Genomic DNA, 208,497 nt, shown 5'->3' with positions numbered 1-208,497 from the left:
GGTTGGTGGTTACCACACACAGCCAACGACTAAGAGGTCCTCATGTCTCACCGTAATGCCCGTCTGACTCCGAATGGTAGGCGGATCCTCGTCGAGCGCGTCCTCGCCGGCCGTCCCGTCGCTCACGTGGCGAAGGAAATGGGCATCTCGCGGACTTGCGCGCACCGCTGGCTCAGCCGGTACCGTGCCCACGGCTGGGACGGCCTCGAGGACCGCAGCTCCCGACCAAGATCCTGCCCCCACGCCACCTCGGCGGAAGTCGTTGCCGATGTCCTGACCCAGCGCGTGGAGCACCGCGAAGGGCCAACGGACCTGGCTTTGCGCTGCCGCACGAGCGCCCGGACGGTCTCCCGGATTTTGGCCAGGGCGGGCATGCCCAGGTTGTGGGATCTGGACCCGGTGACCGGGGAACGGATCCGCGCGTCCCGGGCTACCGACCGCCGCTACGAACGAGACGCCCCAGGGGACATGATCCATATCGATGTCAAGAAACTTGGCCGGATCCCTGACGGCGGGGGGTGGCGGGCCGACCCTTCCCAGAGCGCGGCAAACCACCGCAAGTCGCATCAGAGGATGGGCTTTGACTACGTCCACGTCGCCGTGGACGACTACACCCGCTTCGCCTACGCCGAGGTCCTGCCCGACGAGAAAGGCCCGACCTGCGCCGGGTTCCTCACCCGGGCCGCCGCCGCCATGGCAGCGAACGGCGCACCCGTCCGGCGTGTCATGACCGACAACGCCTTCGCCTACCGGCTCTCCCGCGACTTCCAGGACGCCTTGGCTGCTTTGGGTGCCAAACATATCCTGATCAAACCCCGCCATCCCTGGCAGAACGGCAAAGCAGAACGCTTCAACCGCACCCTCCAGGAATGCTGGGCCTACCGCCAACCCTTCACATCCAACCAGGCCCGCACCGACGCGCTGCAGCCCTGGCTAAACTTCTACAACAACCACCGGCCGCACGGCAGCCTCGGAGGCAAACCACCCATCAGCAGGTGCAACCAACCTACTGGCTGAGTACACCTAGGCGTTGTCGCGGAGCATGTTGGTGATCCGTGCCGTGGAAAGACGCCGCCCCTGCTCATCCGTCATGACGATTTCGTGGGTCGTCAGGGTCCGGCCCAGATGGATCGCCGTGCACGTACCGGTCACACTGCCGCTGCTGATGGACCGGTGGTGTGTGGCGTTAACCTCGATGCCCACGGCGTGGCGCCCGGGGCCGGCGTGCATCCCGGCGGCGAAGGACCCCAGTGTTTCGGCGAGGACGACGTGGGCGCCGCCGTGAAGAATCCCTGCCACCTGCGTATTGCCCTTCACCGGCATGGTGGCAACGGTCCGTTCCGGGCTCATCTCCAGGAAGCGGATCCCCATTTTGACAACCAGCGCGCCGACACCGAAGCGGCCCAGCCAGCCGTGCATGTGGTCGGGAATACCGGCAGCAGCCAGTTCTTCGGCGAAAGCGCCCGGCGTGAAATTGTCAGTCATGGCAACTAGGCTGGCACCTGTGAGTGAAACAACCAAACCGGCCCCCTTCCCGTCCCAGGCCATTGATGAGGAAGCTGCCGTGCAGCACTCGTCCGCCGCCCCCACGCCTGCCGCCAAGGCCGCCAATCCCACTGCCGGTGGGTCTGTTTCCGCTACGGAAGCCCCCGTCATCCCCATCACCGGCCAGCCGCGCCTGCTGGTCCTGGACGGCCACTCCATGGCGTTCCGTGCGTTCTTCGCGCTCCCGGCGGACAAGTTCTCCACCGCCAACGGCCAGCACACCAATGCCATTCACGGCTTCACCTCCATGCTGATCAACCTCATCAAGGAGCAGCAGCCCACACACATCGCGGTCGCGTTCGACGTCTCTGACGAATCCACCCACCGGAAGACCGAGTACAGCGAGTACAAGGGCGGCCGGAATGAAACTCCCCGCGAAATGAGCGGCCAGATCGACCTCATCGCGCAGGTTATGGAGGCATGGGGCATCAAGACCATCAAGATGCCCGGCTACGAGGCCGACGATATCCTGGCCACGCTTGCCGCCATGGGCGATAAGGCCGGCTTCGAGGTACTGCTGGTCTCCGGCGACCGTGATGCCTTCCAACTCATCACCGACAACGTGTTCGTGCTGTACCCACGGAAGGGCGTCAGCGACATACCGCGCATGGACGCCGCCGCCATCGAAGCCAAATACTTCGTCAGCCCGTCCCGTTACTCCGATCTCGCCGCCCTGGTGGGCGAAACCGCTGACAACCTGCCGGGTGTGCCCGGGGTCGGGCCAAAGACCGCAGCCAAATGGATCAACCAGTACGGCGGCCTCGAAGGCGTCCTGGAACATCTCGACTCCATCGGCGGCAAAGTGGGCGACGCCCTCCGGGGGAACGTCGACGCCGTTAAGCGAAACCGGCGGCTGAACCAGCTGCACACCGATCTTGACCTCCCCGTCACCCTGGAGGACCTCTACCAGCCCCGGCCCGACCAGGCGGCGATGGAAGACCTCTTCGACCAGCTGGAGTTCAAGGCCATCCGCGGGCGGCTGTTCGCCCTCTATGGTGAGGCGGACACCCCGGCCGCGGAGCGCGAGAGCATCGACACCCCCGCCTACAGCACGCCGGCCACTGCCGCCGAGCTGGCGGCCTTCCTGGCCGCGGGTGCCGGGCAGCGGTCCGCCGTCGCCGTCGACCTCGTACCCGGACGCATCGGCGAGGACGCTGCCGCCATCGCAATCGTCAGGACAGACGCCGCCGTTTACGTTGACCTCGCCGGCCAGGACGCCGAGACGGAGAACGTCCTTGCCGCCTGGCTGCGCGACGCCGAGGCGCCCAAGGTGATGCACGGCTTCAAGGCTGCGCTGAAGGCACTGACGGCCCGCGGCCTGGAGCTGGAGGGCGTGGTGGACGACACCTCCATCTCCGGCTACCTCATCGAGCCCGACCGGCGCACTTATGAGCTGGCCGAGCTCGCCCAGCACCACCTCAACGTCGGTATTCCGGCCGCCACGGCGAAGGCAGGGCAACTGGAACTGTCCTTCGACGGCGATGACACCGCGGCGGCTGACGCCCTGGTGCAGGCCGGTGCCGTGGTGCTGGCGCTCAGCCGGTTCTTCGAGGGTGAGCTCAAGGAACGCCGTGCGGAGGAGCTGCTGTCCACGCTTGAACTGCCGGTCAGCCGTGTCCTGGGGGACATGGAGCTTGCCGGCATCGCCATCGACATGGACAAGATGGAGGATCAGCTTGCCGACCTCGCCCGGGTCATCGACCAGGCGCAGGAACAGGCCTTCGCCGCCATCGGCCACGAGGTCAACCTCGGCTCGCCCAAGCAGCTGCAAACCGTCCTGTTCGACGAACTTCAGCTCCCCAAGACCAAGAAAATCAAATCCGGCTACACCACGGACGCCGCGTCACTGAAGAACCTGCTGGAGAAGACCGGGCACGAGTTCCTGGTGCAGCTCATGGCGCACCGCGAGGCCGCCAAGCTGCGGCAGATGATCGAGTCCCTGAAGAAGTCCGTGGCGGAGGACGGCCGCATCCACACCACTTACGCCCAGAACGTGGCCGCCACCGGCCGCATCTCGTCCAACAACCCCAACCTGCAGAACATCCCCATCCGCAGCGAGGAAGGCCGCCGCGTGCGCGGCATCTTCGTGGTCAGCGACGGCTACGAATGCCTGTTGTCCGCGGACTATTCGCAGATCGAGATGCGCATCATGGCGCACCTCTCCGGTGACGAGGGCCTGATCCAGGCGTACAAGGACGGCGAGGACCTGCACCGTTTCGTCGGGTCCAACATCTTCCACGTCCCCACGGACCAGGTCACCAGCGCCATGCGCTCCAAGGTCAAGGCCATGTCCTATGGCCTGGCCTACGGGCTGACCTCCTTCGGCCTGTCAAAGCAGCTGGAGATTTCCGTGGACGAGGCCCGCACCCTCATGAAGGACTACTTCGACCGCTTCGGCGCCGTCCGCGACTATCTTCGGGGAGTGGTGGACCAGGCCAGGGTGGACGGCTACACGGCCACCATCGAGGGGCGCCGCCGCTACCTGCCGGACCTCACCAGCACCGACCGGCAGCTGCGGGAAAACGCGGAGCGGATCGCGTTGAACAGCCCCATCCAGGGGTCGGCCGCGGACATCATCAAGCGCGCCATGCTGGGAGTCCACGCCGAGTTGCACGCGCAGGGCCTGAAGTCCCGTATGCTCCTCCAGGTCCACGACGAACTGGTCCTGGAAGTGGCGGCGGGGGAGCGGGCCGCCGTGGAGAAGCTGGTGACCGACCAGATGGCAGCGGCCGCGGACCTCAGCGTGCCCCTTGAAGTCCAGATCGGCGTGGGACCCAGCTGGTACGACGCCGGACACTGACGGCGCCTGGCATACCCTGCCCTCCCCTGGAGCGTTTTTGCTGGTCAGGTGCCGGATCCATTGACTAGGCTCAGGTAAATGGGTGATCTGAGCGGGAACTATGAAATCCGGCGCTTTCCAGCAGTGGCCGAGGGTGGCGAGGGGTATGCGGCCGCGGCGGCCTGGGCCCGTGCTGTTGCCTTTGGTTTCCACGATGCCACGCGCAGCGCCGACCACGTGGCACGGTCCATGGCAACGTACCAGAGGGACGGAAGGATCTTCACGGGTGCCTACCAGGCAGCCACGGTAGCGCAGCACTCGCTCCCGGCTGAGGTTCCCGTGGCCACCTTTGGAACGTTCCGGAAGACCCTCAACGTTGGCTTTGGCCGCATGCTCGAAGCCCAGATGGTCACCGCCGTAACTGTCCGCACGTCGCACCGCCGGCGGGGACTCCTGCGCCGCATGATGACGGAGGACCTGCAGGCGGCCAGGGATGACGGCATCGGGGTGGCGGCCCTGACCGCCTCCGAGGGCAGTATCTACGGGCGCTTCGGTTACGGCGTCGCCAGCCTGGAACGGTCCGTCAAGGTGGACACGACCGCCCGGTTCAGCCTCCGGCACCAGGCCACGGGTGCCGTGGAGGTGGCGGACCCCAAAGTCCTGCTCGAGGTTGCCCCCAAAGTCTTCGACCGGGTGCACCGCCACACACCCGGTTCGCTGGGCCGGCAGGAATGGTACTGGCTCCTGGCATCGGGGTCCTTGAACCGGGAAGGCAAGGAGGACCCGGCCGTCAAGGCCGCGCTGCACTATGGGCCCAACGGCGACGTGGACGGCTATGTTTCGTACAGGTTTGCCGGTTGGGACACCACTCCTGCCACGGTGGAAGTGGTGGACCTTGTGGCCGCCACGGACCACGCCTACCTTGAGCTCTGGCAGTACCTCGGTGCCATCGACCTGGTGGACCGCGTCACCTGGAACGAAGCACCTGTGGACGACCCCCTGGCCTGGGCGCTGACGGATCCGCGCTGCATTGACGCATCCGACAGCCGCGACATGCTGTGGCTTCGCATCCTCGACGTCAAAAAGGCGCTGGAAGCCCGGCACTACCCTGCGGACGGCAGACTGGTCCTCCACGTGGGTGATCCGCTTGGCCTGACCGCTGGAACCTTTGCCCTGGACGTCGACGCCGGCCAGGCCGGCGTCGGACTTCTGCCCCAGGGCACACCGCCGGACCTTGCCATGGACGTCGCGGGATTGTCCTCCATCTATCTGGGCGGGGTCTGTCCCGTGACGCTCAAGGCGGCCGGCACCATCGGTGAGGCAACGCCCGGGGCAGCATTCCAGGCCAGGCAGATGTTTGCGGTGGAACGCGCCACCCACTGCCTGACCCACTTCTAGCCACGGTGGCAGCCACTCCGCCCCCGCTTTGACCCTCCTTGCCGGCAGCGACTAGAATGAACAGGCTTGTACCACGTGCACGCACTTGCGGTCCTTTGAGGGCTGCATCAAGAAAGTAATCCACAAAATCAGGATGACCCGGAGGATCCGTCGGATTCACCGCGAATCGCGCCTGCGTTCCATAACGCGGGCGCGCCGGTTTGCCTGACCGACTAACTATCCACAACGGAGCCCCTACTACATGACCATCACCTCCACCGAGAAGCCCGGTACCCCCGTAGTCGCCATTAACGACATCGGTACCGCTGAGGACTTCCTCGCAGCTGTCGACGCCACCATCAAGTACTTCAACGACGGAGACCTCGTCGAAGGTACCGTCGTCAAGGTCGACCGCGATGAAGTCCTGCTCGACATCGGTTACAAGACCGAAGGTGTCATCCCCTCCCGCGAGCTGTCCATCAAGCACGACGTTGACCCCGGAGACGTCGTCTCCGTTGGCGATCAGGTCGAAGCCCTGGTGCTCACCAAGGAAGACAAAGAAGGCCGTCTGATCCTCTCCAAGAAGCGTGCTCAGTACGAGCGTGCCTGGGGCGACATCGAGAAGGTCAAGGAAGAAGACGGTGTCGTCACCGGTACCGTCATCGAGGTTGTCAAGGGTGGTCTTATCCTCGACATCGGCCTGCGCGGCTTCCTGCCCGCATCCCTCGTCGAGATGCGCCGTGTGCGCGACCTGGCTCCGTACATCGGCCAGCAGATCGAAGCCAAGATCATCGAACTGGACAAGAACCGCAACAACGTTGTTCTGTCCCGCCGTGCATGGCTCGAGCAGACCCAGTCCGAGGTCCGCTCCACCTTCCTCAACAAGCTGGAAAAGGGCCAGGTCCGTCCCGGCGTTGTTTCCTCCATCGTCAACTTTGGTGCCTTCGTGGACCTGGGCGGCGTAGACGGCCTGGTTCACGTTTCCGAGCTGTCCTGGAAGCACATCGACCACCCGTCCGAGGTTGTCGAGGTTGGCCAGGAAGTCACCGTCGAGGTTCTCGAGGTGGACCTGGACCGCGAGCGTGTCTCCCTGTCGCTCAAGGCTACGCAGGAAGATCCGTGGCAGACCTTCGCCCGCACCCACGCGCTGGGCCAGGTTGTTCCGGGTAAGGTCACCAAGCTGGTTCCGTTCGGTGCGTTCGTTCGCGTCGAAGACGGCATCGAAGGCCTGGTCCACATCTCCGAGCTCGCCGTGCGCCACGTTGAACTGGCCGAGCAGGTTGTGTCCGTTGGCGACGAACTGTTCGTCAAGGTCATCGACATCGACCTCGAGCGCCGCCGCATCTCGCTGTCCCTCAAGCAGGCCAACGAGGGCGTCGACGCCGACAGCACCGAATTCGATCCCGCTCTGTACGGCATGGCCGCAGAGTACGACGAAGAGGGCAACTACAAGTACCCCGAGGGCTTCGACCCCGAGTCCAACGAATGGCTCGAGGGCTACGAGAACCAGCGCGCCGCTTGGGAGCAGCAGTACGCTGACGCCCAGGCCCGTTGGGAAGCCCACAAGAAGCAGGTTGCCCAGCACGCTGCCGACGATGCTGCTGCCGCAACCTCCGGTGACGGCGATTCCGGCGCCACCAGCTACTCCTCGGAGCCTGCTGCCACCGACACCGGTGCCGGCACCCTGGCTTCGGACGAGGCACTTGCTGCCCTGCGCGAGAAGCTGACCGGCAACTAATTGCCACCGGTCCGGATTCTCCGGGCTGACACAGCGGGCCCCTGCGAAAGCGGGGGCCCGCTGTGCTTTAACGCGGTGTGCTTGGTGTGGAAAGCCCGTGGCTCACTGATGCCGCGCCGGCGCGTTTGCTGCCGCCGCGGCTAAAGGTCGACGACGGCGACAATTGTTCCGTCGGCGTCGTGCCTCAGTGCCGCCCCGGCAGCTGCGAGCAGCCGCTGGGCGCTGCTGTTTCCGGCCAGGGTGCGGGCGGTGACGCGTTTCAGGCCCGCCCGCCGGGCTTCGGCCAGGACAAGGCCGAGCGCGGCGCCGCCGATGCCGCGGGAGCGGAAACTCCGGCCGAGCCATATCCCCGTTTCCGCCGTGGCGATCAGGGCGGCGCTGTCGCGCTTCAGGCGGATGGAACCTGCAATGTCATGGCCACTGAAGACGGCCCACGATTTTTCCGCAGCTGGTCCGTCCAGCCCTGCAGCCGCGGCGGAGTGGTAACTGAAGAACCAGGCCGTGCGTTCAAGGTTCCAGCCGGGCCCGCCCAGCGGGGGAGCGACCTCATCGGGGGAGGCATCGCATTTGGCCAGCGCCAGCAGTTGGTCCGCCACTGCCTTGTCCACGTCCACCAGGCTGACTTCAGCCAACGGATTCATCCACCCAATCCGTTCCCCCGGGAGTGAGGGTGGTGGATCCTGCCGTCAACTGCAGGATCCGGTCGGCTGCTGCGGCAATGGCGGCTGCCTCGTCCGGCACGGCAATCCGCAGCACCGCATGCCGGTACTGGTAGCTGGTTTCCGCCATGACCGTACCGGCGGCCCGCAGGTCGTTTTCCAGCCGCCCAGCCTCGGCATGTGGTACTGCCATGGAACAGATCCGCAGCCTGCTGCGGCGGACCAGGGGTGCGAGGTCCAGCGCGGTGGACACGGATTCGGAATAGGCGCGGACCAGCCCGCCTGCGCCGAGCAGGACACCGCCGAAATAACGCACGACGACGGCACTGACGTCGCTGAGGTCGCTCACCCCGGGCGCCGTTTCGCGCTTCAGCAGGGCTTCAAGCATCGGAATGCCGGCGGTGCCGGCGGGTTCGCCGTCGTCACTGGAACGCTGGACGGTCCGGTCCGCGCCGATGACGAAAGCGGAGCAGTGGTGGCGGGCGTCGTGGAACTCGCGGCGCAGGCCGGCCACGAGGTCCCTGGCGGCATCTTCCGTGCCGGCCCTGCGCAGGACCGTGATGAACCTGGAGCGCTTAACCTCAAGTTCGTGCCGGAAGTCCGTCCCCACAGCCAGCGTGGTGTAGGCGGTTGCCCGGCTGTCGTGATCTTGCACCCGCCCAGTCTAAGTGCTTCCGGTGGGCTGATTGCCACCACCCGTTCAGTAGGGTGGGGGGGTGCTGAAGATCGGATTGACGGGCGGGATCGCCTCAGGAAAATCGGTGGTGGCTGCGCGGCTGAAGGAACGCGGCGGCGTGCTGGTGGACGCCGACGCGCTGGCCCGGGAGGTGGTGGAGCCTGGAACTGAGGGGCTGGACCGCATCGTCGCGGAGTTCGGTCCCGGGATGCTCGACGACGACGGACGGCTTAACCGCCCGCGGCTTGGGGAGGCGGTGTTCGGCAACCCGGAACGCCTTTCTGCGCTTAACGCGATCGTCCACCCTTTGGTGCGTGCCCGGGCCGCAGCCATCACGGCTGCGGCAGGCCAGGACGCTGTGGTGGTCCAGGACATTCCCCTCCTGGTGGAGACAGGACAGGGCGCGGCCTTCCACCTCGTGGTCGTGGTGGACGCGCCTGACGATGTGCGGCTTCAGCGCATGCTGGTGATCCGCGGGATGACACCTGAAGCGGCGCATTCCCGGATGGCCGCCCAGGCCTCGCGCCATGACCGCCTGGCCGCCGCCGACGTCGTCCTCGACAACTCCAGTACCCTGCAGCACCTCCTGGACCAGGTGGACAGGCTCTGGGACGCGCGGCTGGTGCCGTTCGCCCACAACCTCGCTGCCGGGACACGCGCACCACGGCAGGGGGGACCGGTGCTGGAACCGCACCGTGGGGAGTGGGCCGCGCAGGCAGCCAGGATCGGGGCGCGGCTGGTGGCGGCGGCGCCGGACCTCATCCTGGCGGTGGACCACATAGGTTCCACGTCCGTTCCCGGCCTGGCTGCCAAGGACGTCATCGACCTGCAGGTTGCGGTGCCGGACCTGGAGGCCGCCGAAACGCTGGCGCCGCTCCTCACCGCCGCCGGGTTCCCGCAGGTCCGGGGCATGGGGTCGGACACGCTGAAGCCGGACGCACCCGACCCGTCCCAATGGCTGAAGCGGTTCCATGCCAACGCGGACCCGTGCCGGGCCGTGAATGTGCATGTCCGGCCCGCAGGGTCAGCCGGCTGGCGTTACGCCCTCATGTTCCGCGACTGGCTGCGGAACGATCCCTCCGCGCGTCGGCTTTACGAAGCGCACAAGGCGGACCTCGCAGCCCGCTTCGCCGGCTCGGAGACCACCCGGGCATATGCGGACGCCAAGGAACCCTGGTTCACCGATGTCGCCTGGCCGCTGATGTCGACCTGGGCGGAGGCAGTCAGGTGGGAGCCGCCGTCGTACCCGTCCTGAACAGCACCCCGAACGGCGGCGGCTGTTCGCCTGTAACGGAAGGGGCCGTCCAGTGTCGGTGCCCGGCTGTAAATTAGATCCATGAGCCTTGCGCAGGAAATCAACCGTGTTGTAGCGCCCTTTGAAGTCATCAGTGAATTCAAGCCCGCAGGTGACCAGCCGGCCGCCATCGCGGAGCTGACCGAGCGCATCAACAACGGCGAGAAGGACGTAGTGCTGCTCGGTGCCACGGGTACAGGTAAAAGTGCCACCACGGCCTGGCTCATAGAACAGGTCCAGCGCCCCACCCTGGTGATGGTGCAGAACAAGACCCTCGCCGCGCAGCTGGCCAACGAATTCCGGGAGCTGCTGCCCAACAACGCGGTGGAATACTTCGTTTCCTACTACGACTACTACCAGCCCGAGGCCTACGTTCCCCAGACGGACACCTTCATCGAGAAGGACTCCTCCATCAACGAGGAAGTGGAGCGGCTCCGCCACTCCGCCACGAACGCGCTGTTAACGCGCCGGGACGTGATCGTGGTGGCCACCGTGTCCTGCATCTACGGCCTGGGTACGCCGGAAGAGTACATCGCCGGCATGGTCACGCTCCGTAAGGGGCAGGAGATGAACCGGGACCACCTGCTGCGGAAGTTCGTCTCCATGCAGTACGCACGCAACGACATGGACTTCCACCGCGGCACGTTCCGCGTCCGCGGTGACACCGTGGAGATCATCCCCATGTACGAGGAACTCGCCCTGCGGATCGAGTTCTTCGGTGACGAGGTGGAAAACATCTATACCCTGCATCCGGTCACGGGCGACGTGATCCGCGAGGAAACGGAAATGTACGTCTTCCCGGCCTCGCACTACGTCGCCGGGCCGGAGCGGATGGGCCGCGCCATCAAGACCATCGAGGACGAGCTCGCAGAGCGGCTTGCCGTGCTGGAAGGCCAGAACAAGCTGGTGGAGGCACAGCGGCTGCGCATGCGCACCACCTACGATCTGGAAATGATGCAGCAGATGGGTTTCTGCAACGGCATCGAGAACTACTCCCGCCACATCGACGGCCGTCCCGGCGGATCCGCGCCGCACTGCCTCCTGGACTACTTCCCGGACGACTTCCTGCTGGTGGTGGACGAATCCCACGTCACCATTCCCCAGATCGGCGCCATGTACGAAGGGGACATGTCCCGCAAGCGGACCCTGGTGGACCACGGCTTCCGGCTGCCCTCGGCCATGGACAACCGGCCGCTGAAATGGGACGAGTTCCTGGAACGGATCGGCCAGACCGTCTACCTTTCCGCCACCCCCGGCAAGTACGAACTCGGCAAGGCCGACGGCTTCGTCCAGCAGATCATCCGCCCCACCGGCCTGATCGACCCCGAAGTGATCGTCAAACCCACCAAGGGGCAGATCGACGACCTCCTGGGCGAAATCCGCACCCGCGTGGAGAAGGATGAACGCGTCCTGGTCACCACCCTGACCAAGCGCATGGCAGAGGACCTGACAGACTACCTCTTGGGCCACGGCATCAGGGTGGAGTACCTGCACTCGGACGTGGACACGCTGCGGCGCGTGGAACTGCTCCGGGAACTGCGGCTGGGCAGCTTCGATGTCCTGGTGGGCATCAACCTGCTCCGCGAGGGCCTGGACCTTCCCGAGGTCTCGCTGGTGAGCATCCTGGATGCGGACAAGGAAGGCTTCCTTCGGTCCTCCACCTCATTGATCCAGACGATTGGCCGTGCCGCCCGCAACGTGTCCGGCCAGGTGCACATGTACGCGGACCGGATCACCGACTCCATGGCCAACGCCATCGACGAAACCAACCGCCGCCGGGCCATCCAGGTGGCGTACAACAAGGAACACGGCGTGGACCCGCAGCCGCTTCGCAAGAAGATCGCGGACATCACGGACCAGCTGGCACGCGAGGACGCGGACACCAATGCGCTGTTGGGCAGCTTCGACTACGGCAAGGGCAAGCGCGGGATCACCGGGACAACCAAGGCCGGGGCCAAGAAGGGTGCTGCGAAGGTCCGTTCGGACGGCCTCGCGGCGGCCCCGGCAGAGGACCTCGTGGGCCTCATCGAACAGCTGACCGAGCAGATGCACGGAGCGGCAGCCGAACTGCAGTTCGAGGTTGCCGCCCGGATCCGCGACGAGGTCAGCGAACTGAAGAAGGAACTCCGCCAGATGCAGGCGGCAGGCCACGCCTGACACGCATCCTTTGGGCCCGCGAAGCTGGGGCCTACCAAGGCGACGGCGGCACCCCGGGTGGGGTGCCGCCGTCGTGCTTTCCCGGCGTGGGCGGGCGCGGATCTCCACCGCGCTGGGGTACAGTTAAAAGCACGTAGGGGAGTATCCCAAGCGCTACGATCGTCAACACGCAGGGCACAGTTGCCCCGCCGGGCGTAGCGGGCCGCCACATCAGCACCAAGTGCACAGGCAGGCCGGAGAGACTTACACCGTTTTTGTGTACCCTGCGAAAGGCTTCCCTGTGCCCGATTTGCCCGTATGGTTCGAGGTCGGCTCGTTCGTCGTCCTCGGCCTCATCCTCCTGACCGATCTCCTCCTGGTGGTCCGGCGCCCGCACGAACCGTCCATGAAGGAAGCCGGCCTCTGGGTGGCCTTCTACGTCGCCCTGGCCATGGCGTTCGCCGGTGCCATGTTCGCCTTCACGGGCGCAGAATTCGGGAGCCAGTTCGTGGCCGGCTGGGTCACGGAATACAGCCTCAGCATCGACAACCTGTTCGTGTTCATCATCATCATGGCCCGGTTCTCGGTACCGCGGAAATACCAGCAGGAAGTGCTGATGGTGGGCATCATCATCGCCCTTATCCTGCGCGGCATCTTCATCATGCTCGGCGCCATCGTCATCGAACAGTTCAGCTGGGTGTTCTACATCTTCGGCGCGTTCCTGCTGTGGACTGCCTGGAAGCAGGCCCAGGACGAGGGCGAAGAGGAAGAAGACCGCGAGAACCCGCTGATCGCCAGGATCCGCAAAGTCATTCCCATGTCCGAAAGGTTCGACGGCGGCAAGCTGAGGACCACGGTGAACGGCAAGAAGGTGTTCACCCCCATGGTGATCGTCTTCATCACCATCGGCCTCACCGACCTGCTGTTCGCCGTGGATTCCATTCCGGCCATTTTCGGCCTGACCCAGAGCCCGTTCATCGTCTTCACGGCCAACCTGTTCGCCCTGATGGGCCTGCGCCAGCTGTACTTCCTGCTCGGCGGCCTGATGAACCGGCTGATCTACCTGAAGCACGCCCTGTCGGTCATCCTCGCATTCATCGGCATCAAGCTTGTCCTGCACGCCATGCACGTCAACGAACTGCCCTTCATCAACGGCGGCAGCCACATCGAGTGGGCGCCCGAGATCCCGACCTACGTATCTCTCGGCGTAATCGTCGGCACCATCATCATTGCCGTCGTCGCCAGCCTGCTCAGCTCCAAGGCCCAGCTCGCCAAGGTCGATCCGCGGCTCGAGGAAGATGTCCGCAAGAGCCACAGCGACGTCGAATAGGTCCGAACTTCGCTGTTGCACACGGGACATCCCGGCCGCAGGGCGGCCGGGATGTCCCGTTTAAAGCTCCGATCGGGCCCAGGGGTGTGGAACCCCTGTGGCAGTCAAGCGCACAGGACTATGCTCGGATCATGGCCCGCACACTGGTTGAAGAACAGGGCGTGGCCCAGGTGCAGCGGCGCACCATTGTGCTCTTGAGCCTGGCCCAGGTCTTCGGAGGACTCGGTACGGGATCGACCGTGTCCATCGGTTCCATCCTGGCTGTGGAACTCTCCGGTTCCAGCGCCTGGGCGGGCTCCGTCGCCACCGTCATGACCCTGGGGGCAGCAGCCGCAGCACTTCCGCTGGCCGCACTGGCTGAACGGCACGGCCGCCGGGCCGGGCAGGTGGCAGGCCTCTCGGCAGCCCTGGCAGGGGCAGTTTTCATGGTGCTGGCCGTCGTCAGCGGCCTCTTCATCCTGCTGGTCCTGGGGGCCGCCGGAATCGGCGTGGGAACGGCAGCCAGCCTGCAGGCAAGGTTCGCGGCTGTCGATCTCGCTGCGGCCGGGCACCGCGGCCGGGCGCTGTCCACCGTTGTCTGGGCAGTGACCGTCGGCGCCGTGGCCGGACCCAACCTGATCCAGCCCGGGACCGCCGTCGGGACCGCGCTGGGCCTCCCGCCCATCGCCGGCCCGTTCGTCATCTCGGGCGCCGGACTCCTCATCGCCACCGTCCTCGTGTACGCCGGCCTTCGCCCTGACCCCCTGCTGCTGGCGCGCCGGCTGGCAGCGGCCGGCCATGCCTTCCCCGACATCCTCCCGACTGCCCCGGCGAACCCGGCGGCGGTGCCCGGCGCACCTACGGAACCAGCCGGCGGCGTCCCGCCCGCCACGGCGGCCGACCGGGGATCCCTGGGCCGCGCACTCCGGGCCATCCGTGGCTCACGGATGGCGCTGCTCGCCGTGTCCGCGGTAGTGGCCGCCCACGCGGTGATGGTCGGCGTCATGTCCATGACGCCCCTGCACCTTCAGCACCTGGTGGAAGGACCAGGGCCCCACGCCGGGCACATTGCTGAAGGGGACGTGCTGGTGATCATTGGTTTCACGATCTCATTGCACATCGCCGGGATGTTCGCCCTCTCGCCGGTCATGGGGTGGCTGACTGACCGGGCCGGCAGGGTGGAGACCATCATCATCGGATTCATTGTGCTGGTAGCAGCGGTGGCCATCGCCGGATTTGGGCAGTCGTCCACCGCCGGGGTGGCAGTGGGACTGGTGCTGCTGGGCATGGGCTGGTCGGCGGCCACCATCTCGGGTTCCACCCTGCTGGCCGACAGCGTGGGCCAGGACGTCCGGGTGGCGGTGCAGGGCGCTTCGGACATGCTGATGGGCGCCGCGGGAGCCGTCGGCGGGGCTTTCTCCGGGTTGGTCCTCGGATTTGCGGGCTATCTGGGCCTGAACCTTCTCGGCGGGGCCATTGGAGCCGCAGTCCTGGCCGCCGCCGTCGTGGCCCGTACCTCGAACCGGCGGTCAGCGGCTGCCTGAACGCGCCATGCCGAGCAGGCGGGCAAAGATCCTTTCGCCGTCGTCGGCAATCCCGTCATGGTGGAAGTCGGCGGTCTCCCAGACCTGGAGCCCGCGGACCGCTGCCGCCGTCCGGAGGGAAAGATCCCGGTCAACGTAGATATCGTCCGAATAGACGGCCGCGGCCACGGGAACGGAGTTGGCGGCAAGCACCTGCGGATCGTAGAGCGGTTTCCAGTCCTCCTTGCCGGCCACCAGGTCCGCCACTTCCTGCAGCGGCTTCAGGGCGGGGTCCTGCTCGAAGTACCACGGATACACCATCTCGCCCGTCAGGAGCAGCGGCTCCGTGTCCGGGCGGAACAAGGGGTTTTCGGCGAGAACCCGCCAGGCCGACCAGTTGGTGGCCTGGCCCTGCCCGTAGATGGATTCGTGCATCAGCGCGTACAGCGGATTGGACCGGCGCGAGACCACGCCATGGAGCTGTTCCAGGAACGTATCCGACAGCCGGAGACCTTCCGCTGTTGCTGCGAAGGCATCCTCCAGCAAGTAGTGGAGGCTGTCCACGCGGGTGTTTCCGCCCAGGTAGGCCCCTGCCATCTGGAACCGCTCCACGGTGAGGCGTTCGCCGTCGGGCAGGAATTCCGGGATGGTCCGCAGGTGCCGGGCGATCCGCTCCACGGTGTCACGGTCCTCGGGATACCAGCCGAAGTACTCTTCATTCCGGGCCGCCACCCGCTGGTAGGTGGCCCGGTAGACCTCATCCGCGCTGCCGGTGAGCGGGGCCAGGCCGCCGGTGATGAGCGCTTCGCGCAGCCCTCCGGGTGCGAAGGACAGGTACGTCAAGGCGCAGAAGCCGCCGTAACTCTGGCCGTAGACGGTCCAGGGCGGCGATTCAAGGACGCCGCGGATCAGCTCCGCGTCCGCCACGATCGAATCCGCCCTGAAGTGCTCCAGGTAGGCGGCCTGTTCGGCAGGCGACCCGCGGCCGGGCAGGGTCCTGCGGTCGATGGGGGTGGAGAGTCCGGTGCCGCGCTGGTCCAGCATGAGGATGCGGAAATCCTGGGCAGCGGCTTTGCTCCAGCCGCCCAGGGAACCCCACCTGTTGCCGCGCCCGCCGGGGCCGCCCTGCAGGAACAGGAGCCAGGGCAGCCGCGCGGCGGCCTCCTCGCTGTGGGCCGCGGAGACGTACTCGCGGGCGAACACAGTGATGCTTTCCGCCGGCTTCCCGCCCGCCGGCTGGCCGAAATGGTCCAAGGGCACCGTGAAGTAGTGCTCCACGGTGCGCACGCCACGGAACTCATGCCTGGCCCTGATTTCATGCCCGGCGCGGATTTCATGCCCGGCTTGAACCGGCCGGGCCACCGGAGTGTCAGCCACGGGAAGCGGCAGGCAAGGAACTGTTGGACTCAGCCCGGCCGAACTGGTCCAGCGCCTCGCCCGTCAGCCGGAAGGTGGACCAGCCGTCCATCGGGCGGGCGCCCAGGCGGCGGTAGAAATTGATGGAGGGCTCGTTCCAGTCCAGCACGCTCCATTCCACGCGCGCGTACCCGTTCTCGACGGCGATCGCGGCAAGGTGCTGCAGCAGGGCCTTGCCGTGGCCTTCGCCGCGGGCTTCCGGGCTGACGTACAGGTCCTCCAGGTAGATTCCATGCACGCCCTCCCAGGTTGAGTAGTTCAGGAACCACAGTGCGAAGCCCTGGACGTCGCCGGCCTCGTTCCCAGCCATGGCCGCGAACACGCGGGGGTTGTTGCCAAAGAGCACCTGCTCCAGCATTCCGGGGGTGTTCCGGACGGCGTCAGGTTCCTTCTCGTAACGTGCCAGTTCGTGGATCATTCGGAGGATGGCGGGCACGTCTTGCCGGGTTGCGGGGCGGATTACACTCATGGTTCCGAGCTTACCTTCGGCGAAGCCGGCATACAGGAAGCCGCCGCCCAGGAAGCCGGCCGCGCCCGGGGCTACAGGCGGTTGACGCCGGTGACCCTGACCACGGCGGTTCCGGTGGCGTCGGAGTCCGCCAGGTCCACCTCCGCCGAGATTCCCCAGTCGTGGTGGCCTGCCGGATCATCAAAGATTTGGCGCACCTTCCAGTGGCCGGGTTCTTCGGTGATGATCAGCAGCCCCGGTCCGCGTGCGTCCGGTCCGGTCCCGATATCGTCGTGTTCGTCGAAGTAGCCGTCCAGGGCATCTTCCCACCGGTCGGCGTCCCAGCCCGAGCCGCCGTCGAGCTCTCCCAGCGCGGTGGCGTCCTCGTCCGCGAAGAGTTCCACCCGGCGGAACATCTCGTTGCGCACCATCACCCGGAACGCCCGGATGTTGGATGTGAGCGACGGCGGCGGGGGCGGCGGTGCATCGTGCGGCGTGGGTGCTGCCCCGGAGGTCAGTTCCTCCCACTCGTCCAGGAGGCTGGAGTCCACCTGGCGCACCAATTCGCCCAGCCAGGCGGTCAGGTCCGCCAGGTCCTCGCGGAGCATGTCCTGCGGCACCGTCTGGCGCAGCGCCTTGAAAGCATCGGCAAGGTACCGGAGCACGATCCCTTCGGAGCGGGCCAGGCCATAGAACTGGACGAACTCGCCAAAATTCATCGCGCGCTCATACATGTCGCGGACCACCGACTTAGGCGCGAGTTCGAAGTCGCCCACCCACGGGGCGGCCTTCCGGTACACCTCGAACGCTTCGCCGAGGATCCCGGCGAGCGGCTGCGGGTAGGTAACCTCGTCCAGCATGGCCATCCGCTGGTCGTAGTCGATGCCGTCTGCCTTCATGGCCGCGATGGCCTCGCCGCGGGCTTTCTTCTGCTGGGCCGACAGGATCTGCCGCGGTTTCTCCAGGGTCGCCTCGATCACGGACACCACGTCAAGGGCGTACGACGGCGACTCCGGGTCGAGGAGGTCCAGCGCAGCAAGCGCGAAGGGGGACAGCGGCTGGTTCAGGGCGAAGTTCGGCTGCAGATGCACGGTCAGCCTGACGGTGCGGCCGTCGGCGCCCTGCTCTTCCGGCGGGATGCGTTCGATCACTTCCGCCGCCAGCAGTTCCCGGTAAATTCCCAGCGCCTTCTTCATCAGCCGCAGCTGGGAAGCGCGCGGTTCGTGGTTTTCGGTGAGCAGCCGCCGCGCCGCCGCGAAAGGATCACCGGGCCGTTCCATGAGGTTCATCAGCATGGCGTGCGTCACCGTGAAACTGGACGTCAGCGGATCGGGGACGGATTCGACCAGCCGTTTGAAGGTCGGTTCGCCCCAGGACACGAAGCCCTCCGGCGGCTTCTTCTTCACTACCTGGCGCAGCTTCTTCTGGTCGTCCCCGAACTTGGCGGTGGCCTTCGCCATCGCCTTCACGTTCTCGATCACGTGCTCGGGAGCCTGCACCACCACGGTTCCCGCAGTGTCATAGCCGGCCCGGCCGGCACGGCCCGCGATCTGGTGGAACTCACGCGGGTTCAGCAGACGGGTGCGGACGCCGTCATACTTGCTCAACGCCGTGAGCAGCACCGTCCTGATGGGCACGTTGATGCCCACACCCAAGGTGTCCGTGCCGCAGATGACCTTGAGCAGGCCCGCCTGCGCGAGCTGCTCCACGAGCCGGCGGTACTTGGGCAGCATCCCGGCATGGTGGACGCCGATCCCGTGGCGCACCAGCCGGTTGAGCGTCTTGCCGAATCCGGCGGCGAACCGGAAGTTGGCGATCAACTCGGCGATCTTGTCCTTTTCCTCCCGGGTGCAGACGTTGATGCTCATCAGGTTCTGCGCGCGGTCGATCGCCTCAAGCTGGCTGAAATGCACCACGTAGACGGGTACCTGGCGGGTAGACAGCAACTCTTCCAGAGTCTCGTGGACGGGAGTCTGCTGGTAGTAGTAGTGCAGCGGGATGGGGCGCTCGACTGAACTCACCGTGGCAGTGGCACGGCCGGTCAGCGCCGTCAGCCCCTCCTCGAACCGGGTCACATCGCCGAGTGTGGCGGACATCAGGAGGAACTGGGCCTGGGGAAGTTCCAGCAGGGGGACCTGCCACGCCCAGCCGCGCTGCGGGTCGGAGTAGAAGTGGAACTCGTCCATGATCACCGCGCCCAGCTCAGCAGCAGCCCCTTCACGCAGGGCGGTGTTTGCCAGGATCTCCGCCGTGCAGCAAATGATGGGCGCGTCCTGGTTGACCCCGGAGTCGCCAGTGATCATGCCAACGTTTTCCGCGCCGAAGATGTCGCAGAGTGCGAAGAATTTTTCGGACACGAGGGCCTTGATGGGCGCCGTGTAGTAGCTGCGCCGTCCGTGGGCCATGGCCTGGAAGTGCGCGGCGATGGCCACCAGGGACTTCCCGGACCCGGTGGGAGTTGCCAGGATGACGTTCGCTCCCGTTGCCAGTTCCAGGATGGCCTCGTCCTGGGCCGGGTACAGGGTAATGCCCCGGCTTTCCGTCCACTCAACGAACTGGGTGTACAGGGCGTCCGGGTCGACGGCGCCGGCCGGGTTGGGAGCGTGCAGGTCGGTCAGCTGGTCAACGAGTTTCATTGACTTCAACCTTAGTGCCACGTTGCGGGCGCATTCAGCCTTCCGGCCGCGTTAGGCTACGGCTTGGCCCGGAGCGCGTCAGAACCTGGAGAAGATCATGAAATGGGACCCCACAAAGTATGTCCAGTTCGGTGATTACCGGGACCGGCCCTTCTTCGACCTCACGGCCCGGATCCATGCCGCCGCGCCCGCACGCGTGGTGGATCTCGGCTGCGGACCGGGAAACCTCACGGCGACGCTGGCGGAACGGTGGCCCGGGGCTGCCATCCAGGGCATCGATTCATCCGCGGAGATGCTTGCCAAGGCCGCGCCCCTGGCAGCGGACCTTCCCGCCCTCCAGTTCACGCAGGCTGATATCGCCGCGTGGATGCCTGATTCCAGGATCGACGTTGTGGTGAGCAACGCCGCCCTGCAGTGGGTACCCGGCCACCAGGAAATGATGCGGAAGTGGCTGGCTGCGCTGCGGCCCGGAGCCTGGTTTGCCATGCAGGTGCCGGGAAACTTCAACGCCCCCTCCCACGCCCTGATGCGGTCCATCGCGGCTTCGGACCGCTGGTCGGAAAAGCTCGACGGCGTGCTGCGGGGTACAGAATCGGTGGGAGAACCAGCGGACTACCTGGACATCCTGTTGGACGCCGGATGCGCCGCGGACGCCTGGGAAACCAGCTACCAACAGGTCCTGGCGGGACCTGATCCCGTCCTGGAATGGGTCCGGGGCACGGCGCTGCGGCCCGTCATGGCGGCACTTGGCGGGGAGGACGCCAAGCAGTTCGAAACCGAATACGCAGCCGCGTTGCGGAAGGCATATCCACCCGGCGCCCACGGAACCATCTTTCCCTTCCGCAGGATCTTCGCAGTAGGCCGCAAGCTGGAATAACAACCCCGCACCTAATGGGTTTCCCGGCGAGTCACACGCCTTGACAGCGAAGAAAAGTGATGTGGCTTACAATGGCCACTGGTTGAGGGGTCATGCCGCTGGCCCCCTCTTCGGCCGTAGGCATCACAGGGGGTATCTTGCTGGTCGGACTCATGAAGCGGCAGCTCAAAGGGCAGTACGCGGGCGTAGGCGTGATCCTTCTCCTCCAACTGCTCCAGGCCGGCGCCAACCTGCTGCTGCCCACCCTGAACGCCGCCATCATCGACGAGGGCATCGTTGCGGGCAAACCTGAGGTGATCTCCCGGCTCGGCGCCCTCATGGCCGTCGTGGCAGTAGTCCAGGCGGCGGCCGCCATCGCGGCAGGTTACCTCGGCGCCGTCGTCGCCGTGCGGATCGGGCATCGCCTGCGGGCGGAGGTTTTTAGCCGGATCCAATCACTGTCCTCGCAGGACGTGGCCCTGTTTGGTACCCAAAGCCTGACCACCCGCGCCACGAATGACGTCCAGCAGATCCAGGCGTTCGCCGTGCTGGTCTTCACCATGCTCTTCGCAGGGCCGGCCATGGGGGTTGGCGGCATCGTGCTTGCCCTCCAGCAGGACGTGGCGCTGTCCGTGGTGGTGATCGCCGTCGTGCCCCTGCTCCTGCTGATCATGTACCTGATCGTCCGCCGGCTGATTCCGCTGTACCGCGAGGGCCAGGACCTGCTGGACCGGTCGGGCGGAATCCTGCGTGAGCAGATCATAGGCGTGGACGTCATCCGCGCCTTCGTGCGCCAGCGGCATGAAGCGCGGCGGTTTGCCACCACCAACGCGGGCCTCACCGCCAACAATCTCCAGTCCGCCCTCATGGTGGCCGGGATGCTGCCAATGATCATGGTGGTGGTGAACCTGAGTTCGGTGGCCGTGGTGTGGTTCGGCGGCCACCGGATCCAGGCGGGATTGATGAACCTCGGGGCGCTCACGGCCTTCATTGCCTACATCATGCAGATCCTGCTGGCGATCATGATGGCCATGTACGTATTAATGACGGCGCCGCGCGCCGCGGTCTGCGCCGAACGCATCCAGGCGGTCCTGGACACTGACCCGTCCGTCACCAGTGCGTCCCCGGCAAAGCAGCAGCCAATGCCGGACGCGGCGGCCCGGCCGGCGCCGTTGGTGTTCCACGACGTCGCCTTCTCGTATCCAGGGGCAGAAGCGCCCGTTCTTGCGGACATCAGTTTCACCGCGGCTCCCGGCAGCACCACGGCAATAGTCGGCGCCACCGGAAGCGGCAAGACGACGCTGCTCAACCTCATTCCGCGGTTCCTCGACCCCACGGCAGGCCGTATCACCCTGGGTGGCCACGACATCAGGGACGTGCCCCTGGACCAACTCCGTGCCGCCATGGCCGTTGTGCCCCAGCATTCGCACCTGTTCACCGGGACCATCGCCGACAATTTGCGGATGGCGGCCCCCCAGGCCACGGACGACGAACTGTGGGATGCGCTGGAAACGGCGCAGACCATGCGGTTCATGCGTGACCTTCCCCTGGGGCTTGCCACGCCGGTAGGCCAAGGCGGGGCCAGCCTGTCAGGCGGTCAGCGGCAACGGCTGTGCATTGCCAGGGCACTGCTGCGCAGGGCGCCCCTCTGCCTCTTCGACGACAGCTTCTCCTCCCTCGACTACGACACCGACACCAGGCTGCGGCAAGCCCTGGACCAGGTCCTAACCGCCGCGACGGTGATCATGGTGGCCGAGCGCATTGCCACGGTGGAGGATGCCGACCTCATCCTGGTCCTCGACGGCGGCCGGCTTGTTGCGCAGGGAACGCACCAGGACCTGCTGGAAGCGTCAGCCACCTACCGTGAGATTGCCGAGTCGCAGCTGGCCCTGGATGGCGCACCGTGACGGCGGGGGAGGAGGCCGGGGAAACCGCGCACCTGTTCTGGCCCACCGCCAAGAGGCTCCTCGGCCTCCTGCGTCCCTTCCGCCTTCAAATGCTGGGAGCGGTAGCCGCCACCTGCGCCTTCGCGGGCCTCAATGTCGCCGCCCCGAAGTATCTCGGCGACGCCACCGACGTGGTGGTGGAAGCCATCTTCCAAGGCAGCCTGGACCAGCGGCTTGGCATCCTGTTGGCCGGGGTGTCGGTCATGTACGTCTTCGCCTCCCTGTTCAACTGGGCCCAGGGGGCATTGACGGCCCAGGCCGTCCAGGGACTTATGTACGGCCTGCGTGCCTCGGTTGAAGAGCAGCTGCACCGCCTGCCCTCGACCTATTTCCGTGAACGGTCCCGCGGCGATGTCCTGAGCCGTGCCACCAACGACATCGATAACATCGCCCAGGCCCTCAACCAGGTCCTGACGCAGCTGATCGTGTCGGTGCTGATGCTGTGCGGTTCACTGGCCATGATGCTGTGGATCTCCCCGCTGCTCGCGGCCATCGCCATTGCCACGGTTCCCGTCTCCACCTGGATCACCGTGGCGGTGGCCAGGCGGTCCCAGGAGCATTTTGGCCGGCAATGGAAGGAGACAGGCGAACTCAACGCGTACGTCGAGGAGTTCATCAGCGGGCACGAGGTGATCAAGGCCTTCGGACAGCAGGCGCAGGCCGCCGAGGTCTTCCGCCGCAGCAACGGCCGGCTGGCCCGGGCCGCCGCCAAAGCCCAGTATTCAGCCGGGGTGGTCCAGCCGCTGATGGTGCTGTTGTCCAACCTCAATTACATTGCGGTGGCCGTTGTCGGCGCGCTGCAGGTCATCGCCGGCGCCATGACCATTGGCGGAGTCCAGGCCTTCATCCAGTTCAGCCGCCTGTTCACCCAGCCAGTGGGGCAGATAGGCGGGCTGCTGAACGTCATGCAGTCCTGCGCGGCGTCCGCGGCCCGGGTCTTCGTGCTCCTGGATGCCGGCGAAGACCCGGAGGAGCCGCCCGGCCAGGCAGCCGGCGCACCCCCAACCGGCAGCATCGTCTTCCACGACGTCACCTTCGGCTACCCCGGAGCCGTCCCCGCCGTCAGGAACCTCAGCTTCACGGTGGAACCCGGCCAGGCCGTAGCGATCGTGGGACACACGGGCGCGGGAAAGAGCACCGTCATCAACCTGTTGATGCGGTTCCTGGAACCTTCATCCGGCCGGATCACCATCGGCGGGACGGACATCGCCGCCATTCCCCGCGACCGGCTCCGGGCAAGGTTCGCCGTGGTGCCCCAGGATTCCTGGCTATTTGCCGGGACGATCCGGGACAACATCGCCTACGGCCGGCCGGACGCCCCGGATATGGCCATTGTTGCCGCCGCCGAGGCGACCTACGCGGACCGCTTCATCAGGTCCCTGCCGCATGGCTACGGGACTGTGCTTGAGAACGGCGGCGAACCACTGAGCCAGGGGCAGCGGCAGCTCATCACCATTGCCAGGGCGCAGCTGGCCGGACGCGCCGTGCTGATCCTGGATGAGGCCACAAGCTCGGTGGACTCCAGGACAGAACTGCTCATCCGCCAGGCAATGCAGCGCCTCCGCCACGGACGGACGAGTTTCGTGATCGCCCACCGTTTGTCGACCATCCGCAACGCTGATCTAATTCTGGTCATGGACCACGGACGCATCGTTGAGCAGGGCACGCACACCAACCTCCTCGCCGCCAAGAGCTACTACGCCCGGCTGTACACCGCGCAATTCGCCGAACGGGATGGCAGGGCCGGGGTCCTGGAGGGAGGCCTGTGAGCAGCACCGGTGACTTTCCCGGATCCTGGCGGCCCAACCCTGCCAGCAGCGTGGCGCTGTTCGAACAGTTGCGGCTGCACATCATCCAATTGGCCGACAACGGCGGGCTGCCGCCGGGCGCCCGGCTCCCCGCCGTGCGGGCACTGGCAGAAAAACTCGACGTCGCCCCGCATACGGTGGCAAGGGCCTACAAGGAACTGGAAGCGGCAGGCGTCGTCGCCACCCGCGGGCGGAACGGCACGGTCGTCTCTGCCCGTGATGAGCGGCTGGGCGGGCTGTCCGCCGCTGCGGCCGCGTATGCCGCCGTCGCCAAATCCCAGGGTGCCAGCTTCGCCGAAGCGGTAAAGATCCTCGCTGCTGCCTACGATGTTCCCTGACGGCGGAACCGTCGGTGTTCGAAAAAGTTTTCGATTAGCATAATGGGGTGCCTAAAGCCTTAGCTGAAGAAACCCCTGCCTCTTCGATCGCCGCCGCCGTCCCCGCCGCTGCCGCTCCGGCGCGCCCGGACCTCTCCCGCCTCGTGGTCAAGGGCGCGCGGGAGCACAACCTGCGCAACGTGGACCTCGACCTGCCGCGCGATGCCATGATCGTGTTCACCGGCCTGTCCGGTTCCGGCAAGTCCTCGCTGGCGTTCGACACCATCTTCGCCGAGGGCCAGCGGCGCTATGTGGAGTCCCTGTCCGCCTACGCCCGCCAGTTCCTGGGCCAGGTGGACAAGCCTGACGTCGATTTCATCGAAGGGCTCTCGCCTGCGGTGTCCATCGACCAGAAATCCACCAGCAAGAACCCACGGTCCACGGTGGGCACCATCACCGAAATCTACGACTACATGCGCCTCCTGTGGGCGCGCGTGGGCAGGCCGCACTGCCCCGTGTGCGGGGAGCCGGTATCCAAGCAGACGCCGCAGCAGATCGTGGACCAGCTCCTGGAACTCGACGAGGGCACGCGCTTCCAGGTCCTGGCGCCCGTGGTCCGCGGGCGCAAGGGCGAGTTCGTGGACCTCTTCAAGGAACTCAGCGCAAAGGGCTATTCCCGGGCACGGGTGGACGGCAACCTGGTCCAGCTGAGTGATCCCCCCAAGCTTGGCAAGCAGTTCAAGCACACCATCGAGGTTGTGGTGGACCGCCTGGTGGTTAAGGAAGGGATAAGCCAGCGGCTCACCGACTCCATTGAGACCGCGCTGGGACTGGCCGAGGGCCGCGTCCTGGCGGAGTTCGTCGATGTTGAGGCTGACGCGCCGGGACGGATCCGGGCGTTCTCCGAAAACCTCGCCTGCCCCAACGAGCACCCGCTCGCCATCGACGAGATCGAGCCGCGTTCCTTCTCCTTTAACAATCCCTTTGGTGCCTGCGCCGCCTGCAGCGGCATCGGCACCCGGCTCGAGGTGGATGAAGAACTGATCGTTCCGAACCCGGAGTTGTCCTTGTCCGAGGGCGCCATCGCTCCCTGGTCGCTGGGGACCGCAACCACTGAATACTGGAACCGGCTCCTGGAAGGCCTCGCCAAGGAAGTCGGCTTCTCCATGAGCACGCCGTGGGAGAAGCTGGGCAAGGATGTGCGCCAGACCATCCTGCACGGCAAGGACCACAAGGTAGTGGTGCAGTACCGCAACCGCTTCGGCCGTGAACGGAAATACAGCACCGGCTTCGAAGGCGCCATCCAGTACGTGCACCGCAAGCACGGGGAGACCGACTCCGACTGGGCCCGTGACCGCTACGAGGAATACATGCGGCAGGTTCCCTGCCCCGCCTGCAATGGGGCCCGCCTCAACCCGGCATCCCTGTCAGTGCTGATCAATGGCAAGTCCATTGCCGAGGTGGCCGCCCTGCCCATGAGGGAGTGCGCGGATTTCCTTAACAACCTGGTGCTGACCGGCCGTGAGGCCCAGATTGCCCACCAGGTCCTCAAGGAGATCCAGGCCCGCCTCACCTTCCTCCTGGACGTCGGCCTGGAGTACCTCAACCTTGAGCGGCCATCCGCCACCCTTTCCGGCGGTGAAGCGCAGCGCATCCGGCTTGCCACCCAGATTGGTTCCGGCCTGGTGGGGGTCCTCTACGTCCTCGACGAACCGTCCATCGGCCTGCACCAGCGGGACAACCGCAGGCTCATCGAAACACTCACCCGGCTCCGCGACATGGGCAACACCCTCATCGTCGTCGAGCACGACGAGGACACCATCCACGTCGCCGACTGGATCGTGGACATCGGACCGGGGGCCGGGGAGCACGGCGGCCAGGTGGTCCACTCCGGCACCTACAAGGAACTGCTGGACAACAGGGAATCCCTGACCGGCGACTACCTGTCCGGCCGCAAGGCCATTGAGGTGCCCAAAAAGCGCCGCAAATATGACAAGAAGCGCGAAATCAAGGTTGTCGGTGCCCGCGAGAACAACCTGGTGAACGTCGACGCCGCCTTCCCCCTGGGGCTGTTCACGGCGGTGACCGGCGTGAGCGGCTCGGGTAAGTCCACGCTCGTCAACGAGATCCTCTACAAGGTGCTGGCCAACAAGCTCAACGGCGCCAAGCAGGTGGCCGGGCGGCACAAGACCGTCCAGGGACTGGAGCACCTGGACAAGGTGGTCCACGTGGACCAGAGCCCCATCGGCCGTACCCCGCGGTCCAACCCCGCCACCTACACCGGTGTCTTCGACAACATCCGCAAGCTCTTCGCAGAGACCACCGAGGCCAAGGTGCGCGGCTACCTGCCCGGCCGGTTCTCGTTCAATGTCAAGGGTGGCCGCTGCGAGGCGTGCTCCGGTGACGGCACGCTGAAGATCGAAATGAACTTCCTGCCGGACGTCTACGTCCCGTGCGAAGTGTGCCACGGCGCCCGGTACAACCGGGAAACACTCGAGGTGCACTACAAGGGCAAGACCATCGCCGACGTCCTCAACATGCCCATCGAGGAGGGTGCCGAGTTCTTCGCGGCGTTCTCGCCCATTGCCCGCCACCTCAACACGCTGGTGGACGTCGGCCTGGGCTACGTCCGCCTGGGCCAGCCCGCCACGACGCTGTCCGGCGGTGAAGCGCAGCGCGTCAAGCTTGCCGCGGAACTGCAGAAGCGCTCCAACGGACGCAGCATCTATGTCCTGGACGAGCCCACCACGGGGCTGCATTTCGAAGACATCCGCAAGCTGCTGATGGTCCTTCAGGGGCTGGTGGACAAGGGCAACACGGTGATCACCATCGAGCACAACCTCGATGTGATCAAGAGCGCCGACTGGCTGGTGGACCTGGGCCCGGACGGCGGCTCGGGCGGCGGCCAGATCGTGGCGGCGGGAACACCGGAGCAGGTGGCCAAGTCCACCACGAGCCACACCGGGAAGTTCCTGGCGGAGATCCTGGGCTGACGGGAGAAATTCCGCCGGAATATTCCTGCAAGGGAATGTGAGTTTCAGGCACTCCTGCTGTCGTGAGAAACTAACCCGGTGACTTCAACAACTGTGCCCGTGATCTTTGACCTGGACGGCACTCTTGTCGATCCGGCCGGTGGAATAACTGAGGGAATCGCATCGGCCCTCCGGGAGCTGGGGCTCCCGGTTCCCGGCCAGGAACTGCTCGATACGATGATCGGCCCCAAGCTCAGCGACTCACTGCTTAACCTGGCAAAGGTACCGGCGGACCAACTCGGAGAAGTGGTCCGCCGGTACCGTGAGTACTATGTCGCGTCGGGAATCGGCCAGAGCCGGCTCTACCCGGGCATCCGGGACATCCTCGAATCCTTCGCGGCAGCGGGTCGGCCCGTGGCGGTGGCCACCCAAAAACCCCAGCGGCTGGCCCGCACAGTGCTGGCGCACCACGGCATTGACGGGTTCTTCCAGGGCATCCACGGCTCCGCCGACGATGAGGCAGCTGTGGAGGGCGTGCCGCTGGGCAAGACCCAGATCATTGCCGCCGCCCTCCGGGAGTTGGACACCCAGCACGCCATCATGGTGGGGGACCGCGCCCAGGACGTCGCCGGAGCCATCGCCAACGGCCTGGATTGCATCGGCGTCGCCTGGGGCTTCGCTCCTCTCGGGGAACTGGAGGAGGCGGGCTCCGTCGCCGTCGTCAGCACCGGTGACGAGCTGGTGGCCGTCATCGAACGGCTCCAGGCCATCCACACAGCGGCCATGAGCGGGGTGAGCAACGATGGAAATGTTTGATGCCGTCCGCTGGACCACGCGCAACCTGATCGCCGGTTCCTGCCGGCCCACCGTCGTCGGACTCGACAACGTCCCCTCCGACGGACCCTTCATCGTGGCCCCCAACCACCTCTCCTTCTTCGACAGCGTGATCGTCCAGGCCCTCATGCCCCGGCCGGTCGCCTTCTTCGCCAAGGCCGAGTACTTCACCACCGGCGGCGTCAAGGGCAAGGTCATGAAGGCCTTCTTCGAATCCGTGGGCTCCATACCGGTGGAGCGCGGCGAACAGGCCGCAAGCGTCCAGGCGCTCAAGACCCTGCTGGACATCCTCGAAGCCGGCCGCGGCATCGGCATCTACCCCGAGGGCACCCGTTCCCGGGATGGCATCCTCTACCGGGGACGGACCGGGGTCGGCTGGCTTGCCCTTACCACCGGCGCCCCCGTGATCCCGGTGGGCCTGATCGGCACCGAAAAGCTCCAGCGCGCCGGGGAAAAAGGGGTGAGGCCGCAGCACTTCACCATGAAGGTGGGTGAACCTCTGTACTTCGACAAGACCGGGCCGGACCACTCCCTGCCCGCCCGCCGGGAAGTCACGGACCGGATCATGGACGCAATTGCCGGGCTCAGTGGCCAGGAACGTTCGGCCAGCTACAACCAGAGCAAGGCTGCCGAATAGCCGCAGGCCCCGTTGGCGGCGGAATTCCGCTGCCAATGGGGCCCAGCTGTCAATGGGCCGCGTGCAACTCAGTAGACTTGATAGGTGGCAAATCCAGCAAGTTACCGGCCCAAAACCGGTGAAATCCCCACCAACCCCGGCGTCTACCGTTTCCGCGATCCGCACGGCCGGGTCATTTACGTGGGCAAAGCGAAAAGCCTCCGGTCCCGGTTGAACTCGTACTTCGCCAATCCGGCCGGGCTGCTGCCGAAGACCTACGCCATGGTCCACGCGGCCAGCAGCGTCGAATGGACCGTGGTGGGCAGCGAACTGGAGTCGCTGCAGCTGGAATACACCTGGATCAAAGAGTTCAAACCCCGCTTCAACGTGGTGTTCCGGGATGACAAAACCTATCCCTACCTCGCCGTCACCATGAACGAAAAGTATCCCCGGGTGCAGGTCATGCGGGGGGACAAGCGGAAAGGGACCCGCTACTTCGGCCCCTACACGGCCGGCGCCATCCGGGAAACGATGGACACCCTGCTGCGGGTCTTCCCCGTCAGGAGCTGCAGCGCGGGCGTCTTCAAGCGCGCCGAGGCCAGCGGCAGGCCCTGCCTGCTGGGCTACATCGACAAATGCTCCGCGCCCTGCGTGGGGCGCATCTCGCCCGGAGACCACCGGGCCCTGGCCGAGGACTTCTGCGCCTTCATGGGCGGCGAGGCCAAGAGATTCATCAGCAAGCTCGAAAAGCAGATGGCAGACGCCGTAGCAAAACTCGACTACGAGCACGCGGCGCGGCTGCGCGACGACATCACGGCGCTCCGCAAAGTCTTCGAGCGCAACGCGGTAGTGCTGTCCGAAGACACCGACGCGGACGTGTTCGCCCTGCACGAGGACGAACTCGAAGCCGCCGTCCAGGTGTTCCACGTCCGCGGCGGCCGGATCCGCGGCCAGCGCGGCTGGGTCGTGGAGAAGGTGGAGGACTTCACCACCCCCGACCTGGTGGAACACCTCCTGCTGCAGGTCTATGGCGAGGACGGCGACACCCACGGCCGGTTGCCCCGCGAAATCCTGGTCCCGGTGGAGCCCAGCAACGCTGAAGACCTCGCCACCTGGCTGGGCGGAATCCGGGGCGCAAAGGTGGACATCCGGGTGCCCCGGCGCGGGGACAAAGCCGCCCTGATGTCCACCGTCCGCGAAAACGCCGAACACGCCCTGAAACTGCACAAGACGCGGCGCGCAGGCGACATCACGGTCAGGTCCCAGGCATTGCAGGAACTCCAGGAAGCCCTGGACCTGCCGGTGCCCTTGCTCCGGATCGAGTGCTTCGACGTTTCCCACGTCCAGGGCACCAACGTAGTGGCCTCCATGGTGGTGGTGGAGGACGGCCTGCCCAAGAAATCGGATTACCGCAAGTTCTCGATCACGGGTCCCGCTGCCGCCGACGACACGGCCGCGATGCACGACGTCCTGACCCGGCGGTTCCGGCACTACCTGCAGGACAAGTCAGCCCAGGTGGACGAGTCAGTCCTGGCCGCCGGCCCCGCGGACCCGTCGGAAAACGCAGACGCCGCAAAGCCGGTCCTGGCAAGCACGGTCCTGGACACCACCACGCCTGCACCCAAGGCCAAATTTGCCTACCCGCCCAACCTGGTGGTGGTGGACGGCGGCCAGCCGCAGGTGAATGCCGCGGCCCGGGCCCTGAAAGACCTCGGCATCGACGATGTCTACGTGGTGGGCCTGGCCAAGCGCCTCGAGGAGGTGTGGCTGCCGGACAGCGACTTCCCGGTGATCCTGCCCCGCACCTCGCAGGGGCTGTACCTGCTGCAACGGATCCGCGACGAGGCGCACCGCTTCGCCATTACGTTCCACCGGCAGAAGCGCGGCAAGGCCATGACGGTGTCCGCGCTCGACGCCGTCCCCGGGCTGGGCGCCTCCAAACGCAAGGCCCTGCTGGCGCACTTCGGATCCGTCAAGGGCGTCAAGGCGGCCAGCGCCGAAGAGCTTGCGCACGCCAAGGGCATCGGCCCGGCGCTGGCCACCGCCATCGTGAACCACTTCGCCGGAGACGGGACCGGGGGTGCGGCCGTGCCGGCCATCAACATGACCACCGGCGAAATTATTGAATCTTAGCTAGGGTAAAGGACGGGGCGGCGCCACTGCGGTTGCCCAGGGGACAACAAGGAAACGGGGCAGGCTTCATGGCAGACACGACGGCGGAATCCGGAGCGGGGCCCGAGGGCCTGGAGCCCGTCAAGCCGCTCGAAGCGGAGCTGCTGGTGGTCACCGGAATGTCCGGCGCCGGCCGGAGCACCGCCGCCGACGCGTTGGAGGACCACGGCTGGTACGTCGTGGAGAACCTCCCGCCCCAGATGCTGGGCACGCTGGCGGAACTCGTCTCGCATGCCCCGCAGTCCATTCCCCGGCTGGCAGTGGTCATCGACGTCCGCAGCAAGGGCCTCTTCGCCGACATCCGTGCAGCCCTTGGCGCACTCGCCGCCAGCGGTGTCACCTTCCGCGTCCTGTTCCTGGACGCCAGCGACAACGTCCTGGTCCGGCGCTTCGAACAGGGACGCCGTCCGCACCCCCTCCAAGGCGGTGGACGCATCCTCGACGGCATCGCCGCCGAACGCGAGCTGCTGCAGGAACTGCGCGACAGCTCCGACGTCGTCCTGGACACCTCCAACTACAACGTCCACGGCCTGGCCACCGCCATCACCGAACTGTTCAGCGAAACCGGGCCCGTGGCCCTGCGCCTCAACGTGATGAGCTTCGGTTTCAAGTACGGCCTGCCGGTCGATGCCAACTACGTGGCGGACGTCAGGTTCATCCCCAACCCGCACTGGGTGCCCCAGCTGCGCCCGCTGACCGGCCTGGACAAGGACGTCAGCGACTACGTGCTGGAAGCGGAGGGCGTCAAGAACTTCGTGGACCGCTATGTCCTGGCGCTGGAACCCGTCCTGGAGGGGTACCGCAGGGAGAACAAGCACTATGCCACCATCGCCGTCGGCTGCACCGGCGGCAAGCACCGCTCCGTCGCGGTGGCCGTCGAGCTTTCCAAGAAGCTCGCGCAATACCCGCGGGTCACGGTGACCACCGCGCACCGGGATCTGGGCCGCGAATAATGGCGCTTTTCACCGGAGCCCTGCCCCTGGTGCCGCCGGCCGGCAAAGGCCCAGGGCAGCAGGACAAGGGTCCCAACGTGGTGGCATTGGGCGGCGGCCACGGCCTGGCGGCCTCGCTCTCTGCCCTGCGCCTGCTCACCTCCGAGCTCACCGCGGTGGTGACAGTGGCGGACGACGGCGGCTCGTCCGGGCGTCTGCGCGAGGAGTACGGCGTCCTTCCGCCCGGTGACCTGCGCATGGCGCTCTCCGCGCTCTGCGACGACACCGACTGGGGCCGGACCTGGCGTGACGTCATGCAGCACCGGTTCCGCCCCGGCAAGGGCCCCGGCGGGTCGCTGGACGAGCACGCCATGGGCAACCTGCTGATCATCACGCTCTGGGAACTGCTGGGGGACACCGTGGCCGGGCTCAAATGGGCCGGCGCCCTGCTGGGTGCCCGCGGCCAGGTCCTGCCCATGTCCACCGTCCCGCTGACCATCGAGGGCGATGTCCGGGTGACCGCCCCTGACGGTGGAACCGCGCTGCAGACCATCCGCGGCCAGGCGCGCTGCGCTGTGGCCGGTTCGCTGGAGGAAGTCCGGCTCCTGCCCAAGGCGGCGCCGGCCTGCACGGACGCCCTGACCGCCATCGAGTTGGCGGACTGGGTGGTCCTGGGCCCGGGCTCCTGGTACACGTCGGTCCTGCCGCACCTGCTCCTGCCGGAAATGCGGCAGGCCCTGTGCGGCACACCGGCCAAGCGGTGCCTGACCATGAACCTCGCCACAGACACCAAGGAGACATCCGGCATGACGGCCGCAGACCATCTGCACGTCCTGCGCCGGTACGCCCCGGAGTTCAGCGTCGACGTCGTCCTCGCGGACCCGGCGTCCGTACCGGACCGGCAGGAGTTCGAGAAGGCGGCCGGCATGATCGGCGCCGAGGTGGTCTTGGGTAAAGTAGGGGCGTCGGGACGCCGCCCCGTCCACGAGCCGCTCCGGCTGGCCACGGCGTACCAGGACATTTTTGGGAACAGTTAGGAAGGTGCCATGGCACTGACAGCATCGGTCAAGGAAGAACTGTCCCGTCTGGACATCAAGAAGTCATCAGTGCGCAAGGCTGAAGTTTCGGCCATGCTCCGGTTCGCCGGCGGATTACACATCATCTCGGGCCGGATCGTCATCGAGGCGGAGGTGGACCTGGCGTCCACTGCCCGCCGGCTCCGCGCCGCCATCGCCGAGGTGTACGGACACCAAAGCGAAATCATCGTCGTGTCTGCCGGCGGACTGCGCCGCGCCAGCCGCTACGTGGTCCGGGTAGTCCGTGACGGCGAGGCTCTGGCTCGGCAGACCGGCTTGCTGGACGGCCGCGGGCGCCCCGTGCGCGGGCTGCCGTCCGCCGTCGTCAATGGCTCGGCCGCGGACGCTGAGGCCGTCTGGCGCGGTGCGTTCCTGGCCCATGGTTCGCTCACGGAACCCGGCCGCTCGTCGTCGCTGGAGGTCACCTGCCCCGGCCCTGAGTCCGCCCTGGCCCTGGTGGGCGCTGCCCGCCGCCTGGACATCCAGGCCAAGGCCCGCGAAGTCAGGGGAGTGGACCGCGTGGTCATCCGCGACGGGGACACCATCGCAGCGCTCCTGACCCGCATGGGCGCGCACGACGCGCTGATGGTCTGGGAGGAACGCCGCATGCGCAAGGAGGTCAGGGCCACGGCGAACCGGCTCGCTAACTTCGACGACGCGAACCTGCGCCGCTCCGCGCAGGCAGCCGTTGCCGCCGGCGCGCGGGTGGAGCGGGCCCTGGAAATCCTGGGCGACGACGTGCCGGACCACCTGAAATACGCGGGCGAACTCCGCGTGGCCCACAAGCAGGCAAGCCTGGATGAACTGGGCCGGCTTGCCGACCCCGTCATGACCAAGGACGCCATTGCCGGCCGCATCCGCCGCCTGCTCGCCATGGCCGACAAGCGAGCCCTTGACCTGGGGATCCCCGGCACGGACGCCAATGTGACGCCGGAAATGCTGGACGAGTAAGCGCCCCCTAGAATCAAAAAAGGATTCCGGGCACCCGCTGCCCGGATGCACAATCCGAGAGGTACCAACCGGACCTTGGGTCCACGATATTGGAGGATTTTGTGACCGAGTACGTTTTGCCGGAACTCAGCTACGACTACGCCGCCCTCGAACCGCACATTTCTGCGCGGATCATGGAACTGCACCACAGCAAGCACCACGCCGCATACGTGGCAGGTGCCAACAACGCGCTGGCCCAGCTGGCCGAGGCCCGCGAAAAGGGCGACTTCGCCAACATCAACCGTCTGTCGAAGGACCTCGCGTTCCACACCGGCGGCCACATCAACCACTCCGTGTTCTGGAAGAACCTCTCCCCGGACGGCGGCGACAAGCCCGAAGGTGAGCTGGCTGCCGCGATCGACGACGCGTTCGGCTCCTTCGACGCCTTCCGCGCCCAGTTCTCCGCAGCGGCACTTGGCCTCCAGGGCTCCGGCTGGGGCTTCCTCGCCTACGAACCCATCGGCGGCAACCTGGTCATCGAACAGCTCTACGACCAGCAGGGCAACACGGCACTGGGCACCACCCCGCTGCTGATGCTGGACATGTGGGAGCACGCCTTCTACCTGGACTACGTCAACGTGAAGGCCGACTACGTCAAGGCATTCTGGAACATCGTCAACTGGGCGGATGTCGCCCAGCGCTTCGAGGCCGCACGCACCAACGCCACGGGTCTCATCACCCTCCCGTAGTGACCCGGGTTATACCCCGCTGTAACAAACTTCACATTCGGACTTAAACCGGCCGGGATGTGGACGGTCCGCCCCTGCACTTGCGGGGGCGGACCCAGTTAAACGTAAGATAGGTCACGGAAGGCGGTTAGCCTTCAGCAATGAGGCTGGTCGCCCTCCGTGTTAATCATCTCTGCCCAATGGCGTGCGGGATCTGTTAGTTGGCTTGAACGCCCGCTCAACTAGTAGTGCTTCTCAAAGCACCAAGGAGACTGTAAAAGTGACGACCCGTATTGGTATCAACGGCTTCGGCCGCATTGGCCGCAACTACTTCCGCGCAGCACTTGCCCAAGGCGCGGACCTTGAGATCGTTGCAGTCAACGACCTCACCAGCCCCGAAGCGCTGGCACACCTGTTCAAGTACGACTCCGTTGGCGGGCGGCTGAAGGAAACCATCGAGGTCAAGGACGGCAACATCGTCGTCAACGGCAACGTGGTCAAGGTCCTGGCGGAACGCGATCCTGCCAACCTCCCCTGGGGCGAACTGGGCGTGGACATCGTCATCGAATCCACCGGTTTCTTCACCAAGGCAGCCGATGCGCAGAAGCACATCGCAGCCGGCGCCAAGAAGGTCCTGATCTCCGCTCCCGCGTCCGACGAGGACATCACCATCGTGATGGGTGTCAACCACAACCTCTACGACAACGACAAGCACAACATCATTTCCAACGCGTCCTGCACCACCAACTGCCTCGGCCCGCTGGCCAAGGTGGTCAACGACGAATTCGGCATCGAGCGTGGCCTGATGACCACGGTGCACGCCTACACCGCCGACCAGAACCTGCAGGACGGCCCGCACAAGGACCTGCGCCGTGCACGTGCGGCCGCCATCAACATGGTGCCCACGTCCACCGGTGCCGCCAAGGCCATCGGCCTGGTCCTGCCCGAGCTTAAGGGCAAGCTGGACGGCTACGCCATCCGCGTCCCCGTGCCCACCGGCTCCGCCACCGACCTCACCGTCACGGTCTCCCGCGAAACCACCGTGGAGGAAGTCAACGCAGCCCTCAAGCGTGCATCCGAGTCCGACGAACTGCAGGGCTTCCTGACCTACACGGAAGAGCCCATCGTGTCCTCGGACATCGTCGGCGACCCCGCATCCTCGATCTTTGACGCCGGCCTGACCAAGGTCATCGGCAACCAGGTCAAGGTTGTTTCCTGGTATGACAACGAATGGGGCTACTCCAACCGCCTCGTGGACCTTACGGAGCTCGTGGCATCCAAGCTGGGCTAGGGTTAGACACATGACATCTCACACCCTCAACGAACTGATCGCTGAAGGTGTCCGCGGGCGGTACATTCTGGTTCGAAGTGACCTGAATGTGCCGCTCGACGGCTCTACAGTCACTGACGACGGCCGCATCAAGGCTTCGCTCCCAGTGCTGGCAAAGCTCACGGACGCCGGTGCCCGCGTGCTGGTAACAGCCCACCTTGGACGCCCCAAGGGCGCCCCTGATGAAAAGTACTCCCTGCGTCCCGCAGTGGACCGCCTCGCCGAGCTGGCGGGCTTCAAGGTCACCCTGGCAGCCGATACCGTCGGTGACGCGGCCAAGGCTGCGGCCGCGGCCCTGCAGGACGGTGAAGCACTGGTCCTGGAGAACGTCCGCTTCGACGCGCGCGAGACCAGCATGGACGACGCCGAGCGCGGCGCCTTTGCCGACGAACTGGTCGCCCTCACCGGCACCAACGGTGCTTTCGTGGACGATGCTTTCGGCGCCGTGCACCGCAAGCACGCAAGCGTCTACGACGTCGCCACCCGGCTGCCGTCGTACCAGGGCGACCTGGTGCACACCGAGGTGGAGGTCCTCAAGAAGCTGACCAGCGACACCCAGCGCCCTTACGTCGTGGTGCTCGGCGGTTCGAAGGTCTCGGACAAGCTCGCCGTCATCGACAACCTGATCGGCAAGGCTGACACCATCCTGGTGGGCGGCGGAATGCTCTTCACCTTCCTGGCGGCAGAGGGCCACAAGGTCGGCTCAAGCCTCCTCGAGGAGGACCAGATCCCCGTGGTCCAGGACTACCTGAAGCGGGCAGCGGACGCCGGTACGGAATTCGTGGTTCCCACGGATGTGGTCGTGGCAGAGAAGTTCGCCGCGGACGCCAGGCATGAAACCGTGGCAGCCGACGCCATCGAGGGCAGCAGCTTCGGCGCCCAGGGCATCGGCCTGGACATCGGGCCGGACACCGCGGCTGCTTTTGCCGAACGGATCAAGACGGCCCGGACGGCTTTCTGGAACGGCCCCATGGGTGTCTTCGAATTCGAGGCATTCTCGGCAGGCACCCGGGCCATCGCCCAGGCACTCACCGCCACCGACGGTTTCACCGTCGTCGGCGGCGGCGATTCGGCTGCGGCCGTGCGCACCCTGGGATTCAGCGATGACCAGTTCGGCCACATTTCCACCGGCGGGGGCGCCAGCCTGGAGTACCTCGAAGGCAAGGAACTTCCGGGCCTCAGCGTCCTGGACCGGTAGCACTCGCGCTGCTGTCCCGCAGTAACCGGACTACGCAGTCCTCCGGCCGGCAGGTTGCCCGCGGCAGCCTGCCGGCCGAACACATATCAAGAACTTTTTTGGAGATTACGTGACTACGTCAACGAACGGCGCCTTTGACCGCAAGCCCTTCATCGCGGGCAACTGGAAAATGAACATGGACCACGTGCAGGGCATCACCCTCCTGCAGAAGCTGGCCTGGACCCTCTCCGACGCCAAGCATGACTACAGCCGTGTTGAGGTGGCAGTCTTCCCGCCGTTCACCGACCTCCGTGGGGTCCAGACCCTGGTCCAGGGCGACGACCTGCAGGTCGCCTACGGCGGCCAGGACCTGTCCCAGTTCGATTCCGGCGCCTACACCGGCGATATCTCCGGCCAGTTCCTGGGCAAGCTCGGGTGCAAGTACGTCCTGGTGGGCCACAGCGAACGCCGCACCATCCACAACGAATCCGACGACGTCCTCAACGCCAAGGTCAAGGCCGCGTTCAAGCACGGCGTCACCCCCGTCCTCTGCGTCGGCGAGGGCCTGGAGATCCGCCAGGCAGGGACCCACGTGGAGCACACCCTGCAGCAGCTCCGGGCCGGGGTGGCAGGACTTACCAATGAACAGGCAGCGGAACTCGTGGTGGCCTACGAGCCGGTCTGGGCCATCGGCACGGGCGAGGTGGCCGGCCCCGGGGATGCACAGGAGATGTGCGCCGCCATCCGCGCGGAACTGGAAAGCATCTTCGATGCCGATGTCGCCGCCAAGACCCGCCTGCTCTACGGCGGTTCGGTCAAAGCCAACAATGCGGCCGCCATTCTGAAGGAACGGGACGTCGACGGCCTGCTGGTGGGCGGCGCCAGCCTCGACCCTGCCGAGTTTGCTAATATTGTCAGGTTCGAGAGCCACCTGGTCGCGGACTAGTCCCGTACCAGCGCACACTCCCGCAATCCCAACTTCCGAAAGGCCGTCGTGGACGTTCTTCATGTCATCCTGCAGATCCTCCTGGGCATCACCAGCCTCCTGCTGACGCTGCTGATCCTCCTGCACAAGGGCCGCGGCGGTGGGTTGTCCGACATGTTCGGCGGCGGCATGAGCTCAGGCCTCAGCTCTTCCGGTGTGGCTGAACGGAACCTCAACCGCTTCACGATTGTCCTCGGTGTCACCTGGGGCGTCGTGATCATCGCCCTCGGCCTGATCATGCGGTTCAGCGGCGGCGGGGACTCCTGACCCCAGGGCCTGGCACAAGGTACTTTCGGCCCTCCCGGCCCTTGGACCTGCCCCTTAGACTGTGGCTGTCGGTTTCCGGCAGCCACAGTCTTTTCGTTTAACGGCGCCTAACGTCAAGGAGTTGGTATGGTCCATCCAGCATCAGGTTTCCGGGGAACCCGCGCCGGAGTGGTTGCAGGTTCGGGATCGAGCCTGCAACCGAACGATTCGTCCTCCCAGCCCCCACCCCGTATCCGGGTGTCCTACTGGTGCGCGAACGGGCATGAGACCCAGCCCGTGTTCCTTAAAATGCCCGAAGACCAGATTCCCCGGACTTGGGACTGCAGGCGTTGCGGAGCCCCGGCCACGCGGGACGGGCAGGCCGCGCCCCCCGAGGACCTTTTTGACGAGGGTTACAAGACGCACCTGGAATACGTTAAAGAACGGCGCTCCGACCAGGACGCCGAAGACGTCCTGGCCGGAGCGCTGGAGAAGCTACGCGCCCGCGGCGTCCTTCCGGACCAGCTGCTGCGGGACGCGTGAGGCCGCGTTCTCATCGATCAGCCACAGGGTGCGTGAGGTCCCCCGGGGACCCGAGGCAGGTACCTGCACGGGGTTGGCACCCGCCAGAGCGAGTCCCACCGCGCCGGCCTTGTCTTCCCCGGCCACAACCATCCATACCTCCGCCGCCGTATTGATGGCGGGAAGTGTGAGGGAAATCCGCAGCGGCGGCGGCTTGGGGGAGTTCCGCACCCCCACCACCGTCCGGTCCTTCTCACGGATGCCGGCCTGCTCCGGGAACAGCGAGGCGATATGGGCGTCGGGCCCCACGCCCAGCAGCACCACGTCAAGCCGGGGGAGCGCTGACGGTTCCTCCGGCCTGTCGTCGGACGTGTCGGCGGCGTGCTCCGCTGCTGCGGCGTCCCGCAACTGGCGGGCGTAGTCATCTGCCGCTTCCTCGGGAGAACCGAAATCGTCCGATGAACCCGGGGAGTGCACCCGGTCCGGGTCCACCGGGATGTGGGACAGCAACGCCTCATACGCCTGCTTGGTGTTCCGGTCCGGATCGGCGGAACCAACGAAGCGTTCGTCACCCCACCAGAAGTTGACCTTTGACCAGTTGACGGCAGGCGCAGCGGGTGAATCCGCGACGGCCTTCAACGTCCCGATCCCCACGGTTCCCCCGGTGAGCACCACGGTGGCTTCGCCGTACTTGTCCTGGACATCAACGAGCTTGGTGATCAGGCGGGCCGCGATGGCGGCCATGAGGACGGACGAATCAGGATGGATGCTTACTCGTGGGTCAACGCTCACTGGGTCGGACGCTCCTTAGATTGGTACGTGGCAGTCCAATAGTAATCACTTCGCCAAATACTTCGTCGGGGTCGAGCCGGCGGAGTTCTTCGGCGAGGCAGTCGCGGAGGCTGCGGCGCGGGAGGGAGATCCGTTGGGCGGGTTGGCCGGGTTGGGTGAGTTCGGCGACGGAAAGTCCTGGCCGGAAGAGCTGCACGTCGCCACCGGGGCGGGTGAGCCGGACGCGGCGGATGCCGGTCCCGGCAGGGTCCGCGACGATGGTGACGGGGGCGTCCAGCGTCAGGGTGAGCCACGCGGCCAGCAGGATCGTCGAGGGTGAGTCCGAGGCCCCCTCGACGGCGACCGCCGTGACGGGTGAGGAGTCCACTTCGTCCAGGGCTGCTGCGAGTTGGATCCGCCAGTTGGTCAGGCGGGTCCAGGCGAGGTCGGTGTCGCCGGCTTTGTAGGTGCGGTGGATGCGTTCGAGCGCGGCCTGGGGGTCGGGTTCGTTCGCGGAGTCGGTGATCCGGCGGTGCGCGATTGCACCGATCGAGGTTTCGCACGCGTTTTCCGGGGCGCCGTGCGGCCACCAGGCCACGATCGGGGCGTCCGGGAGCAGCAACGCCGCGACCAGGGACTCGGACTCGTGGGCGAGCTGGCCGTAGCCGCGCAGCACGATGACCTCGGAGGCGCCCGCGTCCCCGCCGACCCGGATCTGGGCGTCGAGCCGGTCCTGCGCGTCCTTGCCGGCGTCGGCAAGGACGATGATCCGGCAGGGGTGTTCGCGGGAGGCGTCGTTCGCGGCCTCGATCGCTTCTTCCTCGAGCCCGGACTTGGTCACGACCACGAGGGTCAGGACCCGGCCCAGGGCGATCACGCCGCCCTGCTCGCGCAAGGACATGAGTTTCTTGGAGACCTTCGAGGTGGTGGTATCGGGCAGGTTAACGATCATGGCCTTCTCCAGGTTCGTCCGTCACGGGCCAGCAGCTCATCAGCACTGGCCGGGCCCCAGGAGCCGGGGGCGTAGGGCTCGGGCTGCTCCTTCAGCGAGGCCCAGTATTCCTCGAACGGGTCAAGGATCTTCCAGGACAGCTCCACCTCCTCATGCCGCGGGAACAGCGGCGGCTCACCCAGCAGCACATCCAGGATCAACCGCTCATAAGCTTCGGGGGAGGACTCGGTGAACGAGTGCCCGTAGCCGAAGTCCATGGTCACGTCCCGGACTTCCATCTGGGTGCCGGGGACCTTGGACCCGAACCGGATGGTCACGCCCTCGTCGGGCTGGACCCGGATCACCACGGCGTTCTGCCCGAAATCATCCTCGCCATGGTCCCGGAACAACAGGTTCGGGGCGCGCTTGAAGACCACCGCGATCTCGGTGACCCGCCGGCCCAGGCGCTTGCCCGCGCGCAGGTAGAACGGCACACCGGACCAGCGCCGGGTATGGATGTCCACCCGCACCGCCGCATACGTTTCGGTCGTCGAGTCGGCCGGGATACCTTCCTCTTCCAGGTAGCCCTGGACCTGCTCGCCGCCCTGCCAGCCACCGGTGAACTGCCCCCGCGCCGAGTGCGTGGACAAATCCTCGGGGAGCTTGACCGCGGCGAGGACCTTCTCCTTCTCCGCGCGCAGGTCATCGGCGTTGAACGAGATCGGCTCTTCCATCGCGGTCAGCGCCAGCAGCTGCAGCAGGTGGTTCTGGATCACGTCGCGGGCCGCGCCCACGCCGTCGTAATACCCTGCCCGGCCACCGGTACCGATGTCCTCCGCCATGGTGATCTGGACATGGTCCACGTAGTTCGCGTTCCACAACGGCTCGAACAACTGGTTCGCGAACCGCAGCGCCAGGATGTTCTGGACCGTTTCCTTGCCCAGGTAATGGTCGATCCGGAACACCGCATCCGGCGGGAACACCGATTCGACAATGTCGTTCAGCATCCGGGCCGACTCCAGGTCGTGCCCGAACGGCTTCTCGATCACCACGCGCCGCCACTTATCGCCATCGGCCTGCGCCAGGCCGTGCTTGGACAACTGCCGGCAGACCTGCTCGAACGCCTTCGGCGGGATCGAGAGGTAGAACGCGTGGTTCCCGCGGGTGCCCCGGACATCGTCCAGTTCCTTGATCGTCTCGCCCAGCCGCTCGAACGCGGCATCGTCATCGAACTCGCCCTGGACAAACCTGATGCCCTCGGACAACTGGTTCCAGACCGCCTCATCAAACGGCGTACGCGCATGTGCCTGGACCGAGGCCTTGACCTCGGCGGCGAAATCCTCCTTGTCCCACTCCCGGCGGGCAAAACCCACCAACGCGAAACTCGGCGGCAACAACCCGCGGTTCGCCAGGTCATACACCGCGGGCATCAACTTCTTCCGGGCCAAATCACCCGTCACCCCAAACAACACAAGTGACGACGGCCCGGCAATCCGGTTCAAACGGCGGTCACGCGGATCCCGCAACGGATTACGCCCGCGGCCCGCGCCTTTCCTGCCGTATTCAGTTTCTGGCATGGTGCTTCTGTGCCTTAGCTTTCGGTTGCGGATGCGCGGGTGGACAGGGCAGCGACGAGGTCCTGCAACTGGGCCACGCCCGCGGCACGGTCGGTCAGGTGGAGCCGGAGCACGGGACGGCCGTGTTCACCCAGGACCTGCGCGTCGCCGGCAGCCTGGGCGGCGATGAGCTCGCCGAAGGTGAAGGGCCGGTCCGGGATGGCCAGGTCCCCGGCGGGCTCGGCAGTGACCTGGAGGAACACGCCGATGGCGGGGCCACCCTTGTGGAACTGTCCGGTGGAGTGCAGGAAGCGGGGGCCCCAGCCGAAGGTTACGGGCCGTCCTGTGGTGGCCGCGAGCTCATCGCGGATTCCCTCGAGTTCGGCGAAGGCGAGCCGGTCGAAGTAGGCCTGGACACTCAGGTAGCTGTCGGAGCCAAGCGTGCCCAGCAGCGCCTTGACGGCGCCCTCAGCAGTTGAAGCGTCTCCCAGCCAGTCGCCGCCGCGGACCTCGATGGCGCCGTCGACGAATGCGGCGGGCGTCGGCTCGGGCTGGGCGTCCAGCAGGCCACGCGCGGCCACTTTGGCAGCTTCGACGTCGGGCTGGTCGAAGGGGTTGATCCCCAGCAGCCTGCCCGCCACCGCTGTGGCGAACTCCCACACCATCATCTGGGTGGCAAGGCCACCGGCGATGGCCACCTGGTCCTCGCCGAGTTCGACGTCGGCATCCGCGGCGACAAGGCGGACCACCAGGACGTCCGGCGCACCCGACGTGACTTCCGGAGCATCCGGACCTGCCACCACCGGCAGGATGCCGGTGCCCAGCTTGCCGGTGGATTCGGCGATGAGCTGTTCGGCCCAGTCAGCAAACCCAACGATGCCGGAACCGTCTTCCGCGATGACGATCTTGTTACGCAGCGGGTTGGTTCCACCCAGGGCTGCTCCCAGCGCGAGCCCAATGTTCTCGGGGGCGTCGTCGTTGAGGATTTCGGCAGCTTCTTCCGCCTCGTCCAGGAATGCCTGGATGTCCACGCCGGCCAGGCCGGAGGGGACCAGGCCAAAGGCGGTCAGGGCCGAGTAGCGGCCGCCCACGTTGGGGTCTGCATTGAAGACGGCGCGGTACCCTGCTTCGCGGGATGCCTTGTCCAGCGGGGAACCCGGATCGGTGACGATGATGATCCGGCTCTTGGCGTCGAGGCCGGCCTCGGTGAAGGCATGCTCGAAAATGCGCCGCTGGGAGTCGGTTTCCAGGGTGGAGCCGGACTTGGATGAAACCACGATCGCGGTTTCGGCCAGCCGGTCCGCAAGGGCAGCACGGACCTGGTCCGGGTCCGTGCTGTCCAGCACTGTCAGCTCGACGCCGGCGGTACCCGCGATGACCTCAGGGGCCAGCGAGGATCCGCCCATGCCGCAGAGCACGATCCTGTTGACTCCCTCGCCCCGCAGGGCGTCACGGAGTTCCAGGATGTCCTTGACCAAAGGCTGTGAAACGGTTGCGCCTTCCACCCAGCCGAGCCGGACTGCCGACTCGGCTTCGGCGTCCGGGCCCCACAGGGTGTGGTCCTTCGCGAAGATCCGGGTGGCGATCCTGTCCTCGACGAGGGCGGGAAGGTGCTGTTCAAGCGCCTGCTGGGCAGCGCCTGTGGCGTCGTAGCTGAGAGTGCTCATGGGTGTTAGGAAGCCTTTCGTGCAGAGGCGAGGGCGCCTTCGACGTCGGCCAGCAGTTCCTTCCAGCTGGCCACGAACTTGTCCAGGCCTTCGGTTTCAAGGAGCGCGACGACGTCGTTGTAGCTGACGCCCAGCTTTTCAAGGGCGTCGAGGGTTGCGTTCGCCTCATCATAGGTGCCGGTGACGGTATCTCCGGTGACCACGCCGTGGTCGAACGTGGCGTCCAGGGTCTTCTCCGGCATGGTGTTCACCACGCCGGGGGCCACGAGCTCGGTGACGTAGAGGGTGTCCGGGTAGGCCGGGTCCTTCACGCCGGTGGATGCCCAGAGGGGGCGCTGCGGGAGTGCGCCGGCGTCGGCCAGGAGGGCCCAGCGCTCGGTGGAGAAGAGCTCTTCGTAGACCTGGTAGGCCAGGCGGGCGTTGGCCACGCCGGCCTTGCCCTTGAGGGCCTTTGCCTCGTCGGTGCCGATCTTGTCCAGGCGCTTGTCGATCTCGGTGTCTACCCGGGAAACGAAGAAGGAAGCCACGGAGTGGATCTTCGAGAGGTCGTGGCCGTTCTCCTTGGCCTGCTCCAGTCCGGACTGGAAGGCGTTGATGACAGCCCGGTAGCGCTCCAGCGAGAAGATCAGGGTCACGTTGACGCTGATGCCCTCTGCAAGGGTTGCCGTAATGGCTTCGAGGCCTTCGACGGTAGCCGGGATTTTGATGTGGACGTTGCCCTTGTCGACGCGCTGGTAAAGGTGCTTGGCCTCGGCAATTGTTCCTGCGGTGTCCCAGGCCAGCCGGGGGTCGACCTCGATGGAGACGCGGCCATCGACGCCCTTGGTGGCGGCGGCCACGGGGGCGAAGAGGTCGCAGGCGTCGGCGACGTCGGTGGTGGTGATCTCGAAGATGGTGTCCTCGACGCTGGCACCCTCGGCTGCCTTGGCGGCAATGATGTGGTCGTAGTCGGTGCCGGAGGTGATCGCTGCGTGGAAGATCGACGGGTTGGTGGTGACGCCAACCACGTTCTTTTCCTCGATGAGCTTGCGGAGCGTGCCGGTTTGCAGGCGTCCGCGGGAGAGGTCGTCGAGCCAGATGGAGACTCCGGCGTCGGAGAGCTGCTGGGTGGGAGTAGTCATGGTGTTTATCTCCTCAAAGATTGGGTGTCAGGCCTGGAGGCTGGAGAGGGAGTCCTTGGCGGCGGCGGCCACTGCTTCCGCCGTGATGCCGAACTCCTGGAAGAGGCGCTTGTAGTCTGCCGAAGCACCGTAGTGCTCGAGGCTGACCGAACGGCCGGCATCGCCGACGAATTCACGCCAGGTGAGGGCAAGGCCGGCTTCGACGGATACGCGTGCCTTGACGGCTGCCGGCAGGACGGATTCCCGGTATGCGGCGTCCTGCTTCTTGAACCACTCGACGCAGGGCATGGAAACAACCCGGGCTGCAATGCCCTCTGCCTGGAGGGCTTCGCGGGCCTGGACGGCCAGCTGGACCTCCGAGCCGGTGGCGATCAGGATGACGTCGGCCGGAACCGTGGCACCGTCCTTTGATGCCTCGGCCAGGACGTAGCCGCCCTTTGCCACGCCGGCGGTGGAAGCGAAGGTATCGCCGTCGGCGTCGCCCTCGCCGCGTTCCCAGGTGGGGATGTTCTGGCGGGTCAGGACGATCCCTGCCGGGTTGGCGTGGTTTTCCAACATGGTCTTCCAGGCGGCCGCCACTTCATTGGCGTCGCCGGGACGGACCACGTCCAGGCCCACGATGGCCCGCAGGGAGGCGAGCTGTTCCACGGGCTGGTGGGTGGGGCCGTCTTCGCCGAGGCCGATGGAGTCGTGCGTCCAGACGTACAGCGACGGAACGCCCATCAGGGCGCCGAGGCGGATGGCGGGGCGCTGGTAGTCACTGAAGATCAGGAAGGTGCCGGAAAACGCGCGGGTGTTGCCGGCCAGGCTGATGCCGTTGACGATCGATGCCGCGGCGTGTTCGCGGATACCGAAGTGCAGGACGCGGCCATAAGGGTTTCCCGACCAGGCACCGGTCTGCTTGGAGGCCGGGACGAAGGAGGGGGAGCCTTCGATGGTGGTGTTGTTGGACTCGGCGAGGTCGGCGGAGCCGCCCCAGAGTTCGGGCAGGACCGGGCCAAGGGCGTTCAGGACCTTGCCGGACGCCGCGCGGGTGGAAACGTCCTTGCCGGCCGGGAAGACCGGAAGCGCCGCGTCGACGCCCTCGGGGAGTTCCTGCGCCTCGATGCGCTGCAGGAGTGCCGCGCCTTCGGGGTTGGCAGCCTGCCACGCGTTGAAGGACTCTTCCCATTCCTTGCGTTCGGAGGCGCCGCGCTCCACAACCTTGCGGGCGTGGTCCAGGACCTCCTGGTCGACCTGGAATGACTTGGCGGGGTCGAAGCCGAGGACTTCCTTCAGCGCTGCGACTTCCTCGGCGCCGAGCGCGGAACCGTGGATCTTGCCGGTGTTCTGCTTCTTGGGGGCCGGGTAGCCGATGATGGTGCGCAGCGAGATGATGGACGGCTTGGAGGTTTCGGCCTTGGCCGCGAGCAGGGCGCTGTAGAGCTCCTGGACGTCCTCCTTGTATTCACCGGTGCGGGTCCAGTCCACCCGCTGGGTGTGCCAGCCGTAGGCTTCGTAGCGCTTCAGGACATCCTCCGTGAAGGCGATGTCGGTGTCGTCCTCGATCGAGATGTGGTTCTCGTCGTAGATGACCACGAGGTTGCCGAGCTCCTGGTGGCCGGCCAGCGACGAAGCTTCAGCCGTGACGCCTTCCTGCAGATCGCCGTCGGAGGCGATGACCCAGATGGTGTGGTCGAACGGCGACTCGCCGGCGGGAGCGTCGGCGTCGAACAGGCCGCGCTGGCGGCGCTGCGAGTAGGCAAAGCCCACGGAGGACGCCAGGCCCTGGCCCAGCGGACCGGTGGTGATCTCCACGCCGGCGGTGTGCTTGTACTCCGGGTGTCCGGGGGTCAGCGAGCCCCAGGTGCGGAGGGCCTCAAGGTCCTTCAGTTCCAGCCCGTAGCCCGACAGGAACAACTGGATGTAAAGGGTCAGCGACGTGTGGCCGGGGGACAGGACGAAACGGTCGCGGCCCAGCCAGTGGGGATCGCGCGGATCATGGCGCATCAGCTTCTGGAACAGCAGGTAGGCGGCCGGCGCCAGGCTCATCGCCGTTCCGGGGTGGCCGTTGCCCACCTTCTCCACGGCGTCGGCTGCCAGGACACGGATGGTGTCCACGGCGCGCTGGTCCAAGCTGGTCCATGACAGTTCTTGCTCTTCCAAATGTGGCACGAAAACCGGGCCCCTCTCTGTGCTGATGGCGGTGGTACACGGGATTCGGTCAAAGGCGCGCTCTGTGGCGCCCGCTGCCGCTGCGTACCAGCCGTCCACCATCGAAACGTTGATCCTTGATTCCAGTCACGGACAGATTCGGGAATGCGTTTTCCACCGCTTTCCTGCTGCGTGCTGATCTGGTGCCAGCTTAGCTCTTATCCATACTGCGGGCGGCACAAATCTCACGTTGTGGACGCAATTTCCCCTTTTGTGAATCACCATTCCGTGAGGTTGAGTTAATCTGCTCGAATCGGTCCGCGAGCAATCATCTGCGCATACGGCGGGGCCGGGACACGGCCGGCGGCGCGGTATGATATTCGGAGGCCAACGCCGGGTGCGCATCGCTATCGCCGCCCGGAGTTCCCCGGCTGTTGCACGCACCAGGCGCATTTCCCCCTTCGTGCCGTGCCCGGGTCCGGGCCGCACGACCGGAGCTGCTTGCCAGCCTCAACTGCCACACAGAACGGGTGACTGCCACCGTGAGCACAACAGATACGCCGCTGAACGCATCCCGGGCCGCAGGCTCCGGGTTTGCCCGCAAGGCCAAGGCGTATCTCGCCCTCACCAAGCCGCGCGTGATCGAGCTCCTCCTGGTCAGCACGCTGCCCACCATGATTTACGCCCAGCGCGGCTTCCCGTCCATCGGGCTGATCCTGGCCACACTGGTTGGCGGCGCCTTCGCGGCCGGCAGCGCCGGTGCCTTCAACTGCTACATCGACCGCGACATCGACAAGCTGATGCACCGCACGGAAAACAGGCCGCTGGTCACGGGCGAAGTAACTCCCCGCGAGGCCCTGGTCTTCTCCTGGCTGCTGGGGGCGGCCTCCATCGTGATCCTCTGGTTTGGTGCCAATCCGCTGTCGGCGTGGCTGGGCCTTGGGGCCATCTTCTTCTACGTGGTCATCTACACGATGATCCTCAAGCGCCGCACCGCGCAGAACATTGTCTGGGGCGGAGCGGCCGGCTGCTTCCCCGTGCTGATCGCGTGGGCTGCAGTCACCAACTCCGTCGAATGGCCCGCCGTCATATTGTTCATGGTGATCTTCCTGTGGACCCCGCCGCACTACTGGCCCCTGTCCATGCGCTACGGCGAGGACTACCGCAACGCCAACGTTCCCATGCTCGGCGCCATCGCCGGGGCCAAGGTGGTCTCCGTCCAGGTGGTCCTCTATGCGTGGGCAATGGTGGCCTGCTCGCTGCTCATGATCCCGGCCGGGGGCGCGGGCTGGGTTTACACGGTGACCGCGGTCCTCGCGGGCGCATGGTTCCTTTACGAATCGCACGCGCTGTACGCCCGCGCCCAGCGCGAGGACATTCAGGACAAGCGCGCCATGAAGGTTTTCCACGGTTCCATCAGCTACCTGACCCTGCTGTTCATCGCCCTCGCGGTGGACCCGTTCGTCGGAAACGCGATCACGGCCGGATAGCAAGGCCGGTCCCGCAGCGGCGGCTCCCACACGGCGTGGGGGCCGCCTTCGTGTTTAAGCCGCCGGCTTCCCAAAAATCCTGGCGCACAGCAGCCGGGACACCGCAGTCCGGCCGAGCACGGAATCCTATGACAGACTTGTCATATTCATCACTTTAAGTGTCATTCGCAGTGACGGGCTGCTTACGGTGGAACGGACCTTTCCCCCGAGCAAAGGAAAACCATGGAAGCCCGTCCCGCAGCCGACACCGCCCCCAGCCACAGCCCGCCGGAAGGCGGGGGCAGCCGCTTCAGGTTTCGCCGTCCCGCCTTCAGCCTGCACCTTGCCGCCGATGTACCGGCCTCCCTGGTGGTGTTCCTCGTAGCCCTCCCGCTCTCGCTTGGCATTGCGGCAGCCTCGGGGGCACCCATTATGGCCGGCCTGATCGCTGCCGCCGTCGGCGGCATCGTTGCCGGCAGCCTCGGCGGCTCACCGCTGCAGGTGAGCGGACCGGCCGCCGGCCTGACCGTCGTCGTGGCCGGCCTGGTCCAGGAGTTTGGCTGGCAGGTGACGTGCGCCATCACCGCAGCGGCCGGCGTCGTGCAGCTCCTGCTGGGGATCAGCCGCGTGGGCAGGGCGGCCCTCGCCGTTTCGCCGGTGGTGGTCAAGGCCATGCTGGCCGGCATTGGCATCACCATCATCCTGCAGCAGCTCCACGTGCTCCTCGGTGCGAAGCCCGCAGGTTCGGCACTGGAAAACCTCGCCGCTCTGCCTGCGTCCATTACCAACCTTGAACTGCACGCTGCACTGCTGGGATTGGCCGTCGTGGCAATCCTCCTGTGCTGGAAGTTCCTGCCTGCCGCTGTCCGCCGCATTCCCGGCCCCTTGGCGGCCGTATCGGCAGGCACTGCGCTGGCTGTCGCGTTTGCCCCGGGCGTGGAACGCATCTCGCTGGACGGTTCAATCTTCGATGCCATCACGCTGCCGCAGCTCCCGGATGGAAACTGGCGCGCCTTTGCCTTCGCCATCCTGACCATGGCCCTCATCGCCAGCATTGAATCGCTGCTGTCAGCGGTGGCGGTGGACAAGATGCACACCGGTACGCGGACCAACCTGAACAGGGAGCTGGTCGGCCAGGGCGCCGCAAACATTGTGTCCGGATCACTGGGCGGGCTGCCCGTGACGGGCGTCATTGTCCGCAGTGCCACCAACGTGGAAGCGGGCGCCGCCACCAGGACCTCCGCGATACTGCACGGCGTGTGGGTCCTGGCCTTCTCCGCCCTCTTTGCCGGATTGATCCAGCTGATCCCGCTGGCCGTCCTGGCCGGTCTCCTGGTGGTGATTGGCGCCCGCCTGATCAAGGTGGCTGACATCCGGACCAGCCTGCGCACCGGCGACCTGCCCATCTACGCCGTGACCCTGGCCTGCGTGGTGTTCCTGAATCTGCTCGAAGGCGTGATGATCGGCCTGGCCCTTGCCGCTGTCAGTGTGCTGTGGCGCGTCCTGCGGGCCCCTATCCGGGCCTACCAGCCCGCCGCGCCTTCAGTTCCCTGGCGGGTGACCATCGCGGGTTCATGCAGTTTCTTCGCCCTGCCGCGGCTCAACGGCACGCTGCAGGCCGTGCCGTCGGGAGCCGACGTGGTGGTTGAGCTGAACGCCGACTATGTGGACCACGCCTTCCGGGAAGCTTTGCTCTCCTGGCAGCAGCAGCACCAGGCCACCGGCGGCACCGTCACCCTCGAGGAGCACGGCAACACCGTGTTCCACGACGCTGCACGCCGCGCCCCCAGGCGCGAAGACGCCACTGAACTTCCCCTGCCGCCCCGGAAGGAACCGCTGCTGCATGGCATCAACCGATATCACCGCCGGTTTGCCCACCAGGTCCGGCCGCTGGTCCATGACCTTGCGGAAACGCAGAATCCGGACAGCTTGTTCGTGGCCTGTGTTGACTCCCGGGTGAACCCGAACCTGATCACCAGCAGCGGCCCCGGTGACCTGCTCACGCTCCGGAACATCGGCAACGTGGTGTGCAGCCACGGACAGGACGCGTCCATCGATTCGGCCCTGTCCTTCGCAGTGGATGGCCTGGGGGTACAGTCCCTGCTGATCTGCGGACATTCCAACTGCGGGGCCATGAAGGCCGTGCTGGCAGAAGCCGGGGGCGGGGACAACCGTTCCCTGGGCGAGGCGTTTGTGCGCTGGCTTGACCATGCCCGGCCGAGTTATTTGGAACTGTTGGCCGGGCATCCGGTCGGCAGGCAGGCCGCCGCGGCCGGCTTCAGCACGGTCGACCAGCTGGCCATGGTGAACGTTGCGGTGCAGTTGGCAAAACTGCAGGACCATCCGGTGGCGGGGCCTGCGCTGGCGGCCGGCAGCGTGCAGGCCACCGGTTTGTTCTATGACATCGCCACGGCTCGTGTGCTGCGCATCTCGGCTGACGCTGTCGAGAGCCTGGACCCGGCATTCGACGGCGGCCTGCGGGCCGCTGCCGTGCCGTCGGGCCACTAGGGCAGTGACATTGCCGCGGGCAGTGCCCTGGCCCGCGGTTCGACAGCCAGGCGCCCCGGTNACCGGGGCGCCTGGTGTGTCGTGGAGAATCTGGAGTCCAGTCTGTCCCGGGGCCTACTGGGCCGGCCGCGAGGTTTCCAGTGGGCTGGAGTGGGCGATGTCCCAGGCGTTGGTCGATGCCGCCATCAGCAGGGCAGCACCGAGCATGTGGGCGGCAACCAGCAGCGCGGGGATGCCGTTGTAGTACTGCGTGAACCCGATGACTGCCTGCAGCACCGTGACGCCCAGGAGAGCCAGGACCGCTGTGCGGAAGGGGCCCCTGATGCGGCGCCTGAAGACCAGGACGAGGGCCACAAGCGTCCCTGCGGTCACCAGGTACGCCGGCACGGCATGGATGTGGGAGAACAGGTCCCAGTCAAGGTCGTTGCGCGGGGCATCAGCGTCACCGGCGTGCGGCCCGGCGCCCGTGACCACCACGCCGAGCATCACGGCGGCGGCGGAGAACAGCGCGACGGCGGCAGTTACGGGGCGCAGGGCGGCGGGCAGGGCGGCGGGGCGGGACGCAAGGAAGCGGCCGGTGCGTCCGAAGGCCCGGTTCACCAGGAGGGTGGCAAAGACCACCAGGGCCATGGAGACCAGGAAGTGCAGGCCCACCACCCAGGGGTTCAGGTTGGTGAGGACGGTGACACCGCCGATGATCGCCTGGGCCGGGATGCTGGCCAGCAGCCCGAGGGCCAGAAGGAAGAGGTCCCGGCGTTCCTTCCGCAGGTTCCACAGGTAGACCAGCATCAGGGCTGCCACGGCGGCCAGCGCGAAGGTCAGGAGTCGGTTTCCGAACTCGATGAAGCCATGGATGCCCATTGCGGGGGTGTTCACCAGGGAATCGGAGGTGCAGCGGGGCCATGTCGGGCAACCAAGGCCTGATGACGTCAGGCGGACGGCGCCGCCGGTCACCACCAAAAGCGTCTGGCCGATCAGCGAGGCGACGGCGAGCCGCCGGACCCGGACGTCCACTGTACGTGGGAGCCGTGAGGCCAGGCGGCCGGCGAACTGGGGAAGGCGTGAAGCCGTGGTCACGATTATCTCAATTCCACTTGAACCAACGGATGGCTGCAGCCCCGGCGAGAACTGTCCAGAGCAGCAGGATGAGGGCGGCGCCGCCGTTGACGGCCCCGCCCAGGAAAGCGGCGCGCATCGATTCACCCAGGGCGCCGGACGGCAGGAAATGCACGACGGCCTGCGCCGCGGCAGGCAGCCTTTCGGCCGGGATGACGATGCCGCCCATGGCACCCAGCAGGATCCACAGGAGGTTGGTGATGGCCAGCGTGGCTTCCGGCCGGACCGTTCCCGCGACCAGCAGGCCCAGGGCGGTAAACGCCGCCGCGCCAAGCGCGAGCAGGGCCAGCCCCGGAAGCCAGCCCGCCGCCGTCGGCTGCCACCCCAGCGCCAGGGCGGCAGCGCCCACCACCACCACCTGGACGCACAGGACGGCCAGGACGGACAGGACCTTGCCGGCGATCAGGCCGCCCCTGCCCAGGGGCGTGGTGGACAGGAACCGGAGAACGCCGTACCGGCGGTCGAAGCCGGTGGCAATGCCCTGGCCCGTGAAAGCCGTGGACATGGCGCACAGAGCAAGAATTCCGGGAACGGCCACGTTGATCCGACTGGAGCCCATCCCGTCCAGGAAGGGTGTGACGGTCAATCCGACGAGCGCCAGCAGCGGCAGCACCACTGCAAGGATGAGTTGTTCGCCGTTGCGCAGCATGGTCAGCGCCTCGTATTTGCCCTGCAGCAGGACGCGGCGGAGCAAGGATGCGGGCTGCTGCGTCTCCAGGGCACCTGCGCTGCTCATCGGATGTCCTTTCCTGAGATGTCCAAAAAGACGTCTTCAAGGCTACGCGCCTCGAGGCTCATTGATGCGGGCATGATCCCCTTCTCTTCCCACCACTGGGCAAGGGCGGAGAGGTGGCGCGGGGTCAGCACCCCGGTCACGGTGTAGCTTCCGGCGCGGGCTTCGGAGATATCGACGCCGGCAGGCAGCACCGCGGACAGGTCAAGGCCGGCAGGTGCTTCGAACGCCAGCGTCCGGACGTGGTCGCCGCCCTGGCCGGCAGCCGGGCTGCGCTGCAGGAGTTCCTGCACGGTTCCCTCGGCCACGTTGCGCCCGCCGTCGATGATGTAGACGTAGTCAGCCAGGCGCTGGGCGTCGTCCATGAGGTGGGTGGTGAGGATGATGCCCATCCCGCTGCTCCGCAGTTCGGCGATCAGGTCGAACACCAGCTGCCGGGACTGGGGGTCAAGGCCCGCGCTGGGCTCGTCCAGGAACAGGACTTCGGGCCGTCCGATGAGGGCGGCGGCAAGGGCCAGCCGCTGCTTCTGGCCTCCGGAAAGACGGCGGACGCTGGTGCGGCTGAAGGTATCGATGGCCAGCCGGTCCACCAGGTCCTCGAGCGGCCACGGGCGGGCGTACAGTCCGGCGATGTGCCGCAGCAGCGGCAGGGGCCTGGCGGACGGCGGCAGCCCGCCGTCCTGCAGCATGACACCGACGCGGGAGCGCAGGTCCGCGCCTGCCGTCGCAGGATCGTGCCCCAGCAGTGAGATGCTGCCGCCGGTGCGCTTTTGCAGGCCCTGCGCGCATTCGAGGGTTGTTGTCTTTCCGGCGCCGTTGGCGCCGAGCAGGGCGGTGACCTGGCCGCGTTCAGCCACAAGGGAGATGCCACTGACAACCCGAAGCATCTTTCCGTCCAGGCTGGAAAGGGGGCCGACGTCCTTGATGAGCCCATGGATGGACAGAACGGGGGACTGGGGGGATCGCACCACAGTATTCTACGGGACGTAGTATTTTCTTCCGTTCCGGTTGGTCCGCGTCCCGGCTTGTCCGGGGCCGCGGTCATATTTCGTCCGCGGCCAAAGGCCAGCCTGCCCTTACTGGAGCCCGGGACTAAATTACGACATGATTGTGTTGTGTATTCCATGACCAACGCTACAGCTGTGCCCGTGGCCGGCCCCGGGACTGCCGGCTCCAGTCCTGCGGCTGATGCCGACGAGCGGACCCGGGACCGGGTCCTCGCTGCCGTCCTGGAGCATGGACCCGTCAGCGCGGCTGAACTGGGGGACATGCTCGGATTCACTCCGGCCGCTGTCCGGCGCCACCTGGACCACTTGTCGCGCGCAGGCGTCATCGAGGTCAAGCGGGTGGCCAGGCCCGGAGCACGCGCCGGCCGTCCCGCCCGCCGCTACGTCCTGAGCTCCCAGGGCCAGTCAAGCCTCGGCAACGACTACCTGGACATTGCCGCCCTTGCGCTCCAGCAGCTGCAACAGGTCGCGGGACCCGACGCGGTCCGGGCCTTCGCCGTCGAACGTTTCGCGGACATGGAGCGCCGCTACGCACCTGAAATCGAGCAGGCCGGGCCTGATATCCGGGACCGCGCCAAGGCGCTCTCAGCCGCTCTCAGCCGCGACAACTTCGTGGCTTCCACCGCCTCCATCGAAGCCAAGGCGCCCCTTCCCGCGGCGCTCTCCAGCGTGCAGCTTTGCCAGGGGCACTGCCCTATCCAGCAGCTCGCCGCCCGGTTCCCGGTGTTTTGCGACGTCGAAACCGAGGTCTTCTCCCGGCTTGTGGGAGTCGACGTCCGCAGGCTCTCCACCCTGGCCCGCGGCGGGCACGTCTGCACCACCCACATTCCTACAGGCAGGCTGTCTGCCAAACCGGCCCCCGCGCCGGCTGCAGCTCCCGCCGGCCTGGACGAAGAAATCAACCATCAGCAAGAAAGGCCGTGATGACGGACCAACTATCAGAGAAAGCAGTAGCCGAAAACACTGTGATCTCGGAGATTCTGGAAAAGAATCCCGAGCTCCATGGCATCGGCAACTACGAGTACGGCTGGGCCGACAAGAACGACGTCGGCGCCAATGCACGGCGTGGTCTCGATGAAGAGGTAGTCCGGGACATTTCGGCCAAGAAGAGCGAACCCGAGTGGATGCTCGACCTGCGCCTGAAGGGCCTGAAGTACTTCGACCGCAAGCCCATGCCCACCTGGGGTGCAGACCTCTCCGGCATCGACTTCGACAACATCAAGTACTTCGTCCGCTCAACGGAGAAGCAGGCCGCCACCTGGGAGGACCTGCCCGAGGACATCCGCAACACCTACGAGAAGCTGGGCATCCCGGAAGCCGAGCGCAGCCGCCTGGTATCGGGCGTTGCCGCCCAGTACGAGTCCGAGGTGGTGTACCACCAGATCCGTGAGGACCTCGAGGCCCAGGGCGTCATCTTCCTGGACACCGACACCGCGCTGAAGGAACACCCGGAGATCTTCCAGGAGTACTTCGGCACCGTGATCCCGGTGGGCGACAACAAGTTCGCGTCGCTGAACACCTCCGTCTGGTCCGGCGGCTCGTTCGTGTACGTGCCCAAGGGCGTCCACGTGGACATCCCGCTGCAGGCATACTTCCGCATCAACACGGAAAACATGGGCCAGTTCGAGCGCACCCTGATCATTGCCGACGAGGACTCCTACGTCCACTACATCGAAGGCTGCACCGCGCCGATCTACACCTCGGACTCGCTGCACTCCGCCGTGGTGGAGATCATCGTGAAGAAGGGCGCCCGCGTCCGCTACACCACCATCCAGAACTGGTCGAACAACGTGTACAACCTGGTGACCAAGCGCGCGGTCTGCGAAGCCGGCGCCACCATGGAATGGGTGGACGGCAACATCGGCTCCAAGGTGACCATGAAGTACCCGGCCGTCTACCTGGTGGGCGAGCACGCCAAGGGCGAGACCCTGTCCATCGCGTTCGCCGGCGAAGGCCAGCACCAGGACACCGGCTCCAAGATGGTCCACATCGCGCCGAACACCAAGAGCTCCATCATTTCCAAGTCCGTTGCCCGCGGCGGTGGCCGTGCGGCCTACCGCGGCCTGGTCCAGGTCCGCGAAGGCGCGAAGCACTCCGCCAACACGGTCCGCTGCGACGCCCTGCTCGTGGACACGATTTCACGCTCTGACACCTACCCGTACATCGACATCCGCGAGGACGATGTCCAGCTGGGACACGAGGCCACCGTTTCCCGCGTCAGCGAGGAACAGCTGTTCTACCTCATGTCCCGCGGCATGCCCGAGGACGAGGCCATGGCCATGATCGTGCGCGGCTTCATTGAGCCGATCGCCCGTGAACTGCCCATGGAATACGCCCTTGAGCTGAACCGCCTCATCGAACTCCAGATGGAAGGATCCGTCGGTTAATGACTGCCGAAGCAACTACCGAGAAGGCCCGCATCGGCGCGCCGTCGATCGCCGGTTTCACCGAGGAAGGCGAACACCTCGTCGCCTCCAAGGTGGACCGCCACCACAGCCACGGCACGCAGGTCATGTCCTCGCGCGCCGAGCGCCTCACCAGCCATGACGTGGCCGACTTCGCCCTGCCCAACGGCCGGGAAGAAGAATGGCGCTTCACCCCGGTGCGCGAACTGGCCAACCTCCTGTCCGATGCCCCCTCGGAGGATGGCGCCTTGGGCGTCACCGTCGAGGCGCCGGCATCGGTGACGCAGCGGACCCTCCGTGCCGGCGAAGCGCCCCGTGGCGCCACCCTGGTGCCGGCCGACCGTGCCGCCGTCGTGGCCTCCGCCAACGCCGCTGATGCCCAGCTCATTTCCATCCCGGCGAACGCGGAACTGGATGCCCCCGTCCGCCTGGTCCTGACCGGCAACGGTGCGGGCCGCCGCACCAACTCCCATCTGGTGATCGAGGCCGGCGCAAACAGCCGTGCCGTAGTGATCATCGAGCACGACGGAGCAGCCGACCACAACGGCAACGTCGAGGTCCTTGTCCGCGACGGCGCCCAGCTCACGGTTGTTTCCGTGCAGCTGTGGGAGGACGACGCCAAGCACCTGGCACAGCACGACGCCGAGGTGGCCAAGGACGCCGTCTACAAGCACATCGCGGTGACCCTCGGCGGAAAGATCGTCCGCCTGAACTCCAACGTCCGCTTCGCCGGTGAAGGCGCCGAGGCAGAGCTCCTGGGCCTCTACTTCGCCGACGCCGGACAGCACCTGGAGCACCGCTCCTTCGTTGACCACAACAAGCCCAACTGCACGTCCAACGTCCTGTACAAGGGCGCACTGCAGGGCAAGGGCGCACACACCGTCTGGGTTGGCGACGTGCTGATCCAGAAGCAGGCCGAAGGCACCGACTCCTACGAGAAGAACCAGAACCTGGTCCTTACCGATGGCTGCCGCGCCGACTCCGTGCCCAACCTCGAGATCGAGACCGGCCTGATCGAGGGTGCCGGCCATGCCAGCGCCACCGGCCGCTTCGACGACGAGCACCTGTTCTACCTGATGGCCCGCGGCATCCCCGAGGACGTTGCCCGCCGCCTGGTGGTCCGCGGCTTCCTCAACGAGATCATCCAGCAGATCAAGGTCCCTGCCCTCGAAGAGCGGCTGACCGAGGCTGTGGAACGCGAACTCGCGGCGATCGACTACTAGAGACGGGCAGGCAGGAAACGTATGAGCGGCACACCCAAGGGCGAGCTGGTCTGCAGCGCCAATGACATCCAGGTCAAGCAGGCGCTGCGGATCCTGATCGACGGCTACCCCGTAGCCGTGGTCCGGGATTCAATGGGGGAGATCCACGCCATCGGAGACACCTGCTCGCACGCGGACATTTCCCTGTCCGAAGGCGACGTGGAAGGCTGCACGATCGAGTGCTGGGGCCACGGCTCCCAGTTTGATCTGCGCAGCGGCCAGCCGCTGCAGCTTCCCGCCTACGATCCCGTGCCCGTGTTCGGCGTCGAACTCGACGGGGACGACGTCTACGTGGACGTCAGCAACGTTTTGAACGGCGCAGCAGTAGACAACTACTGAGCGCCGGCAGCACCAGACTTACGAGCGAAAAGAAAGAAGAGCATGTCAACTCTTGAGATCAAGGACCTGCACGTCAGCATTGAGACGGAACAGGGCACCAAGGAGATCCTGAAAGGCGTCAGCCTGACCATCAGGACCGGCGAAACCCACGCCATCATGGGCCCGAACGGCTCCGGCAAGTCCACCCTGGCGTCCACCATCGCAGGACACCCCCGCTACACCGTCACCAGCGGAACGATCACCCTGGACGGCGAGGACGTGCTGGGAATGAGCGTCGACGAGCGTGCCCGCGCCGGCCTCTTCCTGGCCATGCAGTACCCGGTGGAGGTTCCCGGCGTCACCATGACCAACTTCCTGCGCACCGCCAAGACCGCCATCGACGGCGAAGCACCCAAGCTGCGTACCTGGACCAAGGACGTCAAGGACGCCATGGAGAAGCTGCGGATCGACGCCGACTTCGCCCAGCGCAACGTCAACGAAGGCTTCTCCGGCGGTGAGAAGAAGCGCGTGGAGATCCTCCAGCTGGAGCTCTTCAAGCCCAAGTTCGCCGTGCTGGACGAGACTGACTCCGGCCTGGACGTGGACGCGCTGAAGATCGTCTCCGAGGGCGTCAACCGGGCACACGCCGAGGGGAACATGGGCACGCTGCTCATCACCCACTACACGCGCATCCTGCGCTACATCAAGCCTGAATTCGTCCACGTGTTCGTGGATGGCCAGGTTGTCGAGGAGGGCGGCCCCGAGCTTGCCGACCGCCTCGAGGAAGAGGGCTACGACCGTTACGCAAAGGGCGCCGGCGCAGCTACCATCGCGGCCGAAGCCGCAGTACAGGCCTAGTTAGGACTTGTCATGACCGAAATCAAGCCGGGCCGCACGGCCCTGGAGGACGTCGAAGAGGCGCTCAAGGACGTCATCGACCCTGAGCTTGGCGTTAATGTGGTGGACCTCGGGCTGCTGTACGGCCTGAAGTACTCCGATGAGGACGGCGCGCTCCTGATCGACATGACGCTCACCACCGCCGCCTGCCCGCTCACCGATGTGCTTGAAGAGCAGGTGGGGCAGGCGCTGGACGGCGTCGTGGACGACTGGCGGCTGAACTGGGTATGGATGCCGCCATGGGGTCCCGAGCGGATCACCGACGACGGCAAGGACCAGATGCGGGCCCTCGGCTTCAACATCTAAAGTACGACGACGGCGGGCCNGCCCGCCGTTGTCGTTGGCTCATCGATTGCTCCGTAACTGCCGTTTTGGGGTGCCAAAAGGGCCGTTACGGAGCAATCGATGGGGGTGAACCGGGGTTAGAGGGTTGCTGCGCTGAAGGTGTCACACTGCTTGATGTCCCCGGACTGGTAGCCGCGGGAGAACCAGCGCTGCCGTTCTTCACTGGAGCCGTGGGTCCAGCCTTCGGGGGAGACCCGCCCCGTGGCCGCCTTCTGGATCCGGTCGTCACCCACGGATGCTGCCGCGGACAACGCGTCGTTCACATCCTGCTGGGTGAGGGGCTCCAGGTAGGGCTTGCCGGTGGCGGGATCCGGAGTGGTGGAGGCGTACTTGGCCCAGAGGCCCGCATAGCAGTCAGCCTGGAGCTCGGTGCGCACCGAACCGGACTCCGGCCCCTGCGGATCCTGCTGCGCGCGCTGCAGGTCCCCCAGCAGGTTCTGGACGTGGTGGCCGAACTCGTGTGCCACCACATACTCCTGGGCCAGCGGGCCGCCCGAGGAGCCGAACCGGTCCACGAGTTCCTGGAAGAAGCCCGGATCGAAGTAGGCGGTGGTGTCCGTGGGGCAGTAGAAGGGCCCTACCTCCGAGGTGGCCGCCCCGCATCCTGTATTGGTGCTGCCGCTGAAGATGACTGCCTCCGGCCGCGGGTACTGGACGTTGTACTGCTTCAGGTAGCCGGGCCAGAACGCGTTGAGGCTGTTCACTGTGCCGGTGATCCTGCAGTCGAGGCGGGCGTCCGCGTCCGCTCCCGTGCTGCAGGCCGGCGCCGTGCCCTGCGACTGTCCGCCGGAACCGTTGTCCACCAGGCCGCCGAGCATGTTGGGGTTGATGCCCAGCAGGAGCGCAACGAGCAGCACCAGGCCGCCGCCGATGCCGCCGCCGACTTTCAGCCCCGTCCCCATACCCCGGCGGTCCTGGACCTGGCTGGGATCAAGCTGCACGTTGTCATTGAAACTCATAACGTCACAATACCCCCGGGCCGCCGGCTCAATCCGGGCTGGCCGGTAAAGTTGGTCCGTGCCTTTCCTCAACAGAATCCAGCGCTGGGCGGAGCAGCGGCCGCACCACACCGCCGTCGTGGTCGCGGGGCAGCGCCTGGACTGGGAGGAACTGCGGAATTCAGCCGCTGCGCTGGTGCCGGAGACGAAGTCCGTCACCACCCTGTGCGAGTCCAACTCCGTAGGCTTTGCAGCGAAATTCACCGCCGCGGTGGCCGGGAGCCGCCAGTGTGCGGTCCTGGATCCTGCATGGCCGGTGCAGCTGCAGGAGGACATTGTCCAAAGGGTCGAGGCCTGCGCCGATGCGGCCCCGGTATCGCCGGACGACGCCCTGGCGGACGGTCCGCCGGATTCCAGCTTCCTGATCGGACTCACCTCCGGGACCACATCCGTCCCCAAAGCCTTCACCCGCTCGCGGCGGTCCTGGCAGCAGTCCTTCGACGCCTCGATCGAATTCTTTGGGCTCCGCCAGGACGACGTCACCCTTGCCCCCGGACCGCTGGCGGCCAGCCTCAACCTGTACGCCCTCGCCGAATGCCTTTACGCGGGATCCGAATTCCAGACGCTGGAGACCTTCGACGTCGGAGCCGTCCACGCCGCCATCACGCACGACCGGGTCACCCGGCTGGTGCTGGTGCCCACCATGCTGCGGATGCTCAGCGAACGCGGGATGACGGGATGCGTTGATGCCTCCGGAATCCGCACCATCATCTGCGCCGGCTCCAAGCTGGACGCCAGGACCCTTGAGGCGGCCCGGCGCTGGGCGCCCAACGCCACCATCTACGAGTACTACGGTGCCTCCGAACTGAGTTTCGTCTCCGGGCAGGGCCTGGCGCCCGGCCAGGGAGCCACCGCAGGCGGCACCGGAATCGGCCGGCCTTTTCCCGGTGTCGACGTGCGCATACTGGATGACCAGGGCGGGGAAGTCGCCGACGGCGGGTACGGCAACATCTGCGTGCGCAGCGGCATGGTCAGCAACGGCTACCTCTGGGGCGACGACGGCGAAGCCCTGCGTTCCTTCGGCCGGTGGTACTCCGTCGGGGACCAGGGGTACCTGGCGGACGGTGAGCTGCATATCCTTGGGCGGCGCGCGGACATGATCCTCACGGCCGGGCGCAATGTGTATCCGCACGAGGTGGAGCTGGCCCTCGCGGCAGTTCCCGGCGTCGCGGCAGCCGTTGCCGCGGGCATGCCGGATGACCTCCGCGGCCAGCGCGTTGTAGCCGGCGTCGTGGCATCCCATGGCGGGCTTACAGCCACGCAGCTGCGCGCGGGCCTGGAGGACATCCTGTCCCGGCACAAACGCCCGCTGCAGTACTACCTGCTGTCCGAGCTCCCAGCCACGGACCGCGGAAAGGTCAGCCGGAACCTGCTGCTGGACTGGATCGATACCCGGGACCCCAGGGTGCGTGCCCTTGGTGGCTGAGCTGCTGCCGCCTGAACGCCGCCCGGTGATCATTGCGGCGCGCCGGACCCCGGTGTGCCCCGTCAACGGTGCCCTGCGGACGCTGCGGGCCCATGAGCTCCTGGCGCCGGTGCTGCGGGCGCTTGTCGAAGGGCTGGAACTGGATCCGGCGTCCGTTGCCGATGTCGTCATTGGCAACGCTGTGGGTGGCGGCGGCAACGTGGCCAGGCTCGCCCTGCTGGAAGCGGGACTTCCGGTCACGGTCCCCGGCATCACGGTGGACCGGCAATGCGGTTCAGGCCTTGATGCCATTGCACTGGCCGCGCGGCTGGTGGCAGCAGGCGGCAGCCAGGTGTTTCTGGCCGGGGGAGTGGAAAGCACCAGCACCGCCCCCGTGCGGGCGAACAGGACGGACGACGGCGGCCTGGAGTTCTACCGCCGCGCCCAGTTTGTGCCGGCAGGCTTTGGCGATCCGGACATGGGTTTTGCCGCCGAAACCGTAGCGGGGGAGTACGGCGTGGGCCGGGACCGCCAGGACGAATTCGCCCTCGCCAGCCACCGGAAAGCCCTCGCGGCCATCCGGGACGGGCGCTTCGAGGCCGAGCTGGTGCCCCTGGACACCGCCGCCGGCCCCGTCTCCGTCGACGGCGGGCCGCGGAGCGGCCTGACCCCGGCAATCATGGCCCGCTTTCCTGCTGCCTTCGTACCCGGAGGAACTGTCACCGCCGGGAACTCCTGCTTCGACGCGGACGGCGCCTCCGCCGTCGTCATCACCTCCCTGCACCGGGCGCGTGAACTCGGCGTTCGTGACGGTCTGCTGCTGCGGGGTACGGCGACGGTGGGCGTCGATCCGAAGCTGTTGGGGATCGGTGCTGTCCCGGCGGCGCGTCAGGTGCTGGCCGACGCCGGTGTAGTGGCCCGCGACGTGGAGCTGGTGGAATTCAACGAGGCGTTCGCGTCGCAGACACTTGCGTGCCTGGACGAGCTGGGGATTGAACCCGCCCGCGTGAACCTCGACGGCGGTGCCCTCGCACTGGGCCACGCCTACGGCGCCTCCGGGTCCGTCCTGGTCACCCGGCTCCTGGCGCAGGCACGGCGGTCCGCGAATCCCGGGGCTTTGGCGCTGGCCATGATCAGCATGGCGGGCGGCATGGGAACCGCGGCGCTGCTGGAGTACCGGTTGCTGGCAGACGCCTGACCTCCAGCTGAGTTGGTCCGCCGCGTTGGTCCTTCGCCGCCCTAGTCCTCTGGTTCACCCAGCCCGCGGGCGGCGAGCGCCTCACCGGTCTGCCTGGCGTAGGCAACAGAGGTGATGAAGACCGGCAGGACCAGCGCCCGCGGATTCCGTTCCAGGCCGCGCGCCCTGGCTGAATCACGGACGTCGGCGAAGGTTCCCGCGATGAAGGGGATGCTCCGGAGCATGATGCCGATGGTGAGGGCGAAACGCTCGGGATCGGCCCCAAACCTCGTGAATGGGCGGGAGACCTGCACCACGCCATCCAGCAGCCTCTGTACCGGGGTGGTCGCCGTCAGCAGGGACGCCGCAACGACGCAGACCAGGATGTTCAAGACAATCCGGGCGGCGGTCGGGCCACCCAGCTGCCACCACTGGAACAGCCCGATGACCAGCAGTACCGGCGCCAGGGGCCGCACTGCCCGCCACAGCAGCTTCAACCCGGCACCGCTTGCCAGGAACAGGCCGGTAAGGATGCCCAGGACGGCCGCAGAGAGGCGCCAGTCAACGATGACGAAGGAGACCAGGCCGCAGGCAAGAACCAGGAGGAACTTCAGTGCCAGCGGTGCACGGTGCACCAGGGAGTCGCCCGGCACGTAGTTGGCCAGGAGGAACCCGTGGCCCCTCATTGCGTATCCCGTCCTGCCGGGTCGAAGGACTGCAGGCACCACGCCCGGTAGGCCGCCACCGCCTCCGCCGGGGCACCGTCGAACGCCACCCGGCCCTCCTGGATAACCAGGACGCGGTCCATCTCCAGGGCCAGGTCAAGGTCGTGGGTGGACATGATGATCTGCTGGTCAAGGTTCGCCAGGGTCCTGCGGAGCAGTTCGCGGTTCCGCAGGTCCAGCAGGGTGGAGGGCTCGTCCAGGACCAGCAGTGCCGGGTTGACCGCGAGCACGGCGGCCAGTGCCATCAGCTGCCGTTCGCCGCCGGACAGCTCGTAGATACTTTGGTCCGCCAGGTGCAGGAGGCCAAGGCGCTCCAGTGCCGCTTCGGCCTGGCTGCGCCGTTCGCTTCCGTTCCGGACCGAACGGCGCAGGGACAGTTCCACGTCTTCCCGGCCGGTGGGCATCACGAGTTGGGAGAGGGGGTCGGTGAACACGAAACCCACGGTGCGCCTGACTTTGCGGACGGCACGCACGGTGTCGTCGCCGTCGACCGTAACGGTCCCGCCGGTGGGCTGGACGAGCCCGTTGACCAGGCGCAGCAGCGTGGACTTGCCGGAACCATTCGCCCCGATCACGCCCACGCGTGCTTCCTCCAGCCGGAGGCTGATGCCATTGAGGAGGATTTTGGGGTGCGGGGAGTTTTCCCGTTCGACGGCGACGGCCACCTGGTCAAAGGTCACTGCGGGCATGGCGGGGGTCCTAGGCGCTTTCAGCCGCGACGCCGCGGCGGCGTACCCGGCGGACCAGGACGTCCGGGAAGGCGCGGTGGAGGGCGACGGCGATCGCGGCGGCGAGAAGGTTCTTGATGATGTCGCCCGGGTAGAAGATCAGGTCGCTCACGAAAGCCTGCTCCACAGTGGCCTTGGAGTTCAGCGCGATGCCCAAGATGCCCAGCGTGTGCACAACCACGATGCTGGTGAGCGTGGCAGCCAGGAAGAACCAGAGTGCCCGGGCCTTCGTGGTGCGCCTGACGACGATGGTCGCCAGCCAGCCCACCACGCCCGCGGCAATGGGGAACGCGATGATGTAGCCGGCGGAGGGCCCGGCAAGGATGCCCAGGCCGCTGCGGCCCTGGCTGAAGATGGGCAGGCCGGCCAGGCCAAGGATCGTGTAAAGCCCGACGGCGGCGAAGCCCCGGGCGGGGCCCAGCACCAGTCCGGTGAGCATCACCGCGAGGGTCTGGAAGGTGATCGGGACGCCGAAGCCGTTCAGTGCCAGTCCCGGCACCAGTGCCGCGCCGGCCACGAGGGCCGCGAAAACGGCGATCAGCCCGAGGTCGGTGCCGTTCCAGCGGCGGCGCGCCGCCCGCTGGGTGTTCTTGGAAGTGGTGCCGGTGTTGCTCATGGTGGTCCTGTCGGGGTTGTACAAGCGGAATCTAATGTACAGCCGACGCTACCGGGGCGGAACAGGCACCATTTTGTAGGGGATCCACTAAAGCGGCCCCCGGCTGCGTTGGGCTGGGCACAACCTGCATCTTCCGGTGGCATCAACGCGGCTGTAGCGTGATCGCGTGATCGTCCCCGATATTTCCCAAGACGCCGTGGCGGTCGCGGACCACTACGACGAGCTTGATCCGGTTTACCGCCGGTTGTGGGGCGACCACGTGCATCACGGACTGTGGACGACGGGCCGCGAAACGGCCGGCGAGGCTGTCGAGGCGCTGGTCGACGCAGTCGCCGACCGGCTGGAACTCATGCCCGGTCAGGCGTGCGTTGACATAGGCTGCGGCTACGGCTCCACCGTACGACGGCTCGCGGCGGGCCGCGGGGTCCGCGTTACGGGCTTCACGCTTTCCCACGAGCAGGCCCGTTACGCCGCTGCCCGTCATGTACCGGAGGTGGACATTCAGGTCCGCGACTGGCTCGACAATGGGCTGGCCGATTCCTCGGCCGAGGCGGCCTGGTCGATCGAGTCGAGCGAACATATGGTCGATAAGTCCAGGTTCTTCGCGGAGGCGAACCGTGTGTTGTCGCCCGGCGGCCGCTTTGTCGTCTGCGCGTGGCTGGCGGAGGCCGGTGCCGCGGGTTGGAAGGTCCGCCACCTGCTCGAGCCTATCTGCCGCGAAGGACGCCTGCCCTCAATGGGCACGCGCGAGGAATATGAGGCGATGGCAGCGGCGGCCGGCTTTACGGTCACCGGCTATGAGGATGTGAGCAGGCGCGTCGCCCGCACGTGGATGATCTGCGCCGGCAGGGTCGTGAAGGCCTTCCTCCTGGACCCGGAGACACGCCGCCTCGGCCTTGGCGCACGCAACGGCATCTTCGTCCTGAGCATTCCGCGCCTGATACTGGCCTACCGGTCCGGTGCCATGCGCTACGGGATCTTCACGCTGTCCAAGGTGGCGGAGAACGGGCGGAATTGAGTGCCTCGCGGCAGCAGCCTTGGTAACGTGTGCCGCATGCCCATCAAACTCGAGAACGTCGGTATTGCAGTCCGGGACCTGGAAGCGGCAATTTCATTCTTCACCGACCTGGGACTCACAGTCATGGGCCGGGACACGGTCAGCGGGGAGTGGGCCGACACCGCCGTAGGCCTCGACGGAAACCACGCCAGGATCGCGTTGCTTCAAACGCCGGATGGCAACGGCCGGCTCGAACTCTTCGAGTACATCCATCCGGACGCAATCGAGACGTCTCCCACCTTGCCCAACGAAATCGGCATGCACCGCGTGGCCTTCTCCGTCGACAGTATCGACGAGGCACTTGGAATCGCCGCAAGGCACGGCTGCCACCCCCTGCGGGGAGTCGCGACCTACGGTGACGTATACAAACTCACGTACGTTCGCGGCCCCAGCGGCATCATTGTGATGTTCGCGGAGGAACTGAAGAAGGGCTGAGCCGCAGGCGGGCTGCAATATACTCCGAACATGCCCATCACGCACCCTTCCTTCGATACCCAACGCTCCGGCCACAAGCAGCGCGGGGTTGACCTGTGAGCGGCGGCCTGGTCGCCCTGCTGGATGACGTCGCAGCGCTGGCCCGCATCGCGGCCGCTTCAGTGGACGACGTCGCTGCCGGCGCCGCCAAGGCCGGGGCCAAGGCTGCCGGCGTCGTGATTGACGACGCAGCCGTCACGCCGCAGTACGTCTCGGGCGCGGACCCGTCACGCGAACTGCCCATGATCAAGAAGATCTTTTGGGGCTCCATCCGCAACAAGCTCCTCATCATCCTCCCGGCCCTGCTGCTTATCAGCGCCTTCGTCCCGGGGATCATTCCGTTCATCCTCATGCTGGGCGGTACCTACCTCTGCTACGAAGGCGCGGAGAAGGTGTGGCACAAGTTCCGCGGCGGCCACCATGAGGACGAAGAAGCGCCGGCAGTAGAGCGGGGACCGGATGCAGAGGCGAAGGTCGTCAAGGGTGCCATCACCACCGACTTCATCCTGTCCTGCGAAATCATGGTCATCTCCATGAACGAGGTGGCGGCCGAATCGATGTGGGTGCGCGCATTCATCCTGGTCCTGGTGGCGTTCGCCATCACAGTGCTCGTTTACGGCGCGGTCGGGCTGATCGTCAAGATGGACGACATCGGCGTGCACCTGGCCGCAAAGGATTCGGCCCGTTCCAAGCGCACTGGTGCACTGCTGGTGCGGGGAATGCCGGCCGTGCTGGCCGCGATCACCTTCATCGGAACCATCGCCATGCTGTGGGTCGGTGGCCACATCATGGTCCAGGGGGCACATGACCTCGGCTGGCACGCGCCGTATGACCTGATCCATGCCATCGAACAACCGGTTGCGGAGGTCGCGGTTGTTGGCGGTCTGTTGGGCTGGCTGGTAGACACGCTGTGCTCATCGGTCGTGGGCCTCGCCTGGGGCCTCGTCGTTTTGGCCGTTGTGGGCCCGCTCCTTAAAGTGCTGCCGTTCGGCAAGGCGAAGGGCAGCACTGAAGAAATCGCCGCGCCGACCGGGAACGCCGGCGGACATGGGCCCGAAGTGCATAAGCACTGACGGGTGCCGGGCGCGCACTTCAGAACGCGTAGCGGATGCGGCAGTACGGGGTGATGTCCTCAATGAGCCGGGCCAGCTGCCGAACGTAGCCCGCCTTGGCACGGGAGTGGTAGCGCACGTTGTTGAAACCGTTCGATGAGGTCTTCGGTTCCTGAAGTCCGGGCCGCCACAGGACATTCTCCGCCTGCGGATGCCAGCCAAGGTTGACCTCGTGCAGCTGCTCATTGTGGGTCAGGAAAATGACCTCCGCCGCGAGCTGGGTCTTCGCTGCGGGCGTCAGGGTGCCGTCGAGCTGGCGGAGCAACTCCTCCCAGTCGGCAAGCCACGTGTCGGTGATGATGACAGGGGAGAAGTTCACGTGCACTTCATAGCCGGCGGCAACGAAATCATTGATTGCCGCCATCCGTTCCGCCACGGTGACGTCCGGACGTCGATGGACTTGGCCAGGCCGGCCGGCATCAGGGAAAAGCGGATCCGTGTGTGGCCGCCGTGGTCCCAGGCCAGCAAGGCCGGGTTGACGAACTTGGTAGCGAACGACAGCTTGGCGTTGGGCAGTTCGCGGAAGAGCCCCACAAGCTCTTCGACGTTGTCACTGATCAGCGCGTCAACGGAGCAGTCGCTGTTCTCGCCGATGTCGTAGACCCACAGTTCCGGGTCACACTGGTTGGGCTCGAGCTTCAGCCCCTGGCGGGTGGCGTGCCGTTCGAGCGTTCGTGCGATCTGATCAATATTGGCGAACACGGTCATGGGATTGCTGTAGCCCTTGTGCCTTGGAACGTAGCAGTAGGCGCACGCCATGGCGCAACCGTTCGCCGTGGAGGGGGCAATGAAGTCCGCCGAACGGCCGTTTGGTTTGACGGCCAGCGACTTTTTGATGCCCAGGACCAGCGCCTCTGTCTTGATCCGCGACCAGCGCGGCACGTTGGTTTCGTCCCCGTGCAGATCCGGGATGTTCCAGTGGTTGTCCACCAGCACCACCTCGGCATCCGGCCAGCGTGCGGCGATCTCCCGGCCGCGGGGCAGCTCCAGTGCGGCCGGCTGTGCGTAAATACGCCGGATCTGAAGCAGCCGATCGAATTCCATGACCCCATTCTGCTTTAACCTCCATGGCGCAGCCCGCAGTTAAGCGCACGGCACCAATCACGGGCTGCCGGAAAGTTTCTGCTGCTGAAACTGGCGTGGTCCTGCGGACGGTAGACTGGATTGTGCCGTTCTCCGGCCACTCTGCCCCAGCGTCCCTTCGCACCCAGTGCGCGGACCGTGGCGTTCCCTGTTGTGAAAGGCCTTACCTGCTGTGATTACTGTCCAGGATCTTGAACTGCGCGCCGGTGCCCGGCTCCTCATGGACCAGGTGAGCTTCCGCATCGACAAAGGGGACAAGATCGGCCTGGTGGGCCGGAACGGCGCGGGCAAGACCACGCTGACCCGTGTTCTTGCCGGCGAAGGCCTGCCCGCCGCCGGCAAGGTGACCCGCAGCGGCGAAATCGGCTACCTGCCCCAGGACCCGCGGACGCCCGACATGGAGCAGTTGGCGCGCGACCGGATCCTTTCCGCCCGCGGCCTGGACGTTGTCGTCGGCAAACTGCGCAAGGCGCACGACGAAATGGCGAGCGAGGACGCCGACGTCCAGCGCAAGGCTATGAACCGGTACGACCGGCTGGAATCCGAGTTCCTGGCGGCCGGCGGTTACGCGGCCGAGGCAGAAGCCGCGTCGATTTGTTCCAACCTTGCCCTCCCTGACCGGCTGCTGAACCAGCCACTCAAGACGCTCTCCGGCGGACAGCGGCGCCGCGTGGAGCTTGCCCGCATCCTGTACTCGGACGCCGAGACGATGCTCCTGGACGAACCGACCAACCACCTCGACGCCGATTCCATCGCCTGGCTGCGTGACTTCCTGAAGAACCACCAGGGCGGCCTCATCGTGATCAGCCACGACACCGACCTGCTGGAAGCCACCGTGAACAAGGTGTTCCTGCTGGACGCCAACCGCGCCCAGATCGACTTCTACAACATGGACTGGAAGCGCTACCTCCTGCAGCGGGAAACTGACGAGCGCGCCCGGAAACGTGAACGGGCCAACGCCGAAAAGAAGGCACAGGTCCTCATGGACCAAGCCAACAAAATGCGGGCGAAGGCCACCAAAGCGGTCGCCGCGCAGAACATGGCCAAACGCGCTGAACGGCTGCTCAGCGGACTGGAAGCTGTCCGCGAGCAGGACCGCGTGGCAGCCCTGCGGTTCCCGGACCCGTCACCCTGCGGCAAGACGCCGCTCACCGCGGACGGCCTCAGCAAGTCCTACGGGTCGCTGGAGATCTTCACGGATGTGGACCTGGCCATCGACCGTGGCTCCAAGGTAGTAATCCTGGGCCTCAACGGTGCCGGCAAGACCACCCTGCTGCGTATGCTCGCCGGTGTAGACAGCCCCGACACCGGCGAGGTCATCCCCGGCCACGGCCTCAAAGTTGGCTACTACGCCCAGGAGCACGAAACGCTGGACCACGACCGCACCGTCCTGGAAAACATGCGCTCCGCCGCGCCGGACATGAAGGACGCCGAGGTCCGCGGCATCCTGGGCTCGTTCCTGTTCTCCGGTGACGACGTCGACAAGCCCGCAGGCGTGCTCTCCGGTGGGGAGAAGACCCGCCTGGCCCTCGCCACCATCGTGGCCTCAAGCGCCAACGTCCTCCTCCTCGACGAGCCCACCAACAACCTGGACCCCGCCAGCCGCGCAGAAATCCTCGGTGCCCTCCGCAACTACACCGGCGCCGTCGTCCTGGTCAGCCACGATGAAGGTGCGGTCGAAGCCCTGAACCCCGAACGGGTTGTCATGCTCCCGGATGGGGTGGAAGACCTCTGGAACGAGGACTACCTGGACCTGATCACCCTGGCCTAGCGCACCGCCAGTTCCCGGGCTCCGGTAATGCGGAGGAGGTCCCGATAGCTGATGCTGAACATCGAGTGGTGGTCACCCGCTCCTGCCCACAGCAGCCCGTGGGCCTGCAGGGACTCGTCCAGCAGCGTCCTGATCTTTTTAGGGTGGCCTACCGGGGCTACGCCGCCCACCTCCTGGCCCGTGTGTTCCAGGACGAAGCGCGGAGTGGCACGGCGGATTTTGCCGGTGCAGAGCTGCGCTGCCACCAGCGCAGTGTCCACCCTGGCGGCGCCGCTGGCGAGGATCAGCAGAGGCTCTCCGCCGAGGTCAAAGATAAGGCTGTTGGTGATGGCGGCAAGATCGCATTCCAGCGCCTGGGCTGCTGCGGCCGCTGTGGGTACCCCGGCCGGAAAACAACGCACGGTGTCGCCGACGCCGGCCGCCACCAGGGCTGAGCGCACCAAGGCGACCGGGCCGCCGTCGTACTCCGTCACGTCTCAGTACCCCTGCGCGTCCAGCAGGGCGTCTTCCTCTTCCTCGGCCGTCGCCTTCTTCCGCTTGCGCGGTTCCGGCCGGCGGCGGGCGGCAGGGACGGCGGAGTGGACGGTGCCATCAGGCAGCACCTCTTCCTCATCTTCTGCGTCGATCGCAGCGTTGCGCGCCTGCTGCCGGGCCGCGTAGCCGAAGCCCACGAACATCAGGACCCCGAAGGCGAACCACTGCAGCGAATAGGACAGGTGCGTTCCCTCGTCCGTGGACGGTTTGGGAAACGCCACGGGCATCTCCGCCGCCGGGGGCGTCTCCGAAGCAAGCTGGCCGTACGCGCCCGTCATCAAGGGATAACCCAGCTGCGCGGCATAGGTGGGTAGGTCGATGGATGCCAACTGCCCCTCGGGCGCCCCACGCTGCAGTTCCGGCTCGCCATGCTTCAAACGGACGACGGCGGTCACCTCACCGGTAGGAGGGGCCGGCACGGAGTCAGGACTGCCCGGATTCCTGTTTCCGATGGGCAGCCAGCCACGGTCGATCACGACGGTTTCGCCTGTGGCCAGGCGGAAGGGGACCACTACCTCGTAGCCGGGCTGCCCGTTGAGCGGGCGGTTGCGGACGATCCTCTGCCCGGCGGCATCGTACGTGCCCTTCAGCTCAACCTGTGTCCATTCCTTGGCCGGGTCCAGCTGGGCGAACTGGTCGCGGGCCTGGGCGAAGGGAATGGGCGTTGCCGAGTAGTTGCTCACCACGCGGTTGATTTCGGCGAGGGTCTCGGCGCGGCGGTCCATCTGCCAGCGGCCCAGGAAGACGCATGCGGTGGCAAAGACGGCGGCCAGCAGGAGATAGCCCAGCCACTTGCTGGAAAAGAGGAAACGGTACATTCAGATGTCCTGCTCCATGGAATCCGCGCCGCCCAGGTCCAGGGCGCGGGTTTCCTTCCACAGGCCACGGGTCTGCAGGTAGTCTTCCAGCCACTCCCGGTGCTCGGGGCAGGCCAGCCAGCTCTTGCGCCGCTCGGGGGAGTGGATTTTGGGATTGTTCCAGAGGAGCTCCCAGGACGCCTGGGCGCGGCATGCCTTCCGTGAGCACATGGCGCCGGTTTCCGATGACAGGTCGGAACCCGCTGCGAAATCGAAGATGCTCATGGTGCCTGCCGCTCCTCTTCCGGTTCTGTTTCCTCGTCCTTGACCAGTTCGCCCTGCAGCACGGCACTTCCCGGTTCGTCGCCGCTGTCCTGCTGGACGGGGCTTTCTATTTCGGCCAGGGGAGCGGAGTCCAGCAGCAGGTCGCTTGGCGTTTCGGCCTTGTCGCTGCCGTTGGCGATCACCACGGCAATCCAGGGCAGGAAGACCGCGCCGGCCACCGCAATAATCTTGAACCAGCCGTCAACCACGAAGATCATGATCAGGCACACCATGCGGATGCCCATGGCCAGGGCATATTTGATCATCCGCTGGCGCATGTCTTCCGAGTGCGCGCCTGCAGCGTCCGTAATGCTGTGGACCTCGCTGTCGCCCGAGAACCGGCCCGGTTCTTCGGGCGCGGAATGTCCCGCATGGTTTTCAAGGGTCACGGTGATTGATCACGCTCCAAAGGCTTCCCTTAATTCTCGCACCATCGGCAGTGCCACCCAAACCCGATATGCAGTCTGCGGCGAAGGATGTGCCGCTGCCGCTAAGATCGGAGGCAGCCCAAACCACACCCTTCCTACCGCGGCGCAGCCTGCCGCAGAACAATGGAGCCCTCTATGACTGAAACAGCTTCCGCACCCCGCAGCGTCCTGGTCACCGGCGGCAACCGCGGAATCGGCCTGGCCATCGCGGAGGCATTCCTTGCCAACGGCGACAAGGTGGCGGTAACTTACCGCAGCGAAACCCAACTGCCCGAGGGAATCCTCGGGGTCAAGGCGGACGTCACCGATGAGGCATCCGTGGACGCTGCCTTTAAGGAAGTGGAAGCTGCCCACGGTCCCGTGGAAGTCCTGGTGGCCAACGCCGGCATCACCAAGGACACCCTGCTGCTGCGCATGAGCGAGGACGACTTCACCTCCGTTATCGACACCAACCTCACCGGCGCCTTCCGCGTCATCAAGCGGGCGTCGAAGGGAATGATCCGGCTCCGCAAGGGCCGCGTGGTCCTCATCTCGTCGGTTTCCGGCCTCTACGGCGCACCGGGCCAGATCAACTACTCCGCGTCCAAGGCCGGCCTGGTGGGCATCGCCCGATCGCTGACCCGGGAGCTGGGTTCGCGCGGCATCACCGCCAACGTGGTGGCTCCGGGATTCATCAACACGGACATGACCGCAGAACTGCCCGAAGCCACCCAGAAGGACTACCTTTCCAGCATCCCCGCCGGACGCTTCGCCGAAGCCTCCGAGGTGGCCAACGTGGTCCGCTGGGTCGCCAGCGACGAAGCCGCCTATATCTCCGGAGCCGTCATCCCGGTGGACGGCGGCCTGGGCATGGGCCACTGACCACTGCCTGACCACCCTGCAGGAAACCAGCCGGCGGACCCTTATTTGTGGAGGTTGGACAACGGATTCGGCCATCGCCGCTGGCATGATGGACTGCAGACCACACCGACTTAGACGTTTCGAACAAAGGAAGCATGCATGGGACTGCTGGACAACAAGACAGCCATTGTCACCGGATCATCCCGGGGCATCGGCGCGGACGTAGCCAAGATCCTCGCTGCGGAGGGCGCCGCCGTCGTGGTGAACTACCGCCAGAAGGCGCCCCGCGCCAACAAGGTGGTCCAGGGCATCGAAGCCGCCGGTGGCCGCGCCGTAGCCATCGGCGCCGACCTCACCACCCAGGAAGGCGTGCAGGCACTGGCCAGCGCCGCCATGGAGAACTTCGGGTCCCTGGACCTCCTGGTCCTGAATGCCTCGGGCGGCATGGAGACCGGCATGGGCGAGGACTACGCCCTCAAGCTGAACCGCGACGCGCAGATCAACATGCTCAACGCCGCCGTTCCGCTGATGAAGGAGGGCTCCCGCGTGGTGTTCGTCACCAGCCACCAGGCGCACTTCATCAACAGCGTTCCCACCATGCCCGCCTACGAGCCGGTGGCCCGCAGCAAGCGCGCCGGTGAGGACGCCCTGCGCGAACTCATCCCCAACCTGGCGGACAAAGGCATCTCCCTGGTGGTTGTGTCCGGCGACATGATTGAGGGAACGGTCACGGCCACGCTGCTGGACCGCTCCACGCCGGGCGCCATTGAGGCCCGCCGCGCTGAAGCCGGGAAGCTGTACTCCGTGGAGGAGTTCGCCCAGGTAGTGGCAGGCATGGCGACGGCCGACGTCGAGTCAGGCCACACCGAATACGCCGGCGGAGCCGACTACTTCGGCAAGGGCGCCCGGGAGGCTTCCAACTAGCAGCAGCGCGCAGAGGGCCCCCTCGCCGGGTAATCCGGCGGAGGGGGCCACTTTGCTTAAGGCGTTATGGGGGTCATACCCCGGCGACGTGGCGGACCGCGTCCAGGTACGGCATGTTCAGGGCGGCATCGGCCACGGCGCGGACGGCCGGCTTGGCGTTGAACGCCACCCCGATCCCCGCGGCGCCCAGCATGTCCAGGTCATTGGCGCCGTCACCCACGGCAATGGTGTGCTCGAGCGCAATGCCCTCGGCTGCAGCCCACTCCCGCAGGTACTTTTCCTTGGCGGCCCTGTCCACCACGGCGCCGAGGACCCTGCCGGTCAGCACGCCGTCGACGATTTCCAGTTCGTTGGCCTGCCAGTAGTCCAGGCCCAGGTCCCCGGCGATCGGCTCAAGGACCTGGTTGAAGCCGCCGGAGACAACAGCCACGGTGTGGCCTGCGGCCTTGAAGGCGGCTACCAGCTCATCGGCCCCTTCACTGAGCTTTACTTCGTTGCGGACGGAATGGACGACGTCGGCGGGCAGCCCCGCGAGCACCGCCACCCGGGCGTGCAGGCTCTGGGCGAAATCCAGTTCCCCCCGCATGGCTGCTTCCGTAACGGCGGCCACTTCCTCCCGCTTCCCGGCATAGGCGGCCAGGAGCTCGATGACCTCCTGCTGGATCAGGGTGGAGTCCACATCCATGATGAGCAGCTTCCGGGATGCTGCCCGAAGCGCGGCCGGGACCAGGGCGGTATCAAAGCCCGGGTCCGACGCTTCCGCGACTGCACGACGGAGCGCGGCCAGGCCTGCGGCGGTTGCGTCCTGCAGGGCCAGGTCAAGGACCCGGACCTGGTACCGGTCGTCGCCGGAGGCGGACTCGGACAGCACCTGGGCGCCATGCGCTGCAAGGGTGGAACGCAGCTGGTCCAGCCCGGTCGGGGTCACATTCAGGCCATAGCTGACCGCAGTCACGTTCGAAGTCATGCCTGCAATCTTAGTCAGCGGTGGTCGGGTCGCTTGAATTCGTTGCGCGCCCGCCGCCGCCGGCCGTTAGGCAGCCTTCACACCGGTTATCAGTCACCTTCCGTTTTGTCCTAGTGTCTACTCCTATGAGTGATGTTCTGGAACTGGACTCCGTCAGCGTTGTCCGTGGCAAGAAGACCCTGCTGGACAACGTTGACTGGCAGGTCAACGAAGGCGAACGATGGGTCATCCTTGGCCCCAACGGCGCCGGCAAAACCACCCTCCTCCAGATCGCGGCAGCCCGCCTCCACCCCAGCAGCGGCACCGCGGGCATCCTCGACGAAGTCCTTGGCCGCGTTGACGTCTTTGAACTCCGGCCGCGCATCGGCCTTTCCTCGGCCGCCCTTGCCACCCAGATTCCTGAGCACGAGAACGTCCTCAACGTGGTGGTCACCGCCGCCTACGGCGTCACCGGCCGCTGGCGTGAAGGCTACGAGCGCGACGACGAACGGCGCGCCTTCCGGCTCCTGAACGACTGGGGCATGGGCCCGCTGCTGAACAGGACGTTCGCGACGCTGTCCGAAGGCGAGCGCAAGCGCGTCCAGATCGCCCGGGCCCTCATGACGGACCCCGAACTGCTGCTCCTGGATGAGCCGGGCGCCGGGCTGGACCTGGGCGGCCGCGAGGAACTGGTCCACAAGCTTGGCGAGCTGGCCCGTGATGAGGCAGCGCCGGCCATGGTGCTGGTTACGCACCACCTTGAGGAAGTCCCGCCTGGCTTCACGCATGCCATGCTCCTGCGCGACGGCAGCGTCGTCGCGGCCGGCCCCATCACGGGGGTCCTGACGGAAGAGCACCTGAGCACCACCTTCGGCCTGCCGCTTGCGGTCACCGAAAACGCGGGACGCTACACCGCCACTGCCCGCCGCTAGTACGGGCCTGCGCTAACTGCCGTGGAACTCTTCAGCAGCATCATTGTGTTCATCGCCGGTCTGTGGGCCGGCACCATCAACGCGGTAGTCGGCTCGGGCACCCTGGTCACTTTCCCCGTGCTCATCACGCTCGGCGTAGCCCCGGTCGTTGCCTCCATGAGCAACGCCATGGGCCTGGTGGCCGGTACCGCCGCCGGGGCCTTCGGCTACCGCCGGGAACTCGCCGGCCGGGGGCGGCAGGTCATGCGGCTGCTGCCGGCGTCGGTCCTGGGCGGCATCTCCGGGGCCTGGCTGCTGCTGCACCTGCCCGAGAAGGTCTTCCACTACGTCGCGCCCGTCCTGCTGGTCCTGGCCCTGCTGATGGTGGTGTTCCAGCCACGGCTCCAGGACTGGGTGCGCAACCGCGAGGCCAATCCCGAACACGCCGTCCGGGACAAGCGCCACGGCCTCCTCCTGCTGGTGCTGGTCTACCTGGCCGGCGTGTACGGCGGCTATTTTGTCGCTGCGCAGGGGATCCTGCTGGTGGGCATCCTTGGGGTGTTCCTCACCGGCACCATCCAAAACGCCAACGCCATGAAGAACATCCTGGTCCTCGGCGTGAACATGGTGGCCGCCATTTCCTACCTGCTCTTCGCCTTCGACCGGATCAACTGGCTGGTGGTGCTGCTGATCGCGGTCAGTTCCACCATCGGCGGGCTCCTGGGCTCGAAGGTGGGCCGGAAGCTTTCGCCGCGGGTGCTGCGCGCGGTGATCTTCAGCCTGGGCATCGTGGCCCTCGTCGTGATGATCGCCAACCTGCTGAAATAATCACCCGGTGACCTTCCACTACCTCGAATCCGCGGACGATCCGCGCGTCAGCGACTACACCACCCTGACCGACGTGCACCTGCGGAAACTCCGCGAACCGGCGGAGGGAATGTACATCGCAGAATCCTCCCGGGTCCTTCGCCGCGCCCTGGCGGCAGGCCACCGGCCGCGCTCTTTCTTCCTCGCCGAGAAGTGGATGGCGGACCTTGAGGACGTCTTCCAGGCGTATCCGGACGTGCCTGCCTTCATCGGTTCCGCAGCCCTCCTGGAGGAAATCACGGGCTTCCACCTGCACCGCGGCGCCATGGCAGCCATGCAGCGCCCCGCACCGGTGCCGCTGCCGGACATCCTGGCGGGGGCCCGCCGGGTGGCCGTGCTGGAAGACATCGTGGACCACACCAACGTGGGCGCCATTTTCCGGTCAGCGGCTGCCCTGGACATCGACGCTGTCCTGGTGTCGCCCCGCTGCGGCGACCCGCTGTACCGGCGCAGTGTCAGGGTCAGCATGGGCACGGTGTTCCAGGTACCGTGGGCTCGCCTGCAGGACTGGCCGGGAGACCTCCAGGTACTCAAGGACCACGGCTTCACCGTGGCAGCACTGGAGCTGACGCCGGGCGCGGAGGATGTCGACGCCGTCGCCTCGCGCAACGTGGACAGGCTGGCCCTGGTGCTTGGCACCGAAGGCGCAGGCATGAGCGCGGAGACCCTCGCCGCCGTCGACCTCGCCGTGAAGATCCCCATGCGCAACGGCGTGGATTCGCTCAATGTGGCGGCGGCCTCGGCTGTGGCGTTCTGGGAGCTGCGCGCCCGGGCCTGAGCGTCCTCCGCCGGGTGGAGCGCCCGTTCGTCAGGCCACTCCGCATCGGCTATGATGGATAGCTGGTTGTCCTGCTTTTTCAGCTTCGGCTGATGCGACAGCGGCCAGCCATCCCATTCATACCTGGCAACTGGCAAAATCCAGCTGCGCGAACAAAGGTCCAATTATGAAGTCTGATACCCACCCGAAGTACGAAGCTGTTGTCTTCAACGACCTGGCCTCCGGCACCAAGTTCCTGACCCGCTCCACCGTGTCTTCCAACAAGACCATCGAGTGGGAAGACGGGAACACCTACCCGGTCATCGACGTCGAAATCTCTTCCGAGTCCCACCCGTTCTACACGGGCAAGCAGCGCATCATGGACTCTGCTGGCCGCGTCGAGCGCTTCAACGCTCGCTTCAAGGGCTTCGGCGGCAAGAAGTAATTCCCTTCGCCCAAGCTTGTTGCAGAAAGCCCGCACCGGTCACGGTGCGGGCTTTTCCGCGTTAACGGGCTCCCGGATTTCTGGGGCAGGATGGGACGTATGACCGATTCATCCATTCCTGCCAACCACACCACCGGCCAGCGCCTGCACGGCGAGTACAAGGTTCCCGGCGGCAAACTGGTGGTGGTGGACGTCTCGGTGGTGGACGGGGCTCTGGCCGACGTATCCGTCAGCGGCGACTTCTTCCTTGAGCCGGACGAGGCCCTGGAGGACATCAACCGGGCGCTCACCGGGTTGCCGGACTCCACGCCTGCCGCCGACCTTGCCAGTGCCGTCACCGCCGCCCTGCCCGCCGGTGCTGTCCTGTTCGGCTTCTCTGCCGACGCCGTGGCGGTGACCGTCCGCCGCGCGCTGGCCAAGGCAACGTCGTGGGGCGACCACGAGTGGAACATCATCGCACCCACGGTGCTGCCCACCCAGATCAACGTCGCCCTCGACGAGGTGCTGACCGAGGCCGTCGGCGCCGGGGAGCGTACCCCCACCCTGCGGTTCTGGGACTGGCAGGAGCCGTCCGTGGTCATCGGCAGCTTCCAGTCCGTGCAGAACGAGGTGGACCCCGGCGGCGTCGCACGGCACGGCATCAATGTGGTCCGGCGCATCAGCGGTGGGGGAGCGATGTTCATGGAAGCCGGCAACTGCATCACGTACTCGCTCTACCTGCCGCAGACCCTGGTGGACGGGCTGAGCTTCGCCGACTCCTACCCCTTCCTGGACGCGTGGGTCATGGCGGCGCTGGAACGCCTCGGCATCAATGCCTTTTACATCCCGCTGAACGACATTGCCACGGACCAGGGAAAGATCGGCGGCGCAGCGCAGAAGCGCCTGGCCAACGGCGGCATGCTCCACCACGTCACCATGAGTTACGACATCGACGCCGACAAGATGGTGGAGGTCCTGCGGATCGGCAAGGAAAAGCTGTCCGACAAGGGCACCCGCAGCGCCAAGAAGCGGGTGGATCCGCTGCGCCGCCAGACCGGGCTGGCCCGGACGGCGATCATCGAGGCCATGATGGACGTTTTCAGCGAACGGTACGGTGCTACGCCGTCCACCTTGGCCGGCCATGAACTCGCCGCGGCAGAGGACCGGGTGGCGGCCAAGTTCGGCACCGAGGAATGGCTCTACCGGGTTCCGTAAAACCATGCCTTACCGGGTTCCCCAGACCCGTCGATTGCTCCGTAACTGTCGTTTTGGGCAGGGAAAACGACAGTTACGGAGCAACCGATGAGTGGTGGGCCCACGACCGCAGGGTTCCCTGGCCGAGCGCAGCGAGGTTAGGGGGCCGGTTGGGGAACGACGGCGGCCTGCGCCGTGAGTGCCCGCAGCAGGTGGCTGCGCTGCTCCACGATGATCCGGCGGAGTGCGTGCGGTGCGTCCGGGTTGGCGGCCAGCCAGGCATCGGTGCGCCGGACCACAGGGTGGCCTTCCGGCCGCATGCCGTCCGCCAGGTCCTGAGCGGCGGGATAAAGGCCGCGGACAATCCGGCTGGCGATCTCGATGCTGCGCCCATCCCAGACGCCCTGGAGGCACTCGAAATATGGCTCCACGTAGGGGGCCAGCAGTTCCGGCGGCGCGGTGGTGAAGCCGCTGATGGTGGCCGTGAGGAGCTGGTTGGACAGTTCATTACCGTGCACCGCCGCGTTCCACGCTGCATCCTTGACGGCAGCCTCCGGCCGGGCGGCCATCGCCGTGGCATGGCCGGCCCGGCCCGACGCGGTGGTGTCCCGCGCCAGTTCGGCATCAAGCTCGGCGGCGGTCGCCTGGCCGTTGGCGGCCAGTGCGTGCCACAGCTGCCAGCGCAGGTCGGCGTCCACGGCCAGGCCTGCCACCGGCGCCGTGCCGTCGAGCAGGCCTCGGAGCCGGGGGAGCGCGGCGCTGTCGTGCCTGCCCAGGGCGGCAAGGGTGCGGGCCCAGGCAAGCTGCGCGTCCGATCCCGGGGCGGCCCGGCCCAGTTCTGCGGCGGCAGCAGACATGAAGGTTGACCGCACGGTGTTCCTGGCGGCTGCGGGGGTGTAACGCTCAATGGCGGTGGCGGCGTTGTCCAGGATGTTCAGCAGGACACCGATGCCGGTCTCCGCCGGTGCGAAGGCGGCCACGGCGTCGACGTACTGCGCGGCAGGGCTTTCGCCGTCGCGGGCGGAGTTCCACAGTGCCGTCCAGCACAGGGCACGCGCCATGGGATCGGTGATGCGGTCCAGCGAGGCACGTACGGTAGCTTCTGACACCGGATCCAGCCGCACCTTGGCGTAGGTCAGGTCGTCATCGTTGACCAGCAGGAGCGCGGGCCGCGGCCGGCCGGCAAGCTGGGGGAGTTCAGTCCGGGCACCGGCCACATCGGTTTCCAGGCCCGCGGTCCGCACCAGCGCACCGGAAGCGTCAAAGTCGTAGGAACCGACGCGGAGGCGGTGCGGGCGCAGCTCCTCCCGTCCCGTGACGGGGTCCACCGCTTCCTGGACGATCACCACCTGCCCCGGGACGCCGTCGTCGTCCGTTGCTGTGCCCCCGGGCGCAATGTCCACGGAAAGCGTGGAAATCCCCGAGGTCTGCAGCCACTGCCTGGCCCAGCCGGACAGGTCGCGGCCCGAGGCCGCCCCCAGGGCCGCCAGGAGGTCTTCGAGCGTCGTGTTTCCGTAGGCGTGCGTCCGGAAGTACTCCCGGGAGCCGGCGACGAAGGCGTCAAAGCCCACGTACGCCACCAGCTGCTTCAGCACCGAAGCGCCTTTGGCGTAGGTGATGCCGTCGAAGTTCTGTTTTGCCGCCTCAAGGTCCGGGATATCCGCCACGATGGGATGCGTCGTGGGCAGCTGGTCCTGGAGATATGCCCAGGCTTTGCGCTTGTTGGCGAAGTTGACCCAGGCGGTGTCCCAGTCCGTGGCCCGGTCGACGGCGAGCGTTCCCATGTAGTCGGCAAATGATTCCTTCAGCCACAGGTCATCCCACCACTGCATGGTCACCAGGTCGCCGAACCACATGTGGGCCATCTCGTGCATCAGGGTGTTGGCCCGCCCCTGGTACTGCGCGTCGGTGGCACGGGAGGTGAACACGTAGCTTTCGGTGAACGTGACCAGCCCGGGGTTCTCCATGGCACCAAGGTTGTATTCGGGGACGAACGCCTGGTCGTACTTGCCCCACGGATACGGAAAGTCGAAGAGCCGGTTGAAGAAGTCCAGGCCCCGCTTGGTGAGGCGGAACAGTTCTTCCGTGTCGAAGGATTCCGCCATGGATGCCCGGCAGTACAGGGCCAGCGGCACGTCCAGCCGGGCTCCGTCGTCGAGCGTGCCCTCCCAACGGTCCTCGGCCTTGAAATAGGGCCCGGCCAGGATGGTGGTGATGTAGGTAGACATCGGCAGCGTGGTGGCGAAGTCCCAGCATGCCGTGGCAGGGTCGCTGGTCAGCAGCGTGCGGTTCACCTCGGCCCCATTGGAGGCCACCTGCCACCCGGCGGGGGCCATGACATGGAATGTGTAGGTGGCCTTGAGGTCCGGCTGTTCGAAGTTGGCGAACACCCGGCGGGCGTCGGCCGGTTCGTATTGCGTGTACAGGTAGCACTGCCCGTCCGCGGGATCCACGAACCGGTGCATGCCTTCGCCCGACCGGCTGTACAAGGCCGTACCGGTGACGGTGACCTGGTTTTCGGCCCGCAGGTTGTCCAGCCGGATGCGTGCACCGTCCACCACGTCCTCCACGGGCAGGCCCCGGCCGTTGAGGAACACGCTGTGGACATCCCCGGCAATGAAATCCAGGAACGTGCTGGCACCGGGTTCGGCCGTAAAGGTGATGACGCTGCGGCTCGTGTAGCCGGGGACGGCAGGATCGGCGGCCTGGCGCACATCCAGGGAGACGTCGTAGCTGGTGGTGCTGATCAGGGCTGAACGTTCGGCGGCTTCGCGGCGCTGCAGATTCTCATGTGACACCCGGCTATCTAATCACGGCGCTGTTTCATCGGTTCAGCGCACAATCAGGAAGGCGGCCCCTAGGCCCAGCACGGCTATCAGGAGCCACGCGGCCAGGGCGGCAAGCACAGCCTGACCCCCGGTGTGGAGCAGCGTCCGGATGCGGACCGCCGAGCCCAGCCCGAACAGCGCCGCGCCCAGGAGGATATCCTGCGCCATGGCGCCGGCGTCAAGCCAGCCGGGGGCCAGCCAGCCGGTGGAGCGCAGCGCCACCATGGCCACGAACCCGACGACGAACAGCGGCACCACCGGCGGCATCTTCGATGAGGTGCCGTCCGCGGCGCCAAGGGCGCGGACGCCCCGGCGGTGGTGGATCCCCGCCAAGGCGGCGACGGGCGCCAGCAGCAGCACGCGGGTGAGCTTGACGACGACGGCGATCGCCAGGGCAGCGGTTCCGGCGGTCTGCGCCGTGGCCACCACCTGGCCGACGTCGTGCACCGACGCTCCGGTCCAGGCCCCGAAGACCGGGGCGCTCAGGCCCAGTGGGTGCGAGAGCAGGGGCAGGACGCCGATGGCCAGCGTCCCGCAAAGGGTCACCAGGGCCACGGGCAGGACGGTGTCGGCATGCCGGATGCGGCGGACGGCGGCGACGGCACCGATGGCGGATGCACCACAGATGGAGAATCCCGTGGCCACCAGCAGCGAGGTCACCGGCGGCAGCCGGAACAGTCGTGCAATGGCGTAGGTGCCGCCGAAACTTGCCGCCACCACGGCCACGATCAGGACCAGCGCCAGCCAGCCAAGGGCCAGGACGTCCCCGATGCCCACCTTCAGGCCCAGGAGCACAATCCCGCCGCGCATCAGGTGCTTGCCCGCGACGTCCAGGCCCGGCCTGGCCCGGCCCCCGGTCCAGCCGGCCGCTCCCGGCAGGTTGGCGGCGAGGACTCCCAGGACCACGGCCATGGTCATGGCGGGCAGGGCGGGCAGCAGCCCGTGCACCAGGAACGCCGCCGCCACTGCAACTGCGGCAGTCACCAGGCCCGGGACCAGCCGGGCCGGCCCATGGCGGGAACTGCCGTGGCCCGGCGTTGGGAGGCTGTTGCTGACTGGCACTCACCTACTGTGCCCGACGGTGCCCGTAAAGTACGAACCGGGCCATTGGCGCCAACACGCCAGAATGGATGGCAGTAATGAATTCGAAACAAAAAGATGGTTGGCTATTGGACATGTCAGACCTATTCCAGGATTACTCCGAGGCCGCGGGCCGCACCGGGGCCTACGACGAGATGTTTGCCCCCGGGCAACAGGCCAGGGAGTCGTACGGGCAGGTGGCGGAGGCGCTCCGGAAGCTTTCGCTGGCGGACGTCAGTGCCCGTGCTGACTCGATGGCGCGCACATTCCTGGACCGCGGCGTGACGTTCGACTACGCAGGCGAGGAGCGGCCCTTCCCGCTCGATATTGTCCCCCGGGTCATTCCCGCGGCGGAGTGGGATGTGCTGGAGAGCGGCGTGGCGCAGCGGGTACGCGCCCTGGAAGCCTTCCTCAACGACGTGTACGACAAGATGACCGTGGTGTCCGATGGCGTGATCCCGCGCCAGCTGGTGACCACCAGTGCCCACTTCCACCGCCAGGTCCACGGCTTCGAGCCGGCAGGCGGGGTCCGGGTGCATATCTCGGGCATCGACGTCGTCCGCGACGCCGCCGGGACCTTCCGGGTCCTGGAAGACAACGTCCGGGTACCGTCCGGCGTCAGCTACGTCCTGGAAAACCGGCGCGCCATGGCCAAGGGCCTGCCGGAGGCCTTCGGCCAGCAGCTCATCCGGCCCGTGGAGGAATACCCACGCCGGTTGCTGTCGGCCCTGCGCAAAACCGCACCTGCCGGCGTCGACGATCCCACCGTGGTCGTCCTGACCCCGGGCGTGTTCAACAGCGCCTACTTCGAGCACACCCTGCTGGCCGGCCTCATGGGCGTTGAGCTGGTGGAGGGCCGCGACCTGATCTGCCGCGGAAACCGCGTCTACATGCGCACCACGGCCGGCGAGCAGCGCGTGGACGTGATCTACAAGCGCATCGATGACGACTTCCTGGACCCGCTGCAGTTCCGGTCCGATTCCATGCTCGGCTGCCCCGGCCTGGTCAACGCTGCCCGCGCCGGCGGCGTCACCATCGCCAATGCCGTGGGCAATGGCGTAGCGGACGACAAACTGGTTTACAGTTACGTCCCTGACCTGATCCGCTACTACCTCAGCGAGGAGCCCATCATCGCCAACGTGGACACCTTCCGACTCGAGGAGAAGGAAGCCCGGGAATATACCCTGGACAACCTCGCGGACCTGGTGGTCAAACCGGTGGATGGTTCCGGCGGCAAGGGCCTGGTGATCGGCCCGGACGCGTCCAGTGACGAACTGGACGCCCTCCGGCAGCGGATCATCGCCGATCCCCGTGGCTGGATCGCCCAGCCGGTGCTGCAGCTCTCCACCGTCCCCACGCTGGGGGGTGACAAGTTTGGTCCCCGGCACGTGGACCTTCGGCCTTTTGCAGTTAACGACGGCGACAACGTCTGGGTGCTCCCGGGCGGCCTGACGCGTGTGGCGCTGAAGGAAGGGTCCCTGATCGTCAACTCCAGCCAGGGCGGCGGCTCCAAGGACACCTGGGTCCTGGCCAATTCGCCCCAGATGCCGGTGGAAACCGTTCCCCGCCAGTCCGTCACGGTCCGTGAACGGGTTTCCGTGTGGCCGGTGGAAAGCAACTGGCGTGACCGTCAGTCGGAGCAGCAGCAGTGACCCGGACACTTGTGGCCGCCGTCGTGCATTTTTTTGACAACGTCCCGGTCGCGCAGGAGGTAGCCGCGAATGCTTAGCCGAATTGCCGAGTCCCTGTTCTGGATCGGCCGCTATGTGGAGCGGGCGGACGGCACTGCCCGCATCCTCGACGTGCACCTGGAACGCCTGAACCACCTCCCCATGGAGGAGCGCAAGAGTGTGGCCCAGGAGCTCCTGGCCGTCATGGGCGCCAGGCCGCAGAGCGAGGACTTCGGCCTGCCCGAACTCCTCCATGCCCTGGCCTACGACAAGACCAGCGCCACGTCGATCGCTGGCTCCCTGGGCGCCGCCCGGGAAAATGCCCGCCGGGCCCGCGAAACTGTGTCCTCCGGACTGTGGGAGAGCCTGAACACCACGTACTACGGGCTGAGCCAGCACCGCAAGGACGTGGTGGGGACCTACCGCTTCTGCAACTGGACCCTGGAACGCACCGCCATGGTCAGCGGCCTCGCCGACACCACGGTGAGCCATGACGAAAGCTGGCTGTTCCTGGTCCTGGGCCGTTCCCTTGAGCGCGCCGACATGACCGCCCGCATGCTGTCCACCCGCGACGTGCTCTCCGCCGGCATGTCCTGGGTGAACATGCTGCGGTGCGCCGGCGCCTACGAGTCATTCCTCCGCACCCGCCGCGCCGCGTTCGGCGACCAGCACGCAGCCGAATTCCTGCTGCTGGACCGCCTCTTTCCGCGCTCGATCGTTTACGCACTGCGGGACGCCGACGAATGCCTGGCCAAGCTGGACCCCTCGGCCCAGCGGGTGGGATTCATCAACGACGCCCGCCGCATTGTGGGGCAGGCCCGGACCTTCCTCGAGTTCCACAGGACGGACGACCTCATGTCCGAACTGCCCGAGCACATGGAGCGGGTGCAGAAGGCCGTTTCCCAGGCCTCGGACGCCATTTCCCGTAAGTACTTCAATCAGGCGGACGAACTTGCCTGGGTGGGAGAGCTGTCATGACCCGGCTGAGCATCGTCCACAGGACTGCCTACAAATACAACAAGCGCGTGACCCTGTCCTACAACGAGGCCCGGATGACACCGCTGACGGACTCGCAGCAGGTGGTCCTGGAATCGGTAGTGAAGGTGTCACCGTCGCAGGCAGCAGTCAGCACCTACCGCGACTACTGGGGGACCAGGGTCACGGCCTTCGACATGCAGATGCCGCACGAGAACCTCGAGGTGGTCTCCAACATCACGGTGGAGGTGCACCGCGCCGGGAAGATCCCCGCGGAAGCCGACATCGTGGGCTGGGACGTCCTGCGGTCCCCGGAGACGCTCGACGCCTTCAGCGACTGGTTGCCGCAGTCCCGGCTCAGCGGCCCGGGCGGCGAAGTCCTGGACATCATTCCTGGCGTGGTGGCCGGAAAGAACCCGCACGAGGCAGCCATGGCAGTCTTCGCGTGGATGCGCGGCGAGATGACCTACATGTCCGGCTCCACCGCCGTCACCACCAACGCCGAAGAAGCCTGGTCCCAGCGCCAGGGTGTGTGCCAGGACCTGGCCCACCTGGCCATCGGCGCGCTGCGCAGCTGCGGTATCCCGGCGCGCTACGTTTCCGGCTACCTGCACCCGCGCTCCAGCGCGGGCATCGGCGAGACCGTGGCGGGGCAGTCGCATGCGTGGCTCGAGTGGTGGGACGGCGAGTGGCGGAGCTGGGATCCCACCAACCATAAGCCGGCCGGCGACTTCCACGTCACGGTGGCCAGGGGCAGGGACTACCGCGACGTGTCGCCACTGAAGGGCATCCTGTCCGGTGGCGGCGGGTCGGCGCTGAACGTCAGCGTCGAGATCACCCAGCTCGCCTGAGGCTTATTCCGGGGCGGTCCTGGCCGAGCTGCTGATCTGGGTCCACCAGGTCATGGGGTCGGTGACCTTGAAGCGCCGGCCCGTGATCGAGTCCGGTGTGATGCGGACAAACGCATCCTTCCGCCCGGACTGCCACGGGAAAAGGTACAGGCGCGAGGTTTCCAGCACGTCCTCGGTGCTCTTGACCAGGGCGGCGGTGCCCTTGATCACCACGCTCCACGCCAGTCCCGTGTCAGGGTCCACGCCGTCGGCCTCCACGGCGACGGCGGCGTCCTCACCAGTGGCCGCGGAGAGTTTGGTGCCCTGGCCTGTGCGGAAGACCACGGTGCCGCCGTCCACCGTGTAGTTGACCGGAAAGATATCCGGGCGCCCGTCCGCCAGCACGGCTAGCCTGCCCACGGAGACAGTCCTCAGCAAAGCCCAGCATTCGTGGTGTTCCAGGTTCTCCACCTGCGGAGATGACTCGTTGCTCATGCCGTGAGCATACGCCCTTCACCAGGGACTGGGCTTGTAATCCTTCAGGAAGACACCGTACTGGTCCTCACCCTGTTCGCCCATAACGATGGGGTCGTAGACCCGGGCCGCGCCGTCCACCAGGTCCAGGGGAGCGTGGAAGCCTTCCTCCATGAGCCGGACTTTGGTGAAATGCGGGCGTTCGTCCGTGATCCAGCCCGTGTCCACGGCCGTCATCAGGATGCCGTCCGTGTCCAGCATTTCCTGGGCACTGGTGCGCGTCATCATGTTCAGGGCCGCCTTGGCCATGTTGGTGTGCGGATGCCCCGGCCCCTTATAGGCGCGGGAGAACTGGCCTTCCATCGCCGAGACGTTCACGATGTACTTCCGCCGCGCCATAGAACGTTGCATGGCACCACGCAGCCGGCTGACCAGCAGGAAGGGCGCCGTGACGTTGCACAGCTGGACCTCCAGCATCTCCAGCGGATCCACTTCGTCCACCACCTGGGTCCAGCTGTTGATGGTGGCGACATCCGGAACCAGGCCGCCGGCGTCGATTGCCGTTCCCGAGGCGATCCGTTCCAGAGAGGCGGATCCGGTCGACAGGGCGAGGGATGTGATGGCATCCCCGGCCAGGACAGGGTGCTCCGTGACGCTGCCGGCGAGTGCCAGCGGGTGCTTGTCGTGGGCATGGCCGAAGGTCAGCAGCTCGGGGCCGCCGTTCGCCTGCTCCAGTGCTGCGGGCAGCGGTTCGTCCTCGGCGTCCACCAGCGGCTTGTACGCGTTGCCGGAGCGCCGGACAGTCTGGGCAGCATTGTTGATGATAATGTCCAGCGGCCCGGCGTCGTTAAGCGAGTCCGTCAAAGCCATCACCTGCGCGGGATCGCGCAGGTCGATGCCGACGATCCGGAGCCGGTGCAGCCACTCGCCGCTGTCCTCCATTGCGGCGAAGCGGCGGGCGGCGTCCTTGGGGAAGCGGGTGGTGATGGTGGTGTGTGCACCGTCGCGCAGCAGCCGGAGCGCAATATACATCCCGATCTTGGCCCGGCCGCCGGTGAGCAGTGCCCGCCGGCCGGTCAGGTCCGTGCGGGCGTCACGCTTGCTGTGGCTGAAAGCCGCGCACTCGGGACAGAGCTGGTGGTAGAAAGCGTCCACCTGGGTGTAGTGCTGCTTGCAGATGTAACAGGGCCGGGACCGGATGAGGTGCCCTGCGACCTTGCCCGTGGCGGACGGCGCCAGCTTGTTGCCCCGGGTTTCGTCATCGATCCGGTCCGGCGCCGCGGTGGCCGTCTGGGCGATGACGGCGCGGTCGGCCTCTGCGATCGAATCGCGCTTGGTGACCCGGCGGTGGCGCTTGACGGCTTTGAACATCTTCCCGGTGGCTCGGCGCACCGAGACGTAGTCCGGGTGCTCCTCGTCGTAGGCGTGGATGGTGTTCAGGACCTTGAGGCAGGCCTGGATGTCCTCAGGGGTCAGATGGGGGGAGCTCATTGGGAAAATTTTACAGCGTACGCCGCAGGCCGGGTCACCACCAGTGGTGACCCGGCCTGCGGGATGCCTTGGGAAGGATTTCGCCGGGGTTAGAAAACCCGCGCTCCGGGCGTGGCTTCAGCTGCCGCGGCGGCGTGGGTGCCCGCCACCTTGTCCACGGTGTCCCGCACGTCCGGGTACTGTTCGGCGGCCGCCTTCACGCCGCTGGGCAGCAGGCTCAGGTGCTTTGCGGCCAGCTGCCGTTCCTCGTCACCGGGTTCCGGGACTAGCTGGCCCTTGGCGAGGACGGTGATGCCGGATTCGGTGACCTTGAACCCGCGGGCACGGTCCAGGTCCGGGTCCAGTCCGATGGCCGCACCGGCGGGTACCTTGACGTTCTTGTCCAGGATGGCCCGGTTGATCACCGCTCCTTCACCCACCTGCACCTTGTCCATCAGGACGGAGTCAATAACCCGGCCGCTGGTGGCCACGTAGACGTCATTGGACAGCACGGAGCCCTCCACCACGCCGCCGGAGATCACCACACCGCTGGAGACGATCGAGTCCAGGGCCGCGCCCACGGTGTTGTTCTGGCCGCGGACGAACTTGGCCGGCGGGGAAATGCTCTGCCGGGTGTAGATGGGCCACTCGGAGTTGTACAGGTTGAAGACCGGCAGCGGGGAGATGAGGTCCATGTGGGCGTCATAGAACGAATCGATGGTGCCCACATCGCGCCAGTAGGTGCGGTCGCGCTCGGTGGAGCCGGGGATGTCGTTGAGGGTGAAGTCGTAGACCCCGGCCTCGCCGCGGTTCACGAAGTAGGGAATGATGTCCCCGCCCATATCGTGCTTGGTGTCCAGTCGCTCGGCGTCAACGTGCAGCGCGTCCACGAGGGCGTCGGCGTCGAAGACGTAGTTGCCCATGGAGGCAAGGAACTGGGACGGATCAGCGGCCAGGCCGGGCGTGGAGGACGGCTTCTCCACGAACGCGGCAATCTTCTGCGGATCGTTCTGGTCCACCTCAATGACACCGAACTGGTCGGCCATGTGCAGCGGCTGCCGGACGGCCGCCACCGTGGCCTTCGCACCGCTGTTCACGTGCTGGGCCACCATCTGGGCAAAGTCCATGCGGTAGACGTGGTCGGNCCACCACCACAATGTCCGGGTTGGCGTCGTGGATGAGGTTCAGGGACTGGTAGATGGCGTTGGCGCTGCCCAGGAACCAGCTCTTGCCCACGCGCTGCTGCGCCGGCACCGAAGCGATGTAGTTACCCAACTGGGTGGACATCCGCCACGTCTCGGAGATGTGCCGGTCGAGGCTGTGCGACTTGTACTGGGTCAGCACCACGATCTGCAGGTAGCGGGAATTCACCAGGTTGGACAGCGCGAAGTCGATAAGGCGGTAGCTGCCGGCGAAGGGCACGGCGGGCTTGGCCCGGTCTGCCGTCAGTGGCATCAGTCTGTTTCCCTCGCCACCTGCGAGGACAATGGCCAGGACTTTTTTCGTTAACGGCATGATGGTCGCTCCTGTACGCCTTCGTAACTCCCCAAGACAGTCCGGTACGCCCGGACCCCTTCACACTAGAACAGTTATGCGTGAAGGACTACCTTGGGTCTTGTGCGAATAGACATTGTGACTAAAGAGTTCCCGCCGGAGATCTACGGTGGCGCCGGGGTGCATGTGGCCGAATTGAGCAGGGTGCTTAGTAAGCACGTTGACCTGCAGGTTCGTGCTTTTGGTGCTCCCCGCGATGCCGATTATCATGGCGCGACGGTGACGTCCTACCAGGTCCCGGAGGACCTGGGCGGGGCCAATGCCGCTGTGCAGACGCTGGGTGTGGACCTGCGCATTGTGCCGGACGTGCAGGGCGCTGACGTTGTCCATTCGCACACCTGGTACGCCAACATGGCCGGCCATTTGGCCTCCCTGCTGCACGGAATTCCGCACGTTCTGAGCGCCCACAGCCTGGAGCCGCTGCGGCCGTGGAAGGCTGAACAGCTGGGCGGCGGTTACGCACTTTCCTCCTGGGTGGAGAAGACGGCCTACGAAGCGGCCGCGGCGATCATCGCCGTGTCCGAAGGCATGCGCCAGGACATCCTGCGCAGCTATCCCAATGTGGATCCCGCAAAGGTCCGCGTGGTCCACAACGGCATCGACGTGGAGCTTTGGCAGCGTGATGAGAATGACGACGCCGTCCGAGCCCTGGGGATCGACCCCACCAAGCCAAGCGTCGTCTTTGTGGGCAGAAACACACGCCAGAAGGGCGTTCCGTACCTTTTGCGGGCAGCGGCAAAACTTCCCGCCGACGTCCAGCTGGTGCTGTGCCTCGGCGCCGCGGACACCCCGGAATTGGCTGCCGAAACAGCGGCGTTGATCGAGGACCTCCAGAAGCAGCGCACGGGCGTGGTGCTCATCGAGCGGATGCTGCCGCGCCATGAACTGATCCAGGTCCTCAGCCACGCCACCGCGTTTGCCTGCCCCTCCATCTACGAACCGCTCGGCATCGTCAACCTGGAGGCCATGGCCTGCGGCGCTGCGGTGGTGGCCAGCGCCACGGGCGGCATTCCCGAGGTAGTGGACCATGGCCGCACCGGACTCCTGGTGGACCTGGAACAGGTCACCGACGGCACCGGTACGCCCCTGGACCCGGAAAAGTTCGTCAAGGAATTCGCCGCCGCCCTCACCGAAGTGGTGTCCGATCCCGAACGCGCACGCGCCATGGGACAGGCCGGCCGCGAGCGCGCCGAGAAGCACTTTTCCTGGGAGTCGATCACCGAAACCACCCTTGAGGTGTACCGTTCGGTGCTGCCGGCCGCCCGCTGACCGAACTGCCCACTGACCGAACTGCCGCTCTCGAGCGTCCGGGGTGTTGGACAAGTACAACCACGACGGCGNCGCCGTCGTGGTTTCACCGTTTGGCTGGGCGGCGGCTGGTCAGCCCTTCTTTGGCCCTGCTGCCCGGGCGATCAGGAACTTCTCCTCCACGGGGACATGCCCGCTGGCCCGCTCGCTGCGGAAATATGCCCTTGCCTCGTCCTGCCGGGCCTTCTCGGCGCCCGTGGCGACGGCTGCCCGGATGTGCTCTTCGCCGTACCCGAAGGCATCCACGAGGTCCAGGGCGTGGGGGCGGATCTTCTCCAGCAGCCGGTTGATGTAGCCTCCCACGGTCCGCGCCCGCTGCATGGAGAGCCGGCCGTTCATCAGGTACCAGGACAGGTTCTTCTCGATCAGGGACAGGCCGAACAGGTCGCGGAGCCAGGTGAGGATGGTCTTGGTCCCCGGGTCCGTGACGTTCTCCAGGGCTTCCGTGAAGGCTTCCCATTGCAGCAGCTCTGCGTGGGCCTGGGCCGCGTCGATGAGCTCGTTCTGGTGGCGGTTGAACAGGGCGGCACCCTTGTCCTGGGGCAGCCGCTTGCTGCCCTTGAGGGCTGCACCCGCCTCGGCGACCATGGTCTGCACCCTGTCAGTGAGGAGGGCACGCTGGGCTTCCTCGTCCCGGAGGGCGATCGCAGCCTTCTGGACTGAGCCGGTGTCCGCCACGAACTGGGCCACCTGGCGCAGGCCCGTGCGGTGGACAGCAGCGCCGGCCGCCTGGTTCACCACATAGCGGGCCAGTACCCCGAAGTCGACGTTACGGAATTCCTTGGCGTAATCGGCCAGCAGGCGCTTGGCCACCAGCTGCAGGAGCACGGTGTTGTCGCCTTCGAAGGTGGCATAGACGTCCAGGTCCGCGCGGAGTGAGGCGAAACGGTTCTCAATCAGGAAGCCCGCACCGCCGCAGGCCTCGCGGCATTCCTGGAGGGTATCCAAAGCGTGCCAGGTGCTCAGAGGCTTCAATGCCGCTGCCAGCGTCTCCAGATCCTGGCGGTCGGCGTCGGTATCGTGGGCGCCCGAGAAGACGTCGTCGAACTTCTGCAGCAGCTGCTCATGGGCAAAGCCGGCGGCGTAGGTGGTGGCGAGCCGCGTGAACAGCCGGCGCTGGTGCCGCTGGTAGTCGAGCAGGACTTCCTCGTCCGTGTGCGAGGAGGCGTTGAACTGGCGCCGTTCCGTGGAGTACTGGATGGCCGCCTTAAGGGCCACCTTGGACGCTGCGACGGCGGCTCCGTCCAGTGAGACACGTCCCTGGACCAGTGTTCCCAGCATGGTGAAGAAGCGCCGGCCGGGGCTGGCAATGGGGGAGGTGTAGGTGCCGTCAGCATCCACATCGCCGTACCGGTTCAGGAGGTTGGTCCTGGGAATGCGGACATTGGTGAAATGCAGCCGGCCGTTGTCGATGCCGTTCAGGCCGCCCTTGATGCCGTCATCCTCGCCGCCGATCCCGGGCAGGAACTCCTTGGTGCCGGGGTCCCGCAGGTCAACGTAGAAGGCGTGCACCCCGTGATTAACCCCGCGGGTCACCAGTTGGGCGAACACGACCGCGCCGAGTCCGTCGATGGCCGCGTTGCCAATGTAGTCCTTCCAGGCGGCGCGGAAGGGGGTGTGGATGATGAACTCTTCAGCCTCCGGGTCGTAGGTGGCGGTGGTGGCGATGCTTGCCACGTCCGAGCCGTGGCCCGTTTCCGTCATCGCGAAGCAGCCCGGGATCTCCAGGTTCATGATTCCCGGCAGCCACGTGGCGTGGTGTTCCGCTGTCCCCAGGTGCATCACGGCGGATCCAAAGAGACCCCACTGGACTCCGGCCTTGATCTGCAGCGAAGGGTCTGCCACGACCAGTTCCTCGAACCCCGCGATGTTCCCGCCGTGGTCGTCAGAGCCGCCCAGCCTGGTTGGGAAGGCGCGGTGCACGGCTTCGTTGTCCACGAGGTACTTGAGTTGGCCGAACACCCGTGCACGGTGCTCCGTGTGTGTCAGCCCCTCAATCTTGTGAAGTTCGGGCCTGGCTGCCAGCTCCCGCGCCTGGAGCCGGACATCGGCCCATTTGCCGAGCAGCTGGCGGCTCAGCGCTTCGACGTCGACGGCGGGGGCGGGTGCGGCGCCCTGGGCGCCGGCGGCTGCCGGGGGTGCTGCGGGCCGAAGCCCTTTGCGGGCGGGGCGGTCCACTACGTCAGTCATGTCACAGTCCTTCTTTGGCGGATAACTTGGTGTTCTGTGGGGCGGGAGTGAGTTCGGGGGCTATGCCTACGCACAGCCAGGCAGTGATTTGGCGGGCCATGCTTTCCTGGTCCGGTTTCGTGGGGGAGTCCGGGGTTCCCAGCCACTGTTCGCCGGCGTTCCGTACCAGTCCGATGGCTGCCTTGGGCCAGTAGCCGATCAGGGTTTCCGTGGCACCGCCCAAGTGCGAGCGCATGGGCGTGGCGATCATGTCGGCGATGGCGTCAAAGAAATGGCCCAAGGGGCCGCCCGCCGCGGCGGGGTGCGGCGCGCCTGCGGGGTCGGCCGGTGCATAGCTCGTGACGAATGTATAGACGTTGGGGCTGGTGTCTGCCATCTGGAGATAAGCCGAGACCATGGCCAGCAGGCCTTCCCGGGGCGTGAGGGCACTTTGTGCTGCTTCCTGGATGCGGTGCTGCATCTGGCGGAGGACCACTTCGCCCACCGCCTGCTGCAGCCCGGCCTTATCTCCGAAATAGCGGTAGAAGACCGACTTTGACGTACCGGCGGCGCTGGCGATGTCCTCCATGGACGCATCGCTGCCCAGCGCGTGCACCGCACGGCGGGCCTGCCTGATCAGTTCCCTGCGCCGTTCCTCACGGTGGCTCTGCCAGCGCGCCGAACGCCCGTCAGGGCTGGCCGGGGACGGCAGTTCGACGGTCAAAGGCAGGTGCGTGTCCTGAAAGTTCACGATACCCAGCGTATCAGGTACGCTGGGTATCGGTAACCGCATGTGACCAAAGGAGCCATCCATGTCCACAACCGGACAATCCACGCCCGCACCCGACGAAGCAGACGCGCCCGCCGCGGCACGGCGCAGGGCGGTGATCGTCGGCGGCAACAGAATTCCGTTCGCCCGCGCCGGCGGCGCCTACGCCAAGTCGTCCAACCAGGACATGCTGACCGCCGCCCTGGACGGACTGATCGCACGGTTCGGCCTGCAGGACGAACGGATCGGCCAGGTTGCGGCGGGCGCCGTGCTCAAGCACTCTCGCGACTTCAACCTCACCAGGGAAGCAGTCCTCGGATCGGCCCTCTCTGCCGAAACTCCGGTGTACGACCTGCAGCAGGCATGTGCCACTGGCCTTGAAACGGTGGTGGGGCTGTCCAACAAGATCAAGTTGGGGCAGATCGAATCCGGGATTGCGGGCGGCGTCGATTCCGCGTCGGATGCGCCGGTAGTGGTCAGCGAGGGTCTCCGCGAGGTCATCCTCGACCTCAGCCGGGCCAAGTCGCTGCCCCAGCGGCTCCAGATCCTCAGTCGGTTGCGGCCCAAGGACCTGGCACCCCTCGCCCCCGGAACCGCGGAACCACGGACCGGCCTGAGCATGGGTGAGCACCAGGCGCTCACCACGGCGCAGTGGAAGATTTCCCGGGAGGCACAGGACGAACTGGCGCTGAACAGCCACCGCAACCTCGCTGCCGCCTACGACTCGGGGTTCTTTGATGACCTCCTCACCCCCTACCGCGGGCTGACGCGCGATGGCAACCTGCGGGCCGACACGTCGGCGGAGAAACTCGCCGGCCTGAAGCCGGTTTTTGGCCGCAACCTTGGTGCCGATGCAACCATGACGGCGGGCAATTCCACCCCGCTCACTGACGGCGCCTCAACCGTTCTGCTGGCATCCGACGCATGGGCCGACGCCCGGGACCTGCCCAAGCTCGCAGCCGTGGTGGATGCGGAAGCCGCGGCCGTCGACTTTGTCCACGGCAAGGACGGGCTGCTGATGGCCCCCGTGTTCGCTGTGCCCCGGCTCCTGGCCCGCAATGACCTGACGCTGGCCGACTTTGACTTCATCGAAATCCATGAGGCCTTTGCTGCCACCGTCCTCAGCACATTGGCCGCATGGGAAGACGAGGAATTTGGCCGTACCCGCCTGGGCCTTGAGGGCGCATTTGGCAGCATCGACCGTTCCCGCCTTAACGTCAACGGGTCATCGCTGGCAGCAGGCCACCCCTTTGCCGCCACCGGCGGACGCATCGTCGCAACGCTGGCCAAGATGCTGCACGCGAAGGCGGCCTCCACCGGCCGTCCCGCCCGGGGACTGGTGTCGGTGTGCGCAGCCGGCGGCCAGGGCGTCGTCGCGATCCTGGAATCTGTGTAGGGGGACAGTTATGGCAGATAAATACACGCAACTGGTCAACAGCGGCCTGGGCCGCAACCTGGCAAAGAAACTCGGACTCCCGCGACCTGCGGTCCTTCGCCGCTACCAGCCCGGGCAGCCGCTGGTTACCGGCCCCGTCGTCATTCTGGGCGACACCACGGGTGCGGACAAGCTCGCCGCTGAACTATTGTCCTGGGACCTTGACGTCAGGCGGCACGCCGTCCCGGCCGAAAAGCAGGGTGCCATCATCCTGGTCCTCGATGAGCTCGGGCACCCGACGGCCCTGGAAAAGCCCGTTCTCGCAGCGGCCGGTTCCCTCCGGGACCTGCGTCCGGGCGGCAGGGTCATCACCATCTCACGCCCGGCAGCCGAGGCATCCACTCCGGACGCAGCGGCGGCCCGGCAGGGGGTCGACGGCTTCCTGCGGTCACTCGCCAAGGAACTGCGTGCAGGCGCAACCGGCAACGGCGTGCTCCTGGCCGACGGCACCACCTCCACCAGCCCCAGCTCACTGGCCGCCACCCGGTTCTTCCTCTCCGGCCGTTCAGCCTTCGTTGACGGACAGTTCCTGACCGTGTCGACCGGGGACGGCGTGCTGACCGGGAACCCGGAACAGCCGCTCGCCGGGAAGATCGCCGTCGTCACCGGGGCAGCCCGGGGTATCGGTGCCCAGATTGCCCGTACCCTGCACCGCGACGGCGCCACCCTGGTCCTGGTGGACATTCCGGCGGCAGGTGACCAGCTGGCAGCCGTAGCCAACCAGGTAAGGGGCACCGCCCTGCAGTTGGACATAACCGGCGCCGACGCGGGCCGGCGCATCATCGATCATGCCGTACAGCGTCACGGACGGCTGGATATTGTGGTGCACAACGCCGGCGTCACGCGGGACAAGCTCCTGGCGAACATGGACCCGGCACGGTGGAACACCGTCATCAACATCAACATCGCCGCCCAGCTCCGCATCAACGAGGCGCTGCTGGCATCTGACCACTTCCAGCCTTCCCCACGTATTGTTTCAGTTGCCTCCACCAGCGGCATTGCCGGCAACCGGGGGCAGACGAACTACGCAGCATCCAAGGGAGGAGTCATGGGAATGGTGCGGGCCACCTCCCCGCTGATCGCCTCCCGCGGGGGCACCATCAACGCGGTCGCCCCCGGATTCATCGAAACGGAGATGACGGCGCGCATTCCCTTCGCGGTGCGCGAAGTGGCGCGTCGACTGAATTCCCTCCAGCAGGGCGGCCTTCCGTCCGACGTCGCCGAGACCATCGCGTTCCTGGCCAGCGACGCCGCAGGCGGAATCAATGGGGAGGTGCTGCGGGTGTGTGGTCAAAACCTGGTGGGGGCATGACGCTCCAGCAACCGGTGATCCTGGCCGAGATGCCGTCCCTATCGAAGCTTTATGTCAATGCCGCCGCCCAGGCAGCCCGCCGCAGGCTCCTGGGGGCCCATGACGCAGCCGTCCTCCCCACCGACAGCCATGAAGTCAGGGGGGTAACCGTCGGGGTGGAAAACCTCACTGCCTACCAGCACCTGATCGGCGAGACGGCCAGTGACGTATTGCCCGCCGGCTTCATTCACGCCATCGCGTTCCCTCTGGCCATGAGTGTCATGAACCGCGATGACTTCCCGCTGCCGCTGCTGGGGATGATCCATCTCCGCAACAGTGTTGAGCAACGGTCGCCCATCGTCTTCACTGACGCCCTCGACATGACGGCCAGGGTGGAAAACCTCCGCGGCCACCGGGCAGGAACGCAGGTGGATGTCATCGCCGAAGTCCGCCGCGCCGGCTCTCCGGATGTGCACTGGCGGGGGATCTCCACCTACCTGGCAAAGGGCGTGTTCCTGCCGGGGATCGACAAGCCCACCGCCGCCCCGCCCAAGTCCGACTTCACAGCACCTGACCCAACAGCCCTGTGGCATCTGGGCGTGGACACGGGACGTGCCTATGCCGCAGTTTCGGGAGACTTCAATCCGATCCACCTCAGCGTCCTGTCGGCCAAGGCCTTGGGCATGCGCCGTTCCATCGCCCATGGCATGTACCTCGCAGCCCGGGCACTCGCAGACGTAGGCCCGGCCCGCGGCGACTCCTTCACCTGGGACGTGGAGTTCGAAGCCCCGGTGTTCCTGCCGTCCCGGGTTGCTTTGGAAATCGCCACGGACCAGAGCGGTTCAGGGGCGTGGAAGCACTCCACCTTTGTGGCGTGGAACCCGGGCTCCGGCCGGCGCCACTTCAGCGGGATGGTCTCGGCGCTGCAGCCGCAGGATGGCGCTTAGTCCCGAGGGCGGATGGCCCGCAGGATTCTGTGAAGGCTCAGGAGCACCGACTCTGATGCAGGGACGGTGCCCTGCGCCGCCGGCCGTCCGGCGGTGGCGGCCATGCAGGATTCCACCGCTGCCCTGGCGGCAGCGAAGGCATCGTTCCGTTCTTCTTGGTCCCCCTCGGTATCGACTGCCAGCAGCTTGCCGGTGGCGGTGACGGCGTCGGCCAGTGGTCCGTTGTCCTGCAACGGTATGGCATAAGGCGCATCATCCTCATAGATCACATCGGACAGGACGTCGGTCATGTCCTGGATGTGGAAGGTAACGCGTTCGAGGTTCCGCAAGTCGCGGTAGTCCTGGTCGATGTCACGCGGGTGCAGCTTCCGGCGAGGGTTGGCCCGGCGGCTCGCGTCCGCCTCCTTCACCAAATGCCGCACCGACCGTGCCGCCTGAGCCAGTTCATCGGACCTGCGCGACCAGTCCTCGTGTTCGGGAGGCCATTTCTCCTTGAGGGCTGCGCCCATATCCGTGAGTTGCCGGCCAAGGGCCTGGCGTAGGTCGGCCAAACTGGATGCGGCGGCGTTGAGGTGCAGGGGCGGAAAGATCAGGAAATTCACGGCAATGCCCACCCCCACGCCTGCAGCCATTTGCACCAGGTATCCGTACGAAAAATCTTCGGCGTTACTGCCGCCAACCAGCAGAACCAGCAGGGCCGCCGTCGGAATCCAGTCACTGCCTGAACCGATGCCCGGCAACCCGCCCAGCAGGACGCCCACCCCCATGAACACGGCGACTGTGAGCGGTGAAGGCTCGCTGATGCTCACCAGCAGGAAGGCGAGGCCGATTCCCATCGCCAGCCCCGCCAGGGCCTGGGCCCCCTGCTTCACTGACCCGGCCACATTGTGGTACATGGCCACCAGGGCGCCCAACGGGGCGTAGTAGGCGTAGTGCGAAGCCGCCCCCGGCATGAGGGGGGCGATGGCAAACGCCAGCCCTGCGGCTACGGCCGCTTTCCCCGCCAGTTGAAGCCGCTGCGCCGCGAAGGCGGCGGATAGTCCCGCCACCGATTGTTTGAGTAGTTGGGTCCCCCGAGCCCACCGTGCATCCGGACGTGCCTGAGTATTGCCCATCCGGACCACAGTAGGGCCGGGGGACCGTCAGGACAAGCCGGCTGCGGAACGCCGCACTTCGGCGGCCAGACGGTGGGCGCGACCCGGGGTGCGTCCCTCTTCCGCGCGCCGCGGAATGTACCCGAAGCCCAGACCGTACGATGGATCGGCAAAACCCAGGGCCGCGTTGGCCCCTTCATGGCCGAAGGCGCGGTGACTGCCGAAGTTCCGCGAGGGGTGCGGTTTCATGAAGACGACGGCGAATGCGTTGTCGAGGCCGGAGGACCGGTCCAGGCCCCAGACCTGTTCGCGTGTCATGGTCTCTATGGTCCGCGCCTGGAGGAACGGCGCACCACCCTCCACGCCTGTTGTTGCCGCCGCATACAGCCGTGCCAGCCCGTCGGCGGACCCCACCCCGCCGGCAGCGGACATACCTGCCGCCCTGACGGACCGGATGTTCGGCAGTTCCATGATGGTGCTGACCGGGGCGTTGCTGTTCATGCCCTCCAGGCTGAGGGGGTCAACCCATTCCTGGCCTGGAGCGTTGACGTAAAGGACGTCCCGGTATCGCGGCTCCAGGTCCGCCGGCAGCCCGAGGAAGAAATCCACGTCCTGCGCCTTTCGGATCCGCCGGTCGTAGATCTCCTGGAGCGCCTCGCCTGCCGTCCGCCTGCAGAGTTCCTCCATGAGGATTCCGATGGTGAGGGCGTGGTAGCCGAACTGCCGCCCGGGCTCCCACGATGGCCGGGCTGCGGCAAGCCGCCCGGCGGCGGCGGGCGTGGTGAATTCGTCCAGGCCAAACCCGCCCTCGATGCCCATCAGCCCCGCCTGGTGTGACAGCGCCTCCCTGACCAGCAGCCTGCCTTTGCCGTGCACGCCGAATTCCGGCCAGTAGTGGGCCACGGCCTTGTCCAGGTCGAGGAGGCCGTCCTGGACAAGCAGTGCCATGACCATCGCTGCAACGCCCTTTGAGCAGGAGTAGGCACCGGTGAGCGTGTCCGGGGCCATCTCCGGGCCGCCGGTCAGCTGCACGACCGGGATCCCGTTGTGGTACGCGGCAAGCTGTGAACTGTAGCCGGGTTCCTCAGCGAGGAACGACTCAAACAGTGCCAGGACGTTTTCGTACCCGGGCGCCACGAAACCAAGGGAAGTCTGCATGCGTTTCAGTGTAGTAGGAAAGCGATTTCCTCCAACAGCCCGGCGTCAGCGCCCAGCTCCGTGGCCCGCTGAAACTTCCTCGCCTGGCCGGACCGGTCCCGGTGGAGTGCCGTCTCCGAAGGGCCTGCCTCCGAAGGACTCCCGGCCGTGGTCCTCCAGCCATCCACTGAGGTTTGGACCTGCGGGAACGATGCCGGTGGGATTAATGTCCTCGTGGACGATGTAGTAGTGCCGCTTGATCTGCACAAAGTCGATCGTGTCTCCAAAACCAGGCGTCTGGAACAAATCCCGCGCGTATCCCCACAGGTTGGGCATCTCGCTCAGCTTCTGCCGGTTGCACTTGAAGTGTCCATGGTAGACGGGATCGAACCTGGCCAGAGTGGTGAAGAGGCGTACATCCGCCTCGGTGATGGTGTCGCCCACCAGGTAGCGCTGGCGTGACAGGCGGTCCTCAAGCCAGTCCATGGCAGCCCAAAGCCGACCGTACGCTGCGTCGTAGGCCTCCTGCGAGCCAGCGAAGCCGCAGCGGTAGACGCCGTTGTTCACTTCGGTGAAGACGCGCCTGTTGACCTGGTCGATTTCCGTGCGGAGGTGCTCGGGGTAGAGCTGCGGTGCGCCCGGGCGGTGGAACTCTGTCCACTCCGTCGAAAAGTCCAGGGTGATCTGGGGGAAATTGTTGGTCACCACTTCACCGCTGTGCACGTCCACGATGGCAGGTACCGTGATTCCGCGTGGGTAGCCGGGGAAACGCTTGAAGTAGGCCTCCTGGAGGCGCTCTATGCCGAGGACGGGGTCCACGCCGCCGGGATCAAGGTCGAACGTCCATGAGCGGGCGTCGTGCGTTGGGCCGGGCTGGCCCAGGGAGATGACTTCCTCCAGCCCCAGCAGGCGTCTGACGATTACGGTGCGGTTTGCCCAAGGGCAGGCACGGGCTGCGATGAGGCGGTAGCGTCCGGCTTCCACCGGCCACCCCGGCTCGCCGTTGCTGCCGGGCGAGGCATTTCGGGTGATGCGGTCCTCAATGTAATTGGTGTCACGCGTAAATTCAGCGCCGCCTGTGACATATGCCCCACGGGTGCTGTGGCCGTCGGCGGTTCCGGTCGCTGCGGAGGTGCTGTCAGTTTCCTGGCTCATGTCCCAAGCCTAAGCGCGTCCTTCACCATCTAGGCGCCGTCGTGCAGAATTGCCCAGATGGGCTGCCAGGCCGCGAGCCAGGATGCTGCCACGAGGAGTGTGAACAACGCAATCCAGATGCCCGACGGCACAGAGGTGGCGCGGTACAGGAGGTAGGCGTCTGAGCTGGCGAGGCGGTCGCGGTGGCGGACGTGGACCTGGGCAAGTTTCAGGAGGTCGCGGACGGCAGCGACCAGCAGGGCAATTCCCAGGATGACGGCCACGTGCCCTGCGGCTGCGGCAGGTGCAAGGAGCGCGGGGAGGGCGGTCCCGGCAATGGCGGCGATGGTGATGGCGAAACCGGCAATGTTCCGGAGGAAGAGGAGCGACACGGCCAGGACCAGCGCGCTGGCCGCCATGGCTGCGGTTCCCCAGCCGTTGAGGCCGCACCATACGAAGGCTGCACCGACCAGTGCCGGGACCGGGTACCCCCAAAAGCAGGACCAGGCGGCGGCCATCCTGCTGCGGCCGTACGTGGTGGTGGTTCCGGAATGGTCGAGCCGCAGCCGGATCCCGGACAGCCGCTGCCCCGATGTAACAGCCGCAAACGCATGGCCCAGTTCATGGGTGGCGGTGGCGATCAGACCAAAGTATCGCCAGCTGCGGGCGGGGATGGAAAGGACGACGGCGGCAGCCAGGGACAGCAGCATTTCAAGCCACGTGATGTTGGGCACGTCTGCGTGCTTGAACAGGGAACCGAGGATGTTCCATGCGCTCGCGGCGCCGTTCATGCTGCCTCCTGGCTACTGATTGGCGTCATAGGTACCGCATAACGCTATGCCCCGCAGCTGGGCGGAACCTCAACGGTCGGACCGGACCGGACTCTTGCTAACAGGTCTGGGACTATTAATAAGGAAAGGCACGCCGGGTGCGGCGTGCCTTTCCTTGGGGGAACGTGCGTCCCCTGGTGACGCTTGGTGGTCAGCCTTCGCACTCGGTGCAGTAGCTGTGTCCATCCTTCTGCCGGGCGATCTGCGACCGGTGGCGGACCAGGAAGCAGGAGTAGCAGGTGAACTCATCCTCAGCCTGCGGGATGACCTGGACTACGAGCTCCTCGGCGACGAATTCGCCGCCAGGGACGCCGGCGCCGTCCAGCCCGTCAGCTTCGTCCAACTCCTGCACAACACTGCGGGCGTCGGGAGCATTTGCTGACTGGAGCTGCTCGAGTGAGTTGTCCTGCGATTCCTTGACGTCGGAACGCAGTTCATCGTAATCGGTTGCCACTTTAGGTGCTTCTCTTTTCTTTGATTGGCTGTCGGGTATGAAACGTACAGCATCGGGGCGGTATTCCCCAACAGGAAGCGTAGATCTGTCAATGATTGGGTACAGGTTCAAGGGGGCAGACGCACGCTGGTGACGTCGGTCTGGCTGGACAGGCAGCGGGGTGCTGTCTCCTGTGCATGACGGAAGGGGCAGGTTTTGGAGCAACTGACCGCGGAGTTTGGTGGTGCCGGACAGATTGGTATGGGCGTAGGTCCCGTGCTGGAGAAGTTCAACTCCGTTTCCCGGATTGCCGTGCTGCGCGGCGGGGGCCTGGGGGACCTGATCTTCGCCATTCCGGCAATGGCTGCGCTGAAGGCCGCCTATCCGGCCGCCAGCATCACGCTGCTGGGCACTCCCATTCATAAGGCGCTGCTGGAGGCGGTAAAGAGCCCGGTGGATGACGTCGTGGTCCTGCCGTTTGCCGAGGGAGTCCGGCCGGGGGAGGAGGACGAGGCCGGGCTGGACGTCTTCTTTACCGACATGCGGGCCCGGAACTTCGACCTGGCCGTCCAGCTTCACGGCGGGGGACGGTACTCCAATCCCTTCCTGCTTCGGCTGGGCGCCCGCCATACAGTCGGTACCCGCACGGCCGACGCAGCGAGCCTTGAGCGCACCATGCCCTACCTCTACTACCAGCACGAGCCCCTGAGGGCACTTGAGGTTGCCGGGTTCGCCGGAGCCTTCCCGGTAGACCTTGAAGCGAGGCTGGCACCGGCAGACACGGCAGCGCCGGGCGCTGCCGATGGCGCCGGCGCGCAGCCGCTGGTGGTAGTCCATCCGGGCGCGACCGACCCCCGTCGTCGATGGCCCGCGGAAAGGTTCGCCGAACTGGCTTCCGCGTGCGCGGCGGACGGCTCCCACGTAGCCATCATCGGCGACGGCAGCGAGCAGGAGTTGGCGGAGCGGGTTGCGGCGCTGGCGGCGTCGGCGGATGTCCGGTCCCTGGCCGGCGCCCTGGACATGGGGGGCCTTGTGCGGCTGCTGGCGAGGGCTGACGTCGTGGTGGCGAACGACAGCGGGCCCCGTCATCTTGCGCAGGCACTCGGTGTGCCCACTGTCGGTATTTTCTGGGCGGGCAACGTGATCAACGCCGGAGCCCTGGGCAGGAGCCTTCACCGCCTGCACGCCTCGTGGGTCACGGTCTGCCCCACGTGCGGCATCGACGTGACGCAGGTCGGGTGGACGGCGCCGCGCTGCGTCCATGACGATTCGGTCGTTGCAGGGATTGACGTCCAGGATGTCTACGAAGACGTGCGCAGCCTCGCCGCCACGGCATTCGCAAGGCAGGATGCATGAGCGGCACAGAAACCATGGCGGCCTCAGACGAACCCATTGCCGCCGATGGCAAACCCGAGCTCCTGGTGCTGCGCGCCTTGAAGCTGGGCGACCTTCTGGTTGCCGTACCTGCATTGAAAGGGATCCGGCGGGCTTTTCCGGAGCATCGGCTTCGCTACGCGGCGCAGGGGTGGCTGTCGGACGCGCTGGGGCTGGTGGGCGGCTATGAGCTGCTGCCCACGCACGGCCTGGATGAACCGCTGGCCATGGATCCCGGTGTGGTGGACGTGGCCGTCAACCTGCACGGCAGTGGCCCGGAGAGCCAGGGCCGGATCGACGCATTGAAGGCCCGCCGGACCGTGGGTCACCGCGGTCTGCACCGGGACGGGCCGCCGTGGCGGCCGGAACTGCACGAGCGCGAACGGTGGGTGCGGCTTCTGGAATGGCACGGCATCGAGGCGGATCCGCTGGACGTCCAGTTGCACAGGCCCCACGTGCCCAGCCGGGTCCCGGGCGCAACTGTTTTGCACGTGGGGGCGGCGTACGGCAGCAGGCTCTGGCCGGTGGAACGTTTTGCGGCGGTGGCGTCTGCGCTCTCGGAAGCCGGACATCAGGTGGTGTTCACGGGTGGAAAGTCCGAACGGGAACGCGCTGTGGAAGTGTGCCGCCTGGCAGGGCTTCCGGGAACTGCCATGTTGGCCGGCGTCCTGGGCCTTGGCGAGTTCGCTGCCACTGTCGCCGCCGCGCGCCTGGTGGTCTCGGCTGACACGGGCGCCGCGCACCTGGCATCCGCGTACGGGACTCCCTCGGTGGTTCTTTTTGGCCCGGCGCCGCCGGAAATCTGGGGCCCCCCGCCCGGGCCGCATGTCGTCCTGACCCGAGCAGACCTTCGGCGTGGCGATACCTTTGCAGTCGAGCCGGATCCTGCCCTGCTCGGCGTGCAGGTGCCCGATGTCATGGCTGCCGTCAGGGACCTGGGAGTGCTGTAGGGGCTGCGGGTTCGGCGCTGATTGATGTGGTTCTGCGGGGGTTGGCCGCGCTGCCTGGGGCCTAAAATTGGTGCATGAGCACTGAGCTGGAAATTGCTTTGGTGTTGGGGACGGCGTTCCTGTGGGTGGCTGTCACGTTGGCTATCCTGTCCGCCATCGACCGCCCCGAACGGAAGGCACGCCGGCGCGAACGGCATGAGCGCCGGATGGAGAAGCGGCGGATTGAGTACCGTCCGGTCGCCGCCGCGGGGTCCCATCTGCAGGGACGGACCCGCCATCCCAGGCCCCACAGGTTCCACCTGCACTGACGACGCCGGAACCCTGCGCAGGTGCATCGGCTTGGGGCCGTGTTCCGGGGATGGCCGCGGGAGGAGACGGCCGGCGTCGTAAGTTCCCTTCCGGCCGACCACTCTGCGGCGGCCGCTTCGTCAAGTCTTGACGGACGGCGCCGGAAGCCCGACACTTTCCCGATGGGAGTGAACGAAGAGTTGCGGGCGCTTAGCGACGTCGTTGACCGGCTTTCGGTGAAGTTTCCTGCCCTGCCGCGGGAACACATCGAGGATGTGGTCCAGGAGGAACACAGTCTCCTGGATGCGGGACGTGTCCGCGCCTTTGTTCCGGTCCTGGTGGAGCACGCCGCCAGGGACCGCCTGTCCCGCTGAGGCCCGGGGGCGTCAGGGCGCCGGCGCGACGTCGATGAGTACCTTCCCCACGGTTCCCTGTTCCACTGCGTCATGGGCCGCGGCAGTCTCTTCAAGGCCGAACCGCGTCAGCGGGAGCCCGTGTTCTTCGCCAACCTGCAGGGCACCGGCGGCGAGCGCCCCGCCCACAGCGGCGACAGCGTCCTGTTTCTGCCGGTCTGTCACCGTGTAGGTGAGGATGAACTGGTAGCGGACGTTCCCGGTCATGCTCTCCCGGATCGGTACACTAAGGGATTCCCCGGGGTTGGCCGCGTAGATTGAGATCGTTCCCCCGGGCTTGAGCACCTGCAGGTCGGTCTCGAGGTTGGCGGGCGCGTTCACGTCCACGATGATGTCAACGCCATCCGGCACGGCATCACGGACCGCACGGACGACGTCGTCCTGCCGGTAGTTGATGATCTTCTGCGCGCCGGCACGGCGGGCAAGTTCCGACTTTCGGTCCCCGCTGACTGTGGTGATGACGTTGGCGCCTGCCCAGCGGGCGAGCTGAATGGCCGCATGGCCCACGGCTCCTGCGCCGCCGGTGACCAGGACGGCACGCCCTGCCAGGGACCCGGGGGAGAGCCTGGCAGGCCCCTCCTCGATGGCAGTCAAGGCCCGGTGCGCGGTCAGCGCCGGAATTCCCAGGGATGCCCCAGTGTCGAAGGACTCCGCGGCGGGGAGCGGCACGACTTTGTGTGTTGGCACCGTTACGTATTCCTGGGCTGTTCCTTCGTTGCCGCCCCATGCCACATCCCAAAGCCAGACGCGGTCTCCTGTCCTGGGATTCTCCACTCCCGGGCCCACGGCATCGACCACACCGGCGCCGTCCTGGTTGGGGACCTTGGGGGCGTCCAGCTGCCGGCTACCGCTTCCGGCCCGCGACTTCCAGTCGGTGGGGTTGACCCCGGACACCACCAGCCGGACCCGGACTTCACCGGGGCCGGGGTCCGTCAGCGCCTTGTCCTGGAGCCTGAGGACGGATGAGGGACCCGTTGCTTCGTACACCATTGCTTTCATGATTTCTCCCCGGTCAAAGACGTGATGTGGCGTTACGCCTTCAACCTACCCAAAACCGGCCGGCCGCCCTTCGCCGCCAGGCCGTGGACGGCGGCCTGACAGCCACGATGCCCGGCTAGAAGCGGTCTGTTCCGCGGAGATTGCGCGGGCGGCCGTCCGGGTCAACGATGAAACGGCACAGTGGGTCGGCCCAGAGACGTTGCAGGAACGGGACAGCCTGCGGGACGTGGTGGCGCACCTGACCGGCAGGGCGTGTCCCGCCGCCGCTCCGGTGCCATTCGTCCAGGGCGTCAGCGGTTTTGTTCCACAGCTCCAGTCCCGGCCACGCGGACTGGAGCGCAGGGTGGCCCTCCTCCAGGCCAAGGTGTTCGGCCCAGAGCTGCATCCTCAGTTCCCTGGCAAGCGGCCCGGACGGGGAAGCGCCGTTGCCTGCCGTGTGCAGGTCTTCGCCGGACATGTCGACCACGGCGCAGGTGAGTTCGCTGTCGGTGGTCCAGGACCGCCGGTTGAAGTTGTCAGATCCGCAGGTGAACCAGGTGTCATCGATGATGCAGATCTTGGCGTGGACGTAGATGGGCGTTCCCTGGCCGTTTTCCAGGTCGAACACTCCCACCCTCCCGGGCGCGGCCTGGCGGAGCATGCTGATCGCCCGGATTTGCGCCAGCCGCTTGGGCGGCCCGGCAAAAAAGCCGTCGGAGTCCGGGTACCTCGGGACCACGATGATCACATTCAGGCCGGGGCTGTCCTTCAGTGCGGACGCGATTCCCGCTGCGACCTCTGTCGACCACAGGTACTGGTCCTCGATGTAGATCAGCGACCGGGCCTGGGCGAAGGCTTTTGCGTAGGCGCGCGCTATGGATCGTTCTCCCGCGGGCGCGAAGGGGAACGGTGGGTGCTTGTGGCCGTAGGTGCGCAGCAGCTGGACGGCGTGGGGCCCGGCGGCCGGGGGTGGGGGAGCGGTCTCCGGCAGTGGTTTGGGATGGCGGGGCATGCGGGCCAGGCGCTGCAGCAACATCCTGTAGGGCGTATGCCGGTCCAGCGGATGGGGGTCGTTCCACCGTTCCGCAAAGACCGCCAGGACGTCAGCAACCACCGGTCCACGCAGTTCGAGGGCTGCATCGTGCCATGGGGGCTTCTTGCCGTACCGGGCGTCCATCGTGACCGCCTGCGGATCCCCGGCGTGCCCTGCATCGTCCCGGCGGCTGTGGGACAGGTCGAGCCCACCGACGAATGCCACATCGCGGGAGGGGTCGTCGCGGCGGCGGATCACCAGCAGTTTCTGGTGATGGCAACCGAAAAGACGGACGCGCTGGTCCAGGAGCGCTTCACCGCCGGAGTCGTTGATTTGCCGGCTGAGGTGCTCGTTGGAGCGTCCGCTGATCGGGGCGGACACGCGTTCGCCGTGGGATCTCCAGACAAGGCCCCGCACTTCGACGCCGGACCGGGACAACTGCGCCAGCAGCCCCCCGATCGAGGTTCCCCCGGGTTCCAGTTGCTCGTCAGCGTCACCCCGCCAGTCGGTGAACCACACCCGGTCCCCGGGCTGCAGGGCGGACAGCTCCTCGTGCAGCCTTGAAAAGTAGGTTGCGCCGTGGACCAAGGGGCGCACCAGGTTGCCTTCAGACCATGACGGGGATCCTGCACCGCCCATTTGGACGTCGGATGCCGGGTTTCCCCGCTCAAGCCGGTTCAGGAACCACTTACCAGCGGTACTGTCCACCTGGCGCTCCTTCCGGGCCCGTGGAATCAGGCCGCTGCGGATTCCAAACTAGCCTATGAATACGGGCCGGTCCGTCCGGCGGCGATTCCACGCCTTCCGTCGTCCCAAAGAAGGAGCAGAACCATGTCACTGAAGGAAAAGCTCAAAGGCGATGTCGTCGTCCATATGAAGGCAGGCAACAAAGTGGCGCTGACCACTGTGCGAAACGTCCTGGGCGAGATTGAAACACGGGAGAAGTCCGGCAAGGAACCGGTGGAACTCGATGACCTCCAGGTGACGGCACTGCTCCAAAAAGAGGCCGCCAAGCGGCGTGACACCGCTGCCACCTATGCAGCTGCCGGACACCAGGACCGGGCGCAGGCCGAGATCGCCGAGGCAGAAATTATTGAGGCATATCTGCCCAAGGCCCTCAGCAGGGGCGAAGCCGAAGCCATCGTGGAGGAGGTCATAGCCGGCCTTCGAGCAGACGGCAGCGACCTGTCGATGCGCTCCATGGGCGTGGTCATGAAGTCGGTGACCCCCAAAATCGGCGGCCGCTTCGACGGCAAGGCAGTCAGCGACATGGTGAAAGCGCGGCTGGGGTAATACGTTTGGCTTCGTAGTGGAACGGTTTCATGGTGGAATGCTGGAGCGATCAGCAGGCAAAGCGAGGAAAAGGTGAAGCAGATACCCATCTCCGGCGGCGGTGATGACAGGTCTTTGACGATCGACGAATTGCTGCTTGAGAGCCGGCGGGGGCTCGAGCGGGTCCACCCTTGGGCTCTTGAGCGGGAGATGGCTGCGGGCGCCCTTGTTGTTGACACCCGTCCGGCCGATCAGCGGGACCGCGACGGCGAGCTGCCCGGAGCCGTCGTTATCGACCGCAACGTTCTCGAATGGCGGCTCGATCCCTCCAGCCCCCACCGGCTGCCGGTGGCAGGCGACTACACCCGGCGGATCGTCGTCGTGTGCAATGAGGGCTACAGCTCCAGCCTCGCTGCCCACACCCTGCAACGGCTGGGCATGACCCGCGCGACTGACCTCATCGGCGGATTCCAAGCCTGGGCGGCCCTGCACCGCGGTTCTTGAAACTGCAAGGGGCCTGGAGGAAGCAAGCAGCCACGGGATCCGGGACCTTGGTCCCTGTCGGCCTGGCAACGGTTCAAGTTGAATTGTTCACCGGAGCGGGCAGGGAACCGCATCCAACCAGGTCCACATCCGCTGCTCAGGCCCAAACACGGAGACATCATCCGCCCATGAACCTCAAAGACCGCTGGGACGCCCTTGACCGCACCACGCAGAAGTGGTTGCTCGACAACCCTGGATGCCAAATGCTCCCACGGACCATCACGACCGTGATCTCCAAGGAATGCGGGGAGGACCTCGCAACAGGGCTGCACGGTCAGGCGCTTATCTCCCGTGAGGATCAGGACTTCATCCGCTCCATGGCGGCGCATACCGCGACCGCGTGACAGCGGCCGCCTTGGGCTGGCCTTCACGCTGATCCAGTTCGTCGAACGAGCGATCGATTCGGTGGGCCTGATGGCGTTTCTCACCTATTTGGTTTCATGCGATTGGACGGCGTCCCGCTGCCCCCACCGGCTGACCCGGTGATCCTCACAAAGACCGCCACAGGGGTGTCTTCCCAGCTCCCGGCAGGGCGGACTTAGTGGTTGGGCGGCATGGCCGTATGTGTGCGGGGAGGGTGCTATCCATTCCCGTGATGGGCTTCCAGGCAGGGCACGGACGCATAGGCTAGGAAAGCATCCCCTAGAACTCTGGAGCCAGACCCGTGTCAGCACCCTCCGGCGGCAGTAAGGCAATCATCGCCGCCCTGTCCGCCAACTTGTCCATCGCCGTGATGAAGTTCCTCGCTTTCGCCCTCACCGGCGCCTCTTCCATGCTGGCCGAGGCCATCCACTCTGTTGCCGACTCCGGCAACCAGGTGCTGCTGCTCGTCGGCGCCAAGCAGTCCCGGAAGGAGGCCACAAAGCTCCACCCCTTCGGGTACGGCCGCGAACGCTACATCTACGCGTTCATCGTCTCCATCGTCCTGTTCAGCGTCGGTGGCCTGTTCGCCCTCTATGAGGCCTACGAGAAGTTCCTCGATCCGCACGGTATTGAAGGAGCCTGGTGGTGGGTTCCTCTCGCGGTCCTGGGCGGCGCCATCATCGCCGAAGGCACCTCCTTCCGCACCGCGATCCGGGAATCCAACCTGACCCGTGGCAAGGCATCCTGGGCCAAGTACATCCGGACCGCAAGATCCCCGGAGCTGCCGGTCATCCTGCTCGAGGACTTCGCCGCCCTCTTCGGCCTGGCCTTCGCCCTGGTCGGCGTCTCGATGACACTCATCACCGGCGACGGGCTCTGGGACGCAGCCAGTACCGCGCTGATCGGCATCCTGCTGGTCACTGTCGCCGCCGTCCTGGCCATCGAAACGAAGTCGCTGCTGCTGGGCGAATCGGCCACCGTCACCGATGTTGCGAAGATCGAACGTGCCCTGGTCGGTGACGGCATCAGCCGGGTAATCCATCTCCGAACGGTCCACCTCGGTCCGGAAGAACTGCTCGTCGCCGCCAAGATCGCCGTCGAAGAGAGGGACACGGGCGTTGGCATCGCGCGGGCCATCAATGCCGCCGAGGTACGTGTCAGGGACGCAGTCCCCATTGCCCGCGTGATCTACCTGGAGCCGGACATCTACTCCGGCACACCGGCGGGTCCGCCGGCCTGACCAGACAACAGGAAGGCCGGCCCAAGCCCTGCCTAAGGCACACGCGAAAGAGCTACCGGGACTGGATCACGTCAAGCAGAGCCGGAAACCTCGTGACGCCGTCCTCGGCCATGAAGTGGCCGGCTCCCGGGTAAATCTGAAGCCGTGCGTGCAGGCGCCCGGCGAGGTCGTCAGATGCTGCCGGCGGGACGAAAGGGTCACTCTCGGAGCGGATTACAGTTCGTTCCGCGATGCCCGCTGCAACCCTTTCTATGTCAACGTCAGCCGCGAGGAATCCATCGAGTTGCGGCAGTGCTTCCAGCGGTTCAGTGAAGCCTGCCACCAAAACCAGACCGCCCAGCTCCCAAGGCTCCGGCAGTGCCGCCAGCACCCGCAGGGCAGTGACCACTCCGAGGGAATGTGCCACGACGACGGTCGCCGCATCCGGCGTTCCCAGCGCCACACCGACGGCATCCTCCCACGATGCTCTGTCAGGATTGTCCGGGTCGGGAAGAGCAACGACTGTGACGGCTGCCCCTTCAGCTTCGAGGGCGGCTTGAAGCCAGGGGAACCAGTTCGCATCCGGTGAAGATTCGTACCCGTGAACGATGACGACACGCTGGACGGGACGAACCGGGACACTGCCGTCGCCGACTTCCATACGGAAAGACTCTCCTTCTACTGGTTTACAGGAAGACCGTGATCGTCGAAGTAAAAAGGCGCTGGCTCCGCACGTCGATACAGGGTCTGCGGTCAGTGGGCGGCCTCATGCTCCCCGTTGATGAAAACCTGCACCGCCACGACATGGGCCTCGCTGAGGCCCTCCTCCGGGTCCGGCTTCTCCAGCAGAACAGGCCGGTGATACTGGTGCGCCCAGTCATGCACGTCCTGCCCCATTGCATCGTCGATCCACACGATGGCATCCCAGTCCGCATCTCCTCCGGCGTCCATTTCGTCCAACCACCTGGCAACGGAGCCCAGCTTCGGCGTCGGCTGGTGCTCATCGTCCGGCTCGGGCGTTATGGCCACCCGGAGCGGTGCCACCTCAAGCTCCAGCTGGTCTTCGAGGGCGTCCACAAGGTCGTCATCCGAGGTCGAAACCCAGGCGATTCTTCCTTTGCTGGCCAGCCGCTGCACCAAGGCGGCCTTCAAGTCCGAGAGCTGGGGATTGGGGCTATCGGAACTGTCATTCGGCTGGACCTTCGGGTTCAGTACGCCATTGATGTCAAGCAGGATGATCGGCTTCATGACCGAGACCCTAGTCCGGCTCCAGGCCGGACGGAAGTTGTTAGGAGCCGTTTTTCGCGATGCAGGTGAAGGCGCCGGCCGGTGTTCCTGGAACAACCACGAAGCCCGGCATGCCTTCCCTTCGTTAGTCGTGTTTAGAAGGTGAAACCAGCAAGAACTGCGGATGCAAGGAGCAGTCCGCCGAGCACCAACAGCCAGGCACCAGTCAGGATCAGCACGGTTCCCCTCGCGGGCCCTGGGTCGTCCACTTGTGCTCTCGCCGTGGGCGCGGAGGTGGCGGTCGGGGTCGCCGTCGTCGCTGCGGGTGTTATCACGGGTTCCGCCCCGGCAGAAGGCGGGGCACTACCGGCCTGCGTGCTTTCGGTGGGAACCGTGGCAGTTGGACGGGAGTAAGTGGGGGCAGCGGAATCCACCACGGGCGCTTGAGGGGCCGGGGCGGCCGGAGACGGCTTTGTCGTCGTATGTGGCGGCGCCGAGGCAGGGGATGTTGCGGGCGCAGCTGTGGCGGGGGATGTTGGTTCCGGTGTGGGCTGGGCGGTGGGGCTCGAACAGCCGACCGGGACGACGACGATTAGGCCGCAGTCGTCCGCCAGCGCCGTCGGTACTCCCACGCCTAGCACCAGGACGGACAGGGCTGCAGCCGCACACGCGGCGACCCGAAGGATCCTTTTCCCGGCAGGGCGGAGAACACCGCCGCCATATTGCAACGGAGGGATCATGGTCGGCGGGGGAGCGGAAACCTGCTGACGCAGGAACTCGGACGCTTCATGGCTTCACTTCCCTCCCGGAGCTGGTCACCGCCATCCATGCTACCGAGGCTCGACTTCCAGCTCGCCGCGGCACCCCGGTAAACGGCTGACTCGGGCAAGGGCGGGCTCTCCGTACACATGAAGGAATGCCAATTACACCCGTACCAACAAGTCCTGCCCTGCGCCGGAACCATGATCGTCCTGGAGCACGCCTGGATCCGAACCCGGGTCTCCAAAGTGCTCTGCAGCGCGATAGAGCGGTCCAGCCCCGGCGCCTTGACGAAGATTCTGGTCAGCACGTCACGCGGCTGGTTCGACGTCTGCGGATTGGCCAATATTGAGGTCGGAGCCGGGCGGGTACTGGAGTAGCCGACCTCGGACCTGGTGGCAGGTGGATGTGCGTTCAGGTACCGACGTCGGCGCGGCCCTCTGCTATTTTCGTTCCGGTCGTGACCGGTAGACGTGGCCGGACAACAAAGGTGTTCCGTCGAAGATCTGTGGAACTGTGACAAGGCGATACCCCTGTGCTTGCAGGTTGGTAATCAGTTCCTGCTGGCCTGCGATGGTCGTGGCGTCAATATCGTGCATGAGTACCACTGCCCCGGGAGTGATTTCCTTGAGCACCTTGGGCACAAACACCGCCGGGTTCTTACTTTGCCAGTCCAGTGAATCGATGGCCCAGATGATCAGCGGCTTGCCAACCGCGGACTGAACGGCAGCATCGGCAGCTCCGTAGGGCGGGCGCATAATTGACGGCGCCGAGCCTGTAGCGGTCCGGATGGCGGCATCCGTCCGGTCTATTTCGCTTCTGATTGCGGCCGGTGTGAGCTTGGTCAGGTACGGGTGGCTGAAGGTGTGGTTGCCAACGGCGTGCCCGGCTTCGGCAACCTGCCTGGCGGTGGCCGGGGCAGCAGTGGCGTTGGAGCCGGTCATGAAGAATGTCGCTTGTACATTCTTTTCTTTCAAGATGGCCAGCAGCCGGGGCGTGGTCTTGGGGTCCGGACCGTCGTCGTAGCTCAGGGCCGCGCACGGGACCAGGTCGCAGTTGATGTGCCTGAGTGCCGGAGCCGTGGCTGGTGGTGGCGCGGCCGGGGCCTGTAGCTGATGCAGTATTTTGTGGCCGAGCTCGCTCAGCGTGGCAAGGGTGTCGGCTGAGGCGATGGTTGTCGTGTCCTCCGTGCCGGGCTGGCCACGTCCTGCGGGTCGCTCGGTGGTGACTTGGAGGTCACCGGATGAGGTCAGAACGACGTCGTCCAGTGTCGGCCACTGTGCAAGAGGTCCGGAGATGCTGGCCGGGACACCGGTGGCCTGCGCCAGGATTCCCTCTCTGGCTTCCGGCCGCAGCAGCTCGGCAGCACGGTGCACTTCCCCGGAAACCGTGTCCGCATAGATGGTGGCTGAGCTGACGGTACGGGTGCCGTCGGACCCGGTCTCGCTCACTTTTTGCCGGACCGCGACCACCGTGCCGCTTGCCTGGACTGGTTCAGCAGAGACGCTAAGGGCCGCATTCTGCGAATTCCCTGCGTTTAATGCCATCGCGGGCCGGTAGCGCGCACCGGAAGGAGCGGCCGCCGCATCAAGGATTCCCAACAGCCAGGAATCGAGCTGCGAATTCAGCCCCGGAAGACCGTCAACATAGGTCCATGACGCCTTCACAGGCCGCCCTCCGACAACGGCTGTCAATGACATCGGGTAGCCGCCGGGTACCGTGATTGCACGACTCATCGCAGCCGATAGGATCCCAGGCAACGGCGGCGTCTGCGTTGCGCTGGCTGTCAAAGTCACCTGCGGCCGCTGCCAGGAGAGGGCGGGGCTAACAATCCCATCGCCAGCGCAAACGAGGGCAGCCGCGCATAACCAGCCCAGCACGATCTGCGGCCGGGCAACCGTCCTCCAGCTCACAGGCCCTGGGCCTTGCCTTGTCAGCGAACGCACTCCTCGGCGTGCCCTTGTATGGTCCCGATACCTCTCCCGCCGACGACGCTTGGAGCTTGTGGGACCCATGGGCAGTATCTTGCCTTACAGGAGCGCCCGGCCAGTAATCGACGCTGTCGCCGAACAAAAAACGTGTCGTCGGCTGCCTCTGGGCAGCGACACTGCTCCAGTGGTGGGCCTCTGTAGCGGCGGGTCGTAGAGCCGTTAGTACGTTCGCGTGGTTCGAGACGGCTTCGCGTGGTTGCAGACACAAAAAAGCCCCGGAACATCACTGATGTTCCGGGGCTTCCCATTGTGCGCGGAGGGGGACTTGAACCCCCACCCCCTTTCGAGGACTAGCACCTCAAGCTAGCGCGTCTGCCATTCCGCCACCCGCGCAGGTGGTAATTCGGGAAGCGTTCCCGCCTTTCAGCGTTTCGCGCCTCTCCGAAGCAGCGAGAAAAACTCTAACACGAACTTTCCGGGAACAACGAATCGGGCCAAGTAGGTAGGCTGATGGCAGCGATTCAGCCCGTGCCACCAGTCATTCCCTACAAAGGAGCTTCCAATGCCTGACGTCCTGCCCGAGGATGAAGTTGTCCGGATCTGCCAGGAACTCATCCGGATTGACACCTCCAACTACGGAGACGGATCGGGCCCGGGGGAGCGGGCAGCAGCGGAATATGCGGCCGGCCTCATCGAGGAGGTTGGACTGGCCGCGGAAATCTTCGAATCCGCACCCGGCCGGGCAAATGTCGTTACCAGGATGGCGGGGGAAGACCCGTCCGCCAGTGCCCTGGTAGTCCATGGGCACCTGGACGTCGTCCCCGCCCTCCGCGACCAGTGGTCGGTGGATCCCTTTGGCGCCGAACTGAAGGACGGCCTCATCTGGGGACGCGGCGCCGTCGACATGAAGGACATGGACGCCATGATCCTGTCGGTCCTGCGTGCCTTCGCCCGGGAGGGCAGGAAGCCCAAGCGGGACATCATCTTTGCGTTCTTCGCCGACGAGGAAGCCGGGGGCGTGTACGGCGCCCGCTACGCCGTGGACAACCGGCCCGAGCTTTTCGAGGGCGCCACTGAGGCCATTTCCGAGGTGGGCGGCTTCTCGGCCACCATCGGAGGACAGCGGACCTACCTGCTGCAGACGGCGGAAAAAGGCATCTCGTGGCTCCGCCTGGTGGCCCACGGACGGGCCGGCCACGGCTCCCAGATCAACACCGACAATGCCGTCACCCGCCTCGCCGCCGCAGTCACGCGCATTGGCGAGTACAAGTGGCCCATCGAACTCACCCCCACCACCCGCCAGTTCCTTGACGGGGTGACGGAACTCACGGGAGTGGAGTTCGACGCCGACAATCCCGATCTCCTGCTCAACCAGCTGGGCACCGTGGCCCGCTTCGTCGGGGCCACCCTGCAGAACACCACCAATCCCACCCTCCTCAAGGGCGGCTACAAGCACAACGTCATCCCCGAATCGGCGGAGGCGCTGGTCGACTGCCGGACGCTCCCCGGCCAGGAACAGCAGGTCCTGGAGATCGTGCGGGAACTCGCCGGGAATGGAGTCGACGTCAGCTACGTGCACAATGACGTGTCACTTGAGGTCCCGTTCGCCGGGAACCTGGTGGACTCCATGATCGACGCCCTCCACAAGGAGGATCCAGGCGCGAAGGTGCTGCCGTACACGCTCTCCGGCGGCACGGACAACAAGTCGCTCAGCCGCCTCGGCATTACAGGCTACGGGTTCGCGCCCCTCATGTTGCCCGATGAGCTGGACTTCACCGGCATGTTCCACGGAGTGGACGAGCGCGTGCCGGCGGACTCGCTCAAGTTCGGCGCCCGGGTGCTGAACACCCTGCTCACCAATTACTGAGAGGCCGGCCGTGACCCCAGAGGACCTGCTTCCCGATACCCTCCTGGAGCGCATCCGCGGCCGCGCCGCAGGCTATGACCGCGACAACGCCTTCTTCCAGGAGGACCTGCAGGAGTTGGCGGCGTCCGGATACCTGAAGCTCTTCGTACCAGCGACCGACGGCGGCGCAGGGCTTGGCCTTGAAGCGGCAGCCCAGTGCCAGCGCAGGCTGGCAACGGCTGCCCCGGCCACGGCGCTCGCCGTCAACATGCATCTGGTGTGGACCGGCGTCGCGCACGTCCTGGCGGCGCGTGGTGACGACTCGCTCGACTTCGTCCTCAAGGAAGCCGCGCAGGGCGAGGTCTTCGCCTTCGGCAACTCCGAAGCGGGCAACGACTCCGTCCTCTTCGACTCGCGGACTGCGGCCAAACCCACCGGGGGCGGTGGGTACTCGTTCAGCGGCACCAAGATCTTCACCAGCCTTTCGCCGGCATGGACCCGCCTGGGGATTTTCGGCAAGGACGCAGACGCAAGGGACGGCGCAGGCGAACTGGTGCATGGCTTCATCACACGGGAAACACCCGGCTACCGGATCCTTGACGACTGGGACACGCTGGGCATGCGGGCGAGCCAGTCGGCCACCACTGTCCTTGAAGGCGTGGAGGTGCCGGCGGACAGGATTTTCCGCAAGCTGCCGGTGGGGCCCAACGCCGACCCCCTGATCTTCGCCATCTTCGCCTGCTTCGAAAGCCTCCTGGCAGCCGTCTACACAGGCGTGGGCGAACGTGCCCTGTCCGTGGGCGTGGAGACCGTGAAGCGTCGCACCTCATTCAAGAACGGCGGCCGCAGCTACGCCCAGGATCCCGACATCCGCTGGAAGGTGGCGGAGGCCGCCATGGCCATGGACAACCTGTACCCGCAGCTTGCCTCAGTGACCGCCGACGTCGACGCGCTGGCCGGGCATGGAAGCCAGTGGTTCCCGAAACTGGTGGGCCTGAAAGTGAACGCCACCGAGACGGCGCGCCGGGTGGTTGACCTCGCCATCCGGGTCAGCGGGGGATCAAGCTACTTCAGGGGATCGGAGCTGGAGCGCCTCTACCGGGACGTGCTGGCCGGGATGTTCCACCCGTCCGACGACGAGTCGGCGCACAACACGGTGGCCAACGCCTGGCTGGGCCCGCTGGAGGACTAAACGGTCCGCTGGACTGCCAAAACCTAGACGGTCCGCTGGACTGCCAAACCCTAAACGGTCCGCTGGACTGCCAAACCCTAAACGGTCCGCTGGACCTGCATCACCCGGCGGCGGAGCCAGAACCGCCTGCCGCCGCCCACATAGAGCTTGCTGCGCTCCAGTTCCCACTTGCCGTATTCGGAGTGCTCCACCAGGCGGCGCCGTGCCTCCGGCAGGGAATCAACAGGGCTGACGGTCAGTACGAGGTACTCGTACTGCCGTAAATAATCCCGTTCCCGCTGGACCGAGCTGGTGAGAAATTGTTCCTTCATTTGCTCTCCATTTTCGTCCTTTTCCGGCTAACGTGAAGTCATGAGCATCGATCCGCGTGTCGCGCTTTCGTCCCTGACCACCGCTTTGGAAGAACACCTTATAGCAGCATCGAACCGCCGCGGGGACGGTGACCCCTCCGTTGAGGCAGCTTTTTTCGCCGTGGCCGATGCCTTCGAAGTTTACGAGGATGCACTCTACGAGGCCTACAACGAAGTGACCCCGCTTCAGGTCTTCGACGATGAGGACGAAGAGGACGAGGAATCCGACGTGGACGACGAGGACCTGGAGATCGTCGAGGAATAAGAGCGCCGGGAAAGACGGACTGGGCGTCAGCCGGCAGAAACGTCCTCAAGGGCACGTGCAATCTGCGGCGGCAGCGGGGAAAGCTGGGCGTCCAGGAGTTCCTTCAACTGCACCGGCGTGCGCGCCCCCACAATTGCCGTGGCTACTCCCTGCTGCGACAGCAGCCAGGAGAGCGACACATCCTGCGGGGTCCGGCCAAGGCCGTTGGCAGCCATGCACACGGCATCGACGATCCGCGACGGCTTCTCCGCAAGGTAAGGCTCCACATAGCCTGCCTCGCCTGTGGCGCCCCTGGACCCGGCGGGAATGCTGCCCCGGTACTTGCCGGTAAGCACGCCCCGGCCCAGCGGGCCCCAGGCCATCAGGCCAAGCCCGGCGTCCTCGGCCGCCGGGAGCAGCTCAGCCTCGGCTGTCCTGTCCAGGAATGAATACTCCGCCTGCACCGCCACCAGCGGGATGCTGCTGATGGCCGCGGCCTTCGCCGCCTGCCACCCCTTGAAATTCGAAATACCGGCATAACGTGCGCGGCCTGTGCGGACGGCAAACTCAAGGGCAGCCAGCGTTTCGTCGAGGGGAACGTTGCCGTCCCACGCCTCGACGAACCACAGATCTATATAGTCGGTGCCCAGCCTGGCCAGGCTGGCGTCCAGTCCGGTGAGCATCGCATTCCGTGACGTGTCCACCGCCCGGCGGCCATCCGGCATCGTCATCCCCGCTTTGGTGGAAATGGACACCTCCGTCCGCGACACCACGTCCCCCAGCAGCGAACCAAGGACAGCCTCCGAGCCGCCACCGGCATACGAAGCCGACGTGTCCATGTGCCGGCCTCCCGCGTCAAGGAACGTGCGCAGCAGCTCGGACGCGTCCTGCTCGTCGGTTTCCTTACCCCACGACCGGGTGCCCAGGGAGAGGGCTGAAACTCGCAATCCACTGTTGCCGACGTAACGCTGCTGCATAGCAGCAAGCTTACGGGCAGAACCACCGGCGCCATGCCGTAGGGTCTTAGCGTGAACTGGTTTGAAGCGGCCCTGCTGGGCCTAGTGCAGGGACTGACCGAATTTCTACCTATTTCATCGAGCGCGCACCTGCGGATCGTGGGGGAGTTCCTCCCCAATGCGGAAGACCCGGGAGCCGCTTTTACGGCCATCACCCAGCTGGGTACCGAGACCGCCGTGCTGATCTATTTCTGGCGCGACATTGTCCGGATCGTCAAAGCGTGGGCCGGCTCGCTCACCGGCAAGGTTCCCCGGCACGATCCCGACGCCCGGATGGGCTGGCTGGTGATTTTGGGCAGCCTGCCCATCATCTTCCTGGGACTGCTCTTCCAGGACCAGATCGAGTCCGTACTCCGCAGCATGTGGATCGTGGCCACCATGCTGATCGTCTTTGGCCTCATCCTGGCCGTGGCGGACGCGGTGGGGGCCCAGAAACGGGACCTTGCCCACCTCACCTACAGGCATGGCATCCTCTATGGCCTGGCCCAGGCACTGGCCCTGATCCCCGGCGTCTCCCGCTCCGGGGGCACCATTACGGCCGGCCTGTTCATGGGCTACACCCGCGAGGCGGCCGCGCGGTACTCCTTCCTGCTGGCTATCCCCGCGGTGTTCGGCAGCGGGCTGTACCAGCTCTACAAGGTGGTCACCAAGGAAGGCATCTCCGGCCCGTTCGGCCTGCCTGAGACGGCATTGGCCACCGTCATCGCCCTGGTGGTGGGCTACGTCATCATCGGCTGGTTCCTGAAGTTCGTCTCCACCCGCAGCTACCGGCTGTTCGTCTGGTACCGGATCTTCCTGGGACTTGCCCTCTACCTCCTGCTTGGTTTCGGCGTCATCAACCCCTAGGGCTAGGCTTGGCTTGTGAAATCCTGGACTTCCCGCCCCGTCCCCGCCCTGCCCGGAAACATGCCCGCCATCCGGCTCTTCGACACAGCGGCAGGCCGTGAAATAGCGCTGGAACGGGAGGCCAGGCCGTCGATGTACGTCTGCGGCATCACCCCCTACGACGCAACCCATATGGGCCACGCGGCCAGCTACGTCGCCTTCGACCTGCTGAACCGGGCGTGGCGCGATGCCGGCAGTGACGTCTCCTACGTCCAGAACGTCACCGACGTGGACGACCCCCTGCTCGAACGCGCCACGGCCACCGGCGTGGATTGGCGCGACCTCGCGGCAGAGCAGGTGGAGCTCTTCCAGACAGACATGGAAGCCCTGAACGTCCTGGCCCCGGACCACTACGTCGGCGCCGTCGAATCCATCGGCCTCATCGTCCCCGAAGTGGAGCGGCTGGTCAGCATGGGGCTGGCGTACCAGGTGGCCGGAACCAACGGCGAGCCGGACGGCGATGTCTATTACGACGTCGAAGCGGCCGGCAAGCAGTCAACGGCACCTGATTCCTGGGCCCTGGGCTGCATATCCCACCTTGGCGAAAGCGCCATGCTGGAGCTTTTTGCCGAACGCGGCGGCGACCCGGGCCGGGCAGGGAAGCGGCAGGCACTCGACCCGCTGCTCTGGCGGGTGGAGCGGCAGGGTGAGCCCAGCTGGCCCGGCGGCAGCCTCGGCGCCGGCCGTCCCGGCTGGCACATCGAATGTACCGTCATCGCCCAGAAGTACCTGCCGTCTCCCTTCACGGTGCAGGGCGGTGGGTCCGACCTGATCTTCCCGCACCACGAGATGGGTGCCGGCCACGCCTACTCGCTGGCCGGGGTTCCGCTCGCCCGGCATTACGCCCACGCAGGCATGGTGGGGCTGGACGGCGAAAAGATGAGCAAGTCCAAGGGCAACCTGGTGCTGGTTTCCAAGCTCCGCGCGGCGGGGGAGGACCCGGCGGCGATCCGCCTCGCCATCCTGGCCCACCACTACCGCTCGGACTGGTCCTGGACTGACGAAGGGTTCGCAGCTGCGAAGGCGGACCTGGCCGCCTGGCGGAAGGCCCTCGACCACGCGCCCGCTGGTTCCGGCGCGGCGCTGCTGGCCGGGATGCGGGAAGCCCTGGCCGCCGACCTCAACGCGCCGGCCGCGGTGGCCGCGGTGTCCCGTTGGGCACGGACGGCGAACGACGGCGGTGCTGCCGCCAGCGCTGATGACCGCGCCCTGGTCAAGGACGCGGTGGACGCCCTCCTGGGCATCAGTCTTTAAGTTTTCGCGCCGGGATAATGAGAAGGGGCCTGGCCGGGATGTTCNCGGCCGGGCCCCTTCTTTCGCCCGGTATTGACCGGTCCGTCAAACCCGGGCAATCACGGTCAGGGCTTGTCCTGGCCGCGCCGCTTCAGGTACCGCTCGAATTCACGGGCGATGGATTCGCCGCTGGCCTCGGGCAGGTCTGCGGTGTCCTTGGCTTCCTCCAACTGCCGCACATAGGCGGCAATCTCCGGATCCTCGGTGGCCAGCTCGTCCACCCCGCGTTCCCAGGCGTCGGCTTCCTCTGCCAGTTCCTGGGTGTCCAGGGGCACCTGGAGCAATTCCTCGATGCGGTGCAGGAGGGCCAGCTGGGCTTTGGGCGAGGGAGCCTGGGCCACGTAATGCGGCACGGCCGCCCAGAGCGACACAGTAGGGAGCCCTGCCAGCAGCGCCACCTCGGACAAGACACCGACGATGCCCACGGGGCCCTCGTACTGTGATGCCTCCAGGTTCATCCGTTCGCGCAGCGGAGCGTCATCGGAGGATGTGCTCACCGGAATCGGGCGGCTGTGCGGGACATCGGCGAGCAGCGCGCCCACCAGGATCACATAGTCAACGTTCAACGCCTCCGCGTGGGCCAGCAGCTCCGCAGTGTAGGCGCGCCATTTATAGGAAGGCTCGGTCCCCTGCACGAAGATGACGTCCACGTTGGAGTTGGGCGCACTGGCCTTATAGATCCGGGTCGACGGCCATTTGATCTTGCGCTCACCGGCAGCGTTCCTGCGCACCGTGGGGCGCGTGAACTGGAAGTCGTAGTACTCATCGGCATCGACGGATGCCACTTTCTTCCCGCCCCACAGCTTGTTCAGGTAGCGGAGGGAATCACTGGCCGCTTCTCCGGCGTCGTTCCACCCCTCAAACGCAGCAAGCATGACAGTTACGCGCCGGCCATCAGCCACCGGCTGCAGGAACCGTTCCCGCTCGGGTCCGGCACCTTGTGCGGCGGTGTCTCCCTCGAAGCTATTCATTTCTTCACCCTACGTCCAAGGTGTACGCCCGCGCATGGAATGAAGCGCCACAAATGCAGGCCAACCGGTACAAAGTGGATTCAATGCGGGCCGTATTCGCCAAGGGCGTAGCCCACAGCCGCCGTCCAGCCAGGCCCCGTAGACTGGCAGCATGCGATTTCCTGCCGTTGGTTCCCCACTCAAAGCCGTCCTTTGGGACATGGACGGGACCATCGTGGACACTGAGCCGTACTGGATCGCTGCGGAACGGGCGCTCGTGGAGGCCCATGGGGGGACGTGGAGCCACGACCAGGCCATGCAGCTGGTGGGCCAGTCACTGACGTTCTCCGCGGGACTGCTCCAACAGGCCGGCGTCGAGCTCGAAATCCGCGAAATCATCGATACCCTGACGGCCCGGGTCATCAGCAGCGTCCGGCAGCAGGTACCCTGGCGGCCGGGAGCGCGTGAACTGCTGGAAGAGCTCCACCAAGCGGGCGTGCGCTGCGCCCTGGTCACCATGTCAGAGGGGCCGTTGGCCCGGGAAGTAGTGGCGAGCCTTCCGCGCCCGTACTTCGAGGTGCTGGTTACCGGCGACACCGTGAGCCAGGGCAAACCGCACCCCGAGGCGTACCTGACAGCCGTGGAGCTGCTGCAGGAGACCGATCCGGATTTGGCGATCCAGCACTGCGTGGCACTGGAAGACTCCGTGCCCGGCGTGGCTGCAGCTGTCGCCTCCGGTGTGGCAACCGTAGCGGTCCCGCATATCGTGCCGCTGCCGGACCACGGCAGCTACGCCCTGTGGGACTCGCTGTCCGGCCGCGGCCTGGCCGAACTGGAAGCCCTTCTCGCAGGCCCCGATCCGGCGGACGCCGCGGCAGCGTCCTGGGGTGGTCCCCGTGGCTGAATCCGGCAGTCCCGGTGGAACAGAAGGCCAAACCCGTGTCCGCCGCGAAGGAATCCCGCTGGGACGCATCGGCGGCGTGCCCATCGTGCTCGCGTACTCCTGGTTCGTCATCGCTGCCTTCACCGTGGTTGCTTTTGGGCCTGTGCTGCACAACGAATACCCGCTGCTGGGAACCAGCGCCTATGTGGTGGCCTTCGCCTACGCCGTCCTGCTTTTGATTTCCGTGCTTGTGCATGAGCTTGCCCACGCACTGACTGCCAAAATCTACGGGTGGCCCTCCCAGAAGATCGTCCTAAATCTCTGGGGCGGCCACACCCAGTTCGAGAGTTTCACAGCTTCCCCCGGGCGGTCGGTAGTGGTTGCCTTGGCCGGCCCGGCAGCGAACTTCGTCCTTGCCGGCGGAGCCTGGCTGGTACTTGGCACCAACAGCCTGGGCGGCGTGGCGGACATCCTGACGAACATCTTCATGTGGGCCAACTTCCTCATCGGCGTCTTCAATGTCCTGCCTGGACTGCCGCTGGATGGAGGCCGTCTGGTCGAGTCCATCGTCTGGAAGGCCACCGGCAGCCAGGCGAAGGGAACGGTGGCCGCGGGGTGGGGTGGGCGGATCATCGTGCTCGCCATCGCCTACTGGTTCCTGCTGCGTCCTTTCCTTGCGGGTGAGAGCCCGAATTTCAGCCTGCTGATGATTACCGTCCTGGTGGGCGGGTTCCTCTGGATGGGGGCATCCGCGTCCATCCAGCAAGGCACGCTGCGGGGACGGCTCCCGCTGGTCAGCGCCGCCGCATTGGCGACCCCGGCTGCGGGGCTGCCTGCAACCGGCACCGTCCGCGACGCCCTGCTGCTGGGAGCGGACGGTACAAAGGCTGTGGTGGTCTGCGGACCCGACGGCCGCCCGCAGGGTGTTGTTGACCCCGGCGCCCTCGCTTCGGTTCCGGCCGCCGCAGCGGAAGCCACTCCGGTCACCGCTATTGCCTTCCCTTTGGCCGCCGGCGCCTTTGTTCCCGAGTGGTCCAAGGGTCAGGAACTGATCAAGTTCCTTTCCCAGCTTGAGGGACGCCACTACGCTGTGGTGGACCACAACGGAGCCGTCACCGGCCTGCTGACCCAGGAGGCCGTAATGGCAGCCATCACCGGCAAGCGCCAGCGCAACGATAGGTACCCGCAGGGCCAGAACCGGTAGAGTTACCTGCCGGTCGTGAATTGCCGTCTTCAAACCACCAGGTCCGTTGCGGCCTGCCCGGCCGCGGCACAACAGGTTTACAGGAGCGAGGAAGAATCATGAGCAGCGAAACTGCCGTCAACGACGCCAAGGGAGCAGCGCAAACCGGTGTTGCCGCCAGCGGCTCGCAGCCGGTGGGAGCTGCCCGTCGCCGCGGCCCCTTCCGCGAAGGTGAGCGGGTCCAGCTGACGGACGAACGCGGCCGAATGAACACCATCACCCTGGAACGCGGCGGTGCATTCCACACCCACCGCGGCTTCCTCAACCATGACGAGATCATCGGCAAGGTGGATGGCTCCGTGGTGGTGAACAACGTGGGCCAGCAGTATCAGACCCTGCGCCCCCTGCTGTCCGACTTCGTGCTCTCCATGCCGCGCGGCGCCGCCGTCGTCTATCCCAAGGACGCCGGCCAGATCGTCACCATGGCAGACATCTTCCCGGGTGCGCGTGTCGTGGAGGCCGGCGTGGGCTCCGGCGCGCTCTCCATTTCCCTGCTCCGGGCCGTGGGCGACGACGGCTACCTGCATTCCTTTGAGCGGCGCCAGGAGTTTGCCGACATTGCACGCGGAAACGTCGAGACCATCTTCGGCGGCCCCCACCCCGCCTGGCAGATCTCCCTGGGTGATTTCCAGGAAGAAGTGGTCAAGGCTGAGGAACCGGGTTCGGTGGACCGTGTGGTCCTGGACATGCTTGCACCTTGGGAGTGCCTCGACGCCGTCGCCACCGTCCTGGCCCCAGGCGGAGTCTGGATCAACTACGTCGCAACGGTCACCCAGCTTTCACGCACTGCCGAGGCGATCCGGGCGGATGGCCGCTTCACCGAACCTGACGCCTGGGAATCCATGGTCCGCGGCTGGCACCTCGAAGGACTTGCCGTCCGGCCCGACCACCGCATGGTGGCCCACACAGGTTTCCTGCTGGTAACGCGCAGGCTGGCCGACGGCGTCACAGGAATTTCGGTCAAACGCCGGCCGTCCAAGACCGAATTCAATGAAGAAGACGTCAATGCCTGGACGCCAGGCGCGGTAGGGGAGCGGGCCGTCTCGGACAAGAAACTCCGCCGCGCCGCCCGCGACGCCATCGCGGGAACCAACGTCGTGGTCACTCCCGAAGTTACGAACTAGTCCACATTTCGGGAGTCTCCATCCCTACCCGCCATCTTGGGGCTAATGTCATAAGAGAAGCGCAGGAAGGGGCTGATACATCATGGAGACACCAAACCAGGACTCCGGACGTACACCGGCAGAGCAGTCTGCCGCCAACGACCTCTCGGTTGCTGACCGCCAGGTCAACATCCTTCGGGACAAGCTCAGGCACATCGACCGCCAGTTGGCAGCGGCAACGCAGAACAACACCAAGCTGGTCAGCATGCTGGAGGCGGCGAAGGCGGAGATCCTCCGGCTGAAGAACGCCCTGGACCAGGAAGGGCAGCCGCCCTACAGCTTCGGTACAATCCTCCAAATCAACCCGAAGAGGCAGCCGGCCCCCGGCAGCAGCGGCCAGGCTGCCACCGAGGAATCGGTGGACATCTTCAACGCCGGGCGCAAGATGCGCGTGGGCGTCAGCCCGCTCGTGAACATCAACCAGCTGGCCGTGGGCCAGGAAGTGCTGCTGAACGAGGCACTCCTGATCGTGGCCGGACTCGGTTACGAGCGTGCCGGCGAACTGGCCACGCTGAAGGAGATGCTGGGACGCGACCGTGCCCTGGTGGTGGGCCGCGCAGACGAAGAACGCGTTGTTCGGCTTTCGGGCGCCCTCCTGTCCGAGAAACTTCGGGTGGGCGATGCGCTTTCGGTCGATTCCCGGACCGGCTATGCGCTGGAAAAGGTCCCCCGCTCTGAGGTTGAAAACCTTGTCCTTGAAGAAGTCCCGGACATCACCTACGAGGACATCGGTGGCCTGGGCCCGCAGATCGAGCAGATCCGCGACGCCGTCGAACTGCCGTTCCTGCACCCGGACCTCTACCGGGAGCACGGCCTGAAGGCCCCCAAGGGCATCCTCCTGTACGGTCCGCCGGGGTGTGGAAAGACGCTGATCGCCAAGGCAGTTGCCAATTCGCTTGCGGCGCGGGCCGCCGAGCGGTCCGGAAACGTGGACCTGAAGAGCTACTTCCTCAACATCAAGGGCCCTGAGCTGCTGGACAAGTATGTCGGCGAAACAGAACGGCACATCCGCCTGATCTTCTCCCGCGCCAGGGAAAAGGCATCGGATGGCAGCCCGGTAGTAGTGTTTTTTGATGAGATGGACTCACTGTTCCGCACCCGCGGCACGGGCATTTCCTCCGACGTCGAAACCACCATCGTGCCCCAGCTGCTCAGTGAAATCGATGGCGTGGAACGCCTCGACAACGTCATCGTTATCGGTGCGTCCAACCGCGAGGACATGATTGATCCCGCGATCCTCCGGCCCGGCCGGCTGGACGTAAAGGTCAAGATCCAGCGTCCCGATGCCGAAGCCGCGGCGGACATCTTCAACAAATACATCACACCGGACCTGCCGTTCCATGAGTCGGACCTTGCCGAACACAACGGGGACGTCCAGGCCACTGTGGATGCCATGGTCCAGCGCACTGTTGAGGCCATGTACTCCACGGACAAGTCCAACGAGTTCCTCGAGGTCACGTACGCCAACGGCGACACCGAGATGCTCTATTTCAAGGACTTCAACTCCGGCGCAGTGGTGCAGAACGTTGTGGACCGGGCCAAGAAGTACGCCATCAAGGACCTGCTGACGACCCACCAGAAAGGGCTCCGGATCGAGCACCTGCTGCGTGCCGTGGTGGACGAATTCCGCGAGCACGAGGACATGCCCAACACCACCAACCCGGACGACTGGGCACGCATCTCCGGCAAGAAGGGCGAACGGATCACTTACATCCGGACCATCGTCCAGGGCAAGGCCGGGCAGGAGCCAGGCAAGTCCATCGAGACGATGCCAACCACGGGACAATATCTGTGACCGCTGCACACGGTTCCGCTGCCGGGGAAGCCCTCCCCGTCGGCGGAGCCATGCGGGTCATAGGGGCGGAAACCGAATATGGCATCCACGCTCCGTCCGCACCGTCCGCCAATGCCACCATGATGAGCGCCCGGGTGGTCCAGGCCTACGCCCAGGTCACCCGCCAGCGGGCTGCCGGCGGCGCCGAGACGCGGTGGGACTACACCGACGAGGAACCGCTGCACGATGCCAGGGGCTGGACTGTGGACCGGGGCTCCGCCCATCCATCCCAGCTGACCGACCAGCCCCCGGTACTCGACGCGGAGGCGGTGGCCCTCGCATACGGCCGGGAGGAGCTGGAACTCGACGGACAGGATGAGTCGGGGACCCTCCTGATGAACATGGTCCTCGGCAACGGCGCAAGGCTATACGTCGACCACGCCCATCCCGAATACTCCAGCCCGGAGGTAACCAACCCCAGGGACGCAGTAACCTGGGACGCGGCAGGGGACCTTGTAGGGCTGGCAGCACTGCGCCGGCTGGCAGCGGACCCTGCCCTGCCACCGGTGAACCTGTATAAGAACAACACTGACAACAAGTCAGTGTCGTACGGTTCGCACGAAAACTACCTTATGCCGCGGTCGGTGCCCTTCGGGGACATCGTGCGCGGGCTGACCCCATTCTTCGTCACCCGGCAGGTGATCTGTGGGGCCGGCCGGCTGGGGCTGGGGCAGGACAGCTCCGTACCCGGATTCCAGGTCAGCCAGCGCGCCGACTTCTTCGAAGCGGAGGTGGGGCTGGAAACCACCATCCGCAGACCCATCATCAACACCCGCGACGAACCCCATGCCACGGCGGACAAGTACCGGCGGCTGCACGTGATCATCGGGGACGCGAACCTCAGCCAGGTCTCCAACTACCTTAAGTTCGGCACCACCGCCATGGTCCTCAGCCTCATCGAGGCGGGCCTGGCCCCCAAAGTCGAGGTGTACGAGCCCGTTGCGGCCCTCAAGACCGTCAGCCACGACACCTCGCTGACGGCCAAGCTTCGCCTGCTGGATGGCAGGCGCGTCTCAGCCCTCGATCTTCAGTGGATGTACCACGAGGCCGCCGCCAAGCTCGCCCAGGATACCGGTGTGGGCGATGCCGTGGACGGCGATGGGCACACCCACGAGGTGCTGGAGCGGTGGGCAGCGGTGCTCACCCAACTGGACAGTGACAAGGCTTCCGCGGCCACCTCCGTGGAGTGGCTGGCCAAACTCTCGCTGTTGGACGGTTACCGCCAGCGCGACGGCCTGGAATGGAACGATGCACGGCTGGGGCTGGTGGATCTCCAGTGGGCCGATATCAGGCCGGAAAAGGGTCTCTACTACCGGCTGCTGTCCAGGAACCGGATGCAGCGGATCGTGGACGACGCCGCCATCGCCGCAGCCGTTGCGGAACCTCCCGCCGATACGCGGGCCTTCTTCCGGGGGAAGTGCATCAGCAGCTTCGGCAAGGATGTGGTGGGGGCAAGCTGGGACTCGGTTATCTTTGATGTCCCCGGTTACGGACGGCTGCAGCGCGTGCCCACCCGGGAGCCCCTGAGGGGAACCAAAGTCCTGACCGGAGCGTTGTTCGAGCGCTACCGGGAAGCCGGACCGTTCCTTGGCGAACTGCTGGGACACAACAGCACTCCGCCTGCGGCATAAACCGCGCCGGAACGCCCGTACCGTGGCAGGATGGGCATATCGGAGGATCCGCCGGATTCCCCGAACGATGAAGGAGGGAAACCAATGGCAGGCCAGGAGCAGCAGCAGCCGCAGTCACGTGACACCCAGGTCGACGAAGACATTCCCGAGGCACCCCCGGCACCGCCCGAGGCCAAGGCGTCGGCGTCCACGGAGGGCGTAGACGACCTCCTCGACGAAATTGACGGCGTCCTGGAATCCAACGCCGAGGAGTTTGTCCGGGCGTTCGTCCAAAAGGGCGGCCAGTAACCCGGAGCCGGGAGGTGGCGGAAGCCGCGGACGGCCGGGATCTGTACCAACGTTGAAGTACCACGTTCAAGGAGTGATGAGTGCAGGAATCAACCGCCAACCAGGTAGCCGCCAACGCCACCTCGTCCTTTACGGAGCACCTGCAACGGGACCGGCCGGAGTTACTGCCGTTCAACCGGTCCCTTCAGGGTGGCGCGTCGGCAGCTGCCCCGCTGCAGGTTCCCCATGCCACCACCATCGTGGCGATGAGCTACGGCGGCGGTGTCCTCATGGCGGGCGACCGGCGGGCCACGATGGGCAACGTCATTGCCAGCAGGCACATTGAGAAGGTCTTTCCGGCAGACCATTTCTCGGTCCTTGGCATTGCCGGGACAGCCGGCATTGCGATTGACCTGACGCGGCTCTTCCAGGTTGAACTCGAGCACTACGAAAAAATCGAAGGCACCCAACTCAGCCTCGAGGGCAAGGCGAACCGGCTGGGGGCCATGATCAGGGGGAACCTGCCGCTGGCCCTCCAGGGGCTCGCGGTAGTGCCCCTCTTCGCCGGCTTCGACACCAGCGCCGGTGTCGGGCGGCTGTTCTCCTACGATGTCACCGGAGGCCGGTACGAGGAACACGAACACCACACGGTGGGCTCGGGCTCAGTCTTCGCACGGGGCGCCCTGAAGAAGCTGTGGCGGCCCAACCTCAGTGCAGCCGAAGCCCTGTCGGTTGCCGTGGAATCCCTGTACGACGCCGCCGATGACGATTCCGCCACCGGCGGACCCGACACCGTCCGGCAATTGTGGCCGGTGGTCTACACCGTGGACAGGACCGGCGCCCGCCGGGTTCCGGAAGCCGAACTCGCCACTGCCTCGCGTGCCGTGATTGAGTCACGCACCATCGCCGGACGGGAGGCCTGAGATGACCCAGCAGTTCTACGTGTCGCCCGAACAGCTGATGAAGGACCGCGCGGATTTCGCGCGGAAGGGCATCGCCCGGGGCCGCTCGGTGGTCGTCATCAGCTGCGCGGAGGGCATCGCTCTGGTTGCCGAGAACCCGTCTCCCTCGCTGCATAAGATCGGCGAGATCTATGACAAGATCGCGTTCGCCGCCGTGGGCAAATACAACGAATTCGAAAGCCTTCGCCAGGCCGGTGTCCGCTACGCAGATGTCCGCGGCTACTCCTATGACCGCGAGGACGTCACCGCCCGGGGCCTGGCGAGCGTTTACGCCCAGAGTCTCGGCGCCGTCTTCACGGCGGAACAAAAGCCTTTCGAGGTGGAGCTTGCCGTGGCCGAGGTGGGCCCCACGCAGGCTGAAGACCACCTCTACCGGCTGACATTTGACGGCTCGATCGCCGACGAACACAGTTTTGTCGTGATGGGCGGCCAGGCCGACCGGGTCTCCTCCGCCATTGAAGCGGGATGGCAGGCGTCACTGGGTTTTGCGGACGCCGTGCGGCTCGCACTCAAAGGTCTTACACCTGCCCAGGAGGGTGAACAAACGGCGGCACCGTTGCCGCCCGGCGCACTCGAGGTGGCCGTCCTGGACCGGCTCTCCGAGAGCTCCCGCGGCTCCCGGCGCGCCTTCCGCAGGCTCAACGACGCGGACATCACAGCACTGCTTGCCTAGGAGGATCAGATGGACAAGAGAATCTTCGGCATCGAAACCGAGTTCGGGATCTCCTATTCGAGCCCCGACTCCAGGCCCCTTGCGCCCGAGGAGGTGGCGCGGTACCTGTTCCGCAAGGTGGTCAGCTGGGGTCGCTCTTCCAATGTCTTCCTGACCAACGGCTCACGCCTGTACCTCGACGTCGGATCGCACCCCGAATACGCCACCGCAGAGTGTGACGACCTCGCCCAGCTGATAGCCCACGACCGGGCCGGCGAGCTCATCCTGGACGACCTCGTGGATGAGGCCCAGGCGCGGCTGGCCGCAGAAGGGTTCAACGGGACCGTCTACCTGTTCAAGAACAACACCGACTCCGCGGGCAACTCCTACGGCAGCCACGAGAACTACCTGATTCCCCGGCGCGGGGAATTTTCACGACTGGCCGAAATCCTGATTCCGTTCCTCGTCACCCGCCAGCTCATTGCGGGCGCCGGCAAAATCCTGAAGACGCCGCACGGGGCCACATATGCCTTCTCCCAGCGGGCCGACCACATCTGGGAGGGCGTCTCGTCCGCCACCACCCGGTCCCGGCCCATCATCAACACCCGGGACGAGCCCCACGCGGACGCCGAGTTCTACCGGCGGCTGCACGTCATCGTCGGGGACTCGAATATGTCTGAGGCGACGGCACTGATGAAGATCGGCACCGTGGACCTTGTCCTCAGGATGATCGAAGCCGGCGTGATCATGCGGGACATGAGGATGGAGAATCCCATCCGAAGCATCAGGGAAATTTCGCATGACCTCAGCGGTCGCGCCCTGGTGCGCCTGGCCAACGGCCGCCAGCTGACTGCATTGGAGATTCAGCAGGAGTACCTGACCAAGGTCACTGCCTTCGTGAAGGAGCACGGCGCGCACAACCCCCATGTTCCCGCGATCCTCGACCTGTGGGAGCGGACGCTCCGTGCCATCGAATCAGGAGACACCCGGGGCATCGATACTGAAATCGACTGGGCCATCAAGAAGAAGTTGATGGATAACTACCGCGAACGCCACGGCCTTGGCCTGGATGCACCACGGATCGCCCAGCTCGACCTCACGTACCACGACATCTCCCGCAGCCGCGGCCTCTACTACCTGCTGCAGTCCCGCGGGGCGGTGCGGCGAATCGTGGACGACACCGTCATCAAGGGCGCCGTGGACGCTCCGCCGCAGACCACCCGCGCAAAGCTCAGGGGCGACTTTGTCCGCCGAGCCCAGGAACTGGGACGCGACTACACAGTTGACTGGGTACACCTGAAACTGAATGACCGGGCCCACCAGACGATTCTGTGCAAGGATCCGTTCCGCAGCGTCGATGACCGTGTGGATGCCCTCCTGGACTCTATGGGCTGACGTTCAGCTTCAGGGTCTATTCTGGATAAGGTCCTTTTAACGGGACCTTTCCACGGCGTTGTACGCCGCGACGTGCAATACCGTATCCACCCTGCCCCGACGAAAGTTTTCCTACGTGCGCCGACTACTAGCAATACTCCTTCCTGGCCTGCTGCTCCTGACCGCCTGCGGAGGTACAAGCTCCCAGCCGGAGCCCAGCAGCCAGTCTGCCGGGGAGACTGCAAAGTTCGACTCCCTCAAGCTGACCGACAACGGGGACAAGAAGGCCCCTGGCGTGGACTTCGACAAGCCGCTCACCGTTACGCAACCCACCGTCAAGGTTGTTTCCGAAGGCAGCGGCGACCGCGTGAAGGCAAACCAGGTAGCGAAGATCTCCATCCTGGCCCTAAACGGCACGGACGGATCCCAGCTTGAGGATACGTTCCCCAACGAGCCTGAAAGCCTGGAGCTGAACGATGAGCTCAAGACCAGCAGCGCCGTCATCTATAACGCCTTTGTCGGTGCCAAGGTAGGGTCCAGCCTTGCCCTGGCCGTCCCCGGCAAGCAAAGTGCATCCCCGGCAAGTCCCAGCCCGTCCGACGGCGCCAGCCCCAGCCCGAGCGCGGCCGCCGAACCCAGCCAGCTGCTGATCATCAAAGTACTCTCCGCTTCCGACCCCACGCCTGTCCTGGACAAGCCCCAGGGTGAGACCGTGAGCCCGCCGGCCGGCCTTCCCACCGTGACGGAAAAAGACGGCGTACCGGAGATCAACGTTGCTGGTGCAGCGGCCCCGACGGCCCTCGTATCCCAGGACCTGATCAAGGGCACCGGCGCTGCCGTGAAAGAGTCCGATACGCTGACAGTCAACTACGTCGGCGTCAACCTTTCCGATGGCACCAAGTTCGATTCCAGCTTCGACCGCGGCCAGCCCGCCACCTTCCCCCTTACGGGCGTCATCAAAGGCTGGACCCAGGGCCTCGCCGGCAAGACCGTGGGTTCCCGCGTCCTGCTGGTCATCCCCAAGGACCTGGCCTACGGCGACGCTGGCCAGGGGCAGGCCAAGGGCGACCTCGTCTTCGTAGTGGACATCCTCGGGGTCAAGTAGCAAGACTTACAGGGACGCCGCGTTCCTTTCGCGGCACCCATCACTCACACGCATAGGAGCAAGCATGTCGTTTGGACAGCGGGAATTTGACCGCCAGAAGCCCGAGATCGACTTCCCGGAGGGTGGCGTACCCACGGAACTGGTCATTACGGACCTCATCGAGGGCACCGGCCGCGAAGCCAAGGCCGGGGACACCGTCTCCACCCACTACGTGGGCGTTGCCTGGTCCACCGGCGAAGAGTTTGACGCGTCCTGGGGCCGCGGCGCGCCGCTGGACTTCCGCGTAGGCGTCGGCCAGGTCATCCAGGGCTGGGACCAGGGACTGCTCGGCATGAAGGTCGGCGGGCGCCGCCGGCTGGAGATCCCCTCCGAACTGGCCTATGGCTCGCGGGGTGCCGGCGGGGCCATTGCCCCCAACGAGGCCCTGATCTTTGTGGTTGACCTCGTGGACGTCCGCTAACCGGTCCCCAAGTACACGCCGAAGCGCGGCAGCACGGGCAGCATCAACCTCCCGTCCTGCCGCGCTTTCTGCTTTAAGCGGGCAGTTTAGTAACGTAACCAAGGTGTCCGTATCCCGCACCGAACGACTCCTCAACCTGCTGATCGCGCTGCTCAACACCCGCTACGGCCTGCGCCGCAGCGAACTGCGCGACAAGGTCTACCACGACACCTCCGGCAACGACGTCGCATTCGGGCGGATGTTTGAGCGGGACAAGAATGACCTGCGGGCGATGGGCTTCGACGTGGAAACCCTGACCGACCTGGGCTGGAGCGAGGACGATCCAGCCACCACGCGGTACCGGATCGGCAAGGAGTCCAACCGGCTTCCGGACGTCCAGCTTGGGCCGGAGGAATGGACAGTCCTCCTGCTGGCCTCCCAGCTTTGGGAGCGTGCCGCACTCGGATCCGCCGCCCAGAGCGCCCTGCGGAAACTCCAGGCATCCGGCAAACTGGCGGACGTTGAACTGCCTGCCGGGGTCCAGCCACGGATAAAACCGGCCGGCCAGGCCTTCGACGACATCGTCACCGCCATGCACGCCCGGCACCCCGTCACGTTCACCTACCTGGCCGGCAGCACCGGCAAGGAGGAAACCCGCACTGTCGAACCTTGGGGACTGGGCAGCCGGTTCGGCCAGTGGTACCTCATGGGCTACGACCGCGGCCGGCAGGCTGCCAGGCATTTCCGCCTCTCCCGCTTCACCAGTGCCGTCACCACGCTGGCGCGGGAGCACTACGTCCCGCCGGCCGACTTCAGCATCCGGGCCGAGCTCGCACGGCTGCCTGAACTGCCGCTCCGCACCGCCGTCGTGGATGTCCCCAACGGGCGCCTGCTGGCACTGCGGGCACGCGCCGTGGAAGCTGCCAGCCAGCCGGCCCCTGGCAACCCGCCCCGGGGACACGACCGGGTGGCGCTGGAATACCGCGATCCCGAAGTGTTCGCCGAAGAGCTGGCGTCGTACGGCCCCGATGCCCTGGTAGTGCAACCCGCAGACCTCCGCCAGGCCGTACGACGCCGCCTGCAGGCCGCATTCGACTTCAGCACCGCACCCCGGCCCTCCTACGCCTTCCCGGGCTCTGCCCCTGCCCGGACGGTGCGCAAGGGCACCTCCGAGGAACAGCTCAAGCGCATGCTGCAGCTGGTCCCGTTCCTGGTCCACAACCAGGGCCTGCACATCCAGGACGTCGCTGACCACTTCGGCGTCACCAGGGAGGAACTGGAAGCCGACCTCCGGATCCTTATCTGTTCCGGCCTGCCCGAAGGGTATCCGGACGACCTGCTGGACATCCAGTGGGAGGACGGCCACGTCTTCATCACCCAGGACCTCGACCTGAAGAAGCCAGTCAGGTTCACTGTGGCGGAAGCATGTGCCCTGCTGACCGGGCTGGAGACGCTGAACGGCCTGCCCGACCTGCCGGGCGGCGGCGCCCTGGAATCGGTCACTTTGAAGCTCCTTGCCGCAGCCGGGGAGGAAGGACTGCGCGCCGCCTCCATTGCCGGCCCCCAGGTTGCCCCCGCGGACGCCACCACCCATGCCACCGTCCGCCGCGCCATCGAGTCCGGGTCCCAGCTCCACCTGACTTACCTCTCACCGCAGCGGGATGCCGTCACCGAACGCGACGTGGACCCGCTGCGGCTCTACTCCCTTGACAACACCTGGTACTTCGAAGCCTGGTGCCACCTGGTGGACGGGCTCCGGAACTTCCGGCTGGACAGGGTCCGGGAGGTACATCCCAACGGCGCGCCCGCCAGCAGGCAGGCGGCACCCGAAGGCGGGGTTCCCGCCAAGCTATTCACGGCGAACGACGACGACACCGTGGTCACCGTCCAGCTCACCCGGCAGGGCAGGGGGCTGGCGGACGACTATTACGCGGCCCGCAACGCAGAACTGCCCGACGGCGGACTGGTCGCCGAGATCCGCTTCGGCAACACTGCGTGGCTGCCGATGTTCGTGGCGCAGCACGGCGGTTCGGCCCGGATCCTGGCCCCTGCCGGACTGTCCGACGCCGCACGGGACTGGCTGGCGGCGGCGCTGGCAAGGTACGCCGGATAGACTTCTCAGCATGCCTTGGTGGTCCTGGATTCTCATATGGGTGGCGCTGGTCGCCGTGTCCCTGCTGTTCTATGTCCTGCTGGGCATCCGTCTCTTCCGCCAGTTCATGGCAACCGTGAAGGACCTCACCGCCGCCGGCGGGAAATTGGGGCACATCGAGCCTGCTGAAGCACCGGTCGAAGCCGCCGATCCCGGCCGGCCGCGGCCCGGGTCTGCCGTTTTTGCCTCGCCCGCTGTCATGCGACATGATTACGAGGCATCCAAATCGGCCCGGCGCGAAGAACGGCGCCGCCGGCGAGTGCAGCGAAAGAAAGACCGGGGTCAGCCGCAGGCGCTCGGAGATCTCGACTTCACATAGAAGTAGGATGTATTTAGAGGAAAGGATTTCCCGTGGGAAGACTCTTTGATGGCCCCTGGCCGATCGTAATCATCATCGTTGTTGCGTTGCTTCTGTTTGCCGCGCCCAAACTTCCGGCCATGGCCCGCAGCCTCGGCCAGTCCATGCGGATCATCAGGTCCGAGGTCAAGGAAATGAAGAACGACGGCAAAACCGACTCCACCGAGGCCAACGGCCCCGTGGAAGGCACCATCGTGAACCACCCCAAGGCGAAGCCCGGTGAGCCGACAGACGGCACTGACGTTCCGCCGTCAACCCGCGCCTGACCTCCCGTGGCACTGTCGCGGGCCCGTAAAGCCAACCCCGAGGGGCGCATGTCCCTCTGGGAGCACCTCAAGGAGCTGAAGAACCGGCTGATCAAGTCGGCCATCGGCGTCGTCATCGGCGGCATTGGGGGCTGGATCCTTTACGATCCGCTGCTGAAGGCCCTGGCCGAACCGGTCAGCCGCATCTCGGAGGAGACCGGGGGCCTCGCCGCCATCAATTTCGGAACCATTGCGTCGCCGTTTGATTTCAAGCTTCAGATGTCCTTGCTCATCGGGGCCGTCATCTCCAGTCCCATCTGGATCTACCAGCTCTGGGCCTTCATCACCCCGGGGCTGACCTCCAAGGAACGGCGCTACACCCTGGGCTACATGGCCGCCGCCATACCGCTGTTCCTTGCCGGCATCTGGGTTGGCTGGCTGGTTGTCCCGCAGGTGGTCCATGCGCTGACCCAGTTCACTCCTGCCGGCTCCTCGAGCGTGATCGATGCACGGACTTACATCGAGTTCGTCACCCGGATGGTACTGATGCTCGGCCTGGCCTTCCTGGTCCCCGTGGTGCTGGTGGGCGTCAACATGGCCGGCCTCGTGTCGGGCCGCACCATCCTGAAGGCCTGGCGCATCACGGTGTTCCTGGTGTTTGTCCTGGCGGCAATCGCCGCTCCGGGCGCGGATGCCATCTCCATGTTTATGCTCGCCGGGCCACTGCTGGCGCTGTTCTTCGCCGCCATCGGCATCTGCATCATGAACGACAAACGCCGTGAACGGCGGCAGGCCCGGCAGGTGGAAGAGACCGAGGCCACAGCGGACATTGCCACCCCCGGAAGTGAACTCAAGAAGCTCTAGGCTGCCGTTAGGCTTGGAGTATGTCCTCCACCACCGGCCCCTTCTCCGCGGGACCCCTAGATCCTGAAGAGCTGTCGCCCGCTGAGCGGTACCGTGCCAGCGCCGAACGCAGGGCCGAGGCCGCCACGTATCTGGGAGCGTTCACCCTGACCCTGGATTTCGAGCTCGATGACTTCCAGCGGCAGGCCTGCCGCTCCCTGCAGGAGGGCAGGGGAGTCCTGGTGGCCGCTCCCACCGGCGCCGGCAAGACGATTGTCGGGGAGTTCGCGATCTACCTCGCACTGCAGCGGGGCCTGAAGGCCTTTTACACCACCCCCATCAAGGCCCTCAGCAACCAGAAGTTCAGCGAGCTCGCCGTGAAATACGGTGCAGCCAACGTGGGCCTTTTGACCGGGGATACCAGCATCAACGGTGACGCGCAGGTGGTAGTCATGACCACCGAAGTCCTGCGGAACATGCTCTACGCCGACTCCGCCACGCTGGATGATCTTGGATACGTGGTCATGGACGAAGTCCACTACCTCGCCGACCGGTTCCGCGGCGCAGTCTGGGAAGAAGTCATCATCCACCTGCCCAGCGAGGTGCAGGTGGCATCGCTGAGCGCAACCGTCTCCAACGCCGAGGAATTCGGTGCCTGGCTGGACACTGTCCGCGGGGACACGGACATCGTCGTCTCCGAGCACCGCCCGGTGCCGCTGTGGCAGCACGTCATGGTGGGCCGGCAGATCATGGACCTCTTTGCCGGGGAAACCACCTTCGACGAAATCGCACCACCCGTTGAGGAAGAGGACCGGCAGCCGGACAGGTCCGGCAAATCCCGCGACGGCGCCAAGGGCCGCGGGTTCGACGTCAACCCTGACCTGCTCGCGGTGGCCCGCAGCGAAAGCCAGCAGAGCTTCCGCAGCCGTCCCGGACCGGGAGGGCGCGGCCGGCGGGGCAACGGCCGCCCCGGCCGCGGCAGTGAGCCAGGGGGAGTGCGGCCGGCCAGCCGCCCGCAGGTCATTGCCAGCCTGGACAGGATGGACCTGCTGCCTGCCATTACCTTCATCTTCTCCCGCGCGGGGTGCGAGGCAGCGGTGGCCCAGTGCGTCAGTTCCGGCCTGTGGCTGACCACCGAAAAAGAGCAACGGATCATCGCCCAACGCGTCGATGAGGCCGCCATGGACATTCCGCCGGACGACCTCGATGTCCTGGGTTTCTGGACCTGGCGGGACGGGCTCCTCCGCGGTTTCGCTGCCCACCACGCGGGAATGCTGCCCACCTTCAAGGAAGTGGTGGAAGGTCTTTTCGCCGAGGGCCTGGTCAAAGCGGTCTTTGCCACCGAGACCCTCGCCCTGGGCGTCAACATGCCGGCCCGCTCCGTGGTGCTGGAAAAGCTCGACAAGTTCAACGGTGAAGCGCACGTCGACATCACCGCGGGAGAGTACACCCAGCTGACCGGACGGGCCGGGCGCAGGGGCATCGACGTCGAAGGCCACGCCGTGGTGCTCTGGCAGCCCGGAACAGATCCGACGGCGGTGGCCGGCCTTGCGTCACGCCGCACCTATCCGTTGAACTCAAGTTTCCGGCCCACCTACAACATGAGCATCAACCTCCTGGCGCAGTTCGGCCGGACCCGGGCACGCGAAATCCTCGAGTCCTCTTTTGCGCAGTTCCAGGCGGACCGCTCCGTGGTGGGGCTTGCCCGGCAGGTGCGGAGCCGCGAAGAGTCCCTCGCCGGGTACGCCAAGTCCATGACCTGCCACCTGGGTGACTTCACGGAATATGCTCGGCTGCGCAGGGAACTGACCGACGCCGAAAACGGCACGTCCAAGGCCAAGTCCCGGGTGCGGAAATCGCTCAGCGATGACTCCCTGGCCCGCCTGCTGCCCGGGGACGTGGTCAACGTTCCCGGCGGACGTGCGCCGGGTCCCGCCGTCGTCCTCAGCTCCGACCACAACAGCCGCGAGCCCCGGCCCGCCGTGCTCACATTGGACAACCAGCTGCGCAGGATCGGCACGGACGACCTTGAGGGCCCGATCGCGCCCGTGACCCGGATCCGTATTCCCAAATCCTTCAACGCGAAAGTGCCCAAGTCGCGGCGTGACCTTGCCTCGTCCGCGCGGAACGCCTTGCGGGAGAACCGTGCCCCCGCCCCGGGCCAAAACCGCAACCACGATTTCGGCCGGGCGGCTGCGCTGCCCAACCAGGAGAAGCGCATCGCCGACCTTCGCCGTGCGCTGCGGGCCCACCCCTGCCACGGCTGCAGCGAGCGTGAAGACCACGCCCGCTGGTCGGAGCGCTGGTGGAAGCTGCGCCGGGAAACGGACGGCCTGGTCCGCCAGATCCAGGGCCGCACCAACACCATCGCCAAGACCTTCGACCGGGTCTGCGATGTCCTGTCGTCCTACGGGTACCTGGAGGATGCGGGCGACGGCCGCCTGAACATCAGCCCGGACGGGCAGCGGCTGCGCCGGATCTACGGTGAGAAGGACCTGCTGATCTCCCAGTCCCTGCGGCTGGGCGCGTTCAATGACCTCGACGCGGCCGAGGTGGCGGCCCTCGCCAGTGTGCTGGTGTACCAGGCCAAGCGTGAGGACCGTGGGCTGCGGCCGCGGATGCCCAGCGTCTCCCTCGAAACCTCGGTGGACATCGTGGTCAGGGAGTGGTCCGTGCTCGAGGACGTGGAAGAGGAGAACAAGCTGCCGCTGACCGGCGAGCCAGAGCTGGGCCTTGTCTGGCCCCTGTATAAGTGGGCCCGCGGGCGGCACCTGCAGGACGTCCTCAACGGTACCGACCTGGCCGCCGGCGACTTCGTCCGCTGGGTCAAGCAGGTGGTGGACCTCCTGGACCAGCTCGCCAAGATTCCGGGCCTTGACCCGCGGCTGGCACGGCTGTGTGCCGAGGCCATCAACCTCATCCGCCGCGGCGTCGTGGCGTATTCCTCCGTTCTCTAGTTCCGCTGCACCCGTCCGGTAATTCCCGGCGTGCCCCTACCCCCAGGAGTCCTGCCCGTTATGCCCCTTCCCGATGCCACGTCAGACCCCAAGGCCACCTCCCGGCCCGCTCCGGTGCTGTACCGGAACGGATCCGTGTACACCGCGGCGGACCCCTTCGCGACGGCCATGCTGGTGGATGGCGACACCGTCGCGTGGGTTGGCTCCGAGCAGGCGGCTTCCTCCATCGCGGACAGTTCCATGGATATCATCGACCTGCGCGGGGCCCTGGTCGCGCCGGGATTCGTGGACTCGCACATGCACCTGACCGAAACCGGAATCGCCCTGGAGTCGTTGCAGCTCCGGACCGCCGGCTCGGCCCGCGAACTTCTGGACGCGGTCGCCGCTGCCGGCGGCGAGGGTCCGGTGCTCGGCCACGGCTGGGACGAGAGCACCTGGGCGGATCCCACACTGCCGGGCGCCGAAGAACTGGAGCGCGCGTCCGGCGGCAGGCCGGTATACCTCTCGCGCGTGGACGTGCATTCCGCATTGGTTTCGACGTCGCTGGCCCAGTCAGCGGACCTTGGCGGCAAGGACGGCTACGACGGCGGCGCGCGGGTAACGCGTGCCGCCCACGAAGCTGCCCGGCTGGCGACGCGGCAGATGCCGCAGGACTCGCTCAGGCGGCACCAGGCCCGTGCCCTGGCGGAAGCAGCGGCCAACGGGTACGTTGCGCTGGCCGAGATGGGTGCACCGCACATCGGCGGCTCCGGGGACCTCAGGATGGCGGCAGGCTGGAACGACCCTGAAACGGGTGGTTCGGCCTATCCGGAGGTCCTGCCGTACTGGGGTGAACTGGTTTCCACGGAGGAACAGGCGCGGGCGCTGGTTGCGCAGTTCGGAGCAGGGCTCCGCGGGCTGGCGGGCGACTTGAACATGGACGGATCGCTCGGTTCCCGCACGGCTGCCCTTCGCTCCGGTTACAGTGACGCCGCGCAGGAACGTGGCACCCTCTACCTGGCCGTTGAGCAGGCTGCAGCCCATCTTGCCGCCTGTTCCCTCGCCGGGATCCAGGGCGGGTTCCATGTCATCGGCGATGCCGGCCTCGATGCCGCCCTCGAGGCACTGGACCTTGCGGCCCGGGAAGTGGGGGAGCAGAAGGTGCGGGCCGCAGGCCACCGGTTTGAGCATGTGGAGATGGCTGATGCCGCGGCCGTGGCAAAGCTGGCCCATTATTCCGTCACCGTCAGTGCCCAGCCGTCCTTCGACGCAGCGTGGGGCGGAGCGGACGGCCTGTATGAGCGCCGGCTGGGTGAGCGGAGCCAGGCAATGAATCGGTTCGCCGCCTTCTACTCGGCCGGCGTGCCGGTGTGCTTCGGCAGTGACAGCCCCGTCACGCCGCTGCGCCCCTGGTCAAGTGTGCGGGCCTGCGTGGAGCACCACAACCCGGACGAACGCATTTCCGCCCGCGCGGCGTTCCTGGGGCACACCCGTGCAGGGTGGCGGGCCGCACGGCACCCGAACCCCATGGCCGGGCAGCTCGTACCCGGGGCGCCTGCCAGCTTTGCGGTGTGGGACGTGGAGGAATTGATGGTCCAGGTGGCTGATGGGCGGGTCCAGTCGTGGAGTACCGACCCGCGGGCCAGGACACCGCTGCTGCCGGCCCTGGACACCGGTTCGGATCCGGTGTGCCTGCAAACCGTGAAAGATGGCACCGAACTGTTCGCCAGCCCCGCCCTGCGTTCCTGACCCAGGAATCCTCCGCCCTATAATGGGGAGTTGCGCCCCGCGCCGGCATGTCCGGCTTCCGGTGCTCCGACCACATCCACCAGGAAGGCCTTTTGTGCGCGTCCTTACGATCATTCCCACCTACAACGAACTGGAATCGCTGCCCAAGACGCTCCAGCGCCTTCGCAAGGCCGTTCCGGCGTCGGACGTGCTGGTGGTCGATGACAACAGCCCCGACGGCACCGGCCAGCTCGCCGACGGCTTCGCCGCCGAGGACTCCCAGGTCCACGTCCTGCACCGCAAGGGCAAGGAAGGCCTGGGCGCCGCCTACATCGCCGGGTTCAAATGGGGCCTGGACGCCGGCTACGACGTCCTGGTGGAAATGGACGCAGACGGCTCCCACCAGCCCGAACAACTGCCCCAGCTGCTCGAAGCCGTGGAGCAGGGCGCCGACCTGGCCATGGGCTCCCGCTGGGTTCCCGGCGGCAGCGTGGTCAACTGGCCCCTGTACCGCCAGGCGATCTCCCGGGTGGGCAGCGCCTACGCCCGGCTGATGCTCGCCCTGCCGATCAAGGACGTCACCGGCGGCTACCGCGCCTTCCGCAGGACCACCCTCGAAAAACTCAACCTCGACCAGGTCGACTCCGTCGGCTACGGCTTCCAGGTGGACCTGGCCTGGCGCGTGGCCAAACTGGGCCTGCGCATCGAAGAACGCCCCATCACCTTCGTCGAACGCGAACTCGGCGCCTCCAAAATGAGCGGCAACATCGTCATCGAAGCCATGATCAACGTCACCAAATGGGGACTCACCGCCCGCTGGAACACGCTTCGGCGCCGCGGCTCCGCGGACAGGAAATAGACCCGGAGACTGCCATCCTTTCGTGCCACCGACAAAGAACTGCCCCGGCATCCCGATGCCGGGGCAGTTCCTTTGTTGAGAGCGCGGCCGCAATCAGTTGTTGTTGGCGGCGTTGCGGTTATCCGTACGCCAACGGATGCCGGCATCGATGAAGTCGTCGATCTCGCCGTCGAACACCGCTGACGTGTTGCCCACTTCGTGTTCGGTGCGCAGGTCCTTGACCATCTGATACGGGTTCAGGACATAGGAACGCATCTGGTCGCCCCAGGACGCCTTGACGTCGCCAGCCAGGGCCTTCTTCTCGGCGTCCTCCTGCTCCTTCTTCAGCAGCAGGAGCCGCGACTGCAGGACGCGCATGGCAGCGGCACGGTTTTGCAGCTGGGATTTCTCGTTCTGCATGGAAACTACAGTGCCGGTGGGAATGTGGGTCAGTCGGACCGCGGAGTCGGTGGTGTTGACCGACTGGCCGCCCGGGCCGGACGAACGGAACACGTCCACCCGGATCTCGTTGTCCGGGATCTCGATGGAGTCTGTCTGTTCAATCAGCGGGATGACTTCCACTGCGGCGAACGAGGTCTGGCGGCGGCCCTGGTTGTCGAACGGGCTGATCCTGACGAGGCGGTGGGTGCCGGCTTCCACACTCAACGTGCCGTAGGCGTAAGGCGCTTTGACTTCGAACGTGGCAGATTTCAGGCCGGCCTCCTCCGCATAGGAGGTATCCATAACGGTCGTGGGGTAGCCATGCCGTTCAGCCCAGCGAAGGTACATGCGGAGCAGCATCTCTGCAAAGTCCGCCGCGTCCACGCCCCCCGCGCCCGCGCGGATTGACACCACGGCTTCGCGCTCGTCGTACTCGCCGGACAGCAGTGTCACGACTTCCAGTTCCTTGAGGGCCTTCTTAATGGACTCGAGTTCGGTGGCGGCCTCCCCCATCGAGTCGGCATCGTCCTCGTCCTGCCCGAGTTCCACCAGGACTTCCAGATCGTCAATCCGGGATTCGAGCTTGGTGAGGCGTTCAAGCTCCGACTGGCGGTGTGAGAGGCGGGAGGTGATTTTCTGGGCGGCCGCGGGATCATCCCACAGGTCCGGTTCCCCTGCCCGTTCGCTGAGTTCGGCGATGTCTTCCTTGAGTGTCTCCACATCGCTGACGCGTTCGATGGACTCGTAGGTGGCGCGGAGCGCACGGATTTCAGCGGAAAAATCAATATTGGCCATGGTGGTTTAAGCCTACGCTATCGGTGGATACGGCCCGGCGCGCAGGTACGTCGGGGCGCCCGACCCCGGCGGGTCACGCCTGCACGGGGCTGGCAACTATAGAGTCAACTGTTCGTCGCGTCATCCGTTCACCGGGTCAACCGCGAACGCGCGGTCGATGTTGCTTCAATGCGGATACCGTCGGGAATCAGGAAGTTGACCACGGGCGGGTGCACGGCGGCGGACAGGACCACCACGGCGGTGGAACCATCCGGTGTTCCCGTCTCCCCTGTCACGGCCAGTGCGGAAAAACGCTGGGATGCAGGACTTCTGGCCACAAAGTCGGCAGCCACGTTACGGACCCGGGCAGGATTGAGTACAGCTGACGGGGTTCCACCTTGTGAGCCGACCTCGCCCAGTGTGTAGCTGTCGGCAGCTGCAAGGGACGCTCCATCCGCAAGTGACAGCAAGCGCTTGTGCTCCAAGTAGACGGCGGAGATGCCCATGACCACTGTCGCGACCAAGAGTGCAAGGAGAACGTAGCCAAGAATCATCACCAGCACCTGTCCGCTGTCATCCGGTTCCCTGCGGTTCACCTGTACCTGCCCACGATTTGGGTGGAAGAGGCTTCCACCCGGGTGGCCGTCAGCCCTTCGGCGAAGGGTACGAACGGAAGGGGGATGGTGAGGCTGACGGTCACTGTCACGGTCGTCCCGGCAGCCTGGCAGTCGGAGGGATTGCAGGTGGTGACCAGGCTGGCCCGTTCTACCTGGTGGCCGAAGTCGGAAAGCGCGAGGGCCACGGCCTGTTCGGCAGTCGACTGGGCGGTCGAAGCATCGGGCTGGGCAACATACACTTTCGCGGCTTGGTCCGCGGCGCCCACGACGGCGAAGGAGCCGCCCTGGATCTGGCCGACGGTAATAACAAAATAGACCAGCGGGACCATGAGCAGGAGGGCAAGGAATACGAACTCGACCACCGCGCTGCCTTGTTCGTCTGTCGGGGGCTGCCTGGAGCCTGATTCCTCCCCGCCTGCCAGCCACCGCAACACCCCGTCCATTCCACAACCCTCAGCCGTCTTCCGGAAAATCACCTGCCCTGCCCCGCCGCCTGCCCGTGCCAGCCCTGTGCGATGTTCGGTGGAAGCAGGAGGTGGATTGTGCCTGGACAACGGATTGAAGCTGGAGAGGTCAGGGTTGGACAGCAGCATGGCCCCTCACCTCCAGCATGTCCCTCGGGCCGATCAACCCGATGACCGGCATGGGAGACCGAACTGTGACCTCAAGGGTGCGCATCCCCTGCACCGTCACTTCCCGGATACTCACCTGTTCAGCAAAGCTCTGGTTCAGGGCTGTACCAATGAGGCTCCTTGTCCGCTCCTCGGCATCGGAGGCGCTGCGGTCAGCAAGCGCCCCGTACCGCGCACCGGACGCAGCAGCATCGATAAGGGTATTCCGGACATGCAACACCAGCGTCAACTGGATGACCGCGAGGAAGAACATCGTCAGCAGCCCACCGACCAAGACGAAGTCCACTACCGCTGAACCCTGCTCACCCGGCCGGGCCAGCTCCGGCGGCGCCCCCAGGCCGGGAGCGTACGCTCTCATGGATCAGTTCCCCACCTTGTCCATAGCCTGGTTGAACATGGCCTCAAGGGCTGGTCCGGCAAGCGCAAGCAGGGCCGCAACCAGGACCGCGGACATCAAGGTGATCATCACCCACCCCGGGACGTCACCGCGCTCAGGGTTATCACCGGCGCGGGACGGTGATAACGGAACGCTCCGGAGGACGTGAAACCGGTAGCGTCGAAGGCGCCGCGACCTTGCGGGGCTGGTCCGATTGGGCTGCAGTAAGGCCGCGAGGCCTAGAAGCAGCATCAGCCAACGGGTTCCCATGGATTTCATCGTGCGTCCTGTCTGGTTGCGGAATGGGAGTTTGGATAGGTACTCAAAGCTGCGGGCTTCCGTTCCTTTTGCCGTTCAGAAGCCCAGATTGATGGCGGCGATGCCGGGAAAGACCGCAAACACCACGGTTAGGGGAAGGACTCCAAAGACCAGCGGGACCATCATTGCGATCTCTTTCTTGCCTGCAGCCTCCATGAGGTCCCGTTTAGCTGAATCACGTACGTCTTGTGCCTGCGCACGAAGCACGTCCGCCAGGGGTGTCCCCCTTTCCACCGCGACAATGATGCCGTCAACGAACCTGACCAAAGGCGGGAGGTCGGTGCGGGCGGAGAATTCCTGCAGGGCGAGGACCAAAGGCTTTCCAGCCCTTGTCTCAGCGAGAATCTTTGAAAATTCCTTTGAAAGTTCACCGGTGGCGCTCCGACAAACGCGGTCCAATGCTCCCGTTGCGCTCTCCCCTGCGCCCACGGCGAGCGCCATGAGCTCTGCAAGGCTGGGAAACTCTGCCATCATCCGCCCTTCCCGGCGGCGGACTTGAACGCCGAGCCAATAGTCCCGAAGCACGAAGCCGCCCGCAGAGCTGCCGAGGATCACTGCTGCCGCAAGAACAGGGCTGAACCTGCCTGCTGCTGCTCCCAGAAGGACGACCATCAGTGCGGCGACAAAACTGGCCGCAGCCCACAGCAACTGCTCTGCACGGAAGTCGAGGGGTGATTTATTGATTCCTGCCTGCGCGAGTCGCCGCCCGGTAGCCCCCGGCGAGGGATTGAGCTTCCCCAAAGAGGAGATCCAATCCTTCAAGACAGGACGGAGGATCCGTCCAAGGGGGCCGAAAGGAGTCAAGTTCTGCTCACCCGCCACCAGGAGGCGCGATTCCAGGTTGTGCGACTTCAGCTGGGGCTCAATACGTTCAGACAGCGTCATGGCGCGCATTGGAGGCGCCCGGAAGATCACGAGCCATAGCCCAAGACCAAACCCGATGCCGCAGATCACTGCTGCAGGGCTAACCATGATCATCGGAGCACTCTTTCATCCTGCGGCAGGGCACCAATTTTGAGCATTGCGGTGTAGCAAATGAGTGACACCACCAGGCCGCCGAGCAGGACCGCGGCGCCCACGGGCGTGTTGTAGGCCCTGATGGCTTCAGGCCTGGTCGAGAGCAGGATCATCACGATCCACGGCGCCGCAACGGCCAGCCGCGCCGCACTGATGGTCCACGACTGCCGCGCCTCAAGCTCACTTCGGGTACGGGAGTTCTCCCTGAGGAATTCGGCAAGCGTGCCCAGGAGCTTCCCCAGGTCCGAGCCACCCACTTCCCGTGTCAGCCGGAGCGCCTCGACAATGCGGTCAGCCACCGGGTCCGCCAGCCGCTGCTTAAGTTTGTTCAGGGAGCCATCAAATTGGCCGCCGGCCCGGTAGTCGGCACCGAACTCACGAAAGATGGGACGCAATTCCTCAGGACCCTTATCGCCAAGCTGAATGAGGGCCTCAGGCAGGGGCAGACCCGCCCGGATGGCGGATCGAAGGTGGTCGACGACGTCGGGCCAAAGCTGGCGCAGCATTGCCCTTCTCTTCTTCGCCCGCCATCGGAGGACAGTGATTGGCAACCACGTACCGAATAGCCCGAAACAGACGGCAAGGGGCCACGAGCGGCTAAACCCGAAGAACACGAGTGCAACGAAAGCCCCGAGCCCCAGGCACGTGCCGACCAGGCCACGGACTGAGACCTTATCTACACCCGCCCCGGCGAGCAGCTCGGCGAGGCGGCCAGGCTTGCGTTCCCTGTTTCCGCGGTCGGGCACTTCCCAACAGGACCACCAAATAAGGAAGAGACCGATACCCGCGGTGGTGCCCATGAGAGCGGACATCATCGCGGATCCAGCAGTGCGGCCACGTCATAGCCTGCCCGTGAGAATTTCTCTGCCGCCGGCATGGCGTTGGCGCAAGCCTGCAGGACTCCGTTGTCCAGGGCGAAGACTAACGACGACTCGATGATGCCATTTTCCACACGCCGGCCCAGCGAAAGGATCTGGGTGACCTGCCGCGTTCCATCGGGGTGCCTGCTGCAGTGCACCACGAGGTCTATACAGGAGGCGACCGTCGGCACGACGAAGGCGCTGGAGATGTTGTCCCCTGCGAGTAGCGGCAGCGTGCAGATCTTGGTGACGGCATCATGGGCCGAGTTAGCGTGGACGGTGCACATGCCCGGAAGACCGCTGTTGAGTGCTATCAGCATGTCCAGGCTCTCCGCTTCCCGCACCTCCCCCACCACCAAGCGGTCCGGGCGCATTCGCAACGCTTCCTTCACCAACCGGCGGAGCGGAATTTCACCTTCACCTTCCAGGTTGGGTTGGCGGCATTGAAGACCTACCACGTCCCTGAGCGGAAACTGCAGTTCGAAGATCTCCTCCACCGTAATGACGCGTTCCCGGCTTCCAATGCTGGCTGCCAGGCAGTTCAGCATGGTTGTCTTGCCTGCCTGGGTCGCTCCTGATACCAGGATGTTGAGTCCGCTGGATACTGCGGCACCGAGAAAGCGCGCCGACTGCGGTGTCAGTGTTCCCAAATCGACAAGATGTTCGAGCCGGCTGGCCTTCACAACGAACTTGCGGATGTTGACGGCCCAATGACGGCGGGTTACATCGGGAATCACAACATGCAGTCGTGAACCGTCCGGCAAAGCGGCATCGACGAACGGTGACGACATGTCCAGTCGTCTGCCGGAGCTTTTAAGCATCCGCTCCACAAGGTCCCGCACTTGCTGTTCCGAGAGGCTCAGCGAAGTCAGCTCGGACTCGCCGTTGCGCGCCACATAGATCTCATTGGGTGCGTTGAGCCAGATTTCCTCCACCGTGGGGTCATCCAGGAGCGGCTGAAGTACTCCAAACCCTGCCACCGCATCGAAGAGGAACCGCCGGGCTGCATCAAGCGGACCCAGCGGCGGAAGCGGTCCCAACAACGCGCGCTCGTCATAGTCCGAGACCGCGGCTTCGACCAACCGGCGGACCTCGCCTGCCTGCCTCAACGGATCCAGCCCGCGGCGGCGGATCAGCTCGCGGACTTCGTCCTCGACTATTCCCAGCGCGTCCATTTGTCCCCCAAACGACTGCCGCCCCCGGCGGAGGCAGTGCGACTGGGTCCAGCCTAAGTAGAGGTGACTCCGGCAACAAGTCATCGATGCAGCAATGTGGATAAACAGGAACGTGCAGGATTCGGGCAGGACCTCAAGATTTGGCATGGACCTGCGCAAGATTCACACGAGTAACATCAGAATCACTAGTTACCCCAGTAACACTGGTGCTAAGGTGAGCGCGTTATTTATCGAAATAGCACTATCAGGTGCCTTCCTGGGGGAATTCGCCTGAGCAGTATCCAAAGAGGCGCTTTGGGGAGCGCCGCATTGTCTCCGGAGCACATATGAAGCGGAACCTGTCTCAGTCCCGTCGCCCAATCATGACGTCCTTCGGGGCTGGCCTATTGGCTGTCTCGTTGCTGATCGGCCCTGGCCTAACGGGAGCCGCTTCCGCTGTCGAGCCCAGTCCGGCACCCTCGCAGACTGCCGCCGCTTCGCCGGTTGCGACCCCAACGCCGTCCCCCACACCAACAACTCCCGGACCGGCACCAACAGTTCCCGCACCGGCACCGACAACGACGTCCTCCCCACAGCCTTCCCCTGCAGCCTCTTCGCCGACAACGGCAGCTGCGCAATCGATGGCCCAGGCAATCGGCCCCGGTGGAGCGGAGATGGGACAACGGTCCAAGCGGGTGACCTCGGCGTCCCCGTCGGGCGCTGTTCAGAAGCTGAATGCGGAATCGCTTGCAACAGAGGGCACGTGGATGCCCTCCTTCGGCGTACAGGGACTGGACGTCAGCGGACACCAGACCAACGTCGACTGGCAGCAGCAGTGGAACATGGGTGCAAGGTTCGCCTACGTGAAGGCTTCGGAGGGAAACTACTTCACCAATGACCTGTTCGGAGCTCAGTATCAGGGCGCGCGAAACGTTGGCATGATCCGGGGCGCCTACCACTTCGCCATCCCCAACTGGTCCTCCGGCGCCGACCAGGCACGCTACTTTGTCCAGAACGGCGGCGGATGGTCCGGGGATGGCTACACAATGCCGCCGGTTCTTGACTTCGAGTTCAACCCCTATGAGGGCCGGACCATCAACGGCTTCTACTTCGGCGACACCTGCTACGGCATGTCCCAGGCTCAGCTGACCTCCTGGGTCCAGGATTTTGGCAATACCATGCAGTCGCTGACCGGAAGACTACCCGTCATCTACACGAATACGAGTTGGTGGAACCAGTGCCTAGGCAACCCCACCGGTCTCGGGGAATATCCGCTTTGGGTCGCTGCTTACCCCTACTCGGCCACGAACGACGCCGGCGCCATTCCGACGGGGAGCTGGGGCACCTACAGCATCTGGCAGTACAGCAGCACCGGGCCGTTCGCGGGTGACTCCAATGTCTGGAACGGCGACTACGCAGGCCTCAAAGCATTTGCTTCCAGCGGAATTCCACCGGCAGCCATCCGCGCCATAGATGCCCTTCGCGCCTCAATGCCGTCCCTAAAAGCACAGACCTCGGAGACCGTCTGTGGACTCCGGGACGGGGGCTGTTTCCGGGGGTATGAGACAGGCATTGTGATGTGGTCACCGTCAACGGGCGCGCAGCCTAGCCTTATTGGGCCGATACGGGACGCGTGGGCTGCCGGCGGTTACGAGAACGGACAGATGGGCTACCCGGTTTCCGGCGTCATCTGCGGGCTCAAGAACAACGGATGCTTCCAGAACTACCAGGGCGGGTCAATAATGTGGTCGCCGGGTACGGTGGCTGCACAAGTACCATTCGGCGCGATCCGGGATTACTGGGCGGCGCAGGGTTACGAAAACGGTGGACTGGGTTATCCCCTGAGCAATCAAACCTGCGGACTCAAGTCCGGGGGCTGCTTCCAGCTCTTCCAGGCAGGCTCGGTTCTCTGGAGTCCGACAACCGGAGCACGGCTAGTCAGGACAGGTCCAATTCTGGATGCATGGGCGCGCGCAGGGTACGAAAATGGCCTGCTCGGATACCCGAACGGCGAGGCCCTCTGCACCACGTCTTCCTGCACTCAAAACTTCAGCGGTGGAGTCATCGGGTGGACGCCCACATCCGGCGCCTGGCCCGTCTTCATGGGTATCGGCGAAGCCTGGAAAACTGCCCGCAGTAATGGTGAACCCATCGGATTCCCCGTCGCAGGGGAGGTGTGCGGGCTCCGGGGCGGTGGTTGCTATCAGCTCTTCCAAAGCGGGACAGTGATGTTCTCGCCCACCACCGGTGCCTACGCACTGACGGGCAAAATCCTGGATTACTGGGGGAAGTCCGGATTCGAAAATGGCCGGCTCGGCTATCCCACCAGCCGGGCAAGTTGCGGGGCAGTTCAGACGGAGTGCCGGCAGTCGTTCGAGCAGGGCGTTGTAGCCTACTCGGCAACGACTGCCCCGCAAACGGTAGCTGCCGGCCCAATGGCCGCAGGATGGGAGCGCCTGGGCTGGGGATCCGGAAGCCTGGGATATCCGACATCCACACAATACTGCGGACTGAAGGACAGTGGGTGTTTCCAAATGTTTGCCGGTGGAGCACTGATGTACTCTCCTCAGACCGGTGCACAGCCGAGCCTCGTGGGTCCCATCAGGGACCTCTGGCAAAAGACGGGCTTCGAGAACGGTGTCCTTGGCTATCCGGCCTCCAATGTGATTTGTGGTTTGGTGGACGGCGGATGCTTCCAAAACTACTTCAATGGAACAGCAATGTGGTCCCCCCAATCCGGCGCGAATGCTGTCATGTTCGGCCCTGTCCGGGACGAATGGGTAAGCACCGGTTACGAGGGCGGAAAGCTCGGCTATCCAGTCAGTGCACAAATCTGTGGCCTCAGGAATGGCGGATGCTTCCAGAACTTCGCCAAGGGGACCATCATGTACTCGTACTCCACGGGAGCGCAGGCCATGATGTCGACGCCTATCAGGGATCGCTGGGCCACCACGGGATACGAGAACGGATCCCTCGGGTATCCCACCAGCGAAGCCATTTGCGGGCTGAGGAACGGTGGATGCTTCGAGAATTTCGAAAAGGGAACCGTGATGTGGTCCGCAACGAGCGGGGCGCAATTGATGCTGCCCGGGCCCATCCAGCAGCGCTGGGCAAGCCAGGGATTCGAAAACGGCCAACTCGCGTACCCCACGGGCGGCCAAACCTGTTCCTCCGACAAGACGGCCTGCAGCCAGACCTTCCAGGGCGGCAGCATAAGCTGGACGGCAGCAGGCGGAGCGACAATTCGCCTTAACTGACTGCGACAACTACCTGCGACATAAGAAAGGGCCTGAACCCGGTATCCACCGGGCTCAGGCCCTTCACTTATTTGCGGTCAATCCCGGCACATGCCGTGTTCGGGTAGTCAGTGACCGTACTCAAGCAAATCGATGAGGTACGACCCGTAGCCACTTTTCACCAGGGGTTCGGCCCGTTCCCTGAGCTCGTCATCTGTCAGGAAACCCAGCCGCCAGGCAATTTCCTCAGGCGCCCCGATCTTCAACCCTTGGCGGTTCTCGGTAGTGCGAACAAAGTTGGACGCGTCGTTGAGATCGTTGAAAGTACCGGTATCGAGCCAGGCCGTCCCTCGCGGGAGAATTTCCACCTGCAGTTTCCCGCGCTCCAGGTACGTGCGGTTAACGTCGGTGATCTCAAGTTCGCCCCTTGCCGAAGGCTTGAGATTCCGGGCAATTTCCACGACGTCATTGTCATAGAAGTAAAGGCCCGGCACAGCGTAATGGCTCTTCGGCCTCTCCGGCTTCTCCTCAAGCGAGATGGCCTTGCCTGTGGAGTCGAACTCCACCACTCCATACGCTTTAGGGTCTGCCACCCAGTACCCAAAAACGGCTCCGCCGTCTATATCTTCAAAACGGCGCAGCTGCGTGCCCATACCCTGTCCGTAAAAGATGTTGTCTCCCAGGACAAGGGCAACGGTGTCGTCGCCAATGTGCTCGGCACCCAGCACAAACGCTTGGGCGAGGCCATCGGGAGAAGGCTGCTGCTTGTAGGTGATAGAGACGCCAAAGCGGGAGCCATCACCGAGGAGCCGTTCGAACTGTTCCGCATCATGGGGCGTGGTGATAATAAGGATGTCCCGGATGCCCGCGAGGATCAAGGTGGAGAGCGGGTAGTAGATCATTGGTTTGTCGTATACCGGGACCAGCTGCTTACTGACGCCCAAGGTGATGGGGTGGAGCCTCGAGCCGGTACCGCCGGCGAGTATTATTCCGCGCATGCACCCATCTTTCCTTTAGCTAAGAGCAGCGGCAAATCCGGTAGTCTTGGGAATTATGCAGCGACTTCTTGTTACCGGCGGTGCCGGCTTCATTGGCTCAAACTTTGTCCACTACGTTTTGGAAAACACCGAAGACCACGTCACCGTTTTGGACAAGCTGACTTACGCAGGCAACCTTGAGTCACTGCAGGGACTTCCGCAGGAACGGTTCACCTTTGTTCAAGGCGATATCGCGGATCCGTCCGTTGTCGACGGTCTCGTCGCCGGTTCCGACGTCGTGGTTCACTACGCTGCCGAGTCGCACAACGACAATTCACTCCACGATCCGCGCCCGTTCCTGGACACCAATATCATCGGCACGTATACCCTGATCGAAGCAGCACGCAAGCACAACAAGCGCTTTCACCACATCTCCACAGACGAGGTCTACGGCGACCTGGAGTTGGATGACCCCGAGCGTTTTACCGAGCAGACGCCGTACAACCCGTCAAGCCCGTACTCGTCCACCAAGGCGGGTTCCGATCTCCTGGTAAGGGCATGGGTACGCTCTTTCGGCCTCCAGGCAACGATCAGCAACTGCTCCAACAACTACGGTCCTTACCAGCACGTGGAGAAGTTCATTCCCCGCCAGATCACGAACGTTATCGACGGGATCCGCCCCAAGCTCTATGGCAAGGGTGAGAACGTCAGGGACTGGATCCACGCCAACGACCATTCCTCGGCCGTGCTGGCGATCATCGCCAAGGGCAAAATCGGCGAGACCTATCTGATCGGGGCCGACGGGGAGAAGAACAACAAAGAGGTCGTTGAACTTATCCTCAAGCACATGGGCCAAGCCGCGGATGCCTACGACCACGTTATCGACCGGCCCGGGCACGACCTGCGCTATGCCATTGACTCCACCAAATTGCGCAATGAGCTTGGGTGGGAGCCGCAGTTCTCCAACTTCGACGAAGGCATCGAAGCCACCATTGCTTGGTACCGCGATAACGAGGACTGGTGGCGCCCGCAGAAGGCCGCTACAGAAGCGAAGTACAAGGAACAGGGACAGTAACCCATGTCTTTGGAGTTTTCGAAAAAGCTTGCTGCCCACGAAACACCCATTCCCGGCGTCGTTCTGTATGATCTTCCGGTCCACGGTGACAACCGGGGATGGTTCAAGGAGAACTGGCAGCGGGAGAAGATGGTGCCGCTCGGGCTGCCTGACTTCCGCCCCGTTCAGAACAACATCTCCTTTAACGAGAAGGCCGGAACCACCCGCGGGATCCATGCCGAGCCGTGGGACAAGTTCATTTCGGTTGCCACAGGCCGAATCTTTGGAGCCTGGGTCGACCTCCGTGAAGGACCTTCGTTCGGCACGGTCTTCACGGCCGAACTTGACCCCAGCCAGGCCATCTTCATTCCCCGCGGCGTGGGCAATGCCTTTCAGACGCTCGAGGACAATACGGCTTACACCTACCTTGTGAACGACCACTGGTCCGCGGACGCGCAGGGTCAGTACACCTTCCTGAACCTTGCGGACGAAACCGTAGCTATCGAATGGCCCATCCCGCTCTCCGACGCCGAACTGTCCGACAAGGACAAGGCGCACCCCCGCCTCGCGGACGTCGTGCCCATGCCACCGAAGAAGACCCTCGTGATCGGGGCCAACGGCCAGCTGGGTAAGGCACTGCGGAAGAAGTACGACGGCGAAAGTTCCGTTGAGTTTGCATCGCGCAGTGAGTTCGACCTCGGCAGCCCGGACGCTTTTGAGGACCGCAACTGGAAGAACTATTCCACTGTCATTAATGCGGCAGCCTACACAGCAGTGGATGCTGCCGAGACTTCCGAAGGCCGGGCGGCCGCCTGGGCCACAAACGTGACGGCGTTGACGCAACTTGCACGGATTGCCATTGAGCACGGCCTCACCTTGGTACACGTGTCCTCTGACTACGTCTTCGACGGCGCAAAGGAAGTCCATGCAGAGTCTGAAGCGCTGACGCCGCTTGGTGTTTACGGGCAAACCAAAGCAGCCGGCGATGCAGTCGTCAGCGTGGTCCCCCGGCACTACATCGTCCGCACGAGTTGGGTGATTGGGGACGGTGCCAACTTCGTAAGCACCATGGCCTCGCTCGCGTCGCGCGGAGTAGAGCCTTCTGTGGTGAACGACCAGTACGGTCGGCTCAGTTTCACCGACGACATCGCGGCGGGTATCCGGCATCTGCTGGACTCCGGCGCGGAATATGGCACGTACAACCTGAGCAACGACGGTGACCCGCAGTCGTGGGCGGACATCGCAGCCGACGTCTACGAATTGTCAGGCAAAAGCAGGACCGCCGTAACGGGCGTGAGCACCAAGGAATACTTCGAGGGAAAGGATGCTGCGCCCCGACCGCTGAACAGTGTCTTGGACCTTTCCAAGATCAGGGCTGCCGGATTCGAAGCACCGCCAGCTGGGTCGCGCCTGACCGAGTACGTTAACTCGATCACGAGCGGACATTCAGCATGACCGAAGCACGCCACGACACCCTGGTCATCATGCCGGCTTGGAATGAGTCCGAAGCCATCGGCAACACCATTGCGGAAGTCTTTGAGTTCGGACCGGCATGCGACGTGTTGGTGGTTGACGACGGCTCCCGTGACGACACTGCCCGGGTGGCACGCGCAGCCGGCGCCACAGTTGTGCAGTTGCCGTTCAACATGGGAGTCGGTGGTGCCATGAGGACTGGCTTCAAATATGCCCAGATGCATGGGTACCGGCAGGTCATCCAAGTGGACGCGGATGGACAACACGACCCCCGGGACATCAAAGCAGTCCTCGATGGATTGCGGGAGGCCGATATCGCCATCGGTGCACGGTTCGCTGATGCGGGCAACTACACCGTTCGCGGCCCCCGAAAGTGGGCGATGAACGTGCTGGCGTGGACAATATCCCGGCTGGCACGGACCAAGCTCACCGACGTGACCTCCGGATTCCGCGCAGCGAACACCAAAGCGATCCGCCAATACCTGGACCATTATCCCGCCGAGTACCTGGGCGACACGATCGATTCGTTGGTCGTGGCGATCCGCTCAGGCTGCACTGTCCGCCAGGTCGGCGTTTCAATGAGGGAGCGTCAGGGAGGCACCCCGAGCCATGACCCCATCAAGGCCGCCATCTACCTTGGCCGCTCAGGGATGGCGCTCTTGTTCGCGCTGACGCGCAAGAAGTCCACACCTTCGACCAACTAGGAATCCACATGTCCCTCCTTATGGGCTCCATCGTCGTCGTGGCGATTCTCTTCTTCGTCTTCGAAATGCTGCGGCGGCAGAAGCTGCGCGAGAAATACGCCGTTCTCTGGATCGTCATCGGCATAGGCACGCTGCTGCTGGCCGCTTTTCCCGCGCTGCTTGAGCAAGCCAGTGGCCTGCTCGGAATCCAGGTCCCCGCGAACCTCCTCTTCATCACCACGCTGGTCCTCCTTGTCGGGGTATGCCTTCACTTGTCCCGTGAGCAGTCGCAGGCCGAAGACGAGGTGCGCATTCTTTGCGAGGAGGTGGCCCTGTTGAAGGTTGAGCTTTCGGCGTTGCAGCAGAGCGTCGGTTCGCACCCGCGACAGGACGGTACTGCCGGCCCCGCTGCGTAGCAGGAGGATTTGCCCGGGCCTGGCCAGGCGGACCAAACAAAAAAGGGAGCGACCCCCGCGGGGCGCTCCCTTTCCTATGCGATCGGTCAGCCGAAGATGTGCTTTGCCAGCCGCGGGAGGGAGTCCACCTTGCCCATGGCCACAGACTTGACCACCAAGGACGCAGCGTTCAGCCGCGAGGTGGTGTGGAAGGACGCTGCGCGGGCAGCGCGGTTCCAGCCCAGTTCCTTGAAACGGGCGGCCTGCCCTTCAAAGAAGCGCCGCTCTTCGTCAAAGCGCCGCCCGTCCAGGGCACGCACGGATGAATCTGAGGCCGAGTGCCTGCGGTACAGGAACGACAATGTGGGGTCCACGATAAGGGAGCCGCCTTCCGCCGCTATGTCCAGCAGCAGGGCCAGGTCCTGGACGACGTCCAGGCCGTCCGTGAAGCCGATCCGCACGATGGTCTCCGACCGCCAGGCCAACGACGGAAAGTATGCCCAGTCAGCACGTACCAGGCTGGTAGCCATCTGCTCACCCTTGAGCTCAATCCGCTCGCGGGTCTTCGGCGCGTAGGCCTTTTTGACTGCATCAGCCAAAGGGATGCGGGCAATGCCCTTTTCATCGATGACCTGGACCCCGGGCTGGACGACACTGGCATGCGGATAGGTCTCGAATGCGTCCACTACCACGTCCAGGTAGTTGGGCAGCATGACGTCGTCTGCACCCATGATGACCACGTAAGGCGCCTCGACCATGGTCAGGGCCTTCTTATAGTTGCCGTTGGCACCCAGGTTTTTCTCGTTCTTGAGGTACGTAACGCGAGGGTCAGTAATCGTCGAGAACCAGCGTTCCGGCTCGGGGTCCGGATAGCCATCGTCGATCACGATGAGCCGCCAGTCTTCGTTCTCCTGGTTCATCACGCTTCGGGCTGCGAGCTTCATCTGATCGACATCGCCGTAGTAGGGCAGCATTACGTCAACGGTCATGGACCTGGGATTCCTTCCGTGGGCTCCGCTCGAAGAACTCGGCGGCTTCCCCACGATTATAGTTGACCGGCCCCTGTCGGGCCCGTCAGGCATGGCTTGCTAGACTGCATGGGGTCCTGCCCGCCCCGCTGGCACCGCCCGGAGTGAGGAGAATTACTTTTGGAGCCCACAACCACCCAGCCGCGCATCAGCGTGTGCATGGCTGCCTACAATGGCGCGCGCCATATCAGGGAGCAGATCGATTCGATCCTTCCTGAACTCGGCCCCTACGACGAAATCGTTGTAGTGAACGACTGTTCCACCGACGACACTGCTGCCCTCGTCGCCGCTGTTCCGGATGCCCGCATCCGGCTGATCGATGCCGAACAAAACCGCGGGTATGTTGCAACGTTTGAAAGAGCCCTCGGGGAGGCACGGGGAGAATTCGTCTTCCTTTCGGACCAGGACGATGTTTGGCTGCCGGGCCGTGTGGAGAGCATGATTTCGGCCCTGGACGGCAAAAACATGGTGGTGAGTAACTGCAGGCACTTCGATGGAGCCCTCGGCTCATTCCATGAGATTCGTTTACGTGCAAAGGACTCGACCCACTACTTGCGCAACCTCTTGGGCATCGTGGTCGGCTACCGGCTCCATTGGGGGTGCGCAATGGCCGTTCGGCGGAACCTTCTGGCCCAGGCACTGCCGTTCCCGCCTTACATGAATGAATCCCACGACCAGTGGCTGGCAACTGTGGGCAACGTCAACCGCTCCATCGTCTACATGGAAGAAGACACCATCCTGCACAGACTTCACGGCGAGAACCTGACGCCCCACGGTATCCGCTCAGCCTCAAAAATACTTCGGGCACGGATTGCCTTCCTGCGGAACGTCTACGTTGCCGTGCGACGCTCCCGGCAGACGAGGCAGGCGTGATGGTGCAGCCCGAGCCCACGCCGACGAGTCCCCACCCCAACGTGTGTGGAGTTGTATCGGCCTATAACCCCGCGGCAGAAAATGTCGCCAACGTGAAGTGGCTGCTGCGCTTCGTCGCCCACGTCGTCGTTGTGGACGACGGCTCGCGCGACGACGTGTCAGAAGCCCTGGCAGAGATGGAGCAGGCGGGGGCGGTTGTCTTGCGCCTCGCCACCAATTCCGGGATTGCCCGTGCCCTGAACACAGGAATCAAGGAAGCACTCGAGCGCTGGAACCCGGAGTGGATCGTCACCATGGACCAGGACTCCAGGTTCACGGGAGACTACGTCGGTGCGGCGCTGGCCACCGTTGCGTCGTCCCGTGACCCGCAAAGCGTAGGGATGGTGTGCGCGGAGTCGCACAATCATATTTCCCTCCCGGTGTGGGGCAGTCGGGACGAGCCCCAGATTTTCGACCCCATGACCAGCGGCACCTTGGTGCGGGCAAGCACGTTTGATGCAGTGGGCCTCTTCGACGAAGGGTTCTTCATCGATTGCGTAGATTCTGAATTCAATGCGCGGCTCAGGGAGCACGGACTTCGTGCACTGGCAGGACGGGGCTGTAATCTCGAGCACAGCCTCGGCAGTTCACGACCGATGAAGCTGCTCGGCTGGCATGCGCACATCGGCCCCAAGAAGCTCTACATCTATTACCACGCGCCGTTCCGGGTCTACTACATCACCCGCAACTCGCTGACACTTGCACGCCGATATGCCCTGAAACAGCCGGCCTGGGTTCTGCGCAGAATCTACATGGAAATCCAAAGCAACATTGTGCGCTTCGGATTCGGTCCCAACAGACGCAAGCACGCGATTGCCGCTGCAGCCGGCATCCGGGACGCACTCCGTCAAAGGATGGGCAAGATAGACGACGACCTTGCCGCCCGCTTGCGCTAAGCGCCAGTTCCCCTCATTCCTCTGAACTGCCCGGTCAACATCGAAAGAATACTCATGACCACCAACTCAGGATCAATCTTTGTCCTCTATCACCGCGGCTTGCGCACAGGAGGGCCCGAAGCGCTCCATCAGCTGGTCGATATGCTGCGTGAGCTCGGGCAGGACGCCTACCTGGTCCCCCATCCGCACACGGCAGGCAATGAGCGCGTGGAGCAGTACGGGATTTACGATGCCCCGGAGGCAACTGAAATCGTCGATTCCGCCGAAAACGTGGTGGTCTATCCGGAGACCTACGTCCACGAGGTGTCCCATATCAAGCAGGCCCGTCGCATGTGCTGGTGGCTCAGCATTGATAACTCGCTGACCTTCATGGCCGAACGCATGTGGTACCGGAGCACGGCCGGCCTATTTGAAAAGGCCAAGGAAGCCGCAGTCCCCTTCGCGCGGATGTGGAAGAACGGCGTGACCCCGGCAAAGCTGCGCACCGACAAGGACGTAATCCACCTCGTGCAGTCCTCCTATGCGTGGGCCTTTGTTGCCACCAGGTTGGACGTCGTGCCCTCCTTGGTCTCCGACTACACCCCCACGGAGGAATTCCAGGCCGCGGCCACCGCTGAGCGTAACCGCCAACTGGTGACCTACAATCCCGCCAAGGGCGGACACATCATCGATGCGGTTAAGGCGGCGAGTCCACCCACCATCGAGTGGCAGCCAATCGTTGGTATGACCCGCGCCGAGGTTGTTGCGACCCTGCAGCAATGCGGCGTTTATTTGGACCTGGGGCACCACCCCGGTAAAGACCGCATGCCTCGGGAAGCAACACTTTCCGGCGCCCTGACCGTCGTGGCCCGTCGCGGATCCGGCGCCTTCTACGCTGACGTTCCTATTCCCTGGGAACACAAGATCACGCCGGGAGATACCGAGGTTGCCACCGCTGCAGCCATGCTGCCGCGGCTCATCGCCAACTTCGAGCAGGAAGTGGCGAAACAAGGCAGCTACCGCGAAACCATCCTCAACGAACGATCCAGGTTCAAGCGGGAGGTTGAGGACGTCTTCGTCAACGGCCGCCTGGGCAAGGATGCCTATGACTACGTGTAGCCGACGCACCACGGCCGGGACGACGGCATGATCAAAAGAATCGCGGCTTTCGCCGGTTTGCCCCTGCTCGCCTCGCTGGCGTCATTTATCCTCTTGCCCATCATCGCCACAGTGGGTGGACCGCCGGCCTGGAATTCCCTGGCCGTGGGCCAGGCTGTAGGGGCAATCGCGGCAATTGTCATCGGGCTCGGGTGGCCATTGACAGGTCCTGCCGCCGTCGCCTCAGAAAGCGACGCCGTTACCCGCCGCCGACTCTACGCCACCAGTTTCGTTACCCGATTTTATGTCTTTATCTGCGCCGTTCCCCTTATGGCAGGCGTCCTCTCGTTGACGGGCGTTAAAGAGCAGTTCTGGGTCGCTTTCCTGATGGCCTGTGCCCAGGCGGCGGCAGGGCTTACTCCGGCCTGGTACTGCATAGCGACGGGGCACGCCGGCAGGATCGCAAAGTATGACGTTATTCCCCGTATGGTCGCGACTCTGGGCGTCATCCCGCTCTTGTTCGCGACCGGCGGGATCTTCCTCTACCCACTGGCGCTGCTGCTGCTCGGCCTTGCAGGAACCTTGTGGTTCAACAAGGATCACGCTCAACGGGCGGACTTCCACGGGCTGACTCCCCGCACAGTGATTCGGGAAATCTGGGAGCTGAGGGGCGGAGCGGGCGTGACCGTCGCCGCAGGAGCGTATGCTTCCACCCCCGTCCTTGTGGTGCAGGCTGCTGTCTCCGCCTCCGGGTTGGCTGCGTTCGTATCAGCGGAGAAGCTGTACCGCATTGGGCAACTCGCCACGGCCGCGTTGGGTAACAGCCTTCAAGGCTGGGTCAACGAGTTCGGCTCGGACCACAAGGAGCGGCGAAGGTTCTCTCTTCTGGCTTTGTCAGTCCTGGGCGCAGCAGGCTGGCTGATCCTGTCCCTCCTTGGCCCGTGGGTCAGCGCCACCATATTTGGCGCAGCTTACGCAGCTGAATTTTGGACCTGTTTCTGGTTCGGTTTGTCGTTCCTCCTCGTCTGTGTGACAACTTCCACGGGAGCGCACTGGCTGGTGCCTGCCAAACAGATGCGGGTGGTTTTCTCCAGCACCATTACTGGGGCCCTTGTCGGGCTCCCGGCCATGGTCATCCTGGCGCACCTGATGGGCGGCCCGGGCGGCGCGCTCGGGCTAGCGGTGGGCGAGATTGCGGTAACCCTCATACAGCTGCGCGCCATCATGCGGCTGCTGCGGGAGACGTCGCCGGAGGACAGGACTGAGGAAATACCGTCGTGAACTGGCTGACCATTCTTCCGGCGTCGGCGGTCGCGATTCTGCTCCTGTATGTTCCCGGTGCCGCCATCGCGTCCTGCCTGAAGTTCCGGTTGGGCGGGATCCTTGGCATCGCCCCACTGCTCTCAACAGCAGCCGCCGGACTTGCCGGAGTTCTCGGCGGGCTCCTCCACGTGCCCTGGAACATCCTGCCGTATCTTCTCGTCAGCGCGGTTCTCGCCGCCGGGGCATTGGTCCTGACCCATCGCATCCCTTGGCGGCTGAGAACCCCCAACTGGCGGACGGTCCTTCCCTTCGCTGCGCTTGCCCTGGCGACGCTGCCCATGACATGGCGCTTCATCCAGCTTGTGGGGTCACCCGACCACCCCTCACAAGTCTTCGATAATGTGTTTCACCTCAATGCCATCCGCTTCATACTCGACACTGGAAACGCATCATCACTGACGCTGGCTTCGATTCAGGGAGTGCAGGGCCTTGACGCGGTTTACCCTGCGGCGTGGCATTCCTTTGCAGCCCTCCTGGTGCAGCTGGCTTCAGTGGATATTCCTACTGCAGAGAACGTCCTGAACCTGGTCATTGTTGCGCTCCTCTGGCCAGCCTCCTGCCTGTTCCTCGTCACGAAGACCATCTCGCGCAGGCCGGCGGCCCTCATCATAACCGCGGTGGTCGCCGGCACCCAGGTTGCCTTCCCGTTCCTCATGATTGTCTGGGGCCCTCTTTTCCCCTACGCCATGGCCCTCAGCATGATGCCGGTCGTGATAGCGGAACTCGCAGCGCTGGTCCGCATCGGGCGTACACGGACGGAACCACTTCTCAGCTGGGCAGCGGCACTGGTGCTGTCGCTGGCAGGTCTCGCATTCGCCCACACGAGCTCCATCAACATCACGGTGGCGCTTGCCCTTCCGATCCTGGCCATTTTGTGGTGGCGGATCATGCCGCGCAGGGACATGTGGCGGGTGAACCCCGCCGGAGCGTGGCTGTTCCTTGGCGGGACCGTCGGGATCCTCGCTGTCGCCGCGGTCCTGTGGTTGAAGCTGCGCCCTGCCCCCTATGACAACTGGGGACCAACCGTGAAGCCGGGCGCCGCCGTCGGGGAAATACTCACCGCCAGCACGATGCAATCCGCCATACCGGCCGTGGTGGTTTCCATCCTGTCGGTCTACGGTCTCCTCACCACCTTCAAAGTACGGAAGTGGCGCTGGATGGCTGCCTGCTACGCCGTACTCGGAGGGCTCTATATCGTTGCGGCGTCTTTCCCGAAAGGCAGCATCCGGGACATCCTGATCGGCACCTGGTACCAGGACACCTACCGCCTCGCCGCACTCCTGCCCCTTTTTCTGACCCCTCTTGCCGTCATCGGAGGTCTGCGTTTATGGGACTCCGCGCGAAGCTCGTGCCGGGGAGCGCGGACGTGGCGCACCTGGGAGGCCTCCATCGCCCGGACAGGCGCGAACGGGAAAACAGTACTGTCCACGGCCGCTGTGGTGGTCTTCGCCCTCCTCGCGTCGTTCGCAGGCCCGCTGGCCCACTACATCCAAGGCGCATCGTCCGTCTACCGGTTCGACGAGCAATCGGAGCTCCTGACACCCGATGAGCTGGCTTTAATCCAGCGGATTCCAACCCACGTCCCGTCCGATGCAGTCATAGCTGACAATCCATGGAACGGGAGCTCCCTCGCTTACGCTTATACCGGGCGCCGCGTCCTGACAACACATCTGTTTTCAACGGACGACCCGGAGACTGACCTCATCAATCAAAAGCTCGGAGACGCAGCAGGCAACCCTGCCGTCTGCACCGCCCTCCACAATAAAAACGTGCAATACGTCCTGGACTTCGGGTCCCGGTACCTGATTGACCTGCCAGGGTCCGAAAAGTACCCGGCGCTGACCAACCTTGCACAGGCCAACGGATTGACCCTCGTGGATTCGCAAGGCCAGGACGCACGGCTCTACCGGATTTCCAGTTGTGGATGACTGGGGCGTTCACCGGTGTGGCGTCAGCCGTGTCCCTTACTTGGAGCGCCGGACCATTAGGCTGGATAGGTGATTCCCGTTTCTCGACGAACTAAAATCAGTGCCGCGCTCCTGCTGTCCGCACTCCTGCCCCTGTCTGCATGCGCAACCATGCCTCCGGGGACCATCGAGGGTGCCCTGACCGGAATCGGAAGCAACGCCGGCCAGGGAGCAGTCAGTGCATGGGGCCTGTCGTGGGGAAGCTCGGTAAAGGGGACCTACGTCAGCTACTCCCCCGACGGATCCGCGGCCGGGCTGAAAGCGTTCCAGGACGGGCAGTCGCAGTTCGCTGTGGGATCCGCCCCGCTCACGGACAGCGAGGCTACCGCGGTCCGGGGCATGTGCACAACCAAAGGGGCCATGTCACTGGCTGCCGGCGTCCTGCCCGTGGGCGTTGCCATCAAGCTCAAGGGCGTAAACGACATGATCCTGGACGCCAAGACCCTTGCGGCGATCCTGCAGGGGGGCATCACCCGCTGGAACGATCCCAGAATCGCGGCCCTGAACCCGGAAAATGTTCTTCCTGACGTTGCCATCACTGTTCTCGTGCAGCAGGGGCCCGCGGACACTGCCCGTCCAGTTAATTCCTACCTCAAGGACGCGGGAACCGACTGGAATCCGGCTGCCCAGGACCGTTGGCCGGGCAGTGTAAAGGGGCAAACACCGTCTCCCCCATTGGATCTCGCGAACAAGTTGGATGACACCAACGGAGGCATCTCCATCCTTGACGGAAGCATCATCGGGAACAGGTTCGTCGCTGCCCAGCTTGTCTTTGACGGCAAGCCCCAGCGGCTGCAGGCATCCTCTGTCGTCGACGCCGTGTCCACGGGAAACGTAACCGCGTCATCGAACGCCGTCACCCAGGCACTCGACGGGCGCTCGGGTTATGGCCTGGGCACCGTTATCTACATATACATGTGCAGGGAGTACACCAATGACCGAATGGGCCGGCTGGCCCGCTCATTCGGTCAGAGCGTACTCAGCGAAGAAGCACAAAAGAACGCGAATGCATTCGCCTTCGTCATGTCGCCAAGCAAGAAGGCGGTGAACGAAGGGCGCGCCCTCGTCAATGCAATTGGAGACGGACAGTGAGTTTATTGCTAAGAAGTGTTCGCGGACGTTCCCTTCCCCGGCCCCTTCCCACCTTCGCGCTCCTGACGGCGATCTTCTTCCTGTTGTTTGGTCTCTGGGCCTTGGCAACACCCTTGATGGGCGTCCCCGACGAACCGGCGCACACGATCAAGGCGGCAGCCGTAGTCCGGGGCCAGGTCCTGGTTGAGGACGGCACCTCATTCGGCCACGGTGTGCACGTCCGCGTTCCCAACTACATCGCCAGTCTTCACGCCCAAAGCTGCTACAAGTTCAACAGGGCACAGGCGGCCGACTGCGCCGCGCCCATCTACGTCGACGACACCTTCACCAACATTGGTGTAACGTCCGCCGGCTCCTACAACCCGATGTACTACTGGATAGTAGGGCTGCCTACCCTGTTTATGTCCGGCGCCCCCGCAATCTACGGCATGCGCCTCGTCAGCGCACTCCTGTGCGCGCTGTTCTTCGCCGCCGGGTTCACAGCCTTGACAGAGCTGCGGCGACCAAAGTACGCCGTCCTCGTCGCAGCCCTTGCCATGACCCCCATGGTTCTGTTCCTCGGCGGGGGCATCAACCCCAACTCGTTGGAGATTGCCGCCACAATGGCTGCCTTCTCAGGTTTCGTCGTCGTCCTGGACAACCGAAGGGGTACCAAACGCGTGCTGCCCGCCCTGGCGACCGTCGCTGCCGCAACAGTGGTGCTCGCAAATGCCCGGCAAATATCGCTGGTGTGGTTGCTCTGTGCCCTCATCATCGGAGTTTGCTCATTCAAGCTGCGCAGGGTCGTGACCGTCTTCAGTGACCGAAGAGTACTGACGGCGGTGGCACTGGCAGTTCCGGGAGCCCTCCTGGGCCTGCTGTGGATGTACATCGCAGCGAACGGACCCGCAAACGTGGGGGTCGCTCCGGAAGGTATTGCCAGCCCACATCCCGACGCCCCCCTTTACAGGGGCTTCATAATCATGCTTGACCAGACTTACGACTTCTTCCCGCAATACATCGGCACGATGGGCTGGCTGGACACGCCGGTCCCCGAACTGGTTGCGCTCGTCTGGGGAGGCCTCATGATTGCAGGCCTTGTGGTCCCCTTCTGCGTCCGTCCTCTGCGCAACTGGACAGGTTACTGGGTGGCGCTGGCCATGCTGTACCTGGTCCCGGCGCTCCTGCAGACCGCATTGTGGCGCGGAATGGGATTCATTTGGCAGGGCCGCTACACGCTTCCCTTGGTGGTCGTTCTGTTCATCAGCGTGGGGCTTGGCCTGCGGAAGCTGCGGTTTCCCGGCGGCGCTCTGGCATTGCGAATTTCCCGGGTCGTCTTCTGGCTCATCGTGGCCTGCCACACGCTGGCCTTTGTCTACGTCCTGCGCCGCTATGTCGTCGGCATCAGCGAAATAGCCAACTGGCAAACCCTGTTTTCGTCACCGCACTGGCAGCCGCCCATGGGCTGGCTGCCCCTGACTGTCCTGTACCTGATAGTGACAGCGGCCGGAGCTTTGCTCCTGTTCCGTTATCTTCACCCCGGAGTTCCCCTGACGAAGGGAACCCTGTCCCGGAGCAACAGAATCCAGCCCAGTGCAGGGCCTGTGGCAGACAAGGCAGAAGAAACCATCGGTCGGGAGCCTGCTCCGTCAGGTGCTCCTTCTGCACCCGGCGCGCAATTGAGTGCCGGCGGAACCCTGCGGCACGAACACTAGGCTGACAGGAGTCATTCCCGCCGGTTCATGGCGCCTTGTCGTGACGCTTTCAAAGGTAATGGGCGCTGCCGTAGCACCAGAGAATCAAGGCGGAAAGCGCCGTGGGCCCCTGTGCCAAGCATGGGCGCGGCCAGGGAAACCAACCACCACTCGGAGTTGTCTCACCGCCGGCGAAGTTGCAAGCCCGCAGAGGGCCACACATGCTGCCTTACGAGCGGGCAGCTTCCGGTGTACGCCGGAAAATCCAGTGCCGGTAGAGGAAGTAATTCCACCCGGTCGTCAGGATGGTGGCAGCTGTCTTGCCAATGACGTACGTCCAGCCGACAGCGTCAAACCCCGTGACTATGAGGTCGCTGATCACGATGTTGACGATCACCAGCAGGATGTACTTCAGCGCGCTGATGCTGCCACTGTTGTTGGCGCGGAAAGTAAACAGGCGCTGCAAGAGGAAGTTGAAGACGAGGCTCACAACAAATGCGATAGGAGTGGCTATCCAGAGGGGGACGTCGAAGATCTCGTGAAGGATGGCAAGCAGCCCAAGATCCAAGGCGAAAGAAACGCCGCCAACAAGCAGGAATCTGACCACCGGATGCCGGTAGAGTCCCATGACGATCCCCGGAACAGCTGGAACAGCTTCAACGGGTGTTTCCGGCGGCGAAGGCATGCCTGGCGGGGGTGTTGGCACGGTTGGGCTATCCTCTCATGGTTGCGGAGTGTTCAGCCTCTGCACAGCCCGCCTCCACGCATCCTTAAAGCTATCACGCCTGGCCCGTTGACCCTTGCCCATGAAGGATGGCGGGCAAGCCCATTCGCGTGGGGACGCAGGGCGTCCAGTCCGTTGTCCAGGTCTTTGCGCCGGATGGCCAATTGACGGCAGTTGATTTGCACGGCCGAATTCTTGTGTACATATGAGGACCCGGCTGTTCCGACGGAACTCCTGGAATCTCCGTGGGATGCAACGACAGGACCGGGCAGCGGAAAATAATGGGATGAGTCCAGGATGGGAAGCTTTGGCCTTTCGCGGTCAGGTCCCGCCCCGCCGTCGTGCGCCAGACTCCGCCATGTGAAGTGGGAATGGGCTCATTCCTGGTAAAGCTCCACGTATGCTTTAAACCACCATGCGAACCTCCTTGCTCCTTCATAAACCAACATCCGCCGTCCGCAAATTCAGCGCCGTCCCGTCACAGCTTCACGTGCTTCTTATCGCGTGGCTTCTTATTGGCGCGGCCAGCACAGTCTGGTGCTTTGCATCCCCATTGATGTCGGCTCCCGACGAGGCAGCGCATACGATCAAGGCAGCAGCTGTTGCCCGTGGTCAGTACGGCGGGACGAGCTCTGGAGTACAAGGAGAGCTATTGACAGTAGAGGTTCCCAAGTACATCGCTGAAGTCCAAAACTTCAACTGTTACGCTACGCATCCTGAAATAACGGCCAACTGCTACCAGCCCACGGACGGTGCCGACCGCACGCCCGTCAAAGCAACGACTTCGGCCGGGAATTACAATCCCGTCTACTACGCAATTGTGGGGCTTGGTAGTCGGGGTATTGCAGGCGAACCTGCTCTTTACGCAATGCGTATTATCAGTGCGTGGGTCACCTCATTTTTCCTTGCTGCCTTCTTTTACGCGGCGAGCTGTATGCGTAAAAGCCGATATATGCTAATTGCCTCAGCGGTTTCCGTGACTCCCGCCGCCCTCTTCCTTTCCGGCGCAGTGAACCCCAACGGGTTGGAGATCGCAACGACGGGCGCTTTTTATATGGGCCTTTGCGTAATGCTTGAGAACGCGGGGAAGTCCAGGCCCAGCTGGTTGACAACCGCCATCGTTGTAATTTCGGGAATTCTTTTGGCCAACACCCGGCCGCTTTCACTGCTGTGGCTGGCACTTGCAGTTATGGCGGCCGTTATTGGTCATTCCCGGTTTGCGCTGCTTGCCTTACTGAAAGCTAAGAGGTTTCAACTCTCCGTCGTCTTAGTCAGCGTCTCATGCCTATTCGCCGTCTGGTGGACCCTAACTGCCCATAGCCTGGACAGCCTCTTCGCTGTGACACCTCCGCTGCCCGCCGACGAGGCCGCCATCCTTATGCTGGATCGGACAGTGGGTTACATGCGCGAATATGTAGGCGTCCTGGGTTCCCTTGACACCGCTCCCCCGGCAGCAGTCGTCTACACGTGGGTCCTTGGGTTTGGTTGGCTGCTCATGCTGGCCTTTACGGCCCGGCCAGTGAAACTCCGCTGGCCGGTGGCCCTGACAACTATTGCTGTTCTCGCTGTACCTCCCGTGCTTCAAGCGGGTTCCAGCGAGACAGTGGGGTGGATTTGGCAGGGCAGATATGCACTGGCTCTTGTAATTCTGCTGATTCTCGTTTCGGGGAGGGCCGTCCGGTTCCGGCCATTCAACCCATCGCCTTGGTCCGCCTCGCTAATCCGTTGGAGTCTCGTGCTGGGAGTCCTGGCCCACGCATACCTCCTTTTGCAGGGGTTGCGCCGATACACCGTTGGGTTACATGGGGACCACATCAACTGGACTGAAATGTTCGAACCCCAGTGGCAGCCTCCCATGTCATGGCAAGGGTTGGCCGTTGCCTACGTGATCGTCTTGTCCATTGCCGGGCTCTGTCTTTACCGACTCTTGATGACGCCGCAGCTTGCACCGCAAACACCGGGAAATATGTCCAAGGTGGCGAAATGAATAGTCGCCCCCAACAGATTTGGGGGCGACTTCCATTACGGCTGCTTCATCCCTTAATGGTGAAGATTGGTTTCCTGCTCCATGTCAAAGCTGACACGCCACGCCTCCATAGAGACCAGATCAGTAAGGGCTGAACGATAGTCCGCCGCCAAGCTGTCCCAGTTCCTGTAGAGCGCTGCGTGCTGGAGGGCAGACTCCTTAAGCATCTCTTTCAGTTTCCTGGGATCGCGCTTATACCAAGAGGCGGCGGTCCCCTCGGCGTTGGACACTACGACCGAATCGAACTGCGCCGTACGGAACCACCTGTTGTCCACATGGGCAAGGTAACCCTGGGGTCGTTCGAGCGAGTCCGCGGAGGGCTGCTTGAGCAACTGCCGGGCCACTGTCTTCAGGCCCCACTTGACCATGTCCTTCTTGGCGGGCATCTGGCTGTCGGCCTGCCCCGACGGTCCCGCTCCCAGGGGAGGTGCGGGGAAATCCTCTACATCTTCACGCAGCTGCGCATCAGGAAAGGAATCCCGCAGCTTGTTGATGCTTTCGAGCTTGGTGGCGAGGGACGGATGGAGGTGGGACGGACCAGTCATCAGGTCCGACCTCGCCGTCAGCCGGTTGCGGACAGTGAAGTACTGAAGCGAAACAAGGTGCTTCACGTCTTCCTGGAAAGATTCCCGCAACACGGAACCGCCCTTCGGCTGGGGGCTGTGGAGGAGGGCAGTTATCAGGCGGTTCCGGTTATGGAAATATGCCTGCCAGCCAACCAGGTCGTCCTTATCAATCCACGAGATGTGCCAGAGCGCCGCGCCGGGGAAAGAAACAGTCCGGTAGCCGGCAGCCCGGGCGCGGAGCCCATATTCCGAGTCGTCCCACTTAATGAACAAGGGCAGCGGAAGGCCGATGTCGCGTATAACCGAAGTGGGTACCAGGCACATCCACCAGCCGTTGTAGTCGACGTCGACCCGCCTGTGCAGCCACGGCGTCTGGCGGAGGTTGGACACGCTGAAATCGTGCCGCATCTGCATGTCCTGGTGAGGCTGGCTTGGTGAGAACCGCCGGGAGTCGATCGTCTCGCCCATTGAATACAGCGTGCTGCGGCTGTACAGATCGAACATGTGGCCGCCCACGATAGTGGGCTTCCGGCACCGGCCGGAGAAGGCCATCATGCGCAGGATACTTTCCGGCTCCATCACGACGTCGTCATCAAGGAGCAGAACGTAGTCGCTGCCGTTTTCCACGGCTTCATACATGCCGCGGGCGAACCCTCCGGAACCACCCAGGTTCGCCTGGTTGATGACCCTAAGCTTGGGACCGATGAGGCCTGCCACTTCGGCAAAGCCTGGTTGGTCGGCAACCTTATCCGTGCCCTGATCAACAATCAGCACTTCCTGTGCCAACTCGAGCGCTTCCGGGTGTTCTGCCAGGGCACGGACGTTGGCGAGGCAGAAGTCCGGCTTGTTCATGGTGGTGATCTGAATGGTCACCGTTTCGGCTGCTCGTTCTGCTGGCGTCCCCTCCCAGCGGGCCTCGCCCAAGATAAGGTCGCCGCGGCTTGAGGCCACGTCGAACCAATACCATCCGCCGTCACCAAAGGGTTTGATGGAAAGATTGAATTCGGTTCTTGCGTCACCGTCGACCCGCTTTCCATCGACACGTTGGATGTTTCCGCGGGCGTTTGATTTATATACGGTGATGGACCCGTGGCCGGAGGTTTCAACCACCAGACGAACTTCGCGCAGGTGGGTCCATCTGCGCCAGTAGCTGGCAGGAAAGGCATTGAAATACGTCCCCAGCGAGATTTGCTCTCCTGAACGCACGCGGAGGGAATAACGGGACAGAAGGTCGTCGAAATGCACCTCCCGTTGGCTGGAGCCAACAAGTTGCAGTTTTTCCTCTGCCCGTTTGGGATTCCGCGCCGACTCGTCACTTTCCCGGAAGCGTATTCCTGCTGCCGGGCCGGGGTCCGCATAGAGCGACATCGTGTCCACTCCGGACTCGGGCGGGAATATCACCCGCTGGAGTGTCGCCCAGTCCGGCGAACCGATCATGCGTCGACTCCCCCGCTTTCAAGCTGCACGCCGCTTTCGAAGTGCGGCCGGATCTTGTTATCGAACATGCTGAGCGCCGAACCGATGGCCATGTGCATGTCCAGGTATTTGTATGTGCCCAGACGGCCACCAAACAGGACGTCCTTTTCCGCCGCGGCCAGGTCGCGGTATTTGAGCAACCGCTCCCTGTCCGCAGAGGTGTTGACCGGGTAGTAGGGCTCGTCGCCCTTCTCAGCAAAACGCGAGAATTCGCGCATGATGATCGTCTTCTCGGTCTGGTAGTCACGCTCGGGGTGGAAGTGGCGCGGTTCGATAACGCGCGTGTAGGGGACGTCGTCATCGTTGTAGTTCACAACGGACGTGCCCTGGAAGTCACCCATGTCCAGGACTTCTTCCTCGAAGTCGATGGTGCGCCAGGAGAGGTCGCCCTCGGCGTAGTCGAAGTACCGGTCCACCGGACCCGTATAGACCACCGGGATGTTGCCCACGACTTTGTTCTTGCTGTACTCGTGCGACTCATCGAAGAAGTCGGTGTTGAGCCGGACCTCGATGTTGGGGTGCTCCGCCATCTTTTCGATCCAGGCGGTGTAGCCGTTGGTCGGCAGGCCCTCATACTTGTCGTTGAAGTAGCGGTTGTCGTAGTTGTAGCGAACGGGCAACCGGGAAATGATGCCTGCCGGCAGATCCTTGGGGTCGGTCTGCCACTGCTTGCCGGTGTAGTGCTTAATGAAGGCCTCATACAGCGGGCGGCCGATCAGTTGGATGCCCTTGTCATTCAGGTTTTGCGGATCGGTGCCTGCCAGTTCCCCGGCCTGTTCCTGGATCAGCTCACGGGCCTGTCCCGGGGTCAGGTTGGCGCGGAAAAACTGGTTGATCGTGGCCAGGTTGATCGGCAGGGAGTAGACCTCGCCCTTGTGTACGCCGTAGACCTTGTGGACGTAGTTGGTAAACGTCGTGAACCGGTTGACATACTCCCACACGCGCTCATTGGAGGTGTGGAAGAGGTGCGCCCCATAGCGGTGCACCTCGATTCCGGTCTGCTCTTCCTTTTCGCTGTAAGCGTTTCCGCCTATGTGGTGGCGCCGGTCGAGGACAACGACCTTCAGGCCCAGTTCGGTGGCGGCCTGCTCTGCGATTGTCAGGCCAAAAAAGCCGGACCCTACGATGACAAGGTCAGCGGTCACAAAATCTCCTGGTTCGAATGCGGGCAGCGCAATGGTGCGCATTGTCTGCTGCTCTAGCCTACCCGAGGGACTGTGCGGCCCGTCGAATCAGGCCTCGTGTGATGCTGCACACGAGCTTGCGGCTTTATCCACATACGGCGCGATGCGGCTGGGACGTGCTTCACCCCTTGGTTAGCGTGTGGGTACAAGTACGAAGGACCCCAACGCATGACGCTTAATTGCACCCTGGTCGCTGGCCCGGGATCCGGCCTGCAGCCATCACTGGAACTGTCCATCGATGTTCCCGGGGGCACACCCGGCCACGCGATACATGAACAGTTGGTGGGCAAGTTCGGCGCGGGCGCCGTCACAGTCGATGGCGAGGACCTGCGTTCCCTCGTCGTCGGCGTTCCTCCCCTTGTTGAGGCGGCGGTGCTCGTCGACAGCGGGTCCGCGCCTGCCAGCACACGGAGCCGGCGCCGGGTTGATGAAGTTGCCGCGACACTGGCCCTTACCGTGGACAGCGGAGCTGCAGCGGGAACGGTCATGCCGCTTCGCCGTGGCAGCTACAGCATTGGCCGCAGCGGTACGCGGATCGTCATTCCGGACCCTGAGCTCTCCCGTGAACATGCACGCGTCGTCGTCACGGACACGGACATCATCCTGATAGACCTGGACAGCGCCAACGGCACCTTTGTCGACGGCGAAAGGATCCGCAATGCCGTCATCACCACCGACTCCAGCATCAGGTGCGGGCAGTCCTGCTTGTCACTGGTGTTTGCCGACCTGCCGGGAAGGGTTCTTGAAGACGCGGGCAAGTCGGTCGCGCAACCTATCGTGGTCCGAGGCCGGGTCGACCCGGGCAACCGCCTGGTCCTGCTTCTGACGGCCTTGCTCCCGCTGGCCATTGGAATACTGCTGGCCGTGTTCACAGGTATGTGGATGTTCCTGGCATTCTCTGCTGCTTCGGTATTTTCCGTCCTGATACCGGCTGCCAGCGGACGCCGCCAGCGGCGGGAATTGTCGCTGGCGGTACGGGACGCTGTCCGGAAAGACAGGGACCGACGACGGCGGTCCGCACCTTCCCTTCCCCTGGTGGCACTTGCGGCCGCGGAAGCTGCAGGGACGGGCAGTTCCGACCCCGGCGACGGCGTCTGGTTGCGGCTTGGACTGGCAGAACAGGCGGCGAACGTGCGAATTGAAGCAGCAGGCGGCGATAAGCCCGTTCCCTCGGCCGGCATGGTGCCTGTCCTCCTCGACCCCGCACGTCCGTTAACCACTGTGGTCGGCCTGCGCGTTGCCGTTAATGGCAGCATCAGGTCACTGCTCATGCAGCTGGCGGGGTACCCGGCCGGGTGCAGGACGCATGTCCTGGTCCATGGGCTCCCGGAAGACCTGCCACTCGCCGCCCGGTTTCTTTCCGGGGTGACTCTGACCTCAGGAACTCTCGCGGGTGTGGACGCAGTTAAGGGCAAACTTCCCCAAGGCCGCGAGCGCGGAGTCCTTTTGCTGTTGGGAGAAGGCTCTACGGCGGCCGGGAACCCGGTCCGTGAAGCGGCCATTCAGCAGGGGTGGCGCGTTCTTCACTTCCTGCCTTCGGAGGGTGAGTGGCCTGAAGCCGACGTCCTGTTGTCGAACCGGAATTCGGTCCTGCGGCTGGATGGCCACCAAACCGGCTTCGTCGCTGACCTTGCGCCGGAGGATGTGTTCACCAATTTCTGCCGGTCGCTGGCAGGTAGCAGGCGCTGGAATGCGGAACAATCGAATTGTTTTCCCTCGTCCTGCAGCCTGGACGACATCCTGCCCCTGACGGCCGGCGCCACGGTCGAACGGTGGAACATCAGTGGGCGGGACGACAGACTGGCGGTACCTGTGGGCGTCAGCGCGGCCGGAACCAGAACGGTGGATCTCCAGTCCGATGGGCCGCACCTCCTGGTTGCGGGCACCACCGGTGCTGGAAAGTCCGAGCTCCTCCGGAGCTTCACGCTTGCACTGGCAGTGAGCTACCCGCCCGAGCGGGTCAACTTCTTCTTCATCGATTTCAAAGGAGGTTCGGGACTTGGCCCCCTCAGCGGGCTTGTCCACTGCGTTGGGCTGCAGACGGACCTTTCTGTTCCGGAACTGGAGCGGACACTGACGTCACTTCGAGCCGAAGTCCAACTGCGGGAGAGACGCCTTGCTGCGGCGGACGTTCCCGACATCTCCACGTACCGAAACACGCCGTGGGCACACGAACTTGTCCTGCCGCACTTGGTCATCGTTATTGATGAGTTCAGGATGCTCGTTGATGAAGCTCCGAAGGCCCTCCGTGAACTGATGCGCGTAGCATCCATTGGACGGTCGCTGGGCATCCACCTGGTCATGGCAACCCAGCGGCCACAAGGAGCCTTGACAGCCGACATCCGTGCGAACGTCACCTCCAGCATCGCCCTTCGGGTGCAGTCCGACATGGAATCGGTCGACATCATCAACTCCAGGGCGGCGGCCGCCATCAGTGTCGACACCCCCGGTCGGGCTTTCCTGGCCCGCGGGACGGAGCCGCCTGAGGAGTTCCAGGCGGCGTCCCTCGCTTCCGCGGGCGCGGGATCCCAACTGCCGGGAGTCGCCGTCCACCTGACAACGGAATACCTCACCCGGGGGCCGAACCACCCCGCCATTGCTGCACCCACTCCAGTGACTCCGGCACAGGCCGTGGAACCGCTGTCAGCAATGGTGAGGAGTCTTTGTGCTGCCCGGGACACGCCGGCTCCGAGGAGGCCTGTCGCTCCTCCCCTGCCGACGGAACTGGACGAAAGTGCTCCGGACGATCCGGCCGGTTCTGCAGTCCCTGGATGGCGGTGTCCCCCGCCCGTGGACTCGTGTGGCCAGGTAACGCTTGGCTTGATGGATTTACCTGCCGAACAACTGGTAAAACACTTGGGTTGGCAGCCTGGTGTCCATAGCCACGCGGCCTTCATTGGCAGCCCTGCTTCCGGCGCCGGAGGATCCTTGGAAATGACCATTGGACGGCTGATGGCGAGTCCCCGGGAAGCGCATTTCTACTTCCTCGACGGCACTGGAAGCTTCTCGGAGCTCGCCCGCGAAAGCCGGACAGGTGCGCATGCGGTAATCCACGATCTTCGGCGAGGGGTACGCGTGCTGGAGCGACTTGTCGAGGAACTGGGCCGGCGCCTGGCCCAGCCAGCGACTGTGCGCGTACCTCTCACCGTCGCCATTTCCGGTTGGGGCTCCTGGGTTGCCGCTTTCCGGTCCGGGCCGTTGGCCTGGGCGGAAGACCTGGTCCAGGACCTCGTCCGCGACGGCGCCATGGCTGGAATTACCCTGTTGCTGTCGGGAGAGCGGGAGCTGGTTACCGCCAGATTCTTCGCCGCCATTCCAAACCGCTTCTACTTCCCGGCTGGATCCACAGAGGAAAGCCGCGCACTGTGGCCCAGGATGCCTGCCACTGCGGGAGTCGAAGGCAGGGCTGTGGCCTTCGGCCCCATCGCTGGAGGTGGCCCCGCTGTCTGCCAGTTTTACCGACGTCCAGCCCGGGACGGCGGTGACGTGAACACTGCCAAACACCCGAGGGCCTCGTCGCCCCCGTTTCGGGTGGATCCCCTACCCGCCCTCATCACGACAGGACAGGTGGCAGCCTTGGCGGCATTGACGTTGGCACAGCCTTCAACGCCGCCGGACAAGGCGGTATCGCGACCTTTGGACGGGAAACCACGTCGCAGCGGTGGAAGCAGCGCGTCAGGCCAGGTCCCGGGAGACCGCAGGCATCATCAGGAGGTCATCCTGGGTGTGGCCGGGGACGAGGCGGGCGCAGTCTCCGTCCGGCTTCCGCGTGGGGGCGTCGTCGCGGTTCTTGGCAACCCCGGAAACGGCAAGAGCAACACCCTGCAGGCCTTGGTGGCGCTTAATCCTGAACAACCGTGGTGCATGCCTTCTGAATCTCCGGAGTCCACGCCAGACTGTTGGGGTGACCTGCTCCTGCAGGCTCAGGGAGGCGTGCTGCCACGGGACGCAGTGCTGCTCGTGGATGACGTCGACCTGCTTGGCCCGCCCGCGTGGAGGGCGCTGGAGCAGTTGAACGCCTTGGGCCATTCGCTCGTGGTTGCCGCCGCCTACAGCCCCGCACTTATCCAACGTGTTCCACTCATGATGGGCGCGAGGACTTCAGGGGTCGGACTGCTGCTTGGCCCTCGATCCTCTGCCGACGGGGACTTCTACGGGGTCCGCTTCGAAGTGGAGCCACACTCCCCGCCGGGAAGGGGTGTCCTCATTTCTTCCGGCACTTCCCAAGCGCTGCAGGTGGCCTGGGCAGGCGCGGAAGAAAAGGCTTCCGGGACCGGCTAAGGGCTCATACTTCCCGCCCGCGGAACAGCGCTCCGACTAGTCTTCCGGGCTGGTTGGAAACATCAACCGGCCACTGCGGCACCTCAGAGGGTGGGAGGTGCGCTACCTGTCCGGGAGGCGTGGTTGATCACCTTGTTGGAAAACAAAAAGACAATCGCGACGACCGCCGGAACCAGCATTGCCAGCCCGGCCAGGACCAGCCCGCTGGTCAGGGCCGGCACTCCAATGGTCAGGACGAACAATTGTGCCACCAACGCAGCGGCCCGGGTCCAGCGGTACCCACGGTAAAGAAAGACAGCCACAGCGAACAGCCAGGCCGAAAAGGCCAGCAGGAGGCCGAGGGTGAAGACAGCGCCCCAGAACGACAGGACAGGGCTTCCCGAGACCAATTCGTATGCATACCAGCCCGCAGCAGCGAGAAGTGCGGTGGCCTCAGCAGCCGCCACAAGGGACACCACCTTTGCCGCACCGGGGACAGCGGCCGGCCGGCCACCGTCCTGATGGTCCGGCCCGTCAGGGCTGTCGGGAGAAGATGCACTGCCTGCTGGTTCTGCGGGGGGTCTTGACACACTGGCACCCTACCGGACATAGTCTGACACTGGTGAGGGCAGGAGCCGGCACTGTGATGCATCGCTCAGGTTTCGAGGGATATCGTGCGTTCTTACCCCTTGTTTACACAGCGTTAACATGACAGGCTTGATGCAGATGACCAAGGGGGCCCCAGAGGGCCCTTTTCCTTTGTAGCCACTAGTGAATAATTTCACAAAGGCACTTCCCAGAAATGGAGCAACTGATCAGCATGGATTGGCGTAACCGCGCAGCGTGCCTCGACAAGGACCCGGAACTGTTCTTCCCCGTTGGAAACACAGGCCCTGCCCTCCTGCAGATCGAGGAAGCCAAGAGCGTCTGCCGCCGGTGCCCGGTTGTGGACACCTGCCTGCAGTGGGCCCTTGAATCCGGCCAGGACGCGGGCGTATGGGGCGGTATGAGTGAAGACGAGCGCCGCGCCCTCAAGCGCCGCGCTGCCCGTGCCCGCCGCGCCTCCTAGCACGGCCAGCCACACGTAAACCTCCCGGACATGGCCCAAAGCCAATCGGCCGGACATCGCAAAGACCCCGGGACATCCCACACTGGATTGTCCCGGGGTCTTTCGTTGGCTTAGCCGCTGGTAACTCGGCTGTGGTCTCCGGAATCAGGCAGAGGCCACGCCTGGCCGGTGCCTACTTGCCCGCCAGGCTGAGCCGGATCTTGACCTCGGTCCCGCCGCCGTCGCGGCGTTCCCACGTGATGGTGCCGCCCAGTTCGCTGGTTACCAACGTGCGCACAATCTGAAGCCCCAGCCCCTCGACGTGCGGAGTCTGCGGTAGTCCCACGCCGTCGTCGGCGATGGTCACTGTCAGTTCTTCACCGTCTTCCGCCTCAGACCGGTCAGCAACCAGCCACACTGTTCCTGCCCTGCCCTCAAGCCCGTGCTCAACCGCGTTGGTGACCAGTTCGTTGATGACCAACGCAAGCGGCGTGGCCAAATCGCTGGGAAGCTCACCGAACGTTCCCGAACGCTCGGTCCTGACCTGTTGCGACGGCGACGCCACCTCAGCCGACAGGCGGAACTGGCGCCCAATCAGCTCGTCAAAATCAACGCTCTGGGTCAGGCCCTGCGACAAGGTTTCGTGGACCAGGGCAATGGTCGCAACCCGGCGCATGGCCTGCTCCAGCCCCTGCTTCGCCTCATCGCTCACCATGCGCCTCGACTGCATCCGCAGGAGCGCAGCCACGGTCTGGAGATTGTTCTTGACCCGGTGGTGGATCTCCCGGATGGTGGCATCCTTGGTCACCAGCTCCATCTCACGCCGTCGCAGCTCAGAGACGTCCCGGCAGAGAACCAGCGCACCAAACCGCTGCTGTTCATCCCGGAGCGGAATCGCCCGCAGGGACAGGCTCACTCCACGGGACTCAATCTCGCTGCGCCACGGCATACGTCCGGTAACCACCAGCGGCAGGGTCTCATCAACCATGCGCCGGTCCTTCAGGAGGCCGGCGGTTACCTCCGCAAGCGAGCGTCCCTCCAGGGATTCGCCGTCACCCAGGCGCCGGAAGGCAGAGACGCCGTTGGGGCTCGCGTACTGCACCACGCCGTCGGCATCGAGCCGGATCAGCCCGTCCCCCACACGGGGCGCACCCCGCCGGGACCCGGTGGGCGAGGCAAAGTCAGGCCACAGCCCCAGCGTTCCCATCCGAAGCAGGTCGTAGGCGCACTGGCGGTAGGTCAGCTCCAGCCGGGACGGCATTCGCGAGCTGGACAGGTCCATGTGGGTGGTGACCACGGCAAGGGTACGGCCGTTCCGGACCATGGGGACGGCCTCCACCCGCAACGCCATTTCGCTGTTCCAGTTCGTTTCACTGGAGCGCTCGATGGACTTGCTGTGCCAGGCCTTGTCCACCAGGGGCTTCAGGTCGGAGCGGATCCCCTCCCCCACAAAGTCGCTATGGAAGGCGGTATGCGTGGTGGAGGGGCGCACGTGGGCCAGGGCAATATAGCCAAGCTCAGGGTGGGGGAACCACAGCGCCAGGTCCGCGAACGCAAGGTCAGCGACCATCTGCCAGTCCCCCACCAGGAGGTGCAGCCATTCGGCATCGCCCGGCCCGAAATCAGCATGTTCCCTGATAGGGTCCGTAAAGATTGCCACTGCACCTCCATTTGCGACGCCGCACCGCTAGCGCCGGACGATTGACCTCAAGAGCCTCAATGCTACCGACAGTGAAGCCATGTCGTCGGCCTCGAGCGCATTCACCTCATCGAACATGCTCTTCGCCCTGCCCAACTGCTCGGCATTCTGCCCTTCCCAATCCTTGAGCCGCGCCTCGGGCGCGTCCGTGGCGGAGGTGGCGTCCAGCACCGCCGTCGTTATGTCCGAGACGGTGGAGTACAGGTCATCCCGCAGGGCCGCGCGGGCCAGGGCCTGCCACCGGTCCTGCCGGGGCAGGCTGCTGATCCGTTCGAGCAGGGAATCCGCGTGGAACCGGTTAAAGACGGTGTAGTAGACGGCAGCGATGTCCTCGACGCGGTCCTTCCGTGTCCGGGCAATCTTGGCGACATCCAACAGCACGAAGCTTTCGAACAGCTCCGCCCAGCGCAGCGCGAGGTTCTCGGGAAGGTTCCATTCGCGTCCCTTCTCCAACCATTCGGCCACCCGCTGCCGGTCATCGCCACGCAGGTAGTCCAGGAGGCGGGCGCGCATCGGATCCATCAGCGGCTTGAACTCGCCCACCACGTCCGCGATGGGGCGCGACACGCTTTCCTGGCTCAACAGCCACCGCACTGCCCGGTCGAGAAGCCGGCGGATGTCCAGGTGGACCGTGCTCCAGTGCTCGGTGGGGAACGAAGCAGGCAGGCTGTTCAGTTCGGCCACCATCGCATCGAGCTCATAGACCTCCCGCAGCGCCACGAAAGCCTTCGCGACAGCCACTTCGCTGGCCGATGTCTCCTCCATGACGCGGAAGGCGAACGTGATTCCACCCAGATTGATCATGTCGTTGGCCACCACGGTGGCAATGATTTCCCGGCGCAGCGGGTGGGTATCCAGCTCCGCGTCAAAACGTTCACGCAGCTGGTGCGGGAAGTAGGAACGCAACGTGTCCCGGAACCAGGGGTCATCCGCGAGGTCGCTGTCCCGGAGCGCCGAGGCAAGCTCGATCTTGGCATAGGCGGCCAGCACCGACAGCTCGGGAGAGGTGAGGCCCTGCCCTTGCTGCAGCCGTTCGCGCAGGACTTCTGTGGTAGGCAGCGCCTCCAGGTCCCGCTTCAGGTCTGCGCTCTTCTCCAGCCAGTCCATGAGCCGTTCATAGCTGGGGCTCCATTCCGCCACCCGGGTCCGGTCGTTCAGGAGCAGGATGTTCTGGTCGATGTTGTCTTCGAGGACCAGCCGGCCGACCTCGTCTGTCATGGATGCAAGGAAGTCTGCGCGTTCGGCCTCAGGCAGCTTGCCCGCGGCGACCATCCGGTCCACGAAGATCTTGATGTTCACTTCGTGGTCGGAGCAGTCGACGCCGGCCGAGTTGTCGATCGCGTCGGTGTTCAGGATGACCCCCTGCAGGGCAGCTTCAATGCGTCCGCGCTGGGTCATGCCCAGGTTGCCGCCTTCACCGACCACTTTGACCCGCAGGTCCCGGCCGTCGACACGGATCGCATCATTTGCCTTGTCGCCCACAGACGCGTTGGTCTCCGAGCCCGCCTTGACGTACGTCCCGATTCCGCCGTTGTAGAGAAGGTCTGCCGGTGCCAGCAGGATGGCCCGCAAGAGCTCGGGCGGACTCAGTTCGGAAGTCTCCGCGGACAGCCCCAGCGCGCTCCGCACCTGCGGGGATAGCGGAATGGACTTGGCTTGCCGGGCAAAGACCCCGCCGCCTTCACTGATCAGCGACTTGTCGTAGTCGTCCCACGAGGACCTGGGCAGCTCGAACAGCCGCTGCCGCTCCACAAAGGAAGATTCCTCGTCCGGGTTGGGGTCCAGGAAGATATGGCGGTGGTCGAACGCGGCCAGGAGGCGGATGTGCCGGGAGAGCAGCATGCCGTTGCCGAAAACGTCCCCTGACATGTCTCCCACACCCACCACGGTGAAGGGTTGCGTCTGCGTGTCCAGATCCAGCTCACTGAAATGCCGCTTGACCGATTCCCAGGCACCCCGGGCGGTGATGCCCATTGCCTTGTGGTCGTACCCCACCGAGCCGCCGGAAGCGAAGGCGTCGCCCAGCCAGAACCCGTACTCCGCGGACAGGCCGTTTGCGATGTCCGAGAACGTCGCGGTTCCCTTGTCCGCCGCGACCACAAGGTAGGAGTCGTCGTCGTCATGCCTCACAACGTTCGACGGCGGGACGAGCCGCTCGCCGCCGGCTTCGGTAACGAGGTTGTCAGTCAGGTCCAGCAGCCCGCGGATGAAGGTCTTGTAGCTTTCAACCCCTTCAGCCATCCAGGCTGCCCGGTCGACTGACGGGTCCGGAAGCTGCTTGGCGAAGAAGCCACCCTTCGCCCCGGTGGGGACGATGACGGCATTCTTGACGGTCTGCGCCTTCACCAGGCCCAGGACCTCGGTGCGGAAATCCTCGCGCCGATCGGACCAGCGGAGGCCGCCGCGGGCGACCTTGCCGAACCGCAGATGGGCACCCTCCACCCTCGGGGAGTAGACCCAGATTTCGAACATGGGCCGCGGGAATGGCAGCCCTTCAATCTGTGCCGGATCCAGCTTGAAGCTCAGGTGTGGCTTGTCCTGGTAGAAGTTGGTGCGGAGGGTGGCCTCGATGAGGTTGACGAAGGTGCGCAGGACGCGGTCGGCGTCGAGGGTGGCAACTTTCTCGATGGACACTGCCAGTTCCTGCCGGACGGTCGTCTGGGCTTCCCCGCGGCCGCCTTCGCCGATGGCGGGATCAAAGCGGGCGGCAAAGAGTGCCGTCAGGCCCCGGGTCACATCCGGGTTGGCCAGGAGGGTGTCCGCCATGAAGCCGAAGGAGCTGCTGTTGCCCATCTGGCGCATGTACCTGGCGTAGGCCCGAAGCACCGTGATCTGGCGCCAGTGCAGGCCTTCGCGCAGAACCAGGCGGTCAAAGCTGTCAGATTCGGCAGCACCGGTGACCGCCGCACCGAATGACTCGGCAAGGAGCTCACCCGTGGACACCGGATCCACCCCGGCCGGGTACTTCAGCCCCAGGTCATAGAGGAAGAAGTCCCGGTGGTCGGCTGTTTCGATTTCGAAGGGGCGTTCATCAAGGACTTCAAGTCCCAGGTTGTGGAAGTACGGCAGGATCTGGCTCAGGCTCTTGGGCTCCAGCATGTAGAGCTTGACCCTGGCGTCTTCCTCCAGCGTGGCGCCGGCCCCCTCAGGAAGGTACACATGGACGCCGGGCCGGTCCTGACGGGCGCCGGTGTTCCTCTCGGCGGCCGCACCGTACTTCTCGAAGCGGGAGATGTCTTCCAGCGCGTCTTCGACTTCGTAGTCCACCCGGTAGCTCGCGGGAAACGCCTCGGCCCAGATGGCGGCGAGCTGCTTGGCTTCGGCCGGGTCCCGCCCCTCACGCAGTACTTCCGCGATGCCTTCGCTCCAGGACCGTGCCGCGCGGACCAGCCGCTTTTCCAGTTCGTCGCTGTTGACGTGGCTGACGTCGGCGTCCTTGGGCAGCCGGATGCGGAAGAACAACCGTGCGAGGGCTGATTCGGTCATGCGTGCCTCGTAGTCGATCGACACCGCCTGGAACGTCTCGCGGAGTTCCTGCTCGATACGGAGCCTAACGTTTGTGGTGTACCGGTCGCGGGGCAGGTAGACCACAGCGGACATGAACCGTCCGTAAATGTCAGGCCTCAGGAACAGCCTGGTGCGCCGCCGTTCCTGCAGCTTCTGAATACCGAGCGCCGTTGCCGCCAGATCGGGAATTTCGATCTGGAACAACTCATCACGGGGGTAGGTCTCCAGGATTCCCAGGAGGTCCTTGCCGGAGTGCGAGTCCGGTGGGAAGCCTGCGCTCTGCAGCACGGCGTCGACCTTTTCCCGGACGATGGGAATGTCGCGGACGGATCCGGCGTAGGCGCTGGTGGCGAAGAGTCCGATGAAGCGCCGCTCGCCGTTGACGTTGCCTGCGGCGTCGAAACTTTTGACGCCAATGTAGTCCAGATAGGCCGAACGGTGAACCGTGGAACGGGAATTGGCTTTGGTGATCACAAGGGCGCGCTTTTCCCGCGCCTTCTTGCGGCCGGTGTCGGTAAGGTGCTGGATGTGCGGGGAGTCGGCGGCCGCCCGCAGCAGCCCCAGGCCGCTGTCCTCACGCAGTTCCAGGACGTCCTCGCCGTCGACGTTGAGCAGGTCGTATTCCCGGTAGCCGAGGAATGTGAAGTTCCCGTCGTCCAGCCAGCGGAGCAGGTCCTTGGCCTGCCGCAGCTCTACAATCTGCGCCGAATTTGCCACCTGGTCCAGGCTTTCGGAGATCTCCAGTGCCTTTTGGCGCATCTTGGACCAGTCCTCGACGGCCGCCCGGACATCCTTCAGCACGCGGGTAAGGCCTGCGAGGAGCGATTGCTTGGCGTCGTCGGACACGCGGGAGATTTCGACGGCGATCCAGGACTCCATGTGCGAGGCGTCTTCACCCTGCGCGATCAGGTGGGAAAGGTTGGGCATGGCTGCCGTATCCCCGCTGGAGATTCCCAAGTGCGCGGGAACCCGGTTGACCTTGACCAGTTCACCGGTTTCGCGGTTCCGGGTAGCGACGAAAAGCGGGTGGACCACCAGCTTGATGGCGGCGTGCTGGCGCACGAGCTCGGCGTTGACAGAGTCGACGAGGAACGGCATATCGTCTGTGACGACAAAGATGACGCTGCTGTCCTCTTCGTCGTTAATCGAGATCTTCGCCTGTCCGGGCTGCCGGACAGCCGCCGCGGCCCGGTGCTGGCTGGCCCGCGCCTCAAGGACATCGCGGGGGTAGCTTCGGGCATCCTCCTCAGCCAGGTGCTGGTAGTAGTCCCCCATGAAGCCTTCAAGGCCTTCAATGGAGAGGGGCTGGTCCTCCACGCTGGATCCAGACGACATCGACAACGCCTCCATATGAGATATTCGCCGCACCTTTGCAGCTCTTATGGCGAGCCTAGTCGTTTGCCCTTCACCGTGGTGTGGAAGAAAATACAGAGGATTTCGCTTTTCGCTGGCCGGATGCACAAACCAAGGCTCGGATCGCACTTCTCAGCGGAGACTCCGGGCAGGCTTCGAGAAGGAGCGAGCCAGCCAGGAGGGCTGCATCCGCGGCTGCGGGATCGTGGGGAATGAAGGCGGAAAGCCCGGTGGCCGGTCCGTATCGTTCCCATGCGTCCCGCAACTGCCGCTCCGGGCCCCGGCCCACGGCGGAGGCCCGCACCTTGTTCATGACGACAGTCGGTGACGCCTGGGGAACTGCCGCCTCCAGCTCAGCGAGACCGCGAACCATGCGGGGAACACCCACGGGGTCCGCGGCACCAACAGCGTAGACCGTGTCCGCCAGTTCCAGGGGGCGCAGTGTGGCAGCATTCCTCCGAGGCGCCATCGTGTCGAAACTCAGTTCCTCATCCGCCTCCAGGCAGAACCCGGTGTCGACCACGACCACGTCGGCCACCTGCCGGGCTCGTTCCAGGACCAGCGACAAGGCGGCGGCCCGGAGTTCCGTCCAGCGGTCTGCCCGGGTTATGCCCGTTAACACCCGGAATGTGCCGGAGGACGTGGCGACTCTGGTTGCCACCTTGCGGAGGCCATCGGCGTCCAGCAGACCCTGGTCGGCAAGCCTGCACGCCTGGGCCAGGCCGGCTGACTCATCCAGTAATCCAAGCACGGCCGCGACGCTGGCGCCGTAAGTGTCGGCGTCGATCAGCAGAACGTCCTGCCCCTCCGCCGCCAACTCGCCGGCGATGTTCACCGCGATCGTGGTTCTTCCCGGGGACCCCGCCGGACCCCAGACGGCCACGACCTTTCCGCTTCCGGAACTCTCCGTGCCAGGATCCGGCTCCACGGGTTTCGTAACCAGGGCAGCGCCGGTGTCAGAACCTGCACTTAGGCCTGTTGGGCGGATGGCTCCGGTCAGCTGCGCCACAGCCTCAGCGATCCTGTCCGACAGCTGGGCGGACTCAACCCCAGTCACAGCGGAGGCAACACCGATCTTCCGGAGCCGGGCTGCCTCCTCTGCGCTGTCAGTCAACGCAACCACCGCAACGCCAACAGCCCCAAGGCGGTCCACCAGGGAGGCGGTCAGTCCCTCGGACCCCTCAGCCACCACTGCGGCCCTGGCCAGGCCACTTTGGCAGGCCGCGAGCAGCTCGGGAAGTTCCGCGCACCTTCGCACCACCGTGACCGGACCATGCAGCCTCTCGAGTCCGCCCACCAGATCCTCGCGGCTTTGCCCCACGGTGACGACGGGGATGCTCACTTGGCTCCACCCGGGTTCCACACAACGGAGATCTTCGCCTCATTGGCCTGGGCACCCAGCAGGGCAGGCATCTGCTTGTCATCCACCAGGACCATCAACACCGTGCTCTTTGAGGACCCAAGGGCAGTGGACCCGCTGGCAACCTCAGCGATTTCGGCCCCCGGGAGAATGAGTTTGGGTTCACTGAACCCGTTTTTTGCATCCGGCTGGGCGACCCAGACATCGACGCGGGCTCCCGCGACGGCCTGCGACGGCAGCGTCTGCTCAATATTGAGGGCGACAGGTTTCCGGTCCAGCTCGTCGACCTCACCGAGGCTTGCCCGTGGAACCAACTGGTCCTTGGCGATCCTTTGCATGGCCACGACGCCCTGCGGCAGGCCCGACTCGACGGTGATGTAGTGCTGTTCGGTATCGCCAAGCCGCACTTTAGCCCGGACGACGTTCTCCTGCGTCAGCCGTTCTCCGACCCCGATTCCCTCCCGCGCCGCATAAACCTCCGTGGTGCGGTCTGCGCTGCCAACGAGGTAGATGACACCAGCGACGGACACCAGGACCAGGAGAACGCCCACCAACAGCCGGGGATCCCTCCACGAGGGCCGTTTAAGCCGTGCTGCAGTGGCATTTGCATCTGGAACCATACCGTTCTCCCCCTAGGCATCCCGGACCTCCACCCAGTGGCCCGGTTTCCTCATTGTTGCCGCAAGGCCCCCTGAACAAAAGTCATTTTCTTAAATGCCGCCAAACTGTGGATAACAGCCCCAAAATGCGTCATTTGGTGGCAAAATAGGTGCATGCCAAGGTTCCTCACCCTCGCGGATGTCGCGGAGCAGCTCCAGATCAACTCGCCTGCCGCTTACGCCCTGGTCCGCAGCGGCGAGCTCAAGGCCATCCAGGTGGGCGGCCGCGGCCAATGGCGCGTCGAAGAGAAGATGCTGGAGCAGTACATCGAGGAACGCTATGCCGAGGCCAGCCGCATGATCCGGGAATCGCGCTCCAAGTCGGTCTAGCCCGCCGCTGTGGCGCCCGATTTGTTCGATCTGACCATCGCCACCACGGCGAACGGGATGGCTGATACCTGGCCCACACTGCTATTTCTTCGCGCCTCGCCCGGTATCACGGCGGCCAGGTCCAGGTGATCGCTCCCGACCCGGTCGATGACGCCCGCCAGCCGCGTGGTTCCGGCTCCGCCACCGATCGTCACCACCAGCTCTGCGCGGTCCCGCGCCAGGCCCCGCAGCGAGTGGGCAAGTCCGAGTGACCGGCGGACACGCGACTTCTCTGCCCGCACATGCCTGCCCAGCCCTGTATAGCGCGCTGCGGCCCAGTAGGGAATGAGCACTTGGTGCTGGCCTTCGTCCAGCACCAGCGCGTCCGCACCCGCATGCACCAGCTCCCCCTGCACCGAATCACCGCAGAGCAGGTGGACGCCGATCCTGCAACCGATCGTTGCCCGGAGCCGGTCTTCAAGCGGCAGGCCGACCATCTCGGCCCGTGCCCGCTCATTGACCTCCGTCTCGAGGGCCAGGCGATCGATCTCCGCCAGCTGGCTTTCCATGTCGTTGAAGAGTGCATCCCAGCGCATCCCGTCAGCGTAGGGTCCCCTTGTCCGACCGTCAACGCCCGCAATTTTTCTCTACAACGTCTGGACAAACATCCGACGCTGCGCTCAGACTGTTCAAACAGCAGCAAACTGCATCAAAATGCATCGAAAGAGGAAAAATGGCAGGTTTCGTTGGCGGAAGATGGTTCGATGCAGCCATGGCCCTGGCAGTGCTGGCACTGGGCATTCTGCTTTGCCTCCTCGGGGCGGGCCTTCTCACACATTGGAAGGTATCCGCGGCACATCACCACGAGGCGTCAACCGATGTCCTCCTGGCAGCAGCATCAGCGGCCGCAGGCCTTGCCCTGCTGCTGTGGTGGACCATCTCGATCCTGGGCGCCGGAGCAGCAGTCCTGCTGGAACATCTGGGGGAGCACGGCGCTGCCGCGGCCGCACGCAAGCTCTCCCCCGCCTTCATGCAGCGGGCCGTGGTTGCCGTCCTGTCGCTCCAACTCGTCACGGGTGTTGCGGCACATGCGGCACCGGTTCCACCGACGCCCGAATGGACGCCCACCCAGGCACGGTCATCCTCGCCGTCAATCCCTGCGGAAAGCCCGGATGGAGCCGGGTACGGCGGACGCGGCATGTCCGCGGGCAGCAATGGCCAGCCACAGTTCGTCCCGGAGTGGAAACCATCAGCAAGCTGGGAAGAACCGGACCCGGAACCGGCAGGAACAGGCGCCGGCCCACAACAGGCCTCCACGCTTGACCCTGGATGGCAGCCTGCTGTCCAGGTGGTTGAGCCCGGTCTGCTGGTCGCACCCCAAACCAGGACCCTCCCGGATACCGGCGTTGCCGGCCCGGGCGGCAGCTCAGGGGAAGTCGCAGTTCTCGCCGGCGACACGCTGTGGGACATCGTGGCGAACTACCTGGGCCCCGAAGCGTCGGATGTGGACATCGCTCTCGAATGGCCCCGATGGTACGCCGCCAACCGTGCGCAGATCGGCGGAAGTCCCGATGTCCTGTTGCCCGGCCAGGTCCTCCAGGCACCCACAGCTCCCTACCGCTAAGAACTCCGGCACGTCCACCCACAGCCGGCCGAACCAACCAGACGAAAACGCCAGCCAGCTCAACACAGCCAATCAACCAAGGGGAACACCATGACCGCAGTGACACCTGCACGGGCCGGCCGGGGGCTGGCCGCCGACACCAGGGATGGCGGGAGGAGCATCGGAAGCAAGGCAACTGCGTCCACAGCACCGAAGCCGCCAGATCAGTCGGCCGGGACCGTGCTGGCGCCGCTGCGGCCCGTCAGCGAGGCCGCTGAAGTCCGCGCCATCACGCGCGGCACGGTTCAGGCCTCCATGGAGGTCCTGGCCGGAATCCGTCCTGTCCACCAGTTGGCGCGCCGGCTGGACCCGCGCTGCCTGGCAGCGCTGCAGCACCGGGCGGCACTGATCAGGCGCGAACTTACCAGGACCGGCAATCCTGCCCTGGCCCGGCTCCACCGGAATTCAACAGTCCGGTGCGTACGGGTCTGCGAGGTGGCTGACGGAATCTACGAAGCCAGTGCCGTGGTGGTGGATGATGTCCGTGCCCGCGCCGTCGCTGTCCGGCTTGAGCGCAGCAAGCAAGTCTGGCGGATCGTTGAACTCGTCATTGGCTGAGCCACCGGTGGTGTGCACGGCTGCAGAGGGAAGCAGGCAGGGCAGGGACGATACCGTCCCTGCCCTGCCTGCTGTTGCCGGTAACTTACCGGCGTCCTGCTAGCGCTTCTTTTTCTTGCCGGTCCGCTTCGCTGCGTCCTGTGCAGCTGCCTTGGCGGGGTTTCCTGAACGGCCGGCCCCCTGGCGGGTTTCCACCCGGGTCTGGGTTCCACCGCTCTCACTGGGGGCGGTGTACTGCAGCTGGGCCGGCTTCTCCGGCGCTTCCAGACCGGCGGCGTGAACCTGCGGATCGACATGCTCGGTGTGGCCACCGGAAGCGTCCTGGACGACGACGTCCTGGGCAGGAGTTACTTCCACTTCAAGGTTGAAGAGGAACCCAACACTCTCCTCGCGGATGGCCTCCATCATGCTCTGGAACATGGCGAAGCCTTCACGCTGGTACTCCACCAGCGGATCGCGCTGCGCCATGGCGCGCAGGCCGATGCCTTCCTTGAGGTAGTCCATCTCGTAGAGGTGTTCCTGCCATTTGCGGCCGATAACCGAAAGCACCACACGGCGTTCGAGTTCGCGCATACTTTCGGAGCCAATGGTTTCCTCACGGGCCTGGTACACCAGGCGGGCATCCGAGAGGATCTCCTCCTTGAGCATCTCGACCGTCACCCGGGACTTCCCGCCGGCTTCCTCGATGATCTCTTCGGCTGTCAGGCTGACCGGGTAGAGAGTCTTCAAATTCGCCCACAGCTGGTGGAAGTCCCAGTCGTCGCCGTTGCCTTCTGCGGTTGCGGCGTCGATGAGGGCGGTGATGGTGTCCTCCACGAAGAACTGGACCTTCTCGTGCAGGTCATCGCCCTCGAGGATGCGGCGGCGGTCGCTGTAAATCGCTTCGCGCTGGCGGTTGAGGACGTCGTCGTATTTCAGGACGTTCTTGCGCTGCTCTGCGTTGCGGCCTTCCACCTGTCCCTGGGCGGAGGCGATGGCACGCGACACGAGCTTGGACTCGAGCGCGACGTCGTCCGGGACGGAACTGTTCATCAGCCGTTCGGCAGCCCCGGAATTGAAGAGCCGCATGAGGTCATCGGTGAGGGAGAGGTAGAACCGCGATTCGCCGGGGTCGCCCTGGCGGCCGGAACGGCCACGAAGCTGGTTGTCGATACGCCGGGATTCGTGGCGCTCGGTGCCCAGCACGTAGAGGCCTCCGAGGTCCAGGACTTCCTCGTGTTCGTCCTTCACGGCCTGCTTGGCTGCTTCGAACGCGGCTGGCCAGGCGGCTTCGTACTCTTCGGAGTTCTCCTCCGGGTCAAGCCCGCGCGTGGCGAGTTCTGCCACTGCTGTGAACTCGGCATTGCCGCCCAGCATGATGTCGGTGCCGCGCCCAGCCATGTTAGTGGCTACGGTGACCGCGCCCTTCCGGCCCGCCTGGGCAACGATGGCAGCTTCACGGGCATGGTTCTTGGCGTTCAGGACCTCGTGGCGGACGCCTTCCTTTGCGAGGAGCTTGGAGAGGTACTCACTCTTCTCGACGCTGGTGGTGCCCACGAGGACGGGCTGGCCCTTTTCGTGCCGTTCGGCGATGTCCCGCACGACGGCGTCGAACTTCACGACCTCGTTCTTGAACACGAGGTCCGGCTGGTCGATGCGCTGCATGTCGCGGTTCGTGGGGATGGCCACAACCCCAAGCTTGTACGTGCTCATGAACTCGGCCGCCTCAGTCTCGGCGGTGCCCGTCATGCCGGAAAGCTTGCTGTACATGCGGAAGTAGTTCTGCAGTGTGACGGTGGCCAGGGTCTGGTTCTCCGCTTTGATCTCGACGCCTTCCTTGGCCTCGATCGCCTGGTGCATGCCCTCGTTGTAGCGCCGGCCTGCCAGGATGCGGCCGGTGTGCTCATCGACGATCAGCACTTCACCGTCCAGGATGACGTAGTCCTTGTCCCGCTTGAACAGTTCCTTGGCCTTGATGGCATTGTTCAGGAACCCAATCAGGGGGGTGTTGGCGGACTCATAAAGGTTGGAGATGCCCAGGTAGTCCTCGACCTTTTCGATGCCGGTCTCCAGGACGCCGACGGTGCGCTTCTTCTCGTCGACTTCGTAATCCTTGCCGGATTCCAGCCGCAGGACTACCTTGGCGAACTCGCTGTACCAGCGGTTGGTGTCCCCTTGCGCCGGGCCCGAGATAATCAGCGGCGTCCGGGCTTCATCGATGAGGATGGAGTCCACTTCGTCGACGATGGCGAAGTTGTGGCCGCGCTGGACCAGTTCAGTCCTGTCCCAGGCCATGTTGTCGCGCAGGTAGTCGAACCCGAATTCGTTGTTGGTTCCGTAGGTGATGTCGGCAGCATACTGCTGGCGGCGGACGGCCGGATCCTGGTTGGCGAGGATGACGCCGCTGGTAAGGCCAAGGAAGCGGTAGACCCGGCCCATAAGTTCGGACTGGTATTCGGCGAGGTAGTCGTTGACCGTGACAACGTGGACACCTTTGCCGGTCAGGGCATTGAGGTAGGCGGGAGCAGTCGCCACCAGGGTCTTGCCCTCACCGGTTTTCATTTCAGCGATATTGCCAAGGTGCAGGGCAGCGCCGCCCATCAGCTGGACGTCGAAGTGGCGCAGCCCCAACGTACGGGACGACGCTTCCCGGACGGCGGCAAACGCCTCGGGAAGCAGGTCGTCCAGCTTCTCACCGTCCCGGTGGCGTTCCCGGAGGCGGTCCGTCTCCTCACGGAGCTCAGCGTCGGTAAAGGTCTTAAATGAGTCTTCAAGGGCATTGATGGAATCGGCATAGTTCCGCAGTTGCCGGAGTGTCTTCTTGTCACCCGTACGGAGGATTTTTTCGATAAGTGATGCCACGTGAAGTTGCTCCCAGTTTGATGCCGCCGAATTCTGGCGTGTTCAGTCTACGGGAGAGACACCTTGGCGGTGCCCCTTTTCCCTGAGAGCGATACGCCCTAGAGGCGCAGGAGTTCCTTCGCCAGCCCCGCGGACAAGTCCCCTGCGGGCCCTACCTGCACGTCGGGCAGGCCAAGCCATTGCGCCATCAGGGCCAGCTCTGCAGCGAGTTCGACGGCGGTGTCCGCCGGCGCGTCCGGCTCAGCAAAGGCGGATCTGACCAGCAGCCGGCTGCCAGTCCGGTCCGCTTTGAGGTCCACCCTGGCCACGATGCGGTCACGCAGCAGGAAAGGCAGGACGTAGTAGCCGTAGCGCCGCTTGGCCTCAGGCGTGTAGATCTCGATGCGGTAATGGAAGCCGAACAGTTCCAACAGCCGCCGGCGCTCAAAGACCAGGGAATCGAAGGGGCTCAGGAGTGCACGGCCGGTGGCCTGCCGCGGCAGCGCTGACTCGACATGCCGGAAGACGGGCCGCCCCCAGCCCGCCACGTTGACCGGTTCCAGCCTGCCTTGCTCCACCAGGTGCTCGACAGCTTGTGTGGTTGCTTTGACGGGCGCGCGGAAATAGTCGGCGAAGCAGCGGATGGTGCCGATTCCGTGGGCCTGGGCCGCAGCGTCGGTCAGTCGCCGGAGCGCAGCTGCCGGGTCCACGTCCGCTGTCGGGACAAGCGCGGGCGGGAGGACTTTGGCGGTCAGTGTGTACCTGCGTTCGAACTGCCCGGTCCGTGAAGCCGCCGATACGAGGCCCGCTTCGAAGAGGTGCTCCAGAACCCGCTTGACAGCGTTCCAGTTCCACCCCCAGTTGTCAGTCTGCCTTTCCTCGACGTGCCCGATGCGGTTGGTCAGCTCAGAGGCGGTCATGGGCCTGGACCGGGCAAGGACCTCCAGGATTTTGCCCTCCACCTCGCTGCGCAGCACGGGGTCCAGCCGGGACGCACCCACCCAGGACCGCTTCTGCCATAACAGGAGGTCCTGGTAATGCTCCGGCCGGATGTAGCTTGCTTCGTGCGCCCAGTATTCGAGCATGCGGCGTGGGTGGCTGCCCGCCATGCGCTGCAGGATGTCCCGGTCGTAGTTTCCAAGGCGTGAATAGAAGGGCAGGAAGTGGCTGCGGACCAGGACATTCACGGAGTCGATCTGGACGAGCTGCAGACGGGCAAAAGTCCGGCCCACCGCCCGTGCTGTCACGGGGCCGGTGGGCCGTCCTTTGTGAAGTCCCTGCGCTGCCAGCGCGATCCGCCGTGCCTGGTCAAGGCTCAGCGTTGCCGACAATTCAGTCCTCTCTGGCGGTGGTGAAGTCCACCCTAAGCGTTGGCGGCGGCGTCGTCCGAGCGGTAGGCAAGGACCTTCTCCTCAATGACGGTGTCACCGGGCTCGCATTCGTGGTCGAGGGTGATCACTCCATAGGTCCAGCCGCGCCGGCGGTACACGACGGAGGGCGTGTTGGTCGCTTTGTCCACGAAGAGGTAGAAGTCGTGGCCGACGAGCTCCATGTTGTCCACGGCGTCGTCGAGGGAAAGTGAGGCCGCAGGAAAGACCTTGCGCCGGATAAGGACCGGGGAGTTACCGGCGGGAATGTCGTTTTCGACGTCGTAAGGGGATGTGTCTTTGGGGGCCTGCGCAGTTTCGTCCCGGTGGTTCGCTTCAAGGTACAGCGGTTCGTGGGCGCTGGCGGGCTCAAGCGACGCTGTTGCTTCGCGGACGGCCTTGGGGGTGTGGCGGCCGTGGTGGACCTTCTTGCGGTCCTTGGCCCGGCGGAGCCGCTCAAGCAGTTTGTTGTAGGCGAGGTCAAAGGCGGCAAATTTGTCTGCGGCACTGGCTTCGGCACGAATCACGGGCCCACGGCCCAGTACTGTCACTTCGACGGTCAGCTGGTCGCCGGTTTGCCGGGCATTGGTCTCCTTGGAAACTTTCGCGTCGACCCTCTGGACCTTGTCGCCCAGCGATTCGATCTTTGCGATTTTTTCCCCGGCATATTCGCGGAACCGGTCTGAAACAGTCAGATTTCGTCCGCTGATCATAAACTCCATGGTGCCCTCCAAATGACTTCGGTGACACGACGGCGGCGCTTCCTTGGGCCGGGCTGGCTTGACAGTCGAGCCCCTCTCCGAGCCGCCATCGAAAGGTACATTCTGTTCTTGGTACCCACCACCGACGTTAGTTCATAGCCACCCGTTATTCATCCTTTCCCGGTTTATTTTTTTCTAAGTCATGCGCTGTTCTCTGCGGCCTGGCGGGCGCTGGTGCCTGGTCCTGTGCGTCCGGCGGGCGTGTCGCAGCAAGCACGACGGCGCCCCTCACCCGGGCCCCCGCATGATGGAGTGCGCGGGCTGCTTCGGCGAGGGTGGAACCTGTGGTGAGGACGTCGTCGACGATGAGGCAGGGCCGTCCTACGGCCTTTGACCGGGCGCCTCGCCTGATGCGCATGGACCCCCGGACGCGCTGGGCGCGGGCTCCCCTCCCCAGGCCTTTTTGCCCCGCCGGCGCCCGCTGCCGGGCCTGACCGGTGTTCCCGCCGGCGAACAGGCGGTACCGCCCCGGCGCCTTGCCCAGGACATCAGCTACGTGGAGGCCAGGATGCTGCCGTGCCGCTTCCCTGAGGAGCAGATGGACGGGACTGAACCCCCGCTTGAGATACCCGCCGGTGCTGGTGGGCACCGGGACCAGCAGCAGTTCCTCGTCGCACGGGGCGGCGGCCCTGAGGGCTCCGGCCAGTGCCTTGCCAAGGCATCTGCCGAGCTGGTACTGGCCGTGCCGTTTGAAGGACAGCAGGGCCTGGGCAAGCTCGTCCCGGTACACGCCGGCGGCAACCACGGGCAGCAGAGGCGTACCGGCGATGTCCATCAAGGCAGGGGCGCCGCCCTCAGCGCGGAACGGCCGGCCGGTCAAGTCACGTACCCTGCCGGCGCAGGACGGGCACAAAGTCCGGTCTTCCGCGCCGCAGCACACACAGTCCACGGGAACCGCCAATGCCAGGAGATCTCCTGCTGCACCCGTGAGCCAATCGACGAGTCGAAGGATGGCAGCATCGTGTTCACCCCGGTGCAGTGCTGCCCACGGCGGGGGCGGCTGCAGGTCCGGGTCCAGACCCCGGGTTCGCGGGGGCGTCCCCAGAGGTTTCCGCGGATGTGTTCCGTGGAGTGCACTGTTCATAGTCCCACTGTGCCCGCCGGGGTCCGGCATTCCAGAGTCACGGCGTCCCTATGTGGAAAAGCCGCGTCAACACGCCCCCTGGGTCATGCACCGCCGCTGGGCGCGCCTGACCTTGGTGTCAGCCGGGGAATGCAGGGTCCACGGGACCCTTGATTTGGGGGGACCAGCCGTTGCCGAGCCGCTGGAAGATCCCTTCCCCGGACTGGACGTAGATGTCATCGGCACCATTGCCGGCGCTGATGGACACCAGGCCCGGCCACGGAGCCAGTTGTTGGGGCTGTCCGGAGGTGAGGGACAGCAGTTCGGGCGTGACATTCGAACCGGGTGCCCCCTTCATGGCGGCGACGGTGGTGCCGTTCACCCAGACGCCCTGGTCCGGATCGCCGTCGGCCACCAGGGTGATGGGTGCGGTCAGTTCGCGGGGCGTGCCGTCGCCGGCACGGATAACGCCGCTCACCTGCACCTTGGTTTTTCCGTTCTGCTCGGAAATGACCAGGGCACGAACGCCGTCGCGTGAGATCCGCAGTTCCTTGACGGCGCGGCCGGCAAGCCACGGGGGCGCCAGGGTTACCGACGGGACCGTTGCTCCTTCCGCCACCCCTGTCGGGCGGAACGCCACGACTTCGGTAGCCCCGGTGGCACCCGGCCCGGCCGTCCACACCCAGTCGTTAACGCTGAAGGATGGCCGGCTGAGGGTGCTTCGCGTGGTCAGGGCGCGGGCAGGCTGCCCCGGAGTGATGCTGTACAAGGTGGTGCGGCCGTCGTTGAGGAAGGCCGCTGTCTGCGAGACCGGCGACTCCGCCGGGTAGCGCGGATTGAGCGCGGATACCGGCTGCATGTCCGGCAAGGGCGAGACCCGGTTGTTTTCGTAGCGCACCAATTCGTTGCCGCTGACGGCGATCTGGCGCGAAGGGACCGTCTTGTCGAGCACCGGTGGCAGGACGGAGCCGTTGTCCTCCACCCGGACCAGGTCCTGGTTGGCGCGCAACTCGACATTGACCACGTCGGGCTGGCTCCGGAACGTCAGAGTCAGCTGCATCTGCATCCGAAGGCGGTCCTCTGCCGACGTTTCGGTCAGTTCCTTGGCCGACAGATCCACCTGTGCGGCGCCGGACACTACGGGCACGGACTCGCGGGCCAGCTTGATCCCTGAGGGGAAGGCGCTGGCGACGGCGCCGCGCAGGTAGGGCGCAGGTCCGGCCAGCAGGGCGCTGGTCATTGCTTTGACGGTCTTGTTCTTCAGGAACCAGCGCACGTCCGGGATGGCGTAGGTAAAGGTGGGGTCGTAGAAGTAGATCGGGTAGGCCCCGTAAATCACCTTGAACGTTTCCTCGGCGATGGCCGTTCCGTCAGGGATTCCGGAGATCCGCCACTCGCCGTCCACCTGGGTCACCGTCACGGGAATGCGTTCCACGGTGCCCGGCGGCGACTGCGTGGCGATGCCGTCTGCGTCCACCGTGTAGGAAACATCAAGCTCATAGTTGAAGACGTTTTCGTCGCCGGTGGGCACAACCCGCGCTTCCCGGTACACCAGTGCCCGTTTATCGGGTTTCCAGGAGACGGCCGAAGCCTGGGTCAAGTACTGGCGGGCCACCGCGTAATCGTCCTCGTAGCCGCTGCCTGCCCGGTAGAAGTAGTCGATAATGGTCTCGGGCGACGCACCCGGCTGTGGTGCTGCCGGAAGGAACACAGGCGCACTGACGTTACCGGCGCTGCTCTCGCTGCTCTTTCCCACCGGCCCGGACGTGGGAATCCGGGCACAGCCTGCCAGGAAAACGATCAGCAGGGCAAGCAGCGCCGCGGGATACTGTGCCCGCCGGTTTGCAGGCCTCATGATGTCTCCTCGGGGGCACGTGGCGGGACGGGCCTGGCCCCACCCGTCTGCAGCACCAGCATGTTCTTGTAGTCCTGTTCCCCCGGGACGCTTCCCGGTGCGCCTGGGTTGGTGACGTCCTTGGGTTCGAGCTGAACGGGTGACTCCGTGATCACCGCGTCCTGGCGCAGGGGAAGTGTCAGGCGGAAGTTGGCACCGTCGCCCTTCCTCCCCCAGGCCTGGAGCCAGCCGTGATGCAGCTTGGTGTCCTCCATGGCGATGGAGAGTCCCAGGCCGCTGCCTCCCGTAGTGCGCGCACGGGCGGGGTCGGCGCGCCAGAACCGGTCGAAGACCCGGGCAGCCTGGGCCGGGTCCATTCCGATGCCATGGTCCCGCACGGCGACAGCCACGGCGGTTTCGTTGGCTGCAACCGACACGGTCACGGGCTTGCCCTCACCGTGCTCCACGGCGTTCAGGATAAGGTTCCGCAGGATCCGGTCGATCCGCCGCGCGTCCATTTCCACCACCAGGGCGCCCTGGGGAGGCGTGAAAATGATCTCTGAGCCGTATTCGGCGGCTACCGGCGCAGCGCCTTCGATGACGTGGGCGATTACCTGGAGCAGGTCCTCTGGTTCGGCGTCGAGCACGGCCACGCCGGCATCGAAGCGGCTGATTTCGAGCAGGTCAGACAGGAGGGACTGGAAGCGCTCCACCTGGTTGTACAGCAGTTCAGCTGATCTCTTGTTGATGGGGTCGAAGTCATCGCGGGCGTCATAGAGGACCTCGGCCGCCATGCGCACGGTGGTGAGGGGCGTCCGCAGTTCGTGGGAGACGTCGGAGACAAAGCGCTGCTGCATCTGGGAGAGGGTGGCCAGCTGGGTGATCTGCTCCTGCAGGCTGGCGGCCATGTGGTTGAAGGATGCTCCGAGCCGGGCAACCTCGTCCTCTCCCTTGACCACCATCCTTTCCTGCAGCTGCCCGGCAGCCAGTTTCTCCGAGACCATCGCCGCGTGGCTGACCGGGCTGACCACGTTGCGGGTGACATACCAGGCCACGGCGCCGATCAGGAGGACCAGGACGGCGCCGCCCGCCCAAAGCACGCTTTGGATTTCGTTGAGCGTCTGCTGCGCGGTGTTGAGGTCGTAGATCAGATAGAGCTCATAGACCGTGCCGTTGAAGGTCACCTTGTTGCCCACGGCGATTCCGGGCCGGTCCTCGGTGCCCACAGGTATCACGGTGGACGCCCAGTACTGGTCCTTGCCCGACTCCTGCACGGCCTTCCGCAGGTCAGGTGGGATGACGCTGACGGTCAGCTGGTCGGAGGCACGTGACTCGACCCAGCGGTTGCGGGGCTTTGTCTGGTTGGGCATGGCCTCAAAGACATAGCGCCTCTGGATCACGGAGCCACGGCCTTCCACGGCGCTGAGTGTGTCCGAGACCAGGGTGATGACGCTGGACTGGTCGGTGACCTGGGCGCCGTCGAACGTGTCCTGCACCTGCTTGACGTTGTACCGGGTCTCCGACTCCGCCTGTGTCAGCCGCTCCTGGAACAGGTTGTTGGCGATCTGGTTGGACAGGTATGCGCCCACCACGGCAAACGAGGTCACGGCCAACAACAGGGTGGTGAGGACGGTCCGGAACTGAAGGGATCGCCGCCAGCGCTTTTGCAGGGCACGGCCGAGGTATTTCAGTCCGGGGAGAAAACGGCTGACGCCGGTCCGGACCAGCCTGGCGACGCGCAGTGCAACGATCAGGCCGCGCCGCTGCCAGATGCGTGCCCGGAAAGCCACGTAGCGGAGGCCGGGAGCGGGAACGGTCTCCGGTCCGGCTCCGTTGTCTCCGGAGCCGTTGCTGACGCTTCCGTCCTGCTTAGCTCCGGCGTCCGCGGGCAGGAGGGGCGTGGTGCCGCGCTGGTCCGGTTCCCCGTCCTGCGCGGCGGGGTCAGACCCCTGCTTTATAGCCGACACCACGCACCGTCAATACAACTTCCGGGGCTTCCGGGTCCTGCTCGATCTTGGACCGCAGTCGCTGGACATGGACGTTGACCAGCCGGGTGTCAGCGGCGTGCCGGTAGCCCCAGACCTGTTCCAGGAGCAGTTCACGCGTGAAGACCTGCCATGGTTTCCGGGCCAGCGCCACCAGGAGGTCGAATTCCAGCGGCGTCAGGGAAATCCGCTCATTGCCCCTGCTGACCGTATGGCCGGCGACGTCGATGGTGATGTCAGCGATCCGGAGGGTTTCGGGGGCCTTCTGGTCACCGGGACGAAGCCGGGCCCGGACGCGGGCCACGAGTTCGGCAGGCTTGAAGGGTTTCGGCACGTAGTCGTCGGCGCCGGATTCCAGGCCGCGGACGACGTCGGAGGTGTCCGATTTGGCGGTCAGCATGACAATGGGAACGTCGGATTCGCCGCGGATCTGGCGGCATACTTCGATGCCGTCCATCCCTGGAAGCATGAGGTCGAGCAGGACAAGGTCCGGCCGTGATGACCGGAAAACGTCGAGGGCCTGGGCGCCGTCGGCGCAGAAGACCGGCTCGAAGCCGTCATTACGGAGGACAATCCCAATCATCTCGGCCAGCGCTTCATCATCATCTACCACCAGAATGCGTGCCTTCATAGCTATATATTCCCTTATCGGGATGCGTTTGTCCTGTTGAACGGCCTCCGGCATGGCGGGGCACTAGGCCGTCCGGCGACGGAACTATAGTCTTGGGCTCATGCGCTGCTCTGCCGCTGCCCGCCTTTTTACGGGCGCCCCGGGGCAGGCGGACTGCTATGGGGGGGAGGAATCAGTGTCAGCACAGGAGCCGGGGCCCGGTGAGCCCTTGCAGGGGCGGCCGGGCAACGGGCAGGACGACGGCGGCCCGGCCGATGGGGGTACGCACGGCCAGGTGCCATCACCGGAGCAGCCGTGGGCTTCGCCGTCAGGAGCGCCTTCCGATTCCTGGCCACAGGGACCCACTTGGCAACAGCAAACTTCCTGGGACCAGGCGGCCTCGTGGGAACGGCGGCCGCCGCAGGCATCACAGTGGCAGCAGATGCCCGGGCAGGGTGGAAACGGGAACCCTGGAGATCCCGGCGCACAATACCCCGGACCCCAATACCCGGGACCCCAGTACCCTGGCAGCCAGTCCCCCGGAGCCCCATACCCCGGTCCATTTACTTTTGCCGGCCCGGCCTTCGGCGGCCAGGCGTACGGCGAACAAGGGTTCCGGGGCCCGGGACAATTTGGGAACCCCCGCTACGCAGCGCCTCCCAAGCCGGGCATCATCCCCTTGCGGCCCCTGATGTTCGGCGAGGTCCTGGACGGCTCGTTCCAGGCAATCAGGCGCAACGCCAAGGCCATGCTCGGCGCCGGCCTCCTGGCCCAGTCCCTGTCGGCGATTCTCGCAGCAGTGTTTGCAGGAATGACAGCAACGTCGGCCGGCTCCATCGAAGCCTGGGCGGCACGGGCCAGCCGCGCCGACATCGCGGCCGCGGGGATGGGTCTGACGGCAGTGGCCGTCGTGGTATCCATCCTCTCCGTCTTTGTTTCTGCTGTCCTCCAAGGCGCCATGGTGGTACCCGTTGCCCGCTCGGTCCTGAACCGTCCCACCGGCTTCCGGCGGATGCTGTCGCTGGTACGCCCAAGGATCGGTGCGCTGCTCAGGCTGGCGGCACTGTTGGTGGCGGCTGCCCTGGCCGCGGTGGTGCTCTTCGTCGCGTTGGTCGTGCTCCTGTTCTCCAGCGTCCGCGGGACAGCCGCCCTGCTGTCCATCCCCCTGATGCTGGGCTTCGGCGCCGGATTCGCCTGGGTGGCGGTCAAGTTCATGGTGGCACCTGCCGCCGTCGTCATCGAAGAACTCGGAGCCCTCGCCGGGCTGAGGCGCTCGTGGGAGCTGACCCGGGCCAACTGGTGGCGGATCCTCGGCATCGCCCTGGTGGTGGGGATCCTGGTGGCCGTCGCTACCCAAGTGGTGCTGATCCCGGCGGGCATGCTGCCCGCCGTCCTGTCAGGCGTTATCTCTCCCCACGGCGGCAGTGGACAACAGGCTTCCCTCGCCGTGGCTACCGGCATCATCAAAGCGGTGCTCGGGGCATTGGTGGGCGCGGTGGGCTACGCCTTCCAGACCTCCGTTATGGCACTGCTCTACATGGACCTCAGGATGCGCCAGGACGGACTGGATATCGCGCTGCTGCGACAGCTCGAAACCGGTTCCGACCCTGATGGCATCCCGGGCCGCGGCCTCCGCCCGGGCGGTACGCTGCCCTACCCTGGATACGGACCCGGCCCGGGGGCATCGCCCTATGGCCGCTGAGCCTCCGCTGCTTCCCGGCGCCGGGGAAGCCCGGCGCTGGGCGGCGGAGGAGCTTGCCAAACCCGAATACCGCGAGAATGCCCCCTCCTGGCTTGCCACCCTCTGGCGTAACTTCCTGGACTGGCTGCAATCCTTGGATGGCCCCAGCGGCGACGCCGCACCTGTGCCCAGCCCGGTCATCGCCCTCGTGATTGCGGTGATCATCGCCGCCGCAGTCATCCTCGCCCGACCCCGGCTGAACGCCCGCCGCCGCCAGGCCCGGGAGGTCTTCGAGCACGAGCCCACCCTCGGCGCCGCCGACTACCGCAGCCGCGCGGAAGCGGCGGCTGCGGCCGGAAAGTGGGGGCACGCCGTCGTCGAACGTTTCCGTGCCATTGTCCGCAGCGCAGAGGACCGCGCCATCCTTGATCCCCAGCCGGGCCGGACGGCGGACGAAGCGGCCAAGGCATTGTCCCTGCACTTCAGCGCCCAGGCTCCGCGCCTGGCAGGCGCAGCGGCCACCTTTGATGCCATCCGCTACGGGAACAAGGCAGCAGGCAGCGCCGGCTACCGGGAAATGGTGGACCTTGATACGGCGCTGGAGGAGGCAAAGCCCGCCCCTGCCGACAGCGCGGTGCTGCTCCCATGACGGCCGGCGGGCGCGCAGTCGCTGAACATCACGGAGCCACCGGGGTTGGACGAGCGCCGGGCCCCGGCAGAACGCTGGCCGCAGCCATCCTGGGCTGGTTGAACCTGCACCGCGGCGCGGCCGCAGCGGCAGTGGTGGTGGCCGCCGCGCTGGCACTGGTCATCGGTACCCAACTTGCTCCCAAGGGCGACACCGTTCCCCTCTCAATCCACAATGCCGGACCGGAAGGAGCCAGGGCACTGGCCGAAATCCTGGGCCGGCATGGGGTTTCCGTCCAGGCGCCGGAACGCTTCGACGCGGCATTGGATGACCTTCGCTCCAGTGACTCCCCCACCCTCCTCCTCTACGACCGGAACGGCATCCTGGCTGAACCGCAGTTGGCAAGCCTGCTGGCAGCGGCCGAACGCGTTGTGGTGGTCTCCCCCAGGATGGAGACCCTCGCAGCACTTGACGGCGGCATCCGCCAGGCGGGCGTGGTTCCCGATGCGCATCCCGTCCTGGAAGCCGGATGCGCCCTGCCGGATGCGGAAGCCGCCGGCCAAGTCAGCGGAGAAGGAGCGTTCGTGTACGACGGCGGCACCACCTGCTTCCGGGCGGCAGGGACCGCCGGGATGCTTGCCGTCAGCAACGGCGGTCGTTTGGCGGTGCTGGGCAGCACGACGATCCTCAGCAACGGCGGGCTGGACGAACTGGGCAACGCAGCCCTCGCAACCAGGATGCTGGGAACCTCGAAGGACCTCGTTTGGTACCTCCCCTCGCTTCAGGACGTCACGGTCAATGGGCCCGGGAAAACCCTTGACGACCTCGCCCCCGCCTGGGCCCGCTTCCTGGGGCCCTGGCTGTTGGTGGTGGCGCTGGCGGCAGTCGTGTGGCGCGGCCGCCGTCACGGGCCGCTGGTTTTCGAGCCGTTGCCGGTGGTGGTCAAGGCGGTGGAAACCGCGGAAGGACGCGCCCGGCTCTACCAGGACTCCCGGGCCATCAGCCAGGCAAGGGACAATCTGCGGGCCGGCCTGCTGGTGCGGCTCGCCGGCAAACTCCGGCTCGGCACCGGCGCCAGCTCGGAGGACACCATTACCGCGGCCGCCCGGTTGCTGGGCAGGGACCCCAGGGAGGTCCGGGTGATTATCAACGAACATCCCACGTCAGAAGCAGCGTTGGTGGCCTGGTCCCAGGCCATCGACAAACTGGAGAAAGAGGTCATGACCCGATGAGTGAACAAGGCAGGGGCCCGGGGGTCCTGAATTCGGTAGACCCCAAGGGCCCTCTCGACGACGGCGCGCGGCAGGCGCTCCTTGCTGTCCGGCGGGAAGTGGCCAAGGCAGTGGTGGGACAGGACGCCACCGTCACCGGCCTCCTGATTGCCCTGCTCTCGCAGGGGCACGTCCTGCTCGAGGGAGTGCCCGGCGTAGCCAAGACCCTGCTGGTCCGCGCACTGTCCGCGGCGTTGAGCCTGGAAACCAAACGGGTGCAGTTCACGCCCGACCTCATGCCGGGCGACGTCACCGGTTCGCTGGTGTACGACTCGCGCACCTCCGAATTCAGCTTCCGGGAGGGGCCTGTCTTCACCAACCTGCTGTTGGCCGATGAGATCAACCGGACCCCGCCAAAGACGCAGGCATCGCTCCTCGAGGCCATGGAGGAGCGCCAGGTGTCCGTTGATGGCGTGTCCCGGCGGCTGCCCGCGCCCTTCCTGGTGGCAGCCACCCAGAATCCGGTGGAGTATGAGGGGACCTATCCCCTGCCCGAAGCGCAGCTGGACCGCTTCCTGCTCAAGCTCACCATGCCGCTGCCGGCACGCGGGGAAGAAATAGAAGTCATCCGCCGCCACGCCGCCGGGTTCGATCCCCGCGACCTGTCGGCAGCGGGTGTCCGGGCAGTGGCCGGGTCGCAGGACCTGGAACGGGCACGTGATGCTGTGACCCGTGTGGCAGTGGAACCGGAAATCATCGGCTACATTGTTGACCTGGTGCGCGCCACCCGGGCGGCCCCTTCCTTCCAGCTCGGCGTCTCGCCCCGCGGCGCCACCGCCCTGCTCAACACGTCACGGGCCTGGGCGTGGCTCTCCGACCGTCCATTCGTGACCCCCGACGACGTCAAGGCGCTGGCGCTGCCCTGCCTGCGGCACCGGGTGGCGTTGCAGCCCGAAGCGCAAATGGATGGAGTCCGGGTGGACGACGTCCTGGGCAGCATCCTCGCCTCCGTCCCCGTTCCGCGCTGATGGCCATCTCGGGGCGCTTCGTGGCCCTGGTGCTGCTGGGCCTGGTGCCCGTGCTGCTGTTCCCGGGATGGCTGACCATGCTGGCCACGGCCGCCCTGCTCACTGCGCTGCTGGTCGCCGAGCTGGTGTTCGCCGCGTCCCTTCGACAGGTCGGTGTGGTGCGGGCGGAGCCCGAGAACGTAACGCTCAACAATGCGGCGGATGCCGTGCTGACCATCCGCAACGGCGGACGCAGGATGCTGCGGGGGTCTTTCCGTGACGGCTGGCAGCCCTCTGCCGGCGCACAGGATCCCGTTCAGGACATCACCGTCCCCGCCGGCGAAGGCAGGCGGTTTACGGTGCGGCTCCGGCCCACCCGCCGCGGCGACCTCAAAACACCGCACGTGACCCTTCGCTCCTTCGGCCCGCTGGGCCTGGCGGCCCGCCAGCGGACCATCCCGTGCCAAGGCTCGGTGCGGGTGCTTCCGCCGTTCCGGTCGCGGCGGCATTTGCCCTCGAAACTGCGGAAGCTGCGTGAACTCGACGGGAAGGCGGCAGTGCAGATCCGCGGTGCCGGCACAGAGTTCGACTCGCTGCGGGACTATGTCCGCGGCGACGACGTCCGCTCCATCGACTGGCGCGCCACAGCCCGTCGTTCCGCCGTGGTGGTCCGGACCTGGCGCCCTGAACGGGACCGGCGGGTGGTGATGGTCCTTGATACGTCCCGAACGTCCGCTGCAAGGATCGGCGACGAAACGCGCCTTGACACCGGGATCGAGGCCGCACTTCTCCTGGGTGTCCTGGCCGAGCGCGGCGGCGACCGGGTGGACTTCCTGGCCTTCGACCGAAGGACCAGGGCGCGGGCCCGCTCCGCCGGCCAGGGCAACATCCTGGGCCGGCTGGTCCAGGCCATGGCGCCCCTTGACGCCGAACTGATCGAGATGGACTGGCCCGCGGTCCCGGGGCAGGTCCGCGCCGTATCCGCCCACCGGTCCCTCGTAGTGCTGTTGACATCGCTGGACAGCGGCGCACCGGAGGAAGGGCTGCTTCCGGTTGCCGAGCGGCTTGCTACCGGGCACGTGGTGGTGGTGGCCGCCGTCCGTGACCCCCAGCTGGGTGCAATGCTGCGGGAACGCAATGATGCCACCGGGGTGTACCGTGCCGCCGCAGCCGAACGCGCCCTCCTGCAGCGCGCAGCGGTTACCGCCGAGCTGCGCCGCTATGGAGTGGAAGTGGTGGACGCCGAGCCACGTGAGCTGCCTCCACGGCTGGCGGACATGTACATCCGACTCAAGGCTGCCGGTAGATTGTGAATCCGGAGGCAAGCAGCGCCGCCCGCAGGCAACAGGAGGCCCATTCCAATGAACGTCCCGATCTACCAGCAGGCCCTGGGCAGTGCGTACTCCCGGCTGCAGCCCGGGCTCCAGGAGTACTTCTCGCTGGTGCCGGGCTCCGGACAGTACGGCGTGGGGGAAGGCACGTTCGACGTCGTGGGGTGCCGCCAGCGGTGGCTGCGCCCGCTGCTGAGGCTCGCCGGAGGCGAGGAGGCTTTCTTCCCTGAGTATGGCGAAAACATCCCGTTCCGGATCGAGAACCACGCGCACCAGGATCCTTTCGGCCGTTCCAGCCTGACCGCCCGGCGGGAAATCCGGTTTCCCGGGCGTACCCGGCTCTTCCAGGACACCACCAGCGTCACGGCGCGGAAGGGGGCGCCGCAGTTGGTTGACTACGTCGGCAGGTACCGGCGTCTGGTGACAGACCTCAATCTGGGCGTGACGGCGGAGGGACGGCTCCGCGGAGTATCGGAGGCGTCCCGGCTCTTCCTGGGCCCCCTTCGGATACCGCTGCCGGCCGCACTGGACGCCAAGGCCTACGCCGAACAGTGGTGGGATCCGGCTGAGGGCAGCAACGGCCGGCACCGTATTCAGGTGAAGGTCATCCAGCCGCAGATTGGCCTGGTGCTGGTCTACGCCGGAGCCTTCGATTACCGATTGCGCCCATACACCGGCGGCAGTTCCGCCCAGAGCTACCTGCCCCGCTACGCCCAGCCGGAGCGCTGGGAGAACAGGGTGTGACGCCTAGCCCAGCGCCAGCTGGTTCAGGCCGTCCGCCACCTGCGTGAGCCTGCCCAGGACGGCGGTGGCCTGCGCCGGCGTGCGCCCGGCGAGTCCGCCTGAGGGCGTCAGCCGGATGGCGCCGAGCAGCGACGCCGGCAGGCCCAGCTGGTGCCAGGGGCGCCACACGGTTTCCACGCAGTCAGCCACCTTCGGCAACGGAGTTCCGGACGAAACGTCCAGGGCGCCGGCCCAGAACTGCTTTCCTGCCTCGACGGCCCCTGCCAGCTGCTCCCATTGCCGGTTCGTCAGTGCCTTCAGCGGCAGCGCAACGCCGTCGGCGCCGGCGGCCAGTGCCAGCTCGATCGGGGCCTCGATCTCGGGGAAAGTGAGCACAACCTCGGCGGCACCGGCTGCGCGCAGGGCCTCGAGGACCAACCGCCACGACTCGCGGGCTTCCGAAGTGGCCACGGCGCGAAGAGTGCGGTATCCGCTGGCGGTGGGAATGGTTCCGGCCAACACGGCTGCAACGTCAGGCTCGTCCACCTGCACCACGAGGCGGGTGCCCGGAACGGCGGCCGCCACCCGGCGGAGATAGCCACCCACGCCGGCGGCGAGCGAGGCGGCCAGGTCCCGGCGCGCGCCGTGGTCCAGCAGGGCCCGTTCACCATTGTGCAGGTGCATCCCGGCGGCCAGGCTGAGCGGGCCCACCAACTGCACTTTCAGGTCCGTGGCGGAGACATCTTCGGCACCCGCCACGTCGGCGAGAACATTCAGGTCGGTGGACAACGCCGACGCTGCACGGCGCATGTCCTTGCCTGGCCGGTCGACGAGCCGCCATCCGTAGGGCTGGACGTCTACCGCCAGTTCCTCGAGGAGCACAGCGGTACGTCCAAGAGCATCGGAGCCGACGCCCCGGTCCGGCAGTTCGGCGAGGAACGGCAGGTGCGGACTGCCAAGTTCACCGCGGATGATGCGGGCGGCCTCCAGCGGGTCTTCACCCGGCCAAGGACCCAGCCCGGTTGCGGTGACCTCCTGGGCTGAGGCTGCCGTGGAAGGGCCTGCTTCGGCGGCAGACGAAGCGGCCGGATCCGTCCCTGGACCCCGGTGGTACTGTTCCCGGCTCACGCCAGCGCGGAGGTCTGCGGCTGCTGCCCCGAGGATGCCTGGTGGTCCTCCGCGATGGCCTCGTGGTGGCGGATCACCTCGCCGATGATGAAGTTGAGGAACTTCTCAGCGAAGGCGGGGTCGAGATGGGCGTCCTCGGCGAGCCGGCGCAGCCGCGCGATCTGGGCTGCCTCACGGCCGGGGTCGCCGGCGGGAAGGCGGTGCGTTGCCTTCAGGAAACCCACTTTCTGCGTGGCCTTGAAACGTTCGGCAAGGAGGTACACCAGGGTGGCATCGATGTTGTCAATGCTGGAGCGGATGGACAGCAGTTCAGCCATCACCGAATCGTCCACGTGGCCTGCCAGGGAGCTGGCGGAGGGGTCGAAATCGTCGGAGCCAGGAGAGCTGGGGTTGTGCTGCGTCATGGCTCCAGTCTATGGGAGCCGGAGGAATGACCGCGGGTGTGAAGCGCCGGTGCCGG

179 protein-coding genes, 1 tRNA gene and 2 pseudogenes are annotated in these 208,497 nt (G+C 65.4%); 108 read left to right on the top strand and 74 right to left on the bottom strand.

Going from position 1 to position 208,497, the window contains the following annotated elements; genetic code table 11:
* Window positions 1-42: 42 nt before the first annotated feature.
* The gene (locus ACTJK0_RS08020) at window positions 43-1,017 is read left to right on the top strand and encodes an IS481 family transposase (RefSeq protein WP_440744822.1); all 975 of its coding nucleotides are present in this window, start codon (window positions 43-45) and stop codon (window positions 1,015-1,017) included.
* Window positions 1,018-1,023: 6 nt separating this feature from the next.
* Here ACTJK0_RS08020 and ACTJK0_RS08015 read toward each other — a convergent pair whose 3' ends face one another.
* The gene (locus ACTJK0_RS08015) at window positions 1,024-1,485 is read right to left on the bottom strand and encodes a hotdog fold thioesterase (RefSeq protein ID WP_440744821.1); all 462 of its coding nucleotides are present in this window, start codon (window positions 1,483-1,485) and stop codon (window positions 1,024-1,026) included.
* A 217-nt stretch (window positions 1,486-1,702) separates the two neighbouring features.
* Here ACTJK0_RS08015 and polA point away from each other — a divergent pair, with 217 nt between their 5' ends.
* The 3 genes from polA to rpsA all read left to right on the top strand — a co-directional run bounded on the left by polA (window position 1,703) and on the right by rpsA (window position 7,439).
* Window positions 1,703-4,345: a DNA polymerase I gene (gene polA / locus ACTJK0_RS08010; RefSeq protein WP_440744826.1), complete on the top strand. Its 2,643-nt coding sequence runs from the start codon at window positions 1,703-1,705 to the stop codon at window positions 4,343-4,345.
* A 78-nt stretch (window positions 4,346-4,423) separates the two neighbouring features.
* Window positions 4,424-5,722, top strand: coding sequence for a GNAT family N-acetyltransferase (locus ACTJK0_RS08005; protein WP_440744820.1), 1,299 nt, complete (start codon window positions 4,424-4,426; stop codon window positions 5,720-5,722).
* 241 nt (window positions 5,723-5,963) lie between these two features.
* Window positions 5,964-7,439 (top strand): 30S ribosomal protein S1, encoded by a 1,476-nt coding sequence (gene rpsA, locus ACTJK0_RS08000; RefSeq protein WP_110543137.1) that lies wholly within the window; start codon window positions 5,964-5,966, stop codon window positions 7,437-7,439.
* A 140-nt stretch (window positions 7,440-7,579) separates the two neighbouring features.
* On the opposite strand, the gene ACTJK0_RS07995 is transcribed toward rpsA, so the two are convergent.
* Complete coding sequence (locus ACTJK0_RS07995; protein ID WP_110543135.1) at window positions 7,580-8,080, bottom strand: GNAT family N-acetyltransferase; 501 nt, start codon at window positions 8,078-8,080, stop codon at window positions 7,580-7,582.
* A complete protein-coding gene (locus tag ACTJK0_RS07990; protein WP_440744819.1) occupies window positions 8,064-8,753 on the bottom strand; it encodes an IMPACT family protein in 690 nt (229 codons plus the stop codon). The genes ACTJK0_RS07995 and ACTJK0_RS07990 overlap by 17 nt, the downstream gene beginning before the upstream one ends.
* A 61-nt stretch (window positions 8,754-8,814) precedes the next feature.
* On the opposite strand from ACTJK0_RS07990, the gene coaE reads away from it, so the two are divergent.
* The 4 genes from coaE (at window position 8,815) to ACTJK0_RS07970 (ending at window position 15,057) form a co-directional block, all read left to right on the top strand.
* Complete coding sequence (coaE, locus tag ACTJK0_RS07985) at window positions 8,815-10,029, top strand: dephospho-CoA kinase (RefSeq protein WP_440744818.1); 1,215 nt, start codon at window positions 8,815-8,817, stop codon at window positions 10,027-10,029.
* Between the two features lie 81 nt (window positions 10,030-10,110).
* Window positions 10,111-12,225, top strand: coding sequence for an excinuclease ABC subunit UvrB (gene uvrB, locus ACTJK0_RS07980; protein ID WP_440744817.1), 2,115 nt, complete (start codon window positions 10,111-10,113; stop codon window positions 12,223-12,225).
* Window positions 12,226-12,505: 280 nt separating this feature from the next.
* Entirely contained in the window at window positions 12,506-13,534 is a 1,029-nt protein-coding gene (locus ACTJK0_RS07975) for a TerC family protein (protein WP_440744816.1), read from the top strand.
* A gap of 131 nt (window positions 13,535-13,665) precedes the next feature.
* The gene (locus ACTJK0_RS07970) at window positions 13,666-15,057 is read left to right on the top strand and encodes an MFS transporter (protein WP_440744815.1); all 1,392 of its coding nucleotides are present in this window, start codon (window positions 13,666-13,668) and stop codon (window positions 15,055-15,057) included.
* Here the strand turns inward: ACTJK0_RS07970 and ACTJK0_RS07965 are convergent.
* From ACTJK0_RS07965 to ACTJK0_RS07955, 3 genes are all read right to left on the bottom strand, one after another.
* Window positions 15,043-16,413, bottom strand: a complete 1,371-nt coding sequence (locus tag ACTJK0_RS07965; protein WP_440744814.1) for an alpha/beta fold hydrolase — start codon at window positions 16,411-16,413, stop codon at window positions 15,043-15,045. The two genes, ACTJK0_RS07970 and ACTJK0_RS07965, sit on opposite strands and share 15 nt — an antisense overlap.
* Window positions 16,406-16,921, bottom strand: coding sequence for an N-acetyltransferase family protein (locus ACTJK0_RS07960; protein WP_440744813.1), 516 nt, complete (start codon window positions 16,919-16,921; stop codon window positions 16,406-16,408). Before ACTJK0_RS07960 ends, ACTJK0_RS07965 begins: the two co-directional genes overlap by 8 nt.
* 71 nt (window positions 16,922-16,992) lie before the next feature.
* The gene (locus ACTJK0_RS07955; protein WP_110543123.1) at window positions 16,993-19,536 is read right to left on the bottom strand and encodes a DEAD/DEAH box helicase; all 2,544 of its coding nucleotides are present in this window, start codon (window positions 19,534-19,536) and stop codon (window positions 16,993-16,995) included.
* 97 nt (window positions 19,537-19,633) lie between these two features.
* Between ACTJK0_RS07955 and ACTJK0_RS07950 the strand changes: the two genes are divergently transcribed.
* The 17 genes from ACTJK0_RS07950 to ACTJK0_RS07870 all read left to right on the top strand — a co-directional run bounded on the left by ACTJK0_RS07950 (window position 19,634) and on the right by ACTJK0_RS07870 (window position 39,004).
* Window positions 19,634-20,413 carry a trans-aconitate 2-methyltransferase gene (locus ACTJK0_RS07950; protein WP_440744812.1) on the top strand — a complete coding sequence of 260 codons (780 nt, stop codon included), beginning with the start codon at window positions 19,634-19,636 and terminating at the stop codon, window positions 20,411-20,413.
* Window positions 20,414-20,565: 152 nt separating this feature from the next.
* Window positions 20,566-22,299: an ABC transporter ATP-binding protein gene (locus ACTJK0_RS07945; protein WP_440744811.1), complete on the top strand. Its 1,734-nt coding sequence runs from the start codon at window positions 20,566-20,568 to the stop codon at window positions 22,297-22,299.
* Window positions 22,296-24,107, top strand: coding sequence for an ABC transporter ATP-binding protein (locus ACTJK0_RS07940; RefSeq protein WP_440744810.1), 1,812 nt, complete (start codon window positions 22,296-22,298; stop codon window positions 24,105-24,107). Before ACTJK0_RS07945 ends, ACTJK0_RS07940 begins: the two co-directional genes overlap by 4 nt.
* A complete protein-coding gene (locus ACTJK0_RS07935) occupies window positions 24,104-24,484 on the top strand; it encodes a GntR family transcriptional regulator (RefSeq protein ID WP_110543117.1) in 381 nt (126 codons plus the stop codon). Before ACTJK0_RS07940 ends, ACTJK0_RS07935 begins: the two co-directional genes overlap by 4 nt.
* Before the next feature lie 47 nt (window positions 24,485-24,531).
* Complete coding sequence (uvrA, locus tag ACTJK0_RS07930; protein ID WP_440744809.1) at window positions 24,532-27,456, top strand: excinuclease ABC subunit UvrA; 2,925 nt, start codon at window positions 24,532-24,534, stop codon at window positions 27,454-27,456.
* Between the two features lie 78 nt (window positions 27,457-27,534).
* Window positions 27,535-28,251, top strand: coding sequence for an HAD hydrolase-like protein (locus ACTJK0_RS07925; protein WP_110543114.1), 717 nt, complete (start codon window positions 27,535-27,537; stop codon window positions 28,249-28,251).
* Window positions 28,238-28,906 (top strand): lysophospholipid acyltransferase family protein, encoded by a 669-nt coding sequence (locus ACTJK0_RS07920; protein ID WP_440744808.1) that lies wholly within the window; start codon window positions 28,238-28,240, stop codon window positions 28,904-28,906. The genes ACTJK0_RS07925 and ACTJK0_RS07920 overlap by 14 nt, the downstream gene beginning before the upstream one ends.
* An 84-nt stretch (window positions 28,907-28,990) precedes the next feature.
* A complete protein-coding gene (gene uvrC / locus ACTJK0_RS07915; RefSeq protein WP_440744807.1) occupies window positions 28,991-31,018 on the top strand; it encodes an excinuclease ABC subunit UvrC in 2,028 nt (675 codons plus the stop codon).
* A gap of 68 nt (window positions 31,019-31,086) precedes the next feature.
* Window positions 31,087-32,010: an RNase adapter RapZ gene (gene rapZ / locus ACTJK0_RS07910; protein ID WP_110543109.1), complete on the top strand. Its 924-nt coding sequence runs from the start codon at window positions 31,087-31,089 to the stop codon at window positions 32,008-32,010.
* Window positions 32,010-33,026, top strand: coding sequence for a uridine diphosphate-N-acetylglucosamine-binding protein YvcK (locus tag ACTJK0_RS07905; RefSeq protein WP_110543107.1), 1,017 nt, complete (start codon window positions 32,010-32,012; stop codon window positions 33,024-33,026). Before rapZ ends, ACTJK0_RS07905 begins: the two co-directional genes overlap by 1 nt.
* Before the next feature lie 9 nt (window positions 33,027-33,035).
* Entirely contained in the window at window positions 33,036-34,016 is a 981-nt protein-coding gene (gene whiA, locus ACTJK0_RS07900; RefSeq protein ID WP_043454785.1) for a DNA-binding protein WhiA, read from the top strand.
* A 101-nt stretch (window positions 34,017-34,117) separates the two neighbouring features.
* Window positions 34,118-34,744, top strand: coding sequence for a superoxide dismutase (locus ACTJK0_RS07895; RefSeq protein WP_110543106.1), 627 nt, complete (start codon window positions 34,118-34,120; stop codon window positions 34,742-34,744).
* A 259-nt stretch (window positions 34,745-35,003) separates the two neighbouring features.
* Window positions 35,004-36,014: a type I glyceraldehyde-3-phosphate dehydrogenase gene (gene gap / locus ACTJK0_RS07890; protein ID WP_043454782.1), complete on the top strand. Its 1,011-nt coding sequence runs from the start codon at window positions 35,004-35,006 to the stop codon at window positions 36,012-36,014.
* Between the two features lie 10 nt (window positions 36,015-36,024).
* The gene (locus ACTJK0_RS07885; RefSeq protein WP_440744806.1) at window positions 36,025-37,251 is read left to right on the top strand and encodes a phosphoglycerate kinase; all 1,227 of its coding nucleotides are present in this window, start codon (window positions 36,025-36,027) and stop codon (window positions 37,249-37,251) included.
* Between the two features lie 109 nt (window positions 37,252-37,360).
* Window positions 37,361-38,176, top strand: coding sequence for a triose-phosphate isomerase (gene tpiA, locus ACTJK0_RS07880; RefSeq protein WP_110543102.1), 816 nt, complete (start codon window positions 37,361-37,363; stop codon window positions 38,174-38,176).
* 48 nt (window positions 38,177-38,224) lie between these two features.
* Entirely contained in the window at window positions 38,225-38,482 is a 258-nt protein-coding gene (secG, locus tag ACTJK0_RS07875) for a preprotein translocase subunit SecG (RefSeq protein WP_018761260.1), read from the top strand.
* Between the two features lie 126 nt (window positions 38,483-38,608).
* Complete coding sequence (locus tag ACTJK0_RS07870; RefSeq protein ID WP_110543100.1) at window positions 38,609-39,004, top strand: RNA polymerase-binding protein RbpA; 396 nt, start codon at window positions 38,609-38,611, stop codon at window positions 39,002-39,004.
* On the opposite strand, the gene pgl is transcribed toward ACTJK0_RS07870, so the two are convergent.
* Genes pgl through tkt form a run of 6 tightly spaced genes read right to left on the bottom strand, consistent with a single transcriptional unit; the run spans window position 38,957 to window position 47,174 of the window.
* Window positions 38,957-39,775, bottom strand: a complete 819-nt coding sequence (gene pgl, locus ACTJK0_RS07865) for a 6-phosphogluconolactonase (RefSeq protein ID WP_440744805.1) — start codon at window positions 39,773-39,775, stop codon at window positions 38,957-38,959. The genes ACTJK0_RS07870 and pgl overlap by 48 nt on opposite strands.
* Complete coding sequence (locus tag ACTJK0_RS07860) at window positions 39,765-40,706, bottom strand: glucose-6-phosphate dehydrogenase assembly protein OpcA (protein WP_110543097.1); 942 nt, start codon at window positions 40,704-40,706, stop codon at window positions 39,765-39,767. The genes pgl and ACTJK0_RS07860 overlap by 11 nt, the downstream gene beginning before the upstream one ends.
* On the bottom strand, window positions 40,703-42,262 hold the full coding sequence (zwf, locus tag ACTJK0_RS07855; protein ID WP_440744804.1) for a glucose-6-phosphate dehydrogenase: 1,560 nt from the start codon (window positions 42,260-42,262) through the stop codon (window positions 40,703-40,705). The genes ACTJK0_RS07860 and zwf overlap by 4 nt, the downstream gene beginning before the upstream one ends.
* Window positions 42,263-42,276: 14 nt before the next feature.
* Entirely contained in the window at window positions 42,277-43,908 is a 1,632-nt protein-coding gene (locus tag ACTJK0_RS07850) for a glucose-6-phosphate isomerase (protein ID WP_440744803.1), read from the bottom strand.
* Between the two features lie 5 nt (window positions 43,909-43,913).
* Complete coding sequence (gene tal, locus ACTJK0_RS07845; RefSeq protein ID WP_440744802.1) at window positions 43,914-45,029, bottom strand: transaldolase; 1,116 nt, start codon at window positions 45,027-45,029, stop codon at window positions 43,914-43,916.
* Window positions 45,030-45,056: 27 nt separating this feature from the next.
* Entirely contained in the window at window positions 45,057-47,174 is a 2,118-nt protein-coding gene (gene tkt / locus ACTJK0_RS07840; protein WP_440744825.1) for a transketolase, read from the bottom strand.
* A gap of 518 nt (window positions 47,175-47,692) precedes the next feature.
* On the opposite strand from tkt, the gene ACTJK0_RS07835 reads away from it, so the two are divergent.
* Complete coding sequence (locus tag ACTJK0_RS07835) at window positions 47,693-48,652, top strand: heme o synthase (protein WP_110543090.1); 960 nt, start codon at window positions 47,693-47,695, stop codon at window positions 48,650-48,652.
* Between the two features lie 222 nt (window positions 48,653-48,874).
* Window positions 48,875-51,139: a SulP family inorganic anion transporter gene (locus tag ACTJK0_RS07830; RefSeq protein ID WP_440744801.1), complete on the top strand. Its 2,265-nt coding sequence runs from the start codon at window positions 48,875-48,877 to the stop codon at window positions 51,137-51,139.
* Between the two features lie 114 nt (window positions 51,140-51,253).
* Here the strand turns inward: ACTJK0_RS07830 and ACTJK0_RS07825 are convergent, their stop codons facing one another.
* Genes ACTJK0_RS07825 through ACTJK0_RS07815 form a run of 3 tightly spaced genes read right to left on the bottom strand, consistent with a single transcriptional unit; the run spans window position 51,254 to window position 53,956 of the window.
* Entirely contained in the window at window positions 51,254-52,216 is a 963-nt protein-coding gene (locus ACTJK0_RS07825; protein WP_440744800.1) for a COX15/CtaA family protein, read from the bottom strand.
* Window positions 52,217-52,223: 7 nt separating this feature from the next.
* Window positions 52,224-52,991 carry an ABC transporter permease gene (locus ACTJK0_RS07820; RefSeq protein WP_440744799.1) on the bottom strand — a complete coding sequence of 256 codons (768 nt, stop codon included), beginning with the start codon at window positions 52,989-52,991 and terminating at the stop codon, window positions 52,224-52,226.
* The gene (locus tag ACTJK0_RS07815) at window positions 52,988-53,956 is read right to left on the bottom strand and encodes an ABC transporter ATP-binding protein (RefSeq protein WP_440744798.1); all 969 of its coding nucleotides are present in this window, start codon (window positions 53,954-53,956) and stop codon (window positions 52,988-52,990) included. The genes ACTJK0_RS07820 and ACTJK0_RS07815 overlap by 4 nt, the downstream gene beginning before the upstream one ends.
* A gap of 156 nt (window positions 53,957-54,112) precedes the next feature.
* Here ACTJK0_RS07815 and ACTJK0_RS07810 point away from each other — a divergent pair, with 156 nt between their 5' ends.
* The 6 genes from ACTJK0_RS07810 to ACTJK0_RS07785 are packed head-to-tail and all read left to right on the top strand — an operon-like array spanning window position 54,113 to window position 59,183.
* Entirely contained in the window at window positions 54,113-54,919 is an 807-nt protein-coding gene (locus tag ACTJK0_RS07810) for a helix-turn-helix transcriptional regulator (protein WP_440744797.1), read from the top strand.
* The gene (gene sufB, locus ACTJK0_RS07805; RefSeq protein WP_110543080.1) at window positions 54,919-56,382 is read left to right on the top strand and encodes a Fe-S cluster assembly protein SufB; all 1,464 of its coding nucleotides are present in this window, start codon (window positions 54,919-54,921) and stop codon (window positions 56,380-56,382) included. Before ACTJK0_RS07810 ends, sufB begins: the two co-directional genes overlap by 1 nt.
* On the top strand, window positions 56,382-57,623 hold the full coding sequence (sufD, locus tag ACTJK0_RS07800; RefSeq protein WP_110543078.1) for a Fe-S cluster assembly protein SufD: 1,242 nt from the start codon (window positions 56,382-56,384) through the stop codon (window positions 57,621-57,623). Before sufB ends, sufD begins: the two co-directional genes overlap by 1 nt.
* A gap of 21 nt (window positions 57,624-57,644) precedes the next feature.
* A complete protein-coding gene (locus ACTJK0_RS07795; RefSeq protein ID WP_110543077.1) occupies window positions 57,645-58,001 on the top strand; it encodes a non-heme iron oxygenase ferredoxin subunit in 357 nt (118 codons plus the stop codon).
* Window positions 58,002-58,043: 42 nt separating this feature from the next.
* Window positions 58,044-58,838 carry a Fe-S cluster assembly ATPase SufC gene (sufC, locus tag ACTJK0_RS07790; RefSeq protein ID WP_110543075.1) on the top strand — a complete coding sequence of 265 codons (795 nt, stop codon included), beginning with the start codon at window positions 58,044-58,046 and terminating at the stop codon, window positions 58,836-58,838.
* A gap of 12 nt (window positions 58,839-58,850) precedes the next feature.
* A complete protein-coding gene (locus tag ACTJK0_RS07785) occupies window positions 58,851-59,183 on the top strand; it encodes a metal-sulfur cluster assembly factor (RefSeq protein WP_110543073.1) in 333 nt (110 codons plus the stop codon).
* Between the two features lie 116 nt (window positions 59,184-59,299).
* Here ACTJK0_RS07785 and ypfJ read toward each other — a convergent pair whose 3' ends face one another.
* Complete coding sequence (gene ypfJ, locus ACTJK0_RS07780; protein ID WP_110543072.1) at window positions 59,300-60,181, bottom strand: KPN_02809 family neutral zinc metallopeptidase; 882 nt, start codon at window positions 60,179-60,181, stop codon at window positions 59,300-59,302.
* Between the two features lie 58 nt (window positions 60,182-60,239).
* On the opposite strand from ypfJ, the gene ACTJK0_RS07775 reads away from it, so the two are divergent.
* Together ACTJK0_RS07775 and ACTJK0_RS07770 are read left to right on the top strand one after the other, a co-directional pair.
* Window positions 60,240-61,646, top strand: coding sequence for a class I adenylate-forming enzyme family protein (locus ACTJK0_RS07775; protein ID WP_440744796.1), 1,407 nt, complete (start codon window positions 60,240-60,242; stop codon window positions 61,644-61,646).
* Window positions 61,636-62,823, top strand: a complete 1,188-nt coding sequence (locus tag ACTJK0_RS07770) for a thiolase family protein (protein ID WP_440744795.1) — start codon at window positions 61,636-61,638, stop codon at window positions 62,821-62,823. Before ACTJK0_RS07775 ends, ACTJK0_RS07770 begins: the two co-directional genes overlap by 11 nt.
* A 41-nt stretch (window positions 62,824-62,864) precedes the next feature.
* Here ACTJK0_RS07770 and ACTJK0_RS07765 read toward each other — a convergent pair whose 3' ends face one another.
* Genes ACTJK0_RS07765 through ACTJK0_RS07755 form a run of 3 tightly spaced genes read right to left on the bottom strand, consistent with a single transcriptional unit; the run spans window position 62,865 to window position 64,871 of the window.
* Window positions 62,865-63,488 carry an energy-coupling factor transporter transmembrane component T family protein gene (locus ACTJK0_RS07765; protein ID WP_440744794.1) on the bottom strand — a complete coding sequence of 208 codons (624 nt, stop codon included), beginning with the start codon at window positions 63,486-63,488 and terminating at the stop codon, window positions 62,865-62,867.
* Window positions 63,485-64,216, bottom strand: a complete 732-nt coding sequence (locus ACTJK0_RS07760) for an energy-coupling factor ABC transporter ATP-binding protein (RefSeq protein WP_440744793.1) — start codon at window positions 64,214-64,216, stop codon at window positions 63,485-63,487. The genes ACTJK0_RS07765 and ACTJK0_RS07760 overlap by 4 nt, the downstream gene beginning before the upstream one ends.
* A 10-nt stretch (window positions 64,217-64,226) precedes the next feature.
* A complete protein-coding gene (locus ACTJK0_RS07755; protein ID WP_440744792.1) occupies window positions 64,227-64,871 on the bottom strand; it encodes a biotin transporter BioY in 645 nt (214 codons plus the stop codon).
* Between the two features lie 166 nt (window positions 64,872-65,037).
* On the opposite strand from ACTJK0_RS07755, the gene ACTJK0_RS07750 reads away from it, so the two are divergent.
* From ACTJK0_RS07750 to ACTJK0_RS07740, 3 genes are all read left to right on the top strand, one after another.
* A complete protein-coding gene (locus ACTJK0_RS07750; protein ID WP_440744791.1) occupies window positions 65,038-65,889 on the top strand; it encodes an SAM-dependent methyltransferase in 852 nt (283 codons plus the stop codon).
* A 36-nt stretch (window positions 65,890-65,925) separates the two neighbouring features.
* Entirely contained in the window at window positions 65,926-66,363 is a 438-nt protein-coding gene (locus ACTJK0_RS07745; RefSeq protein ID WP_440744790.1) for a VOC family protein, read from the top strand.
* A gap of 95 nt (window positions 66,364-66,458) precedes the next feature.
* Window positions 66,459-67,475 carry a DUF808 domain-containing protein gene (locus tag ACTJK0_RS07740; RefSeq protein WP_440744789.1) on the top strand — a complete coding sequence of 339 codons (1,017 nt, stop codon included), beginning with the start codon at window positions 66,459-66,461 and terminating at the stop codon, window positions 67,473-67,475.
* 19 nt (window positions 67,476-67,494) lie between these two features.
* Here the strand turns inward: ACTJK0_RS07740 and ACTJK0_RS07735 are convergent.
* Window positions 67,495-68,558, bottom strand: a pseudogene (locus ACTJK0_RS07735) (spore photoproduct lyase family protein).
* 211 nt (window positions 68,559-68,769) lie between these two features.
* Between ACTJK0_RS07735 and ACTJK0_RS07730 the strand changes: the two are divergent.
* On the top strand, window positions 68,770-70,368 hold the full coding sequence (locus ACTJK0_RS07730) for an ABC-F family ATP-binding cassette domain-containing protein (protein ID WP_440744788.1): 1,599 nt from the start codon (window positions 68,770-68,772) through the stop codon (window positions 70,366-70,368).
* Here the strand turns inward: ACTJK0_RS07730 and ACTJK0_RS07725 are convergent.
* From ACTJK0_RS07725 to ACTJK0_RS07710, 4 genes are read right to left on the bottom strand one after another with little or no spacing between them, the layout of a single operon-like run.
* Entirely contained in the window at window positions 70,365-70,841 is a 477-nt protein-coding gene (locus ACTJK0_RS07725) for a YbaK/EbsC family protein (protein ID WP_440744787.1), read from the bottom strand. The two genes, ACTJK0_RS07730 and ACTJK0_RS07725, sit on opposite strands and share 4 nt — an antisense overlap.
* 3 nt (window positions 70,842-70,844) lie before the next feature.
* On the bottom strand, window positions 70,845-71,720 hold the full coding sequence (locus tag ACTJK0_RS07720) for an SURF1 family cytochrome oxidase biogenesis protein (protein ID WP_440744786.1): 876 nt from the start codon (window positions 71,718-71,720) through the stop codon (window positions 70,845-70,847).
* Entirely contained in the window at window positions 71,721-71,984 is a 264-nt protein-coding gene (locus ACTJK0_RS07715; protein ID WP_440744785.1) for a hypothetical protein, read from the bottom strand. It lies immediately after the preceding gene.
* A complete protein-coding gene (locus ACTJK0_RS07710) occupies window positions 71,981-72,412 on the bottom strand; it encodes a DUF3099 domain-containing protein (RefSeq protein WP_440744784.1) in 432 nt (143 codons plus the stop codon). The genes ACTJK0_RS07715 and ACTJK0_RS07710 overlap by 4 nt, the downstream gene beginning before the upstream one ends.
* A gap of 174 nt (window positions 72,413-72,586) precedes the next feature.
* On the opposite strand from ACTJK0_RS07710, the gene ACTJK0_RS07705 reads away from it, so the two are divergent.
* Both ACTJK0_RS07705 and ACTJK0_RS07700 read left to right on the top strand, forming a co-directional pair.
* The gene (locus tag ACTJK0_RS07705; RefSeq protein WP_110543049.1) at window positions 72,587-73,312 is read left to right on the top strand and encodes a beta-ketoacyl-ACP reductase; all 726 of its coding nucleotides are present in this window, start codon (window positions 72,587-72,589) and stop codon (window positions 73,310-73,312) included.
* A gap of 138 nt (window positions 73,313-73,450) precedes the next feature.
* Window positions 73,451-74,215 carry an SDR family oxidoreductase gene (locus ACTJK0_RS07700; RefSeq protein WP_440744783.1) on the top strand — a complete coding sequence of 255 codons (765 nt, stop codon included), beginning with the start codon at window positions 73,451-73,453 and terminating at the stop codon, window positions 74,213-74,215.
* A 73-nt stretch (window positions 74,216-74,288) separates the two neighbouring features.
* On the opposite strand, the gene serB is transcribed toward ACTJK0_RS07700, so the two are convergent.
* Complete coding sequence (gene serB, locus ACTJK0_RS07695; RefSeq protein WP_110543045.1) at window positions 74,289-75,182, bottom strand: phosphoserine phosphatase SerB; 894 nt, start codon at window positions 75,180-75,182, stop codon at window positions 74,289-74,291.
* Between the two features lie 125 nt (window positions 75,183-75,307).
* Between serB and ACTJK0_RS07690 the strand changes: the two genes are divergently transcribed.
* From ACTJK0_RS07690 to ACTJK0_RS07670, 5 genes are all read left to right on the top strand, one after another.
* On the top strand, window positions 75,308-76,093 hold the full coding sequence (locus ACTJK0_RS07690) for an ABC transporter ATP-binding protein (RefSeq protein ID WP_110543044.1): 786 nt from the start codon (window positions 75,308-75,310) through the stop codon (window positions 76,091-76,093).
* A gap of 21 nt (window positions 76,094-76,114) precedes the next feature.
* Entirely contained in the window at window positions 76,115-76,900 is a 786-nt protein-coding gene (locus ACTJK0_RS07685; protein WP_110543043.1) for a sulfite exporter TauE/SafE family protein, read from the top strand.
* A gap of 7 nt (window positions 76,901-76,907) precedes the next feature.
* Entirely contained in the window at window positions 76,908-77,717 is an 810-nt protein-coding gene (locus ACTJK0_RS07680; protein ID WP_110543042.1) for a TrmH family RNA methyltransferase, read from the top strand.
* Window positions 77,718-77,883: 166 nt separating this feature from the next.
* On the top strand, window positions 77,884-78,141 hold the full coding sequence (locus ACTJK0_RS07675) for a type B 50S ribosomal protein L31 (protein ID WP_018771158.1): 258 nt from the start codon (window positions 77,884-77,886) through the stop codon (window positions 78,139-78,141).
* Window positions 78,142-78,240: 99 nt separating this feature from the next.
* The gene (locus tag ACTJK0_RS07670; protein ID WP_440744782.1) at window positions 78,241-79,335 is read left to right on the top strand and encodes a lipoate--protein ligase family protein; all 1,095 of its coding nucleotides are present in this window, start codon (window positions 78,241-78,243) and stop codon (window positions 79,333-79,335) included.
* Window positions 79,336-79,472: 137 nt separating this feature from the next.
* Here ACTJK0_RS07670 and pepN read toward each other — a convergent pair whose 3' ends face one another.
* Window positions 79,473-82,112, bottom strand: coding sequence for an aminopeptidase N (pepN, locus tag ACTJK0_RS07665; protein ID WP_440744781.1), 2,640 nt, complete (start codon window positions 82,110-82,112; stop codon window positions 79,473-79,475).
* Window positions 82,113-82,145: 33 nt separating this feature from the next.
* Window positions 82,146-83,204, bottom strand: a complete 1,059-nt coding sequence (locus ACTJK0_RS07660) for a YeiH family protein (protein ID WP_440744780.1) — start codon at window positions 83,202-83,204, stop codon at window positions 82,146-82,148.
* Window positions 83,205-83,317: 113 nt separating this feature from the next.
* On the opposite strand from ACTJK0_RS07660, the gene ACTJK0_RS07655 reads away from it, so the two are divergent.
* The 3 genes from ACTJK0_RS07655 to ACTJK0_RS07645 all read left to right on the top strand — a co-directional run bounded on the left by ACTJK0_RS07655 (window position 83,318) and on the right by ACTJK0_RS07645 (window position 86,718).
* A complete protein-coding gene (locus ACTJK0_RS07655; protein WP_110543038.1) occupies window positions 83,318-84,874 on the top strand; it encodes a circularly permuted type 2 ATP-grasp protein in 1,557 nt (518 codons plus the stop codon).
* 69 nt (window positions 84,875-84,943) lie between these two features.
* Entirely contained in the window at window positions 84,944-85,870 is a 927-nt protein-coding gene (locus ACTJK0_RS07650) for an alpha-E domain-containing protein (protein ID WP_043455889.1), read from the top strand.
* A complete protein-coding gene (locus tag ACTJK0_RS07645) occupies window positions 85,867-86,718 on the top strand; it encodes a transglutaminase family protein (protein WP_440744779.1) in 852 nt (283 codons plus the stop codon). The genes ACTJK0_RS07650 and ACTJK0_RS07645 overlap by 4 nt, the downstream gene beginning before the upstream one ends.
* 3 nt (window positions 86,719-86,721) lie before the next feature.
* On the opposite strand, the gene ACTJK0_RS07640 is transcribed toward ACTJK0_RS07645, so the two are convergent.
* From ACTJK0_RS07640 to glgC, 3 genes and pseudogenes are all read right to left on the bottom strand, one after another.
* On the bottom strand, window positions 86,722-87,192 hold the full coding sequence (locus ACTJK0_RS07640; RefSeq protein ID WP_110543036.1) for a pyridoxamine 5'-phosphate oxidase family protein: 471 nt from the start codon (window positions 87,190-87,192) through the stop codon (window positions 86,722-86,724).
* 18 nt (window positions 87,193-87,210) lie between these two features.
* The gene (locus tag ACTJK0_RS07635) at window positions 87,211-88,662 is read right to left on the bottom strand and encodes an SDR family NAD(P)-dependent oxidoreductase (RefSeq protein WP_440744778.1); all 1,452 of its coding nucleotides are present in this window, start codon (window positions 88,660-88,662) and stop codon (window positions 87,211-87,213) included.
* Window positions 88,663-88,751: 89 nt separating this feature from the next.
* Window positions 88,752-90,156 (bottom strand): annotated as a pseudogene (gene glgC / locus ACTJK0_RS07630) (glucose-1-phosphate adenylyltransferase).
* A 102-nt stretch (window positions 90,157-90,258) separates the two neighbouring features.
* On the opposite strand from glgC, the gene glgA reads away from it, so the two are divergent.
* On the top strand, window positions 90,259-91,464 hold the full coding sequence (gene glgA, locus ACTJK0_RS07625) for a glycogen synthase (RefSeq protein ID WP_110543033.1): 1,206 nt from the start codon (window positions 90,259-90,261) through the stop codon (window positions 91,462-91,464).
* A gap of 111 nt (window positions 91,465-91,575) precedes the next feature.
* Here glgA and ACTJK0_RS07620 read toward each other — a convergent pair whose 3' ends face one another.
* Both ACTJK0_RS07620 and ACTJK0_RS07615 read right to left on the bottom strand, forming a co-directional pair.
* On the bottom strand, window positions 91,576-93,693 hold the full coding sequence (locus tag ACTJK0_RS07620) for an acyl-CoA dehydrogenase family protein (protein WP_440744777.1): 2,118 nt from the start codon (window positions 93,691-93,693) through the stop codon (window positions 91,576-91,578).
* A 1-nt stretch (window position 93,694) separates the two neighbouring features.
* The gene (locus ACTJK0_RS07615) at window positions 93,695-94,465 is read right to left on the bottom strand and encodes a TetR/AcrR family transcriptional regulator (RefSeq protein WP_440744776.1); all 771 of its coding nucleotides are present in this window, start codon (window positions 94,463-94,465) and stop codon (window positions 93,695-93,697) included.
* A gap of 19 nt (window positions 94,466-94,484) precedes the next feature.
* Between ACTJK0_RS07615 and ACTJK0_RS07610 the strand changes: the two genes are divergently transcribed.
* The 3 genes from ACTJK0_RS07610 to ACTJK0_RS07600 are packed head-to-tail and all read left to right on the top strand — an operon-like array spanning window position 94,485 to window position 98,114.
* Window positions 94,485-95,837 (top strand): acetyl-CoA C-acetyltransferase, encoded by a 1,353-nt coding sequence (locus ACTJK0_RS07610; RefSeq protein WP_440744775.1) that lies wholly within the window; start codon window positions 94,485-94,487, stop codon window positions 95,835-95,837.
* 10 nt (window positions 95,838-95,847) lie between these two features.
* A complete protein-coding gene (locus ACTJK0_RS07605; RefSeq protein WP_440744774.1) occupies window positions 95,848-97,188 on the top strand; it encodes a 3-oxoacyl-ACP reductase in 1,341 nt (446 codons plus the stop codon).
* Window positions 97,185-98,114, top strand: coding sequence for a MaoC family dehydratase (locus ACTJK0_RS07600; RefSeq protein WP_440744773.1), 930 nt, complete (start codon window positions 97,185-97,187; stop codon window positions 98,112-98,114). Before ACTJK0_RS07605 ends, ACTJK0_RS07600 begins: the two co-directional genes overlap by 4 nt.
* Here the strand turns inward: ACTJK0_RS07600 and ACTJK0_RS07595 are convergent.
* The 5 genes from ACTJK0_RS07595 to ACTJK0_RS07575 form a co-directional block, all read right to left on the bottom strand.
* On the bottom strand, window positions 98,111-99,163 hold the full coding sequence (locus ACTJK0_RS07595; protein ID WP_440744772.1) for an FUSC family protein: 1,053 nt from the start codon (window positions 99,161-99,163) through the stop codon (window positions 98,111-98,113). The genes ACTJK0_RS07600 and ACTJK0_RS07595 overlap by 4 nt on opposite strands.
* 93 nt (window positions 99,164-99,256) lie before the next feature.
* A complete protein-coding gene (locus ACTJK0_RS07590) occupies window positions 99,257-100,366 on the bottom strand; it encodes a serine hydrolase domain-containing protein (RefSeq protein ID WP_440744771.1) in 1,110 nt (369 codons plus the stop codon).
* A 45-nt stretch (window positions 100,367-100,411) separates the two neighbouring features.
* On the bottom strand, window positions 100,412-101,500 hold the full coding sequence (locus ACTJK0_RS07585) for a glutathione S-transferase family protein (RefSeq protein ID WP_440744770.1): 1,089 nt from the start codon (window positions 101,498-101,500) through the stop codon (window positions 100,412-100,414).
* 29 nt (window positions 101,501-101,529) lie between these two features.
* A complete protein-coding gene (locus ACTJK0_RS07580; protein WP_440744769.1) occupies window positions 101,530-102,270 on the bottom strand; it encodes a M50 family metallopeptidase in 741 nt (246 codons plus the stop codon).
* 190 nt (window positions 102,271-102,460) lie between these two features.
* Window positions 102,461-102,763: a DUF4193 domain-containing protein gene (locus tag ACTJK0_RS07575; protein WP_018761323.1), complete on the bottom strand. Its 303-nt coding sequence runs from the start codon at window positions 102,761-102,763 to the stop codon at window positions 102,461-102,463.
* A 195-nt stretch (window positions 102,764-102,958) separates the two neighbouring features.
* Between ACTJK0_RS07575 and ACTJK0_RS07570 the strand changes: the two genes are divergently transcribed.
* The 4 genes from ACTJK0_RS07570 (at window position 102,959) to ACTJK0_RS07555 (ending at window position 105,728) form a co-directional block, all read left to right on the top strand.
* A complete protein-coding gene (locus tag ACTJK0_RS07570) occupies window positions 102,959-104,098 on the top strand; it encodes a glycosyltransferase family 9 protein (protein WP_440744768.1) in 1,140 nt (379 codons plus the stop codon).
* Window positions 104,095-105,066 (top strand): glycosyltransferase family 9 protein, encoded by a 972-nt coding sequence (locus ACTJK0_RS07565; RefSeq protein ID WP_440744767.1) that lies wholly within the window; start codon window positions 104,095-104,097, stop codon window positions 105,064-105,066. Before ACTJK0_RS07570 ends, ACTJK0_RS07565 begins: the two co-directional genes overlap by 4 nt.
* Window positions 105,067-105,140: 74 nt before the next feature.
* Window positions 105,141-105,374, top strand: a complete 234-nt coding sequence (locus ACTJK0_RS07560) for a hypothetical protein (RefSeq protein ID WP_440744766.1) — start codon at window positions 105,141-105,143, stop codon at window positions 105,372-105,374.
* Between the two features lie 162 nt (window positions 105,375-105,536).
* Entirely contained in the window at window positions 105,537-105,728 is a 192-nt protein-coding gene (locus ACTJK0_RS07555) for a three-helix bundle dimerization domain-containing protein (protein ID WP_110543020.1), read from the top strand.
* Window positions 105,729-105,740: 12 nt separating this feature from the next.
* On the opposite strand, the gene ACTJK0_RS07550 is transcribed toward ACTJK0_RS07555, so the two are convergent.
* Together ACTJK0_RS07550 and ACTJK0_RS07545 are read right to left on the bottom strand one after the other, a co-directional pair.
* Window positions 105,741-106,766 (bottom strand): NADPH:quinone reductase, encoded by a 1,026-nt coding sequence (locus ACTJK0_RS07550; RefSeq protein ID WP_440744765.1) that lies wholly within the window; start codon window positions 106,764-106,766, stop codon window positions 105,741-105,743.
* A 115-nt stretch (window positions 106,767-106,881) separates the two neighbouring features.
* Window positions 106,882-108,486: a phospholipase D family protein gene (locus ACTJK0_RS07545; RefSeq protein WP_440744764.1), complete on the bottom strand. Its 1,605-nt coding sequence runs from the start codon at window positions 108,484-108,486 to the stop codon at window positions 106,882-106,884.
* Window positions 108,487-108,609: 123 nt separating this feature from the next.
* Between ACTJK0_RS07545 and ACTJK0_RS07540 the strand changes: the two genes are divergently transcribed.
* The 4 genes from ACTJK0_RS07540 to ACTJK0_RS07525 all read left to right on the top strand — a co-directional run bounded on the left by ACTJK0_RS07540 (window position 108,610) and on the right by ACTJK0_RS07525 (window position 111,196).
* Window positions 108,610-109,071 carry a GatB/YqeY domain-containing protein gene (locus tag ACTJK0_RS07540; protein WP_440744763.1) on the top strand — a complete coding sequence of 154 codons (462 nt, stop codon included), beginning with the start codon at window positions 108,610-108,612 and terminating at the stop codon, window positions 109,069-109,071.
* A gap of 72 nt (window positions 109,072-109,143) precedes the next feature.
* Window positions 109,144-109,554, top strand: coding sequence for a rhodanese-like domain-containing protein (locus ACTJK0_RS07535; RefSeq protein ID WP_440744762.1), 411 nt, complete (start codon window positions 109,144-109,146; stop codon window positions 109,552-109,554).
* A 167-nt stretch (window positions 109,555-109,721) separates the two neighbouring features.
* Window positions 109,722-109,937, top strand: coding sequence for a hypothetical protein (locus tag ACTJK0_RS07530; RefSeq protein WP_440744761.1), 216 nt, complete (start codon window positions 109,722-109,724; stop codon window positions 109,935-109,937).
* A 320-nt stretch (window positions 109,938-110,257) separates the two neighbouring features.
* Window positions 110,258-111,196: a cation diffusion facilitator family transporter gene (locus ACTJK0_RS07525; RefSeq protein WP_440744760.1), complete on the top strand. Its 939-nt coding sequence runs from the start codon at window positions 110,258-110,260 to the stop codon at window positions 111,194-111,196.
* Window positions 111,197-111,248: 52 nt separating this feature from the next.
* Here ACTJK0_RS07525 and ACTJK0_RS07520 read toward each other — a convergent pair whose 3' ends face one another.
* From ACTJK0_RS07520 to ACTJK0_RS07505, 4 genes are all read right to left on the bottom strand, one after another.
* Window positions 111,249-111,836: an RBBP9/YdeN family alpha/beta hydrolase gene (locus ACTJK0_RS07520; RefSeq protein ID WP_440744759.1), complete on the bottom strand. Its 588-nt coding sequence runs from the start codon at window positions 111,834-111,836 to the stop codon at window positions 111,249-111,251.
* A 92-nt stretch (window positions 111,837-111,928) separates the two neighbouring features.
* Window positions 111,929-112,423: an HAD domain-containing protein gene (locus ACTJK0_RS07515; protein ID WP_440744758.1), complete on the bottom strand. Its 495-nt coding sequence runs from the start codon at window positions 112,421-112,423 to the stop codon at window positions 111,929-111,931.
* A gap of 1,181 nt (window positions 112,424-113,604) precedes the next feature.
* Window positions 113,605-115,041 carry a polysaccharide deacetylase family protein gene (locus tag ACTJK0_RS07510; RefSeq protein WP_440744757.1) on the bottom strand — a complete coding sequence of 479 codons (1,437 nt, stop codon included), beginning with the start codon at window positions 115,039-115,041 and terminating at the stop codon, window positions 113,605-113,607.
* 361 nt (window positions 115,042-115,402) lie between these two features.
* Window positions 115,403-115,485: transfer RNA gene (locus ACTJK0_RS07505), tRNA-Leu, on the bottom strand.
* Between the two features lie 169 nt (window positions 115,486-115,654).
* On the opposite strand from ACTJK0_RS07505, the gene ACTJK0_RS07500 reads away from it, so the two are divergent.
* Together ACTJK0_RS07500 and ACTJK0_RS07495 are read left to right on the top strand one after the other, a co-directional pair.
* Complete coding sequence (locus ACTJK0_RS07500; protein WP_110543011.1) at window positions 115,655-116,959, top strand: M20/M25/M40 family metallo-hydrolase; 1,305 nt, start codon at window positions 115,655-115,657, stop codon at window positions 116,957-116,959.
* A 10-nt stretch (window positions 116,960-116,969) separates the two neighbouring features.
* Window positions 116,970-118,130: an acyl-CoA dehydrogenase family protein gene (locus tag ACTJK0_RS07495; protein WP_440744756.1), complete on the top strand. Its 1,161-nt coding sequence runs from the start codon at window positions 116,970-116,972 to the stop codon at window positions 118,128-118,130.
* A gap of 77 nt (window positions 118,131-118,207) precedes the next feature.
* On the opposite strand, the gene ACTJK0_RS07490 is transcribed toward ACTJK0_RS07495, so the two are convergent.
* Window positions 118,208-118,441, bottom strand: coding sequence for a DUF5703 family protein (locus tag ACTJK0_RS07490; RefSeq protein ID WP_110543009.1), 234 nt, complete (start codon window positions 118,439-118,441; stop codon window positions 118,208-118,210).
* A 40-nt stretch (window positions 118,442-118,481) separates the two neighbouring features.
* Here ACTJK0_RS07490 and ACTJK0_RS07485 point away from each other — a divergent pair, with 40 nt between their 5' ends.
* Window positions 118,482-118,745, top strand: coding sequence for a hypothetical protein (locus tag ACTJK0_RS07485; protein WP_013600974.1), 264 nt, complete (start codon window positions 118,482-118,484; stop codon window positions 118,743-118,745).
* Window positions 118,746-118,771: 26 nt separating this feature from the next.
* Here the strand turns inward: ACTJK0_RS07485 and ACTJK0_RS07480 are convergent, their stop codons facing one another.
* Window positions 118,772-119,701, bottom strand: coding sequence for an aldo/keto reductase (locus ACTJK0_RS07480; protein WP_440744755.1), 930 nt, complete (start codon window positions 119,699-119,701; stop codon window positions 118,772-118,774).
* 51 nt (window positions 119,702-119,752) lie between these two features.
* Between ACTJK0_RS07480 and ACTJK0_RS07475 the strand changes: the two genes are divergently transcribed.
* Together ACTJK0_RS07475 and mshC are read left to right on the top strand one after the other, a co-directional pair.
* The gene (locus tag ACTJK0_RS07475) at window positions 119,753-120,586 is read left to right on the top strand and encodes an undecaprenyl-diphosphate phosphatase (RefSeq protein WP_440744754.1); all 834 of its coding nucleotides are present in this window, start codon (window positions 119,753-119,755) and stop codon (window positions 120,584-120,586) included.
* Between the two features lie 15 nt (window positions 120,587-120,601).
* Complete coding sequence (mshC, locus tag ACTJK0_RS07470) at window positions 120,602-121,879, top strand: cysteine--1-D-myo-inosityl 2-amino-2-deoxy-alpha-D-glucopyranoside ligase (protein ID WP_110543006.1); 1,278 nt, start codon at window positions 120,602-120,604, stop codon at window positions 121,877-121,879.
* Window positions 121,880-121,983: 104 nt separating this feature from the next.
* Here the strand turns inward: mshC and ACTJK0_RS07465 are convergent, their stop codons facing one another.
* Window positions 121,984-122,889 carry a PAC2 family protein gene (locus tag ACTJK0_RS07465; RefSeq protein ID WP_110543005.1) on the bottom strand — a complete coding sequence of 302 codons (906 nt, stop codon included), beginning with the start codon at window positions 122,887-122,889 and terminating at the stop codon, window positions 121,984-121,986.
* A gap of 199 nt (window positions 122,890-123,088) precedes the next feature.
* Here ACTJK0_RS07465 and ACTJK0_RS07460 point away from each other — a divergent pair, with 199 nt between their 5' ends.
* From ACTJK0_RS07460 to ACTJK0_RS07375, 18 genes are all read left to right on the top strand, one after another.
* Window positions 123,089-123,772, top strand: coding sequence for an HAD family hydrolase (locus ACTJK0_RS07460; protein ID WP_440744824.1), 684 nt, complete (start codon window positions 123,089-123,091; stop codon window positions 123,770-123,772).
* Window positions 123,765-124,955, top strand: a complete 1,191-nt coding sequence (locus tag ACTJK0_RS07455; protein ID WP_110543436.1) for a site-2 protease family protein — start codon at window positions 123,765-123,767, stop codon at window positions 124,953-124,955. The genes ACTJK0_RS07460 and ACTJK0_RS07455 overlap by 8 nt, the downstream gene beginning before the upstream one ends.
* Window positions 124,956-125,053: 98 nt before the next feature.
* On the top strand, window positions 125,054-126,118 hold the full coding sequence (locus ACTJK0_RS07450; protein ID WP_440744753.1) for a tRNA (adenine-N1)-methyltransferase: 1,065 nt from the start codon (window positions 125,054-125,056) through the stop codon (window positions 126,116-126,118).
* A gap of 82 nt (window positions 126,119-126,200) precedes the next feature.
* Window positions 126,201-127,952, top strand: a complete 1,752-nt coding sequence (gene arc, locus ACTJK0_RS07445; RefSeq protein WP_110543002.1) for a proteasome ATPase — start codon at window positions 126,201-126,203, stop codon at window positions 127,950-127,952.
* A 50-nt stretch (window positions 127,953-128,002) separates the two neighbouring features.
* Window positions 128,003-129,622 carry a depupylase/deamidase Dop gene (gene dop / locus ACTJK0_RS07440; RefSeq protein WP_440744823.1) on the top strand — a complete coding sequence of 540 codons (1,620 nt, stop codon included), beginning with the start codon at window positions 128,003-128,005 and terminating at the stop codon, window positions 129,620-129,622.
* 84 nt (window positions 129,623-129,706) lie between these two features.
* Window positions 129,707-129,910, top strand: coding sequence for a ubiquitin-like protein Pup (locus ACTJK0_RS07435; protein WP_110543000.1), 204 nt, complete (start codon window positions 129,707-129,709; stop codon window positions 129,908-129,910).
* An 80-nt stretch (window positions 129,911-129,990) separates the two neighbouring features.
* On the top strand, window positions 129,991-130,812 hold the full coding sequence (prcB, locus tag ACTJK0_RS07430; protein ID WP_110542999.1) for a proteasome subunit beta: 822 nt from the start codon (window positions 129,991-129,993) through the stop codon (window positions 130,810-130,812).
* Between the two features lies 1 nt (window position 130,813).
* The gene (gene prcA, locus ACTJK0_RS07425) at window positions 130,814-131,524 is read left to right on the top strand and encodes a proteasome subunit alpha (RefSeq protein ID WP_110542998.1); all 711 of its coding nucleotides are present in this window, start codon (window positions 130,814-130,816) and stop codon (window positions 131,522-131,524) included.
* Window positions 131,525-131,533: 9 nt separating this feature from the next.
* Window positions 131,534-132,898, top strand: coding sequence for a Pup--protein ligase (gene pafA, locus ACTJK0_RS07420; protein ID WP_110542997.1), 1,365 nt, complete (start codon window positions 131,534-131,536; stop codon window positions 132,896-132,898).
* Window positions 132,899-133,013: 115 nt separating this feature from the next.
* Entirely contained in the window at window positions 133,014-133,982 is a 969-nt protein-coding gene (locus ACTJK0_RS07415; protein ID WP_440744752.1) for an FKBP-type peptidyl-prolyl cis-trans isomerase, read from the top strand.
* A 64-nt stretch (window positions 133,983-134,046) separates the two neighbouring features.
* Window positions 134,047-134,442, top strand: a complete 396-nt coding sequence (locus ACTJK0_RS07410) for an FKBP-type peptidyl-prolyl cis-trans isomerase (protein ID WP_110542995.1) — start codon at window positions 134,047-134,049, stop codon at window positions 134,440-134,442.
* A 103-nt stretch (window positions 134,443-134,545) separates the two neighbouring features.
* Window positions 134,546-136,534 carry a helix-turn-helix transcriptional regulator gene (locus ACTJK0_RS07405; protein ID WP_440744751.1) on the top strand — a complete coding sequence of 663 codons (1,989 nt, stop codon included), beginning with the start codon at window positions 134,546-134,548 and terminating at the stop codon, window positions 136,532-136,534.
* 10 nt (window positions 136,535-136,544) lie between these two features.
* Complete coding sequence (locus tag ACTJK0_RS07400) at window positions 136,545-136,892, top strand: hypothetical protein (RefSeq protein ID WP_110542993.1); 348 nt, start codon at window positions 136,545-136,547, stop codon at window positions 136,890-136,892.
* Between the two features lie 32 nt (window positions 136,893-136,924).
* Window positions 136,925-137,197, top strand: coding sequence for a Sec-independent protein translocase subunit TatA (gene tatA, locus ACTJK0_RS07395; RefSeq protein ID WP_043455943.1), 273 nt, complete (start codon window positions 136,925-136,927; stop codon window positions 137,195-137,197).
* 48 nt (window positions 137,198-137,245) lie between these two features.
* Window positions 137,246-138,040, top strand: coding sequence for a twin-arginine translocase subunit TatC (gene tatC, locus ACTJK0_RS07390; RefSeq protein ID WP_110542992.1), 795 nt, complete (start codon window positions 137,246-137,248; stop codon window positions 138,038-138,040).
* Window positions 138,041-138,060: 20 nt separating this feature from the next.
* Complete coding sequence (locus ACTJK0_RS07385; protein WP_110542991.1) at window positions 138,061-140,976, top strand: DEAD/DEAH box helicase; 2,916 nt, start codon at window positions 138,061-138,063, stop codon at window positions 140,974-140,976.
* Window positions 140,977-141,036: 60 nt separating this feature from the next.
* Window positions 141,037-142,704, top strand: coding sequence for an amidohydrolase (locus ACTJK0_RS07380; protein ID WP_440744750.1), 1,668 nt, complete (start codon window positions 141,037-141,039; stop codon window positions 142,702-142,704).
* A gap of 94 nt (window positions 142,705-142,798) precedes the next feature.
* Window positions 142,799-143,542: a polyprenol monophosphomannose synthase gene (locus ACTJK0_RS07375; protein WP_440744116.1), complete on the top strand. Its 744-nt coding sequence runs from the start codon at window positions 142,799-142,801 to the stop codon at window positions 143,540-143,542.
* A 93-nt stretch (window positions 143,543-143,635) separates the two neighbouring features.
* On the opposite strand, the gene prfB is transcribed toward ACTJK0_RS07375, so the two are convergent.
* The 8 genes from prfB to ACTJK0_RS07335 form a co-directional block, all read right to left on the bottom strand.
* Complete coding sequence (gene prfB, locus ACTJK0_RS07370) at window positions 143,636-144,757, bottom strand: peptide chain release factor 2 (protein WP_110541097.1); 1,122 nt, start codon at window positions 144,755-144,757, stop codon at window positions 143,636-143,638.
* A 128-nt stretch (window positions 144,758-144,885) separates the two neighbouring features.
* Window positions 144,886-145,290: a pilus assembly protein TadG-related protein gene (locus tag ACTJK0_RS07365; protein ID WP_110542061.1), complete on the bottom strand. Its 405-nt coding sequence runs from the start codon at window positions 145,288-145,290 to the stop codon at window positions 144,886-144,888.
* A 38-nt stretch (window positions 145,291-145,328) separates the two neighbouring features.
* Window positions 145,329-145,946: a TadE/TadG family type IV pilus assembly protein gene (locus tag ACTJK0_RS07360; RefSeq protein ID WP_440744117.1), complete on the bottom strand. Its 618-nt coding sequence runs from the start codon at window positions 145,944-145,946 to the stop codon at window positions 145,329-145,331.
* Window positions 145,927-146,343, bottom strand: a complete 417-nt coding sequence (locus ACTJK0_RS07355) for a TadE family protein (RefSeq protein ID WP_440744118.1) — start codon at window positions 146,341-146,343, stop codon at window positions 145,927-145,929. Before ACTJK0_RS07355 ends, ACTJK0_RS07360 begins: the two co-directional genes overlap by 20 nt.
* 3 nt (window positions 146,344-146,346) lie before the next feature.
* Complete coding sequence (locus ACTJK0_RS07350; protein ID WP_110541099.1) at window positions 146,347-146,640, bottom strand: hypothetical protein; 294 nt, start codon at window positions 146,638-146,640, stop codon at window positions 146,347-146,349.
* A gap of 75 nt (window positions 146,641-146,715) precedes the next feature.
* Complete coding sequence (locus ACTJK0_RS07345) at window positions 146,716-147,657, bottom strand: type II secretion system F family protein (RefSeq protein ID WP_110541100.1); 942 nt, start codon at window positions 147,655-147,657, stop codon at window positions 146,716-146,718.
* On the bottom strand, window positions 147,654-148,511 hold the full coding sequence (locus tag ACTJK0_RS07340) for a type II secretion system F family protein (RefSeq protein ID WP_440744119.1): 858 nt from the start codon (window positions 148,509-148,511) through the stop codon (window positions 147,654-147,656). Before ACTJK0_RS07340 ends, ACTJK0_RS07345 begins: the two co-directional genes overlap by 4 nt.
* On the bottom strand, window positions 148,508-149,731 hold the full coding sequence (locus ACTJK0_RS07335; RefSeq protein ID WP_440744120.1) for a CpaF family protein: 1,224 nt from the start codon (window positions 149,729-149,731) through the stop codon (window positions 148,508-148,510). Before ACTJK0_RS07335 ends, ACTJK0_RS07340 begins: the two co-directional genes overlap by 4 nt.
* A 326-nt stretch (window positions 149,732-150,057) precedes the next feature.
* Between ACTJK0_RS07335 and ACTJK0_RS07330 the strand changes: the two genes are divergently transcribed.
* Window positions 150,058-152,967: a GH25 family lysozyme gene (locus ACTJK0_RS07330; protein WP_440744121.1), complete on the top strand. Its 2,910-nt coding sequence runs from the start codon at window positions 150,058-150,060 to the stop codon at window positions 152,965-152,967.
* 107 nt (window positions 152,968-153,074) lie between these two features.
* On the opposite strand, the gene rfbA is transcribed toward ACTJK0_RS07330, so the two are convergent.
* The gene (gene rfbA / locus ACTJK0_RS07325) at window positions 153,075-153,944 is read right to left on the bottom strand and encodes a glucose-1-phosphate thymidylyltransferase RfbA (protein WP_110541102.1); all 870 of its coding nucleotides are present in this window, start codon (window positions 153,942-153,944) and stop codon (window positions 153,075-153,077) included.
* A gap of 55 nt (window positions 153,945-153,999) precedes the next feature.
* Here rfbA and rfbB point away from each other — a divergent pair, with 55 nt between their 5' ends.
* From rfbB to ACTJK0_RS07305, 4 genes are read left to right on the top strand one after another with little or no spacing between them, the layout of a single operon-like run.
* Window positions 154,000-154,998, top strand: coding sequence for a dTDP-glucose 4,6-dehydratase (gene rfbB / locus ACTJK0_RS07320; protein ID WP_110541103.1), 999 nt, complete (start codon window positions 154,000-154,002; stop codon window positions 154,996-154,998).
* 3 nt (window positions 154,999-155,001) lie between these two features.
* Window positions 155,002-156,432, top strand: coding sequence for a sugar nucleotide-binding protein (locus ACTJK0_RS07315; protein ID WP_440744122.1), 1,431 nt, complete (start codon window positions 155,002-155,004; stop codon window positions 156,430-156,432).
* Window positions 156,429-157,154, top strand: a complete 726-nt coding sequence (locus ACTJK0_RS07310) for a glycosyltransferase family 2 protein (protein WP_110541105.1) — start codon at window positions 156,429-156,431, stop codon at window positions 157,152-157,154. The genes ACTJK0_RS07315 and ACTJK0_RS07310 overlap by 4 nt, the downstream gene beginning before the upstream one ends.
* Window positions 157,155-157,162: 8 nt before the next feature.
* Window positions 157,163-157,549, top strand: a complete 387-nt coding sequence (locus tag ACTJK0_RS07305) for a DUF2304 domain-containing protein (RefSeq protein ID WP_110541106.1) — start codon at window positions 157,163-157,165, stop codon at window positions 157,547-157,549.
* A gap of 86 nt (window positions 157,550-157,635) precedes the next feature.
* On the opposite strand, the gene ACTJK0_RS07300 is transcribed toward ACTJK0_RS07305, so the two are convergent.
* Window positions 157,636-158,517: a glycosyltransferase family 2 protein gene (locus ACTJK0_RS07300; protein ID WP_440744123.1), complete on the bottom strand. Its 882-nt coding sequence runs from the start codon at window positions 158,515-158,517 to the stop codon at window positions 157,636-157,638.
* Window positions 158,518-158,709: 192 nt separating this feature from the next.
* Here ACTJK0_RS07300 and ACTJK0_RS07295 point away from each other — a divergent pair, with 192 nt between their 5' ends.
* The 7 genes from ACTJK0_RS07295 (at window position 158,710) to ACTJK0_RS07265 (ending at window position 167,517) form a co-directional block, all read left to right on the top strand.
* Window positions 158,710-159,429 (top strand): glycosyltransferase, encoded by a 720-nt coding sequence (locus tag ACTJK0_RS07295; protein ID WP_440744147.1) that lies wholly within the window; start codon window positions 158,710-158,712, stop codon window positions 159,427-159,429.
* Complete coding sequence (locus ACTJK0_RS07290; RefSeq protein WP_440744124.1) at window positions 159,429-160,364, top strand: glycosyltransferase; 936 nt, start codon at window positions 159,429-159,431, stop codon at window positions 160,362-160,364. The genes ACTJK0_RS07295 and ACTJK0_RS07290 overlap by 1 nt, the downstream gene beginning before the upstream one ends.
* Before the next feature lie 54 nt (window positions 160,365-160,418).
* Complete coding sequence (locus tag ACTJK0_RS07285) at window positions 160,419-161,462, top strand: hypothetical protein (RefSeq protein ID WP_440744125.1); 1,044 nt, start codon at window positions 160,419-160,421, stop codon at window positions 161,460-161,462.
* A 27-nt stretch (window positions 161,463-161,489) separates the two neighbouring features.
* Window positions 161,490-162,722 (top strand): polysaccharide biosynthesis C-terminal domain-containing protein, encoded by a 1,233-nt coding sequence (locus tag ACTJK0_RS07280; RefSeq protein ID WP_110541111.1) that lies wholly within the window; start codon window positions 161,490-161,492, stop codon window positions 162,720-162,722.
* Window positions 162,719-164,692 carry a DUF6541 family protein gene (locus ACTJK0_RS07275; protein WP_440744126.1) on the top strand — a complete coding sequence of 658 codons (1,974 nt, stop codon included), beginning with the start codon at window positions 162,719-162,721 and terminating at the stop codon, window positions 164,690-164,692. Before ACTJK0_RS07280 ends, ACTJK0_RS07275 begins: the two co-directional genes overlap by 4 nt.
* A 69-nt stretch (window positions 164,693-164,761) precedes the next feature.
* Complete coding sequence (locus ACTJK0_RS07270) at window positions 164,762-165,823, top strand: substrate-binding domain-containing protein (RefSeq protein ID WP_440744127.1); 1,062 nt, start codon at window positions 164,762-164,764, stop codon at window positions 165,821-165,823.
* A complete protein-coding gene (locus ACTJK0_RS07265; protein ID WP_146228542.1) occupies window positions 165,820-167,517 on the top strand; it encodes a DUF2142 domain-containing protein in 1,698 nt (565 codons plus the stop codon). Before ACTJK0_RS07270 ends, ACTJK0_RS07265 begins: the two co-directional genes overlap by 4 nt.
* A gap of 208 nt (window positions 167,518-167,725) precedes the next feature.
* On the opposite strand, the gene ACTJK0_RS07260 is transcribed toward ACTJK0_RS07265, so the two are convergent.
* Window positions 167,726-168,202 (bottom strand): GtrA family protein, encoded by a 477-nt coding sequence (locus ACTJK0_RS07260; RefSeq protein ID WP_440744128.1) that lies wholly within the window; start codon window positions 168,200-168,202, stop codon window positions 167,726-167,728.
* Window positions 168,203-168,635: 433 nt separating this feature from the next.
* On the opposite strand from ACTJK0_RS07260, the gene ACTJK0_RS07255 reads away from it, so the two are divergent.
* Window positions 168,636-170,207, top strand: coding sequence for a DUF2142 domain-containing protein (locus tag ACTJK0_RS07255; protein WP_440744129.1), 1,572 nt, complete (start codon window positions 168,636-168,638; stop codon window positions 170,205-170,207).
* A gap of 53 nt (window positions 170,208-170,260) precedes the next feature.
* On the opposite strand, the gene ACTJK0_RS07250 is transcribed toward ACTJK0_RS07255, so the two are convergent.
* Complete coding sequence (locus ACTJK0_RS07250; RefSeq protein ID WP_440744130.1) at window positions 170,261-172,249, bottom strand: glycosyltransferase; 1,989 nt, start codon at window positions 172,247-172,249, stop codon at window positions 170,261-170,263.
* Entirely contained in the window at window positions 172,246-173,433 is a 1,188-nt protein-coding gene (gene glf, locus ACTJK0_RS07245; protein WP_440744131.1) for a UDP-galactopyranose mutase, read from the bottom strand. Before glf ends, ACTJK0_RS07250 begins: the two co-directional genes overlap by 4 nt.
* 207 nt (window positions 173,434-173,640) lie before the next feature.
* Here glf and ACTJK0_RS07240 point away from each other — a divergent pair, with 207 nt between their 5' ends.
* On the top strand, window positions 173,641-177,753 hold the full coding sequence (locus ACTJK0_RS07240; protein ID WP_440744132.1) for an FtsK/SpoIIIE domain-containing protein: 4,113 nt from the start codon (window positions 173,641-173,643) through the stop codon (window positions 177,751-177,753).
* An 83-nt stretch (window positions 177,754-177,836) separates the two neighbouring features.
* Here ACTJK0_RS07240 and ACTJK0_RS07235 read toward each other — a convergent pair whose 3' ends face one another.
* Complete coding sequence (locus ACTJK0_RS07235; RefSeq protein ID WP_110541118.1) at window positions 177,837-178,322, bottom strand: hypothetical protein; 486 nt, start codon at window positions 178,320-178,322, stop codon at window positions 177,837-177,839.
* Window positions 178,323-178,552: 230 nt separating this feature from the next.
* Between ACTJK0_RS07235 and ACTJK0_RS07230 the strand changes: the two genes are divergently transcribed.
* Window positions 178,553-178,801, top strand: a complete 249-nt coding sequence (locus ACTJK0_RS07230; protein ID WP_003804966.1) for a WhiB family transcriptional regulator — start codon at window positions 178,553-178,555, stop codon at window positions 178,799-178,801.
* Window positions 178,802-178,973: 172 nt separating this feature from the next.
* Here ACTJK0_RS07230 and ACTJK0_RS07225 read toward each other — a convergent pair whose 3' ends face one another.
* The 4 genes from ACTJK0_RS07225 to ACTJK0_RS07210 form a co-directional block, all read right to left on the bottom strand.
* Complete coding sequence (locus ACTJK0_RS07225) at window positions 178,974-180,440, bottom strand: PAS domain-containing sensor histidine kinase (RefSeq protein WP_110541119.1); 1,467 nt, start codon at window positions 180,438-180,440, stop codon at window positions 178,974-178,976.
* A gap of 27 nt (window positions 180,441-180,467) precedes the next feature.
* Window positions 180,468-185,321 carry an NAD-glutamate dehydrogenase gene (locus tag ACTJK0_RS07220; protein ID WP_440744133.1) on the bottom strand — a complete coding sequence of 1,618 codons (4,854 nt, stop codon included), beginning with the start codon at window positions 185,319-185,321 and terminating at the stop codon, window positions 180,468-180,470.
* Between the two features lie 70 nt (window positions 185,322-185,391).
* Window positions 185,392-186,681 (bottom strand): AAA family ATPase, encoded by a 1,290-nt coding sequence (locus tag ACTJK0_RS07215; protein WP_440744134.1) that lies wholly within the window; start codon window positions 186,679-186,681, stop codon window positions 185,392-185,394.
* Window positions 186,678-187,319, bottom strand: a complete 642-nt coding sequence (locus ACTJK0_RS07210) for a hypothetical protein (RefSeq protein ID WP_110541122.1) — start codon at window positions 187,317-187,319, stop codon at window positions 186,678-186,680. Before ACTJK0_RS07210 ends, ACTJK0_RS07215 begins: the two co-directional genes overlap by 4 nt.
* A 153-nt stretch (window positions 187,320-187,472) precedes the next feature.
* On the opposite strand from ACTJK0_RS07210, the gene ACTJK0_RS07205 reads away from it, so the two are divergent.
* On the top strand, window positions 187,473-187,688 hold the full coding sequence (locus ACTJK0_RS07205; RefSeq protein WP_110541123.1) for a helix-turn-helix domain-containing protein: 216 nt from the start codon (window positions 187,473-187,475) through the stop codon (window positions 187,686-187,688).
* Here ACTJK0_RS07205 and ACTJK0_RS07200 read toward each other — a convergent pair.
* On the bottom strand, window positions 187,685-188,263 hold the full coding sequence (locus ACTJK0_RS07200; RefSeq protein ID WP_110541124.1) for a hypothetical protein: 579 nt from the start codon (window positions 188,261-188,263) through the stop codon (window positions 187,685-187,687). The genes ACTJK0_RS07205 and ACTJK0_RS07200 overlap by 4 nt on opposite strands.
* A 137-nt stretch (window positions 188,264-188,400) precedes the next feature.
* On the opposite strand from ACTJK0_RS07200, the gene ACTJK0_RS07195 reads away from it, so the two are divergent.
* Window positions 188,401-189,291 (top strand): LysM peptidoglycan-binding domain-containing protein, encoded by an 891-nt coding sequence (locus ACTJK0_RS07195; RefSeq protein ID WP_440744135.1) that lies wholly within the window; start codon window positions 188,401-188,403, stop codon window positions 189,289-189,291.
* A gap of 90 nt (window positions 189,292-189,381) precedes the next feature.
* Window positions 189,382-189,888, top strand: coding sequence for an Rv3235 family protein (locus ACTJK0_RS07190; protein WP_440744136.1), 507 nt, complete (start codon window positions 189,382-189,384; stop codon window positions 189,886-189,888).
* Between the two features lie 99 nt (window positions 189,889-189,987).
* Here ACTJK0_RS07190 and secA read toward each other — a convergent pair whose 3' ends face one another.
* The 7 genes from secA to mtrA form a co-directional block, all read right to left on the bottom strand.
* Window positions 189,988-192,729 (bottom strand): preprotein translocase subunit SecA, encoded by a 2,742-nt coding sequence (gene secA / locus ACTJK0_RS07185; RefSeq protein WP_440744137.1) that lies wholly within the window; start codon window positions 192,727-192,729, stop codon window positions 189,988-189,990.
* A gap of 98 nt (window positions 192,730-192,827) precedes the next feature.
* Window positions 192,828-194,039 carry a winged helix-turn-helix domain-containing protein gene (locus tag ACTJK0_RS07180; RefSeq protein WP_440744138.1) on the bottom strand — a complete coding sequence of 404 codons (1,212 nt, stop codon included), beginning with the start codon at window positions 194,037-194,039 and terminating at the stop codon, window positions 192,828-192,830.
* Between the two features lie 32 nt (window positions 194,040-194,071).
* On the bottom strand, window positions 194,072-194,797 hold the full coding sequence (gene hpf, locus ACTJK0_RS07175) for a ribosome hibernation-promoting factor, HPF/YfiA family (RefSeq protein ID WP_110541128.1): 726 nt from the start codon (window positions 194,795-194,797) through the stop codon (window positions 194,072-194,074).
* A gap of 145 nt (window positions 194,798-194,942) precedes the next feature.
* Complete coding sequence (locus tag ACTJK0_RS07170) at window positions 194,943-195,920, bottom strand: ComF family protein (protein ID WP_440744139.1); 978 nt, start codon at window positions 195,918-195,920, stop codon at window positions 194,943-194,945.
* 118 nt (window positions 195,921-196,038) lie between these two features.
* A complete protein-coding gene (locus tag ACTJK0_RS07165; RefSeq protein WP_110541130.1) occupies window positions 196,039-197,754 on the bottom strand; it encodes an LpqB family beta-propeller domain-containing protein in 1,716 nt (571 codons plus the stop codon).
* Window positions 197,751-199,523 (bottom strand): MtrAB system histidine kinase MtrB, encoded by a 1,773-nt coding sequence (mtrB, locus tag ACTJK0_RS07160; protein ID WP_440744148.1) that lies wholly within the window; start codon window positions 199,521-199,523, stop codon window positions 197,751-197,753. The genes ACTJK0_RS07165 and mtrB overlap by 4 nt, the downstream gene beginning before the upstream one ends.
* A gap of 151 nt (window positions 199,524-199,674) precedes the next feature.
* The gene (gene mtrA / locus ACTJK0_RS07155; RefSeq protein ID WP_018768515.1) at window positions 199,675-200,349 is read right to left on the bottom strand and encodes an MtrAB system response regulator MtrA; all 675 of its coding nucleotides are present in this window, start codon (window positions 200,347-200,349) and stop codon (window positions 199,675-199,677) included.
* Between the two features lie 658 nt (window positions 200,350-201,007).
* On the opposite strand from mtrA, the gene ACTJK0_RS07150 reads away from it, so the two are divergent.
* From ACTJK0_RS07150 to ACTJK0_RS07125, 6 genes are read left to right on the top strand one after another with little or no spacing between them, the layout of a single operon-like run.
* Complete coding sequence (locus ACTJK0_RS07150; protein ID WP_440744140.1) at window positions 201,008-202,030, top strand: DUF7847 domain-containing protein; 1,023 nt, start codon at window positions 201,008-201,010, stop codon at window positions 202,028-202,030.
* Complete coding sequence (locus ACTJK0_RS07145; protein ID WP_440744141.1) at window positions 202,020-202,658, top strand: DUF4129 domain-containing protein; 639 nt, start codon at window positions 202,020-202,022, stop codon at window positions 202,656-202,658. The genes ACTJK0_RS07150 and ACTJK0_RS07145 overlap by 11 nt, the downstream gene beginning before the upstream one ends.
* Entirely contained in the window at window positions 202,655-203,869 is a 1,215-nt protein-coding gene (locus ACTJK0_RS07140; protein ID WP_440744142.1) for a DUF4350 domain-containing protein, read from the top strand. Before ACTJK0_RS07145 ends, ACTJK0_RS07140 begins: the two co-directional genes overlap by 4 nt.
* The gene (locus ACTJK0_RS07135) at window positions 203,866-204,876 is read left to right on the top strand and encodes an AAA family ATPase (protein ID WP_440744143.1); all 1,011 of its coding nucleotides are present in this window, start codon (window positions 203,866-203,868) and stop codon (window positions 204,874-204,876) included. The genes ACTJK0_RS07140 and ACTJK0_RS07135 overlap by 4 nt, the downstream gene beginning before the upstream one ends.
* Entirely contained in the window at window positions 204,876-206,168 is a 1,293-nt protein-coding gene (locus ACTJK0_RS07130) for a DUF58 domain-containing protein (protein WP_440744144.1), read from the top strand. The genes ACTJK0_RS07135 and ACTJK0_RS07130 overlap by 1 nt, the downstream gene beginning before the upstream one ends.
* A gap of 48 nt (window positions 206,169-206,216) precedes the next feature.
* Window positions 206,217-206,930 (top strand): DUF4166 domain-containing protein, encoded by a 714-nt coding sequence (locus tag ACTJK0_RS07125; protein ID WP_440744145.1) that lies wholly within the window; start codon window positions 206,217-206,219, stop codon window positions 206,928-206,930.
* Window positions 206,931-206,933: 3 nt separating this feature from the next.
* On the opposite strand, the gene ACTJK0_RS07120 is transcribed toward ACTJK0_RS07125, so the two are convergent.
* Both ACTJK0_RS07120 and ACTJK0_RS07115 read right to left on the bottom strand, forming a co-directional pair.
* The gene (locus ACTJK0_RS07120; RefSeq protein WP_440744149.1) at window positions 206,934-207,926 is read right to left on the bottom strand and encodes a hypothetical protein; all 993 of its coding nucleotides are present in this window, start codon (window positions 207,924-207,926) and stop codon (window positions 206,934-206,936) included.
* 107 nt (window positions 207,927-208,033) lie between these two features.
* Window positions 208,034-208,441, bottom strand: coding sequence for a chorismate mutase (locus ACTJK0_RS07115; protein WP_043450675.1), 408 nt, complete (start codon window positions 208,439-208,441; stop codon window positions 208,034-208,036).
* Window positions 208,442-208,497 lie beyond the last annotated feature (56 nt).

The sequence above is a fragment of the Paenarthrobacter sp. 22069 genome, assembly GCF_052046035.1.
In the GTDB taxonomy this organism is placed as follows: Bacteria; Actinomycetota; Actinomycetes; order Actinomycetales; family Micrococcaceae; genus Arthrobacter.
The sequence above is the reverse complement of the archived record's forward strand: the minus strand, read 5'-3'. Positions and strand labels throughout refer to the sequence as shown.

Bases quoted from the DNA above. Each gene is read 5' to 3' on its own strand.
- ACTJK0_RS07760 (WP_440744793.1), bottom strand. From the start codon at position 64,216: ATGCCCGCAGTGACCTTTGACCAGGTGGCCGTCGCCGTCGAACGGGAA.
- rfbB (WP_110541103.1), top strand. From the start codon at position 154,000: ATGCAGCGACTTCTTGTTACCGGCGGTGCCGGCTTCATTGGCTCAAAC.
- rfbA (WP_110541102.1), bottom strand. From the start codon at position 153,944: ATGCGCGGAATAATACTCGCCGGCGGTACCGGCTCGAGGCTCCACCCC.
- ACTJK0_RS07135 (WP_440744143.1), top strand. From the start codon at position 203,866: ATGAGTGAACAAGGCAGGGGCCCGGGGGTCCTGAATTCGGTAGACCCC.
- ACTJK0_RS07995 (WP_110543135.1), bottom strand. From the start codon at position 8,080: ATGAATCCGTTGGCTGAAGTCAGCCTGGTGGACGTGGACAAGGCAGTG.
- ACTJK0_RS07330 (WP_440744121.1), top strand. From the start codon at position 150,058: ATGAAGCGGAACCTGTCTCAGTCCCGTCGCCCAATCATGACGTCCTTC.
- ACTJK0_RS07860 (WP_110543097.1), bottom strand. From the start codon at position 40,706: ATGATCGTTAACCTGCCCGATACCACCACCTCGAAGGTCTCCAAGAAA.
- ACTJK0_RS07400 (WP_110542993.1), top strand. From the start codon at position 136,545: ATGCCTTGGTGGTCCTGGATTCTCATATGGGTGGCGCTGGTCGCCGTG.
- ACTJK0_RS07635 (WP_440744778.1), bottom strand. From the start codon at position 88,662: ATGAGCTCCCCCCATCTGACCCCTGAGGACATCCAGGCCTGCCTCAAG.
- ACTJK0_RS07230 (WP_003804966.1), top strand. From the start codon at position 178,553: ATGGATTGGCGTAACCGCGCAGCGTGCCTCGACAAGGACCCGGAACTG.
- ACTJK0_RS07905 (WP_110543107.1), top strand. From the start codon at position 32,010: ATGGCGCTTTTCACCGGAGCCCTGCCCCTGGTGCCGCCGGCCGGCAAA.
- ACTJK0_RS07870 (WP_110543100.1), top strand. From the start codon at position 38,609: ATGGTCCATCCAGCATCAGGTTTCCGGGGAACCCGCGCCGGAGTGGTT.
- ACTJK0_RS07600 (WP_440744773.1), top strand. From the start codon at position 97,185: ATGACGCTCCAGCAACCGGTGATCCTGGCCGAGATGCCGTCCCTATCG.
- ACTJK0_RS07950 (WP_440744812.1), top strand. From the start codon at position 19,634: ATGAAATGGGACCCCACAAAGTATGTCCAGTTCGGTGATTACCGGGAC.
- ACTJK0_RS07785 (WP_110543073.1), top strand. From the start codon at position 58,851: ATGACCGAAATCAAGCCGGGCCGCACGGCCCTGGAGGACGTCGAAGAG.
- ACTJK0_RS07540 (WP_440744763.1), top strand. From the start codon at position 108,610: ATGTCACTGAAGGAAAAGCTCAAAGGCGATGTCGTCGTCCATATGAAG.
- ACTJK0_RS07640 (WP_110543036.1), bottom strand. From the start codon at position 87,192: ATGAGCAACGAGTCATCTCCGCAGGTGGAGAACCTGGAACACCACGAA.
- ACTJK0_RS07515 (WP_440744758.1), bottom strand. From the start codon at position 112,423: ATGAAGCCGATCATCCTGCTTGACATCAATGGCGTACTGAACCCGAAG.
- ACTJK0_RS07335 (WP_440744120.1), bottom strand. From the start codon at position 149,731: ATGGACGCGCTGGGAATAGTCGAGGACGAAGTCCGCGAGCTGATCCGC.
- polA (WP_440744826.1), top strand. From the start codon at position 1,703: ATGGCGTTCCGTGCGTTCTTCGCGCTCCCGGCGGACAAGTTCTCCACC.
- ACTJK0_RS07365 (WP_110542061.1), bottom strand. From the start codon at position 145,290: ATGATTCTTGGCTACGTTCTCCTTGCACTCTTGGTCGCGACAGTGGTC.
- ACTJK0_RS07885 (WP_440744806.1), top strand. From the start codon at position 36,025: ATGACATCTCACACCCTCAACGAACTGATCGCTGAAGGTGTCCGCGGG.
- ACTJK0_RS07620 (WP_440744777.1), bottom strand. From the start codon at position 93,693: ATGACTGACGTAGTGGACCGCCCCGCCCGCAAAGGGCTTCGGCCCGCA.
- ACTJK0_RS07305 (WP_110541106.1), top strand. From the start codon at position 157,163: ATGTCCCTCCTTATGGGCTCCATCGTCGTCGTGGCGATTCTCTTCTTC.
- rpsA (WP_110543137.1), top strand. From the start codon at position 5,964: ATGACCATCACCTCCACCGAGAAGCCCGGTACCCCCGTAGTCGCCATT.
- ACTJK0_RS07590 (WP_440744771.1), bottom strand. From the start codon at position 100,366: ATGCAGACTTCCCTTGGTTTCGTGGCGCCCGGGTACGAAAACGTCCTG.
- ACTJK0_RS07715 (WP_440744785.1), bottom strand. From the start codon at position 71,984: ATGAGCATCTTCGATTTCGCAGCGGGTTCCGACCTGTCATCGGAAACC.
- ACTJK0_RS07920 (WP_440744808.1), top strand. From the start codon at position 28,238: ATGGAAATGTTTGATGCCGTCCGCTGGACCACGCGCAACCTGATCGCC.
- ACTJK0_RS07280 (WP_110541111.1), top strand. From the start codon at position 161,490: ATGATCAAAAGAATCGCGGCTTTCGCCGGTTTGCCCCTGCTCGCCTCG.
- ACTJK0_RS07615 (WP_440744776.1), bottom strand. From the start codon at position 94,465: ATGCGGTTACCGATACCCAGCGTACCTGATACGCTGGGTATCGTGAAC.
- hpf (WP_110541128.1), bottom strand. From the start codon at position 194,797: ATGGAGTTTATGATCAGCGGACGAAATCTGACTGTTTCAGACCGGTTC.
- ACTJK0_RS07565 (WP_440744767.1), top strand. From the start codon at position 104,095: ATGAGCGGCACAGAAACCATGGCGGCCTCAGACGAACCCATTGCCGCC.
- ACTJK0_RS07705 (WP_110543049.1), top strand. From the start codon at position 72,587: ATGACTGAAACAGCTTCCGCACCCCGCAGCGTCCTGGTCACCGGCGGC.
- tatC (WP_110542992.1), top strand. From the start codon at position 137,246: ATGTCCCTCTGGGAGCACCTCAAGGAGCTGAAGAACCGGCTGATCAAG.
- ACTJK0_RS07355 (WP_440744118.1), bottom strand. From the start codon at position 146,343: ATGAGAGCGTACGCTCCCGGCCTGGGGGCGCCGCCGGAGCTGGCCCGG.
- ACTJK0_RS07250 (WP_440744130.1), bottom strand. From the start codon at position 172,249: ATGATCGGTTCGCCGGACTGGGCGACACTCCAGCGGGTGATATTCCCG.
- ACTJK0_RS07945 (WP_440744811.1), top strand. From the start codon at position 20,566: ATGAAGCGGCAGCTCAAAGGGCAGTACGCGGGCGTAGGCGTGATCCTT.
- ACTJK0_RS07205 (WP_110541123.1), top strand. From the start codon at position 187,473: ATGCCAAGGTTCCTCACCCTCGCGGATGTCGCGGAGCAGCTCCAGATC.
- ACTJK0_RS07340 (WP_440744119.1), bottom strand. From the start codon at position 148,511: ATGATGTCCGCTCTCATGGGCACCACCGCGGGTATCGGTCTCTTCCTT.
- ACTJK0_RS07315 (WP_440744122.1), top strand. From the start codon at position 155,002: ATGTCTTTGGAGTTTTCGAAAAAGCTTGCTGCCCACGAAACACCCATT.
- ACTJK0_RS07690 (WP_110543044.1), top strand. From the start codon at position 75,308: ATGAGTGATGTTCTGGAACTGGACTCCGTCAGCGTTGTCCGTGGCAAG.
- rapZ (WP_110543109.1), top strand. From the start codon at position 31,087: ATGGCAGACACGACGGCGGAATCCGGAGCGGGGCCCGAGGGCCTGGAG.
- ACTJK0_RS07255 (WP_440744129.1), top strand. From the start codon at position 168,636: ATGCGAACCTCCTTGCTCCTTCATAAACCAACATCCGCCGTCCGCAAA.
- ACTJK0_RS07655 (WP_110543038.1), top strand. From the start codon at position 83,318: ATGTCAGACCTATTCCAGGATTACTCCGAGGCCGCGGGCCGCACCGGG.
- serB (WP_110543045.1), bottom strand. From the start codon at position 75,182: ATGACTTCGAACGTGACTGCGGTCAGCTATGGCCTGAATGTGACCCCG.
- ACTJK0_RS07645 (WP_440744779.1), top strand. From the start codon at position 85,867: ATGACCCGGCTGAGCATCGTCCACAGGACTGCCTACAAATACAACAAG.
- ACTJK0_RS07580 (WP_440744769.1), bottom strand. From the start codon at position 102,270: ATGAACGGCGCCGCGAGCGCATGGAACATCCTCGGTTCCCTGTTCAAG.
- ACTJK0_RS08020 (WP_440744822.1), top strand. From the start codon at position 43: ATGTCTCACCGTAATGCCCGTCTGACTCCGAATGGTAGGCGGATCCTC.
- ACTJK0_RS07605 (WP_440744774.1), top strand. From the start codon at position 95,848: ATGGCAGATAAATACACGCAACTGGTCAACAGCGGCCTGGGCCGCAAC.
- ACTJK0_RS07755 (WP_440744792.1), bottom strand. From the start codon at position 64,871: ATGAGCAACACCGGCACCACTTCCAAGAACACCCAGCGGGCGGCGCGC.
- ACTJK0_RS07585 (WP_440744770.1), bottom strand. From the start codon at position 101,500: ATGAGCCAGGAAACTGACAGCACCTCCGCAGCGACCGGAACCGCCGAC.
- ACTJK0_RS07360 (WP_440744117.1), bottom strand. From the start codon at position 145,946: ATGCTGCTGTCCAACCCTGACCTCTCCAGCTTCAATCCGTTGTCCAGG.
- ACTJK0_RS07115 (WP_043450675.1), bottom strand. From the start codon at position 208,441: ATGACGCAGCACAACCCCAGCTCTCCTGGCTCCGACGATTTCGACCCC.
- ACTJK0_RS07850 (WP_440744803.1), bottom strand. From the start codon at position 43,908: ATGAGCACTCTCAGCTACGACGCCACAGGCGCTGCCCAGCAGGCGCTT.
- prfB (WP_110541097.1), bottom strand. From the start codon at position 144,757: ATGGCCAATATTGATTTTTCCGCTGAAATCCGTGCGCTCCGCGCCACC.
- ACTJK0_RS07520 (WP_440744759.1), bottom strand. From the start codon at position 111,836: ATGGAAGTCGGCGACGGCAGTGTCCCGGTTCGTCCCGTCCAGCGTGTC.
- ACTJK0_RS07650 (WP_043455889.1), top strand. From the start codon at position 84,944: ATGCTTAGCCGAATTGCCGAGTCCCTGTTCTGGATCGGCCGCTATGTG.
- tal (WP_440744802.1), bottom strand. From the start codon at position 45,029: ATGACTACTCCCACCCAGCAGCTCTCCGACGCCGGAGTCTCCATCTGG.
- ACTJK0_RS07300 (WP_440744123.1), bottom strand. From the start codon at position 158,517: ATGACCGTTGACGTAATGCTGCCCTACTACGGCGATGTCGATCAGATG.
- ACTJK0_RS07125 (WP_440744145.1), top strand. From the start codon at position 206,217: ATGAACGTCCCGATCTACCAGCAGGCCCTGGGCAGTGCGTACTCCCGG.
- uvrB (WP_440744817.1), top strand. From the start codon at position 10,111: ATGAGCCTTGCGCAGGAAATCAACCGTGTTGTAGCGCCCTTTGAAGTC.
- ypfJ (WP_110543072.1), bottom strand. From the start codon at position 60,181: ATGAGTTTCAATGACAACGTGCAGCTTGATCCCAGCCAGGTCCAGGAC.
- ACTJK0_RS07140 (WP_440744142.1), top strand. From the start codon at position 202,655: ATGACGGCCGGCGGGCGCGCAGTCGCTGAACATCACGGAGCCACCGGG.
- ACTJK0_RS07955 (WP_110543123.1), bottom strand. From the start codon at position 19,536: ATGAAACTCGTTGACCAGCTGACCGACCTGCACGCTCCCAACCCGGCC.
- ACTJK0_RS07195 (WP_440744135.1), top strand. From the start codon at position 188,401: ATGGCAGGTTTCGTTGGCGGAAGATGGTTCGATGCAGCCATGGCCCTG.
- ACTJK0_RS07795 (WP_110543077.1), top strand. From the start codon at position 57,645: ATGAGCGGCACACCCAAGGGCGAGCTGGTCTGCAGCGCCAATGACATC.
- whiA (WP_043454785.1), top strand. From the start codon at position 33,036: ATGGCACTGACAGCATCGGTCAAGGAAGAACTGTCCCGTCTGGACATC.
- sufD (WP_110543078.1), top strand. From the start codon at position 56,382: ATGACTGCCGAAGCAACTACCGAGAAGGCCCGCATCGGCGCGCCGTCG.
- ACTJK0_RS07485 (WP_013600974.1), top strand. From the start codon at position 118,482: ATGAGCATCGATCCGCGTGTCGCGCTTTCGTCCCTGACCACCGCTTTG.
- ACTJK0_RS07450 (WP_440744753.1), top strand. From the start codon at position 125,054: ATGAGCAGCGAAACTGCCGTCAACGACGCCAAGGGAGCAGCGCAAACC.
- prcA (WP_110542998.1), top strand. From the start codon at position 130,814: ATGACCCAGCAGTTCTACGTGTCGCCCGAACAGCTGATGAAGGACCGC.
- ACTJK0_RS07745 (WP_440744790.1), top strand. From the start codon at position 65,926: ATGCCCATCAAACTCGAGAACGTCGGTATTGCAGTCCGGGACCTGGAA.
- ACTJK0_RS07240 (WP_440744132.1), top strand. From the start codon at position 173,641: ATGACGCTTAATTGCACCCTGGTCGCTGGCCCGGGATCCGGCCTGCAG.
- ACTJK0_RS07290 (WP_440744124.1), top strand. From the start codon at position 159,429: ATGGTGCAGCCCGAGCCCACGCCGACGAGTCCCCACCCCAACGTGTGT.
- ACTJK0_RS07285 (WP_440744125.1), top strand. From the start codon at position 160,419: ATGACCACCAACTCAGGATCAATCTTTGTCCTCTATCACCGCGGCTTG.
- ACTJK0_RS07170 (WP_440744139.1), bottom strand. From the start codon at position 195,920: ATGAACAGTGCACTCCACGGAACACATCCGCGGAAACCTCTGGGGACG.
- ACTJK0_RS07675 (WP_018771158.1), top strand. From the start codon at position 77,884: ATGAAGTCTGATACCCACCCGAAGTACGAAGCTGTTGTCTTCAACGAC.
- sufC (WP_110543075.1), top strand. From the start codon at position 58,044: ATGTCAACTCTTGAGATCAAGGACCTGCACGTCAGCATTGAGACGGAA.
- ACTJK0_RS07490 (WP_110543009.1), bottom strand. From the start codon at position 118,441: ATGAAGGAACAATTTCTCACCAGCTCGGTCCAGCGGGAACGGGATTAT.
- ACTJK0_RS07530 (WP_440744761.1), top strand. From the start codon at position 109,722: ATGAACCTCAAAGACCGCTGGGACGCCCTTGACCGCACCACGCAGAAG.
- pafA (WP_110542997.1), top strand. From the start codon at position 131,534: ATGGACAAGAGAATCTTCGGCATCGAAACCGAGTTCGGGATCTCCTAT.
- ACTJK0_RS07970 (WP_440744815.1), top strand. From the start codon at position 13,666: ATGGCCCGCACACTGGTTGAAGAACAGGGCGTGGCCCAGGTGCAGCGG.
- ACTJK0_RS07385 (WP_110542991.1), top strand. From the start codon at position 138,061: ATGTCCTCCACCACCGGCCCCTTCTCCGCGGGACCCCTAGATCCTGAA.
- ACTJK0_RS07190 (WP_440744136.1), top strand. From the start codon at position 189,382: ATGACCGCAGTGACACCTGCACGGGCCGGCCGGGGGCTGGCCGCCGAC.
- ACTJK0_RS07670 (WP_440744782.1), top strand. From the start codon at position 78,241: ATGACCGATTCATCCATTCCTGCCAACCACACCACCGGCCAGCGCCTG.
- ACTJK0_RS07555 (WP_110543020.1), top strand. From the start codon at position 105,537: ATGGGAGTGAACGAAGAGTTGCGGGCGCTTAGCGACGTCGTTGACCGG.
- sufB (WP_110543080.1), top strand. From the start codon at position 54,919: ATGACGGACCAACTATCAGAGAAAGCAGTAGCCGAAAACACTGTGATC.
- ACTJK0_RS07460 (WP_440744824.1), top strand. From the start codon at position 123,089: ATGGACGGGACCATCGTGGACACTGAGCCGTACTGGATCGCTGCGGAA.
- ACTJK0_RS07480 (WP_440744755.1), bottom strand. From the start codon at position 119,701: ATGCAGCAGCGTTACGTCGGCAACAGTGGATTGCGAGTTTCAGCCCTC.
- ACTJK0_RS07410 (WP_110542995.1), top strand. From the start codon at position 134,047: ATGTCGTTTGGACAGCGGGAATTTGACCGCCAGAAGCCCGAGATCGAC.
- ACTJK0_RS07500 (WP_110543011.1), top strand. From the start codon at position 115,655: ATGCCTGACGTCCTGCCCGAGGATGAAGTTGTCCGGATCTGCCAGGAA.
- ACTJK0_RS07610 (WP_440744775.1), top strand. From the start codon at position 94,485: ATGTCCACAACCGGACAATCCACGCCCGCACCCGACGAAGCAGACGCG.
- ACTJK0_RS08015 (WP_440744821.1), bottom strand. From the start codon at position 1,485: ATGACTGACAATTTCACGCCGGGCGCTTTCGCCGAAGAACTGGCTGCT.
- dop (WP_440744823.1), top strand. From the start codon at position 128,003: ATGCGGGTCATAGGGGCGGAAACCGAATATGGCATCCACGCTCCGTCC.
- ACTJK0_RS07220 (WP_440744133.1), bottom strand. From the start codon at position 185,321: ATGTCGTCTGGATCCAGCGTGGAGGACCAGCCCCTCTCCATTGAAGGC.
- ACTJK0_RS07465 (WP_110543005.1), bottom strand. From the start codon at position 122,889: ATGAATAGCTTCGAGGGAGACACCGCCGCACAAGGTGCCGGACCCGAG.
- ACTJK0_RS07810 (WP_440744797.1), top strand. From the start codon at position 54,113: ATGACCAACGCTACAGCTGTGCCCGTGGCCGGCCCCGGGACTGCCGGC.
- ACTJK0_RS07200 (WP_110541124.1), bottom strand. From the start codon at position 188,263: ATGCGCTGGGATGCACTCTTCAACGACATGGAAAGCCAGCTGGCGGAG.
- ACTJK0_RS07830 (WP_440744801.1), top strand. From the start codon at position 48,875: ATGGAAGCCCGTCCCGCAGCCGACACCGCCCCCAGCCACAGCCCGCCG.
- ACTJK0_RS07310 (WP_110541105.1), top strand. From the start codon at position 156,429: ATGACCGAAGCACGCCACGACACCCTGGTCATCATGCCGGCTTGGAAT.
- ACTJK0_RS07960 (WP_440744813.1), bottom strand. From the start codon at position 16,921: ATGAGTGTAATCCGCCCCGCAACCCGGCAAGACGTGCCCGCCATCCTC.
- ACTJK0_RS07435 (WP_110543000.1), top strand. From the start codon at position 129,707: ATGGCAGGCCAGGAGCAGCAGCAGCCGCAGTCACGTGACACCCAGGTC.
- ACTJK0_RS07550 (WP_440744765.1), bottom strand. From the start codon at position 106,766: ATGAAAGCAATGGTGTACGAAGCAACGGGTCCCTCATCCGTCCTCAGG.
- zwf (WP_440744804.1), bottom strand. From the start codon at position 42,262: ATGCCAGAAACTGAATACGGCAGGAAAGGCGCGGGCCGCGGGCGTAAT.
- ACTJK0_RS07765 (WP_440744794.1), bottom strand. From the start codon at position 63,488: ATGAGGGGCCACGGGTTCCTCCTGGCCAACTACGTGCCGGGCGACTCC.
- mtrA (WP_018768515.1), bottom strand. From the start codon at position 200,349: ATGAAGGCACGCATTCTGGTGGTAGATGATGATGAAGCGCTGGCCGAG.
- ACTJK0_RS07350 (WP_110541099.1), bottom strand. From the start codon at position 146,640: ATGAAATCCATGGGAACCCGTTGGCTGATGCTGCTTCTAGGCCTCGCG.
- ACTJK0_RS07820 (WP_440744799.1), bottom strand. From the start codon at position 52,991: ATGAGCAGCGCAGGTGCCCTGGAGACGCAGCAGCCCGCATCCTTGCTC.
- ACTJK0_RS07560 (WP_440744766.1), top strand. From the start codon at position 105,141: ATGAGCACTGAGCTGGAAATTGCTTTGGTGTTGGGGACGGCGTTCCTG.
- arc (WP_110543002.1), top strand. From the start codon at position 126,201: ATGGAGACACCAAACCAGGACTCCGGACGTACACCGGCAGAGCAGTCT.
- ACTJK0_RS07700 (WP_440744783.1), top strand. From the start codon at position 73,451: ATGGGACTGCTGGACAACAAGACAGCCATTGTCACCGGATCATCCCGG.
- ACTJK0_RS07720 (WP_440744786.1), bottom strand. From the start codon at position 71,720: ATGTACCGTTTCCTCTTTTCCAGCAAGTGGCTGGGCTATCTCCTGCTG.
- ACTJK0_RS08005 (WP_440744820.1), top strand. From the start codon at position 4,424: ATGGGTGATCTGAGCGGGAACTATGAAATCCGGCGCTTTCCAGCAGTG.
- ACTJK0_RS07130 (WP_440744144.1), top strand. From the start codon at position 204,876: ATGGCCATCTCGGGGCGCTTCGTGGCCCTGGTGCTGCTGGGCCTGGTG.
- ACTJK0_RS07345 (WP_110541100.1), bottom strand. From the start codon at position 147,657: ATGATCATGGTTAGCCCTGCAGCAGTGATCTGCGGCATCGGGTTTGGT.
- ACTJK0_RS07145 (WP_440744141.1), top strand. From the start codon at position 202,020: ATGGCCGCTGAGCCTCCGCTGCTTCCCGGCGCCGGGGAAGCCCGGCGC.
- ACTJK0_RS07380 (WP_440744750.1), top strand. From the start codon at position 141,037: ATGCCCCTTCCCGATGCCACGTCAGACCCCAAGGCCACCTCCCGGCCC.
- ACTJK0_RS07165 (WP_110541130.1), bottom strand. From the start codon at position 197,754: ATGAGGCCTGCAAACCGGCGGGCACAGTATCCCGCGGCGCTGCTTGCC.
- ACTJK0_RS07210 (WP_110541122.1), bottom strand. From the start codon at position 187,319: ATGGTTCCAGATGCAAATGCCACTGCAGCACGGCTTAAACGGCCCTCG.